The sequence below is a fragment of the Pantoea sp. AN62 genome (assembly GCF_050432985.1).
GTDB classification, from domain to species: Bacteria; Pseudomonadota; Gammaproteobacteria; order Enterobacterales; family Enterobacteriaceae; genus Pantoea; species Pantoea brenneri.
Genome location: NZ_JBNPYB010000010.1, coordinates 1 through 202,466, shown reverse-complemented (window position 1 = coordinate 202,466; position 202,466 = coordinate 1). Strand labels below are relative to the sequence as shown.

At 56.0% G+C, this 202,466-nt stretch carries 199 protein-coding genes, 4 tRNA genes, 1 other RNA gene, 3 pseudogenes and 1 other annotated feature; of the genes and pseudogenes, 108 read left to right on the top strand and 99 right to left on the bottom strand.

Annotated features, from left to right (window positions below; all coding sequences use genetic code 11):
• Nucleotides 1-270: 270 nt before the first annotated feature.
• Nucleotides 271-510 (top strand): hypothetical protein, encoded by a 240-nt coding sequence (locus tag FHW04_RS13790; RefSeq protein WP_064691216.1) that lies wholly within the window; start codon nucleotides 271-273, stop codon nucleotides 508-510.
• Between the two features lie 48 nt (nucleotides 511-558).
• Nucleotides 559-1,371: pseudogene (locus tag FHW04_RS13785) on the top strand (type IV secretion protein Rhs); the annotation flags it as partial.
• Between the two features lie 256 nt (nucleotides 1,372-1,627).
• On the opposite strand, the gene FHW04_RS13780 reads toward FHW04_RS13785, so the two are convergent.
• The 3 genes from FHW04_RS13780 to FHW04_RS13770 form a co-directional block, all read right to left on the bottom strand.
• Nucleotides 1,628-1,703: transfer RNA gene (locus tag FHW04_RS13780), tRNA-Asn, on the bottom strand.
• A gap of 103 nt (nucleotides 1,704-1,806) precedes the next feature.
• A complete protein-coding gene (mtfA, locus tag FHW04_RS13775) occupies nucleotides 1,807-2,583 on the bottom strand; it encodes a DgsA anti-repressor MtfA (RefSeq protein WP_227021949.1) in 777 nt (258 codons plus the stop codon).
• A gap of 179 nt (nucleotides 2,584-2,762) precedes the next feature.
• Entirely contained in the window at nucleotides 2,763-3,440 is a 678-nt protein-coding gene (locus tag FHW04_RS13770) for a hypothetical protein (protein ID WP_031377111.1), read from the bottom strand.
• A gap of 610 nt (nucleotides 3,441-4,050) precedes the next feature.
• On the opposite strand from FHW04_RS13770, the gene FHW04_RS13765 reads away from it, so the two are divergent.
• Both FHW04_RS13765 and FHW04_RS13760 read left to right on the top strand, forming a co-directional pair.
• On the top strand, nucleotides 4,051-4,755 hold the full coding sequence (locus FHW04_RS13765) for a phosphohydrolase (protein ID WP_089562451.1): 705 nt from the start codon (nucleotides 4,051-4,053) through the stop codon (nucleotides 4,753-4,755).
• 72 nt (nucleotides 4,756-4,827) lie between these two features.
• Nucleotides 4,828-5,079 carry a hypothetical protein gene (locus FHW04_RS13760; RefSeq protein WP_031377109.1) on the top strand — a complete coding sequence of 84 codons (252 nt, stop codon included), beginning with the start codon at nucleotides 4,828-4,830 and terminating at the stop codon, nucleotides 5,077-5,079.
• A 32-nt stretch (nucleotides 5,080-5,111) separates the two neighbouring features.
• Here the strand turns inward: FHW04_RS13760 and FHW04_RS13755 are convergent, their stop codons facing one another.
• Together FHW04_RS13755 and dcm are read right to left on the bottom strand one after the other, a co-directional pair.
• A complete protein-coding gene (locus tag FHW04_RS13755; RefSeq protein ID WP_089562452.1) occupies nucleotides 5,112-6,716 on the bottom strand; it encodes a methyl-accepting chemotaxis protein in 1,605 nt (534 codons plus the stop codon).
• 118 nt (nucleotides 6,717-6,834) lie between these two features.
• Entirely contained in the window at nucleotides 6,835-8,217 is a 1,383-nt protein-coding gene (gene dcm, locus FHW04_RS13750; protein WP_031377107.1) for a DNA (cytosine-5-)-methyltransferase, read from the bottom strand.
• 189 nt (nucleotides 8,218-8,406) lie between these two features.
• On the opposite strand from dcm, the gene FHW04_RS13745 reads away from it, so the two are divergent.
• From FHW04_RS13745 to FHW04_RS13725, 5 genes are all read left to right on the top strand, one after another.
• Nucleotides 8,407-8,883 (top strand): very short patch repair endonuclease, encoded by a 477-nt coding sequence (locus tag FHW04_RS13745; RefSeq protein ID WP_031377106.1) that lies wholly within the window; start codon nucleotides 8,407-8,409, stop codon nucleotides 8,881-8,883.
• Between the two features lie 62 nt (nucleotides 8,884-8,945).
• The gene (locus FHW04_RS13740) at nucleotides 8,946-9,221 is read left to right on the top strand and encodes a hypothetical protein (RefSeq protein WP_031377105.1); all 276 of its coding nucleotides are present in this window, start codon (nucleotides 8,946-8,948) and stop codon (nucleotides 9,219-9,221) included.
• Between the two features lie 10 nt (nucleotides 9,222-9,231).
• The gene (locus tag FHW04_RS13735) at nucleotides 9,232-10,143 is read left to right on the top strand and encodes a DUF808 domain-containing protein (RefSeq protein ID WP_031377104.1); all 912 of its coding nucleotides are present in this window, start codon (nucleotides 9,232-9,234) and stop codon (nucleotides 10,141-10,143) included.
• A gap of 32 nt (nucleotides 10,144-10,175) precedes the next feature.
• On the top strand, nucleotides 10,176-10,307 hold the full coding sequence (locus tag FHW04_RS13730; protein WP_255352405.1) for a hypothetical protein: 132 nt from the start codon (nucleotides 10,176-10,178) through the stop codon (nucleotides 10,305-10,307).
• Nucleotides 10,308-10,486: 179 nt separating this feature from the next.
• Nucleotides 10,487-10,666, top strand: coding sequence for a YodC family protein (locus FHW04_RS13725; RefSeq protein WP_031377103.1), 180 nt, complete (start codon nucleotides 10,487-10,489; stop codon nucleotides 10,664-10,666).
• A 99-nt stretch (nucleotides 10,667-10,765) separates the two neighbouring features.
• Here the strand turns inward: FHW04_RS13725 and FHW04_RS13720 are convergent, their stop codons facing one another.
• The 3 genes from FHW04_RS13720 to FHW04_RS13710 all read right to left on the bottom strand — a co-directional run bounded on the left by FHW04_RS13720 (nucleotide 10,766) and on the right by FHW04_RS13710 (nucleotide 13,389).
• The gene (locus FHW04_RS13720; protein WP_031377102.1) at nucleotides 10,766-11,986 is read right to left on the bottom strand and encodes a glycosyl transferase; all 1,221 of its coding nucleotides are present in this window, start codon (nucleotides 11,984-11,986) and stop codon (nucleotides 10,766-10,768) included.
• A gap of 30 nt (nucleotides 11,987-12,016) precedes the next feature.
• Entirely contained in the window at nucleotides 12,017-12,805 is a 789-nt protein-coding gene (locus FHW04_RS13715; RefSeq protein WP_031377101.1) for a mannosyl-3-phosphoglycerate phosphatase-related protein, read from the bottom strand.
• A 350-nt stretch (nucleotides 12,806-13,155) separates the two neighbouring features.
• On the bottom strand, nucleotides 13,156-13,389 hold the full coding sequence (locus FHW04_RS13710; protein WP_031377100.1) for a DUF2525 domain-containing protein: 234 nt from the start codon (nucleotides 13,387-13,389) through the stop codon (nucleotides 13,156-13,158).
• Nucleotides 13,390-13,703: 314 nt separating this feature from the next.
• On the opposite strand from FHW04_RS13710, the gene FHW04_RS13705 reads away from it, so the two are divergent.
• Both FHW04_RS13705 and dsrB read left to right on the top strand, forming a co-directional pair.
• Nucleotides 13,704-13,862: a YqaE/Pmp3 family membrane protein gene (locus FHW04_RS13705; RefSeq protein ID WP_046288250.1), complete on the top strand. Its 159-nt coding sequence runs from the start codon at nucleotides 13,704-13,706 to the stop codon at nucleotides 13,860-13,862.
• A gap of 63 nt (nucleotides 13,863-13,925) precedes the next feature.
• A complete protein-coding gene (gene dsrB / locus FHW04_RS13700) occupies nucleotides 13,926-14,120 on the top strand; it encodes a protein DsrB (RefSeq protein WP_031377099.1) in 195 nt (64 codons plus the stop codon).
• Nucleotides 14,121-14,273: 153 nt separating this feature from the next.
• Here dsrB and FHW04_RS13695 read toward each other — a convergent pair whose 3' ends face one another.
• From FHW04_RS13695 to fliF, 15 genes are all read right to left on the bottom strand, one after another.
• Nucleotides 14,274-15,980 (bottom strand): methyl-accepting chemotaxis protein, encoded by a 1,707-nt coding sequence (locus FHW04_RS13695; protein WP_089562454.1) that lies wholly within the window; start codon nucleotides 15,978-15,980, stop codon nucleotides 14,274-14,276.
• A 140-nt stretch (nucleotides 15,981-16,120) separates the two neighbouring features.
• The gene (gene rcsA, locus FHW04_RS13690) at nucleotides 16,121-16,756 is read right to left on the bottom strand and encodes a transcriptional regulator RcsA (protein WP_031377097.1); all 636 of its coding nucleotides are present in this window, start codon (nucleotides 16,754-16,756) and stop codon (nucleotides 16,121-16,123) included.
• A gap of 628 nt (nucleotides 16,757-17,384) precedes the next feature.
• Nucleotides 17,385-18,170: a flagellar biosynthetic protein FliR gene (gene fliR, locus FHW04_RS13685; RefSeq protein WP_031377096.1), complete on the bottom strand. Its 786-nt coding sequence runs from the start codon at nucleotides 18,168-18,170 to the stop codon at nucleotides 17,385-17,387.
• A complete protein-coding gene (fliQ, locus tag FHW04_RS13680; RefSeq protein WP_031377095.1) occupies nucleotides 18,170-18,439 on the bottom strand; it encodes a flagellar biosynthesis protein FliQ in 270 nt (89 codons plus the stop codon). The genes fliR and fliQ overlap by 1 nt, the downstream gene beginning before the upstream one ends.
• A gap of 24 nt (nucleotides 18,440-18,463) precedes the next feature.
• Entirely contained in the window at nucleotides 18,464-19,195 is a 732-nt protein-coding gene (gene fliP, locus FHW04_RS13675; RefSeq protein WP_046288520.1) for a flagellar type III secretion system pore protein FliP, read from the bottom strand.
• Nucleotides 19,195-19,593, bottom strand: a complete 399-nt coding sequence (fliO, locus tag FHW04_RS13670) for a flagellar biosynthetic protein FliO (protein ID WP_069729196.1) — start codon at nucleotides 19,591-19,593, stop codon at nucleotides 19,195-19,197. The genes fliP and fliO overlap by 1 nt, the downstream gene beginning before the upstream one ends.
• A 2-nt stretch (nucleotides 19,594-19,595) precedes the next feature.
• The gene (gene fliN / locus FHW04_RS13665) at nucleotides 19,596-20,003 is read right to left on the bottom strand and encodes a flagellar motor switch protein FliN (protein ID WP_089562455.1); all 408 of its coding nucleotides are present in this window, start codon (nucleotides 20,001-20,003) and stop codon (nucleotides 19,596-19,598) included.
• Nucleotides 19,996-21,003 (bottom strand): flagellar motor switch protein FliM, encoded by a 1,008-nt coding sequence (fliM, locus tag FHW04_RS13660; protein ID WP_031377092.1) that lies wholly within the window; start codon nucleotides 21,001-21,003, stop codon nucleotides 19,996-19,998. Before fliM ends, fliN begins: the two co-directional genes overlap by 8 nt.
• A gap of 4 nt (nucleotides 21,004-21,007) precedes the next feature.
• The gene (gene fliL / locus FHW04_RS13655) at nucleotides 21,008-21,493 is read right to left on the bottom strand and encodes a flagellar basal body-associated protein FliL (protein ID WP_031377091.1); all 486 of its coding nucleotides are present in this window, start codon (nucleotides 21,491-21,493) and stop codon (nucleotides 21,008-21,010) included.
• Nucleotides 21,494-21,622: 129 nt separating this feature from the next.
• Nucleotides 21,623-22,903, bottom strand: coding sequence for a flagellar hook-length control protein FliK (locus FHW04_RS13650; RefSeq protein WP_089562456.1), 1,281 nt, complete (start codon nucleotides 22,901-22,903; stop codon nucleotides 21,623-21,625).
• Nucleotides 22,900-23,343, bottom strand: coding sequence for a flagellar export protein FliJ (gene fliJ / locus FHW04_RS13645; protein WP_089562457.1), 444 nt, complete (start codon nucleotides 23,341-23,343; stop codon nucleotides 22,900-22,902). Before fliJ ends, FHW04_RS13650 begins: the two co-directional genes overlap by 4 nt.
• Nucleotides 23,344-23,371: 28 nt before the next feature.
• A complete protein-coding gene (fliI, locus tag FHW04_RS13640) occupies nucleotides 23,372-24,733 on the bottom strand; it encodes a flagellar protein export ATPase FliI (RefSeq protein ID WP_046288251.1) in 1,362 nt (453 codons plus the stop codon).
• Nucleotides 24,733-25,425: a flagellar assembly protein FliH gene (fliH, locus tag FHW04_RS13635; protein ID WP_089562458.1), complete on the bottom strand. Its 693-nt coding sequence runs from the start codon at nucleotides 25,423-25,425 to the stop codon at nucleotides 24,733-24,735. The genes fliI and fliH overlap by 1 nt, the downstream gene beginning before the upstream one ends.
• Nucleotides 25,418-26,410, bottom strand: coding sequence for a flagellar motor switch protein FliG (fliG, locus tag FHW04_RS13630; protein WP_031377087.1), 993 nt, complete (start codon nucleotides 26,408-26,410; stop codon nucleotides 25,418-25,420). Before fliG ends, fliH begins: the two co-directional genes overlap by 8 nt.
• Nucleotides 26,407-28,140: a flagellar basal-body MS-ring/collar protein FliF gene (fliF, locus tag FHW04_RS13625; RefSeq protein WP_089562459.1), complete on the bottom strand. Its 1,734-nt coding sequence runs from the start codon at nucleotides 28,138-28,140 to the stop codon at nucleotides 26,407-26,409. Before fliF ends, fliG begins: the two co-directional genes overlap by 4 nt.
• Nucleotides 28,141-28,372: 232 nt before the next feature.
• Here fliF and fliE point away from each other — a divergent pair, with 232 nt between their 5' ends.
• Nucleotides 28,373-28,684: a flagellar hook-basal body complex protein FliE gene (gene fliE / locus FHW04_RS13620; protein WP_069729200.1), complete on the top strand. Its 312-nt coding sequence runs from the start codon at nucleotides 28,373-28,375 to the stop codon at nucleotides 28,682-28,684.
• 283 nt (nucleotides 28,685-28,967) lie between these two features.
• Nucleotides 28,968-29,306, top strand: coding sequence for a hypothetical protein (locus tag FHW04_RS13615; protein ID WP_031375077.1), 339 nt, complete (start codon nucleotides 28,968-28,970; stop codon nucleotides 29,304-29,306).
• Between the two features lie 140 nt (nucleotides 29,307-29,446).
• On the opposite strand, the gene FHW04_RS13610 is transcribed toward FHW04_RS13615, so the two are convergent.
• Both FHW04_RS13610 and FHW04_RS13605 read right to left on the bottom strand, forming a co-directional pair.
• Complete coding sequence (locus tag FHW04_RS13610; protein ID WP_031375078.1) at nucleotides 29,447-30,331, bottom strand: benzoate transporter; 885 nt, start codon at nucleotides 30,329-30,331, stop codon at nucleotides 29,447-29,449.
• A gap of 154 nt (nucleotides 30,332-30,485) precedes the next feature.
• Nucleotides 30,486-30,845, bottom strand: coding sequence for a hypothetical protein (locus tag FHW04_RS13605; RefSeq protein ID WP_089562467.1), 360 nt, complete (start codon nucleotides 30,843-30,845; stop codon nucleotides 30,486-30,488).
• Nucleotides 30,846-31,001: 156 nt separating this feature from the next.
• On the opposite strand from FHW04_RS13605, the gene FHW04_RS13600 reads away from it, so the two are divergent.
• On the top strand, nucleotides 31,002-31,220 hold the full coding sequence (locus tag FHW04_RS13600; protein WP_031375079.1) for a hypothetical protein: 219 nt from the start codon (nucleotides 31,002-31,004) through the stop codon (nucleotides 31,218-31,220).
• Nucleotides 31,221-31,268: 48 nt separating this feature from the next.
• Here FHW04_RS13600 and FHW04_RS13595 read toward each other — a convergent pair whose 3' ends face one another.
• Nucleotides 31,269-31,469 (bottom strand): hypothetical protein, encoded by a 201-nt coding sequence (locus FHW04_RS13595; RefSeq protein ID WP_089562460.1) that lies wholly within the window; start codon nucleotides 31,467-31,469, stop codon nucleotides 31,269-31,271.
• Between the two features lie 308 nt (nucleotides 31,470-31,777).
• On the opposite strand from FHW04_RS13595, the gene FHW04_RS13590 reads away from it, so the two are divergent.
• Nucleotides 31,778-32,026 carry a hypothetical protein gene (locus FHW04_RS13590; protein WP_031375081.1) on the top strand — a complete coding sequence of 83 codons (249 nt, stop codon included), beginning with the start codon at nucleotides 31,778-31,780 and terminating at the stop codon, nucleotides 32,024-32,026.
• An 82-nt stretch (nucleotides 32,027-32,108) separates the two neighbouring features.
• Here FHW04_RS13590 and FHW04_RS13585 read toward each other — a convergent pair whose 3' ends face one another.
• Nucleotides 32,109-32,741 carry a helix-turn-helix domain-containing protein gene (locus FHW04_RS13585; RefSeq protein ID WP_089562461.1) on the bottom strand — a complete coding sequence of 211 codons (633 nt, stop codon included), beginning with the start codon at nucleotides 32,739-32,741 and terminating at the stop codon, nucleotides 32,109-32,111.
• Between the two features lie 138 nt (nucleotides 32,742-32,879).
• On the opposite strand from FHW04_RS13585, the gene FHW04_RS13580 reads away from it, so the two are divergent.
• From FHW04_RS13580 to FHW04_RS13570, 3 genes are all read left to right on the top strand, one after another.
• Nucleotides 32,880-33,266, top strand: a complete 387-nt coding sequence (locus FHW04_RS13580; protein WP_031375083.1) for a hypothetical protein — start codon at nucleotides 32,880-32,882, stop codon at nucleotides 33,264-33,266.
• 13 nt (nucleotides 33,267-33,279) lie between these two features.
• On the top strand, nucleotides 33,280-33,591 hold the full coding sequence (locus tag FHW04_RS13575) for a hypothetical protein (protein ID WP_306456931.1): 312 nt from the start codon (nucleotides 33,280-33,282) through the stop codon (nucleotides 33,589-33,591).
• A gap of 162 nt (nucleotides 33,592-33,753) precedes the next feature.
• Nucleotides 33,754-34,020, top strand: coding sequence for a hypothetical protein (locus FHW04_RS13570; protein ID WP_031375085.1), 267 nt, complete (start codon nucleotides 33,754-33,756; stop codon nucleotides 34,018-34,020).
• A 38-nt stretch (nucleotides 34,021-34,058) separates the two neighbouring features.
• Here FHW04_RS13570 and FHW04_RS13565 read toward each other — a convergent pair whose 3' ends face one another.
• Nucleotides 34,059-34,298, bottom strand: coding sequence for a DinI-like family protein (locus tag FHW04_RS13565; RefSeq protein ID WP_031375086.1), 240 nt, complete (start codon nucleotides 34,296-34,298; stop codon nucleotides 34,059-34,061).
• A gap of 177 nt (nucleotides 34,299-34,475) precedes the next feature.
• Here FHW04_RS13565 and iraP point away from each other — a divergent pair, with 177 nt between their 5' ends.
• Nucleotides 34,476-34,772: an anti-adapter protein IraP gene (gene iraP, locus FHW04_RS13560; RefSeq protein ID WP_031375087.1), complete on the top strand. Its 297-nt coding sequence runs from the start codon at nucleotides 34,476-34,478 to the stop codon at nucleotides 34,770-34,772.
• A 201-nt stretch (nucleotides 34,773-34,973) separates the two neighbouring features.
• Here iraP and FHW04_RS13555 read toward each other — a convergent pair whose 3' ends face one another.
• Nucleotides 34,974-35,297, bottom strand: a complete 324-nt coding sequence (locus tag FHW04_RS13555; protein WP_031375088.1) for a DUF6388 family protein — start codon at nucleotides 35,295-35,297, stop codon at nucleotides 34,974-34,976.
• Nucleotides 35,298-35,543: 246 nt separating this feature from the next.
• Between FHW04_RS13555 and yedD the strand changes: the two genes are divergently transcribed.
• On the top strand, nucleotides 35,544-36,026 hold the full coding sequence (gene yedD, locus FHW04_RS13550) for a lipoprotein YedD (protein ID WP_069729202.1): 483 nt from the start codon (nucleotides 35,544-35,546) through the stop codon (nucleotides 36,024-36,026).
• 44 nt (nucleotides 36,027-36,070) lie between these two features.
• Here the strand turns inward: yedD and amyA are convergent, their stop codons facing one another.
• The 4 genes from amyA to fliD all read right to left on the bottom strand — a co-directional run bounded on the left by amyA (nucleotide 36,071) and on the right by fliD (nucleotide 39,864).
• Entirely contained in the window at nucleotides 36,071-37,552 is a 1,482-nt protein-coding gene (gene amyA / locus FHW04_RS13545) for an alpha-amylase (RefSeq protein WP_089562462.1), read from the bottom strand.
• A 105-nt stretch (nucleotides 37,553-37,657) separates the two neighbouring features.
• Nucleotides 37,658-38,023, bottom strand: a complete 366-nt coding sequence (fliT, locus tag FHW04_RS13540; protein ID WP_031375091.1) for a flagella biosynthesis regulatory protein FliT — start codon at nucleotides 38,021-38,023, stop codon at nucleotides 37,658-37,660.
• Nucleotides 38,023-38,430, bottom strand: coding sequence for a flagellar export chaperone FliS (gene fliS, locus FHW04_RS13535; RefSeq protein ID WP_031375092.1), 408 nt, complete (start codon nucleotides 38,428-38,430; stop codon nucleotides 38,023-38,025). The genes fliT and fliS overlap by 1 nt, the downstream gene beginning before the upstream one ends.
• Nucleotides 38,431-38,442: 12 nt before the next feature.
• Nucleotides 38,443-39,864, bottom strand: coding sequence for a flagellar filament capping protein FliD (gene fliD / locus FHW04_RS13530; RefSeq protein WP_089562463.1), 1,422 nt, complete (start codon nucleotides 39,862-39,864; stop codon nucleotides 38,443-38,445).
• Between the two features lie 337 nt (nucleotides 39,865-40,201).
• Here fliD and FHW04_RS13525 point away from each other — a divergent pair, with 337 nt between their 5' ends.
• From FHW04_RS13525 to FHW04_RS13480, 10 genes are all read left to right on the top strand, one after another.
• A complete protein-coding gene (locus FHW04_RS13525; protein ID WP_089562464.1) occupies nucleotides 40,202-41,551 on the top strand; it encodes a flagellin in 1,350 nt (449 codons plus the stop codon).
• A 330-nt stretch (nucleotides 41,552-41,881) separates the two neighbouring features.
• On the top strand, nucleotides 41,882-42,661 hold the full coding sequence (locus FHW04_RS13520; RefSeq protein ID WP_089562465.1) for a glycosyltransferase family 25 protein: 780 nt from the start codon (nucleotides 41,882-41,884) through the stop codon (nucleotides 42,659-42,661).
• A 240-nt stretch (nucleotides 42,662-42,901) separates the two neighbouring features.
• On the top strand, nucleotides 42,902-43,870 hold the full coding sequence (locus FHW04_RS13515; protein ID WP_069729209.1) for an HNH endonuclease signature motif containing protein: 969 nt from the start codon (nucleotides 42,902-42,904) through the stop codon (nucleotides 43,868-43,870).
• A gap of 145 nt (nucleotides 43,871-44,015) precedes the next feature.
• Entirely contained in the window at nucleotides 44,016-44,738 is a 723-nt protein-coding gene (locus tag FHW04_RS13510) for an RNA polymerase sigma factor FliA (protein ID WP_031375096.1), read from the top strand.
• Nucleotides 44,739-44,788: 50 nt separating this feature from the next.
• Nucleotides 44,789-45,292, top strand: coding sequence for a flagella biosynthesis regulatory protein FliZ (gene fliZ / locus FHW04_RS13505; RefSeq protein WP_031375097.1), 504 nt, complete (start codon nucleotides 44,789-44,791; stop codon nucleotides 45,290-45,292).
• Nucleotides 45,293-45,490: 198 nt separating this feature from the next.
• On the top strand, nucleotides 45,491-46,477 hold the full coding sequence (locus tag FHW04_RS13500; protein WP_031375098.1) for a D-cysteine desulfhydrase: 987 nt from the start codon (nucleotides 45,491-45,493) through the stop codon (nucleotides 46,475-46,477).
• A 111-nt stretch (nucleotides 46,478-46,588) separates the two neighbouring features.
• Nucleotides 46,589-47,389 (top strand): cystine ABC transporter substrate-binding protein, encoded by an 801-nt coding sequence (gene tcyJ / locus FHW04_RS13495; protein ID WP_031375099.1) that lies wholly within the window; start codon nucleotides 46,589-46,591, stop codon nucleotides 47,387-47,389.
• Nucleotides 47,389-48,057 (top strand): cystine ABC transporter permease, encoded by a 669-nt coding sequence (tcyL, locus tag FHW04_RS13490; RefSeq protein ID WP_031375100.1) that lies wholly within the window; start codon nucleotides 47,389-47,391, stop codon nucleotides 48,055-48,057. The genes tcyJ and tcyL overlap by 1 nt, the downstream gene beginning before the upstream one ends.
• The gene (gene tcyN, locus FHW04_RS13485) at nucleotides 48,054-48,806 is read left to right on the top strand and encodes an L-cystine ABC transporter ATP-binding protein TcyN (RefSeq protein WP_031375101.1); all 753 of its coding nucleotides are present in this window, start codon (nucleotides 48,054-48,056) and stop codon (nucleotides 48,804-48,806) included. Before tcyL ends, tcyN begins: the two co-directional genes overlap by 4 nt.
• A 476-nt stretch (nucleotides 48,807-49,282) precedes the next feature.
• Nucleotides 49,283-50,365, top strand: a complete 1,083-nt coding sequence (locus tag FHW04_RS13480) for an acyltransferase family protein (protein WP_069729210.1) — start codon at nucleotides 49,283-49,285, stop codon at nucleotides 50,363-50,365.
• Between the two features lie 2,211 nt (nucleotides 50,366-52,576).
• On the opposite strand, the gene FHW04_RS13475 is transcribed toward FHW04_RS13480, so the two are convergent.
• Nucleotides 52,577-54,031, bottom strand: a complete 1,455-nt coding sequence (locus FHW04_RS13475; protein WP_089561221.1) for an AMP nucleosidase — start codon at nucleotides 54,029-54,031, stop codon at nucleotides 52,577-52,579.
• 340 nt (nucleotides 54,032-54,371) lie between these two features.
• Between FHW04_RS13475 and FHW04_RS13470 the strand changes: the two genes are divergently transcribed.
• The 8 genes from FHW04_RS13470 (at nucleotide 54,372) to FHW04_RS13435 (ending at nucleotide 62,564) form a co-directional block, all read left to right on the top strand.
• Nucleotides 54,372-55,487, top strand: coding sequence for a branched-chain amino acid ABC transporter substrate-binding protein (locus FHW04_RS13470; RefSeq protein ID WP_031375104.1), 1,116 nt, complete (start codon nucleotides 54,372-54,374; stop codon nucleotides 55,485-55,487).
• A 136-nt stretch (nucleotides 55,488-55,623) separates the two neighbouring features.
• The gene (locus tag FHW04_RS13465; protein WP_046288247.1) at nucleotides 55,624-56,538 is read left to right on the top strand and encodes an ABC transporter permease subunit; all 915 of its coding nucleotides are present in this window, start codon (nucleotides 55,624-55,626) and stop codon (nucleotides 56,536-56,538) included.
• 10 nt (nucleotides 56,539-56,548) lie between these two features.
• Nucleotides 56,549-57,832: a high-affinity branched-chain amino acid ABC transporter permease LivM gene (gene livM, locus FHW04_RS13460; protein WP_179420090.1), complete on the top strand. Its 1,284-nt coding sequence runs from the start codon at nucleotides 56,549-56,551 to the stop codon at nucleotides 57,830-57,832.
• Complete coding sequence (locus tag FHW04_RS13455) at nucleotides 57,825-58,706, top strand: ABC transporter ATP-binding protein (protein ID WP_089561223.1); 882 nt, start codon at nucleotides 57,825-57,827, stop codon at nucleotides 58,704-58,706. The genes livM and FHW04_RS13455 overlap by 8 nt, the downstream gene beginning before the upstream one ends.
• Complete coding sequence (locus FHW04_RS13450) at nucleotides 58,699-59,448, top strand: ABC transporter ATP-binding protein (RefSeq protein ID WP_031377883.1); 750 nt, start codon at nucleotides 58,699-58,701, stop codon at nucleotides 59,446-59,448. Before FHW04_RS13455 ends, FHW04_RS13450 begins: the two co-directional genes overlap by 8 nt.
• 118 nt (nucleotides 59,449-59,566) lie before the next feature.
• On the top strand, nucleotides 59,567-60,976 hold the full coding sequence (locus tag FHW04_RS13445; protein ID WP_031377882.1) for an EmmdR/YeeO family multidrug/toxin efflux MATE transporter: 1,410 nt from the start codon (nucleotides 59,567-59,569) through the stop codon (nucleotides 60,974-60,976).
• Between the two features lie 201 nt (nucleotides 60,977-61,177).
• Nucleotides 61,178-62,290: a lactonase family protein gene (locus FHW04_RS13440; RefSeq protein WP_089561224.1), complete on the top strand. Its 1,113-nt coding sequence runs from the start codon at nucleotides 61,178-61,180 to the stop codon at nucleotides 62,288-62,290.
• A gap of 118 nt (nucleotides 62,291-62,408) precedes the next feature.
• Nucleotides 62,409-62,564: a hypothetical protein gene (locus FHW04_RS13435; protein WP_162836813.1), complete on the top strand. Its 156-nt coding sequence runs from the start codon at nucleotides 62,409-62,411 to the stop codon at nucleotides 62,562-62,564.
• A gap of 222 nt (nucleotides 62,565-62,786) precedes the next feature.
• Here FHW04_RS13435 and FHW04_RS13430 read toward each other — a convergent pair whose 3' ends face one another.
• The gene (locus FHW04_RS13430) at nucleotides 62,787-62,975 is read right to left on the bottom strand and encodes a YjfB family protein (protein ID WP_069728194.1); all 189 of its coding nucleotides are present in this window, start codon (nucleotides 62,973-62,975) and stop codon (nucleotides 62,787-62,789) included.
• Nucleotides 62,976-63,687: 712 nt separating this feature from the next.
• On the opposite strand from FHW04_RS13430, the gene FHW04_RS13425 reads away from it, so the two are divergent.
• The gene (locus FHW04_RS13425) at nucleotides 63,688-64,314 is read left to right on the top strand and encodes a hypothetical protein (RefSeq protein WP_089561225.1); all 627 of its coding nucleotides are present in this window, start codon (nucleotides 63,688-63,690) and stop codon (nucleotides 64,312-64,314) included.
• A gap of 280 nt (nucleotides 64,315-64,594) precedes the next feature.
• Here FHW04_RS13425 and ychF read toward each other — a convergent pair whose 3' ends face one another.
• A complete protein-coding gene (gene ychF / locus FHW04_RS13420) occupies nucleotides 64,595-65,686 on the bottom strand; it encodes a redox-regulated ATPase YchF (RefSeq protein ID WP_031375312.1) in 1,092 nt (363 codons plus the stop codon).
• Nucleotides 65,687-65,794: 108 nt separating this feature from the next.
• Nucleotides 65,795-66,382: an aminoacyl-tRNA hydrolase gene (gene pth, locus FHW04_RS13415; RefSeq protein ID WP_031375313.1), complete on the bottom strand. Its 588-nt coding sequence runs from the start codon at nucleotides 66,380-66,382 to the stop codon at nucleotides 65,795-65,797.
• Between the two features lie 261 nt (nucleotides 66,383-66,643).
• Between pth and ychH the strand changes: the two genes are divergently transcribed.
• Nucleotides 66,644-66,919, top strand: a complete 276-nt coding sequence (gene ychH, locus FHW04_RS13410; RefSeq protein ID WP_031375314.1) for a stress-induced protein YchH — start codon at nucleotides 66,644-66,646, stop codon at nucleotides 66,917-66,919.
• On the opposite strand, the gene FHW04_RS13405 is transcribed toward ychH, so the two are convergent.
• The 4 genes from FHW04_RS13405 to lolB form a co-directional block, all read right to left on the bottom strand.
• Entirely contained in the window at nucleotides 66,916-68,067 is a 1,152-nt protein-coding gene (locus FHW04_RS13405) for a GGDEF domain-containing protein (protein WP_089561226.1), read from the bottom strand. The two genes, ychH and FHW04_RS13405, sit on opposite strands and share 4 nt — an antisense overlap.
• Nucleotides 68,068-68,281: 214 nt before the next feature.
• Nucleotides 68,282-69,229, bottom strand: a complete 948-nt coding sequence (prs, locus tag FHW04_RS13400) for a ribose-phosphate diphosphokinase (protein ID WP_006118899.1) — start codon at nucleotides 69,227-69,229, stop codon at nucleotides 68,282-68,284.
• A gap of 136 nt (nucleotides 69,230-69,365) precedes the next feature.
• Nucleotides 69,366-70,223, bottom strand: a complete 858-nt coding sequence (gene ispE / locus FHW04_RS13395; RefSeq protein ID WP_046288375.1) for a 4-(cytidine 5'-diphospho)-2-C-methyl-D-erythritol kinase — start codon at nucleotides 70,221-70,223, stop codon at nucleotides 69,366-69,368.
• Complete coding sequence (lolB, locus tag FHW04_RS13390) at nucleotides 70,220-70,843, bottom strand: lipoprotein insertase outer membrane protein LolB (protein WP_031377322.1); 624 nt, start codon at nucleotides 70,841-70,843, stop codon at nucleotides 70,220-70,222. The genes ispE and lolB overlap by 4 nt, the downstream gene beginning before the upstream one ends.
• A gap of 216 nt (nucleotides 70,844-71,059) precedes the next feature.
• Here lolB and hemA point away from each other — a divergent pair, with 216 nt between their 5' ends.
• The 6 genes from hemA to kdsA are packed head-to-tail and all read left to right on the top strand — an operon-like array spanning nucleotide 71,060 to nucleotide 76,381.
• On the top strand, nucleotides 71,060-72,316 hold the full coding sequence (hemA, locus tag FHW04_RS13385; RefSeq protein ID WP_031377321.1) for a glutamyl-tRNA reductase: 1,257 nt from the start codon (nucleotides 71,060-71,062) through the stop codon (nucleotides 72,314-72,316).
• Between the two features lie 42 nt (nucleotides 72,317-72,358).
• Complete coding sequence (prfA, locus tag FHW04_RS13380; protein WP_031377320.1) at nucleotides 72,359-73,441, top strand: peptide chain release factor 1; 1,083 nt, start codon at nucleotides 72,359-72,361, stop codon at nucleotides 73,439-73,441.
• Complete coding sequence (gene prmC, locus FHW04_RS13375) at nucleotides 73,441-74,274, top strand: peptide chain release factor N(5)-glutamine methyltransferase (protein WP_089561227.1); 834 nt, start codon at nucleotides 73,441-73,443, stop codon at nucleotides 74,272-74,274. Before prfA ends, prmC begins: the two co-directional genes overlap by 1 nt.
• Nucleotides 74,275-74,297: 23 nt before the next feature.
• The gene (locus FHW04_RS13370) at nucleotides 74,298-74,690 is read left to right on the top strand and encodes a SirB2 family protein (RefSeq protein ID WP_031377318.1); all 393 of its coding nucleotides are present in this window, start codon (nucleotides 74,298-74,300) and stop codon (nucleotides 74,688-74,690) included.
• 1 nt (nucleotide 74,691) lies between these two features.
• A complete protein-coding gene (sirB1, locus tag FHW04_RS13365; protein ID WP_031377317.1) occupies nucleotides 74,692-75,501 on the top strand; it encodes an invasion regulator SirB1 in 810 nt (269 codons plus the stop codon).
• A 25-nt stretch (nucleotides 75,502-75,526) separates the two neighbouring features.
• Nucleotides 75,527-76,381, top strand: a complete 855-nt coding sequence (kdsA, locus tag FHW04_RS13360) for a 3-deoxy-8-phosphooctulonate synthase (protein WP_089561228.1) — start codon at nucleotides 75,527-75,529, stop codon at nucleotides 76,379-76,381.
• Between the two features lie 70 nt (nucleotides 76,382-76,451).
• On the opposite strand, the gene chaA is transcribed toward kdsA, so the two are convergent.
• Entirely contained in the window at nucleotides 76,452-77,543 is a 1,092-nt protein-coding gene (chaA, locus tag FHW04_RS13355; protein WP_031377315.1) for a sodium-potassium/proton antiporter ChaA, read from the bottom strand.
• 369 nt (nucleotides 77,544-77,912) lie between these two features.
• On the opposite strand from chaA, the gene chaB reads away from it, so the two are divergent.
• Both chaB and FHW04_RS13345 read left to right on the top strand, forming a co-directional pair.
• Complete coding sequence (chaB, locus tag FHW04_RS13350) at nucleotides 77,913-78,143, top strand: putative cation transport regulator ChaB (protein WP_031377314.1); 231 nt, start codon at nucleotides 77,913-77,915, stop codon at nucleotides 78,141-78,143.
• A 228-nt stretch (nucleotides 78,144-78,371) separates the two neighbouring features.
• The gene (locus tag FHW04_RS13345; RefSeq protein WP_031377313.1) at nucleotides 78,372-79,049 is read left to right on the top strand and encodes a gamma-glutamylcyclotransferase; all 678 of its coding nucleotides are present in this window, start codon (nucleotides 78,372-78,374) and stop codon (nucleotides 79,047-79,049) included.
• 97 nt (nucleotides 79,050-79,146) lie between these two features.
• Here the strand turns inward: FHW04_RS13345 and FHW04_RS13340 are convergent, their stop codons facing one another.
• The 8 genes from FHW04_RS13340 to FHW04_RS13305 form a co-directional block, all read right to left on the bottom strand.
• Complete coding sequence (locus FHW04_RS13340; protein ID WP_046288374.1) at nucleotides 79,147-80,574, bottom strand: serine/threonine protein kinase; 1,428 nt, start codon at nucleotides 80,572-80,574, stop codon at nucleotides 79,147-79,149.
• A gap of 44 nt (nucleotides 80,575-80,618) precedes the next feature.
• Nucleotides 80,619-81,572, bottom strand: a complete 954-nt coding sequence (locus FHW04_RS13335; RefSeq protein WP_031377510.1) for a hypothetical protein — start codon at nucleotides 81,570-81,572, stop codon at nucleotides 80,619-80,621.
• Between the two features lie 14 nt (nucleotides 81,573-81,586).
• Nucleotides 81,587-82,363 (bottom strand): PP2C family protein-serine/threonine phosphatase, encoded by a 777-nt coding sequence (locus tag FHW04_RS13330; protein ID WP_031377509.1) that lies wholly within the window; start codon nucleotides 82,361-82,363, stop codon nucleotides 81,587-81,589.
• Nucleotides 82,360-83,502: a type VI secretion system-associated FHA domain protein TagH gene (gene tagH, locus FHW04_RS13325; RefSeq protein ID WP_031377508.1), complete on the bottom strand. Its 1,143-nt coding sequence runs from the start codon at nucleotides 83,500-83,502 to the stop codon at nucleotides 82,360-82,362. Before tagH ends, FHW04_RS13330 begins: the two co-directional genes overlap by 4 nt.
• Before the next feature lie 36 nt (nucleotides 83,503-83,538).
• Complete coding sequence (gene tagF, locus FHW04_RS13320; protein WP_031377507.1) at nucleotides 83,539-84,237, bottom strand: type VI secretion system-associated protein TagF; 699 nt, start codon at nucleotides 84,235-84,237, stop codon at nucleotides 83,539-83,541.
• Nucleotides 84,238-84,250: 13 nt separating this feature from the next.
• A complete protein-coding gene (gene tssM, locus FHW04_RS13315; protein WP_089561229.1) occupies nucleotides 84,251-86,365 on the bottom strand; it encodes a type VI secretion system membrane subunit TssM in 2,115 nt (704 codons plus the stop codon).
• A gap of 2 nt (nucleotides 86,366-86,367) precedes the next feature.
• Nucleotides 86,368-87,585 carry a type IVB secretion system protein IcmH/DotU gene (icmH, locus tag FHW04_RS13310; RefSeq protein ID WP_031377505.1) on the bottom strand — a complete coding sequence of 406 codons (1,218 nt, stop codon included), beginning with the start codon at nucleotides 87,583-87,585 and terminating at the stop codon, nucleotides 86,368-86,370.
• An 85-nt stretch (nucleotides 87,586-87,670) separates the two neighbouring features.
• The gene (locus FHW04_RS13305) at nucleotides 87,671-88,162 is read right to left on the bottom strand and encodes a hypothetical protein (RefSeq protein ID WP_031377504.1); all 492 of its coding nucleotides are present in this window, start codon (nucleotides 88,160-88,162) and stop codon (nucleotides 87,671-87,673) included.
• A gap of 489 nt (nucleotides 88,163-88,651) precedes the next feature.
• Between FHW04_RS13305 and FHW04_RS13300 the strand changes: the two genes are divergently transcribed.
• The 7 genes from FHW04_RS13300 to cobA all read left to right on the top strand — a co-directional run bounded on the left by FHW04_RS13300 (nucleotide 88,652) and on the right by cobA (nucleotide 100,575).
• Nucleotides 88,652-89,872, top strand: a complete 1,221-nt coding sequence (locus FHW04_RS13300; RefSeq protein ID WP_089561230.1) for a nitrate regulatory protein — start codon at nucleotides 88,652-88,654, stop codon at nucleotides 89,870-89,872.
• Between the two features lie 261 nt (nucleotides 89,873-90,133).
• A complete protein-coding gene (locus FHW04_RS13295) occupies nucleotides 90,134-91,384 on the top strand; it encodes a CmpA/NrtA family ABC transporter substrate-binding protein (RefSeq protein WP_089561231.1) in 1,251 nt (416 codons plus the stop codon).
• Between the two features lie 11 nt (nucleotides 91,385-91,395).
• Nucleotides 91,396-92,268: a nitrate ABC transporter permease gene (gene ntrB / locus FHW04_RS13290; protein ID WP_031377501.1), complete on the top strand. Its 873-nt coding sequence runs from the start codon at nucleotides 91,396-91,398 to the stop codon at nucleotides 92,266-92,268.
• Nucleotides 92,269-92,278: 10 nt separating this feature from the next.
• Nucleotides 92,279-93,067 (top strand): ABC transporter ATP-binding protein, encoded by a 789-nt coding sequence (locus FHW04_RS13285; protein ID WP_031377500.1) that lies wholly within the window; start codon nucleotides 92,279-92,281, stop codon nucleotides 93,065-93,067.
• Nucleotides 93,068-93,077: 10 nt separating this feature from the next.
• Nucleotides 93,078-97,145, top strand: coding sequence for a nitrite reductase large subunit NirB (gene nirB / locus FHW04_RS13280; RefSeq protein ID WP_089561232.1), 4,068 nt, complete (start codon nucleotides 93,078-93,080; stop codon nucleotides 97,143-97,145).
• On the top strand, nucleotides 97,142-99,760 hold the full coding sequence (locus FHW04_RS13275; protein ID WP_094106260.1) for a nitrate reductase: 2,619 nt from the start codon (nucleotides 97,142-97,144) through the stop codon (nucleotides 99,758-99,760). The genes nirB and FHW04_RS13275 overlap by 4 nt, the downstream gene beginning before the upstream one ends.
• Complete coding sequence (gene cobA, locus FHW04_RS13270; RefSeq protein WP_094106259.1) at nucleotides 99,757-100,575, top strand: uroporphyrinogen-III C-methyltransferase; 819 nt, start codon at nucleotides 99,757-99,759, stop codon at nucleotides 100,573-100,575. Before FHW04_RS13275 ends, cobA begins: the two co-directional genes overlap by 4 nt.
• A 281-nt stretch (nucleotides 100,576-100,856) precedes the next feature.
• Here cobA and FHW04_RS13265 read toward each other — a convergent pair whose 3' ends face one another.
• Nucleotides 100,857-101,669, bottom strand: a complete 813-nt coding sequence (locus FHW04_RS13265; RefSeq protein WP_031375669.1) for a DeoR/GlpR family DNA-binding transcription regulator — start codon at nucleotides 101,667-101,669, stop codon at nucleotides 100,857-100,859.
• A gap of 350 nt (nucleotides 101,670-102,019) precedes the next feature.
• On the opposite strand from FHW04_RS13265, the gene FHW04_RS13260 reads away from it, so the two are divergent.
• The 7 genes from FHW04_RS13260 to FHW04_RS13230 all read left to right on the top strand — a co-directional run bounded on the left by FHW04_RS13260 (nucleotide 102,020) and on the right by FHW04_RS13230 (nucleotide 109,522).
• Nucleotides 102,020-102,817, top strand: coding sequence for a GolD/DthD family dehydrogenase (locus FHW04_RS13260; protein WP_089561233.1), 798 nt, complete (start codon nucleotides 102,020-102,022; stop codon nucleotides 102,815-102,817).
• 56 nt (nucleotides 102,818-102,873) lie between these two features.
• Nucleotides 102,874-103,809, top strand: a complete 936-nt coding sequence (locus FHW04_RS13255; RefSeq protein ID WP_069728206.1) for a D-ribose ABC transporter substrate-binding protein — start codon at nucleotides 102,874-102,876, stop codon at nucleotides 103,807-103,809.
• Nucleotides 103,810-103,854: 45 nt separating this feature from the next.
• On the top strand, nucleotides 103,855-104,466 hold the full coding sequence (locus FHW04_RS13250) for a DUF2291 family protein (protein WP_046288370.1): 612 nt from the start codon (nucleotides 103,855-103,857) through the stop codon (nucleotides 104,464-104,466).
• A 10-nt stretch (nucleotides 104,467-104,476) separates the two neighbouring features.
• A complete protein-coding gene (locus tag FHW04_RS13245) occupies nucleotides 104,477-106,009 on the top strand; it encodes a sugar ABC transporter ATP-binding protein (RefSeq protein WP_089561234.1) in 1,533 nt (510 codons plus the stop codon).
• A gap of 17 nt (nucleotides 106,010-106,026) precedes the next feature.
• A complete protein-coding gene (locus FHW04_RS13240) occupies nucleotides 106,027-107,094 on the top strand; it encodes an ABC transporter permease (protein WP_069728208.1) in 1,068 nt (355 codons plus the stop codon).
• An 11-nt stretch (nucleotides 107,095-107,105) separates the two neighbouring features.
• Nucleotides 107,106-107,903, top strand: a complete 798-nt coding sequence (locus FHW04_RS13235) for a glucose 1-dehydrogenase (protein WP_031375673.1) — start codon at nucleotides 107,106-107,108, stop codon at nucleotides 107,901-107,903.
• Between the two features lie 170 nt (nucleotides 107,904-108,073).
• Complete coding sequence (locus tag FHW04_RS13230) at nucleotides 108,074-109,522, top strand: YchO/YchP family invasin (protein WP_179420089.1); 1,449 nt, start codon at nucleotides 108,074-108,076, stop codon at nucleotides 109,520-109,522.
• A gap of 64 nt (nucleotides 109,523-109,586) precedes the next feature.
• Here FHW04_RS13230 and FHW04_RS13225 read toward each other — a convergent pair whose 3' ends face one another.
• Nucleotides 109,587-110,660, bottom strand: coding sequence for a porin (locus FHW04_RS13225; RefSeq protein ID WP_089561236.1), 1,074 nt, complete (start codon nucleotides 110,658-110,660; stop codon nucleotides 109,587-109,589).
• Nucleotides 110,661-111,581: 921 nt separating this feature from the next.
• Here FHW04_RS13225 and FHW04_RS13220 point away from each other — a divergent pair.
• From FHW04_RS13220 to spy, 6 genes are all read left to right on the top strand, one after another.
• Nucleotides 111,582-112,802: an aspartate aminotransferase family protein gene (locus tag FHW04_RS13220; protein ID WP_046288369.1), complete on the top strand. Its 1,221-nt coding sequence runs from the start codon at nucleotides 111,582-111,584 to the stop codon at nucleotides 112,800-112,802.
• Nucleotides 112,799-113,830 carry an arginine N-succinyltransferase gene (gene astA / locus FHW04_RS13215; RefSeq protein ID WP_069728212.1) on the top strand — a complete coding sequence of 344 codons (1,032 nt, stop codon included), beginning with the start codon at nucleotides 112,799-112,801 and terminating at the stop codon, nucleotides 113,828-113,830. The genes FHW04_RS13220 and astA overlap by 4 nt, the downstream gene beginning before the upstream one ends.
• Complete coding sequence (gene astD / locus FHW04_RS13210) at nucleotides 113,827-115,296, top strand: succinylglutamate-semialdehyde dehydrogenase (protein WP_179420088.1); 1,470 nt, start codon at nucleotides 113,827-113,829, stop codon at nucleotides 115,294-115,296. The genes astA and astD overlap by 4 nt, the downstream gene beginning before the upstream one ends.
• Nucleotides 115,293-116,621: an N-succinylarginine dihydrolase gene (gene astB, locus FHW04_RS13205; protein ID WP_069728214.1), complete on the top strand. Its 1,329-nt coding sequence runs from the start codon at nucleotides 115,293-115,295 to the stop codon at nucleotides 116,619-116,621. Before astD ends, astB begins: the two co-directional genes overlap by 4 nt.
• A 50-nt stretch (nucleotides 116,622-116,671) precedes the next feature.
• Nucleotides 116,672-117,667, top strand: a complete 996-nt coding sequence (gene astE, locus FHW04_RS13200) for a succinylglutamate desuccinylase (RefSeq protein ID WP_089561238.1) — start codon at nucleotides 116,672-116,674, stop codon at nucleotides 117,665-117,667.
• Nucleotides 117,668-117,962: 295 nt separating this feature from the next.
• The gene (gene spy, locus FHW04_RS13195; RefSeq protein ID WP_094106258.1) at nucleotides 117,963-118,457 is read left to right on the top strand and encodes an ATP-independent periplasmic protein-refolding chaperone Spy; all 495 of its coding nucleotides are present in this window, start codon (nucleotides 117,963-117,965) and stop codon (nucleotides 118,455-118,457) included.
• A gap of 78 nt (nucleotides 118,458-118,535) precedes the next feature.
• On the opposite strand, the gene cho is transcribed toward spy, so the two are convergent.
• The 4 genes from cho to FHW04_RS13175 all read right to left on the bottom strand — a co-directional run bounded on the left by cho (nucleotide 118,536) and on the right by FHW04_RS13175 (nucleotide 122,560).
• The gene (gene cho / locus FHW04_RS13190) at nucleotides 118,536-119,396 is read right to left on the bottom strand and encodes an excinuclease Cho (protein WP_089561239.1); all 861 of its coding nucleotides are present in this window, start codon (nucleotides 119,394-119,396) and stop codon (nucleotides 118,536-118,538) included.
• A gap of 67 nt (nucleotides 119,397-119,463) precedes the next feature.
• Nucleotides 119,464-120,354, bottom strand: a complete 891-nt coding sequence (gene yddG / locus FHW04_RS13185; protein ID WP_046288367.1) for an aromatic amino acid DMT transporter YddG — start codon at nucleotides 120,352-120,354, stop codon at nucleotides 119,464-119,466.
• A 60-nt stretch (nucleotides 120,355-120,414) separates the two neighbouring features.
• Complete coding sequence (gene nadE / locus FHW04_RS13180) at nucleotides 120,415-121,239, bottom strand: ammonia-dependent NAD(+) synthetase (protein WP_031375681.1); 825 nt, start codon at nucleotides 121,237-121,239, stop codon at nucleotides 120,415-120,417.
• Between the two features lie 118 nt (nucleotides 121,240-121,357).
• Nucleotides 121,358-122,560, bottom strand: a complete 1,203-nt coding sequence (locus FHW04_RS13175; RefSeq protein WP_031375682.1) for a multidrug effflux MFS transporter — start codon at nucleotides 122,558-122,560, stop codon at nucleotides 121,358-121,360.
• A gap of 303 nt (nucleotides 122,561-122,863) precedes the next feature.
• Between FHW04_RS13175 and osmE the strand changes: the two genes are divergently transcribed.
• The gene (gene osmE / locus FHW04_RS13170; protein ID WP_010245718.1) at nucleotides 122,864-123,199 is read left to right on the top strand and encodes an osmotically-inducible lipoprotein OsmE; all 336 of its coding nucleotides are present in this window, start codon (nucleotides 122,864-122,866) and stop codon (nucleotides 123,197-123,199) included.
• Nucleotides 123,200-123,271: 72 nt separating this feature from the next.
• Here osmE and FHW04_RS13165 read toward each other — a convergent pair whose 3' ends face one another.
• The 6 genes from FHW04_RS13165 to hxpB all read right to left on the bottom strand — a co-directional run bounded on the left by FHW04_RS13165 (nucleotide 123,272) and on the right by hxpB (nucleotide 128,577).
• Nucleotides 123,272-123,646: a DUF6515 family protein gene (locus FHW04_RS13165; protein ID WP_031375683.1), complete on the bottom strand. Its 375-nt coding sequence runs from the start codon at nucleotides 123,644-123,646 to the stop codon at nucleotides 123,272-123,274.
• A gap of 196 nt (nucleotides 123,647-123,842) precedes the next feature.
• On the bottom strand, nucleotides 123,843-125,234 hold the full coding sequence (locus FHW04_RS13160; protein ID WP_031375684.1) for an L-cystine transporter: 1,392 nt from the start codon (nucleotides 125,232-125,234) through the stop codon (nucleotides 123,843-123,845).
• 152 nt (nucleotides 125,235-125,386) lie between these two features.
• Nucleotides 125,387-125,977 (bottom strand): metal-dependent hydrolase, encoded by a 591-nt coding sequence (locus FHW04_RS13155; RefSeq protein WP_089561240.1) that lies wholly within the window; start codon nucleotides 125,975-125,977, stop codon nucleotides 125,387-125,389.
• 141 nt (nucleotides 125,978-126,118) lie between these two features.
• Nucleotides 126,119-126,880 carry a 2-dehydro-3-deoxy-D-gluconate 5-dehydrogenase KduD gene (gene kduD, locus FHW04_RS13150; protein WP_031375685.1) on the bottom strand — a complete coding sequence of 254 codons (762 nt, stop codon included), beginning with the start codon at nucleotides 126,878-126,880 and terminating at the stop codon, nucleotides 126,119-126,121.
• A gap of 16 nt (nucleotides 126,881-126,896) precedes the next feature.
• A complete protein-coding gene (gene kduI, locus FHW04_RS13145; protein WP_046288365.1) occupies nucleotides 126,897-127,733 on the bottom strand; it encodes a 5-dehydro-4-deoxy-D-glucuronate isomerase in 837 nt (278 codons plus the stop codon).
• Nucleotides 127,734-127,908: 175 nt separating this feature from the next.
• Nucleotides 127,909-128,577, bottom strand: a complete 669-nt coding sequence (gene hxpB, locus FHW04_RS13140; protein ID WP_069728220.1) for a hexitol phosphatase HxpB — start codon at nucleotides 128,575-128,577, stop codon at nucleotides 127,909-127,911.
• A 145-nt stretch (nucleotides 128,578-128,722) separates the two neighbouring features.
• Here hxpB and FHW04_RS13135 point away from each other — a divergent pair, with 145 nt between their 5' ends.
• Nucleotides 128,723-129,259, top strand: coding sequence for a YniB family protein (locus FHW04_RS13135; RefSeq protein ID WP_031375687.1), 537 nt, complete (start codon nucleotides 128,723-128,725; stop codon nucleotides 129,257-129,259).
• 5 nt (nucleotides 129,260-129,264) lie between these two features.
• Here the strand turns inward: FHW04_RS13135 and FHW04_RS13130 are convergent, their stop codons facing one another.
• Together FHW04_RS13130 and ghoS are read right to left on the bottom strand one after the other, a co-directional pair.
• Nucleotides 129,265-130,158 carry a fructosamine kinase family protein gene (locus tag FHW04_RS13130; RefSeq protein ID WP_089561241.1) on the bottom strand — a complete coding sequence of 298 codons (894 nt, stop codon included), beginning with the start codon at nucleotides 130,156-130,158 and terminating at the stop codon, nucleotides 129,265-129,267.
• Nucleotides 130,159-130,236: 78 nt separating this feature from the next.
• On the bottom strand, nucleotides 130,237-130,557 hold the full coding sequence (gene ghoS / locus FHW04_RS13125; protein WP_031375688.1) for a type V toxin-antitoxin system endoribonuclease antitoxin GhoS: 321 nt from the start codon (nucleotides 130,555-130,557) through the stop codon (nucleotides 130,237-130,239).
• A gap of 352 nt (nucleotides 130,558-130,909) precedes the next feature.
• Here ghoS and FHW04_RS13120 point away from each other — a divergent pair, with 352 nt between their 5' ends.
• The 15 genes from FHW04_RS13120 to FHW04_RS13050 all read left to right on the top strand — a co-directional run bounded on the left by FHW04_RS13120 (nucleotide 130,910) and on the right by FHW04_RS13050 (nucleotide 144,690).
• A complete protein-coding gene (locus FHW04_RS13120) occupies nucleotides 130,910-131,671 on the top strand; it encodes a DUF481 domain-containing protein (protein WP_069728221.1) in 762 nt (253 codons plus the stop codon).
• A 247-nt stretch (nucleotides 131,672-131,918) separates the two neighbouring features.
• Nucleotides 131,919-133,847, top strand: coding sequence for a threonine--tRNA ligase (gene thrS, locus FHW04_RS13115; RefSeq protein ID WP_031375690.1), 1,929 nt, complete (start codon nucleotides 131,919-131,921; stop codon nucleotides 133,845-133,847).
• 3 nt (nucleotides 133,848-133,850) lie between these two features.
• Nucleotides 133,851-134,402: a translation initiation factor IF-3 gene (gene infC, locus FHW04_RS13110; protein ID WP_031375691.1), complete on the top strand. Its 552-nt coding sequence runs from the start codon at nucleotides 133,851-133,853 to the stop codon at nucleotides 134,400-134,402.
• A gap of 100 nt (nucleotides 134,403-134,502) precedes the next feature.
• Nucleotides 134,503-134,700: a 50S ribosomal protein L35 gene (gene rpmI, locus FHW04_RS13105; protein ID WP_004157374.1), complete on the top strand. Its 198-nt coding sequence runs from the start codon at nucleotides 134,503-134,505 to the stop codon at nucleotides 134,698-134,700.
• Nucleotides 134,701-134,740: 40 nt separating this feature from the next.
• Nucleotides 134,741-135,097, top strand: a complete 357-nt coding sequence (rplT, locus tag FHW04_RS13100) for a 50S ribosomal protein L20 (RefSeq protein WP_003853267.1) — start codon at nucleotides 134,741-134,743, stop codon at nucleotides 135,095-135,097.
• 117 nt (nucleotides 135,098-135,214) lie between these two features.
• Nucleotides 135,215-135,340, top strand: a sequence feature (Phe leader region).
• The gene (gene pheM, locus FHW04_RS13095) at nucleotides 135,220-135,264 is read left to right on the top strand and encodes a pheST operon leader peptide PheM (protein ID WP_159859786.1); all 45 of its coding nucleotides are present in this window, start codon (nucleotides 135,220-135,222) and stop codon (nucleotides 135,262-135,264) included. It overlaps the preceding feature by 45 nt.
• A 71-nt stretch (nucleotides 135,341-135,411) precedes the next feature.
• A complete protein-coding gene (gene pheS / locus FHW04_RS13090) occupies nucleotides 135,412-136,395 on the top strand; it encodes a phenylalanine--tRNA ligase subunit alpha (protein ID WP_031375692.1) in 984 nt (327 codons plus the stop codon).
• Nucleotides 136,396-136,409: 14 nt separating this feature from the next.
• Nucleotides 136,410-138,797 (top strand): phenylalanine--tRNA ligase subunit beta, encoded by a 2,388-nt coding sequence (pheT, locus tag FHW04_RS13085; RefSeq protein WP_179420087.1) that lies wholly within the window; start codon nucleotides 136,410-136,412, stop codon nucleotides 138,795-138,797.
• A gap of 4 nt (nucleotides 138,798-138,801) precedes the next feature.
• Complete coding sequence (gene ihfA, locus FHW04_RS13080; RefSeq protein WP_003853259.1) at nucleotides 138,802-139,104, top strand: integration host factor subunit alpha; 303 nt, start codon at nucleotides 138,802-138,804, stop codon at nucleotides 139,102-139,104.
• Between the two features lie 161 nt (nucleotides 139,105-139,265).
• Complete coding sequence (gene btuC, locus FHW04_RS13075; protein ID WP_089561242.1) at nucleotides 139,266-140,249, top strand: vitamin B12 ABC transporter permease BtuC; 984 nt, start codon at nucleotides 139,266-139,268, stop codon at nucleotides 140,247-140,249.
• Between the two features lie 39 nt (nucleotides 140,250-140,288).
• Nucleotides 140,289-140,834 (top strand): glutathione peroxidase, encoded by a 546-nt coding sequence (locus FHW04_RS13070; protein ID WP_031375694.1) that lies wholly within the window; start codon nucleotides 140,289-140,291, stop codon nucleotides 140,832-140,834.
• Nucleotides 140,835-141,584, top strand: coding sequence for a vitamin B12 ABC transporter ATP-binding protein BtuD (btuD, locus tag FHW04_RS13065; protein ID WP_089561243.1), 750 nt, complete (start codon nucleotides 140,835-140,837; stop codon nucleotides 141,582-141,584).
• A gap of 68 nt (nucleotides 141,585-141,652) precedes the next feature.
• On the top strand, nucleotides 141,653-142,111 hold the full coding sequence (locus FHW04_RS13060; RefSeq protein WP_031375696.1) for a C40 family peptidase: 459 nt from the start codon (nucleotides 141,653-141,655) through the stop codon (nucleotides 142,109-142,111).
• A gap of 295 nt (nucleotides 142,112-142,406) precedes the next feature.
• The gene (locus tag FHW04_RS13055; RefSeq protein ID WP_089561244.1) at nucleotides 142,407-143,153 is read left to right on the top strand and encodes an EAL domain-containing protein; all 747 of its coding nucleotides are present in this window, start codon (nucleotides 142,407-142,409) and stop codon (nucleotides 143,151-143,153) included.
• An 85-nt stretch (nucleotides 143,154-143,238) separates the two neighbouring features.
• Nucleotides 143,239-144,690: a protein adenylyltransferase SelO gene (locus FHW04_RS13050; RefSeq protein WP_089561245.1), complete on the top strand. Its 1,452-nt coding sequence runs from the start codon at nucleotides 143,239-143,241 to the stop codon at nucleotides 144,688-144,690.
• A gap of 1 nt (nucleotide 144,691) precedes the next feature.
• On the opposite strand, the gene FHW04_RS13045 is transcribed toward FHW04_RS13050, so the two are convergent.
• On the bottom strand, nucleotides 144,692-145,738 hold the full coding sequence (locus FHW04_RS13045) for a 3-deoxy-7-phosphoheptulonate synthase (RefSeq protein WP_031375699.1): 1,047 nt from the start codon (nucleotides 145,736-145,738) through the stop codon (nucleotides 144,692-144,694).
• A gap of 152 nt (nucleotides 145,739-145,890) precedes the next feature.
• On the bottom strand, nucleotides 145,891-146,718 hold the full coding sequence (ppsR, locus tag FHW04_RS13040) for a posphoenolpyruvate synthetase regulatory kinase/phosphorylase PpsR (RefSeq protein WP_031375700.1): 828 nt from the start codon (nucleotides 146,716-146,718) through the stop codon (nucleotides 145,891-145,893).
• Between the two features lie 439 nt (nucleotides 146,719-147,157).
• On the opposite strand from ppsR, the gene ppsA reads away from it, so the two are divergent.
• Entirely contained in the window at nucleotides 147,158-149,542 is a 2,385-nt protein-coding gene (gene ppsA / locus FHW04_RS13035; protein WP_089561246.1) for a phosphoenolpyruvate synthase, read from the top strand.
• Nucleotides 149,543-149,612: 70 nt separating this feature from the next.
• Here the strand turns inward: ppsA and rprA are convergent.
• Both rprA and ydiK read right to left on the bottom strand, forming a co-directional pair.
• Nucleotides 149,613-149,720: antisense sRNA RprA (rprA, locus tag FHW04_RS13030), an RNA gene on the bottom strand.
• A gap of 264 nt (nucleotides 149,721-149,984) precedes the next feature.
• The gene (gene ydiK, locus FHW04_RS13025; protein ID WP_031375702.1) at nucleotides 149,985-151,094 is read right to left on the bottom strand and encodes an AI-2E family transporter YdiK; all 1,110 of its coding nucleotides are present in this window, start codon (nucleotides 151,092-151,094) and stop codon (nucleotides 149,985-149,987) included.
• Nucleotides 151,095-151,301: 207 nt separating this feature from the next.
• Between ydiK and ydiJ the strand changes: the two genes are divergently transcribed.
• Nucleotides 151,302-154,355: a D-2-hydroxyglutarate dehydrogenase YdiJ gene (gene ydiJ / locus FHW04_RS13020; RefSeq protein ID WP_089561247.1), complete on the top strand. Its 3,054-nt coding sequence runs from the start codon at nucleotides 151,302-151,304 to the stop codon at nucleotides 154,353-154,355.
• A 33-nt stretch (nucleotides 154,356-154,388) separates the two neighbouring features.
• On the opposite strand, the gene FHW04_RS13015 is transcribed toward ydiJ, so the two are convergent.
• Nucleotides 154,389-154,793 carry a hypothetical protein gene (locus FHW04_RS13015; protein ID WP_089561262.1) on the bottom strand — a complete coding sequence of 135 codons (405 nt, stop codon included), beginning with the start codon at nucleotides 154,791-154,793 and terminating at the stop codon, nucleotides 154,389-154,391.
• A gap of 389 nt (nucleotides 154,794-155,182) precedes the next feature.
• On the opposite strand from FHW04_RS13015, the gene sufA reads away from it, so the two are divergent.
• Genes sufA through FHW04_RS12980 form a run of 7 tightly spaced genes read left to right on the top strand, consistent with a single transcriptional unit; the run spans nucleotide 155,183 to nucleotide 161,845 of the window.
• A complete protein-coding gene (gene sufA / locus FHW04_RS13010; protein ID WP_031375704.1) occupies nucleotides 155,183-155,557 on the top strand; it encodes a Fe-S cluster assembly scaffold SufA in 375 nt (124 codons plus the stop codon).
• Between the two features lie 7 nt (nucleotides 155,558-155,564).
• Nucleotides 155,565-157,058 carry a Fe-S cluster assembly protein SufB gene (gene sufB, locus FHW04_RS13005; RefSeq protein WP_031375705.1) on the top strand — a complete coding sequence of 498 codons (1,494 nt, stop codon included), beginning with the start codon at nucleotides 155,565-155,567 and terminating at the stop codon, nucleotides 157,056-157,058.
• 42 nt (nucleotides 157,059-157,100) lie between these two features.
• Complete coding sequence (gene sufC / locus FHW04_RS13000; RefSeq protein ID WP_031375706.1) at nucleotides 157,101-157,847, top strand: Fe-S cluster assembly ATPase SufC; 747 nt, start codon at nucleotides 157,101-157,103, stop codon at nucleotides 157,845-157,847.
• On the top strand, nucleotides 157,822-159,102 hold the full coding sequence (sufD, locus tag FHW04_RS12995) for a Fe-S cluster assembly protein SufD (RefSeq protein WP_031375707.1): 1,281 nt from the start codon (nucleotides 157,822-157,824) through the stop codon (nucleotides 159,100-159,102). The genes sufC and sufD overlap by 26 nt, the downstream gene beginning before the upstream one ends.
• Nucleotides 159,102-160,325, top strand: a complete 1,224-nt coding sequence (gene sufS / locus FHW04_RS12990; protein WP_089561263.1) for a cysteine desulfurase SufS — start codon at nucleotides 159,102-159,104, stop codon at nucleotides 160,323-160,325. The genes sufD and sufS overlap by 1 nt, the downstream gene beginning before the upstream one ends.
• A gap of 21 nt (nucleotides 160,326-160,346) precedes the next feature.
• The gene (gene sufE, locus FHW04_RS12985; RefSeq protein WP_031375709.1) at nucleotides 160,347-160,763 is read left to right on the top strand and encodes a cysteine desulfuration protein SufE; all 417 of its coding nucleotides are present in this window, start codon (nucleotides 160,347-160,349) and stop codon (nucleotides 160,761-160,763) included.
• A gap of 56 nt (nucleotides 160,764-160,819) precedes the next feature.
• Nucleotides 160,820-161,845, top strand: coding sequence for a L,D-transpeptidase family protein (locus FHW04_RS12980; RefSeq protein ID WP_089561248.1), 1,026 nt, complete (start codon nucleotides 160,820-160,822; stop codon nucleotides 161,843-161,845).
• A gap of 79 nt (nucleotides 161,846-161,924) precedes the next feature.
• Here the strand turns inward: FHW04_RS12980 and FHW04_RS12975 are convergent, their stop codons facing one another.
• The 6 genes from FHW04_RS12975 to FHW04_RS12950 form a co-directional block, all read right to left on the bottom strand.
• Nucleotides 161,925-162,161 carry a major outer membrane lipoprotein gene (locus FHW04_RS12975; RefSeq protein WP_006118977.1) on the bottom strand — a complete coding sequence of 79 codons (237 nt, stop codon included), beginning with the start codon at nucleotides 162,159-162,161 and terminating at the stop codon, nucleotides 161,925-161,927.
• Nucleotides 162,162-162,464: 303 nt separating this feature from the next.
• Entirely contained in the window at nucleotides 162,465-163,877 is a 1,413-nt protein-coding gene (pykF, locus tag FHW04_RS12970) for a pyruvate kinase PykF (RefSeq protein ID WP_031375710.1), read from the bottom strand.
• 344 nt (nucleotides 163,878-164,221) lie between these two features.
• Nucleotides 164,222-164,298, bottom strand: a tRNA-Val gene (locus FHW04_RS12965).
• Nucleotides 164,299-164,308: 10 nt separating this feature from the next.
• Nucleotides 164,309-164,385 (bottom strand) — tRNA-Val (locus FHW04_RS12960).
• Between the two features lie 3 nt (nucleotides 164,386-164,388).
• Nucleotides 164,389-164,465 (bottom strand) — tRNA-Val (locus tag FHW04_RS12955).
• 153 nt (nucleotides 164,466-164,618) lie between these two features.
• Nucleotides 164,619-165,992 (bottom strand): MATE family efflux transporter, encoded by a 1,374-nt coding sequence (locus FHW04_RS12950; RefSeq protein WP_031375711.1) that lies wholly within the window; start codon nucleotides 165,990-165,992, stop codon nucleotides 164,619-164,621.
• Nucleotides 165,993-166,197: 205 nt separating this feature from the next.
• Here FHW04_RS12950 and FHW04_RS12945 point away from each other — a divergent pair, with 205 nt between their 5' ends.
• Complete coding sequence (locus FHW04_RS12945) at nucleotides 166,198-166,857, top strand: riboflavin synthase (protein ID WP_069728229.1); 660 nt, start codon at nucleotides 166,198-166,200, stop codon at nucleotides 166,855-166,857.
• A gap of 53 nt (nucleotides 166,858-166,910) precedes the next feature.
• Here the strand turns inward: FHW04_RS12945 and cfa are convergent, their stop codons facing one another.
• Nucleotides 166,911-168,059, bottom strand: coding sequence for a cyclopropane fatty acyl phospholipid synthase (gene cfa / locus FHW04_RS12940; protein ID WP_031375712.1), 1,149 nt, complete (start codon nucleotides 168,057-168,059; stop codon nucleotides 166,911-166,913).
• Between the two features lie 312 nt (nucleotides 168,060-168,371).
• Entirely contained in the window at nucleotides 168,372-169,574 is a 1,203-nt protein-coding gene (gene punC / locus FHW04_RS12935; RefSeq protein ID WP_089561249.1) for a purine nucleoside transporter PunC, read from the bottom strand.
• 106 nt (nucleotides 169,575-169,680) lie between these two features.
• On the opposite strand from punC, the gene punR reads away from it, so the two are divergent.
• The gene (gene punR, locus FHW04_RS12930) at nucleotides 169,681-170,586 is read left to right on the top strand and encodes a DNA-binding transcriptional activator PunR (protein WP_031375713.1); all 906 of its coding nucleotides are present in this window, start codon (nucleotides 169,681-169,683) and stop codon (nucleotides 170,584-170,586) included.
• On the opposite strand, the gene purR is transcribed toward punR, so the two are convergent.
• Nucleotides 170,583-171,608, bottom strand: a complete 1,026-nt coding sequence (purR, locus tag FHW04_RS12925) for an HTH-type transcriptional repressor PurR (protein WP_031375714.1) — start codon at nucleotides 171,606-171,608, stop codon at nucleotides 170,583-170,585. The genes punR and purR overlap by 4 nt on opposite strands.
• Nucleotides 171,609-171,889: 281 nt before the next feature.
• Between purR and FHW04_RS12920 the strand changes: the two genes are divergently transcribed.
• A complete protein-coding gene (locus FHW04_RS12920; RefSeq protein WP_122983609.1) occupies nucleotides 171,890-171,979 on the top strand; it encodes a YnhF family membrane protein in 90 nt (29 codons plus the stop codon).
• A 59-nt stretch (nucleotides 171,980-172,038) separates the two neighbouring features.
• On the opposite strand, the gene FHW04_RS12915 is transcribed toward FHW04_RS12920, so the two are convergent.
• Nucleotides 172,039-172,833, bottom strand: coding sequence for a C40 family peptidase (locus tag FHW04_RS12915; protein ID WP_031375715.1), 795 nt, complete (start codon nucleotides 172,831-172,833; stop codon nucleotides 172,039-172,041).
• Nucleotides 172,834-173,197: 364 nt separating this feature from the next.
• Here FHW04_RS12915 and FHW04_RS12910 point away from each other — a divergent pair, with 364 nt between their 5' ends.
• Entirely contained in the window at nucleotides 173,198-173,533 is a 336-nt protein-coding gene (locus tag FHW04_RS12910) for a Grx4 family monothiol glutaredoxin (protein WP_176035873.1), read from the top strand.
• Between the two features lie 45 nt (nucleotides 173,534-173,578).
• Here the strand turns inward: FHW04_RS12910 and rnt are convergent, their stop codons facing one another.
• The 4 genes from rnt to FHW04_RS12890 all read right to left on the bottom strand — a co-directional run bounded on the left by rnt (nucleotide 173,579) and on the right by FHW04_RS12890 (nucleotide 176,630).
• Nucleotides 173,579-174,244: a ribonuclease T gene (gene rnt / locus FHW04_RS12905; RefSeq protein ID WP_031375717.1), complete on the bottom strand. Its 666-nt coding sequence runs from the start codon at nucleotides 174,242-174,244 to the stop codon at nucleotides 173,579-173,581.
• A gap of 119 nt (nucleotides 174,245-174,363) precedes the next feature.
• Nucleotides 174,364-174,771, bottom strand: coding sequence for a lactoylglutathione lyase (gene gloA / locus FHW04_RS12900; RefSeq protein ID WP_031375718.1), 408 nt, complete (start codon nucleotides 174,769-174,771; stop codon nucleotides 174,364-174,366).
• 114 nt (nucleotides 174,772-174,885) lie between these two features.
• Nucleotides 174,886-175,983 carry an alkene reductase gene (locus tag FHW04_RS12895; RefSeq protein ID WP_089561250.1) on the bottom strand — a complete coding sequence of 366 codons (1,098 nt, stop codon included), beginning with the start codon at nucleotides 175,981-175,983 and terminating at the stop codon, nucleotides 174,886-174,888.
• Nucleotides 175,984-176,033: 50 nt separating this feature from the next.
• A complete protein-coding gene (locus FHW04_RS12890; RefSeq protein WP_031375719.1) occupies nucleotides 176,034-176,630 on the bottom strand; it encodes a TetR/AcrR family transcriptional regulator in 597 nt (198 codons plus the stop codon).
• 178 nt (nucleotides 176,631-176,808) lie between these two features.
• Here FHW04_RS12890 and FHW04_RS12885 point away from each other — a divergent pair, with 178 nt between their 5' ends.
• From FHW04_RS12885 to FHW04_RS12870, 4 genes are all read left to right on the top strand, one after another.
• Nucleotides 176,809-177,048, top strand: a complete 240-nt coding sequence (locus tag FHW04_RS12885; protein ID WP_031375720.1) for a DUF1289 domain-containing protein — start codon at nucleotides 176,809-176,811, stop codon at nucleotides 177,046-177,048.
• A gap of 68 nt (nucleotides 177,049-177,116) precedes the next feature.
• Nucleotides 177,117-178,013 (top strand): aldo/keto reductase, encoded by an 897-nt coding sequence (locus FHW04_RS12880; protein ID WP_089561251.1) that lies wholly within the window; start codon nucleotides 177,117-177,119, stop codon nucleotides 178,011-178,013.
• 84 nt (nucleotides 178,014-178,097) lie between these two features.
• The gene (sodC, locus tag FHW04_RS12875) at nucleotides 178,098-178,616 is read left to right on the top strand and encodes a superoxide dismutase family protein (protein ID WP_089561252.1); all 519 of its coding nucleotides are present in this window, start codon (nucleotides 178,098-178,100) and stop codon (nucleotides 178,614-178,616) included.
• 131 nt (nucleotides 178,617-178,747) lie between these two features.
• Nucleotides 178,748-179,215 carry a hypothetical protein gene (locus tag FHW04_RS12870; protein ID WP_031375723.1) on the top strand — a complete coding sequence of 156 codons (468 nt, stop codon included), beginning with the start codon at nucleotides 178,748-178,750 and terminating at the stop codon, nucleotides 179,213-179,215.
• Here the strand turns inward: FHW04_RS12870 and FHW04_RS12865 are convergent, their stop codons facing one another.
• The 3 genes from FHW04_RS12865 to FHW04_RS12855 are packed head-to-tail and all read right to left on the bottom strand — an operon-like array spanning nucleotide 179,216 to nucleotide 182,311.
• Nucleotides 179,216-181,216, bottom strand: coding sequence for an FUSC family protein (locus tag FHW04_RS12865; protein WP_089561253.1), 2,001 nt, complete (start codon nucleotides 181,214-181,216; stop codon nucleotides 179,216-179,218).
• Nucleotides 181,213-182,070 carry an efflux RND transporter periplasmic adaptor subunit gene (locus FHW04_RS12860; protein WP_046288355.1) on the bottom strand — a complete coding sequence of 286 codons (858 nt, stop codon included), beginning with the start codon at nucleotides 182,068-182,070 and terminating at the stop codon, nucleotides 181,213-181,215. Before FHW04_RS12860 ends, FHW04_RS12865 begins: the two co-directional genes overlap by 4 nt.
• A 4-nt stretch (nucleotides 182,071-182,074) precedes the next feature.
• Nucleotides 182,075-182,311, bottom strand: coding sequence for a DUF1656 domain-containing protein (locus tag FHW04_RS12855; RefSeq protein WP_031375724.1), 237 nt, complete (start codon nucleotides 182,309-182,311; stop codon nucleotides 182,075-182,077).
• Nucleotides 182,312-182,461: 150 nt separating this feature from the next.
• Here FHW04_RS12855 and slyA point away from each other — a divergent pair, with 150 nt between their 5' ends.
• Nucleotides 182,462-182,899 carry a transcriptional regulator SlyA gene (slyA, locus tag FHW04_RS12850; RefSeq protein ID WP_031375725.1) on the top strand — a complete coding sequence of 146 codons (438 nt, stop codon included), beginning with the start codon at nucleotides 182,462-182,464 and terminating at the stop codon, nucleotides 182,897-182,899.
• A gap of 43 nt (nucleotides 182,900-182,942) precedes the next feature.
• Here the strand turns inward: slyA and slyB are convergent, their stop codons facing one another.
• On the bottom strand, nucleotides 182,943-183,410 hold the full coding sequence (gene slyB / locus FHW04_RS12845; protein ID WP_031375726.1) for an outer membrane lipoprotein SlyB: 468 nt from the start codon (nucleotides 183,408-183,410) through the stop codon (nucleotides 182,943-182,945).
• Between the two features lie 285 nt (nucleotides 183,411-183,695).
• Here slyB and anmK point away from each other — a divergent pair, with 285 nt between their 5' ends.
• Entirely contained in the window at nucleotides 183,696-184,817 is a 1,122-nt protein-coding gene (gene anmK, locus FHW04_RS12840) for an anhydro-N-acetylmuramic acid kinase (RefSeq protein WP_089561264.1), read from the top strand.
• Between the two features lie 61 nt (nucleotides 184,818-184,878).
• On the opposite strand, the gene FHW04_RS12835 is transcribed toward anmK, so the two are convergent.
• From FHW04_RS12835 to FHW04_RS12825, 3 genes are all read right to left on the bottom strand, one after another.
• Nucleotides 184,879-185,112, bottom strand: coding sequence for a DUF4060 family protein (locus FHW04_RS12835; RefSeq protein WP_046288354.1), 234 nt, complete (start codon nucleotides 185,110-185,112; stop codon nucleotides 184,879-184,881).
• A 273-nt stretch (nucleotides 185,113-185,385) separates the two neighbouring features.
• Nucleotides 185,386-186,603 (bottom strand): diguanylate phosphodiesterase, encoded by a 1,218-nt coding sequence (locus tag FHW04_RS12830; protein ID WP_089561254.1) that lies wholly within the window; start codon nucleotides 186,601-186,603, stop codon nucleotides 185,386-185,388.
• A 97-nt stretch (nucleotides 186,604-186,700) separates the two neighbouring features.
• The gene (locus FHW04_RS12825; RefSeq protein ID WP_089561255.1) at nucleotides 186,701-187,225 is read right to left on the bottom strand and encodes a GNAT family N-acetyltransferase; all 525 of its coding nucleotides are present in this window, start codon (nucleotides 187,223-187,225) and stop codon (nucleotides 186,701-186,703) included.
• A 309-nt stretch (nucleotides 187,226-187,534) separates the two neighbouring features.
• On the opposite strand from FHW04_RS12825, the gene FHW04_RS12820 reads away from it, so the two are divergent.
• Complete coding sequence (locus tag FHW04_RS12820) at nucleotides 187,535-187,768, top strand: hypothetical protein (protein WP_089561256.1); 234 nt, start codon at nucleotides 187,535-187,537, stop codon at nucleotides 187,766-187,768.
• 172 nt (nucleotides 187,769-187,940) lie between these two features.
• Here FHW04_RS12820 and FHW04_RS12815 read toward each other — a convergent pair.
• Nucleotides 187,941-189,114 (bottom strand): annotated as a pseudogene (locus FHW04_RS12815) (MFS transporter).
• On the bottom strand, nucleotides 189,111-189,653 hold the full coding sequence (locus FHW04_RS12810) for a TetR/AcrR family transcriptional regulator (protein WP_031377851.1): 543 nt from the start codon (nucleotides 189,651-189,653) through the stop codon (nucleotides 189,111-189,113). The pseudogene FHW04_RS12815 and the gene FHW04_RS12810 overlap by 4 nt, the downstream one beginning before the upstream one ends.
• A gap of 542 nt (nucleotides 189,654-190,195) precedes the next feature.
• Here FHW04_RS12810 and FHW04_RS12805 point away from each other — a divergent pair.
• Nucleotides 190,196-190,471 (top strand): hypothetical protein, encoded by a 276-nt coding sequence (locus tag FHW04_RS12805; protein WP_031377850.1) that lies wholly within the window; start codon nucleotides 190,196-190,198, stop codon nucleotides 190,469-190,471.
• 139 nt (nucleotides 190,472-190,610) lie between these two features.
• On the opposite strand, the gene FHW04_RS12800 is transcribed toward FHW04_RS12805, so the two are convergent.
• The 4 genes from FHW04_RS12800 to treZ form a co-directional block, all read right to left on the bottom strand.
• Nucleotides 190,611-191,375, bottom strand: a complete 765-nt coding sequence (locus tag FHW04_RS12800; protein WP_031377849.1) for an SDR family NAD(P)-dependent oxidoreductase — start codon at nucleotides 191,373-191,375, stop codon at nucleotides 190,611-190,613.
• 116 nt (nucleotides 191,376-191,491) lie between these two features.
• Nucleotides 191,492-193,567 carry a glycogen debranching protein GlgX gene (glgX, locus tag FHW04_RS12795; RefSeq protein WP_046288352.1) on the bottom strand — a complete coding sequence of 692 codons (2,076 nt, stop codon included), beginning with the start codon at nucleotides 193,565-193,567 and terminating at the stop codon, nucleotides 191,492-191,494.
• Between the two features lie 61 nt (nucleotides 193,568-193,628).
• Nucleotides 193,629-196,157, bottom strand: coding sequence for a malto-oligosyltrehalose synthase (treY, locus tag FHW04_RS12790; RefSeq protein ID WP_089561257.1), 2,529 nt, complete (start codon nucleotides 196,155-196,157; stop codon nucleotides 193,629-193,631).
• Complete coding sequence (treZ, locus tag FHW04_RS12785; RefSeq protein ID WP_089561258.1) at nucleotides 196,154-197,941, bottom strand: malto-oligosyltrehalose trehalohydrolase; 1,788 nt, start codon at nucleotides 197,939-197,941, stop codon at nucleotides 196,154-196,156. Before treZ ends, treY begins: the two co-directional genes overlap by 4 nt.
• A gap of 463 nt (nucleotides 197,942-198,404) precedes the next feature.
• Here treZ and FHW04_RS12780 point away from each other — a divergent pair, with 463 nt between their 5' ends.
• Nucleotides 198,405-198,671 (top strand): hypothetical protein, encoded by a 267-nt coding sequence (locus tag FHW04_RS12780; protein WP_089561265.1) that lies wholly within the window; start codon nucleotides 198,405-198,407, stop codon nucleotides 198,669-198,671.
• A gap of 41 nt (nucleotides 198,672-198,712) precedes the next feature.
• Here FHW04_RS12780 and FHW04_RS12775 read toward each other — a convergent pair whose 3' ends face one another.
• Nucleotides 198,713-199,969: a mechanosensitive ion channel family protein gene (locus FHW04_RS12775; protein WP_031377386.1), complete on the bottom strand. Its 1,257-nt coding sequence runs from the start codon at nucleotides 199,967-199,969 to the stop codon at nucleotides 198,713-198,715.
• A gap of 264 nt (nucleotides 199,970-200,233) precedes the next feature.
• Between FHW04_RS12775 and FHW04_RS12770 the strand changes: the two genes are divergently transcribed.
• Nucleotides 200,234-201,895: a methyl-accepting chemotaxis protein gene (locus tag FHW04_RS12770; RefSeq protein ID WP_089561259.1), complete on the top strand. Its 1,662-nt coding sequence runs from the start codon at nucleotides 200,234-200,236 to the stop codon at nucleotides 201,893-201,895.
• A 248-nt stretch (nucleotides 201,896-202,143) separates the two neighbouring features.
• Here the strand turns inward: FHW04_RS12770 and FHW04_RS12765 are convergent.
• Nucleotides 202,144-202,371: pseudogene (locus tag FHW04_RS12765) on the bottom strand (hypothetical protein); the annotation flags it as partial.
• 15 nt (nucleotides 202,372-202,386) lie between these two features.
• The coding region (locus tag FHW04_RS12760; RefSeq protein ID WP_001401901.1) for an IS1 family transposase at nucleotides 202,387-202,466 on the bottom strand (80 nt) is incomplete at its 5' end.

The following is a 202,466-nucleotide window of genomic DNA, read 5'->3' as shown; positions in this document are numbered from 1 at the left end:
GAACTTTTGCTTTGCCACGGAATGGTCTGTGTTGTCGGGAGGATGCGTGATCTGATCCTTCAACTCAGCAAAAGTTCGATTTATTCAACAAAGCCCTTCCAACCTTCAAACCTCAAAAAGGAACATGGGTCACTGAGGGTACTGCTGCTCCGCAAATAAGTACTAATAGATTGGAAGTTCTGGAAGGCGGAGGCTATCAAGGACTGATAAGTATCAAGGAATTAGCAAAATCCACGATAATTAGAACAGACAGAGTGAGTTTCTAATAATATGAATATACAAAAAGCTATTGAAATTTTAATTGAACTGATCGACTTAGTAGAAAGGAAAAATAAATCACAAGGAAAGGAATTGTACAAGTCAGCATTGGATGTTTTAAAAAATGAAAATTGTTCAAATATTGATTTAGAGCTTTTGTACAGGAATTTTTGTGGGTATCTGGCTCATGGTGAGTTTGATGAAGAAGAATATCAGAAGGTGTTGCAACTGATCAGTATTTTAAATAAATAAAATCTCATTTACTCATCGCTGTCACTACCCTGATGAGGGTGACCGGGCCTGAGTAAAGTATCGCAGTATCTGCCGCTGTCGGACACCGAGTGGAGCCAGCAGGGCGAACTGGCGTGGGAGTATGACGCGCTGGGCAACTGTACTGCCCTGACGCTGCCGGATGGCCGCAACCTGAAGCAGCTTTATTATGGTAGCGGCCATCTGCTGAGCATCGCATTAGACAACCTGCCGGTCACGGAATTTACCCGTGACACACTGCATCGGGAACTCAGCCGGACGCAGGGCGGCCTGACCATGCGCAGTGAGTATGACCGCTTAGGCAGACTGCGCCGCCGTGACGTGTTTAAGGGTGACTCACAGCGACCTGCACCGCGCGTCTGGTCCCGCCGGCGTGACTTCGATTACGGCAACAACCTGATCCGTGAAGAGCGCGACGATAATCCGTTCAGCCAGACATTATGGAACTACGATAACGCCGGCCGGCAGTTGTCTCAGGACGGCGCGCAGCCGGGCAATGAACAGTGGCGCTGGGATAGCGCAGGCAACCCGCTGGATCGCTATAGTGCCGCTCATGTGATGCATAACCGCGTCACCGGACTGAACGGTATCCGCTGGCAGTACGATATCCATGGCCGTACCACTGAGAAAGATGACGGGCACATCCGCTGGCGTTATCGCTACGATGGTGAGCATCGCCTGACGGATGTCATCAGCGAGCCACGTGAACGCAATAAGCCGCGCACTAAGGTGAGTTTTCGCTACGATCCGCTGGGACGCCGCATCAGTAAAACCAGCCAGCAGCTGTTACAAGGCAGGCCATCTGGCAACGCCGTCACGACGCGCTTTGTGTGGGAAGGCTACCCCAACATCGATGTTTATGAGAATACCGTTATAAAAAAGGGACGATACTTTATGCCAGCCATTCTAATGGAGAGCAGTTACCTGCTTCCGTTGGGCGGTAAAGTTCCATTGAAATGGCATGACCCGCCTTTTGTCAGCAGAAGGCGATGGTCCCGAAGAGCGTTTGTTGCAGGAGAGTGGACGTCTGAGAAAAAAGAACCGCCAGATAAAATGCAAAAAGCCCGCTCAGATTTCCCTGAGCGGGCTTCTCTAAATTTGGCTCCTCTGACTGGACTCGAACCAGTGACATACGGATTAACAGTCCGCCGTTCTACCGACTGAACTACAGAGGAATCGTTTGAACGAGGCGAATATTAACGGCGTCGCCCGAAGGTGTCAACAGCAAAAAATACATTATCATTCAACTGGCTAGCTTTAGCGCAAAGCGATCGCGATTTAAGCAGTTTGCGCTGACAAGGCGACGATTCTCGTCAGCGGGTCCTGCTGATAAAAGTGGCGCAGATGCTGGTACATCGCCGGGAAGCGCTCGGCCAGCAGGTCCGGCGCGGTAAAGAAATATTCCGACAGCACGGCAAAGCACTCGGCCGGGTCGCTGGCGGCATAGGGATCGATGCTCGCCGCCTGTTCGCCCACCAGATCAACTTCGCTTTCAATCGCCGCCATCGCCGCCCGCAGATCTTTCTCCCACAGCGCCACCTCACGCAGCGGTATCACTGGAATCCCGCTGGTATAACCGCCGCCGCGGGCATCCAGTTTATGCGCCACTTCGTGGATCACCAGGTTGTAGCCGGAAAGATCAAACGAGTCCTGAATATCGAGCCAGTTCAGTACCACCGGACCCTGGGTCCAGCTCTGACCGGCATGCACCGCGGGCGCGCTGTGCACCAGACCCGCTTCGTCCTGCCAGAGATCGTCAACTTCAAACGGCTCCGGATAGATCAGCACATCGTGAAAGCCGTCCAGCCACTCCAGCCCCAGTTTCAGCACCGGCAGACAGAACAGCAGGGCGATGCGCACGCTGCGCAACTCATCCAGCTGAACGCCTCCGAACGGCACCAGCTTTTTCTGTTGCAGGAAACGTTGCGCCAGGTGCACCAGCGCCTGCTGCTCCTCTTCACTGAGCAGAGTAAAAATCGGCTGCGCCAGACCAGGCTGCCACGGCAGCGCGGCCAGTGCAGGGTCGTTATGCGTTTTCCACGGCCATTTAAACATCGTCACTCCCGCACAGAACCGGACTATCTCGCTATCCTGGCGCGCCAGATATAAAAATGCCAGCATCGAAAACAGCATGCTGGCACCATCGATCTGGCTGCAGGGCTTAAGGCAGTCTATTCAACCCGTTAGCGCAGCCGTTGTCTGTGATTCAGCCCGCAAAGCGCAGGCCTGAGGTGTTACTTACGCTCAATGCGCTGGAACTCAATCACCCAGACCCACGGGTTTACTTCCCAGCTGGTGGCACCGTACTGCTTTTGCCAGGCTTTACGGTACGCCTCTTTAGGCGATTCCGAATTAACGTTCATAGTGAAGAAATTGTTGAGGAAGTGCGAATCGGTCTGCACCCCTTCGGCCATAATGTCATCTTCACTGATGTCCTGAATCTTCTCGGCCCGCACCCCGGTAATTTCCAGGTTAATGCGGCTGGCCCAGCGCGGCATGTGGATGGCGGTCTGCCAGCCAAACTGCTCGGCTTCCGGACTGCTCATTATATGCTGTCCCAGCTCGTTACTGTCCGCGCGATACTGGCAATAAGCCGGCTGGCGGAATGGCGTCGGATCGCGCTCATACTCTGCCAGCGCATCTTCGGGCACCAGCGGACCACGCCAGGTTTCACGCACCCACAGCACATCGCCGGGTTTGCCATACGGACAGTGATAACTGATATCCGTCATCGACATCATTTTGTAGCCATGCAGATGGTTAGCACTCACATCGAAAGCATGCACACCTTCGTGATGATCCTGTCCCGGGCCGAAAGCCTGAGTTTTCATAATGCGCCGGGTTTGCGTTTGCTGGCCAACCAACAGGGCACGAACACGCTGTTCGGAAAAAAGAATCGGCCGTTCTTTCATGGATTACCTCTTTTTATTAGTAGAACCCGGTTACTGCTGTAAACATCCCCTTGCTGCACTTCAGAGGATTATCATAAAGGGTATAAATCATTTTGCTTAATAATTTGTCGATGGGTCTTCAGGCGACAATGGCCGCTTTTGGTGTTAAAAAACCTCAAAATGCAAAAACCGCACCAAAGCTTATCATGCAACGTCCATAAAGCGCTGAATAGCCCGGATACAGTACGTTATAACGGTAAAAATAGGAACCTTTTCGGAATTGTTCACCTGTGATTATTGACAGTTTTTCCGTTATTTAAGGAATTTGATCGCGCGCAATGCGGCCAGCCAGATTTTTTTCTGCTGGAACAAACATTACACCCATTAAACTAATTCGCTTAGCGACGATCCGATAAGGAAAGCCCGAAAAGCGCTGAAATTGCGGTTATTTTGTATAAGAGATGCTATAAAAATGATCCAGATCTCATTTTCCTGCCGGAAAACCCTGGCAGCGCCGCTCTTTTCCTCAGCACTGAAAGAAAAGTGTCATTAGCCAGTCGCTATGATGGCTTGCCGTTTGCGCACCGATCGCGACGCAGTTTTGCGATTGAATACTACAGGGAGATAAATTATGTCACTCACACTCTGGCAATCTCGCTATGAAAGCTGGTTTCAGGCCAACTGGATCCACGATGACGGCGCCCATGATATTGCGCACTTACGCCGCGTATGGATGAGCGCACAACGGATCATGGCAGGCAGCGCCGCCAATCCGCTGGTGGTGTTAACCGCCTGCTATTTTCACGATGTGGTCAACCTGCCGAAAAATCACCCTGAACGCCATCTGGCTTCGACCTACGCCGCCACGGAAACGCAGCGTATTCTGCAACAGGATTTTACCGACTTCCCGGCAGAGCTGATTGAGGCGGTAATGCACGCCGTTAAAACCCACAGTTTCAGCGCCGGCATCCCGCCGCAGACGCTGGAAGCCAAAATCGTTCAGGATGCCGACCGGCTGGAGTCGCTCGGCGCCATTGGCCTGGCGCGGGTATTCTATACCGCCGGGGCATTGAATCGTCCGCTGTTCGACAGTGCCGATCCGCTGGGAAAAGATCGCGAGCTGAATGATGTGAAATGGACGCTGGATCACTTCCAGAAGAAGCTGCTGCGGCTGCCGGAAACCATGCACACCGAGACCGGGCGGATGCTGGCGGAACATAATGCTGACTTCCTGGTGCGCTATATGGCCAAGCTGTATGCGGAGTTGCAGGGCAATCTGACCGGGATGGACAAAGGCGTGCTGCGGGACTTCACGCCATTACGGACCGAATATTAAATTTTTGTGACAGTATGTTAATCGAAACGGTCATCCGGTAGCGTGGAAGCAATAACAAAAAGGAGCAGCACGATGACCGAAACCGTTAATTTGACGATTAAAATTGATCCCGCACTGAAAGAAAATATTAAACAGTTGGCGCTGGAGAACCAGATTTCGATGAGCCAGGAAATTGTGCAGCGTTTGCAGGCCAGTCTGGAAACGCATCCGCATCCGGCGATTGATAATCAGGATCTGACCGAAGCGTCACCCGACGGACTGACCAGTGCGGAAGTGAAACAGATTCGCCTGCTGCTGAAGAAGCAGGGCAAGAAGAAGAAGTAAATGCAAACCCGTCGCCTGACGGGTTTTTTATTTTATCCCGCCTCACCGCCGTGGCGAAACTGCTGCACCGTCTGCGCCAGCCGGCTGGCCTGCTGGTGCAGCGCATCTGCCGCGTTGCTCTGCTGCACACTTAATCCTTCACTGGCCTGTAACTGCTGATTGAGCGCCTCCACCTCGGCAGCAATGTGCGACACCCGGGCGCTTTGCGCGCTGGCGTTGTGTTGCAGCTCATTCAGTCGCGTCACTACTGCGCTGACCGCCTGCCCGATCTGCCCGAACAGCGTTTCCAGCGACTTCACTTTGCTGAAGCCACTATCAACATGGTGTCGGGTATGCTGGATTAGCTGATCAATCTGGCGCGTCGAGTGACCGCTTTTGGTCGAAAGTAAGCCAATCTCTTTTGCCACCACCGAGAAGCTGCGGCCATAGATGCCAGCGTGCGCCGATTCAATGGCGGCGTTCAGGGCCAGCAGGCGGGTCTGCAGCGACAGGCTATCCAGCAAATCGACTATGCCGGCAATGTCACCCGAAGCCTGCACGATGTGCCGCATCTGACTTTCCATCTGATCGACCTGACCGGCGCACTGCTGCATTAAGCGGTCGGCGGATTGCGCCTGATCGGTGGCCTGCAGCGAGAAGCGGGTGCTGTTCTCCACCTCTTCAGAGACCCGATGCAGACGCTGTGACAGATGACTGAAGCTGGCATTCTGCGCCTGATGTTGCTTGCGCGCCTGCTGGTTAGCGTGCTGCATCTCGCCCGCAGCGGCTGTCACGCTGACGGCCACTACGTCAATCTCATGAATGATGTGGCGCAGGCCCTGGCGCATCTCATCCATCGCATTGAACAGCTGTAACGTCTCACGCGACTGCCTGCGGAGTGGGGCGGCAGACGCCAGCAGATCGCCGGTGGCGATAGCCTGTAGCTGGCGACTGGCCTGCTGCAATGGCGTAATCACCCCGCGCAGCAGCAGCACGCCGCCCGCCACCAGCAGTCCGGACAGCAGCCCGGTCACCAGCAGCGACACATTGCGGGTGCCGGTTAAGCTCGCCAGCGAACTGCGATTGACGGCGGCCAGCTGGCGATTCGCCTGGCTGATCTCGCCGAACCAGGCATCGTTAAACTGCTGCTGGTAGGCTTGCATTGGCACCATAAAAAAGGCGTCGGTGCTGCTGGCAGCCAGCCCCTTAAGCTGCTCGGTTAGTCCCTGGCTCAGCAGAATAAAGCTCTGTTGCAGCGCACTGTCAGGCGCAGCCTGGTAGCGGCTGAACAGCCGTTCGGCCTCGCTCAGCGAGGCGTTCGCACTCTCCGCCAGGCTTTTCCAGCTGTCGACCGATCCGCTCTGCTGGTCCTGCATCAGATAAATTCCCGCCCGATGACTGTTATCACTGGCGGTCAGCAGTTCGATGCGGGCGCGATCGAGCAGCGCCAGCCGCTCGCGCAAATCATGGGTCTGCGCCAGGCTGCGCTGCGCCTGGCTAACCTGGGCGGTCAGCAGCACAATACCGGCCGATTGCAGCAGGCAGAACAGCACCACGAACAGAATGAAATGGCCACGCAGGCTGGTCAGCCAGCCCGGCAGCGTAAGGGAAAACCGGCGATTACGACCGCGCAGCGGCAATAAAGTAAGCAGTGACATCACGCAACCCGAAATAAGAAAAAGCGCAGTATTAAGGGGTTACGTGACATCTTTGTGACAATCAGGCCGGATGACGGCAGAACAGCAGAATCGGTTTTCTTAACGGAAACCGCGCACCTTAATCAGCGCGTAACTGACGAATATGGGGCAGCAAAAGCTGAGCGACCGCCGCAAATACCGGCACCACCACCGAGTTACCAAATTGCTTATAAGCCTGGGTGTCCGACACCGGGATACGGAACGGTTCACTGCCCGGTACGTCGAAGCCCATCAGGCGGGCGCACTCGCGCGGTGAGAGTCGGCGCGGACGGCGCGCCATATTGGCCGGATGATGAAACTCTGCTTCGCCCAGTGCGCTATCCCAGCCGCGATCGATCAGAATTTCCGAACCATCCTTGTAGTAACGTGCCGACAGAGTACGCACGCAGCAGTCGGGATTACGCGGATCGTTAAGCCCGAAGCCGAAGCCGTTGCCTTTAGCCTTGTGCTTTTTGGCGTACTGGTAGAGATAGCGCCACAGCACCGGTGACAGAATATATTTCTCATCTGGCTGCGGTTCCAGCAGGCTTTGCAGGCTCGGCACCTGCGGCGGGAAGAACTTTTTGATATCGCGCAGGGTGAAATCCTGACAGCCTTTGATATCGCGGCGGATGCCAACCAGCACGATGCGTTCGCGGTGCTGCGGCAGAAAATGGCGCGCATCAATGACCTTCGCATCCGGGCCGCTGGCGGCGGCATCGGCCACTTCATAGCCCAGCTCATCCAGCGTCTCCATGATAATGGCGAAGGTCCGGCCCTTATCGTGGCTCTTGAGGTTTTTCACATTTTCGAGCACGAAGAACGGTGGCTTTTTCGCCGCCAGAATGCGGGCGACATCGAAAAAGAGCGTGCCCTGAACCTGGCACTCAAAGCCGTGCGCGCGGCCCAGCGCATTTTTCTTGCTGACGCCAGCCAGCGAAAATGGCTGGCAGGGGAAACCGGCCAGCAGCACCTGATGATCGGGGATCGCCGCATCAATCGCACGGTAAATGTCGGCGTCATCGCTGAGGCCTTCCGGCTGCGTTACCTGGCGGATATCGGTGTTGAAGTGATGTTCGAGCGGATCGCTATAGTGATTGGCCTTATAGGTGCGGACCGCTTCTTTATTCCACTCGCTGGTGAATACGCATTTGCCGCCGATAGCCTCAAAGCCTTTACGAATGCCGCCAATACCGGCGAACAGATCGATAAAGCGAAACTCAGGCGCGTCATAATGAGCCGGCCGGCTGGGCAGCAGGTCCTGCAGCAGCGCCAGTTCAGCGTCACACAGCGGCGGCAGCGCGCTTTTGCCCTGGCGCACCCGGTTGAGCAACGCAGGCGTCCAGTTGAGAAAGCCGGCCTGGTGCAGTCGGGTGGTCACATCCCGGACCGAATAGATGTCGAGCACTTGCTGTAACAGTTGAGACGCATCAGACGGTGAAAGAGCAGCAGAGAGTGGTTCAGCAATGGCGGCGGGGTGCATGCGTTTTTCCTTAACAGTGAGCCGCCTATGCTATCACTCCTGACGCAGCGAGGAAATTGGCGGCGTGTGCCACCGGACCGATTGGCCGGAGGGACATTTTTTACGGCAGCAATCTGATAGCGAGCCTCTGCTGCTTTCGCTTTTCGTGGCGCAGGCTAAAGTTGAAGGACCAGCAAAAAAGGAGAATTTATGGCTGACGTTCACTCCAGCGAAACACGCAGCAAAAATATGCGTGCCATTCGCGCGCAGGATACTGCTATTGAGCAGCGTGTGGCGCTGTTGCTGAAGGATCGCGGATTCAGCTATCGGGTACAGGATAAAAATCTACCGGGCCGACCCGATTTTGTACTGCTGGAGCAGCAGGCAATTATTTTTGTGCACGGCTGCTTCTGGCATCGGCATCACTGCTATCTTTTCAAACTGCCGGCCACCCGTACCGAATTCTGGACCGGCAAGATCAACAGCAATGTCGAACGTGACCGGCGTTATGTGCGTCAGCTACAGGAGAGCGGCTGGAAGGTCCTGATCATCTGGGAGTGCGCCCTGCGCGGCAAACTGCGGCTGGCGGATGGCGATCTGCTGGAGCGGCTGGAAGAGTGGCTGCTGGCAATGACGCAGAGTGCCGAGATTGACCATCAGGGTATTCATCATTATTGCGAAGAGTGAGCCTTGCTAATCAGCAACATAATTGGTTAGATCTGCGCTTTCTCCGTGGCCAGGAGCCTGACATGAGCAGCATTAAACTGACGGTTAAACGCCTCTACCAGCTGCGCGACGAGCGCATGGTGAACACCAAAGCGACCGCGCGCGTTTACCTCGGCGACAGGCTGATCGCCACGGAAGAGATCACCGGCATGACAGAAAGCCCGGTCAGTAAGTATTTACATGCTGAAGGCGCGGCGGGTGAAGCGGTGCGGGTAGAGTGGGATTGTGAGGGCATCGCCGAGATGACGGTGACGGAAATCGAGCGCTGCCCATGTTGTCAACATAACGAACCAGACTAAGGATACGATTTTGGCGGGAACCAGCTTACTGACTTTACTTGATGATATTGCAACACTTCTGGACGATATTTCCGTCATGGGGAAAGTGGCGGCGAAAAAAACCGCTGGTGTACTGGGTGACGATCTGTCGCTGAATGCCCAGCAGGTGACCGGCGTAAAAGCCAACCGCGAACTGCCGGTGGTATGGGGCGTCGCCAAAGGATCGTTTCTGAACAAACTGATCCTGGTGCCGCTGGCGCTGATTATTTCCGCTTTCGCACCGTGGCTGATTACGCCGCTGCTGATGATCGGCGGCGCTTATCTCTGCTACGAAGGCGTGGAAAAAGTGATGCACAGTCTGCAACACGACAAGCAGCATAAATCGCCGGAAGCGCGTCAGCAGCGCCTCGAGTCGCTGGCAAAGCAGGATGCGGCGGAGTTTGAAAAGAAGAAGATTAAAGGCGCGGTGCGCACCGACTTTATTCTGTCAGCAGAGATTGTGGCCATCACCCTGGGGATCGTGTCGGAATCGCCGCTGCTCAATCAGGTGATTATTCTGGCGGGCATCGCCATTCTGGTCACCATTGGCGTTTACGGCATTGTGGCGGCGATTGTTAAAATCGACGACCTCGGCTTCTGGCTGCGCGAGAAGTCCTCACCTATCGCTCAGGGCATCGGCAGCGTGTTGCTGGCAGCGGCACCGTGGCTGATGAAGATTCTGTCCGTGGTTGGCACCATTGCGATGTTCCTGGTCGGCGGCGGCATTGTGGTACATGGCATTGCGCCGCTGCATCATCTGATTGAAGAAGTCAGCAGCGGTTTCAGCGGCTGGATCGCCATGCTGCTGAGCAACGGCGCCAATCTGGTGCTCGGTTTTATCATTGGGTCGATCGTGCTGTTGGTGGTGAACCTTATTGCCAAACTGCGCGGGAAATCGGTATAAAGCGCACTGTAATTACGGTCAGGAGAATGACGATGAACGACGACATGTTTGAATTTGATATCGACGCGCAACTTGAGCAGGCTGAAGCGAAAGCAGAGAAAAAGGCCAGCGAAGTGCCGGACGATCTGAGCGACGAAGCGGATTGCGAAGGCTGCAAAATCTGATTCCAGCCTGAACCCCATTCAAAGCGGATAATAATTATTATCCGCTTTTTTTATTTTCAACATATCCAACTGCTTAATTCTGAATTTGCCGCTTATTTGCGTGCCTTAACAGGCAGAAACCTTTTTTGACTGCTATAAAGAAAATAATCAAACCACAGGGTCAATGAGGAGGGCGCAACATGGTTTTTGCAATCAGTGAAGAAGTTCAGCACAAGAAAGACGGACAGACGATGGTGGTGACCGGCTACGCCAGCGGAATGGTCGAGTGTCGCTGGTATGATGGCTACGCGGTACGTCGTGAAGCATTTCGCAGCGAAGAGCTTAGCGCCTCAAATCCCGCCCGACAGCTTGCCAGTTAAGCGGCCTGCGATCAGGCCTGTAGGTCGCGAGATCTGACAGGCCCCGCTATACCGCATTCCCTTTACCTTTTCCGGCACACTCCCTGTGCCTGATTCTCCTCAGACGTTGCCGTCGTTATCCTCTTCTACCGCCTGATAGATGCGCTGCAGAATATCCGGGAAAGCTGACTGCACCCGACTCCAGCTCGGAATAAACGGCTTATCGTTTGGCCGTTCAATAAATGCCTGACCGGCTTCCAGAATCGACTGGGTAAACATTTCCACCGCGGCTTCCTCGACGTGCTGATCAAACTTCAGCCCGTTCATCGCCGCCTCGTGGTTGTAGATCTCCATCATATCCAGCGCATTACGGTAGTAGGTGGCTTTCAGCACCCGGAACGAGTCGCTGGTCAGCGGCACGCCCATGGTGGCCAGCTTGCGCAGCAGCGACTGCACGATGTCGCTACTCATGCGTTTCAGCCCGCCGGTACCATCCTCCTCCGCCAGCGGCTGATGCTTGTGGTCATAGTTATCGGCAATTTCCACCTGACAGGACTGACGGGTGGTGTAGTTGCGATAGATCTCTGAAAGCACGCCAATTTCCAGACCCCAGTCGCCCGGAATTTTGATGCCGTTCAGCACGTGCGTGCGCATCGCAAACTCACCCGACAGTGGATAACGGAAGCTGGAGAGATAATCGAGGTATTCCGAATGGCCATAGACTTTTTGCAGCGAACGCAGCAGCGGACCGACCAGCAGACGCCCGACGCGGCCGTTCAGCTTCCCGTCGGCGACGCGGGCATAGAAGCCCTTGCAGAATTCATACTGAAACGCCGGATTAGCCACCGGATAGAGCAGGCGAGCCAGCATGCCGCGCTCATAGGTGACGATATCGCAGTCATGCAGCGCGACGCAGCTGGTGCGGTCAGAAGCCAGCGTATAGCCGGTGCAGAACCAGACGTTGCGTCCCTTGCCTGGATTAGTAGGCGATAAGCCTTCTTTATCCAGCTCGGCATCAATCGCCTTGAGACGTGGGCCGTCATTCCACAGAATGCGGTGCCGCTGCGGCAGGCGTGAGAAAAACTCGCGGGCAAACAGAAACTGATCGCGGTCAGCGCGATCGAGGCCAATCACGATCTCATCAAGGTACGGCACCTTCGCCAGCTCATCGACAATCTTAGTCAGCGCCGGTCCTTCCAGTTCAGAAAACAGCGAGGGCAGGATCAGCCCCATCTTGCGTTTGCGGGCAAAGCGCACCATCTCCTTTTCCAGTGATTCCACGCTGCGGTGGGTGAGATTATGAAAATTGGTAATAACGCCGTTCTGAAAAAAATCACTCATCGCACCATCCTTTTAATGCCCGTGGGCAGCTTACAGAGGTTGAGTCAAAAAGTAGTCCAGCCCTTCACGCCAGCCTTCAGGGCCATAGTGCGCCGTATGGTAGACCTGCTGCTGATCGGTCCGGCTGAGGGTGACCGGTGTTTTACTGTAGCCTTTAATCACGACGGCGTAGTCGACCGCGTCCAGCATCGGCGCGTCGTTAGGCCCGTCGCCCAGTCCGATAGTGGTAAAGGCGGAACCAGACTGTTGTGCCAGTAGCCAGCGCACCGCCTCGCCTTTGCCGCTGCCGGCTGGCATGACGTGCCAGAACCGGCCGCCCTGGGCCAGCGCCAGTCCTTCAGCGGTCAGCGCGGCGCGGAAACGGTCAAAAGCCTCGTCACTGTCGCGCCAGACCACCACTTCAGAAGCATCGCGCTGGCGTGACAGGGCGGCATCCGCTTCACTCAGGCCGGTCATCGATGAGACCGCCTGATCGGTAAAGTCATGAAAGCCGGTAAACCGATACTGCGTCTGCAGCGCCGCCAGCCGGCTACAGATCGCCTCATAAGTCAGGCTATTGTCGGGCAGATGAGTTCGCTGCTCCCCGCTCTGGACCACCGCGCCGTTTTCCGCAATAAACGGCGCACCGGCAATGCCGAGCCTCTTCTGTAGCGGGATAATTTCGGCTGCCGTTTTGCTGGAACAGATCACCAGCGGGACGTCATGTTGTTTCAGGGTGGTCAGCCACGGCGTGGCGGCATCCCAGCGATAGCTGTGGTGGTCGAGCAGCGAACCATCGAGATCGGTAATAATCATTAACGGCTGTTGAAGATCGGGCATCGGTCAGCTCCTGTCAGCACGGCTAAAGCGGCGATTTTTCAATATTATAGTTGAATATGGCTCACACTTTTTTCTTAAGCGCCCGCCGGATAAATCCAGGAATAATCTTAAATCGAAACGTTGTGGATCGGCGGGATGCATGAAGTGTGCAGCGGCTAAGTCGCTGTCTGCTGCGGTGTTTTCGGTAACATATGCCGCCTTATTCACCGTTTCGTTGCAGAAATGTGCATAGCAGAGACTTGTCTTAAAAAAGGGAAGGCGTAGTCTGCAAGGGTGTTAAGAATTCCCTGGTGTAACGAATTGAAATTTTTACCCGGCCATCCCGCCGGGTATTTTTTTTGAAATCGTTTTCAGCGGTTTGCCTCACAGGAACGACAGTCACAGATATCCATTTCAAAGGCGTCGGCCAGTTCAGTTCCGCGCTGCAACAGCTGCGGTGCTGGTCGCTCATCAGCCACTGGCGGCTGCGCCATAGATTCGTGCATCTCAGCGGCATTCCCGGCCTGTAACGCCTCCAGCAAACGATCAACATCAACATTCATCGCTGACTGAGACGGTTCGGTATGCTGTTTTTCGCCTGTCATTTTCTGACTCCCGCGCGCGGACAGAATGATCAGTATAGTGGCTGGTGCAGAAAGAGGTGAGGGGGCGATCACAGCAAAAAAAAGCCCGCGCTGCGCGGGCAAAATCTTTGTTACTTTTAGGTTGACTGCCCCTATGGGGTTGGCGCAGTAGGGAGAGTGTAAGGCGGGCGCGCGTCAGAAGTCTTGCGGCGAAGTGTTAAGGAATTGAAAAAACGCAGGCTTACTCAGATTTACCTGACTTTTCGCTCATTGAGAGCAGAATCGGCTATAGTTCGTGATAAAGTTGATTTTTATCAATACCTAAAGGAATGGTTATGGACATCTTAAGAATTATTATCGCGATCCTGTTACCGCCACTTGGCGTCTTTATGCAGGTTGGTTTCGGTGGTGCCTTCTGGCTGAACATCCTGCTGACGCTGTGTGGCTACATTCCGGGTATCGTGCACGCTGTATGGGTGATTGCCCGTCGCTAACGCTCGGCATCACTGCGGTTCTTCGTTTAGACTGTGCAACAGGAAATAATCAGGAGAACCGAAATGAAGGTGAATGACCGCGTCAGCGTTAAAACCGATGGTGGCCCGCGCCGCGTCGGAACTATTCTGGCCATGGAGCCGTTTAATGAAGGCACCATGTTTCTGGTGGCGCTGGAAGATTACCCGTTAGGCATCTGGTTTTTTAACGAGGATGGTCATCCGGAGGGGATTTTTGTTGAGCCTTACAGCACAGAATAAACCGGCCGGCACGTCGCGCCACTGCTGATGCGATCCTCCTCCCCGTGGCGGGGAGGAGGCAAAGCCAGACCGCCGTCACTGACCCGACGGCATCACTGCTCTATTAATTCTGCACTTCCCTGTCGGCACTCTCTGTCTGCACTCCAACTGCGCTTAAAACGTTTCCCAGTTATCATTACCGCTTGCCAGTGCCGGACGAGGCGCAAGGGCAGGGGTTTTCACCGGCGCGGTGGCGCGGCTGGCGGTGCCAGCCAGCACCGGCGTATCCTGCAGGCGGAAAGCCGATACCGCCTGAGTCAGTTTACCGGCCTGATCTTCCAGCGATGCAGCCGCCGCAGAGGCTTCTTCGACCAGCGAGGCGTTCTGCTGGGTGACATTATCCATTTCGGTAACGGCCTGGCTGACCTGCTGAATCCCACGGCTCTGTTCGTCAGAGGCGGCGGCAATCTCTGCCATGATATCGGTGACCCGACGTACCGCTTCGACAATCTCGCCCATAGTGTTACCGGCAGCGCCGACCTGCTGCGAACCATCTTTAATCAGCGTGACCGACTCGGCAATCAGCGACTCAATCTCTTTTGCTGCCTGCGCACTGCGCTGTGCCAGATTACGGACCTCACTCGCGACCACCGCAAATCCCCGACCCTGTTCACCGGCACGAGCGGCTTCGACCGCCGCGTTCAGTGCCAGAATGTTGGTCTGAAAGGCGATGCTGTTGATGACGTTGGTGATCTCGGCAATCTTTTTCGAGCTACCGGAAATGTTGGTCATGGTTTTTACAACGCCGCTGACCAGGTCGCCGCCACTGCGGGCTTTACCGGAGGCATCGGCGGCCAGCTGGCTGGCGTGATGGGCATTTTCGGCGTTCTGCTTCACCGTGGCGGTGAGCTGTTCCATGCTGGCGGCCGTCTGTTCCAGTGCTGCCGCCTGCTGTTCAGTACGCGAGGAGAGGTCGGTATTGCCAGCAGAGATTTCGCTGGAGCCCTGATAAATGGCGACGGCACCTTCACGCACCGTGCCGACGGTTTTCACCAGCGACTGCTGCATTAACTGCAGATTGTGGATCAGGGTGCCTATTTCGCTGCGACCATGTGGCAGCGGTGGTGCCGTCAGGTCGCCCTGTGCGATACGCTCAATGCGTGACACCGACTGACGCAGCGGATTAATCACCACCCGACGCAGGAAGACAAAGGTCAGCAGCACCAGCAGCAGCGCAGCGCCAAAGGCCACCGCCATCGCAATAAAGCCAATACGCGACTGATGGTTGGCTTCGGCGGTGATCGCATTGGCGCGGTCGGTACGGATTTTGATCGCCTTCAGCAGCACCGCATTGTAGTCGGCGTCCAGTTTGCGGGTAACGTCGGTTTCCTGCGCGATAATGCCCTCGAAGCTGCCTTGCTTACCGGCGTTAATCATCGGTATCAGGCCTTTCTCAATATAGTCGTTAAAGCGTGCCTGCAGCGTGGCATCCAGCGCGACATCCTCGGGCGACTTCTCCTTGCGGTCGGCGTAGACTTTAAACCCGTCTTTAGCCTGCTGAATACGTTTCTCTGCCGACGCGAGATTAGCGCGAAACTCATCCATCTCACCGATACGCGCCGCGGCGCCGGCCTGAATAACCGTCAGACGGGCAGTACGTAAGTGGTTTGAACTGTTCGAGATACCCATCCGCACCTGAATTTCGTCAGTGGCGTCACTGAGCGAGTGATTACCTGAAATAAGAAAGTAACTGGCGACACCAATACAGAGTGCGAACAGCAGCAGAATGCCGCCGAAGATCAGGCTAAACAGCGGGACAAGGCGGAGGTTCTGCCATATACCCGAGGTGTTCTGTCCATCATTAACCAATGCAGTGTTCATATCCTTGCTCTCTTGAGGCTGTTGTTATAAGGCTTAACATCGGCAAAAGAGCGGAAAGGCTTAGCGGCAGGAGTGAGATCTGGCTCCCAGTTTGAGGCAAAAAAAAAACGGCCATCCTGGCCGGTTTTCATTGCGGGTCGTTATCTTACGTTAACGTAGATACCCGACGTGACGTTATCAGTTAAACGCACCACATGATAAATAACCTGCTTATTATGGGTTTTGATTTTGCGTTTAATATTACCTTTATGTGACGAAACAGTTTTCGCCTTTATTTGCATTTTATCTGAGATCTGAATGGTGTCATGACCTGACATCCACATCTTCAGCATATTTGACTCGGTCTGGCTCAGCGTTAATGGATGAACATCCATTCCTGAAGAGATACGCGCAGACTGATTGAGTTTTTTCTGCAAATAGGTGCTAAGTAACGAATCCAGAGTCGATGTCTTTATCGATTTTGACGTAATAATCAGGTTCTTACGAACGTAGAGGTATTCCTCAAAATGGATATTGCTTATCGCCATGAATATAAAGAACAGCGTATCAGGGTGCTGCGTAATAATGCTGCGGATACGTTCGCTGGAGTCGGGTTCATGAATAAAGCAGTCTTCATTAATAAAGACGACACCAGGTTTTAATTGTTCACATTTTTGCTGTAGTTGCTCAATATCGGAGGCAGAAGTGATATTTTTCTTCTTAACTCCTTTAAAAGACATGTAGTCCGATAATCCCAGGCGTGTGTAGTTGCAGGAATCCATAATAATCGTTGGCATAATAGCGACCCTCACCAATTTGTTATCCGTTTAAATCAACGATGAATTACGCGTTGCGGTACGAGAGAGATTTCTAAGGCACTTTTTTATTCTGCTCGTGCAGTGTGGTAACAGGCAAACGCCTGTAAAAGTCTTCATCCCTGACCCGTTCTGCAAAAATATTGTGCTGCTTTGACGTCACACATTCTCCGGTTATGGCGGGGAATGCCAGTGAAAAACCGGAGGTTAAGTAAGACTCTGTTTTTGGGAGCGCTGTCACTATCGCTGAAAACCCGGAGTTTTCTGATAGGACAAATCTTAAAAACATTTGTTTTACGAAAGTGTGATGTCTCAGCGTGTGTTGACAATGCCGGAAAAAACATTTTTTAACAAGAAAAATCACTAAAGAATTTTTTTTGTTCAAATTCAACGAATTGCCTTTTTTATCAACAAATTCACAGTCTAACCGCTGCTGTGAACCGCCCAACTAAAATACGCGAAGCCCGGTTTAATAAGAATTATTTTCAGACTCTCAGCACATTTATCAGAATTTCCTTAGTTGCATTCTGGAAAATATGGTTTGAAAAATGCACGGATGGTTTTGCGTTACTTAAGTATCAGTAAGCAAAGATAGTTAGAAACTTAATGTTCAGGGACGGGATAGTTCTGTCAGGAACAGGGCGAGTAAATCAAACACTTCACCGAACAAATGCTCACAGAACGGGGCGAGCAGTGGCATCAGCATACTGATAGTCAAAATGCCTACTGATAAGGTGATCGGGAAGCCAATTGCGAAGATTGATAACTGTGGTGAAACACGGTTTAACAAACCTAGTACCAGATTTAGCATGAGGAGCAAAACGATTAAGGGTAGCGCTAACATCATGCCATTAAGGAAAATTAATCCGCCCGACTTCACCAGCGCCATAAACGCATTGGCATTCAGTGGATGTCCGCCAATCGGCAACGTATGAAAACTGTCCGCCAGCAACGAGATCAGCCACAGGTGTCCGTTGAAGGTCAGGAACAGTAACATCGCCAGCATGTCTAAAAAACGCGCCAGTACCGGCATGTTGAGGCGGCTGCCGGGATCAAAAAAGGTGGCGAACGACAGGCCCATCTGTAAGCCAATCACTTCCCCGGCGGTCCGCACCGCGGCAAAAGCAAACTGCATGGTAAAGCCGAGCGCAATGCCAATCAGCATCTGCTGGATTAGCAGCCAGAAGCCGGCCGGCGAAAACAGCGTCACGTTAACCGGCGGCAGCAGCGGCATTAACAGCCAGGTGATCATCACTGCCAGACCAATTTTGACCCGGTGACTGATAGATCGTTCATTAAGCAGCGGCGCAGAGGCCAGCAGCGCCAGAATACGCACCAGTGGCCAGAAAAACTGGCTCACCCAATGTACCAGCTGGCTGCTGTCGAGAGTAATCATCAGCCGATGATGTAAGGCAGGTTGGAAAAGACGGTGCGGATATAGTCGAGCAGCAGATTCAGCATCCACGGGCCGGCAATAATGCCGGTGGTCGCCACCGCCAGAATTTTCGGAATGAACGACAGGGTCTGTTCATTGACCTGAGTGGCGGCCTGCAACAGGCTGATAAGCAATCCACTGACCAGCGCGGCCAGCAGCATCGGGGCGGCCAGCATCAGCGCGACGCGCATCGCTTCCTGGCCCATTACCATTACTGATTCGGGTGTCATGTTGTGCTCCGGGAATAGGGGGGATCAGGAGTAGAAGCTTTGCGCCAGTGAGCCGACCAGCAGTTGCCAGCCATCGACCAGCACAAACAGCATCAGCTTAAACGGCAGTGAGATTGTCGCCGGTGGCACCATCATCATCCCCAGCGCCATCAGCACGCTGGCCACCACCAGGTCAATAATCAGAAACGGGATAAACACGGTAAAACCAATCTGGAAAGCGGTCTTCAGCTCGCTGGTCACGTAAGCGGGCAGCAGGATGCGCATCGGCACCGCTTCCGGGCCGGCAATCGGCGCGGTATTCGCCAGGCGAGCGAACAGGGCCAGATCCGCTTCACGGGTCTGACGCAGCATAAACTCACGCAGCGGCTGGGCGCCTTTCTCGATCGCCACATCCATGCTGATTTTGTCCTGGCTGAACGGCAGGTAGGCGTCCTGATAAATCTTGTCGAAGGTCGGCGCCATAATAAAGAAGGTCAGAAACAGCGACAGCCCCAGCAGAACCTGGTTCGGCGGTGCAGAGGGCGTACCCAATGCGTTACGCAGCAAACCAAACACAATGATGATGCGGGTAAAGCTGGTCATCATCAGCAGCACCGCCGGAATAAAGGTCAGGGCGGTGATAAACACCAGCGTCTGCACCGGCAGCGACCAGCTCTGGCCGCCGTTTGGCAGCGCATGACTCACCAGGCCCGGAAGCTGGGCATGGGCAACCGGTGCCAGCAACAGCAGTGGCAATAAAGGAAGCAGTCGACGCATCATTGGGGTTTTCCGGGACGTTTAACCAGGTTCTGTAACAGCTGACGAAAATCCTGTGGGGCAGCCTGCGCTGGCGTATTCTCCAGCGGCGCACCCGGCGGTAGCGTATGCAGATGGGTAATCTGCTGTGCGGTCACACCAAGCACCAGACGGGCATCGGCGGTATCGATAATCACCACCCGCTCACGCTGGCCGACCTGCACGCTGGCGGTCAGTTTAAGCTCCTGGCCGCTCACCTTCTTCGGCGCGAAGCCAAAGCGGCGTGCCAGCCAGGCGCAGGCCAGAATCAATAAAATAATCACCGCTAACATGCTGCTGACCTGCACCACCATTGAGCCGGTGGAAATCGGCTGTGCGTGTGGCGCAGCAGGTTGCAGACTTTGATTCTGGCTAGTCATTCTCAGCGACTCAGACGACGCATACGTTCGGACGGAGTAATAATGTCAGTGATGCGCACGCCATATTTGTCGTTGACCACCACCACTTCACCCTGAGCAATCAGGTAACCGTTGATCAGAATATCCAGCGGTTCGCCTGCCAGGCCGTCGAGCGACACCACTGAACCCTGCGCCAGACGCAGCAGCTCTTTGATGGTCATCTTGGTACGGCCCAGTTCCACGGTCAGTTTGACCGGGATATCCATGATCAGATCGATATCCTGCAGTGAGCCAGAAACGTTACCGCTCTCGAATGACTTAAACACGTCATCGGTTTGCGGGGCGCTGCTGCTGCCGGCCTGCTCATTCATTGCTTCAGCCCACAGATCGTCCGCAGAGATATCGTCAGACGGCTTATTACTGTCACTCATGGGGCTGTTCCTCGTTCAGCGAATTCAAAATCGGGTTAATCAGGTGTTCGACACGCAGGGCATACTGGCCATTCATCGTGCCATATTGGCTGGTTAAGACCGGCACGCCATCGACATGGGCGATAATGCGTTCCGGTTTCTCAATCGGCAGCACGTCGCCGGGTTTCAGCTGCAAAATCCGTGACAGACGCAGCGAGGTTTCGGCAAAGTGTGCAATCAGTTCCAGCTCTGAGTGCTGCACCTGTTTTACCAGGTTGTCACGCCAGTGGTTATCTTCCTGGCGCGAGTTCTCGAGCGGCGGATTGACCAGCAGTTCGCGCAGCGGCTCAATCATTGAAAACGGAATGCAGATATTAAATTCACCCACCAGGTTACCAATCTCCACCTGGAACGGCGTGTTAACCACGATGTCGTTCGGTGAAGTGGTGATGTTGGTGAATTTCACCTGCATCTCTGAACGCACATACTCGACGTCCAGTGGATAAATGGCTTTCCATGCGTCGCTGTAACCGTCCAGCGCCAGCTTCAGCATGCGACGGATAACGCGCTGCTCAGTATGGGTAAACTCGCGACCTTCTACTTTGGTCGGGAAGCGACCATCGCCACCGAACAGGTTATCAACCGCGATAAACACCAGACTGGGTGAAAACACTACCAGCGCCGTACCGCGCAGCGGCTTCAGGTGGATCAGGTTCAGGTTGGTCGGCACCGGCAGGTTGCGGGCAAACTCGTGATACGGCTGAATCTTGATCGCGCCGACGCTGATATCCGGGCTACGACGCAGCAGGTTAAACAGCGCCATACGGAAACTACGGGCAAAACGCTCGTTAATAATCTCCAGCGCCTGTAAACGCTCGCGCACCACGCGGCGCTGGGTATTCGGGTCGTAAGGACGAATATCGCCTTCCGGCCCGTTTTGTTTCTTTTCTTCTTCCGCGCTGCCACTGTCGCCGTTTAATAGGGCGTCAATTTCAGCCTGGGAGAGAATGCTATCGCCCATTGATTCACCTCAAAATGAAGGCAGTAAACAGCACATCGTTCACGGCCTGCGGAGGTTGACCTTTTACCAGTGGTGGTGCCAGCGCCTGTTTGATTTGTTCAACAAGCGCTTGCTTTCCTTGCTCCGTCGCCAGCGCCGCAGCGCTCTGACGCGAGAGCAGCAGCAGCAGACGACTGCGCACCTCAGGCAGATAGTCATTTAACCGACGCCGTGTATCCTCATCGGCCAGACGCAGGGTAAAGCCTACGTACAGCACGCGGTCAGGATCGTTGTCGGGATTGACCAGGTTAACCGTAAATGTATCAAGTGCAAAAAAGACCGGGGCGGGAGGCGGTTCGACTTTCGCCACCTCCGGCTTATCGCCCTCATGTTTATTCATCATTCGCCAGACTGCATAGCCTGCCACGCTGCAAGCGGCCAGCGTCACAATGAGCAACACCGGAATTAAGAGTTTACGTTTGCGGCCTTTAGCTTTCGCGTTATCAGACATGTTTGCAGTTACTTCCTGTGAATTATGGGCAAGCCTCTCGGCTCACCTGGACAGATTATCCCGCGTCTTAAGTCAAACAATGGGAAGAAAAGACGCGGGTTTTACGCTTACCTTCAGCGTTTGTCGCTATCAGGCAAAAGTGTCGACCGCGCCATTACCGTTTACCCGTGCCTGAAGAGCGGCGGGAACGGCAATCGGCGTGATGTCGGTGTCACTATCCTGAGCGAGAGAGAAGCGGCCATGCTGTCCATCGCGGCGCGCCTCCTGCTGTTGCTGGAAGTTCTGGCCTTGCGCGGAACTGTCACTGCTGACCTGACTCTCACCCAGGTGGATTCCGCTCTCTGCCAGCGCACTGCGCAGCTGCGGAATCGCGGCTTCCAGCGCCGCTCTGACGTGGCTATGGCCGGAAACCAGATTAATTTGTGCCTGGTCGTTATCCAGTTTCAGGCTGATCTGGATGGCGCCCAGGTCTGCCGGATGTAAGCGCAATTCGGCGTTTTGCTGACCGTTGCGGCTGAACATCACAATTTGCTGGCTTAACGCCTGCTGCCACTCATCGCTGCCCAGCTGCGCATTCAGCATCGGGGTCGAGGGCGTGCTGGTGGTCGACGACGCCATTACCGGCGGCGCCAGGCTGCTGGCGCTGGAGATCGGCGTGCTGGTGATCAGCGAATTATCGCTGGCACTGGCTTTGATGGCGGCCTGATCGTCCTGTCGGGTTAAATTGCTCAGCACCTGCTGAAAACTGCTATCCAGCGTCTGCGCGGGGCTGAGGCTGTTACTGTTCACCGCAGCCGTGCTGCTCTGGCTGGCTGTGCTACTCACCGCGGGCGCATTCAGCGCGGCGGTTTTAACCCCAGGCGAACTCTCCGCGCCGGGTTCTTTGCTCGCCTGATCGCTGCCGGTGAGCATCTGTGCCAGTGACGTCAGGCTTTTGCGCGCGCTGTCGTTCTGGACAGCCAGTTCACCCTGCGCCTCACTGACCGGGCTGACGGCTGCGCTGGTGGCGGCCGGCGTGGTCGGTAACATGGCGAACAGCGCCTGCACATTTTGCATATCGCTGGCACTTAAGGGCGCGGCTTCTGACTTGTCTTTATCATCGGCTGATTTTGTGCCGGCTTTAATATTTTCCGGCTTAAACAGTGCGCTTAGCGCCGCCGGATTATCCAGTGCGGCGATCAGGGCATTCAGTGGTGCGCCAGGCTGCGCATCGGTGTCGCTTTCTGTTTTGAGATCAGCCGATTGCGCCGCTTTTCCCTGCTGTTTCGCCAGGCTCAGCAACTGGTTTCCCAGCGCGGTCAGAAAGTCGTGCGGCAGGGCATCGGTGCCGGCAGCTGCATCGGTTGAAACTGATGTATCCGCGTCGGTTTTCACCGCCGCTTTCATGGCAATGTTTGGCAGCGTAATCATTCGCCTCTCCTCAAAGCGGCCCGTTGGGCAAATTCATCCATCCGTTTCTGGTCGAGACGGTTTTCCTGTCGTAATGCATTTTCCTCTGCCCGGGTGATCAGCGTCTGATAGGCGTTCAGCCGCTGCTGTTTCTCACGCCAGTTGATCAGCGCCTGCTCAAGACGCTGGTTCCAGTTATTGAGCTGGTTGCGGTGCTGATCGATCGCTTTTTCCAGCGTCTGAATAAACTGGTGGTAGTTGGTCCAGCGGGTGCTGGCAATCCCGGTCGACATATCGTCATTCAGCTTGTTGCGATATTCGTCCTGGTAGTCGAGCAGCATGGTCAGCTGCTCATTGGCAGCCTGCTGACCGCGACGCATATCGCCGAGATAGATGGCGGCGCGTTCCAGATCCTGTTCCGCTAAATCGCGTAGCGTGTCGATGGCATTTGCAGTTTTCATTGCCGTTACCTCGCGTTAATCGCGTCGATTAGCCGAACAGCGCATGCAGATGCAGGCAGGCGTCGTCATAATCGCTGCGTTCGAAAATGCCCTGTTGCAAAAAGGCTTCCATCTGCGGATAGAGTTTGATCGCTTTATCCAGCATCGGGTCGCTGCCTGCGGCATAGGCGCCCACGCTGACCAGATCGCGGTTACGCTGGAAACTGGACAGCAACTGCTTGAACTGGCGTACGCGCGCATAGTGGTTTTCATCAATCAGCGAGGTCATCGCACGGCTGATTGAGGCTTCAATATCGATCGCCGGATAGTGACCGGCTTCTGCCAGCCGCCGCGACAGCACGATGTGACCGTCGAGGATGGCGCGCGCCGAGTCAGCAATCGGGTCCTGCTGATCGTCGCCTTCGGTCAGCACGGTATAGAAGGCGGTAATCGAGCCGCCGCCGTCGATGCCGTTACCGGCGCGTTCCACCAGCGCCGGCAGCTTGGCGAACACCGACGGTGGATAGCCTTTGGTGGCCGGAGGTTCACCGATCGCCAGCGCGATCTCACGCTGCGCCATGGCGTAGCGGGTCAGGGAATCCATGATCAGCAGCACATGTTTGCCGCGATCGCGAAAATCTTCGGCGATGCGGGTGGCGTAGGCGGCACCCTGCATACGCAGCAGCGGCGAAACGTCAGCCGGCGCGGCGATCACCACCGAACGCGCGCGGCCTTCGGCACCGAGAATGTTCTCGATAAAATCTTTTACTTCGCGACCACGTTCGCCGATTAGCCCGACCACAATCACGTCGGCTTCGGTGTAGCGCGCCATCATGCCGAGCAGTACGCTTTTACCGACGCCCGAACCGGCGAACAGGCCCATACGCTGGCCGCGTCCTACCGTCAGCAGGGCGTTAATGGCGCGAACGCCAGTGTCCAGCACATCGGTAATCGGGGTACGCTGCAGCGGGTTGAACGGCGGGGTGATCAGCGGCGCGCGGTAACCGGTATCCGGTGACGGCAGGCCATCCAGCGGGCGTCCGCTGCCGTCCAGCACCCGGCCCAGCAGCTGCGGACCCAGCAGCATTTGCTTACCGGCCTGCGGGTTTTCACCGTTCTGCAGTGCGTACACCCGCGCGCCCGGTAAAATGCCATCCACTTCTTCCAGCGGCATCATCAACAGTTTTTGTCCGTTGAATCCCACCACTTCGCTTTCGATCTCGCTGATGGTTTTGCCATCATTACGTTCAATGATGCAGGTCGCGCCGAGCGGTAATTGCAGGCCAGTCGCTTCCAGCACCAGGCCGGTGGCACGGGTCAGTCGCCCGTAACGGCGTACCGGCTGAACCTGAGCAATTCGCTTTTCGAACGCGTCGAGCGCGCCCAGCCAGCGATTGAGCCGAGTGGTCATTACACTTCTCCTGGCGCGGCAAGGCGGCACAGTTCCTGCCAGCGCGTCGCCACGCTGGCATCCAGATCGCCATCTTCGGCGCTGAGTTTACAGCCGCCTGGATGCAGGGTACTGTCCGCCAGTAAACGCCAGCCGTGCAGGTCGAGCGTCGGGCCGAGCGTCTGCTCGATACGTTGCAGATCGTCCGGGTGCACCCGCAACTGCGGCTTGCCGTTGAACATCGGTTCCTGCTGCAGTAATCCCTGAATCTGACGCAGCAGGGCGCTGCCATCGACCGCAGTCGCCTGGCCAATTACCGAGCGGGCGGCTTCAAGTGCCAGCTGCATCAGGCGCGAGGCGATAACGCTGTCCAGCGACTCCAGCGTGTTCTGGAACTCGGTGACCAGCTGCTGCATCCGCGCCTGTAACGGCGCGTGCTGCTGCTGAGCATCTGCCAGACCCTGCTGAAAACCGGCTTCATAACCGCTTTTCTGACCTTCGGCAAAACCCTGCTGCTGACCTTCGTTGTAACCCTGGGCCTGTGCCTCTTTACGCATCTGCTGTTGCTGACGTTCGAGCAGCAGCTGCTGCTCATCAACCCCGGAATCAAATTCGGTGATCTCGGGCAGCGGCTCCGGTTCAGGCTGGTCGAAGCGGCCTAAATCGGCCGGCTGCCACAGTTGCCATGGGCGGGCAGAAAATGCATCAGACATAGGTTTCCTCGCCACCACCAATCACCATCTCGCCCGATTCGGCTAAGCGGCGCACCACCAGCAGGATTGCTTTCTGCTCGTTTTCCACCGCCGACATCCGCACCGGACCGCGGTTGGCCAGATCGTCGCGCAGGATATCGGCCGCACGGGCTGACATGTTTTTGAGGAATTTTTCGCGCAGCGGCTGTTCGGCACCTTTCAGTGCAACCAGCAGCTGCTCGGACTCCACTTCCTGCAACAGGCGCTGGATACTGCGGTCGTCCACTTCCACCAGGTTTTCGAACAGGAACATCTCGTCGATAATTTTCTGAGCCAGTTCGCCGTCGAAGTCGCGTACTGCTTCGATAACCGCTTCTTCCTGCTGCGTCTTCATCAGGTTGATGATCTCGGCTGCGGTTCTCACGCCGCCCATCTTCGCGCGCTTGAGGTTGGTACCGTCCAGCAGACCGTTGAGCACTTCGGTCAGTTCGGCCAGGGCCGCTGGCTGGACACCGCCGAAGGTGGCGATACGCAGCATCACATCGTGACGCAGACGTTCGTCGAACAGCGCCAGAATATCCGCCGCCTGACCACGCTTGAGGTGGACCAGGATGGTGGCGATGATCTGTGGATGCTCGTCGCGGATCAGGTCGGCAGCTGCCTGCGGCTCCATAAAGTTGAGCGTCTCCATCCCGCTGGTGGTTTCGCGGGTTTCGAGAATATCTTCCAGCAGGCTGGAGGCGCGCTCTTCGCCCAGTGCTTTGATCAGCACCGAACGCAGGTAATCGTTGGAGTTAAGGCTCAGCGCCGCAAACTGCTCGGCATCGGCTTCAAACTCGCGTAACACTTCCGTCAGCTGCTTGTGCGAGACCTGACGCATATTGGCCATCGCGGCGCTCAGGTGCTGCACTTCACGCTGGTTCAGGTGTTTGAAAACTTCCGCTGCGCGCTCTTCGCCGATAGTCATCATCAGGATGGCGCTTTTTTCGGTTCCGGTCAGACTCATAGCTCTTTACTCATCCATTCGCGAATCACCAGCGCAACAACGCGCGGATCGTTTTCAGACATGTCGCGGATGCGTTGACTCATCACCTCTGCGCTCATGCGGTTGTTAGACTTACGTTCCTGATCCAGCTCATCTTTGCTGAGCTGAACGCTATAGGCTTCTTCTTCTGCCGGTTCAGCGGCATGGGCAGCAGCAGCTTCTGCAGCGGCTTTCTCCGCAGCCTGCTTACGGACCAGATGCGGACGGACCAGCTTGCGATACAGAATGAAGGCAACCAGAGCAACCAACAGCCATTTACCGGCATTCATCAGCTGATCAAAGAACGCTTGCTGCTGCCAGAAGGGCAGATCACCGGTCGTCGGTTCGGTGGTATTGAACTGCGAGTTCACCACGTTCACGCTGTCGCCGCGGGTCTGGGAGTAGCCCATCGCTTCACGGGTCAGGTCTTCAATCTGCTTCAGTTGCTGTTCGTTCAGCGCAACCGCTTTCCCTTTATCGTCTTCGCGATAGTTGACCACCACCGCCACCGACAGACGCTGGACATCGCCGACGTTGAGCTTGGTATGACGAATAGTGCGGTCCAGCTCATAGTTAACCGTGTCATCACGGCGTGAGTTGGTCGGCGTGCTGCTGGCCGCGGCGGTGCTGGTGGTCTGGCCGGCATTATTCTGTCCGTTAGCATTCTGACCATTGGCGTTCTGACCGTTGGCATTCTGGCCGTTAGCTGCGGGTGCATTGACCGGCGCGGTGTTGGCTGGCGCAGGCTGGTTGGACAATGCGCCCGGTACGCCGCCCGGATAAGGGCTGCCTGATTGATCGCTGGTGCTGGTCTGACGCGAGCGAATCGCGGTAGCAGATGGATTCGCATTAGGCTGATATTTCTCATCCGTCTGCTCGCTGGTGTCGAAGTTGATCTGCGCGGTAACCTGCGCATGCACGTTGCCCTGGCCCAGAATCGGATTCAGGATCGCTTCGATACGTTGCTGATAACGCGTTTCAACATCAGAGGCATACTTCAGCTGAGCATCATTCAGATCGCGGCCGACGCTATCGGAACGGGTCAGCAGGCGACCGGTCTGATCGACCACGGTAACGTTACCCGGCGGTAAACCCGCCACGCTGCTGGAAACCATGTGGGCGATGGCCTGAATCTGACCTTCATCCAGTGCACGGCCAGGCTGCAGGGTTAAGGTGACCGACGCCGACGGTGCTTTCTGCTCACGGACAAATAAGGTGGGTTTAGGCATCGCCAGATGGACGCGGGCGGTTTTTACCGGACCCAGCGATTCGATGGTGCGAGCCAGCTCGCCTTCCAGCGCGCGCTGATAGTTGACCTGCTCGCTGAACTGGCTGATACCGAACTTCTCTTTATCCAGCAGTTCGAAACCAACCGAGCCGCCTTTCGGCAGACCCTGTTGTGCCAGACGCAGACGCAGCTCGTGGACCTTCTCATCCGGCACCATCAGTGCGCCGCCGTTCTCGGCGAAGCGGTAGGGAATGTTCATCTGCGTCAGCTGCGTGACGATTTCACCGCCATCTTCATTCGACAGATTGTTATAGAGAACGCTGTAGCTGGGCGCTTTGGCCCACAGCACCATCGCAATCACGATAGCGATAACGGCGGCGGCGGCGACGACTAAAGGAATACGCGGATTTGCGCGCAGGCGAGCGAGAAGGTCACCGAAGCCTTTCTTTTCTTGATCTTGTGTGGCGGCTGCACTCGCATTCATGACCGATTCCTGCCTGACGTAATTGACCGGGTTAGTTGAGATGGCAAAACAGACTCCCTGACCTGCGTAGATAAAATTTCCACTTCAATGCCAGGCATTATTTGTTGAAACCAAAAATTCGATGGCTGGATAAGCCGGGTTTTTTGCTGTCATTTAGCGCCTTTGTCTCATTGACAACGTGTTAGATTTTTGAACACAGAAAAACCCCACTCTTTTATATGAGGTATCGTTAATGTCCATTCAGGCAATCGACGGCGTACTGCAACAGCTTCAGGTCACCTCGCTGCAGGCGAGCAACCGCAGCAGCGAAGCCCCTAACCAGATCGATTTTGGCGCCACCATGAAAGCTGCGCTGGATAAGATCAGCGAGACGCAAACCACCGCCCGTAGCCAGGCGCAGGATTTTGAGATGGGGAAACCCGGTATCGCGCTGAACGATGTGATGGTCGATCTGCAGAAATCGTCTATTTCTATGCAGATGGGGATTCAGGTCAGGAACAAGCTGGTGTCGGCGTATAGCGATATTATGAATATGCAGGTTTAGTGGGACTGGTTGAATCCGCAATCGTGCGCACCAGAAGGCTGGCAAGATGGAGCAGGGCGCTAAGCGCGCTGACCTGCTCACAGCTATTGTTGCGAGCTGACGGCAGTCGGGCGAACCAGATGCTGTAGCGGATCGTGTGGCGAGTCGATGTGTAACCGCGTCAGCTGCAATGATATTCATCAGTTATACTGCTGGCAGACAAGGATCGCGTCGACAGTGTGCGCATACCCACTGCCCGCCGCGCCGTTCCGATTTCATCAGCCATCAGCAGGTCGCCGCGACAATGATAAAAACGTTCATCTGGTTACTTTCACTGACCTCTCTTTCTGCTTCTGCATTTACCGCGCTGCAATGTGGGCCTTTCGACCTGAAAGCCGACCAGAAGGGGACGGTTACGGTTAACGGCAACAGTGCGAAGATTAAGAGCACCACCTTTCTCAAGGCTAAAGACGATTACGATAACGTGAAGTTGCACTGGCGGGTCAAAAACGCCAAAGCGCCAGGCATGATCGATATGGATCTGGTGACCCGTGAGGGGAAATCGTTGTTGGATGCTGAGATCGTCCGCACCAGTCAGAGTCAGATAAAAATCCGCGGCAGCTACGATTGCGAAAAGAAATAATGGACGCGGCAGGGCGGCAAAGATTCAGTCTTGCCGCCTGCGAAAACGGCCTGTGTGCGTAAGGCGGTAGCGGTGACCCTGGCAATGCAGCCGGACCTGCGCAGTCACTGAAGCGAGTGCCGGCTGAATGCGGCGCGGCGTTACTTGATTAAATGACGTAAGCGGTGTTGATTATCAACCAGCCACTGTGGGAAATGCTCACTTGTCACCGGCAGAATCTGCATTTTGCGCGGGCGGTTCCAGATATCAATATTGTTCTCGACACAGCGTCGGATGTGGTCCGGATTGTTAAATTCCGGTCGGTCATGCTCCGTATGAGAAATACAGGACATTTTTTCACTGATTCGTTCATCACTCATCACCCAGGAAAAATGCCATCCGCCCTGTTTAATCACCCGGGTGCGTAAGTTGAGCCACTTCCAGCGAAGCCAGTTTTCACGGATCGACGTCCCACGGCGTTTTACGTTGCGCAGCAGTTCCGGTTGTCCTTCAAAGAACTGACACAGGGTTTTATAGGTCACCATTTTTGCCAGGGTGGCGCAGCGCGGTGTGCCGTCATCATTTAACACCCGCACGTTAAATTTAAAATTGAAATATTGCTGATGCAGCGTGGTGCATAAATGATGGTGGCTGAATTGCTCAATCGCCTCGGGTAACGGAATTTCATCGACGTCTGACACAATAATAATGTCGTCGTCTTTGGCGTCCTTCAGGCCGCGCATAATGGTATTACGTGCAATGGTTTCATTTTCCCACGGGTCAGTTTCGCCCGCGTTAACCATAGAGCTGTTTGATTTAAACGCCTGCTGATGAAAAGTCGGTACCGCATCATTCACCACATAAATAATCTTATCGCGGAAGCGGCTAAACTTTTCGATATCGAAATGGAGTTTCTCGCGTTTCTTGCCGGTGAAGGTATAAAGCGATTCAACAATGACAAAGCGGTCAACCACATGCTGAAGGGTGTTTAAACGCATCTCCAGCAGCAGGTCTTCGTCATAGTATAAAAAACAGTCATAAATCATCAGAGTAACAACACACCAAAGAATAAACCGGCCTAACCTATCAGAGCAATCTGACAAAATGAAGCACAAAAAGCTAAATTCTTGATCGTACCCTTACGATTTCTTAGCAGACAGCCGCTGATCCACCAGCAACAGGCCTGATAGCGTAGGGAACTCAGACAGCGCTCTTACACTCAGCAATCATCGTCGCTACCGCAGCGCGGATATCTGCCGCCTGGGCGTCATAAACAAAATTCACGCTGGTTTCGCTGTGATTAAATTTGTCTGTTTCGATCCAGGCAATAACGGTTCCATCACCTTGTTCAAGGTTATAGCGTTGCGCGCCGCCGGGCAGGGGATCATCCCGTTCAAGCGAAAGACGCTGATTAATCGCGGCTGAAAACAGGCAGGACTGCACCTGATAAGGATGCGCATTAAAATAGGCGGTTTGCAGATGCGGATGTAAGCCGACCCGGCCGGTATCGACGCAGCCAGCAGTAATGCTCAACATGAGCAGCAATATTATTTTCTTCATCGGTTCAAATCCCGTCACTTTTGCCTTCATCTCACTGCCCTTTACAGGACGATCCGCAAGCAGCGTGCGGCGTGAAAATTGTTTTGCCCGCCACTGCGCGAATCCCGCTCAGGGTGGTCTGAACTATACTTATCTTTTTTCTGACAGGAGGGCGAAATGATCAATCTTCGAGAGATGAATGAGAAAATTCATCAGGTGCTGCAGGCTGACGAACCGTCCGGATTCACTGAGCAAACCGCTGAACGGGTGTTAGCGGTAGTAAAGTCGTACTGGCAGGACGGCGATGAGACGATAAGAAACGACATCACGCAGAAGCTGTCGCGACTGGAACATTCTGGCGTGCCATTCCCGGAAAATTATCTCGATAAGCTATAACGTGGTCACAATAGCGGTGCGCCCCTGAACGGGGCGCGTTGCGGCGTATCAATTTGCTTTATACGGATCTTTTTTATCATCCTGACTGTCATCATTCTTGCGTGGTACTTCGCCGTGATCTTTCGGCGCGTCAGTAGCAGGATGATCGTCTTCTTCATACGCATTGCCTACGTGCGGTGCCGCTTCCGGCAGGCTCTTGCTCACTTCACCTTCGTGTTTACGTTCTTCATTGGTTTTATGTTTAAACATGGCTAACTCCTTTTGTTCAGTGTCTTAAGTCTAGACCAGCCGTCGTCAACCTGACGGGACGGAGCGGCCTGAAATAAAAAAAGCCCGCGCGAGGCGGGCTGAATCGGAGTTTTCTCTCGTGTGGTGCACGGCATTATTCGTTGCGTGTCTGTGTGCAGCGGGACCATGCTAACCGTGCCAGGCAGACGCGTGAATGGACAAATCTGTTATCTCACGTGCGGCAGGTCACAAATTAATCGATTAATAAATTCGATTGAACGGATTAGTAAAAAGCATATAGTGACCAGCGTTACCAGGAGATTGAAATTATGTTACGAGACTATTTAAAGATTGAAGCTGATGATCAGCTGATTAAAAACGGCACCGTGAGCCTGAAAAATCGCGGACAGGAAGACGTGACCGAATGGACCATCGTTAACCCGCACGGTGTCAAGAAAGGCGGCGTGACCCTGTTCGACAAACTGAGCACCCGCCGCTCATGGTGTGTCGGCTATCGCATCACGCAGACCGATCTGCACGGTAATGTGGTGGTGGATAAGCTGACTGACGCATTGTAAGTTGCCTGACCTTTGTCGTCATTTGCCGTAGTAAAGTGTGTAATTTGAAGTAATTAACCCGCATCGCAGCGGGTTTTTTTATTCAGCGCTGACGGTAACGACGCAGTTCGACCAGCGTGCCGGCCAGCCTGAGGCCATCGCGACCAGAGTGCATCAAAGGAAAATCGACGTTAACCGGCGCCAGTTCAAACTGCGTAATGCCGTTTTCCGGCTCGCGCAGCCGGTAAGTGCGCAGCAGCGCAACGTTCTGCTGCAGCGCCAGTACGCTGTCACCCGGCATCGGTGATACCGCCGGATCAATGATCACCACATCATCACGCAAAATGGCAGGCGCCATCGCCAGCTCCCCAACCCGCACGGCAAAACTGCGCTGAGAAAGTGCCATATCGTTATGCATCAGAAAATCGCATTTCACCGTACCGGCATCCTTCAGCCACGGCACCACGTCGCGCTGATTCAGTAAGGGAATCTGATGCAGCCCGGCAAATCCACTTTCGCTGAAAACAGGACCATCGCCATCTATCAGATAGGCCGGTGCGCAGCCCAGCGATTCCGCCAGCCGCAACAGATTCTCACCGCGCGGTAACGTCTCTTCTTTTTCCCACTGTGAGATCGCCACATGGGACACTTTTACCTGCTCCGCCAACTGCTTCTGCGTTAATCCCAGGTTTTTTCTTCGGTGGCGAATACGGTCGCCCAGCGTTTCGTTTTTCATCTGCTTGACATTCAGGTTAAGAATGACTTAAGTATACTTAACCCTGGTATTTAAGCAATCTTAAATTTCAGGCAGGGGACGTGCCTGTTGTAGCACGCCGTGGTGTTCCAGTGACCTTACCGGGTAGAGGGGTGCGGCATGGAAAGTAGTTTAATTACCAGTATGGGTGCGTTGGTTTTGGGTGGGGGCGCGGCGGCACTGTTCTGGAAACCGTTATTGGCGGGCATTGCGTCAATCGTAACCAGCAATCGGGCCGGCGGCGAAATTATAACCAGTTACAAAGAGCAGGTGGTGTTGCTGAAGGAGAGCAACGTACTGATACGTGAAGAGAACGATGAACTACGCGAACGACACGACAAAAATTTGCGGCGTATCTCCATGCTCGAGACCGATCTTCGGCTGATCAAAAATGCATTAGGTATTTTGCTGGCCATGACCGAGACCGATCATAGCGATAAGTTCCGCAACGAAGTCGATCGCCTTATCTCAACTCTGGAGGATCGCAGCGATGGTTACGATAAATAGTCCGGTTACACCCATGCTCCTCAAACGCAAGGTTATTCTCGGCGGCGTGATGCTCGGCTGTTCGATGATCTGCGTGCTGATGACCATTCTGTTTCTTTACGTCAATAATGCCGCCAACAAGCGGGTGGAGGAGATTCGCAAGGATTACCGCAATGTCGCCGCAAAACGAGATGCGCGGGTGGATTTGCTAACCAATCAGGTGAGTGCGCTACAGCATAAGCTCGATGCGATACCGGACCGCACCGCGATCAAAACGGTCGATAAGGTGAAGGAAGTGGTGATTGAAAGTGAGGGGCCTGCGACGCATTCCGGCCGTAAACCGTAACTTCCGATTATTCTTAGTGCGGCTTCGCTATTATCGACTAGATTTAAATCTCCGGGCGACATTTTCTTTCGAGATTTTCGCAGGAAAGGCGCCCGCAGGTTGGCCGGTTGATGAACCGCTACGCCAAATCACTTTGGATAACTGACCAGAAGGACATTTAGCATGAGCGATTCAACAGAAACCAAGACCAAAAACGATTATCTGCGTGACGTGACCTCTCAGCTAAAAGAGATGCGACACTACGCGCAAACCAACACCGAGACCCTTTCAACTCATTGGTTAGCCTTCGATGCGGGTGAATACAAAGATAAGGTGAACGCCGATCGTATCGATGCACTACTCAACAAGCAGGGTAAGATGCTGGAAGATCTGGATGCCGCCATTCAGGACATCGAGATCGAAATTAATCACAGTGAGCAGGAGAGTTAATTGACCTCCCGCTAACTGATGCGGTGGCCGGTAAAGGATTAATCGGCCACCAGCCACATTTCCGCTTCGTCGAACATCTCTTCAACTATCCGCGCAATCGTCGCTTTATCGTTCTTACTCAAATCAGTATCAATCGCGTTACGTTCCATCGGCTTGACCTTAACTTCAATGTCAGGAAACACCCGATGCACCCGTTTTTCCAGCTCTTCGAGAATCATCTCGCGAGCACCCGGCAAACCGGCTACGTTTCGCTTGTCATAAATCAACTCAACAAACATGATGGCAATCCATTCAGGGCAAAATCGCAGAGATATAATACTGTAAATAAAAACAGTGGCAAGGCGATGCGCCCGATTACGGCTAATTTTTTTTATGTTATGCCGGACTGCATCCTGGTCTGGCTTATTGCGGCATCATCGCGACATAATGGCACTCCATACATCAGGAGAAGTGCGATGCGACAACTGGTCATTGATATTCTGCTAAAACTGGCAAAAATGGACGTCGACGCGAAAGAGCTGACCGCTCAGCTCGAAGCGCAATCGCTGCTGGTTGCTGCGTTGCTGGTGCAGGCCAAACAGGACAATACGCTGACCATCACCGAGACGGTACAGGATGCGATTGTCACGGCTTCACGTTCATCGACCGAGTTTTTGCAGTCCGACGTTGACCTACTGCTGACGCACATTAATCGTCTGCTGGCGGTGGCACAGTATGTGGAAGTTAAAGGAAAGATGGCAGAAGAAGAGTAGCGACGGGAAAAAAATTCGCCTCTGGAGGTGGAAATCCAGCAACACCTCCAGAGGCAGTGCAAAAGCACTATTCGTTCAAGGACAATCACGACCGAAGTCGTACGATGAAGTTATACACTTTCCTCGTACTTGTACAACTTTATCGGTGGTTAAACCACTGGTTGGAGGTGTATAAAAAATACACCTTCCCGTCCCGCCCGATCAGAGTTCGTTTTTGATGCAAAACTCTTCCCAGCTCATCCCCAGCGATTCAGCATGTGATTTGAGATAGGTCTCGATTGCCTCAGCCGCCACGGCTTTGTCTGGTTCAGCCAGTTGAATCGAAAAAATCATTCCATCCAGATTCTTCTGACGTAAAAAGGCCGCATAGATGCGTTCAGCGTGCCATTCACGCAGCTGGCGCAGGGAAAGATTGGCAGCGCGGGCATCGCTTTCGGTCAGCTCATCAAGCGCCGCCTGGAAATCGGGATGGGCGGTAAAGAACATTTCGCGCGCCTGCGCGTAATACGCTTCTGGAGTTTTCATAGCCAGGTTCCTGAAAGTCAGTTGCAGCGCGTCAGTGTAGCGGGTTGTGCCTGACTTGTCAGGACGCGCGCAAGCAGACTGGCGCGTTAGCGGATAAATGTCGCTTAGCATCGGCTGAGTTTGCCTGAGTTGCGCGGCAGCGCTAAAAAAACCGCGCCGGGCGCGGTTGGATCAGCCAGATACCTTGCGCACCTCAGGGGAAAAATTATAACGTAGCCGCCATTGATGCGATCTTAGGGATTAAACATGAAAAAGTGGATGCTGATTGCCGCGCTGGCGCTGAGCGGATGTGCACAAATCAACGACTATGACAGTGCGGTACAAACGCCGGCACCGGCTAATCTGCAGGGTAACTGGCAAACGGTCGGTCCGCAGCGTGGCCTGATTAGCGGTCAGGCGATAGGCAGCCTGATTATCAATGCGGATGGCAGCACACTGGATTGCCGTCAATGGCAGCGGGTTATCGCCAAACCGGGCAAACTGACCTTGCTGAGCGGCGATTATGTCAACGTCACGCGTCAGGTTCGGGTAATGCCGCTGGTGGTTGATAACGGTGAACTGAACTATGACGGGCTGACGCTGCGTAAAGTGGCACGTCCAACCGTAGAGTGCCAGCAGGCGCTGGACGAAGTGGCGAAGCAACCGAAGGCCAGTGTGATCCAGAATATTGAGCCCCAGCTGTTGCACACCCGCATCACAGAAAACAATGCGGCGGCAGTCGCGCAATAAATGATGCTGGCAGGGCATTGGCCCTGCCAGAGCTTCTGTTACTCTTACTCTGCGACCACCCAGACGCTGACGCTGCCCGCGTTACAGACAAACACCGCATTACCCTGATCATCGGCGGTAATGGTTTCTTCGCGGTTCGCCAGATAATCACGCCACACCTTACCGGCATAGCCTTCGCCCATCGCCACGCTTTTCTCGCCTGCATCGCCATTCGACATGATAACCACACAGCCCGGCTGGGTTTCGGTGCCGCTGCGGCTAAAGGCGACACAGTTGGGATGGTCGAAATAGTCGGTCTGTGCGCCCCAGCCATACTGCTGGCGCGCGCGGATCAACCCTTCCAGCTCCGGGATCACCGGCATCTCAATCTTATGTTTCTCGCCGTCGCCGCCGGTATCTTCATAACTGGCACCGAACAGATCGGGATAGAAAATGGTCGGCACGCCTTGTTCACGCAGCAGAATCAGCGCGTAGGCCAGCGGTTTAAACCAGGCTTCTACCGGCGCTTCCAGCGACTGCAGTGGTTGCGTATCGTGGTTGGCGACGATCGTTACCGCATGCCACGGATCGGCGACCACCAGCGAATTAGCAAAGATCTGGCTCAGATCGTAAGCGCTGCCGGCGGTGGAGGCCTGATGGAAGTTCATGTGCAGTGGGGCATCAAACAGCATGGTTTTGCCTTCCACCTGATGCACATACTCCTGCAGCTTATCGGTTTCAAACGACCAGTATTCAGCGACGATAAACATCGGCTCTTCAGCCACTTCCTGAATGTGATCGATCCAGTCTTTATAGAACCAGGCCGGAATATGTTTCACCGCATCCAGACGAAAGCCGGTGCACGGCACCTGTTCCATCACCCAGCGTGCCCAGTACTTCAGCTCTTCGCTCACCGCCTTGTTGCGGAAATCGATGTTCGCGCCCATCAGATAGTCGAAGTTGCCCAGCTCATTATCGACCTGATCGTTCCAGCCTTCGGCGGTGTAATCGTTAATGATTTTGAAGACGCCGTTTTCATCCGGGTTTTCAATATGGTCTACGCCGCTAAAGCATTTGTGGTCCCAGACGAATTTTGAATATTTTCCGTTGCGCACCGGAAAGGTGAATTTAGTCCAGGCTTCGCATTCGACCACGTCGTCATAAATTTCGTCGCGATTGTCCGGATTGACGCGGTTGATGCTGATCTGTTCTTTTTCATCGGCACCCATTTTATGGTTAAGCACCACGTCCAGCACTACCCCGACGTTGTGGCTGCGCAGCGCCTCGACGGCTGCCAGTAACTGCTGCTTGTCGCCATATTTGGTGGCAACGCTGCCTTTCTGATCGAATTCACCGAGGTCAAACAGGTCATAGCTGTCGTAACCAACAGAATAGCCACCTGATTCCCCTTTATAGCTGGGCGGCAGCCAGGCCATGGTGATGCCAATTTCACTGAGCCAGGCGGCACGATCGGCGATTTCCGGCCACAGTTTGCCGCCATCCGGGTAATACCAATGGAAAAACTGTAATAACGTCGGGTTTTGCATCTACTGCACTCCAGGGGGATGATAAGAATCAAGTATGGAGTAAGCGGCAAAAAAGAGGCGCCGCGCTGAAAAATAAATCTCAACGCGGCGAGAGAGGGCAGATTATCAGGAGAGGGTTTCGCGTGGCACCATCACCACACCGCCCTGATTACCGTAGGCGGAAAGCACCGATTTCTGGCGGCTGTTCTGGCCGACCAGCGAAGCCAGTTCATCCATGCGCGCCTGCAACAGGCGTTTCACTTCACTTTCGTTATCCAGAATATGGCGCAATACCGGGCGCAGTTGCTCCTGAACCTGAACCGATGGGGCGGCAGCCTCTGTCGATTGCGCTAATGATTGCACCGCGCTGACATACTCCATCTCCCGGCTGATCAATTCATCCCATTCGCCCTGCGCCGCGTGACGCAGCATTCCCTGGCTGAGATCGAGTAACTGTTGGTAAACGGCAATCAGATGCGGTGCAATAATCATTAAACGGCGTCCTGAATCAGGTTAGGTTGAACCACTTCTTTCCACGCGTCCGCGATGTTGCGCAGTAAGCCTTCGACTTCTTCGACAGCTTCAACATCATTGTGCAGGTTGGCCTGCAGCAGGCGGCGCGTCATGTAGTTGTAAAGACCCAGCAGGTTATCTGCCAGCTCATCACCACTGTTTTCACTGAGGCCCTGTTTCAGACCTCCTTCAATGATATTGATGGCTTTAGAGATGGAATTACCTTTGCCTTCAATATTGCCATCCTGCATAAACAGACGAGCGCGAATCAGCGCGCTGAGCGCGCCGTCGAACAACATCACCACCAGCTGCTGCTGGCTGGCGCTCATCACGGCGCTTTCCACGCCGATTTTTGCATAGGCTTTGGTGCCGGTAGCGCTGTACATGGTCACCCCTTGTTAGGATTTACTTGAACTGCTTGATGATGTGTCGAACTGCTGCGACAGATAAGAGCTGGTGGTATTGAGCTGGCTCATGATCACATCAAGCTGGGTAAACTGTGCTTTATAGCGCGCAATATCGTCGTCGATACGATCGCTGGTGGTCTTATAGAGAGCGGTAAGATTGTTCAGCGTTTTACTGACGCCATCGGTTGCCGCCTGGACAATCCCTTTGGTTGACAGCCAGCCGGTCAGGCTGGTGGCGATAGTGGTGGTAATACCGGTGGTTTTGCCATCGCCGACAATCATCTCTTTCACGCCCGCGGCATCTTTATCCAGCGCGGCACTCACTTTGGTTGAATCAATCACCAGCGAGCCGGTGGTCGGATCGGTGGTAATGCCAATCTGTCCCAGCGACTTATAGGTTGAAGAGCTCTGCGCATTGGTCAGCATGCCTTTCAACTGGGTCTGGATAGTGCGCAGGGTGCTGTCACCCAGCAGGGCACCATTGCTGGAATCCTGAGAATCCGCACCGGCATCAACCTTGGTGTATTTAGTCAGGGTATTAAACTGATCTAACAGAGAGTTATAAGCATCGACCCAGCTGCTGATGGCGCTGGATGCCTTGGAAGTATCTTTAGTAATGGTCAGCGTCTGGTTGCCGGTCGTGGTGTCAGACAGGTTTAAGGTGATCCCTTCCAGCGCATCACTGATCTGGTTGCTGCTGTTTTCAATCGCCACATTGTTCACGGTCAGTTTGGCATTTTGCGCCGCAACGCTTTGGGTCAGCACATTGCTGCTGGCCGACGCGTCATAACCCACAATTCCCTGCAGCGTGGCGTCGCCGGTGACGGCAATTGAGGTCACTGCATTATCACTGCCGGTCTTGTTGGCGGTCATGGAAAGGCGGAAGCTGCCGTCCGATACCTTAATGATGCTGGCGGTGATACCGGCATTCGCGCCATTAATCGCGTCACGCATGCCGGTCAGCGAGGTCTGGTCACTGGACAAGGTGATGCTTTTACTGGTGCCATCTTTCAGCGTGATAGCAATGCTGCGACTGGCGACGGAGCTGTCACCTAATGCGTCGGTATTGCTGCTCTGCACCGCTGAGGTCAGGGTTTGCGCCTGCGCCAGCTGGGTTACGTTGATGGCATATTTGCCAGCAACCGTTGAACCCGAAGTGGTCGCGCTAAACGCGCTGGAGGTGCTGGTCGCAGTCGTTGCGGTAAACAGGTCAGCACTGTTCAGCTTGGTGTTGGCGGTCTGAAAAGTAGAAAGCGAACTCTTCAGCGTCGCATAAGCACTGAGTTTGGCTGTATAAGCCGACTGCTGGTTAGAGATAGGGGTCAGCGCACTTTTCTCTGCGGTTTCCAGACTGTCGAGCATAGTACTGAGTGGCAGGCCTGAACCTACGCCAAGGTTGGTAATACTAGCCATGATAATTCCTTTATAAGGTCGACAAGGAGAATGATTACCAGGGTTATCGGCCTTGATTAACTAAAGTTTAAAATTATTTGCCTTAGGGTAATGAGGTAAATAAGCACTATAGAGAAGGGTATTTCGACGACTAGAAAATTAATCAATTAAGTCTAAAGAACTGCGGCAGGGTGGCGATAACCAAAAGCGTGACAGGTTGAAGCAAAAAAATTCGCCTGGTACTAAAAAAATTCTAAAGGTTGTTTAACGGCAGACGATAACAACTTTGACGGCGCTGAAGCCGGCGGGTTGAAGCCCACACCTTAACCGAAAGACTTGATTAACAGGAAAATTTATCATGGCCCAAGTCATTAATACCAACAGCCTCTCGCTGATCACTCAGAACAACATCAACAAGAACCAGTCAGCTCTGTCTACTTCTATCGAGCGTCTGTCTTCTGGTTTACGTATCAACAGCGCAAAAGATGACGCTGCTGGTCAGGCGATTGCCAACCGTTTCACCTCTAACATCAAAGGCCTGACTCAGGCTGCTCGTAACGCCAACGACGGTATCTCTGCTGCGCAGACTACTGAAGGCGCACTGTCAGAAATCAACAACAACTTACAGCGTGTTCGTGAACTGACTGTACAGGCTCAGAACGGTACCAACTCTGATTCAGACCTGTCTTCAATCCAGGACGAAATCAAATCACGTCTGGACGAGATTGACCGCGTTTCTGGTCAGACTCAGTTCAACGGCGTGAACGTACTGGCTAAAGACGGCAAAATGTCTATCCAGGTTGGTTCAAACGACGGTCAGACTATCGACATCGACCTGAAGAAAATTGACTCTTCAACGCTGGGTCTGAAAGGTTTCTCTGTAGATAAAACTTCGGTTTCTGTTGGTGATGCAATTACCCAATTGCCGGGTGCTACCGCTGGAGCTGCTCCGGTTAAAATTGCTTTTGATGCAACTGTTGCTCAAGACCTTGGCATTACCGATACTTCAAAATTAAGTTTACACAACACCAAAGATGCAAATGGTGATTTGACCAACCAATATGTGGTTCAGAATGGCGATAAGTCATACGCAGCTACAGTTGGAGCTGATGGTAAAGTCACTCTGAACAAAGCTAACGTAACCTACACTGACGTTAAAAACGGTATTGATTCAGCCACTCAGTCTGGTCAACTTGTTCAGGTTGGTGCTGATTCAACCGGCGCGCCAAAAGCGTTCGTATCAGTTCAGGGTAAAAATTACGGTATTGCAGATGATGCACTTGTTAACGATGGTGGTGATGCAACCGCAACAACTCCTACTACAACAGGTACTACTGTTGAAAATGCTACTGTTAACCTGAGCACTGGCACTACTGGTGGCGCAACTCCTACAGCGGTTACTGCTACTGATGAATTCGCAGGCGCATCAACCTCAGATCCATTGGCTCTGATTGACAAGGCTATCGCATCTGTTGATACCTTCCGTTCAAGCCTGGGTGCGGTACAGAACCGTCTGAACTCAGCGGTAACTAACCTGAATAACACCACCACTAACCTGTCTGCAGCACAGTCTCGTATTCAGGATGCTGACTACGCAACTGAAGTTTCAAACATGTCTAAAGCGCAGATCGTACAGCAGGCGGGTAACTCAGTGTTGGCTAAAGCTAACCAGGTTCCACAGCAGGTTCTGTCTCTGCTGCAGGGCTAATCGCCTTACCTCTGAACATAAACCCCGCTTCGGCGGGGTTTTTTTATGCCTGCCATATATCCTTTTTGCCGTTAGTTTGTCTGAATCAATCTACAAAGAATCCAGCCAAAGAATAGCTAAGTCAGCGCTAAGCATTCGTTACTTTTTCAGCCACAGCGCGATGAGCCGTTTCTGCCAGGCAGTGTTTAAAAGTAAACAAGACAAACTTTAACCCATGGTTATCACCTGGGTGTGCAGCCCGTGTTGCGCTTTTGATTTGAGTTTATGATGAAGAAAAAGGTATCATTTCATTCATGGAAATATTTTGTTACCTGGATGAAATGAATCTACATGCACACTTTCATTATCAATCTCGATTCTTCAACTGAACGGCGCGCAACGATTGCTAAACAATGTGAAACTGCAGGAATTCCCTATCAGTTTATTCCTGCCGTAAATGGTAAGCAGCTGAGCCAAAAGGAAATTTCTCAGCATACCCGCTCGGTCAACTATGCTTTTAAACCGGGTGAAATAGGCTGTGCGTTGAGTCATCTGAAAATTTACCAAAAAATAGTTGATGAGAATATTGCGCAGGCATTGATTCTGGAAGACGACGCGTTATTAACCGAACAGTTACCTGAAGTCTTATCCAGCCCTGCAATGCAACTTCCTGTAGATAAGCCTGTGGTGGTGCTGTTATCGCAGGTTAATAAATTTGTTAATAAGGTTGTCGCGCAAATAACGCCAACCACCGGTCTTTATCCGGTATACAGTGCCACTACCTCTCATGCCTATGTGATTAATCTCGAAGCCGCCAGACGACTGCTGAAGCTGCTTTACCCGGTCTGGATGGCAGCTGATAAATGGTGTCTGTTCGAGGAGCATGGCGCATTCCGGTTATTGGCTGTCTATCCTGCGCCGGTGTTACTGCATGACGTGGCGCAACATACCACCATTCAGCAGTTTGATGATGTTGACAATCACAACAGACAAAAACGGGCGATCTGGACCAGCATAATGGCGAAACGGCCACTCAGCGCAAAAATCCGTCAGCGTTATCGCCGGGCGGTGGTACCGCTTCTGAACCCGATTGTTGATGTCAAAGCCGGGCTAAAAGAGTCGGGCCAGTAACACACCCGGTATTCAGAGGTGCAGGCATAGCTTTCCAGCAGAATTAACCCCCCGTGCCACGGGGTAGCCATGCCGGCACAGTTGCTGAGATCCCTGACAGCAGAGCCGGCGCAATGTCAGCAAAAAAGACACTGCGCTGCGCTTATTCACCCCCCGGTTACAGTTCCCCTCCAGCCTGCCGATAACTCCTTGCAGAACAACATCACTTTTGATCCATTTTCCTTATTTTGTGGAGTGTCTATGCGCTTCAATTATGACTTGTTACCGGGTGAGCGGCTGACCTTTGAGGAGATCGCGCTGCGCTATGCCCAGCAATATCCTGAGGAGAAGGAGCTGACGGCGCGCGCGCTGCTCAGCCCATCAACCAGCTTTCGCACCCTGAAAATCCGTGCGGTGTTTGCGCAGGAAGAGAGCAACAGTCCGCTGGAGGATCTGCTGTTCATCGCCAATGATAATGAACGTAAAAATTACCTGCGCCGCTTTGAGCACTACCTGAAGCAAAACCTCTCTTTCCTCTATTTCCGCCGTAGCGAGAAAGAGAAACGCGATAATCTGTGGAAGGTGATGGGCAGCAGTCAGGTGTTCGCGATGATCGATCCCCATTCTGCTACCGCCCAGAACCTGCTCAACAGCCGCGGCTACAAACTGGTACTGATGCACCAGGATGAGGAAGAAGCTTACTGGCAGCTGTTCAACCCGCAGGCTAATCCCTGTTTTCCTCAGTCACGCCGCATTCAGTTCATCGTGGTGCTGAGTACGCCGCAGCACAAGGTGCCTGCCGCAGTGATGCCGGGCACCGAAGTGGGACGGCGGGTGAAGGCAAGAGTACTGCAGCGCGCCAGCCAGGCCGAGTTCAGCGCCGGCGTCAAAGCGCGCTACGGCGCCTGCGTGATGACCGGCACCCGGCTGACCGATCGGCACAACTGGCCGTGGGTAGAAGCCTGTCATATCGATACGCAGGAGAATGATGAAGGGGGGCTGGCGGATAACAGCGTCGACAACGGCTTATTCCTGCGTAGCGATCTGCAACGGCTTTTCCTCAACCGACTGATAAGCATTGATGGTGAGTCGGGACAGATCCAGATACACCCCAGCGACGAAGCGCAGACCAACATAAGCCCTTATTATCAGGAGCTAAATGGCCGTATCTGTAGCCTGTGGTCGGCGGTGCCACCCGCGACGCGCCAACGGCTGCGGGCGCGACGCTAGCCAATGTGAAGGGGGACCGAAGGATCGGCTCCCCTGACATAACAAAAATGAAATAACCTCGTTTTACCCCGCCTATTCCCCCAATCAATAACCCTACAGAATTGGATAATCATGCCGATAACTTCATTAACGCAGGGTAGTCAACGTGAACGATCTCTATACCGCCGAAGGCGTGATGGACAAGCATTCGCTCTGGCAGCGCTACGTGCCGCTGGTGCGCCATGAAGCGCTGCGCCTGCAGGTTCGTCTGCCAGCCAGCGTTGAGCTGGACGATTTGCTGCAAGCCGGAGGTATCGGTCTGTTAAATGCCGTGGAGCGCTATGACGCGCTACAGGGAACAGCCTTTACCACCTATGCCGTGCAGCGTATTCGTGGCGCAATGCTGGATGAGCTTCGCAGCCGGGACTGGGCACCACGCAGCGTTCGTCGTAACGCGCGCGAGGTGGCCGGCGCAATGCATAAGGTGGAACAGACGCTGGGTCGTGCTGCCTCCGAGCAGGAAGTCGCGCAGCAGTTGAATGTTTCGATGGAGGAGTACCGGCAGATCCTGCTGGACACCAACAATAGTCAGCTCTTTTCCTACGACGAGTATCGGGAAGAACATGGCGACAGTGCGGAACTGGTGACGGAAGGGCATGAAGAGGCCAACCCGCTTCATCAGTTGATGGAAGGGAGTCTGCGTGAGCGCGTCATCGAAGCGATCGAAGCGTTACCCGATCGTGAAAAGATGGTGCTGACACTGTACTACCAGGAAGAACTGAACCTGAAAGAGATTGGCGCGGTGCTTGATGTGGGGGAATCCCGTGTCAGCCAGCTGCACAGTCAGGCGATTAAACGTCTGCGGGCCCGACTTACGGGAGCGCGCTAGCAGTATCAGTTCCTGGCGATTCAAAAATATAAGAAACCGGGGACTCAGCAATGGGAGCCAAGACCAAGGCCAGACCGTTAAGTCGTTATCTTAAAGACTATAAACACAGCCAGAGCAACTGTTCACACTGTGGCAAGGTATTAGATCGAATGGCGCTCGTTTTTCGTGGCCAGATCATCAATAAAGAGGCCATCGCTCGGATGGACCAGATGATTGATGAGCAACTGTGGCTGAAACTTCAGCCAGAACTGACTGCGCTCTGTCGCTTTTGTAGCGATATTTTTTGTAATACCCATCCTAATTACTTCGACATTATGGCGTTCAAACAGTATTTGTTCGAACAGACAGAGATGAGCCCCAGCACCATACGGGAATACGTGGTGCGGCTGCGTCGGCTGGACGACATGCTGAAAGCGAAAAATTTCCCGGCCGATCGGCTGCAGGGCAATAGCTGGCATCAATGTCTGGAAAGCGACCTGCCGGATGCGGGCAATAATAATTACCGTATTGCGCTGCGCAAATACGATCAGTTCTTAGGGTGGCAACAGGGCTAACGCTCCGCTGCGCACCCATTGCTCCCCCGCGTACCGCCGGTACGTCCCCGCCATTTTCACGCTGCTGAAAAGGGCGGGACGGGGGAGCACGCCTGTTTTGCCCATCACCGCATCTCCCGCCACCTGAATCAGGGTGATCCTTTTCGCATCTTCTGCAACACTGTAAGGATAATTTCCAATGCCCGAATGGAGGCAGCATTGTCTTTACATCTTTTACACCAGTTTCCCCGCCTTGAACTGCTGGGCGCGCCAACCCCGTTAGAGCATCTGCCACGACTCTCCGACTATCTCGGCCGCGATATTTTCATCAAGCGCGATGATGTCACGCCGGTGGCGATGGGCGGCAACAAGCTGCGTAAGCTGGAGTATCTGGCGGCCGACGCGCTGCGCGAAGGGGCCGATGTGCTGCTGACTGCCGGAGCGATTCAGTCCAACCATGTGCGCCAGACCGCAGCCGTCGCGGCCCGTCTGGGTCTTAAATGCGTTGCCCTGCTGGAAAACCCAATCGGCACCCATGCAGAAAACTACCTGAGCAACGGTAACCGGCTGCTGCTGGATCTGATGGACGCCGAGGTGATTATGGTTGATGCGTTGGATCGTCCGGCGGAGCAGCTGGCGGAACAGGCAACACGGCTTGAGGCGCAGGGTTTCCGGCCTTATATCGTGCCGGTCGGCGGCTCGAATACGCTGGGTGCGTTAGGCTATGTCGGCTGCGCGCAGGAGATTGCCCATCAGAGCGAAGAGGTGGTGGATTTTGCCGCCGTTATCGTCGCCTCTGGCAGCGCCGGCACCCATGCCGGGCTGGCGGTTGGCCTTGAACAGTTGTTACCGGATACCGAGCTGGTGGGGGTGACCGTTTCCCGTCAGGCTGAGGCTCAGTTGCCGCTGGTTGAGCGTCTGCGCCAGCCACTGGCAGCCCAGCTTGAAGTGCCCGCTACCGCGCCGATTACGCTGTGGGATGAGTATTATGCACCACGCTACGGTGAACCGAACGACGAGGGCATGGCGGCGGTGAAACTGCTGGCGCAGCTGGAAGGCATTCTGCTGGATCCGGTCTATACCGGTAAGGCGATGGCGGGGTTGCTGGATGGCATCAGCCAGAACCGTTTCCGCCGGGAAGGCCCGCTGCTGTTTATTCATACTGGCGGCGCGCCGGCGTTATTTGCTTATCATCCTTCGGTCTGAGACAAGCAAAAAAAACAGTTTATAATCTTGCCGTTATCACGATGGACCGGTAGCAATGTAGCGGCGTTGCCGTTATAAAATACACACAACACAATCAATAATGGGGTGAATATGACCTTTTCTCTTGTACGTCGCCAGTTGGTGATGGGCGTGATGGCCGTGGCGCTGGTCGCGGGCGTCAACGTTAAAACCTTCGCAGCTGAAAATCTGCTGAATAAAATTAAAGAGCGCGGCACGCTGCTGGTGGGACTGGAAGGTACCTATCCGCCGTTCAGCTTCCAGGATGAGAACGGCAAGCTGACCGGCTTTGAAGCGGAGTTCGCGCAACAACTGGCGCAGCACATGGGCGTTAAGGCCAGCCTGAAACCAACCAAGTGGGACGGCATGCTGGCCTCGCTGGATGCGAAACGGATTGATGTGGTGATTAACCAGGTCACCATCTCTGACGAGCGCAAGAAGAAGTATGACTTCTCTACGCCGTATACCATCTCGGGCATTCAGGCGCTGACCATGAAAGCCAACGCCGGTAGCATCACCAAACCTGAGGATCTGGCAGGTAAAAAGGTCGGCGTCGGTCTGGGTACCAACTACGAACAGTGGTTGCGTGAGAACGTGAAGGGCGTTGATGTCCGTACCTATGATGATGACCCGACCAAATATCAGGATCTGCGTTCTGGCCGTCTGAACGCCATTCTGGTGGACCGCCTGGCAGCACTGGATCTGGTGAAGAAAACCGGCGATACCATGGCCGTAGCAGGCAACGCTTTCTCCCGTCAGGAGTCTGGCGTGGCGGTGCGTAAAGGCAATGACGATCTGCTGAAAGCGATTGATCAGGCTATTGCAGAGATGCAGAAAGATGGCTCACTGAGCAAGCTGTCTGAAAAATGGTTTGGCGCGGACGTGACTAAATAATGCAGGAAAGTCTTCAACTGGTGCTGGATTCAGCACCTTTTTTATTAAAAGGCGCGCTGTTTACGCTGCAACTCAGCATCGGCGGAATGTTCTTCGGCCTGGTGCTGGGGTTCATTCTGGCACTGATGCGGCTGTCACGCTTCTGGCCGGTTAGCTGGCTGTCGCGGATCTACGTTTCGATCTTCCGCGGTACGCCGCTGATCGCCCAGCTGTTTATGATCTACTACGGCTTACCGCAGTTTGGTATCGAGCTGGATCCGATTCCCTCCGCCATGATTGGCCTGTCGCTGAATACCGCGGCTTATGCGTCGGAATCACTGCGTGGCGCAATCTCTGCGATTGAGCGCGGCCAGTGGGAAGCGGCGGCCAGTATTGGCATGACGCGCTGGCAAACACTGCGCCGGGTGATACTGCCGCAGGCGGCACGGACCGCGCTGCCGCCGCTGGGTAACAGCTTTATCAGTCTGGTAAAAGATACCTCGCTGGCGGCGACCATCCAGGTGCCGGAGCTGTTCCGTCAGGCGCAGCTGATCACCTCGCGTACGCTGGAAGTGTTCACCATGTATCTGGCTGCCTCGCTGATTTACTGGGTGATGGCGACGGTGCTGTCCGCCCTGCAGAACCGGCTGGAGCAGCATGTTAATCGTCAGGATCAGGAGTCGAAATGAGTGCCATCGAAGTCAGAAAACTGGTGAAATCCTTCAATGGCCAGACGGTGCTGCATGGCATCGATCTCGACGTAGCGGCAGGCGAAGTGGTGGCGATTATCGGTCCCAGCGGTTCGGGTAAAACCACGCTGCTGCGCAGTATCAACCTGCTGGAAGTGCCGGACAGCGGCACCATCCGGGTGGGGGATATTACCGTTGATGCGGCGCTGGCGCAGAGTAAACAGAAAGAGCAGGTGCGTCGTCTGCGCCAGCAGGTTGGCTTTGTCTTCCAGAACTTCAATCTGTTTCCCCACCGTTCGGTGATGGAGAACATTATTGAAGGGCCGGTAATCGTCAAGCGCGAAGCCAAAGCGGACGCGGTGGCACGTGCCCGTGAGTTGCTGGAGAAAGTCGGACTGCATGGCAAAGAGCAGAGTTACCCGCGCCGTTTGTCAGGCGGTCAGCAGCAGCGGGTGGCCATCGCCCGGGCGCTGGCGATGCGGCCGGAGGTGATTCTTTTTGATGAACCGACCTCGGCGCTGGATCCGGAACTGGTTGGCGAGGTGCTTAACACCATCCGCGCCCTGGCCGAAGAGAAACGCACCATGGTTATCGTCACGCATGAGATGAGCTTTGCTCGCGACGTGGCTGACCGCGCTATTTTTATGGACCAGGGCCGCATTGTGGAGCAGGGCGAGGCGAAAGCGTTGTTCAGTAACCCGCAACAACCGCGAACCCGTCAGTTCCTCGACAAATTTCTGAGTCAGTAACGCCGCAGCCTTCCTTCGGGAAGGCTGCGTTAACCCGTTTAAATAACGCTGTTTTTCCGTAAAATAACCCTGCTGCTAAGGGGTTATTCGCGCTGAAAGTCATCGCTATCATATATTTTTAAATCTCCGTTAAACCTTTTGGCACATCTGACAAAACTTTTCTGTTCATCGTTTATTACATGGCTTTTAGAGTTGCCACTTTCTCTTATTTAAACCGTGGTGACTCTCCAGTAATATTATCTTTTTCACCGCAATAAGGGTAAATAAAGCCGCTGCCTGGCTATTTATTGATAAGTGTAAGGAAACGTTCAGCTCGGTAAATAACTGTAGCATCAGGACCACGCCGCATTTTTTAAGACTTTCGCTATATTCACCACCGGTTCAATGACGAATAATCGCTGGATAACCATAAAAGCAATACTGATTTCCTCGCTTTTACTTTTCAGCATTCTGACCTACACAGCAGGAGTCATTGAATGAACAACACCAAGCCAGAGCAAATAATGTGGGTGAATACCCTGAAAGGGGCCTGTATATTACTGGTGGTCCTGTACCACACGGTGCTGCCGGGTTTTGAAGGGACGCTGAAATATCTTTCTGCCGGATGGCTACCCGCTGAAATATGGGTGCAGTTTAATACGGTCCTGTCACCGTTACGTATGCCGGCGTTTTTCTTTGTTTCAGGCCTGCTGGCGACCAACGGTATTATTAATCGACCATGGAAGCAGGTATTTACCAGCCGGATCACCAATCTCTTTTATCTCTATATTTTGTGGGGCTTTATTCAGTGGTGGTCGATTCTCGGCATCTCCACCGAAATTACCGGTCAGCGTATTTCCCAGAATCTGAATGCAGCCTATGCGGGGTCGCTATTAGAATTTCTTAAGCTAACGTTTATGGCCATGAGCACCTCATGGTATCTGTACGGGCTTGGTCTCTATTTCCTCTGCGCCAAAGTTTTTCGCCAATATAAACTGGTGCTGATGGTGGCGGCGATTGTGCTGAACTATCTGGCGGTGGAGAAAATTATTCCCTACTGGGGACCACAAAGCCTGGCGCAATATTTCCTGTTCTTCCTGCTGGGCGCTTTCTGGAGTCAGACTATGCTGCGCCTCAGCGAATGGCGGCGTGAAAACCTGATGCCGTGGGCCGTACTGGCGGCGCTGGCGGGCATTCACGTTATTTTCGGGCTGGATAAGAGCCTGTTCATGTGCATTCTGGCGGTGCTGTTCAGTATCGCGGCCTGTCGCTGGCTGAATCAGCATTTCAGCATGCGCTATATGAACTGGATCGGCCGCAATACGTTGCAGATTTATGTGATACACCGCATTTTCATTGAGTTTTTCGGCATGTCAGCGATTCTGTTTGCCCAGCGTCACCATCTGTTTAATCAGGCGTGGTTTTCGTTCCTCTGGGCCTGTTTCTATCCGGTGGCGATTGTCGGGATCTGTTCGCTCTGCTCGGTGGCGCTCTGGTCGCTGACCAACCGCGGATTGGGACAGTCGCTGTTTATATTTCCGACGCTGATGAAGCGGGAGCGAGCCAGTGAGGTTTCGTGAATGCGCTTAGCCGCGGGCTGCCGGGGCAGGGTAGTCGCCCTCGGTATGGGCGGGTTACGTTTGCTGCGGGCTGACAGTGAGCGGGTTACGCCTGGCGGCGGGCTGACATTGAGTAATGTTGCGCTTGCTGCGGGCTGACATTGAGTGAGCTTACGCCCGCCAGGCGATGGGGAGTTTCAGATTGCCTGAGCAGGCGGTCGCGTCAAGGGGCGGACGCCCGCCCCTTCACAATCCCGGCGTCCGGCGGCCTGCGCGCCACGCTGCGCGCGGTTCCTTCGTCACTCCCTGCGGCCGACGGACCGGCCGGACGCGCCATCCGTGGCGCGATCCGTCCTTTCGCCGACTTCCTGTCGGCTCTCCTGGCCTCCGGTTGTTCCTCAGCGCTGCGGACGCCTCTGGTGAAACCCTGCCGGTGAGTTTTTAGCCCTGACTGGCTGGGTTCAGGCCGCTGAAAGCGGGGGAAGATTGATAAGGTTAGCTTTGCAGCAGGCTGACATTGAGCAGGTTTCGCCCGCCAGGCGATGGGGAGTTTCAGATTGCCTGAGCAGGCGGTCGCGTCAAGGGGCGGACGCCCGCCCCTTAACAATCCCGGCGTCCGGCGGCCTGCGCGCCACGCTGCGCGCGGTTCCTTCGTCACTCCCTGCGGCCGACGGACCGGCCGGACGCGCCTTCCCTGGCGCGATCCGTCCTTTCGCCGACTTCCTGTCGGCTCTCCTGGCCTCCGCTCATTCCTCAGCGCTGCGGACGCCTCTGGTAAAACCCCCGTCTGTAATTATCTTTTCATTTCGCTGTTGCCGTGCTGTCTGATGGCCCGTTGCAAAGACAAACCTCAATACTTATCGGGATGACGAACCCAACTTGAAAAAGACGAAACAACCGCTGCGATTTACAAAGCCGCGCTGTCTGCCGACCCGATAGAAAAGACAATCCCAAAAATCCACAGCGATAAAATACCCAACATAAAAAGAATAGATAACAGCGGGTGGGTTAAATAACATTCTGTCTGCTGAGCCGAAAGCCAGAGGCAATCCCAAAAACCGACAGCGATAAAGTACCCGACATAAAAAAAGAAATAACAGCGAGAAGTTAGGAGGCCGTCAGAACCGCTGAGCCGATGAGGGATTTCAGGACGAGCGACAGGGAGGTCGCGAAGAGGCGGGTTCGTGCCAGGGATGGCGCGTCCCGACGGTCCGGTAGAAATCCGGAAGAGGCGAAGGGACCGCGAAACGGCGGTGAAGCAGGCCGGAGCCCGGGGTCAAGGGGGCGCGGCGACTGGCGCCCTCTTGTCGGTCGCCGGCAGCGGCGAAGCTGAAACTGCCACAGCCGGCTGGCGAACGAAACCTGCTCATAGCCCGTTCGCGCAGCGAACCCCAGCCCGCAGCCAGCCGGCGAACGACATCTGCTCACAGCCCGCTCGCGCAGTGAACACCTTTGGCAAACCCGTCTGTGGTTTCTTAAATTCTGGCAGGATAAGTGTTGTCTGATGGCAGGGATTACATCTGGTGGCTGTATGGATACTTTCCTTTTCTGACGGCTAACGGTCCTGAACGCAGAAAAACGCTGAAAGTAATGTTACTCACTCATCACAGCGACGAAGCACCAAACAAAGAAAAAAAGAGATAACAGCGAGAAGTTAGGAGGCCGTCAGAACCGCTGAGCCGATGAGGGATTTCAGGACGAGCGACAGGGAGGTCGCGAAGAGTCGGGATCGTGCCAGGGATGGCGCGTCCCGCCGGTCCGTGAGAAATCCGGAAGAGGCGAAGGGACCGCGAAGCGGCGGTGAAGCAGGCCGGAGCCCGGGGTCAAGGGGGCGCGGCGACTGGCGGCCCCTTGTCGGTCGCCGGCAGCGGCGAAACTGAAACTGCCACAGCCAGCCAGCGAACGAAACCCTCTCAGCCCCGTTCGCGCAGCGAACCTCAAAACCTCACCGGCTGGCGAACGAAACCTGCTCATAGCCCGTTCGCGCAGCGAACCCCAGCCCGCAGCCAGCCAGCGAACGAAACCCTCTCAGCCCCGTTCGCGCAGCGAACCTCAAAACCTCACCAGCCGGCGAACGAAACCCTCTCAGCCCCGTTCGCGCAGCGAACCTCAAAACCTCACCAGCCGGCGAACGAAACCCTCTCAGCCCCCGTTCGCGCAGCGAACCCCAAAACCTCACCGGCCAGCGAACGAAACCTTCCCAGCCTCGTTCGCGCAGCGAACCTCAAACCCCTACCGGAAAGGCGGCTCATTAAACGTCCGCAATTTACGCGAATGCAGCTTATCGCCTTCGGCACGCAGCAACTCAACCGCGTGAATACCGATCTGCAGATGCTCCGAAATAGCACCTTCATAGAAACGATTCGCCTGGCCCGGCAGCTTAATCTCACCGTGCAGTGGCTTATCCGAGACGCAGAGCAGGGTGCCGTAAGGAACGCGGAAGCGATAACCCTGCGCCGCGATGGTGGCGCTCTCCATATCGACCGCCACCGCGCGACTCAGGTTGAAGCGCAGTGCCGAGGCTGAATAGCGCAACTCCCAGTTGCGGTCGTCGGTGGTGACGACGGTGCCGGTACGCAGGCGCTGTTTTACCTCTTCACCCGGCATGCCGCTCACCGTCTTGGTGGCGTCATACAAGGCGCGCTGCACTTCCGCAATGCTCGGCACCGGGATATCCGGCGGCAGCACGCTGTCGAGAACGTGATCGTCGCGCAGATAAGCGTGCGCCAGCACATAGTCACCAATCCGCTGGCTCTCGCGCAAGCCACCACAGTGACCAATCATCAGCCATGCGTGCGGGCGCATCACTGCCAGATGATCGCAGATGGTTTTGGCATTCGACGGGCCGACGCCGATATTGATCAGCGTAATGCCGCGGCGGTCAGGCGAGGTGAGATGCCAGGCGGGCATCTGATGCTTCTTCCAGGCGAGGTCGGAAAGCATCGACTCGCTGTTGGCGGTATCGGCCGTCAGCACCACGTCACCGGCGCAGGCCAGGCTGTCATACGGCGTGTTGGGATCGCGTACCTGCTCAATCGCCCAGCGCACGAACTCGTCAACATACCGGGTGTAGTTGGTGAACAGCACAAACGGCTGGAAATGATCGACGGCAGTGCCGGTGTAGTGACGCAGACGGGCCAGTGAGAAGTCGGTTCTCAGCGCGTCGAAGTGCGACAGTGGAAAGCGGGCGTCGGCATGGAACAGGCCATCGGCGGTCTCATCGCCAATCTGCGACAGTTCGGTGGTCGGGAAGTGACGGGCGATACCGGCGCTCATGGTGCGATCCAGCGACAGATCGGAACCGTCAATCACATAAGGATAAGGGATCTCCTGGCTGGAAGGCCCGACTTCGATCTCCAGCCGATACTCTTTCTCCAGCATCGCCAGTTGTTCAGCAATATAGTGCCGCAGCAGCGCAGGGCGGGTAATGGTAGTGCTGTAGCTGCCGGTGTGGGTAAAACGTCCCCATGCACGGGTGCGGTTCTGCTGAGGCCCTTCGCCGTGCCAGCTAATACGCAACTCAGGGTAAACAAACAATCCCTGTGCGCGTTCGGCCGCATCCGGTAGCGAGCCATCCTCGGTGAAGGCTTTGATTGCCGTGCGCAGCGCATCGACCGCGCCCTCATACAGGCGCTCAAGTTCATCCAGCGCTTGCTGGCTGGTCAGGTTTTTCCGTTGTGTCGGCATGGTTTCTCCTTCCATTTGTTACCGCGTTTTGCCCAAGCTTAGCGGGTTTGTTGCAGAGATTGGTGAAGAATCTGTGATCGACCGCATTTTGCACCAACCTGGTGCTGGTGTGTTGGCCGCGTCGCTCTATTGTTAGTGATCGGTGACCCTCACTAACGTGGCAGGTCGCCTTCACCCGCCGTGCGGATTATTTTCACAGCCGCAGGTTTTATGGCGAGATTATTGCTTAAATCTTCCGTGGCGCGGCTGGCCGCACCCGGTAATACCACTCTCCACTCTCTGTTCAGAAACTGATTTCTCCTGATTGGCATTGGCTCTTAACCCTGTTGAGGATGACCGCATGTCTGTGAAAGTGATCAAGTTCCCTATCAAGCTCGTCATGGCCGGATGTTTAATGACCGCGTTATCGGCACACGCCGATATTAAAATTGGCGTCGCCGGACCTTTCTCCGGTCCGAATGCCACCTATGGTGCGCAGTACTGGAAAGGTGCCTCGCAGGCTGCGGCGGATATCAACGCGGCGGGCGGCATTAACGGCGAGAAAATTGTGCTGGTTCAGGGCGATGATGCCTGTGAACCGAAGCAGGCGGTGTCAGTCGCGAACCGACTGGTGGATCAGGACAAAGTGAATGCGGTGGTCGGTCACTTCTGTTCTTCCTCCACTATGCCTGCCTCAGAGGTGTATGACGAAGCAGGCGTACTGGCGATTACGCCAGGCTCCACCAATCCTAAAATTACCGAGCGGGGCATGAAAACTCTGTTCCGCATGTGTGGACGTGATGACCAGCAGGGTGCGATTGCCGCGGATTTCATTCTCGACAAACTGAAGGCGAAGAAAGTCGTGGTGATCCACGACAAAGATACCTATGGCCAGGGGCTGGCAGATGCCACCAAAGCCGCACTGGAGAAACGCGGCGTCAAGGAGGCGATGTATGAAGGTTTATCGCGCGGCGAGAAAGATTTTAACGCGCTGGTGACCAAAATCGGCCAGTTAAAACCCGACGTGGTCTACTTCGGCGGTTGCCACCCGGAAGCGGGGCCGCTGGTGCGTCAGATGCGTGAGCAGGGAGTGAAAGCGGACTTCTTCTCCGGTGACTGCATCGTGACCGAAGAGATGGTGACCGCCGCTGGCGGGCCGCAATACACCAAAGGGGTTTATATGACCTTTGGCAACGATCCACGCCAGATTGCCGATGGCAAAGCGGTGATTGAAAAATTCCGTGCCGGCGGCTTCGAACCTGAAGGCTATACCCTTTACGCCTATGCCTCGATTCAGGCGATTGCTGCTGCCTACAAAGGCGCCGGCAAGGATAACGAAAAAGCCAGCGAATGGCTCAAAGCCAATAGCGTTGATACCGTGATGGGCAAAAAGTCCTGGGATAGCAAAGGGGATTTAAAAGTCTCTGACTACGTGGTGTATCAGTGGGATGACAAAGGAAAATATCATCAGCTCTGAGTAAACCGCCAGGCTGTAATCCCCCGCGATTACAGCCTGAAACAGTCGGGCGACAGCCGGGGGACGCGGCAACGCGTCACTCAGGCATACCTTTTCCGGAGCCGGTGCGACGGGCTCCCGCAGTGAGACTTTTGCTATGGATGCCTTCTTTTTACAGCAAATGGTGAATGGCCTGACGCTGGGTGCAGTTTACGGCCTGATCGCCATTGGCTATACCATGGTTTACGGCATTATCGGCATGATCAACTTCGCCCACGGCGAGGTCTATATGCTGTCCGCCTATCTGTGCGCCATCGGTCTGGCGCTGCTCTCCGCGTTCGGTATTCACTCTTTTCCACTGCTGATCTTCGGAACGCTGCTGTTCACCATCGTTATTACCGCCGTTTATGGCTGGACCATTGAGCGCATCGCCTATCGTCCGTTGCGCAACTCCACCCGGCTGGCGCCGCTGATCTCCGCCATCGGCATGTCACTGATTCTGCAAAACTATGTGCAGCTCAGCCAGGGGCCCAACCAGCAGGGCGTGCCCACGCTGCTGAGCGGCGTATTGCGGCTGGAGCTGGCAAGCGGCGTGGTGCAGATTACCTGGACCAAAGTATTCATCCTGCTGGCGGCGGCCTGCGGCATGGCGCTGCTGACCTGGATTATCCAGTACACCCGGCTGGGACGCATTTGTCGGGCGGTGCAGCAGGATCGGCGGATGGCGGCGATCCTCGGGATTAATACCGATCGGGTTATTTCCCTGGTGTTTATGATTGGCGCGTCGATGGCCGGTCTGGCCGGCGTGCTGGTGACGATGAACTACGGCACCTTCGATTTTTACGCCGGATTCATTATTGGCATCAAAGCGTTCACCGCGGCGGTGCTGGGTGGTATCGGTTCGCTGCCGGGCGCGATGCTGGGCGGCCTGCTGCTCGGCGTGGCGGAGGCGCAGTTCGCCGGGCTGGTGAATTCCGATTACAAAGATGTGTTCTCCTTCGCGTTACTGGTGGTGATCTTAATCTTCCGCCCGCAGGGATTACTGGGTCGCCCGCTGGTGGCAAAAGTGTGAGGACGCTGAGATGAATCAAACCAATCAGGGAGTGAATGTGGCCGAGGCGCTGCGGGAAACGGTGCTGGCCGGGTTAATCGCACTGGTGGTATTTGGCCCGATCGTTGGCATTGTGCTGGAGGGCTACCAGTTCCGCATACAACCGCTGCGGGTGGCGGTGCTGGTGGGCATTGTGATGGCGGGTCGCCTGCTGTTCAGCCTGTTTCTGCAAACCCGCAGTGGTAAAGCACTGCTGCGCAAGTTTGACGGCGAAGGTGGCGGGGTGTACGTGCGTGAACCCGGTTATCGCTCCCGGCTGCGCTGGATCCTCCCGCTGCTGCTGATCGCCGCCTGTCTGTTCCCGCTGTTTTCAACCAAATATCTGCTGACGGTGGCCATACTCGGGCTGATTTATGTGCTACTCGGCCTCGGGCTGAACATCGTGGTCGGACTGGCCGGATTGCTGGACCTGGGTTACGTGGCGTTTTATGCCATCGGTGCTTATGGCCTGGCGTTAGGCTATCAATATCTTGGACTGGGATTCTGGAGCATGCTGCCGATTGCGGCGCTGATGGCGGCCTGTGCCGGGGCGCTGCTGGGATTTCCGGTACTGCGAATGCACGGCGACTACCTGGCCATTGTGACGCTTGGCTTTGGCGAGATTATCCGGCTGGTGCTGAATAACTGGCTGTCGTTTACCGGTGGACCGAATGGCGTATCGGTGCCGGCACCGACCTTTCTCGGGCTGGAGTTTGGCCGCCGTGCGCGCGAAGGCGGCGTGCCGTTCCACGAGTTTTTCCACCTTAGCTATAACCCCAACATGAAGTTTATCTTCATCTACACGGTGCTGGTATTGGTGGTGCTGCTGGTGCTGTATATCAAGCATCGCCTGACGCGTATGCCGATCGGCCGGGCCTGGGAAGCGTTACGTGAAGATGAGATCGCCTGTCGGGCGATGGGGCTGAATCACGTGCTGGTCAAGCTGTCGGCCTTTATGCTGGGGGCATCGACGGCCGGTATCGCCGGCGTCTTCTTCGCCAGCTATCAGGGATTCGTCAATCCTACTTCGTTCACCTTCTTTGAGTCCGCGCTGATCCTGGCGATTGTGGTGCTGGGTGGCATGGGATCGACGCTGGGCGTGGTACTGGCGGCCTTTGTGCTGACCGTGGCACCGGAACTGCTGCGCAGTTTTGCCGAATATCGCGTGCTGCTGTTTGGCATGCTGATGGTGCTGATGATGATCTGGCGACCGCGTGGACTGGTGCGCACCAGCCGGGTCGGTGTCCCGCTGCGTCAGGGAGCCCGCCATGAGTGATGCCATTTTGCAGGTCGAAAAGCTGATGATGCGCTTCGGCGGTATCCGGGCGCTAAACGAGGTCAGCCTTAAGGTTGAACGCGGATCGGTCACCGCCTTAATCGGGCCGAACGGTGCCGGTAAAACTACCGTGTTTAACTGTCTGACCGGCTTTTATCGCGCCAGCGGGGGGCGAATACAGCTCAACGCCAACCAGCGGTCGACCGATGTGATTCAGGTGCTGGGTGAAAAAATTCACGCCGCTGACTGGCTTAATCCGGCTCAGCTCGGGTCCCGCCTCTGGTACAAAATGTTTGGCGGTGCGCATCTGGTTAACCGTGCCGGACTGGCGCGCACCTTCCAGAATATCCGGCTGTTTCGTGAGATGTCGGTGATTGAGAACCTGCTGGTGGCGCAGCACATGCTGGTGAACCGTAACCTGCTGGCGGGGGTGTTCAATACCCGCAGCTACCGGGCAGCGGAAAACCGCGCGCTCGATCGCGCTTTCTACTGGCTGGAAACGGTGGACCTGGCAACCAGCGCCAACCGGCTGGCCGGGACGCTCTCTTACGGCCAGCAGCGGCGACTGGAAATTGCGCGAGCCATGTGTACCCAGCCGGAATTGATCTGTCTGGATGAGCCCGCAGCCGGGCTGAATCCGGTGGAAACCGAGGCGCTCAGTGCCATTCTGCATCGTCTGCGCGCCGATCACCGCATCAGCGTACTGCTGATTGAGCACGATTTGCCGATGGTGATGAGTATCTCCGATCACATTGTGGTGCTGGACCACGGCGAAGTTATTGCCGAGGGCACGCCGCAGCAAATTCGCCACGATCCACGGGTGATTGCTGCGTATCTCGGCAGCGATGACGAGGAGGAGCAAAACCATGGCTGAGCCGCTGTTGCAGTTCGAGGCAGTCGATCTGTTTTATGGCCCGTTACAGGCGCTGAAAAGCGTCTCGCTGACGGTCAATGCGGGTGAGACAGTGGCGCTGATTGGGGCCAACGGCGCGGGTAAATCGAGCCTGCTGATGTCGATTTTTGGTCAGCCGCGCATCGCCAGCGGGGAAATCTATTTTCGCGGTCAGCCGATCAGCCAGAAGTCGACCCATTTTATTGCAGCCAGTGGCATCGCTCAGGCACCGGAGGGACGCCGTATCTTCGCCGACATGACCGTGGAGGAGAATTTGCAGATGGGCACCATTGCCATCGGCAATCGTTATCAGAAAGAGGATCTGGCGCGGATGTACAGCCTGTTTCCGCGCCTGCTGGAGCGGCGTCGGCAGCGTGCGATGACGCTCTCCGGCGGTGAGCAGCAGATGCTGGCGATTGCCCGCGCGCTGATGAGCCGGCCAGCGCTGCTGCTGCTGGACGAACCCAGCCTCGGCCTGGCGCCGATTGTGGTTAAGCAAATCTTCACTATTCTGCGCGAGCTGACGGCGCAGGGGATGACGCTGTTTCTGGTGGAGCAGAATGCGCGCCATGCGCTGAAGCTGGCCAATCGCGGTTATGTGATGGTGAATGGCGAAATTCGCTTAAGCGGCAGCGGGGCAGAACTGCTGAACAATGAAGAGGTTCGTAGTGCTTATCTGGGCGGCGCAGCAGCGCCTGCCGTCGGCGGAATAAAAAGTTTGTAACGATGATTAATTTGGGCAGGAAAGACTTTGCATATTTCTCTGCCCACTATCATCATTAGATCTCCTGTCCCGACTCTTCTGATTTGGTAATCCTTTGCAAAATCCCGGCGTAGCAGTGATGCAGGCGATCAAGCGCACGGCGTGGTATCCGAAACGTCGCGCTTACCGCACGCTCTACTGGCGTGAGATATCGCCATTAGCAGTGCCTATCTTTTTCGAGAACGCCTGTGTGTTACTGATGGGCGTGTTGAGCACCTTCCTGGTCAGTTGGCTGGGGAAAGAGGCGATGGCGGGCGTAGGCCTGGCAGACAGCTTCAATATGGTGATCATCTCCTTTTTTGCCGCCATCGACCTCGGCACCACGGTGGTGGTGGCGTTCAGCCTGGCAAAACGCAACGGCAAACGCGCCCGTGCCGCCACGCGACAGTCGCTGGGGATGATGACGGTGCTGTCGTTTGTGCTGGTCATCGCTATCGAGTTCTGGGGGCATCTGATCATCGATGCGATAGCCGGTGCCGCCGATCCCAAAGTGAAAGAGCTGGCGCTGAGCTATCTGCAGACCTCGGCCTGGAGCTATCCGGCGGCGGCCATTACCCTGATCGGCAGCGGCGCGCTGCGGGGTGCAGGCAATACCAAAATTCCGATGCTGATTAACGGCGGGATGAACATCCTCAACATCATCATCAGTAGCGTGTTGATTTACGGCTGCTTCTCCTGGGATGGCTTAGGCTTTATCGGGGCCGGACTGGGGCTGACCATCACCCGCTATATCGGGGCGATTGCGGTGATCTACGTGCTGATGATTGGCTTCAACGCCTCGCTGAAGATTACCCTGTCGAGCTATTTCCGGCGCTGGAACAGCAGCATTCTGATGGAGGTACTGGGCATCGGCGTGCCTGCCAGTATCGAGTCGGTGCTGTTCAACGGCGGGAAATTGCTGACCCAGGTGTTCGTCGCCGGAATGGGTACCAGTGAGATCGCCGGTAACTTCATCGCCTTTTCCATCGCCTCACTGATTAACCTGCCGGGCAATGCGCTCGGTTCGTCGTCGACCATCATTACCGGCACCCGACTGGGTAAGAATCAGGTGTTTCAGGCGGAGCGGCAGGTGCGGCACGTGTTCTGGCTGGCGACGATTTGTCTGACCGCGATGGCGTTGCTGACGGTGCCGCTGGCCGGTTTGCTGGCGCGCTTTTACACCAGCGATCCGGAAGTGATTAACGTCACGAAACAGCTGATCTGGCTTAACGCGCTGTTTATGCCGCTGTGGGCCGCCTCGTGGGTGCTGCCTGCCGGTCTGAAGGGCGCGCGCGATGCACGCTACACCATGTACGTTTCGATGTTCAGCATGTGGGGCGCGCGCGTGGTGGCCGGTTATCTGCTCGGCATTGAGCTGGGAATGGGCGTCATCGGCGTCTGGCTGGGGATGTTTCTCGACTGGACGGTACGCGGCGTCTTTTTCTGGTGGCGACTCAACAGCGGCAAATGGCTGAATAACTACCGCCGGATGATCGCCAAATCAGGATAGTGCAGCCGATAACGCCTTCCCTTGAGCCGGGGAAGGCGTTACGGCGAGCTGCCCCATCGTCAAAAACCCCATCCCCGTCACATCTCCAGGCTTCTGAGTCAATCTTCAGTCAATTGCACAAAGCCAGCCGGCATTTCCGCCGTTAGCGTTACTCTCCTGCCGACTGAAGCAGATAATAATAACGATGCTAAAGGTGACCCTATGATCCGTCTCAAACCGGCGCTGGCCTTGCTGCCGCTGCTGTGCAGTAGTCCGCTGTGGGCGACAAGCTTTGTTTATGTTTCGAACGCCGACTCCGGCACCGTTTCCCGCTATCACCTCAACGACACCACCGGCAGCCTGCAGTGGCGCGGCGATACGCCAGCCGGTAAAAAGATTATGCCGCTGGCTGCCAGCCCGGATGGCAAGCGGCTGTATGGCGCGCTGCGCAGCCCGCCTTATTCGATCATCAGCTGGCGGGTGATGTCACGGCAGGGCGACCTGCAGCGGCTGGCGGTAACGCCGGTTGAAGCCAGTTTTCCGTGGATCACCACCGACAAAAGCGGGCACTACCTGCTCGCCGCCTCGTATGACAGTGATATCGTTACCAGCAACCGAATCGATGCGCAGGGCGTGGTGACACCGCAGGTGACCGGCCGGGTTAACACCGGACCGCATGCCCATTCGGTGATCACTGATGTCAGCAACCATTCGCTTTACGTCGGTAACCTCGGCGCCGATCGGGTGCTGCAATATCGCTTCGCAGACAATGGCGCTATCACCCCAATCGGTACCGGCTATGTTCAGGGCGAGAAAAACAGCGGCGCGCGCCATTCGGTGATCTCCCCGGATAACCGCTTCCTGTATAACCTGGCTGAGATGAGCGGCACCATTACCCAGTACAGGCGCGCGGCCGATGGATCACTGAGTGAGCTGAAGCGCTGGCCGAATGCGGTTGCCGGGAAATATGGCCTGCAGCATGGCGAACAGCGTCCGGCGGGCTACAGCGATCCGACGCCGCGCATCTGGGCAGCGGACATTAAAATCACGCCCGACGGCCGGTTTCTGTATGTCACCGAGCGGACTTCCAGCACGGTGAGCGGCTATCAGGTCGATCCGGCGTCCGGGGCACTGACGCTGATCGGCAGCTGGCGGGTTGAAAAGCAGCCACGCAGTATTGCGATTGATGCCAGCGGAAAATGGCTGATTGCCAGCGGCGAGAAGAGTGCGGTGATCGGCAGTTATGCCATCGATGCGGCCACTGGCGAACTCAGGCGGGTGGCGGAAGCGCCCGTCGGCAAAGGGGCTAACTGGGTCACCTTAATTGCCGGCTAAAGCGACGGCCGGGCGGAAGGTATAGTTAATTTCTGGCATAGCAGCGCAGAAATTTTTGGTTCAGTTTACGCGCCAGAGCGGGTTTACTCGTCTCATCAACCCTGACGGAGCGCATACCATGAAACAGAAACTGAAAGCCTGGTTTGAACAACTGCTGAGCGGATCGGCGCCGGTTGCGGCGGAACGCGATATCAACATTGAATTGCTGTTTCCCCTCAGCCAGCTTTACGGCATGGAATATTATCCGGCGCTGCATCGCTACCATGAAAAATAATCCCTGTTGTACTTTAATCGCCTGAAGGCCCGCCATTCTGCGCGGGCCTTTTTGTTATTTGCGGCTTTCACTTTTATCAAAAATTTTGCGCCTGAAGGCCGGTGTCGGGAAACGTGAAAAACCCGTCGCGGCGGAACCGGTGCCACAAGCGGTGGGCCGGGATAGAATAAAAGAGGACAAGCGCAGTGCCAAAACAGAGACGCCACGCCTGCCTCTGAGCTATCAGGCCGTGGTATTAATGTTGCGGCCAATTGCCGGATTCGCCGGTAACGCGGGGATGGCCTGGAGAATGCTGGCTGCGGCTGCCTGTTGATTATCCAGCGTCTTCTTCAGTAATACGGTGTTCACCTGACTGTGCAGATCCATGCTGGCGAGACCGCTAGCCAGCGAGGTAATTTGCGATACATCCATCTTGCACTCCTGTTGTGAAAACATGAGGGAACGGGTCACGGCTCATCGACAGAGCCTGACAGCATTATCGGCAACGGCGGAGAAAACCTGAGCCGGAGAGGGGGGGGCGGGCCGGGTGAAAGGAAGCAAACGGAAGGGGGTTACTTGCTGGCCAGTCGCCGTTATGAAATTGAAGTATCTCAACAACAAGCATCAAGGCTGAATCCGCTGGTTAACTGCAGCGAAGAGGTGTTGAGATGCTGCCACTTCTGCAACTGAACCCGTTCACCCGGCTACCGGTTATTGCTCCCGTTACCCACAGCGGAAAGATTGATGATATCGCGGGTTGTACCGTTTCGCCGGAAAGTATATGCATCAAAACAACAGGGTGTTATTCACGGGCACTCACCCAGAGTCATTGCATTAAAGGCCGGAGTGTATCTCTGAAATAATGGTCAATCAGGTTCTGGCCAGGCTAAATGCGATATTGAGCCCTGACGTTATGAACTGCTCGCTACGCTTTTGGCAGTAAACTGCCGTAGACGATCTTACGAGTCTGCAGCGACCGATGCAGCCGTGACTTTGTCTCACCGCATGCGGCTCAAAGGGTAATGTGGTGGCGCGCAGTTAATATTTTCTGTTCCTCACCACTTGTTCCTCAAGCCCGGCTTTTGCTAGTCTATGCGGCTGGACTGCTGCCAGCCGCATTAGCGTTGCCGGTTAAGGAGTTTCCATGTCGCCTTTCAACAAACATCGTCCCTTCATTTCTCTTTCTCGTCGTCAGCGCCGTAAAAAAGTCATCGAGCTTAAAAACCGTATCTATCGAGAACGTCATCGCTGTGGCGGAATGTTCTATGATGATTGCGATATCCAACACTACCAGGATAACCCCGACTCTATTTGGGCATGGAGTGATATCTATTTTGTCGGCCGCGATCCTGCCGATCTCTGGAATGCTGAAATCATCACGGCTAAGTTGATGTTTCAGGATGCGGTGCATCATCGCGCATTCAATGAAGCCTGGGCGATGCTCAGTCAGCAGCAACAGGAAGAAGAGGTGCGATATGAAACAACCCCCAATGTGAATAGCAAAGGCAAAATCGTTAGCCATACCTTGGTGCACCAGGAAAAACAGGCCTATGCGATTTTTGGCGGGCTAACGTTTTGGCAGTTTATTGAGAAGCGTGAGCGGGAAATAGCGCAAGATGAACCGCCAGAAGTGTGTTGTGGTTATCAGTTGCTGCCGGGCTTCGCTTATGGGCATGGGTTACGGATGGTTGTTGATGCAGAGGCGCTGAGTGTGCCTGTTATTGAGGCGGCGATTGAGGATTTTTTGAAAAGGATGCGGGACGTGGCTTAGGGGACAGCGATTTATAGGCGGGAGGATTTAAGAAGCGGGTATTATTACATCAGGGAATAGCAGGGAGATAAACTTTTCCATCCTCCCTTTCTTATACCTTAATCATAATAAGTTTACTTGAAGACGGAAAAGAGACGTTATCATCTTTGTACTCAATTTTAACTGCATTCTCACGATATTGTTTGATAAGCCATGAAATGAAAAAACCCACGCAATTGCGTGGGTTTTATATGTTATTCAGGTGTCATGAGATTAAGTAAAATCTCATGAGGCAAGCAAATCAGACGTTAAACAGGAAGTTCATCACATCGCCATCTTTCACGATGTACTCTTTCCCTTCTGAACGCATCTTGCCGGCTTCTTTCGCACCTTGCTCACCTTTGTAGGCGATAAAGTCTTCAAAGGCGATAGTCTGGGCGCGGATAAAGCCTTTCTCGAAGTCGGTATGAATCTTACCGGCTGCCTGTGGAGCAGTCGCGCCAACCGGGATGGTCCAGGCACGCACTTCTTTTACGCCTGCGGTGAAGTAGGTCTGCAGGTTCAGCAGGGAGTAACCGGCACGGATCACGCGGTTCAGGCCCGGCTCTTCCAGTCCCAGTTCCGCCATGAACTCGTCACGATCTTCATCTTCCAGCTCAGCTATATCTGATTCAACGGCGGCGCACACGGGTACCACCACGGAACCTTCTGCTTCGGCAATGGCACGCACCTGATCCAGATATGGGTTGTTCTCAAAACCGTCTTCATTGACGTTGGCGATGTACATGGTCGGCTTCAGCGTCAGGAAGCTCAGATAGCGAATCGCCGCTTTCTCATCAGCATCCAGATCCAGCGAACGCAGCATACCGGCTTCAGACAGATGCGGCAGGCACTTCTCCAGCGCGGCCAGCTCGGCTTTAGCGTCTTTATCGCCGCCTTTGGCTTTCTTCTGCACGCGCTGAATCGCACGCTCACAGGTATCGAGATCGGACAGCGCCAGTTCGGTGTTGATCACGTCAATATCTTCAGCCGGGTTAACTTTGCCCGCAACGTGAATGATGTTGTCGTTCTCAAAGCAGCGGACCACATGGCCGATCGCTTCGGTTTCACGGATGTTGGTCAGGAACTGGTTACCCAGACCTTCACCTTTTGACGCGCCCTTTACCAGACCGGCGATGTCGACAAATTCCATGGTAGTCGGCACCACGCGCTGCGGTTTAACAATCTCAGACAGCTGGTCGAGACGCAGGTCAGGCATCGGCACCACGCCAGTGTTGGGCTCAATGGTGCAGAAGGGGAAGTTAGCCGCTTCGATACCCGCTTTAGTCAGCGCGTTGAACAGAGTGGATTTACCGACGTTCGGCAGGCCCACGATACCGCATTTGAATCCCATGGTTTGATACCCTTTATAACTGGATGGACAGCTCGCCCGGCGGCGGACTGTCGGAGACGAAATGAAAAATTTCGCGCATTATACACAGAATCGCGACGATTCGGGCGATTAAGCAGGCTTGAAAGCGTGCAGCCGGTTCATCGCCTTGATGCGATCCTCTTTCAGCCACAGTTCAGTGCAGCGCGCCGCTTCATCAATGGCATCATCAATCAGCTTCTGCTCGCTGGCGGGCGGTTTACCCAGCACAAAACCGGTCACCTTATTGCGATCGCCAGGATGGCCGATTCCGATGCGCAGACGGTGAAAATTGTTGTTGTTGCCCAGTTTACTGATGATGTCCTTCAGCCCGTTGTGGCCACCGTGTCCGCCGCCTTGCTTAAACTTCGCCACGCCCGGCGGCAAATCGAGTTCATCGTGCGCCACCAGAATCTCTTCCGGCGCAATGCGATAGAAGGTCGCCATTGCGGCCACTGCTTTACCGCTCAGGTTCATAAAGGTGGTCGGCACCAGCAAGCGCACATCTTCTCCGGCGATCGCCAGTCGGGCGGTATAGCCGAAGAATTTGCCTTCTTCTTTCAGTGACTGATTGTGGCGCTCGGCCAGTAAATCCAGATACCAGGCACCCGCATTGTGGCGCGTAGCGGCATATTCAGCGCCTGGATTGGCAAGGCCCACAATCAGTTTAATGCTGCTCACAATGAATATCCTGCTGTTATTGCCAAAGGGCGTTAGTTTACTTCGCCTCAGGCGAGATGACAAAGCGCATAGGGCTAAATTGATTCAGGCCGGTGATTAATCATTTTTCATCTAAATCAACAAGCTGCCCACAGATCCAGCCTGAAGTTTATACCGGTTGTGTGATCCGTCCCGCAACGTCGCCGTCAGCCATTGCCTAAACTTATGGCAACTTAACATTGTGTGCGGTTTTACATTGGCTCATAAGGATGGAGGTGCAGGATGAAACATCAACATTGTCGCGTAGCGGGTAATAGTTTGATGGTACTGGGATTACTCACCATGGTGCTGGGCGTCGGCTATTCCATTATTAATCAGCTGCCTTCGCTTCATCTGCCACAGTTTCTGGCGCACGGCGCGATGTTCAGCATTTTTATTGGCGCGCTGCTGTGGTTAGTGGGTGCACGCGTTAGCGGGCGAGAAAAAGTGGAGGACCGTTATTACTGGCTGCGTCATTACGACAAACGCTGCCGCCGGTCGCATCACACCCACCACTAAATGATCAGCGCCGGTACCGGCTGCTGTTCCGTGCGGTTTCTGCCGCTGGCTTTGGCGCGATAAAGCGCCTCATCTGCCAGCGCCAGTAAATCCTCGAAGTTCTGATGGCGGTGGCTGGCAGTAGCAAATCCAATGCTGACCGTGTAGCCAACGGCACTGGGCTGTGACTGACAGACCGCCATGCGGATCGCTTCACACCACGCTTGCGCCTCCTGCTCACCGAGCGCAACAATCGCGGCAAACTCCTCTCCGCCCAGCCGGGCAAAACGTCCCTCAGGCGGCATCAATCCACTGACCAGACGGCAAAAGTCGATCAGAACCAGGTCGCCCTGATGATGGCCAAACCGGTCATTAATCGTTTTGAAGTGGTCCAGATCGAACAGCACGGCGCTGAAAGGGCAGTTATGACGACGGCAATGCACCACCATTTTTTCCGCCTCACTAAACAGTGCCCGCCGGTTCCAGACGCTGGTCAGCGGATCGTGCAGCGATGCGTATTTATAGGCAATCTGGGTACGTTCATTGACCATCGCCAGAATAGTGAAGGTCAGGCCGATGACAAACAGAATCGACTCCAGAATCACGAACACCGAAAAGCCTGAACCGCCAATCGCACCGTGCAGCCGGGTCGGTATCGCGTTGTCCAGCCAGATGCGCACCAGATGAAACAGCAGATGGATCCACAGCAGCAGCTGCGCGGGCCAGAAGGTGACTTTCAGCGCGTCGCGCGCCAGCCATAACAGCTGGATCAGCGCCGCAGTGTAGGCAATACAGGCGATGCACAGCACCAGTACCCGCCTGGGCAAGCTGTGATAGAAGCTCGGTAAACAGCAGAGGATCGCCCACAGTAAAGCGCCGAGTAGCCAGCCGGTGCCGATCTTTTTGCCGCAAAATAATCGAAAAGCATTCAGTAATCCGCCGTAGGCCAGCATCACCAGTACATTGCCGGCAGCAACCGGCAAAAACTGCAGGCCACTGCTGCGCAGGCTGCTGAAAAATACCGCCACCAGGGTGAAAATCAGCGACAGACAGGTAAAACCCAGCACGCGATCGTATTGCGATCCCATCCAGGCAAATACCATGATGATGCTTAAAAATCCCAACACGTAAAGCTCACAAATAAATAAGGTATAGATATCCAGAGTCATGGTGGTTGGGATTGTTATGAAAAGTGCGCAGCAAATTATCACTTAAGCGTCTGGGGCAGAAGTGCGGAACGCGGCGTTTTACTAAAAGAGTGGGTGGCGTTGAAAATAGTCGATTTTGGGGAAATTTATCGCGGGAATATCAGAAAAGGAAGCGAGTTAATCGGATCATCAGCGGCATGAAAAAAACCGGGCGCGTGGCCCGGTTTGGCGAAGATTAATGCTCGAACATGGCCGAGATTGACTCTTCGTTACTGATGCGGCGAATCGCTTCAGCCAGCATGCCAGACAAGGTCAGGGTGCGCACGTTCGGCAGTGACTTCATCTCTTCAGACAGCGGAATGGTATCGCAGACAATCACCTGATCGATCACTGACTTACGCAGATTTTCAACGGCGTTACCAGAGAAGATCGGATGGGTTGCGTAAGCAAATACGCGCTTGGCGCCCCGTTCTTTCAACGCTTCAGCCGCTTTGCACAGCGTGCCGCCGGTGTCGATCATGTCGTCGACCAGCACGCAGTCGCGGCCAGCAACGTCACCAATAATGTGCATCACCTGAGAAACGTTCGCGCGCGGGCGGCGTTTATCAATGATGGCCATATCGGTGTCGTTCAGCAGTTTAGCGATAGCACGGGCACGTACTACGCCACCAATATCGGGAGAAACAACAATCGGGTTTTCCAGACCGATCTGCAGCATGTCTTCCAGCAGAATCGGGCTGCCAAATACGTTATCAACCGGGACGTCGAAGAAGCCCTGGATCTGCTCGGCGTGCAGGTCAACCGTCAGAACACGGTCAACACCGACGCTGGAAAGGAAGTCTGCCACTACTTTAGCGGTAATCGGTACGCGCGCGGAGCGCACGCGGCGATCCTGACGAGCATAACCAAAGTAGGGGATGACTGCGGTAATACGACCAGCAGAAGCACGACGCAGCGCGTCGACCATCACAACCAGTTCCATCAGATTATCGTTGGTGGGAGCACAGGTGGACTGGATGATGAAAATATCACCACCGCGTACATTTTCGTTAATCTGTACGCTCACTTCACCATCACTGAAACGCCCAACGGCGGCGTCTCCCAGACTGGTGTAAAGGCGGTTGGCAATACGTTGTGCTAGTTCCGGGGTGGCGTTACCAGCAAATAGCTTCATATCAGGCACGAGAAGAACCTCAGGCTTTGCGTCCAGAGAATGAACGGCACGACAGTAACCGGCGAATACGGTCATGGGCGTTCACACGGGTGTGTTGATGCGAAACGTGCAGTGTCTGGAACGGGGTGACACTGTCACGCAATCGCTAATCGCCTCGCAGGGCACGCTGTAACGGCGAAACATTTACGCCTCGGGCTACAAATCCGCGCACCCCATTCGGGGCAAGTTCCAGCACCTGACGAGCAGCAGACTCGGTGTCAAATTCAGCAAACACACAAGCGCCAGTGCCAGTCAGGCGCGACGGCGCGTATTCTAGCAGCCAGGAAACAAGCTCATCAACCTCGCGAAAACGTTTTCTTACCACTGCTTCACAATCATTAGCGAAGGGTGAGGATAAAAGCGTCGCTAAAGTGCGCACCGGCGTATCTCGCGTTAGCGCGGGGTCGTTGAAGACTGCCGGGGTGCTGATACTCACGCCGGGATGGGCGACAAGATACCACTTTTCTTCCGGCTCTGCGGGCTGAAGTTGTTCACCTACACCCTGAGCAAAGGCGGCGAAGCCTTTTACGAACACCGGAACGTCAGCACCGAGCTGCACGCCGATCGCCGCCAGCTCGTCCGGCGTCAGGCCGGTTTGCCACAGGTGATTCAGCGCCACCAGCACGGTCGCCGCGTTGGATGAGCCGCCTCCGAGACCGCCACCCATCGGCAGCCGCTTGTCGATGGCAATCTGCGCGCCTGCCTTTGGCGGCAGGGTCTGCTTCGCCAGTGCCGCCTGTTTTAACCGTTCGGCGGCGCGCACAATCAGGTTATCCGCCTCCGCGACGCCCGCCACCGGCGTCAGCAGCTGGATGCGATCGCTGTGATCGGTGCTGATCTGCAACGTATCGCCATAATCCAGAAACTGAAACAGCGTCTGCAGGTTGTGATAGCCGTCAGGACGACGGCCGGTGATGTAGAGAAAGAGGTTCAGTTTTGCCGGAGACGGCCAGTGACTCATCATTGAACGGTCCAGCTGTCCATGCGCAGTTTAATCCGCTGATCGCCTTCTTTCAGCTCCAGGCTGGCAGGCAGCGGCGGCGTGACGTTGCTGTCGTAACCGGCAATCGACACCTGCCAGTTCTGGCCGTCACGGCTGTAATTCAGGCTGCGCAGCTGATAGTTTTCATTAAGCTGATAATCAGTGGCATCGCCAGGCAGGCCCATCATCCACTGACGCAGGTTCGCCAGCGGAATGTTCATACCGGTCAGTTGCGAAATCATTTTTTGCGCATCATTGCTGACGTAGCGTTTGCCCTTGTTGTCAACGATCTGCACCACTGAACCCTGCGCATCCAGCTGCAGTTCGGTGCTGCCAAGCGGATTGGTCAGTAACAGGCGATAGCGGTCAGGAGCAGTTTGCTGCCAGTTAAAGCGCGCGTAGACCTTCTGTTTATCAGACAGGTAAGCAAAAGCGCCGCGCGTCTGATAGTGGGTGACGTGTGAGACCGCCTGCTGATGCTGTTGCCACTGTGGCGCGGTCACGCTGGGGCCCGGGCCTTGCGGTTTGTTAACGCTACAGGCGGCCAGCAATACGCTGGCCAGGGGCAAAATGCGCAACAGAGTGCGTGGTGAATAAAGCATCAAGTGGTCATCTCCTCAGACACGTTTATAATTCGTAACGGATAACGCTAACCATCCGTATTTAAGCCGTCAATGCTGTTATGCAGCAAATTGAGCACGATCAGGTTAATCTTATTACAGTCATAGGCTTTGTATGGCTTTTCTTGATCTGCCGCATCTTGTAGAATGCGCCTCACAAAACCCTGACATTATTGGGACATCCCAACCGAAACCACCATGACGCTGCTCGCTCTCGGAATCAATCACAAAACTGCCCCCATTGCTCTGCGCGAACGTGTATCGTTCGGGCCGGAGACGCTTGAGCAGGCGCTGAACAGCCTGTTATCACAGCCAATGGTGCAGAGCGGCGTGGTGCTGTCGACCTGTAACCGGACCGAACTCTACCTCAGTGTAGAGCAGCAGGCCGATTTGCAGGCGCGTCTGGTACGCTGGTTGTGCGACTATCATCAGCTCGATGAAGAGGATGTGCGCAACAGCCTTTACTGGCATCAGGATAATGAGGCGGTCAGCCACCTGATGCGGGTTGCCAGCGGGCTGGATTCGCTGGTGCTGGGTGAACCACAGATTCTTGGACAGGTGAAGAAAGCCTTCGCCGACTCCTCGCGTAGCCAGGCGCTGAGCAGCGAACTGGAACGCATGTTCCAGAAAACCTTCTCCGTCGCCAAACGGGTCCGTACCGAAACTGATATCGGTGCCAATGCCGTCTCGGTGGCGTTTGCTGCCTGTACTCTGGCGCGTCAGATTTTTGAATCGCTCTCTTCCGTCAACGTGCTGCTGGTCGGTGCCGGTGAAACCATTGAGCTGGTGGCGCGCCATCTGCGCGAGCATCAGGTTAAAAAACTCATTATTGCCAACCGCACCCGTGAGCGTGCTGAAGCGCTGGCCACCGAAGTTGGTGCTGAGGTGATCAGCCTGGCGGAAATCGATGCCCGGCTGGCGGAAGCCGACATTATCATCTCTTCTACCGCCAGTCCGCTGCCGATTATTGGCAAAGGCATGATGGAGCGCGCACTGAAAGCGCGTCGTAATAAGCCGATGCTGCTGGTGGATATTGCGGTTCCACGCGATGTCGAGCCGGAAGTCGGCAAACTGCCCAATGCTTATCTCTACAGCGTCGATGACCTGCAGGCGATTATCGAGCAGAACCTGGCGCAGCGCAAAGCGGCGGCAGTGCAGGCCGAGAGCATCGTGGTGCAGGAAAGCGGTGAGTTCATGGCATGGTTGCGTTCTCAGGGCGCAGTTAACACCATCCGTGAATACCGTTCTCAGGCGGATGAAATCCGTGCTGAGCTGGAAGGCCGCGCGCTACAGGCGCTGCAACAGGGTGCCGATCCGCAGAAAGTGATGCAGGAACTGGCGCACAAGCTGACCAACCGTTTAATTCACGCTCCAACCAAATCGCTTCAGCAGGCCGCCCGCGACGGCGATAATGAACGCCTGCAGATTTTACGCGACAGCCTGGGTCTCGAGTAGGCACCAGGCTGCTGCTACCTGTTACGGGAATCCCACATTTAAATGAAAACCTCTATTGTTGCCAAACTGGAAGCCCTGCAGGAGCGCCACGAAGAAGTGGAAGCGATGCTGGGCGATGCCGGCGTGATCGCCGACCAGGAACGCTTCCGTGCGCTGTCGCGCGAATATGCCCAGCTGACCGATGTCACCCGTTGCTTCCGCGACTGGCAGCAGGTTCAGGAAGATATTGAGACGGCGCAGCAGATGCTCGACGACCCTGAGATGCGCGACATGGCGCAGGAAGAGCTGCAGGCGGCACGCGAGCAGAGCGAAGCGCTGGAGCAACAGTTACAGGTGCTGCTGTTACCAAAAGATCCCGATGATGAGCGTGCCTGCTTCATTGAAGTTCGCGCCGGTACCGGCGGTGATGAGGCCGCAATTTTTGCCGGTGATCTGTTCCGCATGTACAGCCGTTATGCCGAAGCGCGCCGCTGGCGGGTTGAGATCGTCAGCGCCAACGAAGGTGAGCATGGCGGTTATAAAGAGGTGATCGCAAGGGTGACCGGTGAGGGTGCCTATGGTCGCCTGAAGTTTGAATCGGGCGGACACCGGGTTCAGCGCGTGCCCGAGACCGAATCTCAGGGACGAATCCACACTTCCGCCTGCACCGTGGCGGTAATGCCGGAAATACCGGAGGCAGAATTGCCGGAAATCAACGCCGGTGATTTGAAAATCGATACTTTCCGTTCATCAGGTGCCGGCGGTCAGCACGTTAACACCACCGACTCCGCGATCCGTATTACCCACCTGCCAACCGGCATTGTGGTGGAGTGTCAGGACGAGCGTTCGCAGCATAAAAACAAAGCCAAAGCGCTGGCGGTGCTGGGCGCGCGTATTCACGCCGCCGAAATGGCCCGTCGTCACGCCGCCGAAGCCAGTACCCGTCGTAACCTGCTAGGCAGCGGCGATCGTTCTGACCGTATCCGTACCTATAACTTCCCGCAGGGCCGCGTCACCGACCATCGCATCAACCTGACGCTTTACCGTCTGGATGAAACGATGGAAGGGAAAATCGACAGCCTGATTGAGCCGATTGTGCAGGAATATCAGGCGGATCAGCTGGCGGCGCTGGCTGGCCAGGATTAATGGATATTCGTCACTGGCTGAAACAGGCCATTGCGATCCTGAATGGCGGCGACAGCCCGAAGCGCGACGCCGAAATCCTGTTGAGCTTCGTGACCGGCAAGTCGCGCAGCTGGTTAATCGCTTTTGATGAAACCCTGCTCAGCGATCAGCAGCTTAGCCAGCTTGATGCTTTACTGAGCCGTCGCGCCCGCGGTGAGCCGGTGGCGCATCTGGTCGGCGAACGTGAATTCTGGTCGCTGCCGCTGCGCGTCACGGATGCCACGCTGATCCCGCGACCGGACACCGAACTGCTGGTTGAGCAGGCGCTGGCGCATCTGCCGGTGTCCGCAGCCACCATTCTTGATCTCGGTACCGGCACCGGCGCGATTGCGCTGGCGCTGGCCAGCGAACGGCCCGACTGTCAGGTCATCGGCGTGGATCGTATCGCTGAGGCGGTGGAACTGGCACGCAGCAATGCGCAGCAGCTCAATCTGCCGAATGCCCGTTTTGCGCTCAGCCACTGGTTTCAGCAACTCACTCCGCAGCGTTTTGACATTATCGTCAGCAACCCGCCTTATATTGACGCCAGCGATCACCACCTGGAGCAGGGCGACGTGCGGTTTGAGCCGCGCAGCGCGCTGGTGGCAGCAGACGCGGGCCTGGCAGATTTGCGCACGCTGATTGAACAGGCGGCTGACTGGCTGCAGCCCGGCGGCTGGTTGCTGCTGGAGCACGGCTGGCAGCAGGATCAGGCGGTGCGTGACATGATGCGCCAGCACGGCTACCGCGCGGTAGAAACCGTCAATGACTACGGTGGCAATCCCCGCGTTACCCTCGGGCAATCTTCAACCTGAAAGCGGACGAAAAAGGACTCACTATGTACGCCTGGTATCCACTGATCAAAAATCTCCACCTGTTAACGGTCATCGTCACCATTTCGATGTTTGTGCTGCGCTTTTTCTGGCTGCGCACCGGATCGGCGATGCTATCGCGGCGCTGGGTGCGCATTCTGCCGCACGCCAACGACACGCTGTTACTGTTGACCGGCATCTCATTGGTGATGATTACTCACTTCTATCCCTTCACTCCGCAAGGAAGCTGGCTGACTGAGAAGCTATTAGGGGTTATTATCTACATCGCCTTAGGATTTGTGGCATTGAGCCGCCGACCACGCACTGACCGTACCCGCTGGATCGCGTTTCTGGTGGCGTTAATCGCGCTGGTGATGGTCATTAAGCTGGCGCTGAGCAAAATGCCGTTATGGGGATAGTATGACCTCTACCGAACAATTAGATTTTAGCCAGACACCGTTATGTGAAGCGGTGATTGGCGCTACGCTTGCCATCCGCGCCGATTTTCCGGCCGTGTCGGTGGAAGCACAACTTGCGGCCCTGGTGGCCGAAGCGCGTGATTATGTCAGCCAGGCCGGCGATGCCGATCTGAAACTCGAAAAACTGCTGGAGCTGTTCTATCGCCAATGGGGATTTGGCGGCGCCAGCGGGGTATATAATCTTTCTGACGCGCTCTGGCTCGACAACGTTTTGAGAACCCGCCAGGGCACGGCCGTCTCACTGGGCGTGATCCTGCTGCACATTGCTGCCGAGCTGGAGTTGCCGCTGATGCCGGTCATCTTCCCGACTCAGCTGATCCTGCGCGCCGACTGGATTGACGGCGAGAAATGGCTGATTAATCCGTTCAATGGCGAAACGCTCGACATGCATACGCTGGAAGTGTGGCTCAAGGGCAACATCAGCCCGACCGCGCGTCTGTACGATGACGATCTTGATGAAGCCAAAACCGTCACCGTGATGCGTAAAATGCTCGACACGTTAAAAGCGGCGTTGATGGAAGAGAAGAAGATGGAACTGGCGCTGAACGTCAGCCAGGTGCTGTTGCGAATCGATCCTGACGATCCGTACGAAATCCGCGATCGCGGTTTGATCTATGCGCAGCTGGAGTGCGAACATATCGCGCTGAATGATCTCACTTATTTCGTTGAGCAGTGTCCTGAGGACCCGGTCAGCGAGATGATCAAAGTTCAGATTCACGCAATCGAACAAAAACAGGTCACGCTGCACTAAGCGTACCCACTGAAAAGGAAAGGGCATGACACAGAAAGTCGTGAGTATTGGTGACATCAAGGTAGCAAACGATCTGCCGTTTGTACTGTTCGGCGGGATGAACGTGCTGGAGTCGCGCGACCTGGCGATGCGCATCTGCGAACATTACGTCAGAGTGACCGACAAGCTCGGTATCCCTTACGTGTTTAAAGCGTCGTTTGATAAAGCTAACCGTTCATCTATTCACTCCTATCGCGGTCCGGGCCTGGAAGAGGGCATGAAGATTTTCCAGGAGCTGAAGCAGGCTTTCGGCGTGAAAATTATCACTGACGTGCACGAAGCGACACAGGCGCAGCCGGTGGCGGATGTGGTTGACGTCATCCAGCTGCCAGCCTTCCTGGCTCGTCAGACCGACCTGGTGGAAGCGATGGCGAAAACCGGCGCGGTGATCAACGTCAAGAAGCCACAGTTCGTCAGTCCTGGCCAGATGGGCAACATCGTTGATAAGTTCGCTGAAGGCGGCAACGAGCAGGTGATCCTGTGCGACCGTGGCAGCAACTTCGGTTATGACAACCTGGTGGTCGACATGCTCGGCTTTAACGTGATGAAGAAGGTCACCCACAACAGCCCGGTGATTTTTGACGTCACCCATGCGCTGCAAACCCGCGATCCGTTTGGCGCGGCTTCTGGCGGTCGTCGTGCGCAGGTGGGCGAACTGGCACGTGCCGGTATGGCAGTGGGCATTGCGGGCCTGTTCATTGAAGCGCATCCGGACCCGGATCACGCGCTGTGTGATGGTCCTTCGGCGCTGCCGCTCGACAAGCTGGAGCCGTTCCTGGTGCAGATGAAGGCGATTGACGATCTGGTTAAAAGCTTCCCTGAGCTGGATACCAGCAAGTAATTCTGCTGCAGCAAGGCAAAAAAAAAAGAGCGAGAAATCGCTCTTTTTTTTCGTCTGCAGGCGGCGGGCCTTACAGCATAATGGTGACCAGATAACCGGCAAACAATGCCAGATGTGCCGCACCGTTCAGCACATTGGTGCGGCCGGTAGAGAAGGAGAGCTGACACAGGATCAGCGACGCCATCATAATCACCATCTGCGGCGGCTCAAGGCCAAAGATCAGCTCCTGACCAGTCAGGGTAGCGATCAGGGTCACGGCCGGTACGGTTAACGAAATCGTCGCCAGCACCGAACCGAAGAACAGGTTCATCGCGCGCTGCACCTGGTTCATCAGCACCGCTTTAATTGCCCCCAATCCTTCCGGCGACAGGATCAGCAGCGCCACCAGGAAGCCGGTGAACTGTACCGGTGCATTCAATTCGGTCAACAAGCTTTCCAGCGTGTTGGCATTCATTTTGGTCACCGCAATCACCGCCACCAGATGCACAATCAACCAGACGGTGTGCCAGACGCTGCTGTGTGCCGAGGGCTTACCGTGATGGGGATCGCCATCATCGCTCTCATCCTCATGCTCATAGACAAACAGGCTCTGGTGGGTTTTGGTCTGGATCAGCAGGAAAACGCCATACATGGCGGCTGAAATCGCGGCAATCAACAGCGCCTGCGCGGTAGAAAAGTTGCCGCCGGGCAGGGCGTTAGGAAACACCAGCACCAGAATCGCCAGCGGAAAGATGGCGATCAGATATTGCTTCACGCCTGCCAGATTAACGTACTGCGTGGCGAACTTATTGCCGCCGAGCAGCAGGGCGAAACCGACCAGCCCGCCAGTGACAATCATCACAATCGAGTAGAGCGTGTCACGCATCAGGCCGGGCGCGGCATCGCCGGTGGCCATCAGCGCCGAGATCAGGCTCACTTCAAGGATCACTACCGATAAACTCAGTATCAGCGATCCGTAGGGCTCGCCCAGCCGGTGTGCCAGCACATCGGCATGGCGCACCACGCTGAACGCGCTGCTAAGAATGGCAATCAGCGCCAGTATGTTGATACCGACGACGATCGGAAACGAGGTTTGTGCGCCAAAAAAATAGAGTACACCCAGCGTAACGATGGGAAATATCAGCGAGAATTCCTTGTGACGTGTTTTTTCATGTGAAGGCATTCACCATCCTCTCTGGTTAATGATCATAAGGGCAGCGGCGCTGCTGTTAAAATATAATCAGTTTTAGGGCAGCGCGCAGTTTATCTTTTCAACCGCCTGAGCGGGAAAAATTTACTGCTTTTTACTTAAGTACTATAAAATATCGGAAGCCGGTTAACCGGGTGTTATCCAGAATATTGCATTAATAATCAGGTAATAAAGAATCGTTAATCCCCGATGACTTCGCTGTTTAGAACGATAAAATGGTTGGATTAAATGAATTTACAGGGTGATTATAAGGATTTTTGTCTAAACTGAGCATAAATCGTTATTTGTATTTTTGCTGTCCTGAGCCAGACTTATTATGACCCTGTAAACCGAGGAGGAAGTATGCCTTACGATAGCCGAGCCGATTTACCTGACAACGTTAAACACGTACTCCCGGCGCACGCGCAGGATATTTACCAGCAGGCGTTTAACAGTGCCTGGTCGCAGTATAAAGAGGCCGAAGATCGCCGCGGCGATGATTCCCGCGAAGAGGTGGCACATAAAGTGGCCTGGGCGGCGGTGAAAAAAGAGTATGAAAAAGGCGATGACGATAAGTGGCATCCTAAGCGCTAATCTATTTGCGTAGACTGCTTTCATCAAAGGGCCAGAAATATCCGGCCCTTTTTTCTGCCTCTGCTATCAGGTTTATCTGGTTTTTTTTATCCTGCGACCCGCCTCACGCTTGAAACCCCACCAGTAAATGGATTAATGTCAATTTTGTGAACGAAACGCGAAGCCGTTTTGGTGATCGTTACAGAGGAGCCATCTGGACAGGACGCCGTGAAAGTCGAGGAGGTCGCATTGCTTACCCGGGAATTTCTTTTAAAAGCGGATTGTAAAACGTCGTTCGGTGATATCGAAGAGACGCTGCTCTGGAGTTGCGAGCAGCGCGCGGCGTCGCTGGCTGCTACGCTGGCCTGCCGTCCCGATCACAGCCCGGTATGGATCTTTGGTTACGGCTCTCTGATGTGGAACCCGATCTTTGAAGCGGATGAGGTAGCGTCCGGCTCGCTGGAAGGCTGGCATCGCGCTTTCTGTCTGCGGCTGATTGCCGGACGGGGTACCGCCACCCATCCTGGCCGGATGCTGGCGCTGAAACAAGGCGGCCGGACCAGCGGTCTGGCTTTTCGTCTGCCCGAGGCGCGGCTGCATGAAGAGCTGGCACTGCTGTGGAAACGCGAGATGATTACCGGCTGCTATCTGCCGACCTGGTGTGAACTGCAACTGGATGATGGTCGCAGCGTAACGGCGCTGACTTTTATCATGGACCCGCGTCATCCGCTGTATGAGTCAGATTCCTGCCCGGAAGCGATCGCCCCGCTGATTGCCGCCGCCAGCGGCCCGCTTGGCTCGAATGCCCAGTATCTTTTTTCACTCGAAGAGGAGCTGACTAAACGCGGCATGGAAGAGGAGAGCCTGAGCCGGCTGGCGCATCAGGTGCGGACTTTACAGCAGAGTCACTGCCTGAAGCAGGCCTGAACTCTCTCAGGAACAACAACCCTCACCACCGCCCGGCGGTGAGGTCAGCCAGTCGGGCGGCACAGTCGGAGACTGCTCCAGCCCGTTACCTCGCCAGTCAGTTATCCGGATTAATCAGCCAGGTGCCAGGTTTGTCAATCGTCAACGATTGCGCGTGCGTCACGCTGCCGTTGTGGACTTCAATACGATACTGTCCGGCCGCCAGATTCAGTGCAGCGAAACCGCTGCTGCCCGGTTTGACCTCCAGCGGCTGTCCATTGAGCACCACATTCTCACCGCTTTCCAGCTTGAGATAGACCGTTGCCAGCATGGCTGGCGCAGCCGCCACTGGGGTTGTCGGAGCGGGCGCGCTGGCCGCTACCGGTGATTGCGTCACCTGCTCCGGCGCGGCGCTGTGACGATTCGCCAGCCATACCGCAGCAACCACCGCCAGCAGAGCCACGGCGGCGGCACCGATCAGTCCCGGCGACAGCCGACGCACGGTACGCGGTGTAACCGGCTCGGCGGCGGCGGCACCGTGATTCACCGCCATCACGATTGGAGCCGCTGCGTCGACCGGCTCCTCTTCCACTGCGGCGACACTCTCGCCCGGCACCGGAAAACTATTCACCACCGCTTCAACATCGCTCACCGGCAGGTCGATTAACGCAGCAAACGCATCAATCGATTGCGGACGATCGCCGGGTTTCATCGCCAGCGCGCGGTCAATCGCATGCAGCAGCGGCAGGGAATAGCCTGCCGGCTGACGCTCGGCCAGCGGCTGGTAATTATCTTCAATGCAGCGCACCACGCTGACCGGCGGCGGGTTGCCGGTGATCAGGCTATGCAGCACGGCACCCAGGGCGTAGATATCGGTCCACGGACCCTGTTCGACCTCACCCTCTTCGCTGTACTGCTCAATCGGCGCAAAGCCCGGCTTGAGCATGATTTCGGTTTCATCGGAGAGATTGCCGATCTCCTTACGCGCAGAGCCGAAATCCAGCAGCACCGGCAGCTGGTTTTCCTGAATCTGAATATTATCCAGCGAGATATCGCGATGCAGATAACCGGCCTGATGAATGGTACTGATGGCTCCCAGCAGCGGCGGCAGCAGACGACGGATCCAGGCTTCGGAAATCGACTCCGGGCTGGTGATCTGCCACTCTTTCAGCGTCATGCCGCTGTAGTAGAGCGTACCCATATAGGCGGTGCCGTTCTGCTCCCAGAAGCGCAGCACGTGCAGCAGGCCCGGATGGTTAAAGCGGGCCAGCAGCCGCGCTTCCTGAATAAAACTATTCAGGCCGGCGTTAAACAGTTTCTGGAAGCGTTCGCCACGCAGTTCCAGCGTCAAGTCCGCCGCGCGTACCGCCAGCGAAACCGGCATGTACTCTTTGATGGCGATAGTGCGTTCCAGCTGGTGATCCCATGCGCGATAGACAATGCCGAAACCGCCACCGCCAATCACTTCCTTGATCTCAAACTCGTTGAAGCGGTATCCGTCCGGCAGGGCATTCGGAACCGTTTTCTGATTATCATTTGCCGACATAGTGAACTCTCTGAACACGGCCTGCTCGCCAGGCTGCGCGGTAATTAATTGATGTTACGCCAGGCACCAATGGCAGGATCAACCAGATCCGCGTGCAGGGTGTCGATGAGTAACACATTCACTTTTTGCTGTGGCATGAAATGCGGCGCCCATTGGCCGCGCAAAGTATCAACTCGCGATTTCACAGCGTCAGCATCCTGCTGCGCAGCATTCTTATCCATCTTAATCAACAGGGTTCCATTAAAACGCCAGACGTGTTGCTGGCTATCGAACGGCAGAACCAGCCAGCTATCGGCGGTATCAGCGCGGGTCACAATCATGCGCTGATTGTTCGCCGCAATGACTTCCAGTTTGCTGTCCGGGATGGTCAGGTTAGCGATCGGATAGCCCTGATAAAAGGTCACCGCCACCGGCGTCGGATGATCCGGTGTCGCCAGCGTCAGTTCACTTTTGCCTTCGGCCCAGCCGTCGGGTGAGCACTGCTGCTTGCTGACGTCCGGGATAAACATCGTCCGGGCATTCTCATCCCAGGCAGTACGAAAATGGCAGCCGCTCGGCAGATCAAAGTGCTGCAGCGGTGTGCTGTTGGCCGGGCGCGACAGATCCAGCGGCGCGGCGTTACTTTCGCTGGCGCTGGCCGTGGCGTCCGCCATCACAATCGGCCGCCAGTTCTGTAGCTTGCTGGCGCTGCCGCTGGCTAGTACGCCGCCGTCTTTGTCGGTCATCTGCCACGGCATGACATCCAGCAAACCACACTGGTTGGCGAGCAGGGTACCGACGCGCGGTAAAAAGGTGGTCAGCACCGCCGAATCCTTACTTTTTCCGGAGACAATGCGCAGCGGCAACGTCTCTTTGCACCAGTCGTCGGGCGCTTTGCTCACCACGTTATCGATGTAGACCTCCAGCGCCAGGCTGGGGGAATAGACCACACGATAATTTTCGGCCTGGGCGTAAAAGGCTATCAGTAAGGTGGCGATGCCGGGCAACCACAGTTTCATAAGGATCCTTGGAATCAAAAACGAGGCGGAAGAAAGCGCGCCGAATCAGCCAGTGAATAGAGCAATGTCGCTTCTTCCGGCTCACCAATCCAGACCGCCAGTGCGCTGAGATTATCTTTTTTCACGTTGCGGCTCACTGCCTGTTCCATCAGTGCCAGCCACTCTTCGCAGGCGTTCACCATGCGCAGCGCCTGCTCCATTTCACCGGTGGTCAGGTTGAGCCAGAATCCATCGGTACAGACCAGAAACGCGTCGCCATCTTCCAGCGCAATCTGGTGCGAAAAACTGACTGCACGCGGCGGTTCAGCGCCGAGCGCATTATAGAGTAAATTACTGTTAATGCCGGTATTTTCATAGCCCGCTTCTTTCAACTGCTGGGCCAGGCTGTGGTCGCGGGTGACCTCATGCAGCACCCCGCGCCGGAAGTGATAAACCCGGCTATCACCTGCGTGGGCCCACCATGCACGCTGTTTTTGACGGTCAATAAACAGCGCCGCAAGGGTGGTACTCATCCGTGCAAATTTCGGATTCTTTCCCTGTGCCTCATGCAGCGCAAAACGGCACTGTTCGATCGCCTGACGGGTAAAGTCGGGCGTAAAGTGTTCACAGTTCTCCAGCTGGCTCAGCAGACTGTCACGCACCAGCTGCGCCGCCATCTCGCCACCTGGCAGACCGGCGACGCCGTCACAGACCACGAAACAGGCCCGGCGATCGTCCAGCGCGGCACCGGTGCGGTCCTGATTATCATCGCGCAGGCCTTGCTGGCAGCGGCTGGCAAAAACGATTTTCATGCTTCATCTACCCGCGTCTGGGAATCTTTGTACTGATTAACCTCCATGTCATAGGCATGCAGGAACGCTTCGCCAAACAGGGTATGGAAATCATCTTCAATTTCGCCGGCGGTGCGCTGATAGTTGCGGGTAAAGTAATCCCACAGCGCCGCCTTTTTGGTGCTGGAGAACGGCAGCTTCGGCAGCACGCCGTCGGCGCGTGCCTGCTCTTCCAGTCGCGCCGGATTAAACGACTGCAGCATCGCTGCAATGATGGCGCGGATACCGGCAATCATCCCCAGCTGATGCGCCTGCAGATCAACCAGCGCATCGCGTACCGCCTGCTCAGGTGGCATAAAGCCGGGCATCTGGCTCTGATACATCTGCATCAGCACGGTTTTACCGGACGGCAGGATCTTAAAAGGGTTGTTGGCCTCATTCAGGATCATCGTCATGTCCGCTTTCACGCCGCGCTTGAGGATGGAGCGCGACGACAATAGCGCCACCGTACCCTGCGAAAACAGGCTAAGCATCCGACCGGTGATGCGCATCTGCTCTTCATCAATCGGCGTTGCGTGGCCGTTGCTCAGCCCCATCCCGTCCAGCAGCGCGGCGATCAGCTTGTCCTGATCCTGCGGCTGGGACGACAGGGCGCGGCGCGGCTCGTCCGCCTGAGGCTCAATCGCCAGCCGCGCATCATTATGGCGTTCGTGGCGCACCGGAGACGCATCGTTTACCAGCAGGCGGTCTTCAACCTCGTGCTCGTGGTGTTCATGAATGCCTAACGGATTGGCAGGCTGATCGCTGTTGCCGGCAAACAGCGCGAGGGGATCGTTCTGGTCGCTCTGACAGGCGGGATCGCGCACTTCCAGCGCATAATCGCCGATACGCAACGCGTCACCATGCTTTAGCAACACCTGCATGCCGCGACCGAGCGCGATGCCGTTATGCTCAACCGGCGTCACGCTGCCCTGATTGGTCAGGCGGCATTCGCCGTCATGCGACAGATGAACCAGCGCCTGCAGGCGCGAAATCGCGCGCGACTCATCTGGCAGCACCAGATCGTTATCCTGACTACGGCCAATGGTGCCGCCAGGCGGTTGAAACGCAACGGTTTTAACCGGAACATCCGTAGTGCATTGCACAATGGTAAATTGCATGAGTTATCCCAGATTGAACGGCAAACGCAACCGGCCTTACTCAAACATCGGTGGGTAAAGGCCATTACGTCCCGGCTGTGCACCTGCCGCCGGGTTAAACAGTAACGAAAACAGTTGTGCCGTGAGGTTGCCGCTGTGCTTGTGGGTGGCATGGGCAAAACCATCACTGCGGTTACTCCACCAGTAGCTCATATGCTGCTGGGGATCGAAGCGTTCAGCCACTTCACGCCAGCTCAGCGTGCAGGGCAAATCCTGATAACCGATCACCTCCATGATTTCGGAAGGCTGTCGGGCCGGCACCAGCAGCGGCGGCAGCGTCTGAATCTGCTGCTCCAGTTGCGCGCCGTTGAGCGGCGTCTGTACTGCCCGCAGCAGCGTCGCACCGAGATCCTGAAACCAGTCGCCTGAAATGGTCAACTGAGCCGGATGCCACTGGCTGAGCGGAAAACTGTGCAGCGCCAGCAGCGGCCAGGCACGGCCGACGCGGTCACAGGAGGGCAGTAAACAGCCCATCTGCACCTGCTGTCGGGTTGGGGTAATCGGCAGGACAAAATTCCATACCGGTGCGCGTAAAAAGTTCGCGGTTACCGCATCATCCTGCTGATGCCAGTGCATCAAACCCTGCTGGAACCAGTGATTCCAGGGGGTGATCTGTTGCTCGCTCAGCCGGTGATGCAGAAAGTCGCCGGTTGACGGCAGCTTGCCATACCAGCCGGGGGCAGTATAAGCAGCCATGTACACCTCACCATTACTCGCTATGCAGGGTCAATCGTTGTGCAGAGCGGGAGGGCGTCACCGCCAGCATAGGGCCGGACTGCCCTGCAATTTTCAGATTTTCCGCAAGCTTACGCATCATCAGCGCATTATCACGAGCATAGGGCGATGACTGAATTTGCTGATCCAGCAGCTGGCTCAGGTGCCAGTCGAGCTGCTGAAGATCGCGGGTGCTGACCGAGTCGGGCAGCGAGCGCTGCAGGTTTTGCAGCAGCCAGGCACGCAGAAATTCGCCATCGTAATTACGCGGTTGATACAGCATCTGATAGGCGCGCAGGGCATTGCGGCTGTACGCGTTATCATCGCCCGGGTCATTGCGCAGAATATTGGTGATCTGCTGGGCGACGCGCGGCAGCAGTAAAGACTTAAGCGCATTTTGATAAAGCGCCCAGGCCGCATCGCTGACCTGCGTCCCGCGATATAAGCCCACCCGCATAGTAAGCGGCGGATTATCGAGAGAAAAACGATCGGACAGCGGCAATTTCACCAGGCTATTGAGAAAGGGTAGCAGATCAAAAATATTATCAGCAGGCTGATGAATCACCTGCTGACTCTGCTCACGAATAGCCGGTACCCGCGCTTCAACCTGATGCAGATAGTGCTGATTCTGGTAATAACTGAGGCCCCACAGGCTTGACATAATCAGCAGGCCGCCAGCCAGCACGCCGTAACCGATCCAGTGAAACAGCTGATTGCGGTATTCCCAGCGCCGGTTGCTGCCGGCCAGGCCGCTCTCTTTAAAGATCAGATCGTTGAGCAGGTCGCGAATAAAAAAGCTCTGACCTTTGTTACCCGGAATCGGGCTGTTGCGGTTAACGCTGTCCCACGCGGCGATCGAATGATCACCGGCCTGGCGCAGCTGCAGTTTACGGCTCAGCTCGCCCATCACCCGGTCAAAAGGCAGACCTTCCTGGGTGCCGCTGGTGAAGAACAGGCCGCGCGGACTCCAGGCAACCGCATCCTGATGGTCAGAGAAGACGATATCGAGGTATTCATTCAGCAGCGGACGCAGCGAGGCAAACTCCTGCGGGAACAGGAAACATTCGGCGCGCTCATTAAGATCGCGCTCCTGAGTCATCTGGTCAGCCAGCTTCTGCTGTAACTCCAGCTCCAGCCGCTGAAACTGCTGGCCGAAATGGCGATGCCAGTCGCCTTTATGTGGCTTACCGAGGTCCCAGTTAAAGGTAAAGCCCCAGATAGCATCACGCTTCGCTTTGTCGACCGAGCCGAAATAGCTCATAAAACCTTTCAGCAAGTCGGTTTTGGTCACCATGACATAGACCGGAAAATGGATGCCGGTCTGCTGGTGCAGTTCCGCCATACGCTCACGCAGCGCGCTGGCCTGCGCAAACCGCGCCTCGGCGGAGTCACTCAGCAGATCGGCGATGCTAATGGTCATGATCACGCCGTTAATCGGCTGGCGGGTGCGGTAGCGTTTAAGCAGGTTGATGAAGCTGTGCCATTCAGCGGCGTCGCGCGCGCGCTGGCTCTCCTGCAGCGCGTAGCGGCCGGCGGTATCAATCAGCACCGCGCTGTCGGTGAACCACCAGTCGCAGTTGCGGGTGCCGCCCACGCCGCGAATCGCATTTTTGCCCAGCGTATCGGTCAGGGGAAAATTCAGTCCGGCATTCAACAGCGCCGTGGTTTTACCGGCTCCCGGCGCGCCCATCACCAGATACCACGGCAGCTGATAAAGGTAATTGGAATTAAAGCGCGACAGCAGACCACCGGAATGGCGGCGACCAAACTGGGTGCGCCTGAGCTGCATCGCCGCATCGCTGAAGCGCTGGTTGAGCAGTTCTTCGGTCACCTGACGTTCGGCGGGATCGTCGCTGCCTGCGGCCTGTAGCTGATTCAGTAACCGGCTATTAAACCAGGCACGATAGAGCGACGGCATCAGCTGGAACAGGACCCATAAAAAATAGAAGGCGCTGACGGTGAGCTGGCGCGGCAGGATCGGCTCCAGCGGTCGCGATTCGCCCCACGTCCAGAGCGGACCGAGCATCCACACCAGACAGCTCAGCGCCGTAACGCCGATAAAACTCCATAACAATCGATGTGTCAGAAGCAGTCGAAGGGAAGCGCGCATTATTATTGTGCTCCTTGATGATTACTGAGCGTTTCGGGCGCGGCAAACAGGGTGATTTCAACGCGGCGGTTGCGGGTACGGTTTTCGCTACTGTCGTTCGGCAGCAGCGGGTCGCTGTCACCGCGGCCTTCAGAACGTACGGTATGGCCGTCGGCCAGCTGGACCTGCAACAACTGCGTCACCGCGCGGGCGCGGGCGAACGAGAATTCGTAGCTGGAGGCGAACCGGCTGTTATCAACCGGGTGATCGTCGGTAAACACCGACACCAGAATCGTGCCTTTGACATTTTTCATGGCGGTCGAGACGCGAGCCAGCAGGGCGCGCCCCACCGGGTTGATGACCGTGCCCTGTTCGGCGAACAGCTTATCCGCCGGGATAATAACTTTGCTGCCGAAGGCACCGTCACTGACTTCAAGCTGGCCTGCGGCAATCACATCATTCAGCCGCTGTCGCAGGTCGAGCAGCGCCTGAGGAGAAGAGGGACGACGACCGGCGGTTATCTGCGGCAGCGGCGTCTGATAGATAGCGCGCAGCAGCGGCTCGGCCGCATTGCCCAGCCGCCAGTTCAGGCCGCTGTAAATCAGGCAGCCGATCAGCGCCACCAGCATCGCGCAGGCCCACAGCGGGACCATCGGCCGCGCCAGGGTGCTGACCAGCGGATGCACTTCCACCAGCGGCGGTTGTGGCGTCTGACGCTGAGCACGCGTCTCTTCAATCAGCTTTTTCAGTCGTTTACGGATACCGTCGCACTGGGCGCGGCCCTGTTCACTGCCGCGATAACGGCCTTCATAGCCGAGCAGCAGACAGTAATGCACCACCTCCAGTAACCAGAGGTGCTGTTGCGGGCTCTGTGAAATACGTGACAGCAACTGAAAGAATTTTTCACCGCCCCAGCTTTCATTGTGAAAGGTCACCAGCATACCGTTGCCAGACCAGACGCCGCGCGTGCCCCAGGGCGTTTGCGCCGCCGCTTCATCCAGCGCGCTACAGACGCAGTAACGCGCGCCGATAATCATCTCAAACGGCAGGCCGGCCTGTTTACAACGCTGTTCGAACTGGCGGATCTCATCAATAAGCGACTGGCGTAAGCCCGCGGGGTCGTCATGGGTGGCTGACTGACGAATTTGCACCACCGCGTTCAGCAGTGGCGCTGCAGCCTGAAGTAATAGATTCTCATTGCCTGAGGGGGTGACCTCACGCGCAGGGGATTCCACAGTCATTAATTCGTGATCTTCCAGCCAATGGCAAATCCCTGAACCCGCAGCCCAGGACGGTGCTGCGGGCAATATGCGCCGGATTTCATGTTTAGTCTAAGATCCAGGTCGCGGTATCGTTAGTGCGGCACGCTTTACTGGCACCGCCAACGGCGACACAGACCTGTTTCGTCTTGCGAGGACGGGGGCGATCGCTCTGGACAGTGGCGTCATAGCGGCTGCTTTCCACACCCGCTTTTAGCGGAACGTAACCAATCATCGGGCCGTCAGCCTGATCGGCAATCGCCAGCCAGTGATTTTCCACATTGCCTAATACTTCAAACGGTTTACCCGTTTCGAGATAGCGAACCACTTTGCCGCCGTAATCGGGCGTCGTCATCACTGACGCGCCATACAACGCTCGCCAGGTCTGATTGACCGGTTCGAATTCGGTCGGCGCCGCAACGGCATGCCGATGAACCAGCTTGACGCCGTTGATTTCGCTGGTCACCAGCGTGTCATCAGTGACGGGCGGCGGCGGGGCCTTACAGCCTGCCAGGGTAAGGACCGCCAGCAGTGTTAACGCAAGACTCTTTTTCACCATGTTCCTCGTGATCTCATCAAAGTATCTGCATATTACCTGGCCCAACGCAGGAGGGCGCCGACAAGGGCGCCGCAGCAGGCCAAAGTTCTGACATTCAAAAAAAGGTCAGATTACATCAGGATAGTACTGCGTTCAGTCTACCTAAGACTTTTGAGAATTCAAACCATTGCACCGGCTGCCGATGCGTGATAGCAGGCGCTTTTCTAGCAAGCCAGGGCGCGGGAAAAGCGCCATGCTTTACGATAGTTAAAGCTAACTGAATTATCGCGACGGCAAACTGGTTGAGAACGTTGTCGCGCATTCTGCCACGCAAAGGATTCAATGGGAAACTATTAAGTTTTTCTAATCACTCATTGTCAGAAATTTTTATCCATTTGCCTTAAGAAACTCATCAAAATCGGAATTTCCGGGCGCGCCGGCCACGCTTTTTACTGTCAAAACGGCACGGCTTTTGCTTAATAATGGTTTTACGCCGATGAGAGGTGAACCATGAGGGACGCCCTGAGCTGGTTGCAGGCATCACGGGAAAGCGATATTGCCAGCCTGCAACGGCTACTGCAGACCGGACAACTACTAACGGCGGTCAGTGAGCTGGTCCACCAACTGCAGCGGGAGCGCGGTGCCAGCAATATCTGGATCTGTTCCCACGGCCGGCTGTTCAGCGCTGAGCGGGTCGCCCGCCAGCAGGAGGTCAGCGCCTGCCTGCAGCAGGTTTATCAGGCGCTACCGCCAGCGGTGGCGCAACCGGGCTACAGCCGCTTCTGTCACCTGATCGCCGCCGCATTACAGGCGCTGAGTGAACTGCCCACACTGCGACAGCAGATCGCGGAGGGGACGCTTAACCAGCCAGCGGCGATGGCAGCGTTTAACCAGGTGATACGCACCTTACTCAACCTGGTATTTGAAGCTGCTGACACCGCCAGCCATCCCGATATCTCCCGCGCCCTGATTGCGCTGTTCAGCTTTATGCAGGGCAAAGAGCTGGCCGGACAGGAGCGCGCCATTGGTTCCGCTGGCTTTGCGGCCGGGCAGTTCAGCACCGATCAGCGCAGCCAGATGGTCGCGCTGATTGCGGCCCAGGAGCAGAGTTTCACCACCTTTCACCAGTTTGCCGATGACCAGGCGCGTGCCCGATGGCAGCCGCTGGCGCAGGCCAGCCGGGATATCGAGCGGTTGCGGCGCATTGCCTGCACCGGCGGCAGCGGCGAAGCGTCCGGCGCGCTGCACTGGTTTTCACTGCTTTCCGCACGGCTCGATCAGATGAAACAGGTCGAAGACGGTCTCTCCGCCACGCTGATGCTGCGTTGCCGGACCGCGATTGAACTGGCCGAACAGCAGGCGGCGCTGCCATTGACCCCGGTGCAGGGAGAGAGCAGTTTTGCGCTCTATGTTTCGGGTGCCGACTGGCTGCCCGGCGCGGCCACGCTGGACAGCGACGGCCTGGCGCCGCAGCTTGGGCGCTCAGTACTGTCGCTGATTGGTGAACAGTCGCAGCGCTTGCAGCAACAAGCCGATGAACTGGCCGCCATGCGCGCTTCACTGGATGAGCGCCGGATCATTGAACAGGCCAAGCACTGGCTGATGCAGCAGCACGGTTTCAGCGAGCAGGCGGCCTGGCAGGCACTGCGTAAAAGCGCCATGAACCAGAACAAACGGGTACTGGAGATCGCGCAGGCGGTGCTGGCCGTCGCCGCGACCCTCAACACTTAACCCGAAAGCGTTAGCTGCACAACGCTTGTGCGCAGCCTGCGTCAGAGAAGTGCAAAAACGGTTGCTTTTTCACCCGGAGCAGGGCGAAAACCCGGCGTTAAAGCGGTCAGTAATTCTGGCACGCTGCTTGCTTGATAGTACAGACAGTGCGCATTGTTCCCGCCAACGGCGGTGGGGCCAGTGCTTTGGATAAAGGCGTCCATCCGCATGCTTCGGCATGTCGGAGGACGCCTTTTTTTATTCCTGTTCAGGGGCAATATGATGAGCAAAACGCCATTTTCCCTTTCACGACGTCAGTTACTGCTGTCCGGTGCCGCGCTGGGCGGGGCCTGGGTTGTTCCGGGATTACGCAATGCCGTATGGGCGGCGGGATCGGATGCGCCTGAGAAAAACACCGTGCGGGTCGGCTTTATTCCGCTCACCGACTGCGCACCCGTGGTGATGGCGTCAGTTAAAGGATTTGATAAAAAATATGGCCTGACGCTACAGGTCAGTAAAGAGGCGAGCTGGGCGGCGGTACGCGACAAACTGACCTCTGGCGAGCTGGATGCCGCGCACGTGTTGTACGGCATGATCTACGCCCTGCAACTCGGGGTGGCCGGTCCGCAGCACGACATGGCTAATCTGATGACGCTCAACCATAACGGCCAGGCGATCACTCTGTCGAACCAGCTAAAAGCCAGCGGCGTGACAGATGCGGCCAGCCTGAAAAAGGCGGTCGACAGCCAGGCCAAAGGCCACTTCACCTTCGCCCACACTTTTCCCACCAGCACCCACGCCATGTGGCTCTATTACTGGCTGGCCAATGCCGGCATCAACCCATTTGAGGAGGTACGCACCGTGGTTGTGCCGCCGCCGCAGATGGTGATGAACATGAAGATAGGCAACATGAGCGGCTTCTGCGTCGGCGAGCCGTGGAACCAGCGCGCCATCAGCGACAACATCGGCTTTACCGCCGCCACCAGCCAGCAGATCTGGCCTGAGCATCCGGAAAAAATCCTCGGCACCCGCGCGCAGTGGGTCAACGAGAATCCCAATACCGCACGCGCACTCACGGCTGCGGTACTGGAAGCCGCCCGCTGGATTGATGCCTCTGACGATAACCGTCGCGAAACGGCCCAGGTGTTAGCCGGGCGCGCCTGGATCAATACCAAAGTTGAGACGCTACAAGGGCGGATGCTGGGTCAGTACCAGAACGGGCTGGGTCAGTCGTGGCAGGACACGCATCCGATGCGCTTCTTCGGTGACGGCAAGGTCAGTTTCCCGTGGCTCTCTGACGGCATGTGGTTCCTGACCCAGATGAAACGCTGGGGTCTGCTGACCGACGATCCTGATTACCTGGCGGTAGCACGCCAGATTAACCGCATCGACATCTATAAACAGGCCGCCAGTGCGGTCGGCCAGATCGCACTGCCCGCCACGGAGATGCGCAGCAGTACCCTCATCGACGGCAAAGTCTGGGACGGCAGCGATCCTGCCGCCTATGCCGCCAGTTTCGCCATCAAACATTAAGAGAGGATGCCATGAAAACTGACGCGCGCGCCCTGGCGCAGCCGGTACAGACCGACAGCAGTGCTACCGTTATCCCGCTGCAGATTACCCCGAAAGCCGCCGCCAGACCGGCTCGCCTGCGTCCGCTGATCCAGCGGGCTATCCCGGCAGCCGGCGGGATGCTGTTGCTGCTGCTGGTGTGGCAACTTGCCGCGCTGTCGGAGCCGTCTTTTCCGACGCCGTACGCCACCTGGCAGGCGGCGCAGGTGCTGTTTGCCGATCCGTTCTATAGCAACGGTCCCAACGATCAGGGCATCGGCTGGAACGTGCTGGCGTCGCTGCAACGGGTCGCTGTCGGCTTCGGCCTGGCGGCCCTGGTCGGCATTCCGGCCGGTTTTCTGCTCGGCCGCTTTCTGTTTATGGCACGGATGTTCAATCCAATTATCGCCTTGCTGCGCCCGGTTAGTCCGCTGGCCTGGCTGCCGATTGGTCTGCTGCTGTTTCAGCGTGCCGAGCCTGCTGCCAGCTGGACCATTTTCATCTGCTCAATCTGGCCAATGATCATCAACACCGCTGAAGGGGTACAACGCATTCCACAGGATTACCTCAATGTGGCGCGGGTGCTGCAGCTCTCCGAGTGGACGGTAATGCGCCGCATCCTGCTGCCGGCGGTGCTGCCCGCCGTGCTGACCGGGGTTCGCCTGTCGATTGGCATTGCGTGGCTGGTGATTGTCGCTGCCGAAATGCTGACCGGCGGACTGGGTATCGGCTTCTGGATCTGGAACGAGTGGAACAACCTCAATGTGGAAAACATTCTGATCGCCATCCTGATTATCGGCGTTGTCGGCCTGTTGCTGGAGCAGGGCTTGATGCTGCTGGTCCGTCGTTTTAGCTGGGATAAATAAGGAGTTCACCATGTCACACATTATTCGCGTTCAGCAGGTCAGCCAGCGCTTCAATACCGCCAGCGGTGAATTTCTGGCGCTGGATAACGTCAGCTTTGATATTCACCAGGGCGAAACCCTGAGTCTGATCGGCCATTCCGGCTGCGGCAAATCAACCCTGCTGAACCTGATTGCCGGATTAAGCCGGCCCAGCAGCGGCGTATTGCTGTGCGATAACCGCGAGATCGCCGGGCCGGGGCCAGAGCGGGCGGTGGTGTTCCAGAACCATTCGCTGCTGCCCTGGCTGACGGCGTTTCAGAACGTTGAACTGGCGGTGCAGCAGGTGTTTAAAGGCCGGCTCAGTAAAGCGGAAATGCGTGACTGGATTGAGCACAACCTGAATCGCGTGCAGATGAGCCATGCGATGCACAAGCGGCCGGGTGAGATTTCCGGCGGCATGAAGCAGCGCGTCGGCATCGCACGGGCGCTGGCGATGAAGCCGCGGGTGCTGCTGCTGGATGAGCCGTTTGGCGCGCTGGACGCTCTGACCCGCGCGCATCTGCAGGACAGTGTGATGCGCATTCAGCAGGAGCTGAACACCACCATCGTGCTGATCACCCATGACGTCGATGAGGCGGTGTTGTTGTCAGATCGGGTACTGATGATGACCAACGGCCCGGCGGCGCGGGTCGGTGAGATTCTGCCGGTCGATCTGCCGCGTCCGCGCTCACGCGTCGCGCTGGCCGACGATCCACGCTATCACCAGCTACGTCAGCAGGTGCTGCACTTTCTGTATGAAAAACAGACTACGGCGGCGTGAGGATCACATCATGACGCAACGGCTGCTGGTGATAGGGAATGGAATGGCGGCGATGCAGCTGGTCGAAAGCCTGCTGCAACGCGCGCCGCAGCGCTACGCCATCACGGTGATCGGTCGCGAACCGTACGGCAACTATAACCGCGTGCTGTTATCACCGGTGCTGGCTGGCGAGATGCGCTTCAGCGAGACCCTGCTTCATGCCACCTCATGGTATCAGCAGCACGGCGTGACGCTGCTGGCCGGTGAAACGGTGCAGCAGGTCGATCTGGCGGCCCGCACGGTGCTGACCGACCAGCGCCAGCTGGGCTGGGACCGGCTGGTTTTCGCCACCGGATCGCAGCCGCGTCTGCCGGCCATTGCGGGCATCGATCGGCCGCACGTCAGCGGTTTTCGCAGCATCAATGATGTTGAACGGCTGCTGGCGGGCCACGGCCCGGTGGCGGTGCTGGGGGGCGGTTTCCTCGGCATTGAGGCGGCGGCGGCACTGCGGGCGCAGGGCCGTGAGGTGACGCTGATTCACCACAAAGGCTGGTTACTCGATCGCCAGCTGGATGCCAGAGCGGGTGAACTGCTGCTGACGGCGCTGCGCGGGCGTGGCATCCACTGTTTGCTGAACAGTGGCCTGCAGGCGATCACCGCAACCGGCGTCACACTGGCGGATGGCGCTGATTACGCCGCCGCGCAGGTGGTGATCGCCATCGGCGTGGAGCCAGCCGTGGCCGTGGCGCGGGCGGCGGGGCTGCCGTGTCAGCGCGGTATTCTGGTCGATCGCCAGCTACGCAGCGCGGTGCCCGATGTCTATGCCGTCGGCGAGTGCTGTGAAATCGAGGGGGAGACCTTTGGCCTGGTGGCGCCCTGTCTGGCGCAGGCGCAGGTGCTGGCAGCGCAGCTGGCCGGTTCGCCACAGGCCGATTACCGTACCCAGCCTGGCGGCACGCGGCTGAAAGTCAGCGGCATTTCACTGTTCAGCGCCGGGGATATCAGTGAAGCGCCATCGGTCAGCAGTTTTGATCCGCTCTCCGGCGACTATCGTCGTCTCTTTCTGCGACAGGGACGCCTCAACGGCGTGCTGCTGTTTGGTGACAGCCAGCAGGGGGCCGCACTGCTCGGCCGCCTGCAGCGTGCTGAACCCGTCACGCTCGCCACCCTGTTCGATCCCGATCAACCTGAAACGCAGCCGCAGGCTGCAGAGAGTCTTCTGATGAGCAAACCGCTATTAGCCGTGATCGGTCACGGCATGGTCAGCCACTATTTTCTTGAGCAACTGGTCGCCCGTGAACTGCATCAGCACTATCACATTGTGGTGTATGGCGAAGAGTCTCAGCCAGCCTATGACCGGGTGCATCTGTCGGACTATTTCAACGGCAAACAGGCGGCCGATCTCTCGCTGGTGGGCGCGGATTTCTTTGCGCAGCACGGCATTGAGCTGCGCACGGGCTGCCAGGTGGTGTCGGTTGATCGGGCGCAGCGTAGCCTGACTGACAGTGCGGGTAACCAGCTGGCGTGGGATCGGCTGGTGCTGGCGACCGGATCACGCGCCTTTGTGCCGCCGATTCCCGGCCACGATGCGGCACGCTGTTTCGTCTACCGCACGCTCGACGATCTCGATGCGATTGCCGCCTGCGCCCGTCACAGTCAGCGCGGCGTGGTGATTGGCGGTGGGTTGCTGGGTCTGGAGGCGGCCAATGCGCTGCGGCAACTCGGGCTGGAAACCCATGTGGTGGAGTTTGCGCCGCGCCTGATGGCGGTGCAGCTCGATGAGGGCGGCGCGTCAATGCTGCGTCAGAAGATCGAGTCGCTTGGTGTGACGGTACACACCTCAAAACAGACTCAGCAGATTGAGACTCAGGCCGACGGCAGCGTGCTGCTGCACTTTGCCGATGGCAGCAGCCTGCACAGCGATCTGGTGCTGTTCTCCGCCGGCATCCGGCCACGTGATGAGCTGGCGCGTGAGGCCGGGCTGACGCTCGGTCCGCGCGGCGGTATCGAGATTAACGATCGCTGTCAGACCAGCGATGAAGCGATCTACGCCGTCGGCGAATGCGCGCTGTGGAACGGTCAGATTTTTGGGCTGGTGGCGCCCGGCTATCAGATGGCGCGGGTACTGGCGGGCCATCTGGCGGCGGAACCCACTGCGTTCAGCGGTGCGGATATGAGCACAAAGCTCAAACTGCTGGGGGTCGAGGTCGCGTCGTTTGGTGATGCGCAGGGTCGCACCATCGGCAGCCAGAGTTATCACTGGACGGACGGTCCAAAAGGCATTTACAAGAAAATCGTGGTCTCCGGCGACGGCAGCCGATTGCTGGGCGGCGTGCTGGTGGGGGACAGCAGCGATTACGCCACACTGCTGCAGATGATGCTGAATGCGCTGCCGCTGCCGGCCGCGCCCGAGAGTCTGATTCTGCCGCTGCTGGCGGGCGCACCGGCCAGGGCAGCGGGCGTGGCCGCGCTACCTGACAGTGCCCAGCTCTGCTCCTGTCATAACGTCAGCAAAGGCGAACTCTGCGCAGCGGTGAAAAGCGGTTGCAGTGAGATGAGCAGCATTAAAAGCTGTACCAAAGCGGCCACCGGCTGCGGCGGCTGTGCGGCACTGGTGAAACAGGTGATGGAATACCAGTTGTCTAACCTCGGCGTGGTGGTGAAGAAGGATATCTGCGAGCACTTCGCCTGGTCGCGGCAGGAGCTTTATCACCTGATCCGGGTGGAGGCGATCAAAACCTTTGACGATCTGCTGGCGGCGCACGGCAAAGGCCACGGCTGTGAAGTGTGTAAACCGCTGGTGGCCTCGCTGCTGGCTTCCTGCTGGAACGACTATCTGCTGCAACCGGCACATCTGCCGCTGCAGGACACCAACGATCGCTACTTTGCCAATATCCAGAAAGATGGCACCTATTCAGTGGTGCCGCGCGTTCCGGCGGGTGAGATCACTCCGCAAGGTCTGATTGCCATTGGCGAAGTGGCGGCGCGCTACGATCTCTATACCAAAATTACCGGCGGACAGCGCATCGATCTGTTCGGTGCGCGGCTCGATCAACTGCCAGCTATCTGGCAGACGTTACTGGACGCTGGCTTCGAAACCGGCCACGCCTACGGCAAATCGCTGCGCACCGTGAAGTCCTGTGTCGGATCAACCTGGTGCCGCTATGGCGTGCAGGACTCTACCGCGTTCGCTATCGCGCTGGAGCATCGCTACAAGGGCCTGCGCGCCCCGCACAAGATCAAGATGGCGGTTTCCGGCTGTACCCGTGAATGTGCTGAAGCGCAGAGCAAAGATATCGGGGTGATCGCCACTGACAAGGGCTGGAATCTCTATGTCTGCGGCAATGGCGGTATGAAGCCGCGTCACGCCGATCTGTTCGCCAGCGACCTCGACGACGCTACGCTGCTGCGGTATGTCGATCGTCTGTTGATGTTTTATATCCGTACCGCCGACCGGCTGCAGCGCACCAGCGTCTGGCTGGATAACCTGGAGGGCGGCCTCGACTATCTGCGTCAGGTGGTGATTGACGATAGCCTCGGGCTGGCGGCAACGCTGGAGCAGGAGATGCAGCAGGTGGTCGAGGCGTACCAGTGCGAATGGCAGACCACGCTGGCGGATGCGTCACGCCTGGCGCTGTTCACTCCGACGATCAACAGCGATCAGCCGGATGAGAGCCTGCACTACAGCCGGGTGCGCGGCCAGCGCCAGCCGGACACGGCCACGTCCCGCCCGTTGCTGCACCTGCCGGCCGAGCGATGGAGCGCAGTCTGTGCACTCGACGCGGTGCCACAGCAGGCCGGCATCGGGGCGCGGCTCGGCAGTGAGCGTATCGCGCTGTTCCGCTTTGGTGAGACGCTTTATGCGCTGGAGGATCGCGAGCCAGGCAGCGAAGCCAGCGTGTTGTCGCGCGGTATTCTCGGTGATGTCGGCGGCGAGCCGGTGGTGATTTCGCCGCTTTACAAGCAGCGGGTGCGGCTGCGGGACGGTCAGAGTCTGGATAACCCGCAGCACCAGTTACGCTGCTGGCCGGTGAAGCTGGAAGCGGGGCAGATCTGGCTGGCGAATCGTCCGGCGAATCAACTGGCGCAGGCATCATGAATACCACCTGTCCCTATTGCGGCGTCGGCTGTGGCGTCTGCGTGACGCCGCAGGACAATCATCGGGCGCAGGTGGCGGGCGATCCGCTGCATCCGGCCAACGCCGGGCGGTTGTGCGTTAAGGGAACAGCGTTAGGCGAGACGCTGACGCCAGAGGGACGGTTGCTGAAGGCGCAGGTTAATGGCCAGCCGGTGACGCTTGACGCGGCGCTGGATGCGGCGGCGGCAGGATTACGCGCGGTGATTGAGCGTGACGGCCCGCAGGCAGTGGCGTTTTACGGTTCCGGCCAGTTACTGACCGAGGATTACTACGTCGCCAATAAGCTGATGAAGGGTTATATCGGCACCGCCAATATCGATACCAACTCGCGGCTCTGTATGGCCTCAGCGGTGATCGGCTATAAGCGTGCGTTCGGTACGGATGCGGTGCCCTGTTGTTATGAGGATCTGGATCAGACCGATCTGGTGGTGCTGGTCGGTTCCAACGCGGCCTGGGCACATCCGGTGATCTGGCAGCGGCTGGCGCAGGCGAAGCAGCAGCGTCCTGAAATGCGGATGGTGGTCATCGATCCGCGGCGTACCGCCAGTTGCGACCTGGCCGATCTGCATCTGCCGCTGCGTCCTGGCAGCGATACACTGCTGTTTTCCGGCCTGCTGCGCTGGCTGGCAAAGCAGGGCGGCATCGATCAGACGATGCTGCCGCACCTGAGCGGCGTGGCGGAAACGCTGGCGGCGGCAGAGCCGTGGCAGGTTGCGCACGTCGCCGCACAGTGCGATCTGACGCCGCAGCAGGTGACCGACTTTTACCGGTTGTTCAGCCAGACCGGGCGGGTAGTGACGCTGTGGTGCATGGGGATTAATCAGTCGCTCACCGGCAGTGATAACAATCAGGCGATCCTCAATGTGCATCTGTTAAGCGGCAGGATCGGGCGGCCGGGCTGCGGTCCGTTTTCGCTGACCGGACAGCCAAATGCGATGGGAGGACGTGAAGTGGGCGGGCTGGCTAATCAGCTGGCGGCGCATATGGGGTTTGATCCGGCTGACTGCGATCGGGTGCAGCGTTTCTGGCGCAGCCCGACTATCGCCCGTCAGCCCGGCCTGACGGTGGTGGATCTGTTTCAGGCTATCGCCACCGGCGAAGTTAAAGCGGTCTGGATTATGGGTACTAATCCGGCTGTCTCTATGCCGGAGGGCAATCGGGTGGCGCAGGCGCTGGCGGCCTGTCCGCTGGTGATTGTGTCGGACGTGATGGCGCAAACCGATACCAGCGCGTTTGCTGACATTCTGCTGCCGGCCCAGGGCTGGGGCGAGAAAAATGGCACGGTGACCAATTCAGAGCGGCGGATTTCGCGTCAGCGCGCCTTTGCCGCCGCGCCCGGCGATGCCCGTCCCGACTGGTGGCTGCTGGCCCAGGTGGCCCGACGTTTAGGCTTTGAAGGATTTAACTGGCAGCATCCGGCAGCGATTTTCCGTGAACATGCGGCGCTATCGGGCTTTGAGAACGGCGGTCAGCGGGCGTTTGATATCAGCGCGCTGGCGCAGTTAAGTGATGTTGACTGGGATGCGCTGCATCCGGTTCAGTGGCCGGTCAACGCTGAACATCCTGCTGGCTGTGCCCGATTGTTTAGCGATCGCCGGTTTTATCATCCAGATGGCAAAGCCCGGCTATGGGTACCGGCGACGCCCGTGCTAACGCCACGCGAGGTGGCTTATCCGTTGCTGATGAATACCGGTCGGGTGCGCGATCAGTGGCATACCATGACCCGCACCGGGCTGGTGCCACGGCTGATGCAGCACTGTGACGAGCCGTTTGTGGCGCTTCATCCGGCCGATGCGGCCCGCTATGGGCTGACGGCGGGGGCGCTGGCCCGTGTGCAGTCGCTGTCTGGCTGGATCAGCGCGCGGGTGACGCTGGATAGCGGGCTGCGACGCGGAGAGCTGTTTATGCCGATGCACTGGAACCGGCAGTTCAGTCAGCAGAGCCATGTCGATATGTTAATCGCCGCGCGAGGCTGTCCGTTTTCGCGCCAGCCGGCGCTGAAGCAGACGCCGGTGCGGATTATGCCGTTGCCGGTGAGCTGGCAGGGCTGGTTATGGCAGCCGACGCTGGCATCACCTGTGGGGTTGCGTTACTGGGCGCGGTCACCGTATGCCGGGGTGCAGCGTTATGTGGTTGCTGGCGAGGGCGCGCCACAAGCGTGGCTGGCGGCGCATTACGATCTTAGCGGGTGCCAGTTGCAGGTCGCTGACGGCAGCGGCAGTGATTACCGGGTGCTGGCATGGCGAGACGGCGTGCTGCAGCTGGCATTGTATGCCGGGGCTGGCTTGCCAGCAGTCGACCACGATTTCGTCGCTGCCGCGTTTCAGGCTGCGCCGTCGGATGCGTTTCGGCGGCATCGGCTGCTGGCGGGCCAGGCCGCCCAGGGTCAGGCGGCGGGGCGGATTATCTGCAGTTGCATGGCGGTCGGTGAGTCGGCCATTTTGCAGGCGGTGGCGCAGGGGTGTGATACGACTCAGGCGCTGGGCGAGAAGCTTAAATGCGGCACGCAGTGTGGTTCCTGTATTCCGGAACTGAAGCAGCTGTTGCGTTCCCAATCGATTACGGAGGCGTCATGACGCTGTTAATTGAATCGCTGGATAAATTGCTGTCGCCGCAGGGCAGTGTTCCGCAGCAGGGCGCGGTGTGGTTAGTGGGTGCCGGGCCGGGCGACGTTGATCTGCTGACGGTGAAAGCGTTGCGTTTACTGCAGCGTGCCGAGGTAGTGGTGTATGACCGGCTGGTGAGTGAAGCGGTGATGGCGGAAGTGCCGGAGAGCGCGTTGTGCATTGATGTGGGTAAGCGACCTGGGCAGCACGGTCTTAAGCAGGCGCAGATCAATCAGTTGCTGGTGGATCTGGCGCGCAGTGGCCGCCAGGTGATCCGTTTGAAAGGCGGCGACCCGTTTATTTTTGGTCGCGGCGGCGAGGAGATGGTGAGTCTGCAGCTGGCCGGGATTCGATGTGAGGTGGTGCCGGGGATTACCGCCGCGGTGGGCTGCGCGGCGGCCAGTGGCATTCCGTTGACCCACCGTGATTGCGCGCAGTCGTTACGGCTGATCACCGGGCACGGGCGCAGCGGGGAGCCGCAGCTGGATGCGGCTGCGCTGGCGGCGGACAATCAGACGCTGGTGTTTTATATGGGGTTGAGCTGGAGTGCCTCGATCAGCAGGCAGTTGCAGGATCACGGGCGTGATGCGTCGACGCCGGTAGCGATCATTGAGAACGGTACCCGGTCGGATCAGCGGGTGTTGATTACCTCGCTGGGCGGACTGGCGCAGACGGTGGATCAGGAGAAGCCGGTTTCGCCGTCGTTGTTGCTGGTCGGTGAGGTGGTGCGTTATTACCGGGCGGATTTACAGGCCGATGCGAGGGCGCGCGTTGCGGTGTGTTGAGATGGCGAGTGCGGTGGTGCGCCCGGTGCGAAGGTCAGCAAGGACCTGCCCGATCGCACGGGGGACCCGCGTCCCTGCGGACCGGGCTCGCCATCCGTGGCTCGCACACCTTGCTCTTCGGGCAGGCGCTTACTGGCCGGCTGGCTGGTGTGCGTGTTTTGGGTGAAAGGCGTTCAGGCAGGCACTTGCTGCCCGTTTCAGCATGGTTAGCACAGCATAACCCCACCAGATCTCTTTCTGATGATCCCTGGCGCCGGGCAGAACCGCGCCGGTAATGCCGATTACATTGCCCGCTTCAGCGGCAGCGGGGCGACCAGCACTTTAACGCCGAGCGCCTCGAACGCCTTAACCTGTGCTGGGGTGATGCCGCTGTCGGTAATCAGATAGTGGATATTGCTCCAGTCGCACGGCAGCGCAAACATCGACACCTTATCAATCTTGCTGGAGTCGGCCACCACATACACCGTGTTGGCTGAGCGAATCATTGCCAGCTTGACCTTGATGTCGGTTTCGCTGGGGAAGCTCAGGCCGAGGCGAGGTGAGATGCAGGCGGTCGCCAGAAACAGTTTCTCGGCGAGTACGTTTTCGAAAAAGCTGGCTGCCTTTTCACCGGAGGTCGATAGCGTCGGGAATTTGAAGGTGCCGCCGGTCAGCAGAATATTGATGCCGGGTTCGCCACCCAGTTTCAGTGCGATATTCACCGCCGTGGTGACCACCGATAAGCGGCGAATATGGGTAATGGCATCAGTGATGGCGGTGGTGGTGGTGCCGGAATCGAAAATCACCGTGTCACCATTTTCGATGTGCTGTGCCGCCAGTCGGCCAATGGCCTCTTTCTCTTCCAGATGGGTTTGCCGCTCAAGCAGCATCGCGCCGGTATTCTGTTTGCCGGTCATCAGGGTCGCGCCCCCGTGGTAGCGCTGGACAAAACCCTGTTTTTGCAGCATTCGCAGATCGCTGCGCAACGTTGCTTCAGTCAGGCCAAAGGTCTCCGTCAGCGCTTTGACCGTGACCGTGCCATCCTCGCGGATCATCTCCAGAATCTTTTCGCGGCGTTGCTGCATATCAGCTAACTGCTCACTTTTGCTTTTCAATCGAAATGCTCCCTTTTCCAATCGCAGGGTTTTCAGGCGAAGAAGGATCTGTCGCAGAGTTTAACGCGCCATTTTTATGAATGCGAGATGGTCGCAAGGGATGTTCATTTTCGAACGAAAGTTAAAGAGTTGCAGGTTATTGAATCACACCCGCTTTCACGATTTGCTGGTTTCACTTTTATTTGCGCATTGCAAGCCAGATCACGTCTTTTCAATAAGATAATCCCCGAAGAGCAGCAGATGGTCGAAATTTGATCTGCCCCACATATCATTTCTTTTCGATAGCTTATATTTTTGTTCGAAAATGATTGAGTCAACGGCGACAGCAAAAAACTGAGGGGATAAGTGGGATGAGTGGTGAATATGACGTGAACCTGCGATACGGCGTGGATACCGCGCTGAATCTGGCTGACAAAGTCGCGGTGGTGACCGGCGGCCTGGGCGGCATTGCGATGGCGACGAATAGCATGTTGCTGGAAAAGGGTGCGCGTCTGGCGCTGCTTTATCCGCCGTTCGAAGCGGACAGGGTTGCCAGCCTGCAGGCAGAGTTTGCCGCCGATCGGGTGCAGTTTGTCTGTTGTGATGTCACCGATCCCGCCGCCGTTACCCAGGCGTTTGATCAGGTTATTTCCCACTACGGCCACATCGATATTCTGGTGAACTGCGCCGGATATGTGATGTTACAGCCGGTGATTGATACCGATTTTGCCGAGTGGCAGAAGCAAATTGCCGTCAATCTTACCGGTCCTTTCCTCTGCTCGCAGGCGGCAGCACGCCTGATGATCGCTGCCGGTAACGGCGGGAAAATTATCAATATCGCTTCGCAGGCAGCCTCGATTGCGATCGATAACCACGTCGCTTACACCTCGGCCAAAGCCGGACTGCTCGGCATGACCAAAGTGATGGCCAAAGAGTTTGCACCACACCGCATCAACGTAAATACCCTTTCGCCCACCGTGGTGCTGACGCCGATGGGCGAAAAAGCCTGGCGCGGTGAGAAGGGTGAGCAGATGAAAAAACTGATTCCGTTAGGCCGCTTTGCTTATACCGATGAGATTGCCGCGGCGGTGCTGTTTTTTGCCAGCAACGGCAGCGACATGATTACCGGCGCGGATTTAATGATCGATGGCGGATTTACCATCTGGTAAGGCTGCTCTGACACCCGGGAAATCACCAACCAGTGATAACGATAAGAGAGAACATCATGAAAAACCGTACCCTGCTGTGCACTGCTGTGGCTGCCTGTCTGGTTTCGCAGGCGGCATTCGCCGTCGAGAAAGGCACCATTATGATTCTGGTTAACTCACTTGATAATCCTTATTACGCCTCTGAAGCCAAAGGCGCCAACCTCAAAGCGCAGGCGCTGGGCTACAAAACCTCGGTGCTGTCGCACGGCGAAGATGTGAAGAAGCAAAGCGAACTGATCGACGCAGCTATCGGCAAAAAAGTGCAGGGTATCGTGCTGGATAACGCTGACTCAACGGCCAGCGTGGCGGCGATCAAAAAGGCCAAAGATGCTGGCATTCCGGTGGTGCTGATTAACCGCGAAATCCCGGTAGACGATGTGGCGCTGGCGCAGATTACCCACAACAACTTCCAGGCGGGGTCTGACGTGGCCAACGTGTTTGTCGAGAAGATGGGCGAGAAGGGCAAGTATGCCGAGCTGACCTGTAACCTGGCCGACAATAACTGCGTTACGCGGTCCAAATCATTCCATCAGGTGCTGGATCAGTACAGCGATATGCAGAGCGTCGCACGTCAGGATGCTAAAGGGACGCTGATCGACGGCAAGCGGATCATGGACAGTATTCTGCAGGCGCACCCGGATGTGAAAGGGGTGATTTGCGGTAATGGCCCGGTCGCGCTGGGAGCGATTGCGGCGCTGAAAGCGGCCGGACGCAACGATGTGATTGTGGTGGGTATTGATGGCAGCAATGACGAGCGGGATGCGGTGAAGGCCGGCACCCTGAAAGCCACGGTGATGCTGCAGGCGCAGGCGATTGCGGCGCAGGGCGTGACCGATCTCGACAATTACATTCAGAAAGGCGCGAAGCCAGAGAAACAGCGCGTGATGTTCCGCGGCATCCTGATTACGCCGGACAATGCCAAAGGCGTGCAGGATTTCAACTTTAAGTCGTAATTAACCGCCGCCGCGCCTGCCAGAGCGGGCGCCAGGGAGAATGAGATGTCCGGAAGAGTCTGGCTGACGCTGGTGGTCCTGCTGCTAAGCGGCTGCCGAATAGTGTCACAGCAACAGCTGGCCGAGCTGAAAAATCCCCCCAATCCGCAGATGGCAAACGTCGATCAGGTCTGGCAGCAGAAACTGGTGCCGCAGCTGACGGCGGAGGCGAAACCACTGGCGACCTTAATTAAGTCGCTGCAGTCGGCTAAGGACTTTGACAGCGCCTGTCAATCTTACGGCTATCGCAGCCAGGCGGAGAATCCGTGCGTGTTTAGCGTGGCGGTGCGTGGCGAAATCACTGCGCTGAATAGCACCTCACGCAGCGGTAAGATGAAAATCCGCGATGAGTCAGGTGACACTGTCACTATTCAGACCGGGCCAATCATTCGCGGTACCGCACTGCGCGATGCTTACAAGGGCGCAAGCTATCAGGACTTTAACGATCAGGTGCTGTTTGGCGATTACGGCAAGGCGATTAATCAGCAGGCGTCCAGCCTGATGCAGAAATTCAAGCCTGCCGTGGGCGATAAGGTGACGGTCATCGGCGTGTTCAGCAGTTGGGATATCCCGCAGTCGCTGCCGGATATCACCCCGGCGGCGATAAGCCGGCAATAAGGAGCGGCAGATGCAAGATCTTCAACCGCAGCAGAGTAGCGATGTGATCATCGAAACCCGCAATGTGTCGCGTCTCTATCCCGGCGTAACGGCGCTCGATCAGGTTAATTACCGGGTCTATCGCAATAAGGTCAACGTGCTGATTGGCGAAAACGGTGCCGGTAAATCGACCATGATGAAGATGCTGGCGGGGGTGGAAACCCCTTCGTCGGGCGAGATTCTGCTGGATGGAAAAGTGGTGTCACTGAGTTCCACGCATCAGGCAGAAAAGCAGGGCATCAGCATTATCTTTCAGGAGCTGAACCTGTTTCCCAACATGAACGTGATGGACAACATCTTTATCGCCAACGAGTTTTTCCAGCGCGGAGTGATCAACGAGAAATATCAGTATGCGCTGGCGAAGACGCTGCTTGAGCGGCTGGAGCTGGATGTTGATCCCTATGCTCCGCTCGGCGAGCTGGGTATCGGCCATCAGCAACTGGTGGAGATTGCCCGCGCGCTTTCTAAAGATACCCGGGTATTGATCATGGATGAGCCGACCAGCGCGCTGAGTCAGTCTGAAGTGAAAGTGCTGTTTAACGTTATCGCTCAGCTTAAGCGGCGGGGCGTCACCATCATCTATATCTCGCACCGGCTTGAAGAGCTGATGGAGATTGGCGATCACATCACCATTTTCCGCGATGGACGGTTCATCAGCGAACGCGAAGTGCGTGAGGCGAGCGTGCCGTGGATCATCGCTCAGATGGTGGGAGATAAGAAGAAGCAGTTTGATTATCAGGCCGCCCCGCAGGGCGAAACGGTATTACAGGTTGAGGGACTCACCGCCCTGCACCAGAACGGCGGTTACACCCTGAACGACGTCAGCTTTACGCTGCGTAAAGGGGAAGTCATCGGCATTTATGGCCTGCTGGGCGCCGGGCGCACCGAGCTGTTTAAGGGGTTGATTGGCCTGATGCCGTGCCAGTCGGGCCGGGTACAACTGGCCGGGAAAGATCTGGCGAAACGCAGTTTCCAGCAGCGGTTAAAAAGCGGCATTGCGCTGGTGCCCGAAGACCGCAAGGGGGAAGGCGTGGTAGAGCTGATGTCGATTACCGCCAACATGACCCTCTCCGATCTCAGCCTGCGCGGTTTTCGCCGCGCGCTGCGGTTGCTCCGTCCGGCCCAGGAGAATCAGCGGGTCAATGAGATGATTGGGCATCTGTCGATCAAGGTCAGCGACGCCGAACTGCCTATCACCTCGTTGAGCGGTGGCAATCAGCAAAAAGTGGTGCTGGGTAAAGCGCTGATGACCGGTCCGCAGGTGGTGTTACTGGATGAACCGACGCGCGGTATCGACGTCGGTGCCAAAACTGACGTTTACCACCTGATTGGTAATCTGGCGCAACAGGGGCTGGCGGTGATGTTCTCCTCATCGGAACTGGATGAGGTGATGGCACTGGCGGACCGTATTTTAGTGATGGCCGATGGCCGGATTACCGCCGATTTACCGCGTGCTGTGGCAACGCGAGAGCAACTGATCGCGGCATCCACCCCGCAAGATTAAGCTGGCCGGAGAACTCCATGAACCAAAAATATCTGCTTTATATGTACCTGCTGAAGGCGCGCACCTTTATTGCGCTGCTGATCGTGGTCAGTTTTTTCAGCGTGATGGTTCCCAACTTCCTGACCCCATCCAATCTGCTGATCATGACCCAGCACGTGGCGATTACCGGACTGCTGGCGATCGGCATGACGCTGGTGATCCTCACCGGCGGCATTGATCTGTCGGTGGGTGCGGTCGCCGGCATCTGCGGCATGGTGGCGGGCGCGCTGCTGACTAATGGCGTGCCGCTGTGGGGTGGCAATACCCTGTTCCTCAACGTGCCCGAAGTGATTCTGGTGGTGGCCATCTTTGGCGTGCTGGTGGGATTAATTAACGGCACGGTAATTACCCGGCTGGGCGTGGCACCGTTTATCTGTACCCTCGGCATGATGTATGTGGCGCGCGGTGCGGCGTTGCTGTTCAACGATGGCAGCACCTACGCCAACCTGGTCGGCCTGCCGGCACTCGGTAACACCGGCTTTGCGCTGCTCGGTTCCGGCTCGGTGCTGGGCGTCTATATTCCGATCTGGCTGATGGTCGGCTTTCTGCTGCTCGGGCTCTATCTGACGCGTAAAACCCCGCTCGGTCGTTACATCTACGCGATTGGCGGTAATGAGTCAGCCGCACGGCTGGCGGGCGTGCCGATCATCAAAGTGAAAGTGTTTGTCTACGCCTTCTCCGGCCTGTGTGCTGGCCTGGTCGGGCTGGTGGTCGCTTCTCAGCTGCAAACGGCGCACCCGATGACCGGCAATATGTTTGAGATGGACGCGATTGGCGCCACGGTACTGGGTGGTACGGCACTGGCAGGCGGGCGCGGACGGGTTTCCGGTTCGATTATTGGCGCCTTCGTGATTGTCTTCCTGGCGGACGGCATGGTGATGATGGGCGTCAGCGATTTCTGGCAGATGGTGATTAAAGGGTTGGTAATTGTCACCGCAGTGGTGATTGACCAGTTCCAGCAACGTCTGCAAAGCAAAGTGGTGCTGTTACGTCGTCATGAAAAGAAGCTGCAGGCGGCACCGCTCTCTGACATCCGTCACAGTTAACAGGAGTGTTTATGACCCGCGATTTTAGTGGAAAAACAGTGGTGATCACCGGAGCCTGCCGTGGCATTGGTGCCGGTATTGCGGCCCGCTTTGCCCGCGACGGGGCGAGGCTGGTGATGGTGTCGAATGCCGATCGCGTCTTTGCCACCGCCGAACAGCTCCAGCAGCAGTTCGGCAGTGAAATCCTGGCGCTGCAGGTGGACGTCACCGATGAGGCCGCAGTGCAGCAGCTCTACCAGCAGGCCGCCGATCGCTTTGGTCAGATCGATGTGTCGATCCAGAATGCCGGGGTGATCACCATCGATCGCTTCGACAGCATGCCAAAAAGCGATTTCGACAAGGTGCTGGCGGTGAATACCACCGGCGTCTGGCTCTGCTGCCGTGAAGCGGCGAAGTATATGGTAAAGCAGCGCAGCGGCAGTCTGATTAACACCTCATCGGGTCAGGGACGGCAGGGTTTCATCTATACGCCGCACTACGCCGCCAGCAAAATGGGCGTGATTGGGATTACCCAGAGTCTGGCGCTGGAGCTGGCGCCGTGGCACATCACGGTCAACGCTTTTTGTCCCGGCATCATTGAGAGCGAAATGTGGGATTACAACGACCGAGTCTGGGGCGAAATCCTCAGTAACGATCAGAAAACCTACGGCAAAGGGGAATTGATGGCGGAGTGGGTGAATAACATTCCGTTGAAACGTGCCGGTCAGCCTGAAGACGTCGCCGGGCTGGTGGCCTTTCTGGCATCTGAGGATGCGCGCTACATCACCGGCCAGACTATCAATGTCGATGGCGGGTTAATTTTCTCCTGATACAGGGGTGTGATTCCCGGGCCTGCTGCGGCAGGCTTTTTTGTGTCAGAATTTTCTGTCATATGCACAATTTGTCACGTCTGTCCTGAATCGCTGTCACAATATGTTAAGGTAAAGGCGAGATATTTTTCATTCGCTCACGCTTAACCTTAATCCGAATGCCTGGTGACATGATACGAAAAACAGTGATTCTCTCTTTGATCGCGCCCGTGCTGCTGGTTACGCAGCCCGTCCGCGCGTTACAGACCGAAACACGGGTGTCAGAGACGCCATTCGACGACCCGGCGCGCTACCGTCAGTCGCTGGAGGCGCTTCCGACGCTGGGCAGCAGCGCGGAACAGGATGAAGAGTGGAGCCGGAAGCTGGCATCGGTTGCCAAAAGCATCGGTGAAGCCAGCAACAATGACAGCAACGCTTCCTTTGGTCAGCAGGCCGGGGTCTGGGCCTTTAATCATCTGCGTGACGAGGTCGCCAATCGGGTCGAGAGCGAAGGGCAGTCGCTGCTTTCGCCTTACGGCACGGCACAGCTCGATCTGATGGTGGACATGAACGGTAACTTTACCGGCACCGGCGGCGATCTGTTCAGTGCGCTGGCTGATGAGAACAGTATGCTCACCTTCAGCCAGCTCGGGTTGCACGATACCGGTGACGGCGTGGTCGGCAATGCCGGCCTGGGCCAGCGCTGGGATGCCGGTAACTGGCTGCTCGGCTACAACGGTTTTCTCGATCGGGTATTCAGCAGCGGCCTGCAGCGCGCTTCGCTCGGTACCGAAGCCTGGAGTGATAATCTGCGGCTCTCAGCCAACTACTACATGCCGCTGTCAGGCTGGAAAAATCTTGGTGATTCCCAGCAACAGCGCATGGCGCGCGGCTATGACATCACCAGTCAAACCTACCTGCCTTTCTATCGTCAGCTCGGCGTCTCGGTGAGCTACCAGCAATATCTGGGCGAAAACGTCGATCTGTTTAACAGCGGCAACCGCTACCATAATCCTTCGGCGATGTCGTTTGGCCTGTCGTATACCCCGGTGCCGCTGGTGACGCTGTCGGCGACCCATAAAACCAGCAGTGCCGGAGAGACGCAGGATCAGCTCGGGCTGAAGCTCAATTATCGCTTCGGCGTTGCCCTGCGTCGCCAGCTGGATGCCAGTAATGTCGATGAAGCGCGCTCGCTGCGCGGCAGCCGTTACGATATTGTCACCCGCAGCGATACGCCGGTGCTGTCGTTCCGCCAGCGCAAAACCCTGTCAGTCTTCCTGGCGACGCCGCCGTGGCAATTAAATGCCGGTGAGAGTCTGCCGCTGAAGCTTCAGGTCCGCGCCAGCAATCCGATCAAAGCGGTGAGCTGGCAGGGCGATACCCAGGCGCTGAGCCTGACGCCGCCGGCCAATAACGCCGATCCGCAGGGCTGGAGCGTGATTTTACCGCAGTGGGATGACTCACCGGGTGCCAGCAATGAATACCGGCTGTCGGTCACGCTGGAAGACAACAAGCAACAACGGGTAACATCAAACTGGATTACCCTGAAAATTCAGCCGCCGATGGCGATGGACGATCCTTCCGCGGATAATCGCTACGATCTTATGGCACCGATCGGCGCTTCCGGCGTCACGCTGTAGCGCGCAGCCCAATAAAAACGGCCCGACAATCACTGTCGGGCCGTTGCGTAACACAGCGGGATAATCAGAACTGGTAGATCAGGCCCAGCGCGGTAATGTCGTCGGTGGCCAGGCCGAGTGGATTGTTATCTTTCAGCAGGTTAATACGGTACTCACCGTAAACCGACATGTTCTTGTTGAAGTACCAGGTCGCGCCTACCGCGGTGTACTTAATGATGTCGGCGTCACCGATGTTCTCAATCTCTTTGCCTTTCGATGAAACATAGCCCAGCGACGGACGGAACCCATGCGGGAACTGATACTGCGCCACGGCTTCGAAGTTTTGCGCTTTGTTGGCAAAACCACCGCTGATCGGGGTGGCATTCAGGGTCTCACCGTACATCGCCGCCAGGTAGACCTGACTGGCGTCATATTTGACCGAGGTCGCCCAGTGCTGAGCTTTCTCGCCTTCACCGCGTGCGGCGGCATTCTGTCTGTTGGTGCGATCGAGGCTGGCGAAGGCAGCGGCGAAGCTCAGACCAAAATCGAAATCATAGGAGGCGGAGAGGGCAAAGCCGTCGCCGTTAGAGCGCCGTACGCCATCAATGTCGCTGCTGCGCTCATTCTTACCCTGATACTGCGCGGCAAGGTTTAATCCCTCCACCAGACCAAAGAAATCACTGTTGCGCCAGGTCAGCACGCCCGTCGAGCGGCCGGAAAGAAAGGCATCGGTGTAACCGGAATCGCCGCCGAAGAACGGCAGCATATCGGTGTAACCGAGTACGTCATACACCAGGCCATAGTTACGACCATAATCCAGAGAACCTGCCTTGCCAAATTTCAGCCCAGCATAGCCCAGACGGGTACGGTTGCCGGTCTGAGCATCGCTGCCTTCAGAGTTGCGCAGGCTGTACTGATACTGCCAGAAACCGTAGCCGGTCAGTTGGTCAGTAATTTTGGTCTCGCCTTTAAAGCCGAAACGGGCATAGGACGAGGTGTCGCCATTGTTGTTGTTGTCGTCCGAAAACAGGTGAGACACGTTAATTTTGCCGACCAGGTCGAGCTTATTTCCGTCCTTGTTATAAATCTCTGCGGCCTGAGCAGAAGACAAGCCGATCAGTAACGGCACAGTAGCCGCCAGAAGCGTGCGCTTTATCATTTAATTATTACCCTGTATTCATTCATTATTATTCCCCTTTTTGGGGTGAGATGAAAATGACATAAAACGATAAAATCACAAAGTGTAATAAAAGTAACAAAATATTAATTATTACATTGGTATTCGAAAAAATGATGGCGATAGAATAATTTCAGCAGCGCTAATACTTTTTTATTCTGACGGATTAAAATATTTTTTCAAAATTAATTTCATTTAAAACAATATATTTAATGTTTTTTTATTGTTTTTTGCAGGCTGTTTTTTATACGACTTGTCAGTGGGCGTTTTCCATTATTAAAATAAGGAGTCTTATAAAAGGAATAAGCTGATAAAGGTTTTTGTCTGACCATTAGCCTGCTTGGTAATAGTTGCTTACATGCTGCGGGGTTATATTTTTGTCTGGTTAATATCGTAATTAATAAAGACGTCAATCTGATCAAATAATGTACATGGTGCTTAAAAAATAACCCTTAACTATCGCCGTTACGGTCAGCTTAGTGGTGATAAATGAAGATTAATTGTTAAAACAGACACCGCTGGCGGCAATCCACCCGGTGTGCAGCAGCCGCTTTTTGTGCACCGTGAAAAGGCGTAATGCGCTAAAACAGGGCAACGTCTGAACTTTTTTGGACAGATAATTTATCAGCGATCACAAAAGCGATATTTCCTGCCATAAATGCATAATTCTGCTGATTAAAACCCGGCGCTGGCGCTTCGATCAGACAATTATTCACTATATATGCAAAATAAGTGAATAGCCTCTCTGCCTAAGTTATTGATAATCCGTTTGATGGCCGATTTTATGCATTAATCTCCTTGGCTGGCACGCTATCTGCACTCTACAGTAGGGCTTCTTCACAACATCCTTTAACAATTTTAAAACAAAAGCTTTACCCAGTCGGGGAAGCAGGAGAGCGGGTTATGTCACTGCAGGTTTCGCGTCACGATTTTGATCAATGGATGATGCCGGTTTATGCGCCCGCCGCATTTGTGCCGGTTCGCGCTGAAGGATCAACCGTCTGGGATCAAAACGGCAAGGATTACATTGATTTCGCCGGTGGCATTGCCGTCAATGCATTAGGGCATGCTCATCCGGCCTTACAGCAGGCGTTACAGGATCAGGCTGCGCGTTTATGGCATACCGGCAACGGTTATACCAACGAGCCTATTCTGCGTCTGGCTAAGCAGCTGATCGATGCCACCTTCGCTGACCGGGTGTTCTTCTGTAACTCCGGTGCCGAGGCGAATGAAGCCGCACTGAAACTGGCGCGTAAAGTCGCGCACGATCGCTTTGGTCCGGCCAAAAGCGGCATTGTCGCCTTTAATAACGCCTTCCACGGCCGCACCCTGTTTACCGTTTCAGCCGGAGGACAACCGGCCTATTCCAAAGATTTTGCCCCTTTGCCGCCTGACATTCAGCATGCGCCTTTCAACGATCTGGCCGCAGCAGCAGCGCTGATTAACGACAATACCTGTGCAGTGATTGTTGAACCGATTCAGGGTGAAGGGGGCGTGGTGCCTGCTGAACCGGCGTTCCTGCGCGGACTGCGTGAGCTGTGCGATAAGCATCATGCGGTACTGATTTTTGACGAAGTACAAAGCGGGGTCGGCCGCACCGGTTCGCTTTATGCCTACATGCACTATGGCGTGACGCCTGACGTGCTGACCAGCGCCAAAGCGCTCGGCGGCGGATTCCCGATCGGGGCAATGCTGACGCGTGAAGATCTGGCCTTAGTGATGGGCGTCGGGACACACGGCACCACCTACGGCGGCAACCCGCTGGCCGGAGCCGTCGCCGGTAAAGTGATGGAGCTGATCAATCAACCGGCCCTGATGGCTGGCGTGACCGAGCGCCACCAGTGGATCGTCGCCGCGCTAGACGAGATTAACCAGCGGCTGCACCTGTTTAAACAGGTTCGCGGTCTGGGCCTGCTGATTGGTGCCGTGCTGAACGACGATTTTGCCGGCAAAGCGAAGCAGATCAATCTCGCCGCGGCAGAAATGGGAGTGATGGTGCTGATCGCCGGTGCCAACGTGGTGCGTTTCGCCCCAGCGCTCAATATCAGTGAGCAGGAAGTGAAGCTGGGCATGGCACGCTTCGCCGAGGTATGTGAGCGTCTGGTACGAGGGTCCGCATCATGATGGTAATCCGTCCGGTTGAACGCGATGATCTGAGCCAGCTGCTGGCGCTGGCAGGCAAAACCGGCGGCGGGCTGACCTCGCTGCCGGTTGATAGCGCCACGTTGCAGGCGCGTATCGATCGATCGCTGCAAACCTGGCAGGATACGCTGCCGCGCGCCGAGCAGGGCTATGTGTTTGTGCTGGCCGACAGTGAAGACAACCGCGCAGTCGGGATTTGCGCTATTGAAGTGGCGGTGGGCCTGCAGGACCCCTGGTATAACTTCCGGGTCGGTACTCAGGTGCACGCGTCAAAAGAGCTGAATGTTTATGCCGCGCTGCCCACGCTGTCGTTGAGTAATGACCATACCGGCAGCAGTGAGCTGTGTACGCTGTTCCTTGATCCGGACTACCGCGACGGTAAAAACGGCTATCTGCTGTCTAAATCGCGCTTTCTGTTTATGGCTAACTTCCGCGAGCGCTTTATGGATCGCGTGGTGGCAGAGATGCGCGGCGTCAGCGATGAGCATGGCCATTCGCCGTTCTGGGACAGCGTTGGCAGCCGTTTTTTCTCGATGGAATTCAGCAAAGCGGACTTCCTGAGCGGTACCGGTCAGAAATCGTTTATCGCCGAGTTGATGCCAAAACACCCGCTCTATATCCACTATCTGTCGCCAGAAGCGCAGGCAGTCATTGGCCAGGTGCATCCTAAAACCGCGCCGGCCCGTGCCGTGCTGGAGGCGGAAGGTTTTCGCTACCTCAACTATGTCGACATCTTTGATGGCGGTCCGACGCTGGAGTGCGACATTGATCGGATCCGTGCGGTACGCAAAAGCCGGCTGCGCTGCGCTGAATCGGGCGAAAACCGCCACGATGCGCCGCTGTGCCTGGTTGCCAACAACAATTATCGCCAGTTCCGCGTGGCGCTGATCCCGGCCGAGGCTGACAGCGACTGTGTGCACCTGACAGATGAACAGATGCGGGCGTTACATTGCCAGCCGGGCGATAGCCTGCGCGTGGTGCCGCTCTGCAGCGAGGAGAAAAAAGCATGACCCACCTGATTAATGGAAACTGGCTGAGCGGCGAGGCTGAATCTCTGGTCAAATCTGACCCGGTAAGCGGTGAAACCCTGTGGCAGGGCCAGGCCGCCTCGCCGGCACAGGTCAGTGCCGCCTGTGAAGCGGCGCGCGCCGCGTTTCCCGGCTGGGCAAAGCGGCCGTTTGCCGAGCGTCAGGCGACGGTAGAAAAATTTGCCGCGCAGCTGGAGGCCCACAAAGCTGAGCTGGCGGAAACCATTGCCCGTGAAACCGGAAAACCGCGCTGGGAAGCGCTGACTGAAGTCGGCGCGATGATTAATAAAATCGCTATCTCGATTAAGGCCTATCACAGCCGGACGGGTGAACAGTCGGAAGGTGAGAGCAGCCTGCGTCACCGTCCTCACGGCGTGCTGGCGGTGTTTGGTCCCTACAATTTCCCCGGACATCTGCCGAACGGTCATATCGTTCCGGCGCTGCTGGCCGGTAACTGCGTGGTGTTCAAACCCAGCGAGCTGACGCCGCTGACGGCTGAGAAAACCGTGCAGCTCTGGCTGGCGGCTGGCCTGCCCACCGGTGTGCTGGCGCTGCTGCAAGGCGGTCGGGAAACCGGTCAGGCGCTGGCTGCGGATAGCCAGATCGATGGCCTGCTGTTTACCGGCAGCGCGCATACCGGTTATCAGCTGCACCGTCAGTTTGCCGGCCAGCCAGAGAAGATGCTGGCGCTGGAGATGGGCGGTAACAATGCGCTGATAGTTGAAGATCCGGCTGATATTGACGCCGCGGTTCACATTGCGCTGCAGTCGGCGTTTATCACTGCCGGTCAGCGCTGCACCTGTGCGCGTCGGCTGCTGGTGAAACGCGGCGCGGCAGGCGATGCTTTTTTACAGCGGCTGGTGGAAGTGGCCGGTCGTTTGCAGCCGGGCCGCTGGAACGCAGAGCCGCAGCCGTTTATGGGCAGCGTGATTTCGACCGCAGCGGCAGAAAAAATTTATGGCGAATGGCAGCAGCGGGTCGCGGCGGGCGGCAAAGTGCTGCTGGCGATGCGCTGGCCGGATCGCCACAGCGCACTGCTGACGCCGGGCATTATTGAACTGACCGGCGTCGAAGATGTAGCGGATGAAGAGGTGTTTGGTCCATTGCTCGGGGTGATTCGCTATGACCATTACGATGATGCGATTGCGCTGGCCAACCAGACGCGCTACGGCCTGTCGTGCGGCTTGATTTCACCGTCGCGTCAGCAGTTTGATCAGCTGTTGCTTGAGGCACGCGCCGGCATCGTAAACTGGAATAAACCGTTGACCGGGGCGGCCAGTACCGCGCCGTTTGGCGGTATTGGAGCATCGGGCAACCACCGGGCCAGCGCCTGGTACGCCGCCGACTACTGTGCCTGGCCGATGGCCTCGCTGGAGACGCCGGATCTGACGCTGCCTGCCACGCTATCGCCGGGGCTTGATTTCGCCTGCGGGGAGACGGCCAAATGAAGGCAACAGAAGCGAACTTTGATGGGCTGGTGGGTTTAACTCACCATTATGCCGGTCTGTCGTTTGGTAATGAGGCCTCGACGCGTAATCAGCTGCAGCCGTCGAATCCCCGTCTGGCGGCGAAGCAGGGCCTGCTGAAGATGAAGGCGCTGGCGGATATGGGCTATCTGCAGGGTGTCATTCCTCCCCATGAGCGGCCAAATATTGCGGCACTGCGTCAGTTAGGCTTCAGCGGCAGCGATGAGCAGGTGCTGGCCCGCGCCGGTAAAACCGCACCGGGTTTACTCTCGGCCGCCAGTTCCGCTTCGGCGATGTGGGTAGCAAATGCTGCCACGGTTTCGCCGTCGGCTGACAGTGGTGATGGCCGGGTCCATCTGACCGTCGCTAACCTCAACAACAAGTTTCATCGGGCGATGGAAGCGCCGGAGACCGCGTTACTGCTGCGCGCCATTTTCCGCGATAGCCACCATTTTACGGTGCATGATGCTTTGCCGCAGGTCGCGATGTTTGGCGATGAAGGCGCGGCCAACCATAACCGGTTTGGCGGAGATTATGGTGAGCGCGGCGTGCAGCTTTTTGTTTATGGTCGCGACAGCAGCCACGAAGGGATGGCGCCGCAGCGTTATCCGGCCCGCCAGACGCGCGAAGCCAGTGAAGCGGTGGCGCGATTGCATCAGCTCTCACCCGATCATCTGCTGTTTGCCCAGCAAAACCCGGCGGTTATCGATCAGGGCGTGTTTCATAATGATGTGATTGCCGTCAGCAATCAGCAGATGCTGTTCTGTCATCAGCACGCCTTTGTCGATCAGCCTGCGTTACTGGCCGAGCTACAGGCGCGGGTAGCGGGATTTGTGGCGCTGGAAGTACCGGAAAATCGGGTATCAGTGAAGGATGCGGTTAACACCTATCTGTTCAACAGCCAGCTGCTGAGCCAGCCCGACGGTAGCATGCTGCTGGTGCTGCCAGAAGAGTCACGTCAGCACGCGGGCGTCTGGGATTATCTGTGCGAACAGGTGGAAAGCGGCGGTCCGCTGAAGGCATTGAAGGTGTTTGATCTGCGTGAAAGCATGTATAACGGAGGCGGTCCGGCCTGCCTGCGCTTGCGGGTGGTGCTGACGCCACAGGAGCAGCAGGCGGTCAATCCGGCGGTGATGATGAACGATCGGCTATTCGCCACGCTTAACCAGTGGGTTGATCGTCACTATCGCGATCGCCTGACTCAGGCCGATCTGGTCGATCCTCAGCTGCTGCGCGAAGGACGTGACGCGCTGGATGAATTGACGAAGCTGCTAGACTTAGGAAATGTGTACGCATTTCAGCAGTGAAGGGCGCGGCAGCAGAGGCTGCCGCTCGCTTCAGGCCAAAAGGAGGAACGATGCAGGACTTTTTACAGCAAACGCTGTCCGGCGAGGCGCCGCGTAAGCGTAGTGGTGAAACGGCGCATCTTCGCTGGCAATGGTTATATCACGGCATTCTGTTAATGGAACCGACAGTGCAGGTCAAACAGGCGCTGGTGCTGTCCGCGGGCGTTCATGGCAATGAAACCGCGCCGGTCGAAATACTCAATCAGGTGATCACGCCGCTGTTACGCGGTGAGAAGCCGCTACAGCAGCGGATGCTGGTGATCCTCGGGAATCCCTCTGCGCTGCGTACCGGCAAGCGTTACATCCGCTATGACATTAACCGGCTGTTTGGTGGACGCTGGCAGCAGATTGATGACGGCGATGAAGCCCGTCGCGTGCTGCGGCTCGAACAGACGCTGGAAACCTTCTGGCAGGTCGGTGAGTGTGATGAGACGCGCTGGCACCTCGATATGCACACCGCGATTCGCGGCTCTTATCACCCTCGATTCGGCGTGATGCCGCACAATGAACGTCCGTGGCCGCCAGAGTTTCTTCACTGGCTGGCGGCGGCCGGACTGGAGGCACTGGTGTTCCACCGTTCGCCCGGCGGCACCTTTACCCATTTCAGCTGTGAACATTTTGGCGCGGCCAGTTGCACGCTGGAGTTAGGGAAAGCGTTGCCGTTCGGCGCTAACGATCTCAGCCAGTTTAGCGCTACGCAACAGGCGCTGGCGGCGCTGCTGTACGGCGATACGCTGCCGCAGCCGCTGGCACCCCCGCGTCACTATCGGGTGGCGCAGCAGATTACCCGGCTGAGTGAAAACTTTCAGCTACACATGTCACCGGAAACGCTGAACTTCACCGCGTTTCCACAGGGCACGCTGCTGGCGGAGGACGGCGAGACCCGTTATTACGTCCAGCAGGCGCGTGAGTATGTGCTGTTCCCTAACCCCAATGTGGCTGCCGGGCTGCGTGCCGGATTGATGCTGATTGAAGAGGGCGAACAGACCCAGGCGCTGCCGATCTGACGTGGTTCTTCACCATCCAGCAATAAGCGGGAGTTTTGCTTCCGCTTTTTTGACTTAACCCTTACACTCTCCGCACACCTCTCCATGATTTCTGCCAGATTCGCTTTAAATTCATAAACTTTTGCAATTCCTCACGCCTTTCTTCGCATTCTCTTCATGATTGCCGAATTTTTGTCTTTTATGCTTTCACGGCTTTACTCAGCCTCTGAGTAGTTGACGTTCGGCGTCGTATGCTTGTTTCCGAAGACGCGACAGAGTGCTGTCGTCATAATCCCGAATCAATAAGGACACTATTATGCGCAAACTGACTTCCCTGTTACTGGCTTCTTCACTGGCATTTGGCGCGGCCAGCGCTGTTCACGCCGCCGCTGATAACCTGACTCCACCGCCAGCCGGCAGTGAAAAAGCAATGCATAAGCCGCCAATGCGTCACGGCATGGAGATGATGTTTAAAGGTCTGAACCTGACCGACGCGCAAAAAAACCAGATGCGCGACATCATGAAAGAGAGCCACAAAGATATGAAGCGTCCGTCGCTGGAAGAGCGCCGTGCGATGCACAGCATCGTTGCCGCTGACAGCTTCGACCAGAGCAAAGCGGAGGCTCAGGCGGAAAAAATGACCGCCAATGCGAAAGAGCATGCGCTGAAGATGCTGGAAACCCAGAACAAACTGTACAACGTGCTGACGCCAGAGCAGAAGAAGCAATATAACGCCAACTTCGAAAAGCGTCTGACGGAGAAACGTCCGCACGATGACAAAATGGCACCGCCAGCCGCACCCGCTGAATAATTTTCGTTAAGCGAACGGTCTGAGACCGCCGGCCTTGTCCACTGACAGTGAGTGGACAGCGTCGGCGGTTTTTTTTGATCAGAGCGGCTGAATAGGGTAATCGCCTGACAGAATAGGGCGGCAGAGGATCTTGTAGCCATCATGATCGAAGCCGCCTTTAGTACGCTTCAACTTCTTCGCCTCCTCCATACTGCTGACCGATCCCAGATAAAACCAGTGATCGATGACGTGGATTTGGGTCATATGTTTACCTTCTTCAACCAGCCCGACCGCACCCTGCCACGGCCAGCAAAACACCCGCACATTTTCCAGCGCTTCCAGTAACCGATCCTGATGATCGCTGACCGGCTCCTTGCCGCAGCAGGCACCGGCACAGCGGCGCAGCGCGGAACGGAAGCAGCCGCGCTGCGCACTGAGCGCTTCCAGCCCCAGCAGGCCGTGGCAGAGTTGATACTCATCGGCCAGCTGTTTCAGCCGTTCCAGCGCGGCAAAGCGGCTGCGATAGAGGCCAAACAGGTTGGGTGACTGGCTGAAGTCGAGATCTTTGGCGTAAACCACCTGCGGTTTACCGTCGGTGATCTGCAACGAGCAGAGCTGACGATTCTTACGCAGACGCTTGTTAAACAGCGGCTGTTGCGTTTTGATCATCTGCGCTTCCAGCAGCAGCGCGCCGAGATCGCCTGCGGTCGGGATCCAGCTGACGCGCCGCGACTGGCGCAGCATTTTTGCTTCATCCGCGGTGCGGAAATGGGACATCACTCGCGAGCGCAGATTGACGCTTTTGCCAATGTAGAGCGGCAGCGAATCACTTTCGCCGTGGAAGGTGTAAACGCCAGGCTGATTGGGCAGGCCTTCCAGCCACTCACGCAGGTGTTCGGGATATTGATAAATTGCAGCCGCGTCGAACTCGAGGCGGTGCGTTGCAGCACGTCTGACCAAGATGGACTCCATTTACTGGTTGTCCATACAGCATAACAGGCAGGTGAAATGATCGCCAGCCGTCTGCTCAGAGACGCCGCGTCGCCAGCCAGCAGATAAGGGAACCGAGGGTGATCATCGCGACTCCTTGCCAGAATGCCAGCGGCGGCGTCAGGCCCAGCCATAACGAAGCCAGCAGTGCGGACAAAACCGGCGTGAAGTAGGAGGCGGTCGCTAGCAGCGTCAGATTGCCGTGTTGAATGCCGTGGTTCCACGCTGAATAGGCAATGGCGGTCGACGCCCCGATAAATAACACTTGCAGCAGCGGCGCCAGGCTAAACGTCATCGGTGCCGCTGGCGCGCTCAGTAAGTATTTAAGCCACAGTGCCATCGCGGTCAGGATAAAAAACAGCGTTACCCCATTCGCCCCTCTGGCGTAGCGACGGGTGACATTATTGTAGAGTGCCCAGGTGACGGCGGCGATAAAGGCCAGCGAATAGGCGGTGGGGTTACGCAACAGGTTCTGCCACATCAGGCCGGGTGAACCGCCGCCGTTGGCTTTCATCACCCAGAAAATGCCCAGCAGAGAGAGCGCCAGTCCCGGCCACAGCCACAGGCGAAAACGCTGCTGGTTAAATGGGATCGCCAGCACCACGGTGAGACAGGGCCAGAGATAGTTAATCATCCCCAGCTCCAGCGACTGGCTGCGATCGCTGGCCAGCCCAATTGCCAGCGCCAGACAGATTTCATAGCCGACAAACAGCGCGCCCCCGATAGCTAAATAGGCGGCGGGGATCGCACCCGGTTTTGGCAGACCGCGGGTAACACACAGTAGCAGGGCGGTGGTGGTATAGATCAGTGCAGCGCCGCCGGTGGGGCCAAAGGCTTCGCTGACGCTGCGCAGCAGGCCAACGGTGGTACTCCAGAGCAGAATGGCAGTCAGACCGATCAGGGTGGCGCGTGGGACAGGAGCAGGCATGTCACTCTCAACCGGGTAAGGCGCTAAAGCCTCCCTTGCCGCAGCAAGGGAGGAGCGGGATTACTTCCAGAAATCGTCGAAAACGGTAATCGGTGGGCGACGTTTGTGCTCGGTTTTCAGATACCAGCCTTCAATGATTTTTGCGTTATCAGGATCGATGGTTTTGCCTTCCAGATAGTCATCAATCATCTCGTAGGTCACGCCCAGCGCCACTTCATCCTGCAGGCCGGGACGATCGTCTTCGAGGTCGGCCGTCGGTTTCTTCAGGTAGAGATGTTCCGGACAGCCAAGCTGTTTCAGCAGCTGTTTGCCCTGGCGTTTGTTGAGGCGGAACAGCGGATTAATGTCGGTGCCGCCATCGCCATACTTGGTGAAGAAGCCGGTGACCGCTTCAGCCGCATGGTCGGTACCGACCACCACGCCTTTGGTCATGCCTGCGATACTGTACTGCGCTTTCATTCGCTCACGCGCTTTTTCATTGCCGCGCACGAAGTCAGACAGCGTAATGCCGGCCGCCTGCAGCGCCCGCTCACTGGCGAGCACCGACTCTTTGATGTTCACCACCAGCGACCGATCGGGCTGAATGAACGCCAGCGCGTCCTGACAATCCTGCTCATCGGCTTGCACGCCATAAGGCAGGCGCACCGCGATAAAGGTGTAGTCGTTATCGCCGCTCTCCTGGCGCAGTTCGCTGATTGCCAGCTGCGCCAGTTTACCCGCCAGGGTAGAGTCCTGGCCGCCGCTGATCCCCAGCACCAGCGTCTTAAGACCGCTGTGCCGCTTCAGGTAGGACTTAAGAAAATCGACGCTAACGCGCACTTCGTGATCGGCGTCGATAGTGGGCTTAACGCCCAGTGCTTCAATGATTTCCTGCTGCAGTGACATGAACTTCTCCTCAGGTCAGTGGCCCGTCGGCTCGATGCGAACGTTTTATTAAAGCTAACGTGCCTCAGCGAAAACAACAAGCCAAAGCGGCAGCCGATTGCAGTTAACCGTTGCGAAATCAGACAGTTTTCACCTGCGGCAGCGGTTTTTTTGCCAGCAGCAGGAACATCAGGATCGCCAGCATAAAGCAGCCAAAAATGGTGGCGGTCATGCTCAGCACTGAGGTGCCGCCAATACCGGTAATCGGCACGGTGAGGGCGCCCAGTGTGAACATGGTGACGCCAATCACTGCTGAGGCGCTACCGGCGCGATGGCCCTGGCTCTGCATCGCCAGTGATGAAGCGGTGGTCGCAATGACCCCGTTACTGGCAATGGTAAAGAACAGCGCCACCAGCAGCAGCGGTAAAGGCGCCTGCGTCAGTGCGGCCAGTAGCAGCAGGCTGGAGGCAACAAAGGCCAGCGTCAGCCCGCCTTTCAGTACCCGATATTCTCCCCACAGCGGGCAGAGACGGGCGCTGGTCTGGGACGCGATCACCAGTCCGACACCGTTAGCCGCAAAGCAGAAGCTAAATGCCTGCGGTGACAGACCGTACAGCTGTTGCAACACGAACGGCGATGCGCCGATATAGGCGAACATGCCGGACATCATAAAGCCCTGTGTCAGGCAGAAGCCCATAAAAGGACGATGGGTAATCACCTGGCCCAGCGCGGCGTAGGCGGAGAAAATCGAGCCTTTACTGCGGCGCGCATCGGGCAGGGTTTCATGCAGCTTCCAGCGCGCCAGTAAAATCAGCAGTACCGCAATGCAGGCGAGCACCACAAAAATGCCACGCCAGTTAAGCACCGTCATCAGCACGCCGCCGAGTACCGGAGCGGCAATCGGTGCCAGACCGTTTACCAGCATCAGCAGGGCGAAGAAGCGGGTCAGCTCGTGACCGCTATACATGTCACGAGCGATGGCGCGTGATAACACCGCGCCGCCCGCGCCGGCCAAACCTTCAAACAGGCGAGCCAGCAGCAACTGATGAATATCCTGCGCCAGCGCACAGCCGATCGAAGCGATAAACAGCAGTACCAGTGACAAAGCCAGCGGTCGCAGACGACCAAATTTGTCGCTCATCGGACCGAAGACTAACTGGCCGGCACCCAGGCCGAGTAGTCCGGCGGTCAGGCTAAGCTGCGCCGTGGCGGTTTCGGTGTGCAGGTCCCGGGCCAGCTGAGGCAGCGCGGGCAGGTAAAGGTCGATACAGAGCGGGCCGAGTGCGGCCAGCAGGCCCAGCGTGATGGCATAAACCAGCCGGTTGGAGTGTGCAGGTGTCATTTATCCTCAGTATCTGAAGCGATGGGTGAATGAAAGGCGGACAACGCATTAGCGGGCGGTTACTGATGCCGGCGTCATCCCGTGAGCCGCCGGTGAGGGCAACCCGCGCCCCGGCGACGCTTTTATGCTGGCTAAGGGGACCTGTTTTTTGCCGCAGATTATACGTGCCCGTTGACAGCAAAACAGCCTTCTTTACGAAATCCTGACGGTTGTCAGCGCATTAAAAGTTCGCCATAAACTTGATAAACCTGAATTTATGTTCCAGGCTTGTCTGCACATGGACAATAAATGAGGAACAACAAGATGAATAAAGTGATGGGATGTATCGCTGCGGCGCTGACGCTGGCTGCCCTGTCTGGTTGTACGACTTACGATCGCGCTGAAAGCTATGTGACTAAGCCGGTGGTAAAGGATGTTAAAAAAGGCATGACCCGTGACCAGGTTCGTCAGATCGCTGGCACACCGTCTACTGAAATCACCATGGTTCACGCGCGTGGCACCTGCCAGACGTATGTACTGGGCCAGCGTGACGGCAAAGCGCAGACCTATTTCGTGAGCTATAACGATACCGGTCGCGTAATGAACTACGGCTTCCAGAGCTGTGCGGAATACGATACCGATCCGCAGGTTCAGCAGTAAGTCATTCGCTGCAAAGCCCCGATTGAATAATAAACGGCCCGTCATCTGACGGGCCGTTTTTCGTTTCGGCCGTTATAAGCCTGCCGGACGCGGAACCTCGACGTAATCGCCATCTATCTGCCGCTGGTAGTAATGCCCCTGCTGCACATAAAAGCGTTTACCGTTGAAGTCCAGCACCCGCATGTCATCGCTGACCCGGCGCTCTTCAGGCGGTTCGACCACCACATACTCTTCGCCATGGCGCTGATAATAGTTGCCGTTAAGCAGGTAATAGGTCAGTCCGCCGATCAACACCGCTGTTGCGGCTTCAGGTAAAAAACGCACCGGACCGGGCCCGCCCCAGTGTGGGCCAGGACCACCATGTGGACCCCATCCGCCAGGATGAGCGAAAGCGATAGCCGGGGTTAACAGGGTTAACGCCAGCAGGGAGGCGATAACTTTTTTCATCGGGCATTCTCCTTATAAGACTGCCTGCAGAATTGGCCTTTTAGCGACTAAAGACAAGCGCTAAAGCGGCGAATTTTCGCCTGTTTACCATGCTTAACGTTTTCTTAACGGCGTCGCCATCAAGCGGGGAAATTATGGAGAGAAAGCGGGAGAAGAGCAGAAAACCTGGCGCGGGCGCGCCAGGTTTGATACCGGATTAACGGTGTGCCAGTTCGGCGTGTTCGTCGCTGTCCAGCACGCGCTTATCGGTCAGACCTAACCAGCGGCTGGTGAGGGAACCGGCCGTCATGGAGCCATTGACGTTCAGTGCGGTACGGCCCATGTCGATCAGCGGTTCGATGGAGATCAGCAGCGCCACCAGAGTGACCGGCAGGCCCATGGCGGGCAGCACAATCAGCGCGGCGAAAGTCGCACCGCCACCAACACCGGCTACGCCAGCCGAGCTCAGCGTGACAATCCCGACCAGCGTGGCGATCCACAGTGGGTCAAACGGATTGATGCCAACGGTTGGCGCAACCATCACTGCCAGCATGGTCGGATAGAGACCGGCACAGCCGTTCTGGCCGATTGTGGCACCGAACGAGGCTGAGAAGCTGGCAATCGACTCTGGCACGCCGAGGCGACGGGTTTGCGTCTCAACGCTCAGCGGAATACTGGCGGCGCTGGAGCGGCTGGTAAAGGCAAAGGTAATCACCGGCCACACTTTGCGGAAGAAACGCATCGGGTTAATCCCGTTGACCGACAGCAGCAGCGCATGGACGCCAAACATAATTGCCAGACCGAGGTAAGAGGCAACCACGAAGCTTCCCAGTTTGATGATGTCCTGCAGATTCGAACCGGCTACCACTTTGGTCATCAGGGCCAGCACACCGTACGGCGTCAGCTTCATCACTAAACGAACCAGCTTCATCACCCACGACTGCAGCGTGTCGATCGCCACCAGCACGCGCTGACCTTTTACTTCATCATCTTTCAGCAGCTGCAGCGCGGCCACACCAAGGAAGGCAGCAAAGATGACCACGCTGATGATCGAGGTCGGATTCGCACCGGTCAGATCGGCAAACGGGTTTTTCGGAATAAAGGACAACACCAGCTGCGGCACACTCAGGTCAGAGACTTTGCCGACGTAGTTGCTCTGAATGGCACTCAGACGCGCGGTTTCCTGCACACCCTGCACCAGACCTTCAGCGCTCAGACCAAACAGGCCGGTGACGAACACCCCAACCAGCGCCGAGATAGCGGTGGTAAACAGCAGCACGCCGATGGTCAGTACGCTGATTTTACCCAGTGAAGAGGCGTTATGCAGGCGGGCAACCGCACTCAGAATCGAAACAAACACCAGCGGCATTACCACCATCTGCAGCAGCTGCACGTAGCCATTGCCAACGATGTTAAACCAGCTGATAGAGGTTTTAACCACCGCGCTGTTTTCACCGTAAATCAGCTGCAGCACCAGGCCGAACAGTACGCCGATCACCAGACCGGTCAGCACTTTCTTCGACAGGCTCCAGTTGTTGCGGCTGAAACGGGAGAGCAACACCAGCAGCACCACAAAGGCGACGAGGTTAAGCGTAAGAGGAAGGTCCATACTGAAACTCCAGAGTAATGCGGTTTTCCGCGTCGGGAAAACCGCATAATGTTAATCACGAATTAAGACTGCGGGAATGGTATCAGCAGGAGAGGGTGCAGGCCTTATATCCAAATGGCATGCTTTATAACTTAATCGCTTAATTTGTTGATTTAATGCGCAGCATGACTGGAAATTAACCGACCAACACCATTTTGTAGCGTATCAAATAGCTGAGCGGGCCAGCCGTTTGCACCAAACGAAGGCATACCCACCGGGAACCACAGCGCATAGCCAACCAGTCCAAGGCACAAAGCCCGCTCAAGCTGGTTACCTTTCTGACTTTTCAGAATAGGTAGACGAAAGCGCCAGCGGCAGGGCCATAACAGAGGCACGCCCGCCGGTGTCAGCATGTCAGCAACAATATGGCTGAGATAACCCAGCGTCAGTCCCTGCAATACATCAGGCGGAATCGGCGACTCAGCTGGCAGGTTAAGCTGAAACAGCCACAGCCCGGCAGCCACCGCCAGTAAACTGTGGGTAAAACCGCGGTGGCCAAACGCCCGTGCAATCGGATGAGAGAGCCAGCGTAGTCGTTGTCCGAGCAGCGATTTGGGGTGATCGATGTCGGGCAACAGGCAGGTCAGCAGTGCCGACGGAACAAGATGCCACCAGTCTGCCTGCGCCAGCACCGGTGTAAGTTCAGCACGTTTAGCGAAAATGGCACTCGCAATGGCAAAAATGATATGGCCCTCGGCCGTCATGATGGAACCTGGCTGCAAAGAAAACTGTCGATGCATCCAGTATAGGGATTTATCCAGTGAATGAGAACATGTGACGCTGTAACGAAGCGTGAATTTAACTAAAAAAAGCGGACAATCCCGGTGGCGTGTCCGCCCGATAAATCAGCGCGCCAGCCAGCCGCCATCCACCGCCAGCGTAAAGCCGTTAACGTAGTCAGAGGCGGCTGAGGCCAGGAACACCACCGGCCCCATCATATCGTCGGGTACGCCCCAGCGTCCGGCCGGAATACGCCCGAGGATCTCTTCACTGCGCGCTTCATCACTGCGTAACTGTTGGGTGTTATTGGTGGCCATGTAACCGGGGGCAATCGCATTGACATTAATATTGTGCTTCGCCCATTCGTTCGCCATCAGGCGGGTCAGCCCCATTACCGCACTTTTTGACGCAGTATAAGAGGGCACGCGAATCCCACCCTGGAACGAAAGCATCGAAGCAATATTGATAATTTTGCCGCCGTTACCCTGGGCGATAAACTGCCGGGCTACCTGCTGTGACAGAAAAAACAGACTCTTGCTGTTGAGATTCATTACATCATCCCAGTCCTGCTCGCTGAAGTTCAGCGCATCTTCGCGGCGGATAATCCCGGCATTATTCACCAGAATGTCGATTTTACCCGCCGCGGCCAGCGCCTGCTCAACCACCGAGCCGACCACCTCCGTTTTCATCAGGTCAGCCTTTATCGACCAGAAACGGCGGCCCAGCGCTTCCACTTTGCTTTGGGTCTCGTCCGGTCCTTCGCGGTTGACGCCGACGATGTCGCATCCCGCCTGCGCCAGACCCAGCGCCATACCCTGTCCTAAACCGGTATTACAGCCGGTCACCAGCGCCACTTTCCCTTCCAGGCTAAACGCATTCAGTACCATGATATTTCTCCTCTGCTCAGCGTAGTTCGCTGATTTTGACGTGGTCCATGTCATCAAAGACCTGATTTTCGCCCACCATGCCCCAGATGAAGGTGTAGCGCTGCGTGCCGACGCCGGCGTGAATCGACCAGCTGGGTGAAATCACCGCCTGCTCGTTATGCACCAGCAGGTGACGGGTTTGCTGCGGCTCGCCCATCATGTGGAAAACCGCACTCTCCTCGCTCATGTCGAAATAGAAATAGACCTCCATGCGGCGTTCATGGGTGTGGCACGGCATGGTGTTCCACAGGCTGCCTTCCTCCAGTTTGGTTAAGCCCATGGTGAGCTGACAGGTCGGTAGCACGTCCGGCACGATGAACTTATTGATGGTGCGGCGATTGGAGGTGGCAGGATCGCCGAGTGTGGCGGTGGCGGCCTCCTGTAAGGTGATTTTTTTATCCGGGAAGGTCGCATGCGCAGGCGCGCTGTTGTAGTAGAACTTCGCCGGCTGGGCCGGATTCAGACTGCGGAACAGCAGATTTCGCGCACCCTTACCGATATAGAGTGCCTCTTCATGGCCGATTTCCCAGCTTTTGCCATCCACTTCCACCAGTCCGGGGCCACCGATATTGATCATGCCCAGTTCGCGGCGTTCAAGAAAGTAGCTGACGCCTAACTGCTTACCCATTTCGTCGCCAATCGTTACCGGGTTATTCACCGGCATTACGCCGCCGATGATAATGCGATCGATATGGCTGTAGGTCAGGGTGTAGTTATCGGCAGTAAAAATCGTTTCAATCAGAAACTCGCGGCGCAGCGCGTCAGTGTCCAGCTGTCTGGCGTGATCACTGTGAATGCTTTGACGAACGTCCATCTCAGGCCTCTCTGCAGATCAGGTTAAGCATGCCCCGGAACAGGGACTGTCTGGGCATCTTAGGCAGAGCGGGATATGAATTCAATAAAAATGAAACGTTGTTTTAATTATTTGCGGAGTAGATCAACAGTACGCCGAAGCGGGTTAAACAGCCCGCCTGCTGGCGGGCTTGCACTTAACCGTGTAAATCGGCCAGCGTCAGTTGGGTCAGGTCATCCAGCCGGACATCTGCCAGCGCCCAGCGCGGATCGTCCCGGTGCACCGCCGCCGGAACCACAATCGAACGCATCCGCGCCGCTTTGGTGGCGATCATACCGTTGAAGGAATCTTCCAGCGTGACGCAGTTAAGCGGGTCGATCGCCAGGCTGGCGGCCGCGTTGAGATAGACCTGCGGATGGGGTTTGCTGTAAGGCAGCGCTTCCGCCGAGGCGAGCACGTCGAAATAGTGCCGCAGGTTGAAGATCTCCAGTACCCGTTCCAGCATCGCCAGCGGTGAGGCGGAGGCGAGGCCAATTTTCAGGTTGTGCTGCCGGCACAGCTGCAGTGCGGCCTCAACCCCTGGCAACAGCGGACGGGTCTCTTCAATCAGCGTCATCGCCCGGGCAATGATGCGCTGCGTGACCTCCTGCTGACTGGGACCGTTCCACGGCAGCGTTTCGTACCACATACGTACTGTCTGATCGATGCGTAAGCCGAGCGTGTCAGGCAACTCGTTGCGGCGCGACAGGTCGACATCCAGCGTCGAAAAAATATCCAGTTCAGCCTGATCCCACAGCGGCTCGGAATCGATTAATAAGCCATCCATGTCAAACAATGCGGCGAGAACGGGGCGGTGATAGGGCATCTGAGGTCTCCTTATAAAGTCTGACTTACCTTAGCATTGATCGGCCGGTTGCGGGTCGCAGAGCAGCCAGCCACGCTTTATTTGGGAAATTTCGTCATTGGCAGGTAGACTTACAGCAAATTGGATTTTGGGTTCAGGAGATATCATGACCTATCAACAGGCTGGCCGCATCGCCATCCTTAAGCGTGTGGCTGGCTGGGTGATTTTTTTACTGGCGCTACTCTCGACGATTATTTCTGTGCTGAGCTTTATGTTTAAGCACAGCGAAAAGCAGCCAGGCATTGACGCAGTTATGCTCGATTTTGTCCATGTCATCGTCGACATGATCCGCTTTAATACCCCGTTCCTTAACGTGTTCTGGCATAACTCGCCGGTACCGGAATTTAACGGTCAGATGAACCTCGGGTTCTGGCTGATCTATATTCTGATCTTTGTCGGGCTGGCGCTGGAATCATCAGGCGCGCGGATGGGACGTCAGGTGCGTCATGTCAAAGAAGGCATTGAGGATCAGTTAATTCTGGAGCAGGTGAAGGGCAGTGAAGGGCGCACCCGCCAGCAGCTGGAAGAGAAGGTACGCGTCCCGCGCCACACCATCTTTCTGCAGATTTTTCCGCTTTACGTCCTGCCGATCGTGATTGCCATCGCTGGCTATTTCGCGCTGTCGCTGCTGGGCTTTATCTGATGCAGTCAGGCCGGTTTGGCCTGACTGGCTGACAGTGCATCCTCATCCAGCAACTGACCAATGGCGAACTGTGCGTCGCCGAGCCAGTGCCCGCCGAACACGTTCGCCCGGTTTAACAGATAATAAAGCTGATAAACCGGCTGACGCTGCGAAAAGCCATCCGGCAGCGGCCAGACAGCGTGGTAGCCCTCGAAGATTTGCCGCGGCAGGTCAGGAAACCAGCTCAGCATCGCTAAATCACATTCACGATCGCCCCAGTAACAGGCGGGATCGAAGATCCACGGCCCGGTGGCGCTGCTGGCGCAGTTAGCGGGCCAGAGATCGCCATGCAGTAAAGAGGGCTGAGGATGATGCGATGCCAGCACCCGCTGCACGCAGGCAATAATCAGTTCAGTATCGCCATACTGAATGCCTTTTTCCGCTGCCAGCTGTAGCTGCCAGCCGATGCGCTGCTCAGCAAAGAAAACCGACCAGCGTCGCAGCCAGCTGTTGGGTTGGGGAGTGGTGGTGATGTTGTTATCAAAGTCGAGTCCGAACTGAGTCTGCTCGCTCCACTGATGCAGATGCGCCAGCTGCTGGCCCAGCTGAAAGGCGCTCTGGGGATCGAGCGGCTGCGGCTGAATATATTCCAGCAGCAGAAAGCTCTCTTCGCGATGATGACCGACACCATAGACCTTCGGCACCCTGACGGTCTGGGTGCGGGCCAGCAGTGCCAGCTGATCGGCTTCCCAGGTAAATAGCGACAGCATCTCGCGGCTGTTGCATTTTACGAACACGTCGTGGTCACCGTAGCGGATACGCCAGGTGGGATGGACTTCGCCACCGGGCAGGGCGTGACGTTGGGTAATTTCGGCGTTGCCTAACTGCTCGCTTAACAGACGACTAATGGCTGACCACATCGGGCTATCCTCGTTATTCGCTGCGTAAGTTCGATTGTAGCGCGTAAATATTCACCAAAACCAGCGCGGAAGCACCCTTTACTCAGCCGGAGAGGCGGCAGGGCGATGATCGGCGGCGTCGCGCAGGAACTGCTCAAAGGTGGTGACGGTCACTTCTGGCTTTTGTCCCAGTGCGCTTTCGCCAGCGGCAGCGACCTGCTGTCGCAGATCGTCTTCCTCCAGCGTGGTAACAATACCAAAGCTATTGGTCCCCAGCTCATGCGGGTGCCCCTCATCATCCGTCAGGGTGGTGGTAAACCCGGCAGCAGTCATTGCGCCGGTTAGCTCAAGAATGTCACTTAAGCCAGATTCCTGATACTGCAACGTGACGATATAACGGGTTAAGGAATTGCTGCTCATCATGCACCTCTGGGTAGAGAAACTGAACTGAGCGTAGACCATGGTGAAAAAATGAGCGAGTTATTAAGGGGATGGTGAAAGCATACGCTGACGACGGAACGTAAAAACCTGTCAACGGCAACGGTTAACGTTCTGAAAAATCTTGTTGCGCAGCGGCTGTATTTTGCTGTGGGGACCACTATAATGCGCCGCGTTAATCAGAAGAGTCCCAATTAACATGCGGTTTCAGAGCAATACCACGCATTTCGAGCGAGTTAATATTTTTTTACAAAACTTACCGTAAATTGCATTGATTGCCCGGCAAAACGCTTCAGACTCTCCGTTTTTTAAACTGTCGCACGGATCACATTTAATGAAAGCCTTTAATAAGCTGTCTGCTGTTCTTTTGCTCTCCGCCGGAGCGTTTTGCCACCAGGCACTGGCCGATAATGCCGTATTTACTTCAATGGATGACCCTTCCACGGCGAAAAAACCGTTCGAAGGTTCTGCATCTGCAGGTTACCTGGCGCAAACCGGTAACACCACCAGTTCATCCATGACCGCTCAGACCAACATGACCTGGTATCAGTCATCGATGGCATACAGCTTATGGGGCAACGCAGCGAATACTTCATCAAATGATGAGCGCTCGTCTGAGACCTATAACATCGGTGGCCGTTCACGTTATAACCTCAACTCCTATGACTACCTGTTTGGTCAGGCAAGCTGGTTAAGCGATCGCTTCAACGGCTACGATTCACGTGATGTGCTGACTGCCGGTTACGGTCGCCAGATTCTGAACGGCCCGGTGCATTCGCTGCGTGCGGAATTTGGTCCGGGTGTACGTTATGATGACTTCCACGATGGCGGTCATGAAACTAAAGCGCTGGGCTACGGCGCCATCAGCTACCAGTGGCAGCTGACTGATACCACCAAATTCGTGCAGGGTGTCTCCGTGCTGAGCAGCTTCGGTGAAGACACCACCCTCAACTCTGAAACCGGCCTGCAGGTTGCCATCAATAGCCACTTCGCGCTGAAGCTGGCTTACAACGTGACCTGGAACAACAATCCACCAGAGTCTGCGCCGGATCGCACCGATACCAAAACCTCTATCATGCTCTCTTACGCCATGTAAGGCGGTTTCCCGCAGCAGCATGCCAGGCGGTCTGACGATGAGTCAGGCCGCTTTTTTTTGATCTCTCCGAGGCTTAGCGAAAACGGCATGGGTTTTTCTCGCCCGGGAAAACTGCTATCATCGCTTCCGCACTGAAATCCTGGCGACATTCCGACACTGTGGGTCTGACATAACGCCGGGTCATTAAATTTACATGATGTTGCATGTAAGCTTTCGTGTGGCTTACCACTGCAATTAAGGATATGAAATGCCTGTAATTACGCTTCCTGATGGCAGCCAGCGTGTATTTGATCGCCCTGTCAGCGTGATGGATATCGCGCTGGACATCGGCCCGGGATTAGCAAAAGCCTGCATCGCGGGTCGCGTTAATGGTGAACTGGTTGATGCTGTCGATCCCATCACTGAAGATGCGTCCGTTGCGATCATTACCGCAAAAGACGAAGCGGGTCTGGAAATCATCCGTCACTCCTGCGCGCACCTGTTAGGGCATGCGATTAAGCAGCTGTGGCCGGATACCAAAATGGCTATCGGTCCGGTGATTGATAACGGCTTCTATTATGATGTCGATATTGATCGTACTCTGACCCAGGAAGATATCGACCTGCTGGAAAAACGCATGCATCAGTTGGCTGAAACCAACTATGACGTGGTGAAGAAAAAAGTCAGCTGGCAGGAAGCGCGCGACGTGTTCGCGGCGCGGGGTGAAGTCTACAAGACCACCATTCTTGATGAAAACATCAGCCACGATGACCATCCTGGCCTTTATCATCACGAAGAATATGTCGACATGTGCCGCGGTCCGCACGTGCCGAACATGCGTTTCTGTCATCATTTCAAGCTGCAGAAAATCTCCGGTGCCTACTGGCGCGGCGACAGCAATAACAAAATGCTGCAGCGTATTTATGGCACCGCGTGGGCAGACAAGAAGCAACTGGCCGCCTATCTGCAGCGTCTGGAAGAGGCGGCGAAGCGTGACCATCGTAAGATTGGTAAGCAGCTTGACCTCTACCACATGCAGGAAGAAGCGCCGGGCATGGTATTCTGGCATAATGACGGCTGGACCATCTTCCGCGAGCTGGAAGTGTTTGTCCGCAGCAAGCTAAAAGAGTACCAGTACCAGGAAGTCAAAGGTCCATTCATGATGGATCGCGTGTTGTGGGAAAAAACCGGGCACTGGGAAAACTACAAAGAAGCGATGTTCACCACCTCGTCTGAGAACCGTGAATATTGCATCAAGCCGATGAACTGTCCTGGGCATGTTCAGATCTTTAATCAGGGTCTGAAATCCTACCGTGACCTGCCGCTGCGCATGGCGGAGTTTGGTAGCTGTCACCGTAATGAGCCATCAGGAGCGCTGCACGGTCTGATGCGCGTTCGTGGCTTTACCCAGGACGATGCACACGTCTTCTGTACTGAAGAGCAGGTGCGTGACGAAGTGAATAGCTGTATCCGCATGGTTTATGACATGTACAGCACCTTCGGCTTTGAAAAGATTGTGGTGAAATTGTCCACCCGTCCTGAAAAGCGTATCGGCACTGATGAAATGTGGGACCGTGCTGAGGAAGATCTGGCCGCCGCGCTGAACGAGAACAACATTGAGTTTGAGTTCCAGCCAGGCGAAGGTGCGTTCTACGGTCCTAAAATTGAGTTTACTTTGTACGATTGTCTTGATCGCGCCTGGCAGTGCGGAACAGTTCAGCTAGACTTTTCCCTGCCAAAACGCCTTGAAGCAACCTACGTGGGCGAAAACAACGATCGTCAGACGCCAGTGATGATTCACCGTGCGATTCTGGGGTCGATGGAGCGTTTCATCGGTATACTGACCGAAGAATTCGCTGGTTTCTTCCCAAGCTGGCTGGCACCGCTGCAAGTCGTGGTAATGAATATTACCGATGGACAAGCAGAATATGTTGAGTCTTTGACGCGTAAGCTGCAGAATGCTGGCATTCGTGTGAAGGCAGACTTGAGAAATGAGAAGATAGGCTTTAAAATCCGCGAGCATACATTACGTCGCGTCCCTTATATGTTGGTCTGCGGTGATAAAGAGGTGGAAGCTGGCAAAGTGGCCGTTCGCACCCGCCGTGGTAAAGACCTTGGGTCGATGGATGTCGATGTGTTTGTTGAGAAACTTCAACAAGAGATTCGCAGCCGAAATCTTCACCAATTGGAGGAATAAAGTATTAAAGGCGGAAAACGAGTACTACCGACGCGTCCGAACAAAATCAACAGTGAAATCCGTGCAACTGAAGTGCGCTTAACAGGCATGGATGGCGAGCCGATTGGCATTGTCACATTACGCGAAGCTTTGGAAAAAGCCGAGGAAGCGGGTGTTGATTTAGTAGAAATCAGCCCGAACGCCGAACCGCCGGTCTGCCGCATCATGGATTACGGCAAGTTCCTCTATGAAAAAAGCAAATCTTCTAAGGAACAGAAGAAGAAGCAAAAAGTTATTCAGGTTAAGGAAATCAAATTCCGTCCTGGAACCGATGATGGCGACTATCAGGTCAAACTACGCAACCTGATTCGCTTTCTGGAAGAAGGCGATAAAGCCAAAATCACGCTGCGTTTTCGCGGTCGTGAGATGGCGCACCAGCAGATCGGTATGGAAGTGCTTAACCGCGTCCGTAAAGACCTGTGTGAAGATCTGGATTTGGCCATTGTCGAATCCTTCCCTTCGAAGATCGAAGGCCGCCAGATGATCATGGTGCTCGCTCCTAAGAAGAAACAGTAGGCTTTCAAGTAACATTGGCCGCGCAGCGTTCGCGCTGTGCGGTTAACTGTTCGCCTGTCTGGGTCATGTTATCAACAATGCGAAGTGGATATTTTTTAAAATGCCAAAGATTAAAACTGTACGTGGCGCGGCTAAGCGCTTCAAGAAGACCGCTTCTGGCGGCTTCAAGCGTAAACACGCAAACCTGCGTCATATTCTGACCAAAAAATCTACTAAGCGTAAACGTCACCTGCGCCCTAAAGGCATGGTGTCCAAAGGCGATCTGGGTCTGGTTATTGCCTGCCTGCCGTACGCATAAGTCCATTTTTTTAAACAGAATATAGAACAGGAGAGCTCACATGGCTCGCGTTAAACGTGGTGTAGTTGCTCGCGCACGTCACAAAAAAATCTTAAAACAAGCTAAAGGCTATTACGGTGCACGTTCACGTGTTTACCGCGTTGCCTTCCAGGCTGTTATCAAAGCTGGTCAGTATGCTTACCGTGACCGTCGTCAACGTAAGCGTCAGTTCCGTCAGCTGTGGATCGCGCGTATCAACGCAGCGGCACGTCAGAACGGCATGTCTTACAGCCGTTTCATCAATGGTCTGAAAAAAGCAGCCATTGAGATTGACCGTAAGATTCTGGCTGACATCGCAGTATTCGATAAAGTGGCATTCTCTGCACTGGTCGAAAAAGCGAAATCAGCACTGGCGTAAGCCGGATGAAAAAGGGAGCTTGCTCCCTTTTTTATTGCCTGTAACTCGCGCAAAAGATTGACATTTTCTTCGCCACGCATTTCAATAGTACCCTCATGATTCATGACAAGGTAACCGCAAGCATGACTGCTGCTATTTTCCGTTTCTTTTTTTACTTTAGCGCCTGACATTCGGGGGCTTTTGCGCATAAGAAGAGAAACGAAAAATCGCGCTGAAAGCCTCCCTCGTGGAGGCTTTTTTGTTTCTGGCGCTAGCATATTGGACCGGCAGGTCCCAACGAGAACTGACCAGCCTGACTGGAAAAAGAGGAAACTATGTCCCAACTCGCAGAACTGGTGGCCAACGCCACGGCGGCCATCGACGGGGCGACAGATATCGCCGCCCTTGACGCGGTGCGCGTCGAATACCTGGGTAAGAAAGGCCATCTGACCCTGCAGATGACCACCTTACGCGAGCTGCCAGCCGAAGAGCGTCCGGCAGCGGGCGCGGTGATCAACGAAGCTAAACAGCAGGTCACCGAGCGTCTGAACGCACGCAAAGACGCGCTGGAGTCGGCGGTACTGAATGCGCGTCTGGCCGCCGAAACGATTGACGTTTCACTGCCTGGCCGCCGCATTGAGAATGGCGGTCTGCATCCGGTAACCCGCACCATCGACCGTATCGAAACCTTTTTCGGCGAATTGGGTTTCGCGGTGGTGACGGGCCCGGAGATCGAAGACGATTACCATAACTTTGATGCGCTGAATATTCCTGGCCATCACCCGGCACGCGCCGATCATGACACCTTCTGGTTCGACGCGACGCGTCTGCTGCGTACCCAGACGTCTGGCGTGCAGATTCGTACCATGAAAAACCAGCAGCCGCCGATTCGCATCATCGCTCCAGGCCGCGTCTACCGTAACGATTACGATCAGACTCACACGCCGATGTTCCATCAGATGGAAGGGCTGATTGTCGATAAAAACATCAGCTTTACCAATCTCAAAGGCACGCTGCACGATTTCCTGAACAACTTCTTTGAAGAAGATTTGCAGATTCGTTTCCGTCCCTCCTATTTCCCGTTCACCGAGCCTTCGGCGGAAGTGGATGTGATGGGCAAAAACGGTAAATGGCTGGAAGTGCTGGGCTGCGGCATGGTGCATCCAAACGTGCTGCGCAATGTCGGCATCGATCCGGAAGTTTACTCCGGCTTCGCCTTTGGTATGGGAATGGAGCGTCTGACCATGCTGCGCTATGGCGTGACCGATCTGCGTGCATTCTTCGAAAACGATTTACGTTTCCTCAAACAATTTAAGTAAGGGCAGGTTATCCAATGAAATTCAGTGAACTCTGGTTACGCGAATGGGTAAATCCAGCCCTGGACAGCGCGGCGCTGTCTGAGCAAATTACCATGGCCGGCCTGGAAGTGGATGGCGTGGACCCGGTCGCGGGCGCGTTCCACGGCGTGGTAGTAGGTGAAGTTGTGGAGTGCGGTCAGCACCCGAACGCCGACAAACTGCGCGTCACCAAAATCAACACCGGCGGCGATCGCCTGCTGGATATCGTCTGTGGCGCGCCAAACTGCCGTCAGGGCCTGAAAGTCGCCGTGGCGACCGTGGGTGCCGTACTGCCGGGTGATTTCAAAATCAAAGCCGCAAAACTGCGTGGCGAACCGTCCGAGGGCATGCTCTGCTCGTTCTCCGAACTGGGTATTTCCGACGATCACAACGGCATTATCGAACTGCCTGCGGATGCGCCGATTGGGACTGACATCCGCGACTATCTGCAGCTGGATGACAACACCATCGAAATCAGCGTCACGCCGAACCGCGCCGACTGTCTGGGCATTATCGGTATTGCGCGTGATGTGGCCGTCCTGAATGGCCTGCCGCTCAACATGCCGGAGATCCAGCCGGTAGCGGCGACGCTGAACGAGACCTTCCCGATTCGGGTGGATGCAACCGAAGCCTGTCCGCGCTATCTGGGCCGCGTCGTGAAAGGCGTGAACGTCACGGCGGCGACTCCGCTGTGGATGAAAGAGAAGCTGCGTCGCTGTGGCATTCGTTCTATCGACCCTATCGTTGATATCACCAACTATGTGCTGCTGGAGCTGGGTCAGCCGATGCACGCCTTTGATCTCGACCGTATTGATGGCGGGATTGTGGTGCGGATGGCGAAAGAGGGGGAAACCCTGACGCTGCTGGACGGCACCGAAGCCACTTTACAGAGCGACACCCTGGTGATCGCCGATCACCAGAAAGCGCTGGCGATGGCCGGTATTTTTGGCGGCGAGCATTCCGGTGTGAACAGCGAAACGCAGAATATCCTGTTTGAGTGCGCCTATTTCGACCCGCTCTCGATTACCGGCCGCGCACGTCGTCACGGTTTACACACTGATGCGTCACATCGTTATGAGCGTGGCGTCGATCCGGCTCTGCAGCAGATGGCGCTGGAGCGTGCGACCGCGCTGCTGTTAGACATCTGTGGTGGTGAAGCGGGTCCGATCATCGATCAGACCCATCAGGCCGCGTTACCGCCGCAGGCCACCATTACCCTGCGTCGTGAGAAGCTGGACCGTCTGATTGGACACGTTATCCCGGATCAGCAGGTGACGGATATTCTGACCCGCCTCGGTTGCCAGGTGAGCGCCGCTGAGGGCCAGTGGCAGGCGGTTGCGCCGAGCTGGCGTTTTGATATGGCGATTGAAGAAGATCTGGTTGAAGAAGTCGCCCGTATCTATGGCTACAACAACATTCCGGACGTGCCGGTACAGGCCGGCCTGGTGATGACCCGCCACCGCGAAGCAAATCTGTCGCTGAAGCGTGCCAAAACTCTGTTGGTCGATAAAGGCTATCAGGAAGCGATTACCTACAGCTTTGTGGACCCGAAAATTCAGCAGCTGCTGCATCCGGGTGAAGAGGCACTGTTGCTGCCCAGCCCGATCTCCAGCGATATGTCGACCATGCGTCTCTCTCTGTGGACCGGCTTACTGAGTGCGGTGGTCTACAACCAGAACCGTCAGCAGAGCCGGGTGCGCCTGTTTGAGAGCGGCCTGCGCTTTGTGCCGGATAGTCAGGCCGATCTTGGCATCCGTCAGGATCTTATGCTGGCTGGCGTACTGAGCGGCAACCGCGCTGAAGAGCACTGGGATCTGGCGCGCCAGACGGTTGACTTCTATGATTTAAAAGGCGATTTAGAATCGCTGCTCGATTTAACTGGCAAACTGGACGACATCAGCTTCCGGGCTGAAGCGAATCCGGCGTTGCATCCAGGACAGAGCGCTGCGATTTATTTGCATGATGAACGAATCGGATTTATCGGAGTGGTTCATCCTGAGCTGGAACGTAAGCTTGATCTCAATGGTCGCACCTTAGTCTTTGAACTGCTTTGGAATAAGGTCGCAGACCGCGTCCTGCCTGACGCGCGCGAGATTTCACGCTTCCCGGCGAACCGTCGTGATATTGCCGTTGTGGTGGCTGAAAACGTCCCTGCAGCAGATATCATCGCGGAGTGTAAGAAAGTTGGCGTAAATCAGGTAGTTGGCGTAAACTTGTTTGACGTGTACCGCGGTAAGGGCGTTTCTGAGGGTTACAAGAGCCTCGCAATCAGCCTGATTTTGCAGGATACCAGCCGGACACTCGAAGAAGAGGAGATTGCCGCGACCGTTGGCAAATGCGTTGCGGCATTAAAAGAGCGATTCCAGGCAACCTTGAGGGATTGAACCTATGGCGCTTACAAAAGCTGAAATGTCAGAGTACCTGTTTGAGAAACTCGGGCTGAGCAAACGCGATGCAAAAGAGTTAGTGGAGCTGTTTTTCGAAGAGGTACGCCGCGCTTTGGAAAATGGAGAACAGGTAAAACTGTCTGGGTTTGGCAATTTCGACCTGCGCGACAAAAACCAGCGTCCTGGCAGAAACCCGAAAACGGGGGAAGATATTCCGATTACTGCGCGTCGCGTAGTGACCTTCCGCCCAGGGCAGAAGCTGAAAAGCCGCGTAGAGAACGCTACACCCAAAGAGACTGACTGATTTCAGCGTTTCAAAAAGGCCGCGCAAGCGGCCTTTTTTCATTTCAGGCATTCCCGGCCTCACGCTTCCCGGCAACCGCGCCGGTGCGCATCACCAGCAGCCTTTCTTTTTTCTGCAATCCCTCTACAATCAAATCTCTGTTTTCTCAGCTAATCCTGCTTATGTCTTTGCTAGACCAGCTTGCTCACCAGGCCGATCGCCGTAGCCAGAAATGGCTGGCGGGGCTGGCTATTGCGCTGCTTGCGCTACTTATTGTCAGCCTGTGCGCTGGCGACAGCTGGATTGCGCCGTCACACTGGCTCAATGACAGCAGCAGGCTGTTTGTCTGGCAGCTGCGGCTGCCGCGCAGCGTGGCTGTGATGCTGGTGGGCGCCTCACTGGCGTTATGCGGCGTGGTGATGCAGGCACTGTTTACCAATCCCCTGGCCGAGCCGGGACTGCTTGGCGTCTCGAATGGTGCCGGGATAGGGCTGGTGCTCGGGGTACTGCTCGGCAGCGGCTCACTGTGGAGCCTGAGCCTGGCGGCGATGGCCGGTGCGCTGATCATCACCTTAATACTGTTGCATTTCGCCCATCGCCAGCTCTCCGTGACCCGGCTGCTGCTGACCGGCGTTGCGCTGGGCATCATCTGCAGCGCTATCATGACCTGGGCGGTTTACTTCAGCACCAGTCTTGATTTACGTCAGCTGATGTACTGGATGATGGGCGGCTTCAGCGGTATTGACTGGCGCTACGGCTGGATGATGCTGGCCTTATTGCCGGTGATGCTGGCGCTGAACGGCAGCGGCCGGATACTGAATTTACTGGCACTGGGCGAGACTTCGGCACGCCAGCTTGGCCTGTCGCTGTTCTGCTGGCGCAATCTGCTGGTGCTGGCGATGGGCTGGCTGGTGGGCGTTAGCGTCGCCATGGCCGGGGCCATCGGCTTTGTCGGGCTGGTGATCCCACATCTGCTGCGCCTGAGCGGCATCAGCGATCACCGTTATCTGCTGCCGGCGTCCGCGCTGGCCGGTGCCAGTGTGCTGCTGGGCGCCGACATCGTCGCCCGCCTGGCACTGACCGCAGCTGAATTACCGATTGGCGTGGTGACCGCAACGCTCGGTGCACCGTTGTTTATTGCATTACTGGTGAAATCTTCACGCTAGCCTCGGCTGGTTATTTAACATCCACGATAGGAATCCAGAATGAGCATTTATCAAACTGAACTGGTTACGCTTGATGGGGAAAAAACCACGCTGTCACAGTGGCAGGGCAAGGTACTGCTGGTGGTCAATGTCGCCTCTAAATGCGGTCTGACGCCGCAATATGAAGAGCTGGAGAATCTGCAAAAAGCCTGGCAGGATCAGGGTTTCAGCGTGCTGGGCTTTCCCTGCAACCAGTTTCTTGAGCAAGAGCCGGGCAGCAGTGAGGAGATCAAAACCTTCTGCAGCACCACTTATGGCGTGACGTTTCCGATGTTTGAAAAAACCGAGGTTAATGGCGAACAACGCCATCCGCTCTATGCCCAGCTGGTGGCGGCACGACCTGACGCCGTGCGTCCGGAAGGCAGTGGTTTTTATGAGCGCCAGGTGAGCAAAGGCCGGGGCCCGAAAGCGCCAGGAGATATCCTGTGGAACTTCGAAAAATTCCTGATTGGCCGTGACGGCACGGTTATTCAGCGTTTTGCACCTGATATGACGCCGGAAGATCCGATCATTCTGGAGACCATCAAGCAGGCGCTGGCAAAATAAATGCTGTTGCGGTTGAAACAGGTAGCCGTCTCCGGACGGCTGCTGCCGTTTAGCAGTGCGCTGGATGCCGGTCAGCTGCTGCATCTGGTCGGGCCGAACGGTGCCGGCAAAAGCACCTTACTGAGCGTCATCGCCGGTCTGCAATCCGCTGACGGCAGCGTCGAGCTGGATCAGCGTCCGCTGGGTAACTGGCACGGCAGCGCGCTGGCGCAGGTGCGGGGCTGGTTGCCTCAGCAGCAGTTACCACTGAGCCAGATGCCGGTCTGGCACTATTTGCGCCTGCATCTGCAACCGGCTGATACCGGCGCGGATCGGCGCCTGACTACGCTGCTGCAACGGCTGCAGCTGGATGACAAGTTAACCCGTTTGTTGACCCAGCTCTCTGGCGGTGAGTGGCAACGCGTCCGGCTGGCTGCGGTCTGTGCCCAGATCGATCCGCAGATTAATCCGCGTGGCCGGTTACTGATCCTCGACGAGCCGCTAACCGCGCTGGATCTGGCCCAGCAGAAAGCGGTGGATGATTTAATTGCTGAGCTGTGCGCGGCGGGTATCAGCGTCATCGCCAGCAGCCATGACCTCAATCACAGCCTGCAACAGGCTGATTGCGTCTGGCTGATGCATCAGGGCCAGGTTGTGGCGCAGGGAACGCCTGCGATGGTACTGACGCCGTCGCAACTGACGCCGCTGTATCAGATTGCGTTTCGCCAGCTGGAAATAGAAGGGCGCACGCTGCTGACAGTGCTGCCCTGACACTTGCCACCCGGCGCGCTTTCCCGCTACATTAAGCCGGTCGTAACTTCTGATAAGGACATTTGGCGATGCGCCTGGCTTTGCTGCTTTGGGTTCTGCTACTGACGGGCTGCAGTCATCACGCGCCGCCCATTAACGGCCGTCTTTCCGATTCGATCACCGTGATTGCCCAGTTGAACGATCAGCTTGGCAACTGGCGTGGTACGCCTTATCGCTATGGTGGCATGAGCCGCAACGGCGTCGATTGCTCCGGCTTTGTTTATCTCACCTTCCGTGACAAATTCGCCCTGCAATTACCGCGCACCACTGCGGCGCAGAGCGATATTGGTACGCGGATCAGTAAGGACGATCTGCTGCCGGGTGATTTGGTATTTTTTAAAACCGGCCGCGGAGAAAATGGCTTACACGTCGGGATTTATGACACCGATAACGCCTTTATCCATGCCTCGACCAGCCAGGGCGTGATCCGGTCATCGCTGGATAATGTCTACTGGCGTAAAGTGTTCTGGCAGGCGCGGCGCATTTAACCGTGCGCCCATCCCGCCGACTTAAGTCCAATTTAAATCAGACCTTAACCCGCCAGTGAAAGTTTTATTTTAAATGACATTTATCCCGGCGGGATTTTATTAATCATAATGTCTTCCGGTTTAATTCCACTAATAACCGGGGTTTTATTAGTCCTATTTGGCTTAAGCGAGATTGTCAGACGGCAAACGGCGATGGAAGGCTAATTAAGTCCATCTCTTCAATGATTTGGTCCTATTGCCTGCCTGTATCCATTCATATAGGATATAACCATCGCCGCATATTCTGGCAGTAGAAATGAAAATTCACTTATCGGCCGACTATCAGTCGGAAATTTGGTTCTACCCTGCCTGTGATGTTGACGGGCGGCTGACCGCTGTCGAGCTGGTAACCCAGTTTGTGCATGAAAGTGCACCTATCACCCTGCCGCAGGACCTGCTGCTGCCGCAGCTGGACGAATCGCAGCAGCTGCGCCTGTTACAGAGTCAGATTGGATTACTGGAGCAGTATCGCGCGCTGTTTGAAACCCACACGGTTTCGGCATTAATTCGAATTGATGAGGGAATGGCGCACACCCTGCTGGAAAGTGAATTGCTGATGCGGAAAATAAAGCAGCTTCCTTATGTGCGGCTGGATATCACTGAAACGTTTCCGCACCTCAGGCAGGGCAGAAATAATCCGTTGCTACAGAGCCTGCGGGCTGAATTTAATTTATCGCTTTCGCATTTTGGTGCCGGAAAATCACCGGCCAATGCAGTCTACGATAATTTATTTAACTGTATCAGTCTCGATAAAGGATTTATTCACTCGCTGGCCAAACGCGCCTCTTTCGTGCCGTTTATACAAAGCATTATCGATAACTTCCGATCCCATTGCGATCAGATCATTATTTGTGGCATTGACGATGAGGCGCTGCTGGACAAAGCCCTTCAGCTGAGCGGTGCGCATTTGCAGGGCGCGTTGTTCCCGGTGGTGAAATCAGATGCGCTATGCTCACTAATCAGTGCCGACAACCGCGTGCCATCCTCCCTGCATCCGTGCTGATGCGACCTGTTTAATCCCCGATATCAGCGTTACACTGAAGGTTTTAGCTGAACGACGTATCGCTGAGCGTCGCATGGGAGAAACAATGTCCACTGGCAAGCTTACCTTTGACAACACCTGGTTTCGCGAACTGACAGGGTGTTACACCGCGCTTACCCCCACGCCGCTGACAGGCGGACGCCTGCTCTATCATAACGCACCGCTGGCCGCCTCAATGGGGCTGGATGAGGCGCTGTTTACCGGTGACGGTCATGATGTCTGGCACGGCGCGGCCTTACTGCCCGGCATGCAGCCGCTGGCGCAGGTTTACAGCGGCCACCAGTTTGGCGTCTGGGCCGGGCAACTGGGCGACGGGCGCGGTATTCTGCTGGGCGAACAGCGGCTGGAAGATGGCAGCAAGCTTGACTGGCATCTGAAAGGCGCGGGTCTGACGCCCTATTCACGGATGGGGGACGGCCGTGCAGTGATCCGTTCCAGCGTGCGCGAATTTCTGGCCTCAGAGGCGCTGCATCATCTGGGTATCCCGACCACCCGGGCGCTGACGTTATCGATTGGCGATGAACCGGTCTATCGTGAAACGCCGGAACGCGGCGCCATGCTGATGCGGATCTCGCCGAGCCATCTGCGCTTTGGCCACTTCGAACATTTCTTCTACAGCCAGCAGCAGGATAAGGTGCAGCAACTGGCCGATTATGCGATCCGCCACCACTGGCCGCACCTGACAGAGGATGCTGAACGCTATCAACTGTGGTTTACCGATGTGGTCCTGCGCACGGCACGCCTGATCGCGCTGTGGCAAAGCGTCGGTTTCGCCCATGGCGTGATGAATACCGACAACATGTCGATTCTGGGCCTGACCATCGATTATGGCCCGTTCGGCTTCCTTGATGACTACCAGCCCGATTACATCTGTAACCACAGCGATTATCAGGGGCGCTACAGCTTCGAAAATCAGCCGATGATCGGCTTATGGAACCTCAACCGGCTGGCACATGCGCTGTCCGGGCTAATGACTACAGAGCAGCTGAAGCAGGCGCTGAGCGTTTACGAGCCGGAACTGATGCGGGTCTGGGGCGAACGGATGCGGGCTAAGCTCGGCTTGCTGACGGCGGAGAGCGGCGACAACGAAATTCTGACCGAACTGCTGGCGCTGATGACCAAAGAGCACAGCGACTATACGCTGACCTTCCGCTTGTTAAGTGAGACGCAGCAGGCTGAATCCCGTTCACCGCTGCGCGATGAGTTTATCGATCGTGAAGCCTTTGATGGTTGGTATCAGCGCTATCGTGCGCGGTTATTGCAGGAAGAGGTGCCCGATGCCAGCCGACAGGCAGTGATGAAATCGGCGAATCCGGCAGTGGTGTTACGTAACTATCTGGCACAGCAGGCGATTGATGAGGCAGAGCGGGGAGAGCAGGGCGCGCTGGCGCGATTGCACCAGGCGCTGCAGCAACCTTTCAGCGATCAGACGGCCGCTGAATATCGTCAACGGCCGCCAGACTGGGGTAAAACCTTAGAGGTGAGCTGTTCCAGCTAACTCAGAAACGGCAGGAGACTGCCTCGGCGAGCAGGGCAAGCACGGCTTCACTGTCCTGCCAGCCGAGGCAGGGATCGGTAATCGACTGGCCATAAACCAGCGGTTCACCGCCGACCACCTTCTGATTACCCTCTGCAAGGAAGCTCTCAATCATCACGCCGGCGACCGCACGCGATCCGGCTACGATCTGCTGCGCCACATCGGCCGCCACATCAAGCTGACGGCGATGCTGCTTCAGGCAGTTGCCGTGACTGAAGTCGATCACCAGCTGTTGCGGTAAGTTAAATTCTGTCAGGCTGGCCGCCGCGTCTGCCACATCGCTGGCGTGATAGTTAGGCTGCTTGCCACCGCGCAGGATCACATGGCCATGCGGGTTGCCGCTGGTCTGATAGATGGTCATCTGACCGAGCTTATCCGGTGACAGGAACATATGGCTGGCGCGGGCGGCACGAATCGCATCTACCGCAATGCGGACATTGCCGTCGGTACCATTTTTAAAGCCGACCGGACAGGAGAGTGCAGAAGCCATTTCACGGTGGATCTGGCTTTCGGTGGTACGAGCACCAATTGCGCCCCAGCTGATCAGATCGGCAATAAACTGTCCGATCACCATATCGAGAAACTCTGTCGCGGTCGGTAAGCCAAGGGCGTTGATATCAATCAGCAACTGGCGAGCAATGCCAATCCCGCGGTTCACGTCATAGCTGCCATCCAGATCGGGATCGGAGATCAGCCCTTTCCAGCCCACAACGGTACGCGGCTTCTCGAAGTAGGCGCGCATCACGATCTCCAGTCGATCCTGATAACGGACGCGCAGGGCATTCAGGCGTTCGGCATACTCCAGCGCCGCTTTTGGGTCGTGCAGTGAGCAGGGGCCGATAATCACCAGCAGACGTGGATCTTCACCGGTCAGGATACGGGCAATACGCTGGCGGGCCGCCGTGACGTTATCAGCAATGGCGTCTGAGACAGGATGTCCGGCCGCAAGGCTGGCAGGCGTAATCAGGCTGCCAATGCGCGCGGTACGCAATTCGTCGGTTTTGTTCATGATTTTCTCGGAAACTATTCTTCGCAACGGTGAAATACCGGGAAGTGATGGTGGTCACAATAAACCATTAGCCTGCGAATTCAACCCGGGAATTAATAATGAAATCAAAACCGACGGCAGCGACGCTTTACATCGCGGCCGCGGGGAGACGCTTAGTACATGCGGCGGGTCAGGCCCATGATGTCGAGAATTTTGGTGGCGATCTCCTCCACCGAGTAGTTGGTGCTGTTGAGATAGCGGATCTGATGGGTCCGGAACAGCGCTTCCACTTCTCCCACTTCCAGCCGGCACTGGCGCATTGAGGCGTAACGGGTATTTTCCGCCCGCTCCTGGCGAATGGCGGCCAGCCGTTCCGGATCGATAGTCAGCCCGAACAGTTTATGCTGATGCGCGCGCAGCGCCGGCGGCAGTTTGAGGTTATCCATATCATCCGCGATAAAAGGGTAGTTGGCGGCACGGATACCAAACTGCATCGCCAGATAGAGGCTGGTGGGGGTTTTGCCACAGCGCGACACGCCCAGCAGAATGACCTGAGCGTCTTCCAGACCGCGCAGCGAAATGCCGTCATCATGCGCCAGGGTGTAATCAATCGCGGCGATACGCGCATCATATTTGCCGAGGTTGCTGGCATCCAGCCCGTGGGTGCGGTGAGCTACCGGTGCTGGCGATAATCCCAGCTCCTGCTGCAACGGGGCCACCAGCGCCTGAACGATGTCCTGACAAAAGCCTTCGCTCTGAACAATGATGTCGCGCACTTCCGGCGTAACAATAGAAAAGAACACCAGCGGCCGCACACCGCTCTGCTGATAAAGGGCATTGATCTGCGCTTTGACCGCCTGCGCCCGCTGAACATTTTCAACAAACGGCAGCGTCAGGCTGGTGATATTGACCGGAAACTGTGACAGCACCGCATGGCCCAGCACTTCGGCGGTGATGGCAGTACCATCGGAAATATAGAAAACGCTTCTGTCAGTCGTCATGACGGGTCAGCCTCTGCAAAGAATGAGCGGTCAGAAAGCGCCGCGAGATAAAATAAATAATCCATATTTCCCTGTTATGAATCTTTTAGTTGCATTATTAACGCCCTGTTTTAGCACATCAGTAAAAATGAAAGCGTGTTTCATTCCGCATAATTTGGCGGTCACTCTTTCGGGGACCGTAAATAGTCACCCTGCTTGTTGCGCAACAAAAAACAATTATTAAGTGACTGAAAAGCTGTCATTTACTGTTGCATCAGACAGTTAGCGAAAAATAAACCGCTTGCGCAACGGGTTATTCTGGCGTGCACAATTCCGAATCTGTTGCCAATATTCTGCTTTAACGATTCAACAGATCGTCATTGCCAGGGGCTTATGCCAGGCTGAACGGGTTGATTGCAGAATATTCCATGTGCCCATTCATTGATAAAGGATAAGCTCAATGTCCAATAAAGGCGAACAGCCGCTAGTGCTCTGGTATAACCAGCTTGGCATGCATGATGTTGATCGGGTGGGGGGCAAAAATGCCTCTCTGGGTGAAATGATTACTAATTTGTCGTCGCTTGGGGTCTCGGTTCCCAACGGTTTTGCGACCACCTCGTATGCCTTCAACCTGTTTCTCGATCAAAGCGGACTGAACCAGCGCATTTATGCATTACTGGATAGCACCGATATTGATGATGTTGATGCGCTGGCGAAAGCCGGTAAGCAAATTCGTCAGTGGATTGTTGAAACGCCGTTCCTGCCGGAACTCGAAGCGGCAATCCTTGAAGCCTATCAGCAGCTCTCGGCCGACGATGCCGAAGCCTCCTTTGCGGTTCGCTCATCGGCGACGGCTGAAGATATGCCCGATGCCTCTTTTGCCGGTCAGCAGGAAACCTTCCTCAACGTGCAGGGCATCGAGGCAGTGATGGTGGCGGTGAAGCATGTCTATGCTTCGCTGTTTAACGACCGTGCCATCTCTTACCGCGTGCATCAGGGCTATGACCACCGTGGCGTGGCTTTATCAGCGGGCGTCCAGCGAATGGTCCGTTCCGACCTTGCCGCTTCCGGCGTGATGTTTACTATCGATACTGAATCCGGCTTTGATCAGGTGGTATTCATCACCGCAGCGCTGGGCCTGGGTGAGATGGTGGTGCAGGGCGCGGTTAACCCCGATGAGTTCTATGTGCATAAACCGACGCTGGCGGCTGGCCGGCCGTCGATTGTGCGCCGCAATATGGGCTCGAAAAAAGTTCGCATGGTCTATGCCGATTCACTGAAGCATGGCGAACAGGTGCGGATTGAAGATGTGCCGGAAGCGGAGCGCGATCGCTTCTGTCTCTCTGATGACGAAGTGCAGGCGCTGGCGCAGCAGGCGGTGCTGATTGAACAGCACTATAAGCGTCCGATGGATATCGAATGGGCCAAAGATGGTCACACCGGCAAGCTGTTTATCGTGCAGGCGCGTCCTGAAACCGTCCGTTCAAACGGTCAGGTGATGGAGCGTTACACCCTGCAGGGCCAGGGCAGTGTGGTAGTAGAAGGCCGCGCAATTGGTCATCGTATCGGCGCCGGTGAAGTGAAGGTGATTCACGACATCAGCGAAATGAACCGTATAGAAAAAGGCGATGTGCTGGTGACTGACATGACCGACCCGGACTGGGAGCCGATCATGAAGAAGGCCTCGGCGATTGTCACCAACCGTGGCGGCCGTACCTGTCACGCGGCGATCATTGCGCGTGAGCTGGGGATCCCGGCAGTAGTTGGCTGTGGTGATGCCACCGATCGTCTGAAAGAGGGCCACCAGGTCACGGTCTCCTGTGCCGAAGGCGATACCGGTTATGTCTACGATCAGTTGCTCGATTTTGACGTCACCAGTTCGCAGGTTGATTCACTGCCGACGCTGCCGCTGAAAATCATGATGAACGTTGGCAACCCTGACCGCGCATTTGACTTTGCCTGTTTGCCGAATGAAGGCGTTGGCCTGGCGCGTCTGGAATTTATCATCAATCGCATGATTGGCGTCCACCCGAAAGCGCTGCTGGAATTTGATCAGCAGACCCCGGAACTGCAGCAGCAGATTCGTAAAATGATGAAGGGATTTGACGATCCGGTTGAGTTTTACATCGGACGCCTGACTGAAGGGATTGCCACACTTGGGGCCGCTTTTGCACCGAAACGGGTAATTGTGCGACTTTCGGACTTCAAAACCAATGAGTATGCCAACCTGGTCGGCGGTGAGCGTTACGAGCCGGAAGAGGAAAATCCAATGCTCGGCTTCCGGGGTGCCGGTCGCTATGTCGCCGACAGTTTCCGTGACTGCTTTGCGCTGGAGTGTGAAGCTGTGAAGCGGGTACGCAATGAGATGGGGCTGACTAACGTGGAGATCATGATCCCGTTCGTACGCACCGTCGATCAGGCGCAGGCGGTGGTTGAAGAGCTAGCCCGTCAGGGACTGAAGCGCGGAGAGAACGGGCTGAAGGTGATCATGATGTGCGAAATCCCGTCCAATGCCTTACTGGCGGAGCAGTTCCTGCAGCACTTCGATGGCTTCTCGATCGGGTCCAATGACATGACTCAGCTGACGCTGGGACTGGACCGCGACTCAGGGGTGGTTTCAGCACTGTTTGATGAGCGCAATGAGGCCGTCAAAGCCCTGCTGTCAATGGCGATCAAGGCAGCGAAGAAGCAGGGCAAATATGTCGGGATTTGCGGTCAGGGACCGTCGGATCATCAGGACTTTGCTGCCTGGCTGATGGAGGAGGGGATTGACAGTTTATCGCTCAACCCGGACACCGTCGTCGAGACCTGGGTAAGCCTGGCGCAGTTAAACAAATCTGCCTGACGGCAACCCTGATTCACCCGTAAAGGCCAGCTCTGCTGGCCTTTTCTATTTATGGCTGGCCAGTGACAGGCAAAAAAAAAGCCCATCACAGGGGATGGGCAAAGACTACACACAGCAATTCTTTACTTTACTCAGGGGAAAAAGGTTGTTTAGAAATCAGTGAGTTGATTTCGAACATAGGAAACATGTTATTCACCAGACCGGCTGACGTCTTTAAGAATCCTCTTATTAGTTTAAAGCCGATAATCTTTTGTCACCTTTTATGCTGCATTTCCCTTAAGAAACAGTGCAGAAAGTAATCTTTTTTAGCCCTGAATGGTCGATTCAGGGCTAAAGATGGCTTTTTTCTTAAAAACCGCTAATGAAAAATAAACTTTACGTGACGCAAAATAATTGGGGCGGTCAATCATCATTAACCGCCCTAACCATTGCTGAAGCAGATTTAATGCGGGGTTTCGTCGTGATCGGTGAGGGCTTCGGCCACGGCCAGCGGGTCATCGTCTGGCGCGGGCGCTTCATGCACCCAGACCGACACCAGGCGATAAGAGACTGCCAGCACCACCGGACCGATAAATAAGCCAATCATACCGAAGGCGAACAGGCCGCCGATCACCCCGGAAAGGATCAATATCATCGGCAGGTCAGCGCCCATCCGAATCAGCACCGGGCGCAGCACGTTATCCAGCGTACCGACCACGCAACTCCAGACCAGCAGTACGGTGCCCCAGGTGGTATCCCCACTCCAGTAGAGATAGATAATGGCCGGCACCAGCACCAGCAGCGGACCAATCTGCACCAGGCAGCAGAGGATCATCAGCACCGTGAGCAGCGTGGCGTAAGGAATGCCGGAGACCGCAAGGCCAATCCCGCCCAGCACGCCCTGCACCAGCGCCGTCACGACCACGCCCAGCGCCACGGCACGGATTGACTGCGCCGCCAGCAACACTGCTGCATCGCCCCGGCGACCCGCCATACGGAAAGCGAAATGGCGAATACCCTGCGCCGCCTGTTCACCACGCCAGTAGAGCAGCACGCTGAACAACAGCATGACCGCCAGATGGATCATAAAGCGGCCAAAATGGCCGGCCTGCGCCACAAAGAAGCCGGTGGTGCGGCCAATATAGGGTTGCACTTTGGCCATGATGCCGGAGCCACCGCCTTCCACCAGCGTGTGATAACTGGCGTAAAGCTTTTCGCCCACCATCGGCATATCGTTGAGCCACAGCAGTTGTGGCATCAGATGGCCTTGCGTCACCCAGGCGACCACTGGTGCGCTGTTATCGATCAGGCTGCTGACCAGCAGAGCGATAGGAATAATAAACAGCAGCAGCAACAGCAAGGTCATGGCAATCACCGCCAGTGAACGGCGTCCCCATAACAGCCGCTGCAGCCGGAGCATCAACGGCCAGGTGGCGATCACCACCATGCTGGCCCAGGCAAAACCCAGAATAAAGGGCTGCACCACCCACAAACAGGCGATGATCAGTAACAAAATGAACATCAGGGTAAAAAGTATCTGTGGTAAATCCATGTCCCGATACAGGCTTTTCATCATCGACTCATAACCTCGTCTAAATCCTTCATTGCCGGGCTCTCGGTGCCCGTTTTTATCATGATCTATTTAGTGCGGATTAAACAGAGCAGCAGGGAAAGGTTTTTCCCTTTCCTGAAAAAACGGCGGTCAGCCAAAAAATGTGATAAAACGAGGGACCGCAAACGCGCAAACGCAAACGTTTACAACATCTTCGGTTAGACAATAATGATCCCACAGATTTCGCAGGCGCCGGGCCTCGTTCAACTGGTGCTGACATTCCTTGAGTCGCTGAAAGAGCAGGGTTTTACCGGCGACACCGCCACCAGCTATGCTGACCGCCTTTCACTCTCTACCGATAACAGCATCTATCAGCTGCTGCCCGACGCGGCGCTGTTTCCGCGCTCAACCGCTGACGTTGCGCTGATCGCCCGGGTGGCAGGCGAGCCACGCTTTGAAAGCCTGGTCTTCACGCCACGCGGCGGTGGCACCGGCACCAACGGACAGTCGCTGAACCAGGGCATTATTGTTGATATGTCGCGCTACATGAACCGCATCCTCGAGATCAATACGGATGAGGGCTGGGTGCGGGTAGAAGCGGGCGTCATCAAAGATCAGTTGAACGCCTGGCTTAAGCCGTATGGCTTTTTCTTCTCGCCAGAACTGTCGACCAGTAATCGCGCGACGCTGGGCGGGATGATCAATACCGACGCCTCCGGCCAGGGATCGCTGGTGTATGGCAAAACTTCCGATCACGTCATTGGTCTGCGAGCGGTGCTGCTGGGGGGCGATATCCTCGATACCCGGCCGATGGCGACAGCGCTGGCTGAAACGATTGCCCGCACGGCAACCCCGGAAGGGCGCATCTATCAGCAGGTGCTGAGCCGCTGTCGTGAGCAGCGTGAGCTGATCCTCGAAAAATTCCCGCGGCTCAACCGCTTCCTGACCGGTTACGACCTGCGACATGTGTTCAGCGACGATATGCAAACCTTCGACCTGACGCGCCTGCTGTGCGGAGCCGAAGGGACGCTGGCCTTTATCACCGAAGCGCGGCTGGATATTACGCCGTTGCCTAAAGTGCGGCGGCTGGTCAACATCAAATATGATTCGTTCGATTCTGCACTGCGTAATGCGCCATTCATGGTGGAAGCACAGGCGCTGTCGGTCGAAACCGTCGACTCAAAAGTGCTTAACCTGGCGCGTGAAGATATCGTCTGGCATTCAGTGCGGGAACTGATTACCGACGTGCCGGATAAAGAGATGCTGGGGCTGAACATTGTCGAGTTTGCCGGTGATAACGCTGCGTTGATCGACAGTCAAATCAGCCAGCTCTGTGCGCGGCTGGATGCGCTGATGGCGCAACAGCAGGGCGGCGTCATCGGTTATCAGCTCTGCGACGATCTGCAGGGCATTGAGCGTATCTATAACATGCGCAAAAAGGCGGTGGGGCTGCTGGGTAATGCCAAAGGCCGCGCCAAGCCGATCCCGTTCGTCGAAGATACCGCCGTCCCGCCGGAAAGCCTGGCGGATTACATTGTCGAATTCCGCGCCTTGCTCGATAGCCACGGACTGAGTTACGGCATGTTCGGTCACGTTGATGCTGGCGTGCTGCATGTCCGTCCGGCGCTGGATATGTGCGATCCGCAGCAGGAGATGATGATGAAGCAGATCTCCGACGAAGTGGTGGCCCTGACGGCGCGCTACGGCGGATTGCTGTGGGGCGAGCACGGCAAAGGCTTCCGCGCGCAGTACAGTCCGGCGTTCTTTGGCGAAACCCTGTTCAATGAGCTGCGCCGCATTAAATCGGCATTCGATCCGCATAACCGCCTCAATCCCGGCAAAATCTGCACCCCTTTTGACAGCCATGACGAGATGATGCAGGTCGATGCGGAGAAGCGTGGCACCTTCGATCGTCAGATTCCGCTCACGGTGCGTGACGAATGGCGCGGCGCGATGGAGTGTAACGGTAACGGCCTGTGCTTTAACTTTGATGTTCGCAGCCCGATGTGTCCGTCGATGAAGATCACCCGTAACCGTATCCATTCTCCCAAAGGCCGGGCGACCCTGACGCGGGAATGGCTGCGACTACTGGCTAATCAGGGCGTGGATCCACTGATGCTGGAGAAGCAGTTACCGGAGAGCCGGCTTTCGCTGCGTGGGCTGATCGCCCGTACCCGCAACAGCTGGCACGCCAGTAAAGGGGAATACGATTTCTCGCATGAGGTCAAAGAGGCGATGTCGGGCTGTCTGGCCTGCAAAGCCTGCTCAACGCAGTGCCCGATCAAAATTGACGTGCCCAGCTTCCGCTCGCGCTTCTTACAGCTTTATCACACCCGTTATCTGCGTCCGGTCAGCGATCATCTGGTGGCGGCGGTTGAAAGCTACGCGCCATTAATGGCGAAGGCCCCCAAAACCTTTAACTTCTTTCTGCGCCAGCCGTGGCTGAAAGAGCTGAGCAAAAGCCAGATCGGCATGGTCGATCTGCCACTACTCTCTTCACCGACGCTGAAACAGCAGTTGAGCGGCCATCCCGCCATGAACATGACGCTGGAACAGCTGGAACGGTTACCGGCGGCTGAACAGGCGAAATGCGTGCTGGTGGTGCAGGATCCGTTTACCAGCTTCTATGAGGCGCAGCTGGTGAATGATTTTATCCGGCTGATTGAGAAGCTCGGCTATCGACCGGTTCTACTGCCGTTCTCACCGAATGGCAAAGCGCAGCATGTGAAAGGCTTCCTGCAGCGCTTCGCCCGGACCGCCAGCCGCACCGCTGATTTCCTTAACCGGGTAGCACGGCTGGGAATGCCGATGGTTGGGGTCGATCCTGCGACCGTGCTCTGCTACCGCGATGAGTATCGTCAGACGCTGGGCGAGACACGCGGTGATTTCAGCGTGCTGCTGGTGCATGAGTGGTTGCAGAGTGCGCTGGCGGAACGGGAAGTGCAGGGCACTACGGGCGAGTCGTGGTATCTGTTCGCACACTGTACCGAAGTGACGGCGTTGCCTTCCGCGCCGAATCAGTGGCAGGAGATTTTTTCCCGTTTTGGCGCAAAGCTGGAGAATATCAACGTGGGCTGCTGTGGCATGGCGGGCACCTACGGCCACGAAACGAAAAACCTCGAAAACTCGCTGGGGATCTACGCGCTCTCCTGGCATCCGCAGCTACAGCGCTTACCGCGTCAGCGCTGTCTTGCCACCGGTTACTCCTGCCGCAGTCAGGTCAAGCGGGTGGAAGGTAACGGCATGCGCCATCCGCTGCAGGCGCTCTTAACGCTAATGTAAAAAAATTGTGCGCGACGTCACGACGCGGCTGGATTAGAATATCCAGCCCGCGTGACGCACAAAGTCGCTTTGCAGCGCGGTGGCTTTATCCCATTCACCGATCATCGCCAGCTGATGGCACAGACGGGTCAGGGAGAGTCGCGCCAGTTGGTAGGCCTGAATGCGGAACAGGCGATCGCGATCGCTATTTCCCATCTCCTGCACCAGGCGATGATGCAGTTTGCCCATGGCATGCAGATAGCTCTGGTCATCTCCGTTCAGCTGGCAGACTTCTGCCATATCCAGACAGGTATCATTAAACTGACGTAATTGCTGAATGGGACAGTCGGCCCGGTCGAGTCTGGCCTGCGCCAGGTAGAAGTCGACGGTGATATCGCGTACCGAAAATTTGTATTCATCGATCTTATGCTGCAGCCAGGCAGAGACTGAAAGCGTCATAATGCCACCCTGAACGTGAATGATAATAATTATCATATTCATCCGGGCGAGGAATGCAATTGCTGCGGCAGAAAAATTTAACGATTTATCTGACCTGTCGGTATAATCGGAAATAACAATCTGTTTACATCGTAGAAAGGCGTAACCTATTAATAAGCACTTTTATGAAAAGTCATAATTTAAAAAAGAGTGCGTTATTAACAGGTTACAACAGGACTCTTCGCGTGGTCTGTCTCACCGCAAAGTGAGTTGAAGGGTCTATGCTTAATAAACAGGCGAAAAAAACAGCACAAGATGATTATCCCTGCAAAACAAGAGGTTGAAGTGATCGGTCAGATCACTACCATAGGGGGATAGCCTGAAAAGGTCCGGACTCAAGAGGTATCAACATGGCATCCGTTAATGCAGACTCTTTCTCACCCGACGATTTCGTCTGGAAAGGGCTGACGCTGACTGAAACCGCAGCGCAACAAATTCTCAATCTGGCTGCTCAGGACCCTGATGTCAAGGGGCTACGGTTAGGCGTGAAACAATCCGGCTGCGCCGGGTTTGGTTACGTCATGGATCTGGTGAAAGAGCCAGTCGATGACGATCTGCAGTTCTCGTTCCACGGCGCAACTCTGTTTGTGCCGCTTCAGGCGATGCCATTTGTTGATGGCACCGAAGTGGATTACGTTCGCGAAGGCCTGAATCAGATTTTTAAATTCAATAACCCTAAAGCTCAGCACGCCTGCGGGTGTGGCGAAAGCTTTGGCGTCGAGTAAGTGAAATATGTCACGACACAGCGAAACATCTGACGATGTACAAATCTGGGACGGCAAGCTCAACTATAAAGAGGGCTTCTTTACCCAACTGCAGACCGAAGAATTTGCGAACGGCATCAATGAAGATGTGGTGCGCGCGATCTCGGCCAAGCGTAACGAGCCAGAGTGGATGCTGGAGTTTCGTCTTAAAGCTTTCCGTGCCTGGCTTGAAATGGAAGAGCCTCACTGGCTGAAAGCGCATTACGAGAAACTCGATTACCAGGATTACAGCTACTATTCCGCACCGTCGTGCGGTAACTGCGATGACAGCTGCGCTTCTGAGCCGGGTGCGACCCAGGCATCAGGCAGCGCGCCGGCCAGCGATTACCTGACGCAGGAAGTGGAAAACGCCTTTAACCAGCTAGGTGTCCCGGTGCGTGAAGGTCGTGAAGTGGCCGTTGACGCTATTTTTGACTCCGTCTCGGTGGCTACGACCTATCGCGGCAAGCTGGCGGAGCAGGGCATTATCTTCTGTTCCTTCGGCGAAGCGATTCAGGAACACCCGGAGCTGGTGAAGCAGTATCTCGGCACGGTCGTCCCGGCCAACGATAACTTCTTTGCCGCGCTGAACTCGGCGGTGGCTTCAGACGGAACGTTTGTCTACATCCCGAAAGGCGTCCGTTGCCCGATGGAGCTGTCGACCTATTTCCGCATCAACGCAGCCAAAACCGGTCAGTTCGAACGCACCATCCTGATTGCCGATGAAGACAGTTACGTCAGCTACATCGAAGGTTGTTCAGCGCCGGTGCGTGACAGCTATCAGCTGCACGCGGCCGTGGTGGAAGTGATCATCCATAAAAATGCCGAAGTGAAATATTCGACGGTGCAGAACTGGTTCCCGGGCGGTGAAGGCGAGGGCGGTATCCTTAACTTCGTTACCAAGCGTGCGCTGTGTGAAGGTGACCACAGTAAAATGTCCTGGACGCAGTCTGAGACCGGCTCAGCCATTACCTGGAAATACCCGAGCTGCATTCTGCGCGGTGATTACTCGGTCGGCGAATTCTATTCTGTGGCGCTGACCAGCGGCCGCCAGCAGGCGGATACCGGCACCAAGATGATTCACATTGGTAAAAACACCAAATCGACCATCATCTCGAAAGGGATTTCGGCCGGTAAAAGTGAGAACACCTATCGCGGCCTGGTGAAGATCATGCCGACCGCCACCAACGCGCGTAACTTTACCCAGTGTGACTCAATGCTGATTGGCCCGGACTGCGGCGCACATACCTTCCCGTATGTTGAAACCCGCAATAACACCGCCCAGCTTGAGCACGAAGCCACCACCTCACGTATCGGCGAAGACCAGATGTTCTACTGTCTGCAACGCGGTATCAGTGAAGAAGATGCCATCTCGATGATCGTGAACGGCTTCTGTAAAGACGTATTTTCGGAGCTGCCGCTGGAATTTGCCGTGGAAGCCCAAAAATTGTTAGCCATCAGCCTTGAGCACAGTGTGGGCTGATGCCGTCACACGCGTTGCCGGAAGCAATGTGAAGGAATAAGTATGTTAAGCATTAAAGATTTACAGGTAAGTGTTGAAGATAAAGCCATTCTGCGTGGTCTGAACCTCGAAATTAAACCGGGTGAAGTCCATGCCATTATGGGCCCGAACGGCTCAGGTAAAAGTACGCTTTCTGCCACGCTGGCCGGACGTGAAGACTATGAAGTGACCGGCGGTTCGGTGACCTTCAAAGGCAAAGATCTGCTGGAGCTGGCGCCGGAAGAGCGTGCCGGTGAAGGTATCTTTATGGCCTTCCAGTATCCGGTTGAGATCCCTGGCGTGAGCAACCAGTTCTTCCTGCAAACCTCCGTTAACGCGGTGCGTAAATATCGTCAGCAGGAAGAGCTGGACCGTTTCGATTTCCAGGACTTTATCGAAGATAAAATTCACCTGCTGAAGATGCCGGAAGATCTGCTGACCCGTTCAGTAAACGTGGGCTTCTCCGGTGGTGAGAAGAAGCGTAACGACATTCTGCAGATGGCGGCGCTGGAGCCGGAACTCTGTATCCTCGATGAAACCGATTCCGGACTGGACATCGATGCGCTGAAAATTGTGGCCAATGGCGTTAACAGCCTGCGCGATGAGAAGCGTGCCTTCATCATCGTTACCCACTACCAGCGTATTCTGGATTACATCAAGCCAGACTTCGTACACGTTCTTTATCAGGGCAAAATCGTGAAATCTGGCGACTTCTCGCTGGTGAAACAGCTGGAGGAGCAAGGTTATGGCTGGCTTACCGACGAAGAGTGATTCTGCGCTGCAACAGTGGCATCACCTGTTTGAATCGCGCGGCGACCTGCGTTCGCTGCAGGCACAGCAGCACTGGCAGCAACTGATGCGGATCGGCTTGCCTACCCGCAAGCATGAGAACTGGAAATACACCTCGCTGGATACCTTGCTGGCGCAACAGTTTGTGCTGCCGCAGGCACCGCAAACGCTGAGCGCTGAGCAGGTCGATGCGCTGGCTCTGCCACTGGATGCGGTGCGTCTGGTTTATGTTGATGGCCAGTTCCAGCCTGCACTCAGCAGCCGCGACAGCGATCTGTTTGAGATTCAGCACAGCGTAGCGGCTGAACGTCGCCCACTGCCGGCCGCCGTGCAGCCGGAAGTCTTCCTGCACCTGACCGAGAGTCTGGCGGAAGAGGTGACCTTCCTGCGTCTGGCGCGCGGCAAGTCGGCGGCCCGTCCGCTTTATCTGCTGCACATCACCAGCGGCCAGCAGAACGGGATGAACACGGTTCATCATCGTCATCATCTGCAGCTGGATGAGAGCGCTGAAGCAGAAGTGATTGAGCATTACGTTTCGCTGGATGGCAGTGCGCACTTCACCGGTGCCCGCTTTACCTTTGCCGTCGGCGACAATGCAAAACTGACCCACACCAAACTGGCGTTTGAAAGCAGCGAAAGTTATCACTTCGCACATAACGACCTGGTGATCGGCAGCGATGCGCAGGTCAGCAGCACCAGCTTCCTGCTGGGTGCGGGCCTGAGCCGTCATAACACCAGTACTCAGCTGAACGGTGAAAACACCCAACTGGCGGTGAACAGCCTGGTGCTGCCGGTGCGTCAGGAAGTGGCGGATACCCGTACTTACCTTGAGCACAATAAAGGCTACTGCCTGAGCCGCCAGATGCATAAAACCATCGTGCGCGATAAAGGCCGTGCGGTGTTTAATGGTCACATCAAAGTGGCGAAGCATGCGCTGAAAACCGATGGACAGATGACCAACAACAACCTGTTGCTGGGACGTCTGGCCGAAGTGGATACCAAACCGCAGCTGGAAATCTATGCGGATGACGTTAAGTGCAGCCACGGCGCCACCATCGGTCGCATCGATGATGAGCAGATGTTCTATCTGCGCTCGCGCGGTATTGAGCAGGATGCTGCCCAGACCATGATCATTCATGCCTTTGCTGCGGAACTGACCGAAGCACTGGAGAATGAGGTATTGCGTCAGGCAGTGCTGCAGCGTATCGCTGAGCGCTTTCCTGGAGGCGACTCATGATGAGCTTCGATCTCGAACGCATCAGGGAAGATTTTCCGATCCTGAAGCGTGAGGTCAACGGTCATCCGCTGGCCTATCTTGATAGTGCGGCCAGCGCACAACGTCCGCTGTCGGTAATCAACGCCGAAAGCCATTTTTACCAGCACGGCTATGCGGCCGTGCATCGTGGTATCCATACGCTCAGCCAGCAGGCGACCAGCGACATGGAGAACGTGCGCGATCAGGCGGCCCGTTTTCTGAATGCGGCCACGCAGGAAGAGATCGTGTTCGTCAAAGGCACCACTGAAGGCATCAATCTGGTGGCCAACAGCTGGGGCGGTGCTAACCTCCAGCCGGGCGATAACCTGATCATCACTGAGATGGAGCATCACGCTAACATCGTGCCGTGGCAGATGGTGGCACAGCGTACCGGTGCTGAAATTCGGGTTCTGCCGCTGAACGATAATGGCGAGCTGGCACTGGAGCAACTGGCGGGACTGATCGACAGCCGTACCCGGTTGCTGGCGGTGACGCACGTTTCTAACGTTCTCGGCACGGTCAACCCGGTGAAAGCGATCGTCGCACAGGCGAAAGCCGCGGGCGTGGTGACGCTGATTGATGGCGCGCAGGCGGTGATGCACGACAAAGTGAACGTGCAGGATATCGGCTGCGACTTCTACGTCTTCTCCAGCCACAAGCTGTACGGCCCGAACGGCGTCGGCATTCTCTATGGGCGTAAAGCGCTGCTTGATGAGATGCCGCCGTGGGAAGGGGGTGGATCGATGATCGACCGCGTACTGCTGCCAACCGGCACCACCTGGAACAGCGCACCCTGGCGTTTTGAAGCCGGTACGCCGAACACCGGCGGGATTATCGGCTTTGGCGCAGCGCTGGCCTACGTCGAGGCGCTGGGACTGGATACCATTCATCAGCGCGAAACGGCACTGATGAATTATGCGCTCGATAAGCTGGCCTCGGTACCGGACATCCGGATTTACGGCCCGCAGTCACGCGCCGGGGTGATCGCCTTCAACCTGGGCAAGCACCACGCATTTGACGTTGGCAGTTTCCTCGATCAGTACGGCATTGCGATCCGCACCGGTCACCACTGTGCGATGCCGCTGATGCACCATTACAATGTGCCTGCCATGTGTCGCGCCTCCTTCACCTTCTACAACAGCGAAGAGGAAGTGGATCGTCTGGCGGCCGGACTGACACGTATTCATCGTCTGCTGGGCGGCTGAACAGTTTTAACGGAGTGACAGATGGCGAACTTGCCAGAAAAAGAGAAACTGGTTCGTAACTTCAACCGTTGCGCCAACTGGGAAGAGAAGTATCTCTACATCATTGAGCTGGGTGCAAAACTTCCGGAATCATCCGAAAGCTTGCACCAGCCAGAGAATGCTATTTCAGGTTGTCAGAGCCAGGTATGGATCAGGATGACGCCGCAGGAAGATGGCACCATTGCGTTTGAAGGCGACAGCGATGCTGCTATTGTTAAGGGCTTGATTGCCATCGTGTTTAGCCTTTATCAGAATCTGCCGCCGGCCGAAATCGTGGCGCTGGATGTGCGCCACTGGTTCGGTGAACTGGCACTGATGCAGCACCTGACGCCGACCCGGTCGCAGGGGCTGGAAGCGATGATTCGGTCTATTCGCCATACCGCTCAGAACCTCAGCTAAGCTACACTCGACAGACGCCATCCGGCGTCTGTTTTTTTATCTGACGAGAAAATTGCATGAAACCTGCTTTACGTTTAGCCGGTGCATTGCTGCTGACCTGTTTTGGGCTCTCTGCACCCGCATTTGCCACGGAATACCCGCTGCCACCACCTGACAGTCGCCTGATTGGCGAAAACGTCCTGACCCAGGTTCCTGACGACAAACGCCCACTGGAAGAGATTGCGGCTCGCTATCAGGTTGGCCTGCTTAGCCTGCTGGAAGCCAATCCAGGCACCGATCCCTGGCTGCCGAAAGCCGGAACACAACTCACCGTCCCGCTGCAGATGCTGCTGCCTGATACCCCGCGAGAAGGCATTGTAGTGAATCTGGCCGAGCTGCGGCTCTACTACTATCCCAAAGGCGAAGACAAGGTCATCGTCTATCCGATCGGTATTGGTCAGCTGGGGGCGGCAACCCCGGTGATGGTGACCCAAATCAGCCAGAAAATTCCTAACCCGACCTGGACGCCAACTCAGAATATTCGCAAGCGCTATGCCAAAGAGGGCATCACGCTGCCCGCGGTGGTGCCTGCCGGGCCGGATAACCCGATGGGGCTGTTTGCAATGCGCCTGGCGCGCGGTAGCGGCCAGTATCTGATTCATGGCACCAATGCGAAGTTCGGTATTGGTATGCGCGTCAGCTCAGGCTGTATTCGTTTGCGTTCAGAGGATATCGAAGCGCTGTTCAATTCGGTGCCGAAAGGTACGCGGGTGCAGATCATCAATCAGCCGGTGAAGTATGCGGTGGAACCGGATGGCAAACGCTACGTCGAGGTGCATCAGCCGTTATCGCACAACGATAAGGACGATCCACAAACCATGCCGTTAGCACTGAGTGGCGGGCTGAAGCAATTTATCAAAAGCGATAAGAGTGATAGCGCATTGATTAAAGCGAGCCTGACGCGCCGCTCAGGCATGCCGGTGCTGGTAAGCAGTGGTGAGCCGGTCCAGAGTGAAACAACGCCGCCTGCGGGGCTGGAGACGCCTTCATCGGCCTCTGCTGCGCCGGTTGATCGGGCTGAAGCCGAAACGGCCACGCCGTAAAGCCAGTTACGCGGGAAACCGCGTAAACGCAAAGCAAAAAAAATGGCGCCTTAAAGGCGCCATTTTTAAACCAGAACTCTTACTTACGGTAAGAGTGAGCCTGGTTGTCCAGACGCTGGTTAGCGCGAGCTGCGTCATCTTTAGCAGCCTGAACGTCTGAACGCACTGCGTTCACGTCGTTGCTCAGTTGGTCAACTTTAGCGTTCAGAGTCTGAACGTCAGAAGACAGCTGGTCGATTTTAGCGTTGCTTGAGCAACCAGCCAGCAGAGTTGAACCCAGGATTACCGCGCCCAGTACCAGTTTAGTACGATTCATTATTTATACCCTCTAGATTGAGTTAATCTCCATGTAGCGTTACAAGTATTACACAAAGCTTTTTAAGTTGAGAATAAATTTTTGATGAGAAGATGCTTAAATTTGATCGTTCGCTCAAAGAAGCAGCGGATCGCAGAAGATGATAAAAAAATTTAGCGAAAACAGAGAGATTTAATCGGATTAACCTTAATATAAAGTGAAATTGAATAGTTATTTTCGATTGGAATTTTCCGACATTTGTATTAAGTACAAATAAAAAAAGCGCCCGTGAAAGGCGCTTCTAAATAAATGGTGAAAATAGTTTTACAGGACGTGTACTGAGGCGGTGTTGGTAGTTCCGCTTGGTACTAATGCACCTGACACCAGCACCACCACGTCACCTTTCTGACCATAGCCACTTTCCAGTGCCGCTTCTTTACCCAGACGATAGAAATCGTCGGTAGAAGCGATCTCGGTTACCAGACGGGTCTCAATCCCTTTACTCAGGATCAGCTGACGCGCGGTAGTGGCATTGGTGGTCAGCGCCAGGATAGTGGCGTTCGGGAAGTACTTACGTACTGCCTTAGCTGACTTACCGCCTTCAGTCGCGACCACAATCAGTGGGGCTTCCAGTTTCTCAGCGGTTTCAACTGCACCACGGCAGACCGCTTCGGTGATACGCAGCTTGCGGGTGTCGTTCTGGCTATCGATGCGGGACTTCATCACGCGGTCGGTACGCTCACAGATAGTGGCCATGATGGTCACTGACTCAAGCGGGTATTTCCCTTTGGCGCTTTCACCTGACAGCATAACCGCATCAGTACCGTCGAGGATGGCGTTTGCCACGTCGCCCGCTTCAGCACGGGTAGGGCGTGGGTTTTTGATCATCGAGTCAAGCATCTGAGTAGCGGTAATCACCACTTTGCGCGCTTTGTTACACTTCTTGATCATCATCTTCTGCGCGAAGATTACTTCTTCAACCGGGATTTCAACGCCCAGGTCGCCACGCGCAACCATGATGCCGTCTGATGCTTCGAGAATTTCGTCGAAGTTATTCAGGCCTTCCTGGTTCTCAATTTTAGAGATGATCTGGATGTGCTCACCGCCGTGCTGCTTCAGGTGCTCACGAATTTCCAGCACGTCTGAACGCTTACGGATGAACGACGCAGCAACGAAATCGACGCCTTGCTCACAACCGAAGATCAGGTCGCGCTTGTCTTTTTCTGCCAGCGCTGGCAACTGGATAGAAACGCCTGGCAGGTTAACGCCTTTGTTTTCACCGAGGTCGCCATTGTTCAGCACTTTACACACCACGGTGTTTTCGGTGACTTCAGTCACTTCCATACCGATCAGGCCATCGTCGACCAGCACGGTGTTACCGATTTTCAGGTCAGCAGTAAAGCCAGGATAGGTCACCGCAACGCGCTCGCTGTTGCCGATCACGCTCTGGTCGGTGGTGAAGGTAAAAGTCTGACCCGCTTTCAGCGGCGCATCATTTCCACCTTCCAGTTTCATGGTGCGGATTTCAGGGCCTTTGGTGTCCAGCAGGATAGCCGCCTGACGACCGGTTTTTTCCATCACGGCACGCATGTTGGTGATGCGCTGGCCGTGCTCGGCGTAGTCGCCGTGGGAGAAGTTAAGACGCATAACATTCATGCCGGCTTCAAGCAGCTGAGTCAGCATCTCTTCTGATTCGGTTTTCGGGCCGATAGTACAAACGATCTTAGTCTTTTTCATGACGGGTTATCTGTAAGTTGTGATGGATGATAAAGGGCGAAATCCGATGGCAATGCATCGAAGTGAGAATTCTGTTTGAAATCGAAACGGGCTATACAGAGTAAGAATAGGTGACGAAGGCCAGGCGTGCAGGGAAGTTGTGCGGTTACGGTTGGTAACCACCTTCTGAGTGTTGCGCAAATTATCTGAGTTATCGCAATAGGCACGTGATCGCTGAAACCTTTCAAGTGGACAACGCGGCACAGTATAGTCGCTAAGTATGCGAAAACCAATCGAAAAGCAGTTCCGGAAAAGATGTAGATCAATAAAAGGGGGATTTGCGCAAGCGGGAGAAATTCTGAAAGTGGTGCGTTCTAATGGACTCGAACCATCGACCCCCACCATGTCAAGGTGGTGCTCTAACCAACTGAGCTAAGAACGCTTACAGGAAATGGTGCGTCCGAGTGGACTCGAACCACCGACCCCCACCATGTCAAGGTGGTGCTCTAACCAACTGAGCTACGGACGCACTTGGTGCGCTCTAATGGACTCGAACCATCGACCCCCACCATGTCAAGGTGGTGCTCTAACCAACTGAGCTAAGAGCGCAACACGCTGTCTGGGCGACAGCGGGGACGAATATTAACGGCAGCCGATGAGGCTGGCAAGGGGAAAAATGGTTTTTTCACCGTGACTGAACAGCAACTGTGCTATGCGTCGTTTTTTTAGGCGTCGCGGGCCTTTTACCGCCCGCTCAACCGGTTAGCGCGCAGCGCGCGTCAGGATCACCTCGGCAGGTGACTGTTGCAGGCGCCTGATCCGCCAAATCATCATTACCGCCGCAGACGTCAGGCCGACAATGAAGCCGCACCAGAAGCCTGCCGGCCCCATCCGCGGCACCAGCCAGTCGGTCAGCGCCAGTAAATAACCGGCCGGCAGGCCCAGCAGCCAGTAGGCGATAAAGGTGATAAAGAAGATCGAGCGGGTATCTTTATAGCCGCGCAAAATACCGCTGCCAATCACCTGTATCGAGTCAGAGAACTGATAGATGGCCGCCAGCAACATCAACTGCGCCGCCAGCGTCACCACTTCCGGGTTGTCGTTATACAGCAGGGCGATCTGATGCCGGAAGGTCACGGTAAACAGCGCGGTCAGCGCGGCCATGCTGATGCCGACGCCCTGGGCAGTCCAGGCGGCGACTTTGGCCTGCTCGGTTGACCCCTGACCCAGCCGATAGCCGACCCGGATAGTGGTTGCCACGCCCAGCGACAGCGGCAGAACGAACATCAGTGAACTGAAGTTCAGCGCGATCTGATGGCCGGCTACGTTAACAATACCCAGCGGCGACACCAGCAGTGCAACCACAGCAAACAGCGTGACTTCAAAGAACAGCGCCAGCGCTACCGGTAAGCCCAGCGTCATCAGACGGGTCAGAATCGGACGCGAAGGCGGTGACCAGCTGCTGGTCAGATGGATATCGCGCATGGTTCTCATCCGGCGTACCCAGAAGCGCATACAGATGAACATCACCCAGTAGACCGAGGCCGTTGCCACGCCACAGCCCACGCCGCCCAGCGCCGGCATGCCGAAATGGCCATAAATAAAGATGTAGTTCAGCGGAATATTGACCATCAGGCCGAGAAAGCCCAGCACCATACCCGGCTTGGTTTTCGACAGGCCTTCACACTGATTACGCAGTACCTGGAAAAACAGATAACCCGGTGCGCCAAACAGCAGGGCATGCAGATAGCCTTCTGCTTTCAGCGCCAGCAGCGGATCGATGTCATGCATCGCCCGGATTAAGTAGCCGGCATGCCATAACAGCACCATAATCAGCAGCGAGACGAACAGGGCCAGCCAGTAACCCTGGCGAATTTGCTCGGCGATGCGTTCGCGGCGGCCAGAGCCGTTGAGTTGCGCAACCGTAGGCGTCAATGCAAGCAGAAGACCATGACCAAACAGGATGGCCGGAAGCCAGATAGAGGTGCCGACAGCGACGGCGGCCATATCCGTGGCGCTGACGGCGCCGGCCATAATGGTATCCACAAATCCCATTGCGGTTTGAGCCACCTGAGCAAGGATGACCGGAATCGCAAGGGCAAGCAATTGACGCGCTTCTGTTAAATACTTCTGCACGTTAACACCTGAATAGTTAAATGAAATAATGGCGGGGCAGGGAAGCCCCAGGAATTGCGTCAGCTAGTGTAACTGGCGATACCGGATTCGCCAATCTTTGTCACTGCATGCGTTTTGCTACGCTGTAAGGCTACGCCGCTGGCTGAAAGCTAACAGCGGACGTGAGCTGTGATAAACTAGCGCAAACTTCGCAGAGGCAAAGACTATGTTTACCGGTATTGTGCAGGGCACCGCAGAAATAGTGTCCATTGAAGAGAAAGAGCTGTTCCGTACTCACACCGTCAGGTTGCCGGAAGAATTATTGCCGGGCCTGGCACTGGGCGCATCGGTGGCACACAACGGCTGCTGCTTAACCGTGACGGCTATTGAGGGCGATCGGGTCAGCTTTGATTTAATAAAAGAGACCCTGCGCGTCACCAACCTGGGCGATTTACGCCAGGGGGATGTGGTCAATATTGAACGCGCCGCGAAATTCAGCGATGAAATAGGTGGACACCTGATGTCCGGTCATATTATGACCACCGCTGAAATCTGCAAAATTATCCAGTCGGAACATAACCGCGAAGTGTGGTTTAAGATCCAGGATCCGACCCAGATGAAATATATCCTGCACAAAGGCTTCGTCGGCATCGATGGGATAAGCCTGACGGTAGGGGATGTAACCCGTACCAAATTCTGCGTCTATCTGATCCCGGAAACGCTGGAGCGCACTACCCTGGGGGCCAAAACCTTTGGCGACCGGGTTAATATCGAGATTGATCCGCATACTCAGGCGATTGTCGACACTGTTGAGCGGGTATTAGCGCAGCGTGATGCGGCGGCGGCGATGAATATGCTGACCGGGCAACCGACGACAGAAAGCTAAAAAAGAAGGCGCATCAGCGCCTTTTTTAATGGTAAATCCGGTCCACGACTGCCTCAACGCGCCACGCGTAATCCGCCTTCCACGCCCCGACTGAAGACCACCTGCCATAACTGAATGTCACGTGCGCGGAATGCGCCAGCACAGGCATTAAGGTAGTAAGAGAACATACGCTTAAAGCGTTCACCGTAGCTATCCGCCAGCTGCGGCCAGGCCTGAATAAAGCGTTCATACCATGCCATCAGGGTCGTGTCGTAATCTGCGCCAAAGTTATGCCAGTCTTCCAGAATGAAATGCGGCTCACTGGCGTCAGCAATATGTCGTACCGAAGGCAGACAGCCATTCGGGAAAATATATTTATCGATCCACGGATCCACATTCATATCGGTTTTAATTGCACCGATTGTGTGCAGCAGGAAAATACCGTCTGGCTTTAAATTACGATCGACGACATCAAAATAGGTGGCGTAATTTTTAGGACCGACATGTTCAAACATTCCGACCGATACAATACGGTCAAACTGTTCATTCAGATCGCGATAGTCCTGTAATAGAATGGTGACGTCTAATCCTTCACAGCGCTGCTGCGCCAGTTTCTGCTGTTCAGCCGAAATGGTGACACCATGCACTTTAACGCCATAATGACGTGCGGCAAATTCTGCCAGTCCGCCCCAGCCGCAACCAATATCCAGCAGCGACATGCCCGGCTCCAGCGCTAATTTGCGGCAAATCATATCCAGCTTTGCTTCCTGCGCGGCGGCGAGCGTGGTGGCTTCCTTCCAGTAGCCACAGGAGTACTGCATATAAGGATCGAGCATCAGAGAAAACAAATCGTTTCCTAAATCATAATGCTCTTTACCGACAATCCAGGCGCGTTTTTTCGACTGGAGGTTGGTTAAGCGCGCCGCGGCAATACGCAGCGTATCTTTAAAATGATGTGGAAGTTGCTGGTCCAGTTTATGTTTGAGCACGTGGTGGAAGAATATATCCAGCCGATCGCATTCCCACCAGCCGTCCATATAACTTTCGCCCAGACCCAGCGATCCCTCCTGCAAAACACGTTTAAAGAAGTCAGGGTTTTTAACCTGAATATCCCAGCTACGTGAGCCATTAATTTCGATATCTGCTTTATCCAGCAGTTCATGAACGATGCGATACCAATGGTTTTCTTCGAGGCTCACTTCTTCTACATACGATGAACTCATAGCTTCTCCACCACCTGTCCAATCTTAACCTGAAAAAGAATAGTCAATTTCTTCAGGAATTGAGAAAAGTCACGGATGACTCCGTAAACCAGATATCTGGCGTGATACAGAGGATTAAAACGGTGCAAAACGATCCGGCGCGATAACCCTAACCTGCGCGCAGACGCCATCCCGGCAACCCGGTTGCCAATCAATGTGTAACGTTATTATGTTGTTGATTTGTTGCAGAATTATTGACCCGAATGAGTATATTCTCACGAGGGTCAATATTCAATGACTTATTGTTAGTTTGCTAACTAAAAAATCATTGCTTCAGTGATTATCCTGGCAGGCGGTAGAGGGGGTGGCAACATCAGATTGTGCGTTTGCAATACGCTGCATCACGAAGCCGAGCAGGGCAAGCAGGATAGTCAGCGCCATCATCAGGGTAGTGGTCAGCAGCGGCTGCGTCAGTCCGGCCGAGACGGCCAGGCTGGCGGCGAAGCATAATCCCAGTTGCAGAGTATTCTGCAATGCTGCCGCTTTACCGGTGGCGTCAGGGAAAGGCATCAGCGCAGCGGAAACCACGATCGGGTAGATGGCACCATTGGCCAGCGCCATGCCGCAGAACGGCAGCAGCAGGCTGACCAGCGTACTGTGGCCGGAAAGCGCAACCGCAAACAGCGCCAGAATGCTCAGGCTGTAGATCGCCAGCAGCCACGGCAGCAACTGTGCACCAGCAAAACGGTTGAGCAGGGCGCGGCAGCCGAAACCGCCAATCAGGAATGCAAAGGTTTGTGGCAGATAGCTCAGACCGATGTCGGCTGGCGTCAGGCCCAGATCGGCCAGAATAAACGGCGAGCCGGTCAGCCAGGCAAAAAAGCTGGCGGAACAGGCGGAGTAGATCAGCACGTTGCCACTGTAGACCCGCGACTTCAGCAGAGTGAAAAAGCCAGGCTGTGCGCCTTGCTGACCTTTGGCTTTACGGCTGGCCGGCAGACGCAGGGTAGTGAGGATCAAGGCCACGGCAATCAGCGTCAGCACCAGAAAAATAGACCGCCAGTGAAAATGGCTGATCAGCCAGGCGCCCAGCAACGGCGCCAGCGCTGGTGAGAGTGCCACCAGTGGCATAATGGTGGCGAACACCTTGTTGGCGCGCGCCGCCGGATAACGATCTACAACCAGCGCCTGCCAGCTAACGGCTGCGGCACAGACGCCGATCGCCTGAATAAAGCGCAGCGCCAGCATCAGATAGATATTATTGACCCACAGCATACCGGCGCAGCCGACGGCAAACAGCGCCAGTCCGGCCAGCAATACCGGCTTGCGGCCGATGCGATCTGACAGCGGTCCCCAGAACAGCTGACCGCAGGCAAAGCCCGCCAGGAACAGGCTCATACTGGCGCTGATCAGGCCGGGTGAGGTGTTAAAAGTTTGCTGCATCGCGCCGAAGGCGGGCAGGTACATATCGGTGGCTAAAAAGCCCAGCATGCTCAGCAGAGCGAGATAAGGCATAAATCCTTTTGTCGGTGACATCTGATTCTCATTTTGCAGGTTGAACGCGGCAGAGTGTAAAAGGTGCGTTTGCCGCTGTGAAACGCTAATATTTGCCGGTTGCTGTTAAAAAATTTGAAGGCAGATTATGTGGTCAGAATATGCATTAGAGGTGGTGGATGCGGTGGCGCGCGGTGGCAGCTTCAGCGCCGCGGCGCAGGAGCTGCATCGGGTGCCGTCTGCTATCAGCTATACCGTGCGTCAGCTGGAAACGTGGCTGGCGGTACCGCTGTTTGAGCGCCAGCATCGCGAGGTGGTATTAACCCCCGCTGGCGAGCATTTTGTCCGTGAAGGGCGCAGCGTTATCAAAAAAATGCTCGCCACCCGCCGCCAGTGTCAGCAGCTGGCTAACGGCTGGCGTGGACAGCTGAGTATTGCGGTCGACTGCATCGTCAAGCCGCAGCGCACCCGGCAGTTAGTCAAAGATTTTTACCGCCATTTCCCCGACATGGAGTTGCACATCAGTTATGAAGTGTTTAACGGCGTCTGGGATGCGCTGGCGGATGATCGGGTTGAAGTGGCCATCGGCGCCACTCAGGCGATACCGGTCGGCGGACGCTTTGCCTTTCGCGACATGGGGACGCTCAACTGGCGCTGCGTGGTGGCGAACCACCATCCGCTGACTGGCGTGAGTCAGATTGATGACGACACCCTGCGCAGCTGGCCGTCGCTGGTGCTGGAAGATACCTCACGCGCGCTGCCACGCCGGATGACGTGGACGCTCGACAATCAGCGTCGTCTGGTGGTGCCGGAATGGCAGACCGGCCTGGATTGCGTGCTGGCGGGATTGTGTGTGGCGATGGTGCCGGGGCATCTGGCGCGGCCATTACTGGACAGCGGAGCGCTGGTGGAGCTGACGTTGCCGGTTGCATTTCCGGACAGCCCCTGTTGCGTAAGCTGGGCGGAAGATCGCGCATCACCGGCGACTGGCTGGTTACTCAGCTATCTGGGTGATGCGCAAACGCTTAATCAGGAGTGGTTAAGCGAAGATTAACGGCGATAGTCGCGGAACGGACCGTCAGCCACGGAACGACGTTCAATCAGCGTCGGATGCACTTCGATGGTCTGAGAAACCTCTCGTTTACTGGTGATGCGGTCAAGCAGCATCTCCAGCGCTTTCTCACCCAGTTGTGCTTTTGGCTGATGCACGGTAGTCAGCGCAGGCGCGAAGTAGCGCGCGTTGCGCACATTGTCATATCCGATCACCGAAATGTCCTGCGGCACCCGCAAACCCATCTCATCGGCGGCGCAAATCGCGCCCATCGCCATGATATCACCACCGCAGAACACCGCGGTCGGGCGCTGTTTCTGCGACAGGATCTGCTGCATCGCCTGATAGCCTGATTCCGGTTCGAAGTCGCCCTGCACGATCCATTCGGCACGCGGCTGAATGCCGGCTTCTTCCAGCGCCTTGAGGAAACCAGCATGACGTCCGCCGCCGGTGTTGCGCTCCATCTGACCGGGAATCGCGCCAATCTCACGGTGACCGCGCTCAATCAGATAACGTCCGGCCAGATAGCCGCCCTGAAACGCATTATCCAGCACCGTGTCGGTGAAGTCGGCGCGTGACTCGCCCCAGTCCATCACCACCATCGGGATATTACGATTTTCTTCCAGCATCTTCAGCAGATCGTCCGGATACTCAGAACACATCACCAGCAAACCATCGACGCGCTTCTGCGCCATCATGCTGAGATAGGCTCGCTGCTTTTGCAGGTCGTTATGCGCATTGCCCAGAATCAGGGTGTAACCTTTGTCGAAGCAGTGATTCTCCACCGCCTCAATAATTTCAGCAAAGTAGGGCGCTTCGCTCGAGGTTGCCAGCAGGCCCAGCGTTTTGGTGTGATTCACTTTCAGGCTGCGCGCTACGGCGCTCGGCGAATAGTGCAGTTCCTGAATCGCCTGCCAGACGGCGTTGCGCGTCTCTTCAGCGACAAAACGCGTTTTGTTGATGACGTGCGAAACGGTGGTCGTTGAGACGCCGGCGCGTTTTGCCACATCTTTAATTGTTGCCATTAAAATCGGACTCCAGGGCTTATCTAACGCAATGATAAGCATAATGTTAAACGTTTGCGTCTGCTCAGGGTTTTCTCCGCAATTATGCAGCTTTTCTGGCCGGTAAACAGGCGTCTGGCGGGTAATGAGCGCCTGAAAAGGAGAGCAAACGGAACCGGGGCTGCGCGCGTTGCGCAACAAAGGCAGGATTCTAACAAGGCTGGACGGATAAAACGAGATTTTTACCGGCCCGTATGGGAAAATGGCTTATCCCTACAAAATGTGTGACTAAGGAGCGGTAAATGAGTACAGATTTGAAACTGGCCCTGATGACTACCGTCGGCTGTCTGCTGATGATTGTCGCCTTTAGCTTTACAGCTGTGCTGCACTAATGAAAAAGCCGGGCATCGCCCGGCTTTTCTCTGTCTGGTTAATCGCGTAGCGAATCCGCTTAACGAATGGTTTTCGGCGTCATCACCCGACGCGCGCCGATGTAGTGGCGCTGCCAGTAATCTTCACCCAGCGCACTGATCTGAATATCTTTGCCGGTGCGTGGCGACTGAATAAATTTGCCGTTGCCGAGATAAACCCCAACGTGATCGGCGGTGCCGCGACCATTAATCCGGAAGAAGACTAAATCGCCTTTCTCCAGCGACTCACGTTTTACCGGCGCGGCGTCGCGCAGGTGGTACATCTCATTGGCGGTACGCGGGATCTTAAATTTAACCAGATCTTTATAGGCGTACCACACCAGACCGCTGCAGTCGAAACCGGTGTGCGGTGAGGTGCCGCCCCACTGATAGGGTTTACCCAGCTGGCCCATCAACTTGGTCATCGCCGTCTCGCGCGCCTTCTGGTAGCGCTGGCGATGTGACTTGCTCATTTTAATGGTGCCGGTGTCACCGCTGTCATTGCTGCTGGCGTCAGCCGTTTTAAGCAGACGCTGATGGCCGTAGCGTTTCTTACTGGCGGTTTTGAGCAGGGTTTTGCTTTTCTTTGCGGGAAGATGACTGGCGGTGAGTTCGCTTTTTTTCTGTTTTTTGAGTTTGAGCTTCTGGACCGGGCTGACGCGTGTTTTCTTCGCCGACGTTTTCAACGGGCGACGCTTGCGGCGCTCATCTTCGCGCGCACTCTTTTTCTCTGCTTTATGCGAACTGACATTCACCGGCGCCTGCGGGGAAGCAGAAGCGATGTTGAAGAACAGTTGCGCAAAGGCAAGGATGAAAAGCGTAATGATTAAACGCATAGTCCGGTTTTAGTTAAGTTGTCAGGGCCACTACGCACCGCGACAAAGTTGGGAAAAATCTGATCCAGGATCAGCGCCGAAGCCATTCTAGTCCAGTTCACCTGAAAACCGTAACGCCTTTTTTTATTAATCTTTCGGCCTCGCCCGTTTGCGCTGAAAATGAGCATTTTCAGCGTCTTATATCTACAAAACTATTGCAAATTATTAATATGTTACTTGTAGTTAATAATCGGGAGTTAACAGGGCCGAAAAGAGGACTTAACAAACATGGCGATTTAATCGGGCAACCCCCAAAATCTCGTTTTCAGTCCTGGTGCGAAGTCGCTACAATAAACAAACACGAAGTGACGAATTAAGGAAGGCAATTATGAGTACTGTAGAAAAAATTCAGCGCCAGATCGCAGAAAACCCGATCCTGCTGTACATGAAAGGTTCCCCGAAACTGCCAAGCTGCGGTTTCTCTGCGCAGGCGGTACAGGCGCTGTCAGCCTGCGGTGAGCGTTTTGCTTACGTGGATATTCTGCAGAACCCAGACATTCGTGCAGAGCTGCCGAAATATGCCAACTGGCCAACCTTCCCGCAGCTGTGGATTGATGGCGAACTGGTCGGCGGATGTGACATCATCGTCGAGATGTTCCAGCGCGGTGAACTGCAGTCGCTGATTAAAGAGACCGCAGAGAAGTTTAAAGAAGCGGAATAAAACAAAAAGGCCGACATCGCGTCGGCCTTTTTCATTGCAGATTCTTCAGTCAGCGCTCGCGGCTGCTTCGCCTTCGGCGAAGGGCAGGGGCCAGCCACCCAGCCGTTTCCAGCGATTCACCAGTTCACAGAACAAAATAGCGGTCTGCTGAGTATCATACAGCGCCGAGTGTGCCTGGGTGCTGTCAAACGCCATACCCGCGGCTTTACACGCCTTCGCCAGCACGGTCTGTCCGAGCACCAGTCCGCTCAGCGCCGCGGTATCAAAGGTGGCAAACGGGTGGAAAGGATTGCGCTTCAGACTGGCACGCTCGGCGGCCGCGTTCATGAAGTTCAGATCAAACGTCGCATTATGCGCGACCATAATGGCGCGATTGCAGCCGGTATCCTTAATGCCTTTACGCACCATCTTAAAGATGGCGTGCAGCGCCTCATATTCACTCACTGCGCCGCGCAGCGGATTGCTGGGATCGATACCGGTGAACGCCAGCGCTTCAGGATGCAGTAGCGATCCAACAAACGGTTCAACGTGAAAATGCAGCGTCTGGTCGAGATGGATCCAGCCCTCATCATCCATTTTCAGCGTGGTAGCGGCAATCTCCAGCAGCGCGTCAGTCTGCGCGTTGAAGCCGGCGGTTTCGACGTCGATGACCACCGGATAGAAGCCACGGAAACGTTGATTGAGTGCATTGGGGGAATTCGATTCAGACATCAGGATCTCATTGCAGAAAAAGGGCAGCGCGCATTATGGCAAAAATCTGGCCCGGGTGCAGCAGATGAAGAGGAGCAGAAGAGGTCAGCCCACCCGACAGGGCAGGCTGAAGAGCAGGCTTAGTTGCCCAGGCCGTGACCGGCGTGTTTGTTCTCGATCAGTTCGATTTTATAACCATCGGGATCTTCAACAAAGGCGATGATGGTTGAGCCACCTTTCACTGGACCCGCTTCACGAGTAACGTTGCCGCCATCGTTACGGATACGTTCGCAGGCTGCAGCAACGTCGTCGACGCCCAGCGCGATGTGACCGTAAGCGTTACCGAGGTCATACTTATCAACGCCCCAGTTGTAGGTCAGTTCGATCACTGCGCCTTCGCTCTCTTCGGTATAGCCAACAAACGCCAGCGTATACTTATATTCGGTATTTTCACTCTGACGCAGCACGCGCATGCCCAGCACGCGAGTATAGAAGTCGATTGAGCGTTGCAGATCGCCAACGCGCAGCATGGTATGAAGTAAACGCATAACATCCTCTTTAATAATCAAAACGCCATCGCCGGATGACACAAGCGCTAAGTATAGCGATCAAAATCGCCAATGAATAATGGCTGCCATCATCCCGGATGGCAGCCCGCTCTCTTACAGCGTTGGGTAATCGATATAGCCTTCAGCACCGCCGCCGTAGAAGCTCTCCGGACGCTGCGGGTTGAGTGGCGCATCCTGCTGCAGGCGCTCCACCAGATCCGGGTTGGCGATGTAATCGCGACCAAACGCGACCGCGTCGATCAGACCACGCGCAATCAGGTCGTCCGCTTTCTCAACGGTGTAGGCACCCGCGCCGATGATTGCGCCAGGGAACAGGTTACGAACTTTCTCACGGAACGCGTCGCTGTATGGCTTACCGCCGGCCCAGTCAGGCTCGGAGAGGTGCAGATAGGCGATATTGCGCTTCGCCAGTTCACCGATGTACCACAGCGCCGCTTCTTCTTCATCCGGACCGTTATCCAGATTCTGGAAGCTGCCGATCGGCGATACGCGGATACCAATCCGGTCGGCTGACCAGTTAGCGATCACGGCATCAACCACTTCCAGTGCAAAACGGCCACGTTTTTCAATGCTGCCGCCATATTCGTCGGTACGCTGGTTAGAGCCCGGTGCGAGGAACTGATGGATCAGATAACCGTGCGCCGAGTGCAGTTCCAGCAGGTCGAAATCAGCTTCACGGGCATTGGCTGCCGCCTGACCGAAATCGACCACGATCTGCTGAATTTCGGCCACTGTCAGTTCACGTGGCAACGAGGTGTCTTCGCGATAAACGCTGCCGTCAGCGGCACGCAGCGAGGTGCGGGTGCCAGCGGCGATAGCGGAGGGCGCAACCGGTGCTTTACCGTCTGGCTGCACGCTGTTATGTGAGATGCGGCCGGTGTGCCACAGCTGCACGGCAGTGTGTCCGCCAGCCTGATGAACGCCTTCGTTAATCGCTTTCCACGCCGCAATCTGCGGTTGAGTATGCAAGCCTGGTGCACCAGCATAGCCTTTCGCCTGGAAAGAGACCTGGGTGGCTTCGGTAATGATCAAACCGGCACTGGCGCGCTGGCGGTAATATTCGCCCATCATCGGGGTAGGAATATCGCCTGGCTCAATACTGCGCAGACGGGTCAACGGCGCCATAAAAACGCGGTTTGGCACGGTAATCGCGCCGACTTTCAGCGGACGAAACAGCTGGGTACTCGCCATATTAGCTCCTGATTAGTAGACCAGTCGTCTACAAACACTCTTTTTAAAAATCAGTGGATTTTCAGCCACTGTTCGATGGTACGTAATGCCAGACGCAGCGGCTGCGGCTCGCGGGAAATCTTGCTCTGTAAACTGGCACCCAGCCACAGCAGTGACAGCAACTCAGCCATCTGTTCCGGAGGGTGCGGTAACGACAGCGACTCCTGCTGCGCAGCGGCGCTCAGCGTGCGCGCATAGAGGGCAGTAATTTTTGCCGCACCCTGTTGCAGCGCATCGCGCATCGGTTCAGAGAGATCGCAGACCTCAGCGGAAACCTTCACGCCGAGACAACCCACGATGTGCCCCTGCTGAGTGAACAGCTGCTCTGCCGCCCGGAAATGGTTAAGCAGACGCTCGCGCGGCGTACCGTCGGGCTGATTCAGCTGTAACTCAACATCCTGCAGGAATCGCGCAAAATAGCGCTCCAGCAACGCCACGCCAAAGGTCTCTTTGGAACGGAAGTAATAGTAGAAAGAGCCTTTCGGCACTTCCGCCTGGGTCAGCAGTTCGCTGAGGCCCATTCCGGTAAAACCGCGTTGCAGACAGATCTGCTCACCGATGCGGAGCAGGTGTTCGCGGGTTTCATTGCGTTGTTGCGTCTTGTTCATGGCCATCAGGTTAGTAGACCAGTCGGTCTAATGCAATGCCAGTCGCTCCCATTTGGCACAGAGTGTTCAGTGTATTGGGGTTATTAAAGAGAAATTGGGTGAGTTTATGCTTATTTGTTGCACAAACCGGCTAAGATCTCTTCAATAGACTGTTTCACTCTCTCAATCCGGAGTCGTGGTGGCCGAGCAGCTTGAATTTTTCCCGGTTCCCAGTCCCTGTCGTGGCATCTGCCAGAGCGATGCCCGCGGCTATTGTCTGGGATGTTTACGCAGCCGTGATGAGCGGTTCAACTGGATGCGCTTTAGCGATTCGCAAAAGCGTGAGGTGTTGCGTCTCTGTTATCAGCGTCGTCTGCGCCTGCAGCGGCAACAGAATAAAGAGGAGCCGCTTGATCCACATCAGCCGAGCTTGTTCTGACGGTCTCTCGCTTTCCGTTATACTCTCTGACACATTTATTGCAGCCATCGTGCCACAGGGAGATCGTTATGTTACAACCGCAAGCCATCGCGTCGCAGGGTCCGGTTTTTTCACCGTTGATTATGGGTTACTGGCGGCTGATGGAGTGGGGCATGTCGCCGCAACAGCGGGTGGCGTTTATTGAACACCATCTGAGCCTCGGCATTACCACCGTCGACCACGCGGATATCTACGGCGATTATCAGTGCGAAGCCGCATTTGGCGAGGCGCTGAAGCTGGCACCGGGCCTGCGTGAGCGCCTCCAGATCGTCACCAAATGCGGCATTGCTACCCGCGCCCGCCCTGAGCATCAGATCGGTCATTACAACACCGGTAAAGCCCATATCCTGCAAAGTGCTGAAAATTCACTGCGCCACTTTGGTACCGATCGCCTCGACCTGCTGCTGATCCACCGTCCCGATCCGCTGATGGATGCCGATGAAGTCGCCGAAGCCTTTATGTCTCTGCACCAGAGCGGAAAAGTGCTGCACGTCGGCGTGTCCAACTTCACCCCGGCACAGTTTGCGCTGCTGCAGTCACGTCTGCCGTTTTCGCTGGTCACTAATCAGCTGGAGATCTCGCCGGTACAACAAAATCTGCTGCTGGATGGCACGCTGGATCAGTGCCAGCAGTTACGTTTCCGGCCGATGGCCTGGTCCTGTCTTGGCGGTGGCCGGCTGTTTAACGATCCTCATTATCAGCCGCTGCGTGACGAGCTGGAGGTCATTCGTCAGGAAACCGGTGCCAGCAGCCTCGAGCAGGTGGTGTATGCGTGGATAATGATGCTGCCGAGTAAACCGCTGCCGATTATTGGTTCAGGTAAAACGGCGCGCGTCAGCGAAGCGGCGGCGGCGGTAAACTTATCGCTGACGCGTCAGCAATGGTTCCGCATCCGTAAGGCGGCGTTAGGCTTTGATGTGCCCTGAAGCGTAAAACTGCGTCAATCTTCGGCAGAATAGCGCAACCGGTACCAGGCTTATGCCTTACCCTGGTACCTCAAAGGAGTCACAATGAAACTCAAAGCAGTTGCGCTATCAGCCCTTCTTGCCTGCGGTGCGGCCTCGGCGGCCAGCGAGCAGGTTACCCTCCATCAGGTTACGGCGGAGGGGATTGGCAAATCGCTCGGTAGCGTGACGATTGAAGAGACGCAGTATGGCTTACAGTTCACCCCGGACCTGAAAGGGCTGCAGCCGGGCATTCACGGTTTCCATGTGCATGCGAAGGGCAGCTGTGAGCCGGGTGAATCACAGGGGAAAGTGGTGGCGGCCGGTGCGGCAGGAGGACATTTTGATCCGGCCAACAGCGGCAAACATCTCGGTCCCTATGCCGACGGACATGCTGGCGATCTGCCGGCGCTGTATATCGATGACAAAGGCAACGCCGGCTACCCGGTACTGGCACCGCGCCTCAAATCACTGAGCGAGATTAAGGGGAAAGCGCTAATGGTGCATGTCGGCGGCGATAACCATGCCGATCATCCTCAACCGCTGGGCGGCGGCGGCGCGCGCTTTGCCTGCGGTGTTATCTGAGTTTTGGGGCGGTGAAAGCCTGCCGCCCGCTTTTCTTCCCGCCTGTTTATGAATTGTTGTACCATCCCGCAGATTTCCCCCCTATGATATTGATTCAGGTAAGAAAGCGCGAAGGGTCAAGGAGCAGGAGTATGAAATTCAAGGGCGCATTACTGCTGTGCTTACTGCTGGTGGGGTGCGATAAACCCAACGATACACAGTTGGTGACGGAAACCGGGCGTGAGCTACAGCGCACGATTGATACCAGCCCGATGCGCAGCACCTGTGAAAATATCGCTAAAGGGCGTGAATGGCTGAGCCGCAATACGGTGCGGAAGCTGGAAGCGAAGGGCTGTGAGCAGGTGTTCCGCAGCGCCACCGAGACCAATTTCATTGAAACCACCATATCCCGGCGCACCATGACGATGGTCTGTGGCAGCATTCAGGGTAAAAGTTTTACCGGCACTGAACTGACCCGCCGTTTTATCTTCTCGCCGGATGAAAAAGCGCTGGTGATCGAACCGATGACCGAGGTGGATAAAACCCGCTTTGAGGGCCATAAAACGCTGCAACAGTTACAGGATGACTTTAACCGGCAACAGCAGCAATACTGCCAGTAATCAGCCGGGTACCGCCTGTTGCAACTGGGCCAGCGAACAGCGCAGCCGCCAGATAATACCGGCCAGTTCACTGGCCTCATTACTGCCCAGCGCCAGCAATGTGGCGATCATCCTCTCCAGCTCCGTCAGGATCTGGTCCAGCGAACTGTGCTGCACGCCGCGACTGCTGATAATCCGCTGTAAATTCTGCAGACTGCTGTCGCGCACCTCCATCAGCGTGGCGGAGTCCGCCTGCCACTGCCGTAACTGCCAGACGATATGCGAGCAGTTAAGTAACACCACTCCCCAGCGCAATAACCAGACGCGCGCCTGCTCATCCCGGCTGTGACTGAGCTGGCTGATGCGATGATAAATCTGCGATTCAAACCGGCTTTCACTCAGCCGTGGACGCCGTCTGAGCTGGTCGAGAAACGCCAGCCGCAGCGCCCGGATATGACGCCGGCTGCGACGGGCATCTGAACTGGGGCGCAGCACCTGAAACGCCAGCCAGGCCAGCAACACCCCGCATACTTTGGCGATATTATCGTTAAAGAAGTCCTGATAATCCCAGGTCGGCGGGTTAGTGACGGCGATGAACGAGCCCATAAACACGATAAATTGCCCCCACATTCCCGCCCGCTGCTTTTGCTGTAGCTTGAACAGCTGTAGCGTCACCAGCAGCGGGAACAGCAGCAGCAAAAACTGCCACAGCTGACTGATCTGCACCATCAGACCGAACTTCATGACAAAGCTGAATGCAAACAGCCAGAGCAGGGTTTTCAGCAGCAGGGTAACGCTGCCGCCCGGTGAAGGCGAAGAGGCATACAGCACGCAGGCGATGGCGGTTAAGGTCAGCGCCGCTGCGCCGGAGGACCATTGGGTATTGATCCAGAACGCGCAGCCGAGCACGATGACGCTAAAGGTGCGCAGCGCACTCCAGCCCGCTTCGGCGCTGTCGCTATCGCGCGCCAGTGCGGGAACCGGTGGCGGCTGGAAGCGGGTATCGGCGTCGGCCCGATCCAGCAGCCTGATCCAGCGCAGCACGTTGAGATACATCCAGCAGAAGTAGCGCAGCCGCTGACAGAAGGCGCGTTGGCGATAGTCGCCATCAGCAGCCGGCGTGACGCTACGCAGGATGCGCGCCAGCCGGTATTTATCACATTCCGGTTTACCCAGCTCCGCCAGCAGCTGTTGCAGCGCAGCAAACAGCGCATCGGGCGCGTCGGGCCAGTTCAGCAACATGCGGCGCAGACTGGAAAGCACGCTGGTAAGCCGCAACTGCTGGTGCAGCACATAGTTGAGCACGTTGTTTTGCCGGCGAAAGCGGTAGTGACTCCAGAACGCCTGAATCCGCAGCAGGTTCATGGTCAGAATCTGGCTGATAACGTTCTCGTGCGCGGTACGAATGTTATCGCTGACCGACGGCTGCAGCAGCAAAACCGCATGTTCCAGCAGCCGCGCATGCATCTGCTTCAGCGAGGTGATTAAGGTCTCGCCATCCGAGGTGCTCGGCAGCACCATCATCATAAAGCCGGCACATAAAATACCGGATATCACTTCACAAACCCGCGCCTGGGCAATGGTCCACAAATCGGTGATATCGGTAATGTTAACGCTGCTGAAGGCGATAATGGCGGCGGTATAACCAGCGAGCGAAAAGGCGTAGGCGACGTTGTTCTGATAATGATTGGCGACGCCGGTACACAACCCCAGCCAGCCAGCAATCGCAAAGGTAAACAGCCAGGGTTCATTCAGGGTATGCCCGGCGATCAGCAGGGCGGCGCTGGCCCCAAGCAGGCTGCCAGCAATCCGTCCCAGGCTCTTACTGATGGCACCGCCGACGGTAGGAAAGCTGATCACCGCCGCTGAGGTCATCGCCCAGTAAGGCTCATCCAGATCCAGTCCATAGGCGATGCTGAGCGCCAGACACATAGCAATGGCGTTGCGCAATGCATAGCGCCACTGATTAGCGTTAGCCTTAATCCACGGCAACTGATCCCACGCCAGCCACTGAAAATTCATGGCTGAATAGTGATAGTGCAGGTGGTTCCCGCCACCAGTGGCACATCCGCTGGCAGCGGATCGAGATGAATCCGCACCGGCACCCGTTGCGCCAGCCGTACCCAGGGCACGTTGGGTTTGACGTCCGGCACCAGGCCGCTGTCCGTCTCAATACTCTGGTCGTAGATGGCGCGACCAATACTGTCGACCTGACCCTGGAGCCGTGCGCCATTGCTATACAGCACCACCTGGGCCGCCGCACCCGGACGAATGTGGCGCAGTTTGGTTTCTTCGAAATAGCCCACCACGTAATAAGAGTGGCTATCCACCAGCGCAAACAGCGGGCTGCCCGCGGTGGCATAGTTGCCGGGCCGCAGGGTGAGATTGGTGATCCAGCCGTCAGTCGGCGCGGTGATAGTGGTCTGTTGCAGATTCCAGCGCGCCCGATCCAGCTCTGACTGGGCGGCTTTGGCGCTGGCCGCGGCGGCATTGGCTGCCAGCCGTGCGGCATCGAGATCTTCGGCTGAGATCACATTGCGCGGCAGGCGGCTACGCCGGTTAAATTCGTGTTGCGCCCGGGCCAGATCGGCCTGCGCTTTGCTGAGCTGGGCATCGGCGTTGTCGAGCGCAATCTGCCACGGCACCGGATCGAGCGTCAGCAATAGCTGACCGCGGTGAACGAACTGATTGTCTTTCACCTGCAGTTGCGTAATGCGGCCGGAGACCTGAGGCGTAATATCGACCAGTTCGGCGCGCACTTTGCCGTCGCGGGTCCAGGGCGACTGCATATAGTAGTTCCACATCCAGCCGGCGGCCAGCAGCGCCAGCGCAAACACAATCAGGGTTGAAAAGTATTTTACCGCGTTGAATTTCATACGATTATCCGTGACCGATGAGCCAGAGTGCAGCGGTAACGCACAGCACAAACAGGGAGAGATCAAACAAGGTGGGATGCCAGATATCACCAGAATAGATCCAGCCGCGCACCAGCGGGTGAATCAGCAGCCAGACCAGGAAGCCGAGTATCACCGCTTTGAAGATCGGCGGGAAAAACAGCGAGGCGCCTACCACCAGATCAGTCAGCGGTTTGGCACTGGAGAAGACGTTGGTGAGCACGTTTCAATATCCTTAAGTAACCCGAGCGGCAGTCTGAAGGGGATGCCGCGCAACGGCGCGCTGGCCCGGGATTTGTAATTTGTCCTGTAAACTCGCAGAATAGTGTAAAATCTGGCTTGATAGCTAGCAAGCTAATTATAAGGAGATGAAATGGATACGCCCCTCGGAACGGATTTATCTCGACTGGTGCGCATCTGGCGCGCGTTGATTGATCAGCGATTAAAACCGCTTGAGCTGACTCAGACTCACTGGGTAACGCTGCACAATATTCATCAACTGCCGCCAGAGCAGTCACAGATTCAGTTAGCCAAAGCCATCGGTATCGAACAACCTTCACTGGTGCGTACGCTGGACCAGCTGGAGGAGAAGGGACTGATTACCCGTTCGACCTGCGCCAACGATCGTCGCGCCAAGCGCATCAAGCTGACGCAACAGGCGGAGCCGATTATCGCACAGGTTGAGAGCGTGATTGATGCTACGCGGGATGACATCTTATCTGGCATCAGCCGTGAAGAGATCAATCAGATGGTGACGCTGATTGCCCGGCTTGAAAAAAACATTCTCGAATTACAGCATCGCGAGAAATAAAAAAACCGACGCCCAGGCGTCGGTTTTTTCTGCATCATGCAGATTAGCGAGGTGAAACTGTCACCTGGCTGCCATTCGACGCCATCACGACACGCTGACCCACAGAGTAGCGCGTTGCGGCTTGCTTCTGCACTACCATGATAGTGTTGCCATCATCCTTACGGATTTCCAGCTCGACACCATCAGTTTTGTTCACTGCGCCCTGTACGCCCTGACCGGCAACGCCGCCCAGTACTGCACCGCCGGCTGTTGCCAGGCTCCGGCCGCTGCCACCGCCAATGGTATTACCCAGGAAGCCACCGAGCACGGCACCGCCGATAGCGCCAATCACATTACTCTCATCACCGCCCTGAATTTTCACCGGACGAACCGAGACTAGTGTGCCGTAAGAGACGCTCTGCACCTGTTTAGCTTCACTGGCGCTGTAGGTATCACCCGACAGCGTACTCGTGTTGCTACAACCTGCCAGCATCATACCGGTCAAAGCGACCACAACTACACGCTTAATCATTTGAAACTCCTTTAGTCGAGAAGGCGCCACGTTTATCGCGATATCCTGCACACAGTATAAGACACAAACCTGGCAAATTAATCCTTGTCCGAATAAAACACGGTGGGACGAAGCATAGACTGCGCAAGGTTAACAATAATTCAATCGGCAGAAAAAAAAGTGTCCCATTGCGTTATCTGTGCGCTATCTCTGAGAAAAAAACAAATTAATCATAGAATTAGCCCACGTAATTTGTCAGGCTAATCACAGATGAATCGCACACCCAGCGGGGAAAAATCAATGGCTATGAAATCAGGACGTTATATTGGTGTGATGTCAGGTACCAGCCTGGATGGGGTGGATGTGGTACTGGCGGCGATTGATGAGAATCTGGTGGCGCAGCAGGCCAGCTATTGCCATCCGATGCCACCCGAGTTACGTCAGGCTATTCTGGCGGTTTGCCAGGGCCAGAGCCTGACGCTCTCACAGCTGGGCCAGCTGGATACCCGTCTGGGCCAGCTGTTTGCTGAGGCGGTGCTGACGCTCATGAAACGCGAATCGCTGGAGGCGAGCGACGTGGTAGCGATCGGCTGTCACGGGCAAACCGTCTGGCATGAGCCGCAAAGCGACGCCCCGAACACCCTGCAGATTGGCGATAATAACCAGATTGTCGCGGCGACCGGCATTACCGTGGTCGGGGATTTCCGCCGCCGCGATATGGCGCTCGGCGGGCAGGGTGCACCGCTGGTACCGGCCTTCCACCAGGCGCTCTTAATGGATGCCACGGAGCGTCGCATGGTGCTGAACATCGGCGGCATTGCCAACCTCTCGCTGCTGTTTCCGGGTCAGCCGGTGCGCGGTTTTGACACCGGACCGGGCAACATGCTGCTGGATGCGTGGATCTGGCGCAATCAGGGCAAAGCCTACGACAAAGATGCCCAGTGGGCACGCAGCGGCACGCTGATCCCGGCGCTGCTGGAGGCACTGCTGCGTGAGCCATGGTTTGCGCTGCCGCCGCCGAAAAGCACCGGCCGTGAACATTTTAATCTCGGCTGGCTGGAGCAGCATCTGCGCCATTTCCCGGGACTGGCACCGCAGGACGTGCAGGCGACTCTGGTGGAACTCACCGCCATCACCATCACTCAGCAGGTGCAGCTCAACGATGGCTGCGATCGCCTGCTGGTGTGTGGCGGGGGCAGCCGCAATCCGTTGCTGATGGCGCGTCTGGCGACGCATCTGCCGGGCACGGAAGTGACCACCACCGATGCTGCGGGCATCAGTGGCGATGATATGGAAGCGCTGGCGTTCGCCTGGCTGGCCTTTCGCACGCTTTCCGGCTTGCCGGGCAACCTGCCAGCCGTGACAGGCGCGCGCGAAAAGAGCGTGCTTGGTGCGATTTATCCGGCTAATGCGCTTTACCGCCGCTGAGGCGGGAACGAATGAAACAGGGGCCGGGGGCCCCTGTGATTTTTGACGGGATCGGTCGGTATCAGGCTGCGCCAGAAAGATGGGTCAGATTGCGCACCCCGGTAATCACCGTAGCGACCATGGTTTCACGGCGGGTAATGACTTCAACCTGGTAAAACCGGCTGCGATAGGCGATGGAATAGATGATGGGATGGTATTTGTTGCCTTCACCGTAGCGCGAGTAGTGCGCTTCAAGCGCGCGAGTCGCGGCCAGGATATGGGCGGGTTCTTTATCACCGCGGATGATTTGCTTCATTCAGTTCCTCAAATGCTGTCCCTGGGAGTCACGTCGCAAGCATGGCGCGCTGCGTCGGCCTAAACACTGAACATCTGACTGCTAAACATCGATGATAATAACGAAATAATAATAGCTGACTGTGCAGCGGTGAGATGACAGTGAGATGAAGATCATCACCCGGTGCTGCTTATTTTTTAGCAGCACCAGGGCGATCCGGCAAGGCGGGGGAGATCAGATTCGTCTAAATCGCAGGGCGCGAGACTCTGTTTAGCGCTGGCTTTGGTTGTGGTTTCAGCTCTGGCTCAGTTCGGGCCAGGCAACCGGCGCGATGCCATTGAGTTTAGCTTTCGCGAACAGAAAGCCCTGGAACTGCGAAACACCCGCCGCTTCCAGCCACATCCACTCTTCTGGCTGTTCAATCCCTTCCGCAATAACCGAGATTTCCAGTGAGGAGCAGCATTTCAGAATGGCGTGAATGATCGCCTGTTTCGGGCCGCTCTTATGTACGCCACTGATGATGTTGCGGTCGATCTTAATCTTATCGGGCTGGATCCGGGTCAGTAGCGACAGGCCGGCAAAACCGGCACCGAAATCATCAAGCGCCAGGCTGATACCGGCTGCTTTTAACTGCTTGATCGCGGCTTCGAACTCATCAAGCCGTGAGATTACTTCGTTTTCCGTAAATTCTACCATGATCTGCTCAGGTACCAGCCCCTGCGCTGCAATCTCATTCAGCAGGAACGGCACCGCGTCAGGCACCTCGACCAGCGACATCGGCAACAGATTAATCGACAGCGTCAGGCCTTCAATGCCCAGCTGCTTTGCCTGAGCAAAGGCGATCTTTTTAGATCGGATATCGGTGAGATAAATCTCGTCGCGTGACAGTCGGGAGAAATAGTCGAGCGGCAGTTCACCCTGCGGGCCGCGCAGCAACGCTTCCAGCGACACAATCTCACAGGCGAAGGGATCGACAATCGGCTGAAAGGCAAAACTGACCTCATCAGAGACCAGCAGCGCCGCTTCACCGTCGCGCCCGGCGGATTCATCGTGGATAAAGGTCCAGCTGCTGGCGTCAGGGATCTCGAAATAGTTCTCTTTTTCGCGGGCTTCGACAAAGGTCCGCAGGAACTGCAGGCCGCGATCGGCATAGGTGAGCTGGAATTTGGTGGTGCATTTTGCCAGCACTGCCTCCAGCACCGTCTCTTTGTCATGTTGTCGCAGGTCGAACAGCTCCATGCCGACATTGCCGAACCGGCGTAATGGCGCATAATCGCGCATTAGTTCCACCAGATTATGATGACGCGGGGCCTGACAAATCCGGCTGTATATCGCCTTTACCGCCTGTTCCGGGCCTTCCAGCACCTGAAAAAAGTGGGTGCCATTAAACAGCAGGATGCCGGTAATGCTGGATGATTCATTGATCTTGTTAGCTTTTACCGCCAAATCAAACAGTGATTTAACCGGAACATGCCCGGCGATATGGCTGCGGTAAATGATTGTCGACAACATAAAGGCTTCCGGATTTTTTGCTTTTGTCCGCACACATTACCAGAAGCTTTATCAGCGGTGAACGAGGCCTGGCTGCCTTTATTATTCCCGCCGTGATTTAGCCGTCGGCGGGCAGCACCGAATCAGCCACGCCGAGTGCGCGCTGCAGGAAAACGGTATCAAGCCAGCGGCCATGTTTGAAGCCGACCGACCTGAGTGTGCCGACCATTTCAAAGCCTGCCGCACAGTGCAGTGCGACCGACGCGCGGTTATCGCTATCACCGACGTTGGCAATCAACTGTCGGTATCCCGCCTGTTCTGCCCAGCTAATGGCATGGCGCAGCAAACGCGAGCCGACGCCGCGCTGACGAAACTGCGGATCGATATAAATTGAGTCTTCGAGGGTATAACGGTAGGCGTGGCGCGGACGATAGGGCGCCAGATAGCAAAAGCCGAGAACTGCGCCGTCACCGACGGCAATAAACCACGGCAGGCCCGCCTGTTTAATCTTGTTCAGACGCTCACCGATCTCCGCCTCATCCGGCGGCACGGTTTCAAAGGAACCGGTACCGTTAAGCACATGCCAGGCATAAATCTGCTGAATCGCCGCAATATGACGCTCATCCGCCTCAAAAATTTCCATCTCCTGCCTCTTCGCTATTCTGTCCCGGGTGCGCTCAGTGAAAACCACCATAAGGCGCGCGCTTTCCCGGCGCAATATGCGCAGACCGAAGCATAAGTATTTCCTATGATGACCCCGCCAGCACTGTTAAGCGGGCAGGACTGAGATTATTTGCTCTGTTCAGTCCGGCTGATTATTCGCCATTAAGCCTATTCTGAAAACCGCGCGACTTTAATGATCCGCGCTGCGCTTACGGCTATTATCCTTCGCCGGGTCTCTGTTTAATAAAAAAGCAGAGCGGATGAAATTCGCCAGGGGAGACGCAGCGTGATGCGATTTGTTGATTTTCTTAATAGTAAGCAGGGGCTTCGTGAAGCAAGAAAACACTGCTTTGAATTAAATGGTGTGGTATTAGGCCATTTCACTGCGCTGTTTCTGCATGACAATCAGGTTATTTTCACCAAAGATGGCAAGCAGTGCGCCGTGCCTTATTATCTTGGGCCGGAACAGGACCTGTTAAACCAGACGATAAATCCGAGAATTAAAAATATTCGTGTTATCTGACCTGTCAGCCTGCCCAGCCGTAATAGTCCTTCCGACGCAGAGCGAGTTTATTCGCCGCTGATACTGCCAGCGGCATAAATAGCCGGCTGGTTTAAAAGAGTCGGCTGAGAAAAAATGAACTTCGCCCCAGACGTGCTGCCGAAACAGAACAGAGTTTCTCTGTAACGAACTTTTACCCGCAGCGTGCGGGTTTTTTTTTGCTCTCACACCGTGCGGCTTCTTGCGGGGCAAAAAATAGCAGCAGTAACGCGCTGGCGGCAAACAGCAGCAGGGCAATAACGGCACCCGCCGCGGCGTAGAGTTGACCAAACAGCAGCGATCCAATCACCTGACCGACAGCCAGCATGAAAAACAGGATACCGACGCCGGTAGCCGGCGTTTCTTCGGTCGCCTGCGCGCCCCATACCAGCAGCACGCCTGACAGCGTGACATAACCTGCACCGCAGCAGGCCACCGCAATCAGCAAGCCTGCTGAATAACCGTGGCTGAAGGCGACCATCAGCAGCGGCAGCGCCATGCCCAACAGTGACAGCCGGTAAACGGCGTTCATGCCGATGCGGGCCGCGACCGGTCCGGTCGCCGCGCCGGCAATCCCCGCACCGCCTGCCACCAGCCACAGCTGGCTGGTGGCAGCGGGATCGAGGCCGACATGCTGCCGCAGCAGGGCGGAGCCAAAGCTCCACCAGGCGGCGCTCGTCAGGCCGGAAACGAAGGCGATGGCGATCAGGCGCGCCATTGAACGGCGAAACAGTTGCTGATGCCACGGCTGGCGGCAACGGTGATCGACTTCAGTGTCACCGGGTAAAACCCGCATCACCGGCACGATACAGCTCAGCGCCAGCAGCGCGAACAGCAGGCAGGCGGCCCGCCAGCCAGCCACCCGGTAAAATGTTCAGTATGGGCACCGTCAGGATAATTCCGGCGCTGGTGCCCGCATTAATCAGGGTATTAACCGGCGACTGCCGGGCGGCGCTCAGCCGCTGACTGACGGCGGCGGCCAGCGCCGGAGACGCCAGGCCGGAACTCAGGCCGGCGATAAACAGGCCCGCCGCCAGCCACAGCGGCGAAGTGGCACAGGCGAGCAGTACCAGACCGCTCGCCGCGCAGAGTGACGCCAGCAGCGCGACGCGACGCGCGCCAAACCGCTGCGCCAGCGAGGCGGCGGCCAGAATAGTCAGGCAGTAAGCGACAAAGCTGCAGGCGGAGAGCAGGCCCGCCAGCTGCGGGCTGAACGGAATATCAGCCGAAATAGCCGGCAGCATCAGCCCCCATGAAAATCTCGCCATGCCATAGGTCACCGCAATCAGGCTAAATCCGGTCAGCGCCAGCGCGCCCGGCGATCTCATTGCGCTGCACCGTGCTGTTGCAGCAGCTGACTGGCGACCGTACCGGCCTGCTGAGCCGCGGCGGGACCGATCACCAGCGCCGAGGTAATTGCACCTTCAAACAGCATCCAGATGGCGTCGCTCAACAGCGGCTGTTCTTCTCCCCGCGCGACGGTGACGCAGTCGCTAATGTAACGACGCAGCGTGGCGCGAAAGGCCAGCGCCTGGGCAGCCAGCGCCGCATCCCGCTCGGCATACTCGCCCCAGGCTTTAAGAAAAAAGCAGCCTTTTGCCCCGTTCGCCTGTGTCCACTCGCCCAGAACCTGAAACAGACGGGCAATCGCTTCAGGCTGTTGTGGCATCCACAGGTCCGCCATAAAACGCTGCTCACGGGCATCCATCACCGCAGCGGTCAGCGCTTCCCGCGAACTAAAGTGATGATAAAGCGTGCGCGTCGAGACACCTGCCGCGCGGCATATCTGGTCGGTACTGGTGGCGTGAAAGCCGCTGGCATAGAACAAGCGCTCGGCCGCCTGAATAATATCGTTTCTTTTTTTCATAGTTTAAAAGTAAACCGATCGTTTTACTTTTTCAAGGCGAGAACGGATTTATCGCGTCCGCCTTAACTGATTAACCGCTAAGCCAGACGGCACTGCCGCTGAGTCTGATTAAGGCCAGCAGTTGAATGACTGGATGATTTTGCTTCAGTTCATCAATGCTCATAATTACCAGCCAGAGGCACGCTTTTTACCACAGCTGATTTAATCAAACTGATCTCTCCCACTGCATTGCTGAACGAGTCGTTGTTTTTAATAGTTTGATTTTAAAAGATTATTTTATCAGTGACTATCGATTAAAATCATTAGCATGCTGAATGAAACTGGCGACGGTGGGGCATAGAGGGAATTAACTCTTACTGGAGGACTAAAGCGACTCAGGCGTCTGAAAACGGCTAAATCCCAAAGTCAGTTTAACCGGTACAATAAAGTGGTTTTAAGCATAACTCTCAGTTAGTTTAATAAAGCTTCAGATAAAAACATAAGCCCTTACGAATTTTGTCGGTTTTTTTAAGATACATACAGCAACTATTAGGATGAATACCATGCTCAAAGCCAGTTATTATTATCTGTGCCCACGTCCCATGGGTGGATGGATTTTACACAAAGAAGGTTGCGTTAATCTGTTAAAAAGCGATAAGCGCGTGTTTATAGGCTCGCTTTATACCCGTCAGCAGGCATTAACCGTTGCGAAAATACATCACGCTAATGCCACCATGTGTAGTGTTTGCCTGAATAATTTTATCTGCCCGACCACCAGCAGTACGGCAATTAAGCCGGCGCGTGCCGCTACGCCAACCCGTCATACACCCAGACATTAATCCCGCTGTCGCTGATTATTGACGGCCTGGACCCTGCAGATAATAAAAAGCGCGGTGAAGCGCTGCAGTGATAAAAGAAAAAGGGCAGCGTATTTACGCTGCCCTTTTGATTATCTCCGTCAGGATATCTGTCAGCTCATTAAGCCTGTTTTGGCTGACCGTTTGACGCGGTAATACCGCCATCTACCGGCAGGTTGACCCCGGTAATATAAGCAGCATCCTCGCTGGCAATAAAGACAATCGCGCGGGCAATATCGTCCGCTTCCCCGGCGCGCCGTAACGGAATACGGTCGTAAAAGCGCTCCAGCAGTTCGGGGTTATCTTTCATATCTTCAGTCAAATCGGTAAAGGTGAAGCCCGGACAGATGGCGTTCACCCGCACGCCGTCAGCACCGTAATCCATCGCCAGCGCACGGGTGAAGTTAGTGATGGCGCCTTTAGCGGCGTTATAGATGCTCATGCCCCAGTCGCCGCCTAAGCCGGAAACGGAAGAGATGTTCACCACGTTACCTTTGCTGCGCAGCAGGGCGGGCATGAAGTAGTGTACGCCATGGAAAACCCCATCCAGGTCGGTTTTCATCAGCGTTTTCCAGTCATCAAGCTCGACCTCATGGATCCGGCCCTGCACGATCACCCCGGCGTTGTTGACCAGCACGTCAACCCGGCCATATTTATCCTGTACCGTTTCTGACAGTTGCTTCACCTGGTCAGCGTCAGAGACGTCACAGGCAGCGACCAGATGATCGCCCGCAGCCAGCCCGGCCAGGGTTTTTTCCAGTTTTTCGCGGGTTCTTCCCACCAGCACCACCGATGCGCCTTCTTCAGCAAAGCGTTTAGCCGCCGCTTCACCAATACCAGAACCGGCACCTGTCACAACCACAACCTTCTGCGTAAATCTCGACATTATGCCTCCTTGTCAGCATCAATATTGCGTGTTAATAACCGGTCAAGCCTGGCAGCCATGGTCAGAAACTCAAGCGCAGCGCGAAATGCGCTGCGCCTGGCTGCCTTGCTTAACGGCTAGGGACGTCTGAACAGGGCGAAGCTGCGTCCCTCCAGCTCGAAATCTTTCTCTTTGGTGATCACCAGACCGCGCTTCGCCGTGTCGCTGGTGGTCAGCTCCAGCACCCAGCCACCTTCACCAAACTGCGGAATACGGAACGGCACGTTGCCTTCAAACGGATTGAACAGCATCAGCACGTCGTGCCAGATGCCTTCCTCAGTCTGCAGATCCGGTCGCCCGATATAGACACCCAGCGTCGAACCTTCATCCCACTGTTCCGCCTGCTGGAAACCGCCACCGGCGTTGAACCACTTGATATCCATGCCGTCGCGCCAGTTTTCGCGCCGCAGCAGCGGCTGGTCAGCACGCAGCTTGAGGATCTGACGGGTAAATTCGCGCAGCGCCTCGGCGGATTCCGGCAGGTTATCCCAGTGCACCCAGGAGATCTCACTGTCCTGACAGTAGCCGTTGTTGTTGCCCAACTGGCTCCGGCCAAACTCGTCACCCGCCAGCAGCATCGGGGTGCCATGTGAGAAGATCATCGTCGCGAGGAAGTTGCGTTTCTGACGCTCGCGCACCGCGTTAATGTTCTCATCATCGGTCGGGCCTTCCGCTCCGTAGTTGTAAGAGCGGTTATCGTTGTGCCCGTCGTTGTTATCCTCGCCATTGTCATCGTTGTGCTTGTCGTTATACGACACCAGATCGTTGAGGGTGAAGCCATCGTGGGCAGTGATGAAGTTGACGCTGGCCCACGGACGACGGCCGCGCTGATCGTAAAGATCGCCCGAACCCAGCAGGCGAGCCGCAAAGTCGGTTGAGACGTTGTTGCCTTTCCAGTAATCGCGCACCGTGTCGCGGTACTGGTCGTTCCACTCCGCCCAGCCCGGCGGGAAGCCGCCAACCTGATAGCCGCCCGGACCAATATCCCACGGCTCACCAATCAGTTTTTTCTGCGACAGGACCGGGTCCTGCATCACTGCGTCAAAGAAGCCGCCGCGCGGATCGAACCCTTCAGGCTCACGGCCGAGAATGGTGCCGAGATCGAAGCGGAAACCGTCGATATGCATCGATTCAGACCAGTAACGCAGCGAATCCATTACCATCTGCAGCACCCGCGGATGCGAGGTATTAACCGTGTTGCCGGTACCGGTATCGTTGATGTAGTAACGATGCTGATCGGGCAGGGTACGGTAATAAGAGAAGTTATCGATGCCTTTAAACGACAGCGTTGGGCCCAGCTCGTTGCCCTCGGCGGTGTGGTTATACACCACGTCAAGGATCACCTCGATACCGGCATCGTGAAACGCCCGCACCATGTCACGGAAGCCCTGAATACCGCGCGGACCAAAGTAGCGCGTGGCGGGCGCAAAGAAGCCCAGCGTGTTGTAACCCCAGAAGTTTTTCAACCCCTTGTCCAGCAGATGCTGGTCATCCGGGAACCAGTGCACCGGCAACAGCTCAACCGAGGTAATCCCCAGACTTTTGATGTAGTCGACGGTAGATTTGTGGCTCATGCCGTCAAAGGTGCCGCGCAGTTCTGGTGGCAGCGCCGTATTGAGCTGGGTGAAACCCTTAACGTGGGTTTCATAAATCACCGTCTTCGGCCACGGCACGTTGGGACGGTTCTTGTCCTGCCAGTCGAACTCATCCGGATCGATGACCCGGCATTTTGGGGTAAACGGCGCGCTGTCACGGCTGTCAAAGGTCAGGTCTTTGTCTTCGTGATAAAGGTCATAGGCAAAGTGCGCCTCATTCCACTCAATATCGCCAGCCAGTTCACGGGCGTAGGGATCGAGCAGTAATTTATTCGGGTTAAAACGATGGCCATTTTCCGGGTCGTAAGGACCGTAGACGCGATAGCCATACAGCGCGCCCGGTTGCAGTCCTGGCACGTAGCCGTGCCACACTTCATGGGTAAACTCCGGCAGTTCCAGCCGGGCGATTTCAGTCTTGCCACTCGGATCATAAAGGCACAGCTCCACCCGCTCGGCATGCGCACTGAACAGAGCGAAGTTAACGCCCTGACCATCAAAATTAGCCCCAAGCAGATGGCTGTAGCCCGCCGTGATTTCAAAACGCTTACTGTTTGACATTTATGCCTCGTTATTCAATGACCAGATTGACGCGTTAAAAAAACGTCCTGAAAGCGGACGATCACTGTGCCAGCAGCACTGCACACCAGCCTGATGCGATGCTATCCAGTTGCAGCTGTTCGCCAGGCGCAATCTCTTTCCCGCTCAGTACATCACGGTAGCGGCGCTGGCTGAGTGAAGGCGGCAGGGCGATCGCGGTAGCGGCCCAGCGGTCTGCCGGTGGCTGATCGAGCGTCGCCGGCAGGTTGCTCAGCACCAGCCGCGGAACCACCACAATCAATGCCTGATCCGGTTCGCAACGGGCAAATGCCAGCAGCCGATCCTGATGCTCACCGTGCACCGGCAGCGGCAGATAGTCACCGTGGCGGAACAGCGACGGATGTTGCTGACGCACCGCCAGCAGGCGGGCAATGGCCTGCTGATTCACCTGACCGCGCAGCCAGTGGCCGTCGCCCTCGTCATGCTGCGGCTGGTCCAGCATTGCGGCCAGTGCAGCAAAGTCAGGCTCGCGCCGGTTATCCGGATCGACCAGGCTGAAGTCCAGCGCTTCACTGCCCTGGTAAATGTCCGGCACGCCTGGCGCGGTGAGTTTCACCACCGTCTGGGTCAGGCTGTTAACCAGTCCGGCACGCACAAATGGGCGCAGGGCGGAGCAGAAATCGCGCAGGAAGGTGATATTGGCCGGTGCCAGCAGATGACGGGCATAGTCGAGTACCGCCTGTTCGTAGGCATCGTTATTGTCTGCCCAGTCGGTGCGTAATTTGGCTTCGCGCAGCGCTTTCTCGACGTAAACCACAAAGCGCGCTTCCAGTGCCGCCAGACCGTCGGCGTCCTCTGGCTGCAGGGACGGCGGCCAGACACCGGCCAGCGCTTCATACAGCATCCACTCCACCGCCGGTTCCGGTGCCGGACCATCTTTCAGCGCGATCACCTGCCCGTGGTTCATCTCCCGCCAGCGGGCGACACATTCTGCCCAGCGGTCTGGCGCTTCGGTCAGGGTATACAAGCGGGCGCGGGCGTCTTCGCCGCGCTTGGTATCGTGGGTTGAGGTACCCGACAGCGCATCCGGCTGATGCTCACGTCGTGCCTGCATTTCGGCGTGGAACTGATCCGGCGAAAAGTGGCGCGCCAGCGGCTCGGCACCGACTTCGTTTAACGCCAGCGCCATGTGCTGACGGAAAAACAGCGTGTCTTCAACGGATTTCGCCATCAGTGGCCCGGTCAGCTGCTGAAAGCGGGTGCGAAACTGGCTGGCATCTTCAGCGGCAGCGGCTGCGACGTCGCCGCGCAGAATCCGGACCAGCAGGTCAAGTGCCTGCTCATCCGGTGCACTGGTGCTGGCTTTTACCTGGCTCACCACCTGTTGCAGCAGGGCGGTATCGGCCGGCGTCAGGCCCTGCGGCGTGCCGTAGGTGCGGTAGACCGGAAACGCCACCAGCAGCTCGCGCAGCGCATTTTTCAGTTTGGCTTCCGGCTGTGGCGCGCCATCGTGGCTGGCGATACCGAGAGCCAGTTGCAGCAGGCGGTTAAACTCGCCCGCGAAGTTGCGATTGGCCATCAGGAGTTTGGCGGCGCGCAGTTCGGCCTTCATGTCGACCGTTTTGCCAATCACCGCCTGATAAGCCTTACGCAGCGCACCAAGGTGATTACCGTCCACCAGCACGTTCGACAGCGCGGCCATAAATTCGTAACCGGTGGTGCCGGAGACCGGCCACGCATCCGGTAACTGCTCGTTCTCACCGAGGATCTTCTCGACCGTGAGGTAGCAATCAGGGCCTGCGGCCTGGCGTAACTGCTCAAGATAGCCACGCGGATCGGCCAGTCCATCGACGTGGTCGACGCGCAATCCCTGCACCGCGCCGCTGTGCACCAGTTCGAGGATCAGCTGGTGTGCAGCGTCGAACACCGCTTTATCTTCGACCCGCACGCCTACCAGCCCGGTCACTTCAAAGAAGCGGCGGTAGGAGAGGTCGTTGGGTGCATCACGCCACGACATCAGGCGCCACGGCTGCTGATCATGCAGCGCGGCAATCTGGTCCGGCTCGCGCAGGCCGAGCACCTCTTCCTCACGGCCCTGCCAGGTGTGTGGCGCCAGCGGGTAATAGTTATCGAAGTAGGCCAGCGCCGGTTTGCCGCTTTGCGGATCGCGCTGCACGCTGATCTCGCCGTTGGCCAGCACTGTCTCAAAGCTGTCGCCAAGGAACGGCAGCGTCAGGCGACGTGACCAGTCAATGTCAAAGTAGTGGGCATAACGGCTCTGCTCACCGTTCTCGATGACGTCGCGCCACCACGGATTCTCCAGCGAGGCCGCCATATGGTTGGGGACGATATCGAGGATCAGCCCGAGTCCGGCCGCTTTCAGCGCCGCAGCCATGCGGTCAAAACCTGCACGACCACCAATCGACGGTTCGATCTGGTTAACGTCGGTGACGTCATAACCGTGGGTCGATTCCGCAGTAGCACTGAAGATCGGCGAAGCGTAAAGGTGGCTGATACCGAGTTGCTTCAGGTAAGGCACCAGCGCCGCAGCACGATCAAAGGTCATGCCGTTGCGGAACTGAATACGGTAGGTGGCGGTTGGGATGTTCATTGTGCGGCTCCTTTATCCAGACGAACCACGATCGCCTCCGGTGCCAGTTCGGGGGTCTGCTGCGGCCAGGCAAACAGGGTCTCGCCCGGCAGATCGGCGATCGGTTGCGGCTGGTCGCCGACGTTCAGCGCCAGTGACAGCGTGCCCTGCGGGAAGTCCCAGCGCACTGCCAGGAAACCGGGCGCGGTATTCACCACCCGACCACAGTGGCCGCCGGCGGTGTGCAGCAGCGGCACAATGTGTTGCTGGCGCAGCTGTAGCAGTCTGCGCGTCAGCGCCAGCCACTGCTGGCCTTCCGGCGTTTGCGGCTTATCCCAGTTCAGCTTCGAACGTTCAAAGGTCTGTGGATCGTTCGGGTCCGGCACGCTTTCACCTTCGTGACCGGCATGGCCTTCAAACTCTCGGGCGCGGCCTTCACGCACCGCTTTGGCCAGGTCGCCATGGAAATCGGTGAAGAACAGGAACGGCTGGGTTTCGCCATACTCTTCGCCCATAAACAGCAGCGGGATGTGCGGCGACAGCAGTAAGGTAGCCAGCAACAGCTGGGTACGTTCCACGCCGGCCAGGCTCACCAGCCTTTCGCCCTGGGCCCGGTTACCCACCTGGTCATGGTTCTGGATGAAATCGACAAAGGCCACCGGCGGCTGACCGCGGCTGTCAACACCGCGCGGCTCGCCAGACTGCTGCGACACCTCACCCTGATAAACGAAGCCTTCCGCCAGCGCCCGGGCAACCCGTTGTTCCGGTCGATCGGCGAAGTCCTGGTAATAGGCATGGTTTTCGCCGGTCGCCAGCACGTGGACCGCGTTGTGGAAGTCATCATTCCATTCGCCGGTAAACAGCGTTGCCTGACCTTTTTCATCGCGCGGATGCAGAAAGGTGACGTTACGGCAATCTTCGGTGGTCAGATGAATAGGTCGATCGGTAATTTCAGCCCGGATGCGCTCCGCAATCTCAATCAGCACATGTTTATCGGCCGGGTCTTCAATCTGATCAATGGCATCAAAGCGCAGGCCATCGAGATTAAACTCCTGCAGCCAGTAGAGCGGCGCTTCGGTGATGTAACGGCGCACCGCGTCAACGTCATAAGCGATACCCGCGCCCCACGGCGTCTGCCGTTCTTTATGGAAGAAGTCCGGCGACAGCAGCGGCAGATAGTTACCTTCCGGGCCAAAGTGGTTTAGCACGATATCCAGCACTACCGACAGGCCATGACCGTGCGCCGCGTCGACAAACGCTTTGAAATCATCGGGCGTGCCGTAGGCGGAATGCGGTGCATACAACAGTACGCCGTCGTAGCCCCAGCCGCGATTGCCACCAAACTGCGAAACCGGTAACACTTCAATCATGGTGATACCGTTTTCCGCCAGCCACGGCAGCTTTTCAATCGCGGCCTGAAAGGTGCCCTGTGGGGTAAAGGTGCCGATGTGCAATTCATACACCACCGATTCCTGCCATGGGCGGCCTTGCCAGTCGGTGTTTTGCCAGACGTAAGCCTCAGGATCGATCACCAGTGATGGACCGTTGACTTCACCTTTCTGGCCGCGGGAGGCGGGATCGGGCACTGCGGTGCCGTCCGCCAGCACAAAATCGTATTCGGCGCCGGGGGCGACGCCGCTCAGCTGGGTTTCGAACCAGCCGTCAGGCTGGCGGGTCATCTCGATATCTTTGCCGGATAACCGCAGGGTGACGCGTTGCTGGCCCGTTGCCCAGAGACGGAAACGGACCTCATCGCTGGACACCCGTTCGGCGCCCCAGCTTTTAAAAAATGATTTGGATTCCATTCAGTTGCCTCGTTTAAGCTGGAAATGCGCAATGATCGCCATCGCGCGGAAATGATGCCGATGATGCGAGCTTCAAAAACATAAACATGTCAGCGAGACCAGGATGCCAAATGGGTTGGCGCGTCTCTTCAGCCAGGATCCTGGACTGGTAAACAGTGTGATGCGGCGAAAAGCCGGTGATGAGACCGTTTCCACGCGGCATACGAAGAATAATCATAGACTAAGATGTCGCAATCGCGGGGCAGCGGACCATAGAGAGGCGGGAATTTGACTTAGTGGCGCGGATTCGCATCCTCGCCGTGGTCAGTCCGGGCGGAACGGCGGCAGAAAATCCTGCCGACGGCGGTCGATTGCGTATAAGCTGGATGACCTGCCAACGCAGGCGTGCCGGGCAATCCAGCAGCGCGAAATTATTTTTTCAAAAGGATGTTACGTGAGTAAGAAAGCCCTGTTTGTGGCGCTGATGATGCTGTTATCCGGCTGCTCTAATCGCGTCGGACATAATCTGGATACCGCGCGGTTGCAGCATATCCATCCCGGCCAGACTACGCAGGCACAGCTGATTTCGCTGTTTGGTCAGCCCGACAGCGAGACGCCGTATCCGGATGGACAGCGTCTGCTGAAGTGGACCTACAGTGAGGCGCGCACCCTTAACACCACCGAAGGGCAGACGCTGACGGTGCAGATGAAGAATGACAGGGTGCTGAACTTTGCCCTGAGCAAAAGCTGACGCCGCCGCGCCATAGCAGGGGGCGTGCGGCGGCGATCGGCTTACTGCGGACCGTTCTGCTGCGCATCAGCGCTCGCAGCACGTGGCTGGGCCAGCCGGGCGAAATCCGAACCCGCCGGATGCTGATAAATCTGCAGATCAAAATAGCGGGCCATCGCGTAAATGTATTCAAAAATGGCTGACTGGGTATTCTCATAATCGGCCCAGAAAATAGAGGAGGTGAAGCAGTAGATCTCCACCGGCAAGCCATCCGGCGACGGCTTCAGCGGACGCACCACGATATACATCTCTTTCTTAATGTCCTCGCGCTGCGTCAGCCAGGCGGTGAGGAATTTACGGAACACCATCAGGTTGGTGATACCGTTCTCCATAAACCAGCGGTCGCCGACCGCGCTGATATCACGTCCATCCAGCAGTTCCGTAATCGATTCGCTGGCGATGCGGATCTGACTCATCGCCTGCAGCATCTCCTGATTCACAAAGGTGATCGACTTCTGATCAAGATAAAAGCTGCGCATGATCCGCCGTGCGCCTGAAGAGAACATCGCCTGCCAGTTGGTGTAGGTCTCGGTGAGGAAATTCTTGGTCGGAATGCGCGAGATGGTGTTATCCCAGTTGCGGATGGTGATGGTATGTAGCGCAATATCGATCACCTCGCCGCTGATATTTCTATCCGGCATCTCAATCCAGTCGCCCAGTTGCAGCACATCGTTGGAAGAGAGCTGAATATTCGCCACCAGCGACAGCAGCGTGTGCTGAAAGATCAGCATCAGTACCGCGGCAACCGCACCCAGCGAGGAGATAATAATCGCCGGTGACTTATTGGACATAATCGCCAGAATCATGATCGCGGCGATAATATGCACCAGAATTTTGCCAATCTGGATATAGCCCTTGATCGAGTGATTCTTACGCTTCGATTTGCGCGAATAGGAGTTGTTAACAATCTCCAGCACTTCATTGAAGAAGATCGATAGATAGACAAAAAACAGAATGCCGCAGATGGTCTGAATCGCCACTTTCAGATTATCAGGCAGGCCCGGCATAAACTGCAGGAAATTGTAGACCACAATCACCGGCACAAAATTCGACAGCTTCTGAGACAGGCGGACATCTTTATCCAGCGGAACGCCCTGTTTATGGCTGCTGAAAAAGACCTTTCTGATCACTTTGACCACGAAAAACTTACAGATTAAGTGAGCCACCATCCCGGCCATGATCAACAGGATCACGCTGAAGCTGGCCGACAGCACCGCATTTCCCTCAATAAAATCCATTAAACTATGAATGTAATGCATGTTAACCACGTGCTGAGCTAGATAAGGGGCGAATTCAACCACACTGCGGCGCGGGTTGTTGAGCGACGAATGCGTTTAGCGCGGCTGAGGTCCGGTTTTGCCGCCGCTTCGGCTGCGTCAACCCCGACCGACGGCAGAGGCGACTAAAACCAGGCCCATTTGCCCGGTTATTTATCTTATCGCGAGCTCATCGCCTGCCGGCACTCAGATAAAGTCCAGGCTGGCCGATAACAGCACTATCTCCTCTGACATGAGTTTGCTGACATGCTTAAAAACCTCAAAATAACCCACAGTATTCTCGCCGTACTTTTTATCTTTACCGCACTGCTGAGTCTGACCGGCTTTCTGTTGTATAACGCCGTCTCCAAAGCAGACCAGAACTTCGTTGCGGCGGAGCAGTTAACCCTGCAGCAACAGCACCTGAGCGATGCGGTGAAAACCCTGATTAAAACCCGCGTCACTATCAATCGGGTGGCGATCCGCTTCCTTAAAAATCAGCAGGATCCGGCCTCACTGGCTGCGATGGCGTCGCTGCTGGATAAGGCTGAGCAGTCAGCCGCCGCCGCCGATGTTGAATTCCGCGCCTGGCAGGCGTTGCCGCGTAAAGCGGGGCAGGATGAAGCTCAGGCCGGTGAGGTGCAGGCTGCCTATCAGCAAATGCACGACACCATGCTGGCCTCGGTGACTTTCCTGAAACAGCGCAACTATCAGGGCTACGGCAATCTGGAAGCGCAGGCGGCGCAGGATCGGCTCGACAGCGCTTATGAGGCCTGGCGCGCGGTCAACATTCAGCTAATGAAAAACACCTCTGAGCAGAACCAGCGCAGCCTGACCGATGCGCTCTGGACCTTGCTGGTGCTTGGCCTGGTGACCGTGGTGATCATTTTCGCAGTCTGGGTCGGGTTACAAAAACGGCTTATCGGCCCGCTTAGCCGACTGACCGGCTATATCCGCGCGATTTCTGCCGGCGATCTGACCTCAGACATTCAGCATGAAGGCCGTAATGAGATGGGGCTGCTGATTACCGAACTGCAGCAGATGCGCGATGCGCTGGTGGTCACCATTACTTCGGTTGATGACGCCACCCGCTCTATCTTTACCGGCGCTGCCGAAATTTCAGCCGGCAGCACCGATCTTTCATCACGCACCGAACAGCAGGCCGCGGCGCTGGAACAAACGGCGGCCAGCATGGAGCAGCTGACCTCAACCGTTAAGCTCAATGCCGACAATGCGCAGCAGGCAACGGCCGTATCGAAACAGGCGTCAACCACCGCCACTCAGGGCGGCGAGACGGTGGCCCGGGTCATCGCCAACATGGAGCAGATCAGTGAAAGCTCCGGGCAAATCGCCGGCATTATTGCGATTATCGACAGCATTGCCTTCCAGACCAATATTCTGGCGCTCAACGCTGCGGTAGAAGCCGCGCGTGCCGGTGAGCAGGGACGTGGATTTGCGGTGGTCGCGGGCGAGGTACGTTCGCTGGCAGGCCGCAGCGCCAGTGCCGCTCAGGAAATCCGCGGCCTGATCGATCGCTCCGCCGAACGGATCAGAACCGGGGCCGGCCATGCCTCTGAAGCCGGTAAGGCGATGGACAGTATCGTAACGTCGGTCAGTCGGGTAACCCAGCTGATCGAAGAGATTGCCTCATCATCAGTTGAGCAGACGCGTGGCATTGAGCAGGTTTGCATCGCGGTTTCTGAAATGGATGGCGTGACGCAGCAGAACGCCGCCCTGGTTGAAGAGTCGGCCAGCGCGGCGGCTTCGCTGGAAGAGCAGGCCAGCTATCTGCGTAAAACGGTGGCGGTATTTAAAACCGGCAGCCTGCAGGCGGCGTTTTCCGCAGCTCCGGCCCAGCCGGTCGTGAGTCAGCTGCGTCCTGCTGCGGTCAGCCCGCAGGCGGATAACCAGAACTGGCAGGCCTTCTGAGTGGCTGGCCGTCAGCCAGGCAAAAGCTGACCGCCATCGCGTGATAACCCGGTTGAGCTCGCTGCATTTGAGCTCAACCGGGAAGGTATTTGATTGCGGTGCAGCGGTGGTGAATGTTTCTAACAGTGAAGGGCGGACGTTAATGACTATCACTCATTTTTACAGTCGGCAGAACAGAAGATAGCGGCCGATACGTTGGCGAATAACGTTGGTGAATCACTACAGCGAATCACTACAGCCAGCTTAATTTACCGGTAGATAAATTCATATTTCACGATGTAAGAGCCAATATTATTCACACGAGCGGTTACCCATACGCCTGTCATTCCTTGCTTACGGTGGCTGTGCAGATACTCTTTATTGATACAAAGCTGCTTCCATCTGCTGGTGTTCGGGTCTTTTAGCCAGATACCCGCTTCACACTGCCCGTGCTTGCCTCTTGACGGGCCTGGAAAGACAACTTCATATTCCGATTCGGTAATGACTCCAACTTATTGATAGTGTTTTATGTTCAGATAATGCCCGATGACTTTGTCATGCAGCTCCACCGATTTTGAGAACGACAGCGACT

Excerpts from the sequence above, each read along its gene's own strand:
- FHW04_RS13790 (WP_064691216.1), top strand. The coding sequence starts at position 271 with ATGAATATACAAAAAGCTATTGAAATTTTAATTGAACTGATCGACTTA.
- mtfA (WP_227021949.1), bottom strand. The coding sequence starts at position 2,583 with ATGTTTAAATGGCCGTGGAAAACGCATAACGACCCTGCACTGGCCGCG.
- FHW04_RS13770 (WP_031377111.1), bottom strand. The coding sequence starts at position 3,440 with ATGAAAGAACGGCCGATTCTTTTTTCCGAACAGCGTGTTCGTGCCCTG.
- FHW04_RS13765 (WP_089562451.1), top strand. The coding sequence starts at position 4,051 with ATGTCACTCACACTCTGGCAATCTCGCTATGAAAGCTGGTTTCAGGCC.
- FHW04_RS13760 (WP_031377109.1), top strand. The coding sequence starts at position 4,828 with ATGACCGAAACCGTTAATTTGACGATTAAAATTGATCCCGCACTGAAA.
- FHW04_RS13755 (WP_089562452.1), bottom strand. The coding sequence starts at position 6,716 with ATGTCACTGCTTACTTTATTGCCGCTGCGCGGTCGTAATCGCCGGTTT.
- dcm (WP_031377107.1), bottom strand. The coding sequence starts at position 8,217 with ATGCACCCCGCCGCCATTGCTGAACCACTCTCTGCTGCTCTTTCACCG.
- FHW04_RS13745 (WP_031377106.1), top strand. The coding sequence starts at position 8,407 with ATGGCTGACGTTCACTCCAGCGAAACACGCAGCAAAAATATGCGTGCC.
- FHW04_RS13740 (WP_031377105.1), top strand. The coding sequence starts at position 8,946 with ATGAGCAGCATTAAACTGACGGTTAAACGCCTCTACCAGCTGCGCGAC.
- FHW04_RS13730 (WP_255352405.1), top strand. The coding sequence starts at position 10,176 with ATGAACGACGACATGTTTGAATTTGATATCGACGCGCAACTTGAGCAG.
- FHW04_RS13725 (WP_031377103.1), top strand. The coding sequence starts at position 10,487 with ATGGTTTTTGCAATCAGTGAAGAAGTTCAGCACAAGAAAGACGGACAG.
- FHW04_RS13720 (WP_031377102.1), bottom strand. The coding sequence starts at position 11,986 with ATGAGTGATTTTTTTCAGAACGGCGTTATTACCAATTTTCATAATCTC.
- FHW04_RS13715 (WP_031377101.1), bottom strand. The coding sequence starts at position 12,805 with ATGCCCGATCTTCAACAGCCGTTAATGATTATTACCGATCTCGATGGT.
- FHW04_RS13710 (WP_031377100.1), bottom strand. The coding sequence starts at position 13,389 with ATGACAGGCGAAAAACAGCATACCGAACCGTCTCAGTCAGCGATGAAT.
- FHW04_RS13705 (WP_046288250.1), top strand. The coding sequence starts at position 13,704 with ATGGACATCTTAAGAATTATTATCGCGATCCTGTTACCGCCACTTGGC.
- dsrB (WP_031377099.1), top strand. The coding sequence starts at position 13,926 with ATGAAGGTGAATGACCGCGTCAGCGTTAAAACCGATGGTGGCCCGCGC.
- FHW04_RS13695 (WP_089562454.1), bottom strand. The coding sequence starts at position 15,980 with ATGAACACTGCATTGGTTAATGATGGACAGAACACCTCGGGTATATGG.
- rcsA (WP_031377097.1), bottom strand. The coding sequence starts at position 16,756 with ATGCCAACGATTATTATGGATTCCTGCAACTACACACGCCTGGGATTA.
- fliR (WP_031377096.1), bottom strand. The coding sequence starts at position 18,170 with ATGATTACTCTCGACAGCAGCCAGCTGGTACATTGGGTGAGCCAGTTT.
- fliQ (WP_031377095.1), bottom strand. The coding sequence starts at position 18,439 with ATGACACCCGAATCAGTAATGGTAATGGGCCAGGAAGCGATGCGCGTC.
- fliP (WP_046288520.1), bottom strand. The coding sequence starts at position 19,195 with ATGCGTCGACTGCTTCCTTTATTGCCACTGCTGTTGCTGGCACCGGTT.
- fliO (WP_069729196.1), bottom strand. The coding sequence starts at position 19,593 with ATGACTAGCCAGAATCAAAGTCTGCAACCTGCTGCGCCACACGCACAG.
- fliN (WP_089562455.1), bottom strand. The coding sequence starts at position 20,003 with ATGAGTGACAGTAATAAGCCGTCTGACGATATCTCTGCGGACGATCTG.
- fliM (WP_031377092.1), bottom strand. The coding sequence starts at position 21,003 with ATGGGCGATAGCATTCTCTCCCAGGCTGAAATTGACGCCCTATTAAAC.
- fliL (WP_031377091.1), bottom strand. The coding sequence starts at position 21,493 with ATGTCTGATAACGCGAAAGCTAAAGGCCGCAAACGTAAACTCTTAATT.
- FHW04_RS13650 (WP_089562456.1), bottom strand. The coding sequence starts at position 22,903 with ATGATTACGCTGCCAAACATTGCCATGAAAGCGGCGGTGAAAACCGAC.
- fliJ (WP_089562457.1), bottom strand. The coding sequence starts at position 23,343 with ATGAAAACTGCAAATGCCATCGACACGCTACGCGATTTAGCGGAACAG.
- fliI (WP_046288251.1), bottom strand. The coding sequence starts at position 24,733 with ATGACCACTCGGCTCAATCGCTGGCTGGGCGCGCTCGACGCGTTCGAA.
- fliH (WP_089562458.1), bottom strand. The coding sequence starts at position 25,425 with ATGTCTGATGCATTTTCTGCCCGCCCATGGCAACTGTGGCAGCCGGCC.
- fliG (WP_031377087.1), bottom strand. The coding sequence starts at position 26,410 with ATGAGTCTGACCGGAACCGAAAAAAGCGCCATCCTGATGATGACTATC.
- fliF (WP_089562459.1), bottom strand. The coding sequence starts at position 28,140 with ATGAATGCGAGTGCAGCCGCCACACAAGATCAAGAAAAGAAAGGCTTC.
- fliE (WP_069729200.1), top strand. The coding sequence starts at position 28,373 with ATGTCCATTCAGGCAATCGACGGCGTACTGCAACAGCTTCAGGTCACC.
- FHW04_RS13615 (WP_031375077.1), top strand. The coding sequence starts at position 28,968 with ATGATAAAAACGTTCATCTGGTTACTTTCACTGACCTCTCTTTCTGCT.
- FHW04_RS13610 (WP_031375078.1), bottom strand. The coding sequence starts at position 30,331 with ATGATTTATGACTGTTTTTTATACTATGACGAAGACCTGCTGCTGGAG.
- FHW04_RS13605 (WP_089562467.1), bottom strand. The coding sequence starts at position 30,845 with ATGAAGAAAATAATATTGCTGCTCATGTTGAGCATTACTGCTGGCTGC.
- FHW04_RS13600 (WP_031375079.1), top strand. The coding sequence starts at position 31,002 with ATGATCAATCTTCGAGAGATGAATGAGAAAATTCATCAGGTGCTGCAG.
- FHW04_RS13595 (WP_089562460.1), bottom strand. The coding sequence starts at position 31,469 with ATGTTTAAACATAAAACCAATGAAGAACGTAAACACGAAGGTGAAGTG.
- FHW04_RS13590 (WP_031375081.1), top strand. The coding sequence starts at position 31,778 with ATGTTACGAGACTATTTAAAGATTGAAGCTGATGATCAGCTGATTAAA.
- FHW04_RS13585 (WP_089562461.1), bottom strand. The coding sequence starts at position 32,741 with ATGAAAAACGAAACGCTGGGCGACCGTATTCGCCACCGAAGAAAAAAC.
- FHW04_RS13580 (WP_031375083.1), top strand. The coding sequence starts at position 32,880 with ATGGAAAGTAGTTTAATTACCAGTATGGGTGCGTTGGTTTTGGGTGGG.
- FHW04_RS13575 (WP_306456931.1), top strand. The coding sequence starts at position 33,280 with ATGCTCCTCAAACGCAAGGTTATTCTCGGCGGCGTGATGCTCGGCTGT.
- FHW04_RS13570 (WP_031375085.1), top strand. The coding sequence starts at position 33,754 with ATGAGCGATTCAACAGAAACCAAGACCAAAAACGATTATCTGCGTGAC.
- FHW04_RS13565 (WP_031375086.1), bottom strand. The coding sequence starts at position 34,298 with ATGTTTGTTGAGTTGATTTATGACAAGCGAAACGTAGCCGGTTTGCCG.
- iraP (WP_031375087.1), top strand. The coding sequence starts at position 34,476 with ATGCGACAACTGGTCATTGATATTCTGCTAAAACTGGCAAAAATGGAC.
- FHW04_RS13555 (WP_031375088.1), bottom strand. The coding sequence starts at position 35,297 with ATGAAAACTCCAGAAGCGTATTACGCGCAGGCGCGCGAAATGTTCTTT.
- yedD (WP_069729202.1), top strand. The coding sequence starts at position 35,544 with ATGAAAAAGTGGATGCTGATTGCCGCGCTGGCGCTGAGCGGATGTGCA.
- amyA (WP_089562462.1), bottom strand. The coding sequence starts at position 37,552 with ATGCAAAACCCGACGTTATTACAGTTTTTCCATTGGTATTACCCGGAT.
- fliT (WP_031375091.1), bottom strand. The coding sequence starts at position 38,023 with ATGATTATTGCACCGCATCTGATTGCCGTTTACCAACAGTTACTCGAT.
- fliS (WP_031375092.1), bottom strand. The coding sequence starts at position 38,430 with ATGTACAGCGCTACCGGCACCAAAGCCTATGCAAAAATCGGCGTGGAA.
- fliD (WP_089562463.1), bottom strand. The coding sequence starts at position 39,864 with ATGGCTAGTATTACCAACCTTGGCGTAGGTTCAGGCCTGCCACTCAGT.
- FHW04_RS13525 (WP_089562464.1), top strand. The coding sequence starts at position 40,202 with ATGGCCCAAGTCATTAATACCAACAGCCTCTCGCTGATCACTCAGAAC.
- FHW04_RS13520 (WP_089562465.1), top strand. The coding sequence starts at position 41,882 with ATGCACACTTTCATTATCAATCTCGATTCTTCAACTGAACGGCGCGCA.
- FHW04_RS13515 (WP_069729209.1), top strand. The coding sequence starts at position 42,902 with ATGCGCTTCAATTATGACTTGTTACCGGGTGAGCGGCTGACCTTTGAG.
- fliZ (WP_031375097.1), top strand. The coding sequence starts at position 44,789 with ATGGGAGCCAAGACCAAGGCCAGACCGTTAAGTCGTTATCTTAAAGAC.
- tcyJ (WP_031375099.1), top strand. The coding sequence starts at position 46,589 with ATGACCTTTTCTCTTGTACGTCGCCAGTTGGTGATGGGCGTGATGGCC.
- tcyL (WP_031375100.1), top strand. The coding sequence starts at position 47,389 with ATGCAGGAAAGTCTTCAACTGGTGCTGGATTCAGCACCTTTTTTATTA.
- tcyN (WP_031375101.1), top strand. The coding sequence starts at position 48,054 with ATGAGTGCCATCGAAGTCAGAAAACTGGTGAAATCCTTCAATGGCCAG.
- FHW04_RS13480 (WP_069729210.1), top strand. The coding sequence starts at position 49,283 with ATGAACAACACCAAGCCAGAGCAAATAATGTGGGTGAATACCCTGAAA.
- FHW04_RS13475 (WP_089561221.1), bottom strand. The coding sequence starts at position 54,031 with ATGCCGACACAACGGAAAAACCTGACCAGCCAGCAAGCGCTGGATGAA.
- FHW04_RS13470 (WP_031375104.1), top strand. The coding sequence starts at position 54,372 with ATGTCTGTGAAAGTGATCAAGTTCCCTATCAAGCTCGTCATGGCCGGA.
- FHW04_RS13465 (WP_046288247.1), top strand. The coding sequence starts at position 55,624 with ATGGATGCCTTCTTTTTACAGCAAATGGTGAATGGCCTGACGCTGGGT.
- livM (WP_179420090.1), top strand. The coding sequence starts at position 56,549 with ATGAATCAAACCAATCAGGGAGTGAATGTGGCCGAGGCGCTGCGGGAA.
- FHW04_RS13455 (WP_089561223.1), top strand. The coding sequence starts at position 57,825 with ATGAGTGATGCCATTTTGCAGGTCGAAAAGCTGATGATGCGCTTCGGC.
- FHW04_RS13450 (WP_031377883.1), top strand. The coding sequence starts at position 58,699 with ATGGCTGAGCCGCTGTTGCAGTTCGAGGCAGTCGATCTGTTTTATGGC.
- FHW04_RS13445 (WP_031377882.1), top strand. The coding sequence starts at position 59,567 with ATGCAGGCGATCAAGCGCACGGCGTGGTATCCGAAACGTCGCGCTTAC.
- FHW04_RS13440 (WP_089561224.1), top strand. The coding sequence starts at position 61,178 with ATGATCCGTCTCAAACCGGCGCTGGCCTTGCTGCCGCTGCTGTGCAGT.
- FHW04_RS13435 (WP_162836813.1), top strand. The coding sequence starts at position 62,409 with ATGAAACAGAAACTGAAAGCCTGGTTTGAACAACTGCTGAGCGGATCG.
- FHW04_RS13430 (WP_069728194.1), bottom strand. The coding sequence starts at position 62,975 with ATGGATGTATCGCAAATTACCTCGCTGGCTAGCGGTCTCGCCAGCATG.
- FHW04_RS13425 (WP_089561225.1), top strand. The coding sequence starts at position 63,688 with ATGTCGCCTTTCAACAAACATCGTCCCTTCATTTCTCTTTCTCGTCGT.
- ychF (WP_031375312.1), bottom strand. The coding sequence starts at position 65,686 with ATGGGATTCAAATGCGGTATCGTGGGCCTGCCGAACGTCGGTAAATCC.
- ychH (WP_031375314.1), top strand. The coding sequence starts at position 66,644 with ATGAAACATCAACATTGTCGCGTAGCGGGTAATAGTTTGATGGTACTG.
- FHW04_RS13405 (WP_089561226.1), bottom strand. The coding sequence starts at position 68,067 with ATGACTCTGGATATCTATACCTTATTTATTTGTGAGCTTTACGTGTTG.
- ispE (WP_046288375.1), bottom strand. The coding sequence starts at position 70,223 with ATGATGAGTCACTGGCCGTCTCCGGCAAAACTGAACCTCTTTCTCTAC.
- lolB (WP_031377322.1), bottom strand. The coding sequence starts at position 70,843 with ATGCTTTATTCACCACGCACTCTGTTGCGCATTTTGCCCCTGGCCAGC.
- hemA (WP_031377321.1), top strand. The coding sequence starts at position 71,060 with ATGACGCTGCTCGCTCTCGGAATCAATCACAAAACTGCCCCCATTGCT.
- prfA (WP_031377320.1), top strand. The coding sequence starts at position 72,359 with ATGAAAACCTCTATTGTTGCCAAACTGGAAGCCCTGCAGGAGCGCCAC.
- prmC (WP_089561227.1), top strand. The coding sequence starts at position 73,441 with ATGGATATTCGTCACTGGCTGAAACAGGCCATTGCGATCCTGAATGGC.
- FHW04_RS13370 (WP_031377318.1), top strand. The coding sequence starts at position 74,298 with ATGTACGCCTGGTATCCACTGATCAAAAATCTCCACCTGTTAACGGTC.
- sirB1 (WP_031377317.1), top strand. The coding sequence starts at position 74,692 with ATGACCTCTACCGAACAATTAGATTTTAGCCAGACACCGTTATGTGAA.
- kdsA (WP_089561228.1), top strand. The coding sequence starts at position 75,527 with ATGACACAGAAAGTCGTGAGTATTGGTGACATCAAGGTAGCAAACGAT.
- chaA (WP_031377315.1), bottom strand. The coding sequence starts at position 77,543 with ATGCCTTCACATGAAAAAACACGTCACAAGGAATTCTCGCTGATATTT.
- chaB (WP_031377314.1), top strand. The coding sequence starts at position 77,913 with ATGCCTTACGATAGCCGAGCCGATTTACCTGACAACGTTAAACACGTA.
- FHW04_RS13340 (WP_046288374.1), bottom strand. The coding sequence starts at position 80,574 with ATGTCGGCAAATGATAATCAGAAAACGGTTCCGAATGCCCTGCCGGAC.
- FHW04_RS13335 (WP_031377510.1), bottom strand. The coding sequence starts at position 81,572 with ATGAAACTGTGGTTGCCCGGCATCGCCACCTTACTGATAGCCTTTTAC.
- FHW04_RS13330 (WP_031377509.1), bottom strand. The coding sequence starts at position 82,363 with ATGAAAATCGTTTTTGCCAGCCGCTGCCAGCAAGGCCTGCGCGATGAT.
- tagH (WP_031377508.1), bottom strand. The coding sequence starts at position 83,502 with ATGCAATTTACCATTGTGCAATGCACTACGGATGTTCCGGTTAAAACC.
- tagF (WP_031377507.1), bottom strand. The coding sequence starts at position 84,237 with ATGGCTGCTTATACTGCCCCCGGCTGGTATGGCAAGCTGCCGTCAACC.
- tssM (WP_089561229.1), bottom strand. The coding sequence starts at position 86,365 with ATGCGCGCTTCCCTTCGACTGCTTCTGACACATCGATTGTTATGGAGT.
- icmH (WP_031377505.1), bottom strand. The coding sequence starts at position 87,585 with ATGACTGTGGAATCCCCTGCGCGTGAGGTCACCCCCTCAGGCAATGAG.
- FHW04_RS13305 (WP_031377504.1), bottom strand. The coding sequence starts at position 88,162 with ATGGTGAAAAAGAGTCTTGCGTTAACACTGCTGGCGGTCCTTACCCTG.
- FHW04_RS13300 (WP_089561230.1), top strand. The coding sequence starts at position 88,652 with ATGAGGGACGCCCTGAGCTGGTTGCAGGCATCACGGGAAAGCGATATT.
- FHW04_RS13295 (WP_089561231.1), top strand. The coding sequence starts at position 90,134 with ATGAGCAAAACGCCATTTTCCCTTTCACGACGTCAGTTACTGCTGTCC.
- ntrB (WP_031377501.1), top strand. The coding sequence starts at position 91,396 with ATGAAAACTGACGCGCGCGCCCTGGCGCAGCCGGTACAGACCGACAGC.
- FHW04_RS13285 (WP_031377500.1), top strand. The coding sequence starts at position 92,279 with ATGTCACACATTATTCGCGTTCAGCAGGTCAGCCAGCGCTTCAATACC.
- nirB (WP_089561232.1), top strand. The coding sequence starts at position 93,078 with ATGACGCAACGGCTGCTGGTGATAGGGAATGGAATGGCGGCGATGCAG.
- FHW04_RS13275 (WP_094106260.1), top strand. The coding sequence starts at position 97,142 with ATGAATACCACCTGTCCCTATTGCGGCGTCGGCTGTGGCGTCTGCGTG.
- cobA (WP_094106259.1), top strand. The coding sequence starts at position 99,757 with ATGACGCTGTTAATTGAATCGCTGGATAAATTGCTGTCGCCGCAGGGC.
- FHW04_RS13260 (WP_089561233.1), top strand. The coding sequence starts at position 102,020 with ATGAGTGGTGAATATGACGTGAACCTGCGATACGGCGTGGATACCGCG.
- FHW04_RS13255 (WP_069728206.1), top strand. The coding sequence starts at position 102,874 with ATGAAAAACCGTACCCTGCTGTGCACTGCTGTGGCTGCCTGTCTGGTT.
- FHW04_RS13250 (WP_046288370.1), top strand. The coding sequence starts at position 103,855 with ATGTCCGGAAGAGTCTGGCTGACGCTGGTGGTCCTGCTGCTAAGCGGC.
- FHW04_RS13245 (WP_089561234.1), top strand. The coding sequence starts at position 104,477 with ATGCAAGATCTTCAACCGCAGCAGAGTAGCGATGTGATCATCGAAACC.
- FHW04_RS13240 (WP_069728208.1), top strand. The coding sequence starts at position 106,027 with ATGAACCAAAAATATCTGCTTTATATGTACCTGCTGAAGGCGCGCACC.
- FHW04_RS13235 (WP_031375673.1), top strand. The coding sequence starts at position 107,106 with ATGACCCGCGATTTTAGTGGAAAAACAGTGGTGATCACCGGAGCCTGC.
- FHW04_RS13230 (WP_179420089.1), top strand. The coding sequence starts at position 108,074 with ATGATACGAAAAACAGTGATTCTCTCTTTGATCGCGCCCGTGCTGCTG.
- FHW04_RS13225 (WP_089561236.1), bottom strand. The coding sequence starts at position 110,660 with ATGATAAAGCGCACGCTTCTGGCGGCTACTGTGCCGTTACTGATCGGC.
- FHW04_RS13220 (WP_046288369.1), top strand. The coding sequence starts at position 111,582 with ATGTCACTGCAGGTTTCGCGTCACGATTTTGATCAATGGATGATGCCG.
- astA (WP_069728212.1), top strand. The coding sequence starts at position 112,799 with ATGATGGTAATCCGTCCGGTTGAACGCGATGATCTGAGCCAGCTGCTG.
- astD (WP_179420088.1), top strand. The coding sequence starts at position 113,827 with ATGACCCACCTGATTAATGGAAACTGGCTGAGCGGCGAGGCTGAATCT.
- astB (WP_069728214.1), top strand. The coding sequence starts at position 115,293 with ATGAAGGCAACAGAAGCGAACTTTGATGGGCTGGTGGGTTTAACTCAC.
- astE (WP_089561238.1), top strand. The coding sequence starts at position 116,672 with ATGCAGGACTTTTTACAGCAAACGCTGTCCGGCGAGGCGCCGCGTAAG.
- spy (WP_094106258.1), top strand. The coding sequence starts at position 117,963 with ATGCGCAAACTGACTTCCCTGTTACTGGCTTCTTCACTGGCATTTGGC.
- yddG (WP_046288367.1), bottom strand. The coding sequence starts at position 120,354 with ATGCCTGCTCCTGTCCCACGCGCCACCCTGATCGGTCTGACTGCCATT.
- nadE (WP_031375681.1), bottom strand. The coding sequence starts at position 121,239 with ATGTCACTGCAGCAGGAAATCATTGAAGCACTGGGCGTTAAGCCCACT.
- FHW04_RS13175 (WP_031375682.1), bottom strand. The coding sequence starts at position 122,560 with ATGACACCTGCACACTCCAACCGGCTGGTTTATGCCATCACGCTGGGC.
- osmE (WP_010245718.1), top strand. The coding sequence starts at position 122,864 with ATGAATAAAGTGATGGGATGTATCGCTGCGGCGCTGACGCTGGCTGCC.
- FHW04_RS13165 (WP_031375683.1), bottom strand. The coding sequence starts at position 123,646 with ATGAAAAAAGTTATCGCCTCCCTGCTGGCGTTAACCCTGTTAACCCCG.
- FHW04_RS13160 (WP_031375684.1), bottom strand. The coding sequence starts at position 125,234 with ATGGACCTTCCTCTTACGCTTAACCTCGTCGCCTTTGTGGTGCTGCTG.
- FHW04_RS13155 (WP_089561240.1), bottom strand. The coding sequence starts at position 125,977 with ATGACGGCCGAGGGCCATATCATTTTTGCCATTGCGAGTGCCATTTTC.
- kduD (WP_031375685.1), bottom strand. The coding sequence starts at position 126,880 with ATGGTACTGAATGCGTTTAGCCTGGAAGGGAAAGTGGCGCTGGTGACC.
- kduI (WP_046288365.1), bottom strand. The coding sequence starts at position 127,733 with ATGGACGTTCGTCAAAGCATTCACAGTGATCACGCCAGACAGCTGGAC.
- hxpB (WP_069728220.1), bottom strand. The coding sequence starts at position 128,577 with ATGCCCTATCACCGCCCCGTTCTCGCCGCATTGTTTGACATGGATGGC.
- FHW04_RS13135 (WP_031375687.1), top strand. The coding sequence starts at position 128,723 with ATGACCTATCAACAGGCTGGCCGCATCGCCATCCTTAAGCGTGTGGCT.
- FHW04_RS13130 (WP_089561241.1), bottom strand. The coding sequence starts at position 130,158 with ATGTGGTCAGCCATTAGTCGTCTGTTAAGCGAGCAGTTAGGCAACGCC.
- ghoS (WP_031375688.1), bottom strand. The coding sequence starts at position 130,557 with ATGAGCAGCAATTCCTTAACCCGTTATATCGTCACGTTGCAGTATCAG.
- FHW04_RS13120 (WP_069728221.1), top strand. The coding sequence starts at position 130,910 with ATGAAAGCCTTTAATAAGCTGTCTGCTGTTCTTTTGCTCTCCGCCGGA.
- thrS (WP_031375690.1), top strand. The coding sequence starts at position 131,919 with ATGCCTGTAATTACGCTTCCTGATGGCAGCCAGCGTGTATTTGATCGC.
- rpmI (WP_004157374.1), top strand. The coding sequence starts at position 134,503 with ATGCCAAAGATTAAAACTGTACGTGGCGCGGCTAAGCGCTTCAAGAAG.
- rplT (WP_003853267.1), top strand. The coding sequence starts at position 134,741 with ATGGCTCGCGTTAAACGTGGTGTAGTTGCTCGCGCACGTCACAAAAAA.
- pheS (WP_031375692.1), top strand. The coding sequence starts at position 135,412 with ATGTCCCAACTCGCAGAACTGGTGGCCAACGCCACGGCGGCCATCGAC.
- pheT (WP_179420087.1), top strand. The coding sequence starts at position 136,410 with ATGAAATTCAGTGAACTCTGGTTACGCGAATGGGTAAATCCAGCCCTG.
- ihfA (WP_003853259.1), top strand. The coding sequence starts at position 138,802 with ATGGCGCTTACAAAAGCTGAAATGTCAGAGTACCTGTTTGAGAAACTC.
- btuC (WP_089561242.1), top strand. The coding sequence starts at position 139,266 with ATGTCTTTGCTAGACCAGCTTGCTCACCAGGCCGATCGCCGTAGCCAG.
- FHW04_RS13070 (WP_031375694.1), top strand. The coding sequence starts at position 140,289 with ATGAGCATTTATCAAACTGAACTGGTTACGCTTGATGGGGAAAAAACC.
- btuD (WP_089561243.1), top strand. The coding sequence starts at position 140,835 with ATGCTGTTGCGGTTGAAACAGGTAGCCGTCTCCGGACGGCTGCTGCCG.
- FHW04_RS13060 (WP_031375696.1), top strand. The coding sequence starts at position 141,653 with ATGCGCCTGGCTTTGCTGCTTTGGGTTCTGCTACTGACGGGCTGCAGT.
- FHW04_RS13055 (WP_089561244.1), top strand. The coding sequence starts at position 142,407 with ATGAAAATTCACTTATCGGCCGACTATCAGTCGGAAATTTGGTTCTAC.
- FHW04_RS13050 (WP_089561245.1), top strand. The coding sequence starts at position 143,239 with ATGTCCACTGGCAAGCTTACCTTTGACAACACCTGGTTTCGCGAACTG.
- FHW04_RS13045 (WP_031375699.1), bottom strand. The coding sequence starts at position 145,738 with ATGAACAAAACCGACGAATTGCGTACCGCGCGCATTGGCAGCCTGATT.
- ppsR (WP_031375700.1), bottom strand. The coding sequence starts at position 146,718 with ATGACGACTGACAGAAGCGTTTTCTATATTTCCGATGGTACTGCCATC.
- ppsA (WP_089561246.1), top strand. The coding sequence starts at position 147,158 with ATGTCCAATAAAGGCGAACAGCCGCTAGTGCTCTGGTATAACCAGCTT.
- ydiK (WP_031375702.1), bottom strand. The coding sequence starts at position 151,094 with ATGAAAAGCCTGTATCGGGACATGGATTTACCACAGATACTTTTTACC.
- ydiJ (WP_089561247.1), top strand. The coding sequence starts at position 151,302 with ATGATCCCACAGATTTCGCAGGCGCCGGGCCTCGTTCAACTGGTGCTG.
- FHW04_RS13015 (WP_089561262.1), bottom strand. The coding sequence starts at position 154,793 with ATGACGCTTTCAGTCTCTGCCTGGCTGCAGCATAAGATCGATGAATAC.
- sufA (WP_031375704.1), top strand. The coding sequence starts at position 155,183 with ATGGCATCCGTTAATGCAGACTCTTTCTCACCCGACGATTTCGTCTGG.
- sufB (WP_031375705.1), top strand. The coding sequence starts at position 155,565 with ATGTCACGACACAGCGAAACATCTGACGATGTACAAATCTGGGACGGC.
- sufC (WP_031375706.1), top strand. The coding sequence starts at position 157,101 with ATGTTAAGCATTAAAGATTTACAGGTAAGTGTTGAAGATAAAGCCATT.
- sufD (WP_031375707.1), top strand. The coding sequence starts at position 157,822 with ATGGCTGGCTTACCGACGAAGAGTGATTCTGCGCTGCAACAGTGGCAT.
- sufS (WP_089561263.1), top strand. The coding sequence starts at position 159,102 with ATGAGCTTCGATCTCGAACGCATCAGGGAAGATTTTCCGATCCTGAAG.
- sufE (WP_031375709.1), top strand. The coding sequence starts at position 160,347 with ATGGCGAACTTGCCAGAAAAAGAGAAACTGGTTCGTAACTTCAACCGT.
- FHW04_RS12980 (WP_089561248.1), top strand. The coding sequence starts at position 160,820 with ATGAAACCTGCTTTACGTTTAGCCGGTGCATTGCTGCTGACCTGTTTT.
- FHW04_RS12975 (WP_006118977.1), bottom strand. The coding sequence starts at position 162,161 with ATGAATCGTACTAAACTGGTACTGGGCGCGGTAATCCTGGGTTCAACT.
- pykF (WP_031375710.1), bottom strand. The coding sequence starts at position 163,877 with ATGAAAAAGACTAAGATCGTTTGTACTATCGGCCCGAAAACCGAATCA.
- FHW04_RS12945 (WP_069728229.1), top strand. The coding sequence starts at position 166,198 with ATGTTTACCGGTATTGTGCAGGGCACCGCAGAAATAGTGTCCATTGAA.
- cfa (WP_031375712.1), bottom strand. The coding sequence starts at position 168,059 with ATGAGTTCATCGTATGTAGAAGAAGTGAGCCTCGAAGAAAACCATTGG.
- punC (WP_089561249.1), bottom strand. The coding sequence starts at position 169,574 with ATGTCACCGACAAAAGGATTTATGCCTTATCTCGCTCTGCTGAGCATG.
- punR (WP_031375713.1), top strand. The coding sequence starts at position 169,681 with ATGTGGTCAGAATATGCATTAGAGGTGGTGGATGCGGTGGCGCGCGGT.
- purR (WP_031375714.1), bottom strand. The coding sequence starts at position 171,608 with ATGGCAACAATTAAAGATGTGGCAAAACGCGCCGGCGTCTCAACGACC.
- FHW04_RS12920 (WP_122983609.1), top strand. The coding sequence starts at position 171,890 with ATGAGTACAGATTTGAAACTGGCCCTGATGACTACCGTCGGCTGTCTG.
- FHW04_RS12915 (WP_031375715.1), bottom strand. The coding sequence starts at position 172,833 with ATGCGTTTAATCATTACGCTTTTCATCCTTGCCTTTGCGCAACTGTTC.
- rnt (WP_031375717.1), bottom strand. The coding sequence starts at position 174,244 with ATGTCTGAATCGAATTCCCCCAATGCACTCAATCAACGTTTCCGTGGC.
- gloA (WP_031375718.1), bottom strand. The coding sequence starts at position 174,771 with ATGCGTTTACTTCATACCATGCTGCGCGTTGGCGATCTGCAACGCTCA.
- FHW04_RS12895 (WP_089561250.1), bottom strand. The coding sequence starts at position 175,983 with ATGGCGAGTACCCAGCTGTTTCGTCCGCTGAAAGTCGGCGCGATTACC.
- FHW04_RS12890 (WP_031375719.1), bottom strand. The coding sequence starts at position 176,630 with ATGAACAAGACGCAACAACGCAATGAAACCCGCGAACACCTGCTCCGC.
- FHW04_RS12880 (WP_089561251.1), top strand. The coding sequence starts at position 177,117 with ATGTTACAACCGCAAGCCATCGCGTCGCAGGGTCCGGTTTTTTCACCG.
- sodC (WP_089561252.1), top strand. The coding sequence starts at position 178,098 with ATGAAACTCAAAGCAGTTGCGCTATCAGCCCTTCTTGCCTGCGGTGCG.
- FHW04_RS12870 (WP_031375723.1), top strand. The coding sequence starts at position 178,748 with ATGAAATTCAAGGGCGCATTACTGCTGTGCTTACTGCTGGTGGGGTGC.
- FHW04_RS12865 (WP_089561253.1), bottom strand. The coding sequence starts at position 181,216 with ATGAATTTTCAGTGGCTGGCGTGGGATCAGTTGCCGTGGATTAAGGCT.
- FHW04_RS12860 (WP_046288355.1), bottom strand. The coding sequence starts at position 182,070 with ATGAAATTCAACGCGGTAAAATACTTTTCAACCCTGATTGTGTTTGCG.
- slyA (WP_031375725.1), top strand. The coding sequence starts at position 182,462 with ATGGATACGCCCCTCGGAACGGATTTATCTCGACTGGTGCGCATCTGG.
- slyB (WP_031375726.1), bottom strand. The coding sequence starts at position 183,410 with ATGATTAAGCGTGTAGTTGTGGTCGCTTTGACCGGTATGATGCTGGCA.
- anmK (WP_089561264.1), top strand. The coding sequence starts at position 183,696 with ATGAAATCAGGACGTTATATTGGTGTGATGTCAGGTACCAGCCTGGAT.
- FHW04_RS12835 (WP_046288354.1), bottom strand. The coding sequence starts at position 185,112 with ATGAAGCAAATCATCCGCGGTGATAAAGAACCCGCCCATATCCTGGCC.
- FHW04_RS12830 (WP_089561254.1), bottom strand. The coding sequence starts at position 186,603 with ATGTTGTCGACAATCATTTACCGCAGCCATATCGCCGGGCATGTTCCG.
- FHW04_RS12825 (WP_089561255.1), bottom strand. The coding sequence starts at position 187,225 with ATGGAAATTTTTGAGGCGGATGAGCGTCATATTGCGGCGATTCAGCAG.
- FHW04_RS12820 (WP_089561256.1), top strand. The coding sequence starts at position 187,535 with ATGCGATTTGTTGATTTTCTTAATAGTAAGCAGGGGCTTCGTGAAGCA.
- FHW04_RS12810 (WP_031377851.1), bottom strand. The coding sequence starts at position 189,653 with ATGAAAAAAAGAAACGATATTATTCAGGCGGCCGAGCGCTTGTTCTAT.
- FHW04_RS12805 (WP_031377850.1), top strand. The coding sequence starts at position 190,196 with ATGCTCAAAGCCAGTTATTATTATCTGTGCCCACGTCCCATGGGTGGA.
- FHW04_RS12800 (WP_031377849.1), bottom strand. The coding sequence starts at position 191,375 with ATGTCGAGATTTACGCAGAAGGTTGTGGTTGTGACAGGTGCCGGTTCT.
- glgX (WP_046288352.1), bottom strand. The coding sequence starts at position 193,567 with ATGTCAAACAGTAAGCGTTTTGAAATCACGGCGGGCTACAGCCATCTG.
- treY (WP_089561257.1), bottom strand. The coding sequence starts at position 196,157 with ATGAACATCCCAACCGCCACCTACCGTATTCAGTTCCGCAACGGCATG.
- treZ (WP_089561258.1), bottom strand. The coding sequence starts at position 197,941 with ATGGAATCCAAATCATTTTTTAAAAGCTGGGGCGCCGAACGGGTGTCC.
- FHW04_RS12780 (WP_089561265.1), top strand. The coding sequence starts at position 198,405 with ATGATGCTGTTATCCGGCTGCTCTAATCGCGTCGGACATAATCTGGAT.
- FHW04_RS12775 (WP_031377386.1), bottom strand. The coding sequence starts at position 199,969 with ATGCATTACATTCATAGTTTAATGGATTTTATTGAGGGAAATGCGGTG.
- FHW04_RS12770 (WP_089561259.1), top strand. The coding sequence starts at position 200,234 with ATGCTTAAAAACCTCAAAATAACCCACAGTATTCTCGCCGTACTTTTT.